We start from the raw sequence: 227,729 nt of genomic DNA, 5'->3' as shown, positions 1-227,729 counted from the left end.
TTCTCAACGATAGGTGCCTGTGCAACAGCCGCAGATACAGCTTCTCACTCTGGCGCAGCTTTCCGCTGGGCAGGAGTGGCGGCTATCCCTTGCCCATGACCGCGACCACCATCTTTTGATCTGGATCACCCGTGGTCAGGGTCGGCTTTTGCTTGACGGGCAGCGCCGGGGTTTGGGCGCCTATAATGCGCTTTGGATACCGGCGCGGTCGCTCTTTGCGATGGAGCTGGGCTTTCAATGTGTGGGCCATGCTGTCGTTATTCCCGAAAACACGGGCCTGTGCCTGCCGGACAGCCCGCGTCAGTTGCGGATACGCGAGGTGCAGGCGCAATCCGAACTCTCGGCCTTGATCGAACTTGCCCAACGCGAAGTGCATCACGGCCGCCCCCTCCAACAAGACGCGCTCAAAGCGCAGGCGGCTTTGATGTCAGTCTGGCTGCGCCGCCAGATCATGCTAGAGGACCATATCACCCAACGGCCCAACGCGGGCGCAAGGCTCAGCGCGCGGTTCTGCGCCCTGCTCGCCCAGCGCCATCCAAAGGGTGGAAGCATGGCCGATCACGCGGCAGAATTGGGCGTGACCCCCACCCACCTTACCCGCGCGGTCAAATCCGCCACTGGAAAATCCGCCGCCGACCTGCTTCACGAACGCAGTTGCCATGCCGCCCGGCGGCTGTTGGGAGAGACCGATCAAACCGCTGCAGCAATCGCCGCGTATCTGGGCTTTGGCTCTGCCGCCTACTTCACCCGTTTCATGCAACAGCACAGTGGGCTGCCGCCTAGCAAACTGCGCTAATAGCACCTAAGTGTGCGGAAAGTGTCGCTTTCAGACCAAAAGCATGTCGCAAAAACTCTACCAAGTGCGGCCACGAAATGTTGACGCGCGACGAGTTTCCATGCCTCATGGCCGAACTGATCTGCAAACCTGCGGTCATACCAACGCGCAACGCCGTGTAACGGGCCTTGTCTTAGCACCATCATGGCTTAGTTCACCGAAACGGCAAAAATCTGCGCAAACAGAACCGGCGCTGTCATGGCGCCGCACAAATCAAAAAAGGCCGCAAAAGGCCGCATCGTCGGGCCAAGTCACCGCCCGACCCTGCTACAGGGGACCACATGGGACTATTTATTTTGCGCCGGCTGGGTGTGATGTTGCTGACGGCACTGTGTCTGACGTTCATCGTATTCTGGCTGACCAATCTCTATCCGAACCTCGAAAAACTCGCCAAAACCCAAGGCAACTTCCGCATGTCGGACGAGGCCGTTGCCAGCTATCTCGAAGATCGCGGCTATCTGCAGCCCACGGTCGATAAGTTTGGCGAATGGCTTGGCGTGCTGCCCGGTTGGGTCACGACGGGTGAAACGCCGGATGAAACCTTTGGTCGCTGTTTTGCCGCTGGCACCCCTGCAGAGGATCGCCCCACCCGCTGCGGCATCCTGCAAGGCGATTGGGGATTTTCCACCGTCTTCAAAGAACCCGTGGGCGAAACCGTCCTGACCCGTCTCGCACTGACGGGCAAGCTGATGTTCTGGGTGCTGATGCTGATGGTCCCCTCGGCGCTGATCGTTGGCGTTTTGGCGGGGATGCGTGAGGGCAGCAAGCTGGACCGCTCGCTCTCGACCTTTTCCATCGCCACCACGGCGACGCCTGAGTATGTCTCGGGGGTGATCTTCATCGCTGTGTTGGCCTCTTCGCGCTTTGGCCTGTCGCCGCTCTTGGCAGAGTGGGGTTGGATCGATAGCAAGACGCTCTTTCTGGGCTCCGCAACCTCAGCCATGAAAGACGCCAACTTCTGGAATTTCTTCCTGCCGGTGCTGACCATCTCGCTCTATGGCATGGGCTATATCGCGCGGATGACGCGGGCTTCGATGACCGAGGTGATGACTGCGCAATACATCCGCACCGCGCGTCTGAAGGGGGTCAAGTTCTCTGAAATCGTGCTGAAACACGCGCTGCGCAACGCGCTGATTGCACCCTTTACCGTCATCATGCTGCAAATCCCATGGCTGCTGAACGGTGTGGTGATCGTTGAGACCTTGTTCAACTACAAGGGCTTCGGTTGGCTTCTGGTACAGGCGGCGGCCAACAATGACATCGAACTGCTGCTCGCGGTCTCGGTCGTGTCGGTGATCGTCGTTCTTGTGACGCAGCTGATCTCAGATATCGGCTACGTCTTCCTCAACCCGCGCATTCGCATTTCTTGAGGGAGCATGGACATGGAACAACTGACATGGACCGGGTCTCTTGCGGGGCTCAATATCATCTTCCTCGGCCTTTGCGTTATGCTGGCCTTGGCTGTCGCGGCGCAGATCGTCGTTTCCTTCCTGCCGGCCATTGACGCGCAGGAGATCAACCCCGATGGCACCGTCGCCCGACGTGGCGGGCTGGCGGGCGGGTTGAACCGCGCGGTAATCCTGCTTTTCGCGCTGCTGGTGCTGGTGCTGCTGATCTATATCATTGCGGGAGCCTTCATGGGGCCGCAGGCGGGTATCTTTGGGGGCATGTCACAGCAAATGCTGCCGGTCTGGATCGCGCTGATCCTCACCTTTGCCGTCTCTATCCACTTTAAGCGCCGCCTTGGCCTCTATGGCAAGCTCTTCGACAGTACCGTGGGCATGATCGGCTTTGCCATCGTGATGTTCTGGGTCTTTACTGGCATTTTCGGTGGCCTTTTCGATCTATTGGTAACGCACGACAGCCTCAGCCAAACCTCGGGAATGAAGAACAAGCTGCCCGGCACCCCGCTGCGCAGCCCCGACGATGGCGAATACCCGTGGTTCCTTTTGGGCGGTGATAACCTTGCGCGCGACGTTTTCTCGCGGTTGATCAAAGGCTCTTGGGTTGTGGTGCAAATCGCACCATTGGCGACGCTCTTTGCCTTTATGGTCGGGATCACGCTGGGCCTGCCGGCGGGCTACTACGGCGGTCGGCTCGATACGATCCTTAGCTTTCTGGCAAACCTGATCCTCGCCTTCCCGGTGATCTTGCTGTTCTACCTGCTGGTGACACCCGAAATCGTGCTCACCGGCATTCCGAACTATATGGCAGTGTTCCTGTTCATCTTCCCGCTGATCTTCCTCGCGGTGCTGCTGAACTCGCGCTATTACACGCAGCCGTCCTTCCGCACACCGCTGTTGATCGTGGTGCTGGGTATTGTCGGCTGGCTGTACCTATCGCTGGTGTCCACCGACGGCGCGATCGTCGCCACAGGTACCTACCGCATCCCCGGCCTACCCAGCATGATTGACCTTTTTGACATCGACGCGGGTGTGCTGGTGGTCTTTGTCTCGGTGGTCTTCGTGAATTCGCCCACAGTGTTCCGCATCGTGCGCGGCCTCGCGCTGGATATCAAAACGCGCGACTATGTCGCCGCCGCTCAGACCCGTGGCGAAGGCCCGTGGTACATCATGCTGTGGGAAATCCTGCCCAACGCCCGTGGCCCGCTGATCGTCGATTTCTGTCTGCGCATCGGCTATACCACCATCCTTTTGGGCACCCTGGGTTTCTTCGGCCTTGGGTTGGAAAGCGAAAGCCCGGATTGGGGCAGCACGATCAACGCAGGCCGCCGCCTACTGTCGCTTTATCCGCATGCGGCCATCGCGCCCGCGCTGGCGCTTTTGAGCCTTGTGCTGGGTCTGAACCTGCTGGCCGATGGCCTGCGTGAAGAAAGCTTGCGCGACTAAGAAACGTCATCCGGGGGTGTTTCCCCCGGACCCTCTTTGATCCCCCCGACTGGGAGAGACATATGCCAAAAACTGATTACGATGGACCCATTCTTGAGATCAACAATCTCTCGATCTCCTTCTTCACCCGCCTACGAGAAATCCCCGCAGTGATGGATTTCTCAGTCGTCGTCCAACCGGGCGAAGCCGTGGGGCTGGTGGGTGAAAGCGGCTGTGGCAAATCCACGGTCGCGCTGGGCGTGATGCAGGATTTGGGCCGCAATGGCCGCATCGTCGGCGGCTCGATCAAGTTCAAAGGCCGCGATCTGAGCACGATGAGCGCCGAGGAACTGCGCGACATCCGTGGCAGTGAAATCGCCATGATCTACCAAGAGCCGATGGCCAGCCTGAACCCCGCCATGCGGATCGGCAAACAGTTGATGGAAGTGCCGATGATCCACGCGGGCATGAGCGAGAAAGAAGCCCATGCGCGGGCCTTGCAGGTGGTCACGGATGTCAAACTCCCTGACCCTGAGCGCATTCTGAAGGCTTATCCGCACCAGCTTTCCGGTGGGCAGCAACAGCGCATCGTCATCGCTATGGCGCTGATGTCCGAACCCTCGCTTCTGATCCTAGATGAGCCGACCACCGCGCTTGATGTGACCGTCGAAGCGGCGGTTGTGGACCTGGTCAAGGATCTGGGCAAAAAATACGGCACCTCGATGCTGTTCATCTCCCACAACCTCGGGCTGGTGCTGGAAACCTGCGACCGCATCTGTGTGATGTACTCCGGCGAGGCGGTGGAGAAAGGCTCCATCCACGATGTCTTTGACGAGATGCAGCACCCCTATACGCAGGCGCTGTTCCGCTCCATCCCGCTGCCCGGTGCCGACAAAAACGCGCGCCCCCTCGTTGCCATTCCCGGCAACTTCCCCCTGCCTCATGAGCGCCCGCCCGGCTGTAACTTTGGCCCCCGCTGCGATTATTTCGTGCCGGGCCGCTGCGACGCTGCGCCGATCCCGATGGACGCCGTCCCCGGCAACGATCGGCATGAGACCCGCTGCATCCGTTTCCATGAGATCGACTGGCAGGCACCGCTGGAACTGGCCGAGGTCAAGGAAAAGGGCGACGTGGGTGAAGTCGTCCTTAAGATGGATAGGCTCAAGAAATACTATCAGGTCGCGGCCAACGCCATGTTCGGGGGCGGCAATACCAAGGTGGTGAAAGCCAACGAATCCTTAAGTTTCGAAGCTCATGAGAGTGAGACGCTGGCCATCGTCGGTGAGTCGGGCTGCGGTAAGTCTACCTTTGCCAAGGTGTTGATGGGGTTGGAGACGGCGACCGAAGGGCACATCTATCTCGACGGCAAAGACATCGGTGGCGTGCCCATCGACAAGCGCACGACCAAGAATGTTGCTGATGTGCAGATGGTGTTCCAAAACCCTTTCGACACGCTCAACCCTTCAATGACCGTCGGGCGGCAGATCATCCGCGCGCTGGAAATTTTCCGCATCGGTAAGAACGAGAAAGAGCGCAAGCAGCGCATGCTGGAACTGCTCGATCTGGTGAAGCTGCCGCGCGAATTCGCAACCCGTATGCCGCGCCAGCTCTCTGGTGGGCAGAAACAACGCGTCGGCATTGCCCGCGCCTTTGCCGGGGACGCGCGGATCGTCGTGGCGGATGAGCCGGTCTCGGCGCTTGATGTCTCGGTACAGGCGGCGGTGACAGACCTGTTGATGGAGATTCAGCGCGAACAGAAAACGACGCTCTTGTTCATCAGCCATGACCTGTCGATCGTGCGCTATCTGTCGGACCGGGTGATGGTGATGTATCTCGGCCATGTGGTTGAACTTGGCACCACCGATCAGGTCTTCTCGCCCCCCTATCATCCCTATACCGAAGCGCTGCTCAGCGCCGTGCCGATTGCCGATACCAAGGTGAAGAAAAAGCATATCGTGCTGGAGGGTGAGGTGCCTTCGGCGATGAACCCGCCCCCCGGGTGCCCGTTCCAGACCCGTTGCCGTTGGAAATCCCAGGTGCCCGGCGATCTGTGCGAGCGTGAGGTGCCGCCGATGGTCACGATGGCCGATGGGCATCAGATCAAATGTCACCTCTCTGCCCAGCAATTCGCTGAAATGGAGCCGGTGATTGAGGTCGACACCGCAGCGGAGTAGACATCAAAAAGGCGCGGCTCCAAAGAACCGCGCCTTTTCACTCAGGCCGACATAGGGGGGGGAACGGCCTGAGGTGGTGCCAGCGTGCGTACTGCCCAGATTTATGGATCGACAGGCGAACCCGCTGTGTTCACATTCGCCAAACCTTCGGCCACGACATCGGCAAAGGTCGACACAAGCGCCACGTAGAATTCGGTCTCTGTCGGCTGCACGTTGACATAGCCTTCGGGTGCGATTTCATCACCGCTATAGGCCGAAATCATTACTGGAAAGCTTAGGCCAGCATTGTCGCCAGTTGGGCTTGTGATATCAACAACACCTTCCAACTGGTTGAATTCTTTGCTGTCTGGCAGCATGGTTGACCCATTGAGTGCAATCTTGCGGATGTCGATTTTGATCTGCGGGTCCGCACCATCGCTGCTCAGTGGCACGCGCTGTGCGACTTCGGCGCGCAGGTCTTCTTCCAGATCAGGATAGAAATCCATGCCGTTGCTCTCTGTGGAGGCGGTGACTGAGGATTCAACGTCGATCTTCGAGACCATGATTTTCTCAGCCGCAAAAGCAGAACCACTCAGGGCGATTGCGCTTACGCCGGCGGCAAGGGCGATCTTTTTCATATTCGTGAACATATTGTTCTCCTACGATCTTTTCCGTCTCTGCTGCGGGCCAATCCCGCTGCAAGAGGTTCTGATCAGAGAACACCACAAATGCCTCGGTGGTTCCCGAGGGTGCCGTCTATGCGTGCCTAGATAGGCGCCATCCGGCTGAAAAGCCGTCAAACGCGCGGCAATCGCGCTTATCGTAAAGGTCTAACTGCCAGAGATAACTTTGACGTAATTGCGCGTTTCTTGGTAGGGCGGCACGCCGCCGTATTTCTTCACAGCACCCGGACCGGCGTTGTAGGCGGCCAATGCAAGCTCCCAACTGCCAAAGGCACGGTACTGCATTTTTAGATAGCGCGCCCCGCCTTCAAGGTTTTGTGCCGGGTCGGTCGGATCAACACGCAACGCGCGTGCGGTTTGCGGCATCAACTGCGCCAGCCCCATCGCCCCCTTGTGCGACAAAGCTTTGGGGTTCCACCCGCTCTCCTGCTGAACCAGCCTTAAAAACAAATCAACCGGGATACCGTGGCGCGTTGCCGCATCGCTGGCTGCGCCAAGGTAGGCGCCTTTGTAAGAACCGTTAGACTTTGGCACGTCCCATTTCGTTGGAGTGACAACCTTGGGCGGTTGCAGACGCACAGAGGCCGAATACTGCTTGGAAGCGCGGTTATCGAGGATGTTTTTCTGCGAGGCAAATAACCCCGCGCGGCTCTTGGAAGCGAACATATCAGCAGCGGCTGGCGCCGCGCCCATTGCGATCATCCCAACTGACGCCAAACCTACCGCGGCCAAACTGGCCACAAGTCCTGTCTTTCGCATCTACCTGCCCCCTGCCGTTGCATCGGACGCAGTATACCTAAAACCGCGCCGCGCGCTAGACCCGCATCACCACCAGCTTGAAGGCGCACAAGGATGCGCGCGCAGATGGGAATGCCGGTGTCATCCGGCGGATAACCACGATATAAACAGCCGAATTGGGCGCGGTCGGATTCGCGCCCTGAGCAATGACACAGCAATGATAAACGAGGGGGCAAGATGGCCGGCTCAGTGAACAAAGTGATCCTAATCGGCAACCTCGGGCGCGACCCCGAGGTGCGCAGCTTCCAGAACGGCGGCAAAGTGTGCAACCTGCGCATCGCGACTTCCGAGACATGGAAAGACCGCAACACCGGTGAGCGCAAGGAAAAGACCGAATGGCATTCGGTGGCGATCTTCCAAGAAGGTCTGGTGCGCATCGCCGAACAGTACCTCAAGAAGGGCTCAAAGGTTTATATCGAAGGCCAGTTGCAGACCCGTAAGTGGCAGGACCAGTCCGGTGCAGACCGCTACAGCACCGAAGTCGTGCTGCAGGGCTTTGGCGGCACGCTGACCATGCTCGACGGTCCCGGCGGCGGCTCGGGCGGCGGCGGCGGTGGCGGCGGCTACGGTGGTGGCGGCGGTGGCAATGACTACGGCGGCGGCTATGACAGCGGCCCCTCCTCGCAAGGCGGCGGTGGCAACGACTACGGCAGCGGCGGTGGTGGTGGCGGTGGCGGCGGTAGCCGAGACCTCGACGACGAAATCCCGTTCTAAGCCAACAAGTGCAGAACATTCGGCGGGGCGCTGTTGCGCCCTGCCCACCCTCTGCGGCCGCTGGCGTTATCCGCGCTTAACCTTGCCGCAATAGAACCCTCTCCATCGCGATACCCGCCGGGCAGTTATATGTTCGGCACTAGGATCAGAGGCTCCAGCTAGGGGCCATGTCGAGGCGTTCAGACATGCAGGGTGACGCCTGTCTCACACATCCGATTTGGTGGCGCCGCCCTTTTTAAACGGCCCCGAAACCAAACAGATCAGACGATAGGAACCGCCGGGCCATGCCCGCTGCGGATCACTGTCGCGCGGCTAATGCGTCGCGCAGCAGGGTCAGCACGTCGGCGTTGTCGACCTCAGCGCCGGCAAACGCCTGTCCGATGCCCCGCGCCAGAACAAAGCGCAACCGGCCATCGACCACCTTCTTGTCCTGCCCCATGAGCCGCAGCAATTCTTCGGCGTTCGGCAAATCACCGGGAATGTCACGCAGGTCGGTCTTCATCCCCATCTGCGCCAAATGCGCACGCAACCGGCTTGGGTCTTCTTGCGGGCACAGCCCCAGCCGCGCCGAGAGTTCAAAGGCCAGCGCACAGCCGATCGCCACGCCTTCGCCATGCAGTAGACGATCAGAGTAGCCCGTCGCCGCCTCCAGCGCATGGCCGAACGTATGGCCAAGGTTCAACAGCGCGCGGTCGCCTTGCTCTGTCTCGTCGCGCTGAACAATGTCCGCCTTCATTTGCACTGAATGGCGCACCGCCTCGACCCGCGCGGCCATATCGCCTGCCGCCATTGCCGGGCCTTGCGCCTCGAGCCAATCAAAGAAACCAGCGTCGCCCAGCAGCCCGTATTTGACCACTTCGCCATAGCCCGCCAGAAAATCGCGGTCGGCCATGGTGCTCAGCACCTCGGTATCTGCCAAGACAAGGCTCGGCTGGTGGAAAGCGCCGATCAGATTTTTGCCTTGTCGCGCGTTGATGCCGGTCTTGCCGCCCACAGAACTGTCGACCTGCGCCAACAGCGACGTGGGGATCTGCACAAACCGCACCCCGCGGCGCAACACGGCGGCGGCAAACCCCACCAGATCGCCGATCACCCCGCCGCCAAAGGCCACGACGATATCGCCGCGCTCAACCTGCGCATCCAACAACCAGTCAACGCAGCGTTGCAGGTTTTCCCAATCCTTGGTGCCTTCGCCCGGCGCCAGTTCCAGCGCCGACATCTCAATGCCTCCGGCTGCCAGCCCTTCGCGCAGGGTCTCTAGATGCAGCGCAGCAACACGGCTTTCGGTGATGACCGCCACACGCTTGCGGCGCAGCAAGGGTGCGATGAGCGTACCGGCCTCCGCCAGCAGCCCCGGCCCGATTACTACATCATACTCGCGCCCCGGCAGGGCGACAGAAACCGTCTCACGCATCCAACTTCTCCAAAACGTCAGGCCGGGTCAGCAGCTTGTCGATCACCCGATTGGCCATCGCATCAATCGACAGACGCGGATCGCAGCGCACCGACAGGTCCGCAAGCCGGTAAAGCGGCACCCGGTCGCGATAAAGCGCGCCAAGCGTGGCCTTGGGGTCTGCCGTGCGCAACAGCGGGCGGCTGTCTTTATAGCGCACCCGGTTCCACAACAGATCCAGATCCGCATCCAACCAAAGCGCCACACCATAGGCCGCGATATTGTCGCGGTTCACCTCGGCCAAAAACGCGCCGCCCCCCGTGGAAAGGATGCAACGTTCCTCGGCCAATAGCCGGGCGATCACCTCGGTCTCACGCTTGCGAAAGAACGGCTCGCCATCACGGGTAAAGATTTCCGGCACGCTGAGATTGGCGGCCGCCTCAATCTCAGCATCGCTGTCCAAAAAGGGCGCGCCGAGTTTGGCAGAGACCGCACGCCCCACCGCCGTCTTGCCCGCCCCCATCATGCCAACCAGCGCCACCGTCTTGTTCAGACGGTAACGGGGCGGCGTTTCTTCGCCATCGGTCATGCTGTGCTTAATTCCGCTCATTTTCCTTTGAATGACGTGATCTTGCCCAAAAGGCCATATATAGTTTGGCAAAATAGCAGAATTTCGGGCAGGCATGGTTCATGGGTAAACTTTTTAAGCTTTTGATATTTCTATTAATTGTCGGATTTATCGGGCTGGTGGGCTATGCCTATGTCGGTCCTTTCTTTGGCGTGGATTTTTCGCCTGAGCAAATCGAGACTCGCCAGCCTGTTACACTGACCGCGGATTGAACGGGGTGGCAACCGCCCGAACAAAACGCGGCTGGGCCGTCTGTGCTGCGTTGGTCTGCTCAGTCAGTGCCAGCGCCCTGCTGGCTGAATCCGCCGAAGACCGCGATCTGGGCCGCGAATCGCGCAAAGAACGCGCGGCAGAGCAATTGCCCCCCGCGGCCAATGACCAACCACTTTCGGTGATCGACTGGCTCGGCGCGCAATCCCCGCCCGAAAACCGCCCCAAACGCCCGCCAAACCCAGGCCGGGCAGAGGAACCCCCAGTCGCCAAAACCGCCCTTGCGCCTAAGGTGCAGGTCACCCCGCTTGGCGATGGTGCGCCGCGCCGGATCGGGTTGGTGCCCGGATCGGTCACCGGGCTGCGCGGGGATATCTGGCTGGGCAGCGACACCGCCGCGCTGATTGACCGCATCCGCGGCCTGCCTGACCTGCATCTACCTGCCGCCCAAGCGCTGCTCTACACCGTGCTTCTGGCCGAAGCGCAGGCCCCGCAGGGCGAGGCGCGCAATGGCGATGAACTGGCCTTGGCGCGGGGGCAAAAGCTGATGGAGTTGGGCGCGCTTGATCCGGCTCTGTCGCTGATTGAACAGGCCGGGGTCACCACCTCGACCGCGCATTTTGACCTCTGGATGCAGCTTTCCCTGCTGACCGGCACCGAACACCGTGTTTGCGAACGCCTTGTGAAAGCGCCGCATCTGACCCGCGACTATGGCACGCGCATCTTCTGCAACGCCCGCGCCGGCAATTGGGAGAACGCGGCTCTGACCTTTGGCTCGGCCCAAGCACTTGGCCTATTGCCGCAAGAGCAGCTTGAACTCTTTGATCGTTTTCTGAACCCCGATTTCTACGAAGGGGCTGAACCGCTGCGCGTGCCCCGGCAGATGGACCCGATGACCTTCCGTCTGTTTGAAACTATCGGAGAGCCCCTCCCCTCCAGCATCCTGCCCCGCGCCTATGCGGTGGCCGATCTTCGCGACATCGCCGGGTGGAAAGCCCAGCTTGAAGCCGCCGAACGGCTCACCCGCGCGGGCGCTTTGCCCGACAACCTGTTGTTGGGCCTTTATACCGACAGGCAGCCCGCCGCATCAGGGGGGATATGGGACCGTGTCGCCGCCTTGCAGCGGTTTGAAACCGCCCTGCGCAGCAGCAGCGCCGAAGCGGTCGCCAAGACCTTGCCCCCTGCATGGGAGGCCATGCGCGAAGCCTCGTTGGAGGTTGCGTTCGCCACGCTCTTTGCCGAACCCCTTTCGACCATCCCGCTGGCGGGCCATACCGCCACATTGGCGCGGGATATAGCACTGCTTTCTCCGAACTATGAGGCCGCTGCCGCACGTGTGCTTGGCAAATCGCGCGAAGACGAATTGCTACGCGCCGTGGCGCGCGGCGAAGCCCCCGCTGGTCCGGCCCCCGAAGCGCCTTTGGCCGCTGCGGTCCATGATGCATTTACCAACCCCGCCCCGCGTGCCGATCTGATGACGCTGGCGCGGGACAAAGAGTTGGGCTTGGCGATTTTGCGCCTGCTCTCGCTTTTGCATGACGGGGCGAGTGGTGACACATCAGCGCTCCGCGACGCCCTAGCCACCCTGCGCGCCCTTGGGCTGGAAGACACCGCCCGCCGTGCCGCCTTGCAGATTGTTTTGCTTCAGCAATGATGATGTCCCACACCCAGACCTTCCACTGGATCTCTAGCTTTCTAGAGGCCGCCGCCGCCGAACAGGGGGCAGCCACCAACACGCAGCTTGCCTATGGCCGTGATCTCAAGGATTTCGACGCCTTTCTGGCGCGTCAAAACCACGATTTCCTCACGGCGAGCCGGGGCGAAGTTGAGGATTACCTCGTTTATTGCGATGCCCAAGGGCTCGCCAAGTCCACCCGCGCGCGACGTCTGTCGGCGATCAAACAGCTCTACCGCTTTGCCTTTGAAGAGGGGCTGCGCGAGGATAACCCGGCGGTACAAATTGCCGGGCCGGGGCAGGATAGACGCCTGCCAAAGATCCTGTCCGAAGAAGAGGTTGACCGGCTGCTGGATGCCGCGCGCAACTCAGGCCGGGCCCTGGCCGATCAGCTGCGCAACACCTGCTTGATGGAACTGCTTTACGCCACCGGTATGCGGGTCAGCGAATTGGTCAGCCTGCCGGTCAGCGCCGCGCGCGGCGACCCGCGCCTGCTACTGATCTCGGGCAAGGGCGGACGGGAGCGGCTGGTGCCCCTGTCGGAACCCGCACGTGATGCACTGGCGGCGTGGCTGGTGGTGCGCGACAAGGCGGATGAAGCGGCCCAAGCCAAGGGCAAACCGCCTGCGCGGCACCTCTTCCCCTCACGCGGGGTGATGGGCCATCTGACGCGGCATCGATTTTATCTGCTGATCAAGGAATTCGCCGTAACCGGCGGTGTGCCGCCAGAAAAAGTGACACCGCACACGCTGCGCCACGCCTTTGCGACGCATCTACTGGCCAATGGGGCCGACCTACGCGCGATCCAGACCATGCTGGGCCACGCCGATGTCGCCACGACCGAGATCTACACCCATGTGCTGGAAGAGCGCCTCTCCGACCTCGTGCTGGAGCGTCACCCTCTGGCCAAGGACGGCACCCGCAAACCGGGCGGCAGCACGTCCTCCGACGGCCAATAACCGCTCTGCAGCGCGTGCGAATAGGCGCGCGGCAGACCGGCCCTTTCCATGTCTGCCACCGCCCCAGCCACGTCATAGCTGAGCCGGTGGAAGGTCACCTCGCCCCCGTCCAACAACGCGAACCGCGATTGCTGCCCCCCGTCATGGGGTGGCATGCCAATCACGCCCGCATTAATCCAGCGCCCGCGCGGCGTCTCGCGGATAAAGGGCAATCCCGAATGCCCGGCAATGATGTGATCAACCGGACCCACGATCTTCTCAAGCGCCTGCCACTCCTCCTCGAACACCGCCTCCGCACTCTCGGACCAGATGAACCGCGCCACATCGCGCACCCCGCCGTGGATCACGCCATAGCGTTCCCCCTGATGGCCGAAGGTGGCCACATCCGGCAGCGCCCCCATCCACGCCTTCGCATCCGCGTCCAACCGCTGCGATGCATGGGCAAACCACGCGCCCGACAGCATGTCGCACCTGCTGCCCGGCGCAAAACCGCAGCCGCAGTCCTCGGCCCCGCTGGCCAGTTGCAGCTCACAATTCCCCGCCACCACGGCACAGCCAAGCGCACGGATCGCCGACACGCTCTCGCGAGGCGCGCCGCAATAGGCCACAATGTCGCCGGTGCAGATCATCGTGCTGCCGTCAATGCCACGTGCCTTGGCAAAACGCGCCAGCGCCTCCACCGCCTGTATGTTCGAGTACGGCCCGCCGAACAGCAGAACCGGGCCATCCAGTGTCCCAAGGTCCGCGCTCTTGATTTCCGCCTGCATCACACCACCCTGCCCGTTGCGACCCTTGAATGACGCAGCCCCTGCGCCCATAACATTCGCAACACATAATGGATGGAAATAGACCTCATGGAAACGGGCCCCGCCCTTTTTGACACCGCTTTCTGGATCAGTACCGGAATTATCCTTTTTCTGCTCGTCTTGTCGGGCTTTTTCTCGGGCTCCGAAACGGCGCTGACCGCGGCCTCGCGTGGCAAACTGCGCGCACAGGCCGACAAAGGGTCGCGCGGCGCCACACGGGCGCTCAAGATCACCGAGGATAACGAGCGGCTGATCGGATCGGTTCTTTTGGGCAATAACTTGGTCAACATCCTCGCCGCGTCTATGGCAACGGCGCTGTTCACCCGCATTTTCGGGGAAAGCGGCGTGGCCTTGGCAACGCTGGTGATGACGCTTTTGGTGCTCGTCTTTTCCGAAGTGCTGCCCAAGACCTATGCCATCACCAATGCCGAGACAGCCGCCGCACTTGTGTCGCGCCCCATCAGCGTCGTGGTGCTGCTGTTCTCGCCGATGGTCACAGCGGTGCGCTATTTCGTGCGCGGTGTGCTGCGGCTGTTTGGGGTGCAGATTGACCCTGATAGCAACATCCTTGCCGTGCGCGAAGAGATCGCCGGTGCGCTACAGCTAGGCCATTCCGAGGGGGTTGTCGAAAAAGAAGACCGCGACCGGATCTTGGGCGCGCTGGATCTGCGTGAGCGCGCAGTCGAAGAAGTCATGCTGCACCGTTCTGGCATTGAGATGATCGACGCGGCGTCTGATCCAACCGACATCATGGAAAAATGCCTCCAATCGAACCACACGCGTCTGCCCGTATTCCGCGATGATCCCGAAAACATCATCGGTGTGATCCACGCCAAAGACCTGTTGCGCGCCATGTACAAACTGATCGGCGGCCCCAATGGCGACGCGGGCGCGCTGAAAGGGTTCAACGTGGCCGACGTGGTGATGAAACCCTATTTCGTGCCCGAAACCTCGACGCTGGACGAGCAGATGCGCCAATTCCTGCGCCGCCGCACACATTTTGCGCTGGTGGTGGATGAATATGGATCATTGCAGGGTCTGATCACGCTCGAAGACATTCTGGAAGAGATCGTCGGTGAGATTACGGATGAATTCGACCCCGATGCGGATCACCCTTTGAAGCAATCCGAAGACGGCCATCTGATGGTCGAGGGCGCGATGACAATCCGCGACCTGAACCGCGCCACCGATTGGTCGCTGCCCGATGATGAGGCCAATACTGTCGCCGGGCTGGTGATCCATGAGGCGCAGATGATCCCCACCGTGGGGCAGGTGTTCTCCTTCCACGGCTTCCGTTTTGAGGTCATGGACCGGGACGGCAACCGCATCACCCAGTTGAAGATCCGCCCGCTTTAAGCGCCGCTTATTCCGGGGTCTCCACTGCCTCGCGCACTTCTTTGCGCGCGGCGGACCAAATGCGCGCCCGGTCCGGACCAAAGGGCACGTCTTCAAATGCGCGGCGCAGGTGGTTCTCTGCCGCGGCACGCGCTGAGGCGGCCAGACCGGGGTCAGGGTGTTGCATCAATCCGGCCAGCACCTCCTGCAAGGCCATCTGCACTTCGACCACCGAACTGCCATCACGGGCCAGCGCACCAAATCCGTCTTCAATCAACGCATCAGAGGAAATCGGCGCGATGTGCAGGTTTGGCAAATTGACCTTGCCGCCGGGCTTTGCCTCATCCGAGTAATAGGACAGGATCCGCCCGATGCGGGTGATTACGTCGATCGCCGTCCCGCCGTCGTTGATCCCCGGAGACAGCGCCTTAGACGCAACCTCTCCCAACACCCGCAGGCCAAAGCGCGGGTCTTGGTCAAAGGTACGCAAATCGCCCAGTTGCACGGTGTCAAAAACCTTTTGCTCAAGACTGTCCCAATCGTGGTCTTCGTCCTGCGGCGTGCCACAGCGTCTTACCTGCACAAGCGGTTCTCCGACAAATATGAAGTCACCAATGCGCCGGGTAAGATAAATCTCAACCCCATGATCCTGTGCCTGCTGGTCCAACGCTTCGGGGTAGATATGTTTTAGATAGCCGCTTTCGGGTGCAAAGATCGGGCGCGCGTCATCCGGCGCGGGGCCGGTCAGCGGGTGGCCGCCCATACAGGGCGTTTTCAACCGCTCTTTGAACAGCGACGTGGTCACGCTTTCGATCTGGCGAGTGGTGTCGATCAGGCTGCCAAAGCTTTGCAGATGCAGCACCCAGCGGATCAGAAAGATCACGATAATCGCCAGCACCATCACTGTCGTTAGGAACAGCACGAAAGAGCGTTCGTCGACATAGACGCCCAGCTCGCGCATGATGATCGCCACCAGCGCATAGACATAGGCACCGATGAACACCGCCAGCGTATTCTGCGTGGTCCGGTCTTGGATGATCAACCGATGCGCACGGGGTGTGAACTGCGCCGAGGTCGAGCGGTAGACGGTGACCATAATGGTGATGGAAAAGATCGTAACGGCCAACATCGCATCCGCGATGATCTGCAGCAATCGGTCCGCCGCTTCGCCGGTTAGGCGCGTGGCGACCTCCTTGGGGACCAATGGTTCAAAAAGCTGCGTCAGGCCAAGGGCGACAAAGGCCAACAGCCCCATGATGACGACCCGCACCCATAGCTTGCGGGAATATTCACGGGCCTTGCGAAACAGGGTATGCGGGATCAGTTCTTTGATGTTCATGGCCCAAGGGTAGCACGAAAAAGCGCCGTGCCAACGGCAGCTTAGCGGGAATTTTGCGTCTTGGGGCCGGTTCTTTTCTCTTTCGTAATGCACCGGTCCAGAAGGGTCTTATCCCCGCGCGCTTCGCCGGTTAGTCTGACTGTATGACACCAAGCCCCCTGCCCGTGATCCTTCTTGCTGCCGGTGCCTCAACCCGGATGCGAGGGCGTGACAAATTGATGGAAGACGTGGGCGGCCAGCCCCTGCTGCGACATCAAGCGCGCATGACGCAGAGCATCGGCCCCGTCACCGTCGCTCTGCCGCCCGCACCGCACCCGCGCTACACAGCGATCAGTGGGCTGGACGTTACCGCCCTTCCCGTGCCGGATGCCGCAGAGGGCATGGGCGCTAGCCTGCGCCGCGCTTTTGCGGCGCTGCCTCGGGGCACGGCGGCGGCGATGGTCATGTTGGCCGATATGCCAGAGTTGGAAGCCAGCGACCTTGCCAGCCTTGCCGCCTCGGTTGACTTGAACAGCGATACTTTGATCTGGCGCGCAGCGACGGAGGACGGCACGCCGGGGCATCCGATCATTTTCGCTGCGGCCCTGTTTGATCAGCTGAGGCAGCTTAGCGGCGATGATGGTGGCCGTGCGGTGGTACGTGGCGCGGCAAGCCGGATGCAACTGGTGCCCCTGTCCGGCCAGCGCGCGCGGCTGGACCTCGACACGCCCGAAGACTGGGCCGCATGGCGAGAGCAGCAGAGATAGCGAGCGCGCACCTTTCAACCGGCGCGGCTGAACCTTGACACGCCCGAGGATCGGGCCGCGCGGCGGGTGCAGCAGAGATCGCAGAACACACATCGGCCAATGGGCGGGCCTGAACCTCTGCTGCACCTCTGGGCCACGTAGTGCAATCGCTCAAATCAGCCGCGCACAAAAGAAAACGGGGCGGTCACCCGCCCCGTTTCTAAGCTGCATCGCTTCCCGCCCCCGCGGGTTTATTTTACCAGCAGGCTGGCTTCGTGCTTTTTCAGCGAACGCCGAGCGGCGGCATAGCCTTCGATACCGTCCTGTGTCGCAAGCTCGGGGAAGAGCTCGAGAATCTCGTTGCGCTGCTCTTCACCGATACCGGCCAGTGACATGTCACCAGGCTGGAAGCTTTCGGTCCATGTGCCATCCGACAGGATCACCTCATGGCGGTCGAACATCACGTGGATGTAGGTGGTGCCAGAGACTTCGACCACGTCGATGCCGTCCATGCCAGTCAGGTGTTTCGCCGCGACCAGAACTTCACGCTCTTCAAAGTAGAGCGCCGTCTTCTCGTTGGCGACCAACACGCGGTGGTTGGGGCTGACCATCATGTCACGCTCTGGCAGTGCATTGCCAAGCGCGCCTTTGCGGATCAGCACCGGCTTGAGATGGGCGGCCATTTCGAACTCGGCCCCGGTCATCTCACGTGCGCCGACCCAGCGGATTGTCTGGATGCCGTTGTCGCGGGTGATGACCCGGTCACCAACCTGAAGCTCCTCGACACGGATCTCGCCTTTTGGCGTGGCGATCTTGGTGCCCGGTGTGAAACAGGGGATGATGACATTCTCGATCTCGACAAAGTTCAGACGCCCGGCATCGCTGCCATCTTCGTTGAAATAGTCAACAAAACCGTCTTCGCGGTCGTCAGAGGTATAGGTAACTTCGAGGCGGCCGCCCTCGGGCGCAGAGCCGCGCAGGTCAAGCGTGTCATAGTCTACGCCCGCACTGCCACCGTCGACATCATCGCCCGCATTCACATTGACGAAGGTATCCTGATCGGCACCGCCGTCCATGATATCAACACCAGCACCACCGTCGAGCAGATCATCGCCTTGGCCGCCTTGCAGCGTATCGTCGCCCTCGCCGCCCATCAGCGTGTCGTTCTCGCCGCCACCGTCGAGCACATCGTCGCCCGCGCCGCCTTCGAGATAGTCGTCATCACGGTTGCCGCGCAGGGTGTCGTCGCCGGTGCCGCCATAGAGCATGTCGTCGCCCTGACCGCCGGAGATGCTGTCGTCGCCTTGACCGCCAAGCAGTGTGTCGTTGCCGGTGTTGCCTTCGATGATGTCATCGTCGATCTGACCGTCGATGTAATCGTTGCCCGATCCACCGCGCAGCATGTCGGCGTCATCAGCACCATAGATCACGTCGTCGCCGGATCCACCGTCAACCGTATCCATCCCGTTGTTTGGGACACGGTCGGGGGTGAAGGGGTTCGACGGGTCCATATCGTCGGGGATGTCGAGCACGTCGAGGCCCAGCTCGGGATCGTTGCCCGCATAGATCGTGTCATTGCCAGCGCCGCCGAAGATGCTGTCATTGCCTTCGCCGCCGACGATACGGTCATCGCCGTCGCCGCCATTGACAAAGTCGTCGTCGATGCCTGCGTTGATCACATCATCGCCGGTGCCGCCATAGATGGTGTCGCGGTCGTCGCCGGTGCTGATTGTATCGTTGCCAGCGCCGCCATCGACATAGTCACGGTCGTTTTCGGGATCGGCGTCGGGGTCAAAGCTCAGGCTGTCGCTGTCGCTTTCCGGATAGCCGAGATCGGGTGCGATATCGCCGTTGCCGGTGATGATCATATCGTCACCGTCGCCGCCATAGACTTCGTCAGAACCTGCGCCGCCTTCGACGATGTCATCGCCGTCGCCTGCGAGAATTGTGTCGTCGCCGTCGCCTGCGCGGACATAGTCGTCATCGCCTTCCGCGCCGGGCAGCAGCGCGTCGTCGTTGTCGATCATGTCGCCATCGGGGTCGCCGGTGTAGGCGGTGTCGATCAGGTCTGCGCCTGCTGTGCCATCGACATAGCCATCACGGGTTGCACCGCCGTCACCAACAGAGACAGTCACAACACCTTCGTCAGTCAGACCATCTGGATCGGACACAGTGTAGTTGATCGTCGCATCACCGGTGAAGCCATCGTTGGCGGTGAAAGTGATGGTGCCATCGCCGTTGATGGTCACGGTGCCATCGTCGCTGGAGGCATCCGCAACGCTCAGCGTGTCGCCGTCAACGTCGGTGTCGTTGTCAAGAACCGGGATCACAACTGCATCGGTGCCGGTGGTGCTGGCCGTGTCGTCGTTTGCGACCGGTGCATCGTTCACCGGGTTCACAGTGACATTCACGGTGCCAGTGTCGGTGCCGCCATTGCCGTCATCCACAGTGTAGGTGATTGTGGTGTCGCCGTTGAAATCCGCGTCTGGTGTGAAGGTCAGCGTGCCATCACCGTTGATGACGACCTCTCCGAACGGGCAGCTTGCCATGGTGACGGTCAGCGTGTCGCCATTTGCGTCGCTGTCATTGCCCAGCACGTCAACGGTGCCGGATGTATCTTCGTCGATCTCCAGCATGTCGTCTTCGGCCACGGGCGCATCGTTGCCGCCGCCTTCTGGCTTGCCATCATCAAAGATAAGGTTGTCGATCGCCCCGGAGCCTTCGAAACGCACTTCAAAGCGCGATACACCTTGGACGTTGAACTGCACGAATTGCTCGCCGCCGTCGCCGGTGGGCCCGACAAAGTGGTTGTCGATCACATCGCCATTTTCGTCGTAGAAGATGACACGGGTGCCGTCGCCGCTGGTCTCTTCGATGTCCTTGAAGGTAATGCCCTTCATGCGCACCATGTCATCAAAGTCAAAGAACAGGCTGCCGCCGGTCGCATTATCGTCTGGATCGCTCTGATCGCCATCCTCGGACACGATCAACAGACCTTCAAGCGTGTCGGACGCCAAGTCTTCGTCGCCGCCTGTGGGGTTCGAGCTGTCAAAGATCATCGCCTGACCGGAACCGCCGCTGGCCGAAACCGTGACCCCCATCGCTGCGTATTCGTCGTCAATAATGGTGCCTGCGCTAAACGCGTTGAAATCAAGTGTTCTAATCATTGTGAAGTCTCCTGAGCGGTGTTGCACGCGGCGCGCAACGCGGCCGTCTTGGAAGTGAATGCAGTTTCAATCTGACGAATAGAGCGCCGAACGGCAGAGCGGCTAATTTGGGCATTTCTTGCCACGCAGAAGGCCAGTGGCAGGGCCTGTTGCTTAGGTATCATTTTGTCTCTCCCTCCGTTCACACGCGCCCCGCTGGCTGAAATCCAGATCAGACGGCACGCAGCTTGCTGCAACGAAGGGGAAAAGTCGGCACAAGGCCCATGACCGAGAAGAAGACCTTCCCAGTGACGATGTGTATACGGTCGCAAATTTCGCGGCGTACCCACATTTCCCGCATACTCGATGCGCTCAATGCGGCCGCCCCCGTGACCTACAGACTTCTTATGCCCCCCAGTTGGGCACCTATAGGAATAGCCAAGCTATACGATTGGACAAAGAGAAAAATGTTTGAAACTTGCCGGAACAAAATGGAGTTTTGCCGCAATTCAGGTGGTTTAGCGGGTCTGAAGCCATCCATTGTTTCCCACAGGTTTTCGCACCAAACAGCGGTTCGCCATAGTATTAAGGGAAATTAACAGGGCACAACGGCATCTCTATGAAAGCACTTACCAAAACTGTTTCGCTATAAGAAACAGTTCTGCCGTAAAAACGCCCCAAGCGCGCCGCCTTGTTTTCGTCATTCTTTTCGGTTGCTTGTTCTCAAGCTGGAACCAATGCCGTCAAAACCTGCGTAACTGGTGACGATAGCCTGCATTGAACGCCTTATTCCCGCCGAATCAGTTTGCGCCAGGGACGGGCCTATGCCACGCGCTTAGAATGTGCCGCGCCTCAGCAAGAAGAATACATGTTCAAGTGTATAGACCGCGCTTCCTTTACCCAGCCATGCCACCTCTCGTATCGCGTCCGATACAAATGAGAGACGCTTTGGAGCTTCGGCAGCTTTGTAAAAGACCGCCCAAGCCTGTTCGGATATCTTGAGCCAGTACGCCGCCTACCCCCTCTCAAAACGACCCTTATTCGGTCGCAAACGACACGGTGCAGACGGGGCGCAAACCCCTGCCATAGCGCGCCTTGCGCCCCACCTCTGTGGCAGGTTGTCGCACCCCCGTTTCACCCTATTGCAATAGACGCTTGGGTGAACGAAATGCGCGGCATGTTAATGAATGCTGTTCATAAGAGGCGCCCGCGTAGATCGGGCAATTTGCTGAACCGCCGGTAACCCCGGTCGGACAGGCCGATCCGCCTGCCCGGACCATGGGGGTTCCAACTGACTTTCCGGATCACAGCTAAGATGAGACCCGCATGAGCGACCCGGCCCGGCCTTTTGGCATTGGCCGTCTTGTTTTGCGGATCCCTCGTTCCTCAAACCTTATTCTTATGGAGCATGCCATGCATTTCCGCCTGCTGAAGAACACCAACCAAATCGCCGGTATGCCGGGAACTGCCTTTGCCGGTGGGGCCATGGGTCAAGTGGCCGCCTCGGAAGGTCTGGCCCTTGTTGCCATGCTGCGCCGTGCGCTGCGCGACACCCTGCGCCGTTGGGAGCGTAACCGCACCCTGTCGACCCTGAACGCCATGGACGACCGCCTGTTGCAGGACATCGGCCTGAGCCGCAAAGACATCCCCCAGCATATCCGCGACATGGAAAGTTTTTCCCGCCGTTGATCAGCCCAAATCGCGCCTCTGCTGAAAGCGGTGCGAATGGCCTTATAAATATAGCGCTTCGTTTATAGGTGCTGCATGCTTTTTCACCGCGCCCATCTTGGCGCGGTGCCCCGAACTTGCGCCTTGCGCCCGGCAATCGTGTTGCACATGGGCGACCGACCTGCTTTCTTATCTCCAGCAAACCCGGCCATTTAGAGCTGCCGCGTCCTATGACGTGACTGGCTTTTTCATGATGCAACGGGCTCAAAGATCAGCGGTGCGCGCCTGCGTTGCACTGTGGATGCAATAAAGGAGAAATCACTATGAAACGCTATTTGCTTGGCACGGTTTTCGCCGTCGCGACCCCCATGGCTGCTGCCGCTCAGGACTGCGGCGAAGTCTCGATCGCGGAAATGAACTGGGCCTCGGCACAGATCGTCACCGCCGTCACCGAATTCCTGCTGGTTCAGGGCTACGGCTGCGACGTGACCACTGTGCCGTCTGACACCACGCCCGCCGTGACTTCGCTGTCGGAAAACAACGAGCCGGACATCGTGCCGGAAATGTGGACCAACTCTGCCGGTGATGCCTACAAGAAGCTGAAAGAGAACGGCAAGATCGTTGAGCTGACAAGCGTGCTCGACCCCGGTGGTGTCGAAGGCTGGTGGATCCCCACCTATCTGGCCGAAGCGCATCCTGAGCTGACAACCCTCGACGGCATTCTGGCAAACCCCGAACTGGTCGGTGGCATGTTCAACAACTGCCCCGATGGCTGGGGCTGCCGCTTGGTAAACGACAACCTCGCGCGCGCCTTTGACCTCGAAGGCAACGGCATCGAAGTCTTCAACCACGGCTCGGGCGAGACTTTGTCGACCTCCATGGCTTCGGCCTATGAAAGCGAAGAACCATGGTTCGGCTACTACTGGGGCCCCACCACGCCGCTGGGTAAATTCGACATGACCAGCGTCGACATGGGCGCGTATGACGAAGCCGCGCATACCGCAAACCAGAACGCCGACAATCCCGATCCCAAGCCGTCGGCCTTCCCAACGGCACCGGTTCTGACCGTGATGACCAAGGATTTCCACGACAACAATCCTGAAATCGCGAAATTCATCGGCAACGTCACTTTCAAGACCGACGAGATGAGCAAGCTGCTGGCTTGGCAAGGTGAAAGCAACGCCTCCAACGAGGAAGCGGCTGTTTACTTCTTGCAGAACAACAAAGACGTCTGGGCCGATTGGCTGAGCGACGACGCGCGCGGCAACCTGTCCAAGCTGCTTGAACAGTAAGACCGTATAACAGATTTTCGGGCGGGGACCTTTTTTGAGGTTCCCGCCCGATTGTTTCATAAACGGCGGCAGGACTTACGTCTTTTCACACCCACTGCGCGCGGGCTTAGGCCGCGCTCCGCAGTTTCTTTGCAAGGACATAGGTGTAGATTTGCAGCCTCTCGTGAGAGCAGACTGTTCCGTGCACATCGCATGTTGAACGGCGCTCTCGTTAAGGTAACGGCCTGATCCGGGCCGGGAAAGCGACAGATGGCAACTTACGACAACTTCTTTGACACGCTCGGCCTGCGCGGCTGGTGCGGCGACGACCAGGGCGGTGGGCTCAGCTCCATGGCCGACCTTATGGGGCAAGCAGGCGGCGACGCGGACACGACCCTTTGGGATACGCCCTTCCCTTCGCTTGACGCATTGCACGACAGCTGCGACGCGATCCCCCAATCGCGCGATCTGACCCAAGGGTTGGAGCAAGGGTTTCTTGCGATCAAAGACAGTTTGAAGGTCGTGGTCGATCCGATAACCCAACCGCTAAGCTGGGCCTTAGAAAACGCGCTGTGGATCATGCAAGCGGTGCCGTGGTTCATCATGATCCCGCTCTTGATGCTGATCACCTATGCGGTGGGCCGTTCGCTCAAGCTGGTGGGTCTGGTGGCGCTGGTCTTTGGCTTTCTGGCGTTTATCGACTTTTACGACCACACGATGCAGACGCTGGCGATTATTTTTGTCTGCGCCTTTATCTGTGTGCTTTTGGGCGTGCCCATTGGCATCGCCATGGCGCGCAGTGACCGGGTCCAACGCAGCATGATTCCGGTGCTGGACATGCTTCAAACGCTACCGCCCTTTGTCTATCTGATCCCGCTGATCTTCTTGTTCTCGGTGACTGAGCCGAAACTCTACGGCATCGCGATCATCCTTTACGCCATCGTCCCGGTGGTGCGTCTAACTGACTTGGGCATTCGTCTGGTTGATCAAGACGTGATTGAGGCCGCCGATGCCTTTGGCATGACCAACCGTCAAAAGCTTTTCAAGGTGCAGATCCCACTGGCCCTGCCCAACATCATGGCCGGTGTGAACCAGACCATCATGATGAGCCTCGCCATGGTGGTCATCGCCTCGCTGGTCTCGGCCCCGGGTCTCGGTGTGCTTGTCCTGCGCGGTATCCGGAGCCTTGAGCTGGGCGTCGGTCTTCTGTCGGGTCTGGGGATCGTCCTTCTGGCGATCATCCTTGACCGGGTCACCAAAGCCGCGCTCGCGCGGATCAATGCATCGCAGAAGTGAGACCAGCCATGACAGACGATATCAAAATCTGCGTTCGCAACCTGTATAAGATCTTTGGCGACGACCCGCAGGGCGCGTTGGAGAAGGTGCGCGGCGGCATGAGCAAGACCGATCTTCAGGCTGAAACCGGCCATGTGCTCGGCCTCAATAACATCAACGTGGATATGCCTGCGGGCAAGACCACGGTGATCATGGGGCTGTCGGGGTCGGGCAAATCGACGCTGATCCGGCACCTCAACCGGCTCATTGACCCCACGGCGGGCGAAGTGATCATGAACGGTGAGAACATTCTTGATTATAACGAGCGTCGCCTGCGGGAACTGCGTAAGCACGAAATGTCGATGGTGTTCCAAAAGTTCGCCCTGCTGCCGCACCGGACCGTGCTGGAAAACGCAGGGCTAAGCTGGGAGATCGAAGGCAAAACACGCACGAAATACGCCGCCGAGGCCACCAAGTGGCTCGACCGTGTGGGGCTGGAAGGTCAAGGTGAGCAGTTCCCTGCACAGCTTTCGGGCGGGATGCAGCAACGTGTGGGCATTGCGCGGGCGCTGACCTCGAACTCTGACGTGATGCTGATGGACGAGGCGTTTTCCGCGCTCGATCCATTGATCCGGACCGACATGCAGGACCTGCTGATCGAGTTGCAGGAGGAGTTGCACAAGACGGTAATCTTCATCACCCACGATCTGGATGAAGCGCTGAAACTGGCGGACCATCTGGTGATCCTCAAAGACGGCTTCATCGTTCAACAGGGCGAGCCGCAGCACATCCTGCTGAACCCGAACGACCCCTATATCGAAGCCTTCGTCAGCGACATCAACCGCGCAAGGGTGCTGCGGGTCCGCTCTGTCATGGAGAAGACCGATGTGCCGCCGACCGATGTGGCGGGTGAGGTCGATTACGACGATACGCTGGAATCGATCATCGCCGTGTCAGAGGGCGATACGACAAACAACTACCGCGTCATGCGTGAGGGCCGTCAGGTTGGCGTGCTGCACATGCGTGATCTGGTGCGCGCGCTCGTGCCGCGCCACCCCGGCGAGGCCGCAGAATAACCCGGCTGCTGCCGAAAGGCTGAAAATTACGGGGGGCAGCATCAGGTAAAAACGCCGGTGCTGCCCCTTTTTCAATCGGCTCCGCAGAAAACCCATCGCAAGAGCGCGCGCAATAACAGCAGCTTATCAGCCGCTTCCCTTTGACGAACGGCATGTTGCCGCCGATCAAATGCCTTGCATCCTATTGACACTTTGCCTCACGGTTGGCCTATGGGGCTTGAAATAAACACTGGGGTTCAAGATGCCGCAATCTGCTACGGCGAATATACTGACTGTTCTCGACACCGATTTTAAAGGGATCATCGAGGAGTGGCTGGGAACGCAGGTCAAAGAAGGCGTAAAGCGTTCTGACCTCTTTTCGGACGCCGAAAGCCGGAACCAGAACCGCGAACTGCTCAAAGCCTTCTCGAAAGGTGTGCGCGATGGCGTCACGGGCGAAGATTTCGATTTCGACGACAATCAGTGGGACGATCTGCGCGCCGTTCTGGCCGATGTCAGCCGCGAGCGGGTCAACCGCGGTGTGACCCCGACCGAGATGGCAACGTTCGTTTTGGCGCTGAAAACCCCGCTTTTCAAACGGTTGGAATCGCTGCAGGACGTTGATCAAGGCGTGCTGATCCGCGATGTGATGCTGGTGACCCGTCTGGTCGATGCTTTCGCAATCTATACCAACGAAATCTTCATCGTCGAGCGTGAGCAGATCATTGATCGCCAGCGCCAAGAGATGCTGGAACTGTCGACCCCTGTGGTCGAACTTTGGGACCGCGTCCTGACGCTGCCGCTGATCGGCACGCTGGATTCCGCCCGCGCCCAAGAGGTGATGGAGAATCTGCTTCAGACCATTCTTGAGCGTCAGGCCGAAGTGGTCATCATGGACATCACCGGCGTTGGCACGGTCGATACGCAAGTGGCACAGCACCTCTTGCGCGCCGCTGCAGCCGTGCGTCTGATGGGTGCTGAATGTATCATCAGCGGCATCAGCCCGATGATCGCCCAAACCATGGTGCAGCTTGGCATTGATGTCGGTACTGTTTCCACCCGGTCCAGCATTCGCACCGCCCTGTCGGACGCGCTGCTGACCGTAGGCTACGTGATCAAGAAGACTGAGGATCAATAAGGTGGCTGGTGTCACGCCGATCAATCTTGTCGAACATGCGCTCCTCGTTTCGATACAGGATGACATCACGGACACCGAGATCTTGGAGCTTCAAGACCGGTTGTCGACCAAAATATCCGAGAACCGCATTGACGGGGTGATCCTTGATATCTCAGCGCTTGAGATCGTGGACACTTTTGTAGGACGTGTGATCGCGCAGCTGGCGGGGATATCTCGCCTGCTGGCAGCAGATACCTATGTTGTCGGCATGCGCCCCACCGTGGCGGTCACGCTGGTCGAGCTTGGCATGTATCTGCCAGAGATCCGCACCGCGTTAAGCCTGACACATGCCCTTGCCCAGCTACGACGCGTTTGACGAAAGGGACCTTGGGGCGCAGGTTCTTCTCTCTCAGTTCAAGTTAAATACCAGCGGCGACGCGGTGACAGTGCGCCAAGCCGTTGCGCGCTACATGAAAGAACACGGTGCCTCGGCGCTGACTGTGACACGTTTTGCAACCGCAGTTAGTGAAATCGCGCGCAATGCGATCGTTCATGCTGGCGGGGGCGAATTTTCAATCTATGTCGATCCGGGGCGCAAGCAGCTAAGCGTGGTCTGTTGGGACAAGGGTCCGGGGATCGAAGACATAGAATTGGCACTGAGCGATGGATATACTTCGGGCGGCGGGCTTGGCCGTGGCTTGGGGGGTGCAAAGCGGCTGGCCAAGAAATTTGAAATCCGCACCGCCGTCGGCGGGGGCACCAGCGTGTTGATGAGTGTAAATCTATGAGACAATGGGTCGAAGTACAGGATCAAAGCGCCATCGCCGTGGTCCGCCGTGCGGCGCGCAGTCTGGCTGCACGGCACGATTGGCCTAAGCTCAGGATCGATGAACTGGCCATCGTTGCCACTGAGGCCACGACCAATATCCTGCGCTACGCCGAACAGGGTCGGGTTTTGATCGACGCCCCGGCAGAGGGCAAGGGCGACGTAATCTTGATGATCTTTACCGATCGCGGCCCCGGCATTAGCGATATGGATCACATGTTCCAAGACGGCATGAGCAGCGGCGATTCCGCCGGGCTGGGCCTTGGGGCAATCCGCCGCCTGTCGAGCGCTTTTGATATCTTTAGCGGGCCTGAGGTTGGCACCACCATCGTGTGCAGCTTTGCCAAGGACGCCCCCCGCCCGACCCACGGGGTTGAGGCCGTGGCCCTGCGGGTTTGCCACCCAAACGAAGATCAATGCGGCGACGACTATCTGCTGCGGCAGACGCCGAATGCCACTGACATCTTGCTTTGCGACGGGTTGGGCCACGGCCCCGAAGCCGCGGCCGCCTCGCTTGAAGTGACAGATGCCGTGTCGCAGTCGCGCAGCTTTAACAGCGAACCCGGCGCGGTCATGTATGAGGTAACCGAACAGCTAATTGGCAAGCGCGGCGCAGTTGCGGCCCTTGTGCATATCGCCCATCCGCAGATGGAGCTGCGCTATGCCGCCTTGGGCAATATCGCGACCCTGCGGGTACGTGACGGAGAGATCAAACGCCTGCCCGTTCGCGACGGGCGCATCGGCGCACGCGCCACCCGCGGCTATGAAGAGAGCTTTGATCTTGTGCCGAATGATCTGCTCATCCTGCACAGCGATGGCTTAAAAACCCTGCGCGACAGCTATTTGCCTCAAGGCCTGCTTTGGAAATCCCCGCTTTTAATTGCTGGTTTCCTGCTCGACCGGGCCTTCCGCGGGCGTGATGATGCCTCTATCGCGGTGATCCGCATTGCGCGAGATGCTGACTGATGAAAGCCACAAACCTTGCCTCAGTGAACCTCGAACAGGGCAGCGATATTGCGGCGCTGCGCCAGATTGCGCTGACCTTGACCGAAGCGATGCGCTTTACGTCTTTTGAGCGCACACGCACCGTGACCGCCGCTGTGGAATTGGGGCGTAATGCGATTGAGCATGGCCAGAAAGGCCGGGCGCGGTTTTCACTGACCGAGGTTAACGGCAAGCCCGCCCTTGGGCTGACGGTGATCGATCAGGGGCGCGGGATCGAGAAGGAAAAGCTCGATCCGTCGCGCGATATCGTGTCTGAGACGGGCTTGGGTCTGGGTCTGCGCGGCGTGCAACGTATCGCGGCGCGCTTTGATGTGGACTCTGGCCAAGAGGGCACCCGCGTCCATGCGGAGTTCTTGCTGCCAGAGCCGCAAGGCGCGGTAGAGCAAATCAAAGCGGACGCTTTGGCAGCCTTAGAGGCCTACAACGCCAAAGACCCCACCGCCGCGCTGACCGAGCAGAACCGCGAGCTGAGCGAAGGCATCGCCGACCGCGACCTTCTGATGCAAGAGCTCCACCACCGCACTGGCAACAACCTTGCGCTGATCGTGGCGCTGATCCGGATGAGCAAGACCCAAGCCAAGGCGGATGAGACGCGCCAAGTGCTGCGCGAGCTGGAAACCCGTGTCGGCTCACTCTCCAAAGCGCATGAGTTGATGCAACGCGCCACCGATAGCACCGACCTTGATCTGGCGGATATGTTGGATGAGGTCACCAAAAACGCCGAACGCGCCTTTACCGGAGAGCGCCAGAGCATCAGCATCAAGCTGATCTGTCCCAGCCTCAAGATGGACAACAAACTGGCAGTCGATATCGGGCTCATCGTTGGGGAGCTGATCACCAACGCCTATAAACACGCCTTTAAAGGGCGCGACAAAGGTGTGATCACTATTGAGGTCAGCCAAATGGATGGCGAAGGGCTGACGCTTAAGGTCTATGATGACGGGGTTGGCCTGCCCGACGATGCCAAACGGCCCGAACGGTCAGACTCGCTGGGTTGGCGGATGATCCGCACGCTGACCTTCCAGCATGAAGCGACCCTAAAGGTCGAAGGCCAAGACGGGTTCTGCGTTGAGATTAAGTTCCCGGCGCAGGATTAATCCACCCACGCCCCGTGGTTGCTCCCGTGGTTTCTCCCGTGGTTTTTCACCGCCGGACCTGTCTTTTTGATCAAAAACAACCTCTGAACTTTTCCAGCCCGCAAAATTGTCCTAGGCATATCGGGAGCCGGCGATTCCCGGACACATCTAGGCGGCAGCCGAGACGCCCGCCTGGCCAATAACGGAGACAGAGCATGATCGAAAAACGTGATTTTTATATCAACGGCAAATGGGTCGCACCCCTTGAGGGCAGCGAACATAAGGTCATCAACCCTTCGACCGAAGAGCCCTGCACCGTGATTTCGCTCGGCGGGGCCAAGGACGTGGACGCCGCCGTTGCCGCTGCCAAGGCCGCCCTACCCGGCTGGATGGCCACCGCCCCCGAAGAGCGCATCGCGCTGATGGAGAAACTGGCCGAGGTCTATAAGTCCCGGACCGAGGATATGGCCCAAGCGATCAGCACCGAGATGGGCGCACCCATCGATCTGGCGCGCAGTTCGCAATGGGGTGCAGGTTATAGCCACCTGAAGAACTTCATCAAAGCCGCCAAAGATTTCAAATTCGTGAAGCCGCTGGGTGATCACGCGCCAAACGACCGGATCATCCATGAAGCGGTTGGTGTTGTGGCGATGATCACGCCTTGGAACTGGCCGATGAACCAAGTGATGCTGAAAGTGGGCGCTGCCGTCGCCGCTGGCTGCACCATGGTGCTGAAACCGTCCGAGGAAAGCCCGCTGAGCGCCGTGGTTTTCGCCGAGATGATGGATGAGGCAGGCTTCCCCGCCGGTGTTTTCAACCTTGTGAACGGCGATGGCATGACCGTTGGCACCGCGCTAACCGGCCATGAGGACGTGGATATGGTGAGCTTCACCGGCTCCACCCGCGCGGGCATTGCGATTTCCAAGAACGCGGCGGATACGCTGAAAAAGGTCCATCTGGAGCTTGGTGGCAAAGGCGCGAACCTTGTCTTTGCTGATGCCGACGACAAGGCCGTGAAGCGCGGCGTGCTGCATATGATGAACAACACTGGCCAAAGCTGTAACGCGCCAAGCCGGATGATCGTCGAAGCCAGCGTCTATGACCAAGCGGTTGAGACCGCCGCCGAAGTCGCCAATAAGGTCGAAGTTGGCCCCGCCAGCGAAGAAGGCCGCCACATCGGCCCGGTCGTGAACGAAGCACAATGGGGCAAGATCCAAGACCTGATCCAAAAAGGCATCGACGAAGGCGCGCGCCTTGTCGCCGGTGGCACCGGACGGCCTGAGCATCTGAACCGCGGCTTTTATGTCAAACCCACGGTCTTTGCGGATGTGACCCCCGACATGACCATCGCGCGCGAAGAAATCTTTGGCCCGGTCCTGTCGATCATGAAGTTCGAGGACGAAGACCAAGCCGTCGAGATGGCCAATGACACGGTCTACGGCCTGACGAACTACGTCCAATCAACCGACGGCGCGCGGCGCAACCGTCTGGCGGCCAAGCTGCGGTCGGGCATGGTTGAGATGAACGGCGAAAGCCGTGGCGCAGGGGCGCCCTTTGGCGGCATGAAGCGCTCGGGCAACGGGCGCGAAGGTGGCGTCTGGGGCATCGAGGACTTCTGCGAAGTCAAAGCCGTTTCAGGCTGGTCTAACGATTGATCGCTTTTTAGCGTGACATGATGCGGCAGGGCTATTTGCGTGGCCCTGCCGTTTTTCTTTGCAGCGTTCGTATTTGGCGCGCTGTGCAGCCCACGGCCCAGAGGGGTCGGCCACTGGTTTCTAGCCAATCGCTGTCGCGCACTTAATTAGAGCCGCGATAGCCCCTCTGCGATTTCGCGCGCAATGGCATGGGCGTCGATCCCCTCGCGCTCTGCCGACACTCGCAGGCCCAACAGATCGCTTTGATAGCGCCGCGCGAGCGACTTAGGATCATGCGCCGATGAAATTTCGCCCTTATCTTGCAGCTGCGCGAAAAGTGCTGCGAATTGCTCCTCCATCCCCATAAGGTGCGCGCTGGCCCGTTTTGCCAGTGGGTGCCCATGAGCCTGAAGTTCCAGCAAAGTCTTGGACAGCATACAGGCTTTGGCCGGAGCTTCCTCTCGGCAGATGGCAAGTCCGGGATAGCGTTTAAGCGCCTCCATCGCACCGTGTGCCTCTACCAATTCTGCAAGCCGCCCGGCCCCATCCTCGGCATATTTATCCAAGGCAATCTCAAACAGCGCCTCTTTGGAGCCGAAAGCCGCGTAAAAACTGCCGGGCTTCATCTTCAACACTGCTTCGAGGTCTTTCAGCGACGTGCCCGCCCATCCCTGCCGCCAAAACAGATCGCGCGCGCGGGCGATGAGTTCATTTCGGTCGTGGTTCGGCTTGCGGGGCATGAGATCACCAGATGTTGAACGATCGCTCAAATATATACTTGAGTGATCGCTCAAGAAACCCTAATTAACACCTATCAACGAATTACAAAGGCAAATCACATGACATTCCCTTCCCACGACCAAGACACCGCGCCCGAAGCTTCAAAGCCGCTGCTGGCTGAATCGCAAAAAGCCTTTGGCCGCCTCCCCGGTCTTCATAAGGTGCTGGCCGAAAGCCCGCAGGCCTATGAAGGGTATCAGGTACTGCACAAGCTTTTCACTGAAACCGATTTCGATGCCGAAGAGCTGACCGTTGTTTGGCAGTCGATCAATGTCGAAAACGAATGCCACTACTGCGTGCCTGCGCACACCGGCATCGCCAAGATGATGAAAGTCTCAGACGAGATCAGCGACGCGCTGCGCAATGAAACCGCGCTGCCGACGCCAAAACTCGAAGCATTGCGGACCTTTACCGTGAAAATGGTGCGCAGCCGCGGCAATGTGACCGAAGCCGAGATGAAGACGTTCTTTGACGCAGGTTACAGCCACCGTGCGGTGCTGGATGTGATCCTGGGCATGGCACAGAAAACCATCTCGAATTACGTTAACCACGTGGCCGAAACCCCCGTGGACGAAGTGTTCCAACCGTTGGCATGGAGCCGCGGCGACAACAAGCTCGACGTATAAAACCAAAGGCGCGCCCGTCTGCGGCGCGCCTTTTTCGCAATTGCGCGGGCGTAAACGCCCATTCTCCCCTTCCATGGCCGACAGATATCTGCCCCCAAAGCCTGATCGGCGGCTGGGGTCCAAATGTGCTGTCTTTTTTCAAGAGAACCGCCCCCATGCCCCTTACTCAGACGCTTCGCACCCTCGCACTGGCAGGGCTTGCCGGTGAAATCGCCTTTGAGCTTTACGCTTGGCTGCTTTCCCCCCTCCTCTTTGGCGTAGCGCTCGCTCCGGCGAACCTTTTCGTTGCGCTTGGCAACCTCATCGGAGTCACCCTGCCCTATTGGCTTGGGTTCGCGTTGCATATTTCCATTGGGATCGCAGGCTTTTCCGCAACTGTCTGGCTGATGCACCGTGTGACGCGGCTGGGGCTCGTGCTGTCGGGGGCGCTGTCGGGCCTTGCGCTTTGGTTCATTGCGCAGGGGCTGCTGGCGCCGCTGATCGGGCGCAGCTTTATGATGGGGTTTGGCGCCTACACGCAGTCATCCTTTGTCGGGCATGTCGGGATGGCGATGGTGATCGGCTATGTCATCGCGGTGCTGCAACGCAGGCAAGAGATATAGGTTATACGCGGCAGGTGGAGTGCCCCCTGCCGCGCCCGTCGCCTGTATCAGGCGGCCGTTTTCCATCTGTCGAGCGTCAGGGAGACCAGCGCGTCTTCCAAGTTGACCGTCACCTCACCGTCTTGAATCATCACCTGAAGCTTCATCGCGCGGCCTGCAAGTTCGGCCAGCGCCTTTGTTTCACCTTCGGGCAGGTTCACCACTGCGAGGTTGTCAAAGCGGGTGGTGCTGTTTTTGATCTTATCCCACCAGACCTCAGCCGTTCTGCCGCCATAGGGGTAGACCAGAACCTTGGCCGCTTTGTTGCAGGACTGGCGTAAGATTTTTTCGCTGGGCAGGCCCAGGGTCACCCAAACGTCCAACTCGCCACTTAGGCTTTTTTGCCAGATGTCCGGTTCATCATCCGTGGACAGCCCCTTGGTCATTTCCAAATGCTCATGCGCGTTCAGGGCAAAGGCGACAAGGCGCACCATCAACCGCTCATCGGTTTCCGAAGGGTGTTTCGCGATGGTCAGTTTATGGGTCTCGTAATAGTGGCGGTCCATGTCAGAGACCGACAGCTCAACTTTGTAGATGGTGGCATTTTGCGCCATGATATGTCTCGATTTTACAGGGTTAAGCGCTGCCTACGCCCTCGGGCCGCCCGTGGAAAGCGGATAGAGCATACCGCCCTGCTGAGAAGGTAAAATCGCGCACGCCTTAAGGCCGGGTGTGGAAGGTGTTGCCGCCTTTCGGCGTCGTTAGTTTAGGAGACATCTGCCTAGCCCTCCGAAGGCAATGCAACGTTAATCGCCGATTTTCAAAGCAATAGCAGCAGCACCCGCCAAGTCCTGTAAAATTCGAGCAGTTTTCCAGTAGCAACAGCGACGGCAGCACGGGTTCTCATCGGGATGGGAACCTGTTTATGTATATACTTATTATTATTTTGCGCATCAAACACAGGCCAGATAAGCATTGATCAAAGATCGCATGCCAAGAGGGAGTAAATATTCCATGCAGGTTGTGAAATGTACCGAACTGACAGATCTCCCCTGGAAGAACGGTGGTGGGATCACCCGGAATATCGCCAAGGGGCGGACAACAGATCAGGTGGCTTGGACCATCAGCCGTGCCGATGTAGCGCAGGATGGACCGTTTTCGGACTTTGCAGGAATGATACGAATTCTAACTGTAGTTTCGGGTGGCAAAATGGCATTGATAACCCCCGAAAAGCCACTGGAAGCGACACTTTGGACCCCTATCCGCTTTGATGGTGGCTTGCCGGTTTCAGCGCAGTTGACCGACGGCCCGTTGACCGATCTGAATCTGATGTTCAACCCCACGCTCTGCGACGGTCAGGTTAAGGTACTGCGCGGCCCCATGGAAAAAATCATCTCCAGTCCTGCCCAAGGGCTGCGCGCCCTTCATGTGCTGGCGGGCACCCCGCGCATTAATGAAATTCCGCTGGCCATTGGCGACACCGCTTTTGCTGACGATGCTGATCAGACGTTATCAATGGCCAGCACCGACGCCGCTTTGGAAATTCGCCTGACCTATCTAGATCAGACCGAGGCCATTAAGCTTTGCAGTGCCGCCCGATAGTTTGCGATAATTTCATCGCGTTTGATGTGTCGCCCGTCCCGTACCGCATGGCGTCCTGCGGACCAAACATCAGTTACAACATCATCTTTCGCGGCAAACACCAGACCGTCCAATAGCTGGTCTTGGCGGAGGGCACATAAAGAGGGTGCTGTGCTGTCAATCGCCACCAGATCCGCCAGCACGCCCACGGCGATTTCGCCTGCGCCGCGCCCCAGTGCCTGCGCTCCACCCTTGGCCGCGCCGGTGTAAATTGTATCGCCAACAGAACCCTCGCCAACAACCATAACATTGCGCGCAATGTCGCGCAGGCGTTGTGAGTATTCGAGGGTGCGCAATTCTTCGGTTAGAGAGATCAGCACGTTGGAATCCGATCCGACCCCAAACGCGCCCCCCGCAGTCAAGTAGGCGGGGCCATTGAACGGCCCGTCCCCCAAATTTGCTTCTGTGATGGGGCAAAGGCCCGCGACGGCACCGGATTTTGCCACGCCTCGTGTTTCATCCGCGGTCATGTGGGTCGCATGGATCAGGCACCAGTCCAAATTGATATCTGCGTTTTCCAGAAGCCATTCAACCGGCCTTGCGCCCAACCAGCTTTCTATGTCGGCAACTTCTTTGGGTTGCTCGGCGATGTGAATATGGATGGGGCCTTGGGTGTTGTGGGCGAGAACGGCCCTTAAATCATCCGGCGACGTCGCCCGGAGTGAATGGGGCGCAATCCCGACGCCGCAGTCATCGGGCAAATGCCCAACATGCTGACGCGCCCGCGTGACCAATTCATTGAACTGATCGACCGTATTGCCAAATCGTGCCTGCCCCGGTTGCAGCGCGGCCTGCCCGGCCCCGCCGTACGTATACAATACAGGAAGGTGGGTCAGGCCGATCCCCGTCGCAGAGGCCGCCGCTGCGATCCGCCCCGACAATTCGCCAAGATCATCATAGGGTGTTCCGTCCGGCTGATGATGCAGATAGTGGAATTCGCCAACGCTGGCATATCCTGCTTCTTGCATCTCAAGAAACACAAATGCAGCAATCGCTTCGACATGTTCCGGCGTGAGATGGCTGGTAAACCGATACATCAGATCGCGCCATGTCCAAAAGCTGTCTTTGCCCGCCATACGGTACTCGGTCATGCCCGCCATGGCCCGCTGAAAACTGTGGCTGTGCAGGTTCGCAACTGACGGCAGCAACGTATCAACACAGATATCAGACGCCTGCGCAGCCTGTTCAGACGCAATGGTGGTGATCCGCCCGTCAATGACAGTAAGGCGGACGTTCTGGGCCCATCCGGTTGCGAGCTTGGCTTGCTTGGCGAAAATCACTTGGCGACTCCTGATTTTTATGTATAGACATATTGCACATCCTCACATACTAGAAAAGCGAAATAATGAGCGATTGGTGAATGCAAATGCCCCAGAAAAGCACCGTCTTTGTTGATCTAAGCGCCGCGACAATGGCTGCTTGCGGCGCGCCCTACGGCCTGATTTCCAATGCCGCGATTGCAGTTATCGACGGATTGATTGACTGGGTCGGCCCGGTCGCAGACCTGCCCGAGAGCTACAATTCGCTGCCGAAAGCCAGCCTCGGTGGTCGTCTCGTTACCCCCGGTTTGATCGACTGCCACACTCATATTGTACATGGTGGCGACCGCGCTGTTGAATTTGAGATGCGCTTGAATGGCGCCACCTACGAAGAGGTCGCACGCGCCGGCGGTGGTATCGCATCCACCGTCAAAGCAACCCGCGCGGCGAGCGAAGCGCAATTGCTGGCCGATGCCTTGCTGCGCGTCGATGTCCTGATTGCCGAGGGCGTGACTGCTATCGAAGTCAAATCCGGCTATGGCCTTGATACCGATACAGAGTTGCGGATGCTGCGGGTTGCCCGCGCGATCATGGACAACCGCCCGCTCATCGTCAAAACCACCTTCCTTGGGGCACATGCGACGCCTTCGGAATATGCTGGCCGCGCTGATGCCTATATTGACGAGGTCTGCATTCCCACCCTACGCGCAGCCCATACCGAAGGGTTGGTCGATGCTGTTGATGGGTTCTGCGAAGGCATCGCATTCCAGCCCTCCCAGATTGCCCGCGTGTTCGATGTGGCACGTGAATTGGGCTTGCCTGTCAAACTACACGCCGAACAATTGTCCAATCTAGGCGGCGCGAAATTGGCCGCGCAATATGGTGCACTTTCAGCCGATCATATCGAATATCTCGACCAGGACGGCGTGATCGCCTTGGCCAATGCAGGCACCACTGCCGTCATCCTGCCCGGCGCGTTCTACACCCTGCGCGAAACCCAAGCCCCGCCGATAGACGTGCTGCGCAAACACGGTGTGCCGATGGCATTGGCCACGGATATCAACCCCGGTTCATCGCCGCTCAACTCCTTGCTGCTGACGTTGAACATGGGCTGCACCCTCTTCCGCATGACGCCCGAAGAAGCGCTACGCGGTGTTACCCAAAACGCTGCCCGCGCCCTGGGCCTTACCGATATGGGCACAATCGCAGCAGGTATGCGTGCTGACTTGGCTGTTTGGGACATCAAACACCCGGCCGAGCTGGCGTACCGCATCGGATTTAATCCCCTTCATTCTCGCATCTTTTCCGGAGGCATATCGTGACGACACTTACCCTCACTCCTGGCAATGTCACATTGGACGACCTGCACAGCATCTTTTGGAACCAAGATGCCGTACGCCTCGATCCGGCATGTCACCCCGCGATCGAACTGGCCCATTCGCGCATTGCGGCTGCGGTGGCCGGGACGGACGCGGTTTACGGTGTCAACACGGGCTTTGGCAAACTGGCCTCTGTCAAGATTGAGGCCAAAGATACCGCGACACTCCAACGCAATCTGATCCTGTCCCATTGCTGTGGCGTTGGCCCCGCGATCCCGCGTGCCCATGCGCGGCTGGTGATGGCGTTGAAATTGCTCAGCCTCGGGCGCGGCGCGTCTGGAGTTCGGCTTGAGATCGTAACGCTGCTTGAGCAGATGCTCGACAAAGGTGTCACGCCTGTGATCCCCGCCCAGGGTTCTGTGGGCGCGTCGGGTGATCTGGCCCCGCTGGCCCATATGGCCGCCGTTATGATGGGCCACGGCGAGGCAGAATTTGGCGGCACCGTCATGTCTGGTGCTGACGCGCTGAAGGCTGCTGGGCTTACGGCGGTAGAGCTTGGCCCCAAAGAGGGGCTTGCCTTGATCAACGGCACGCAGTTTTCCACCGCGTTCGCCTTGGCCGGGTTGTTCGGCGCGTGGCGTGGCGCGCATTCCGCGTTGGTGACATCGGCTTTGTCGACGGATGCGATCATGGGCTCCACGGCTCCATTACAGCCTGAGATCCACACATTGCGCGGCCATCGGGGCCAGATCGAAGCCGGGGAAACCATGCGCGCGCTGCTGGCAGGGTCCGAAATTCGCGACAGCCATATGGTGAATGATGCCCGCGTCCAAGACCCCTATTGCATCCGCTGCCAACCACAGGTCACGGGCGCTGCGATGGATGTGTTGCGCATGGCTGCGCGCACGCTTGAAATCGAGGCCAACGCCGCGACGGACAATCCACTGGTGCTGATCGACGCCGATGTTATCGTCTCGGGCGGCAATTTTCATGCCGAACCTGTTGGCTTTGCCGCTGATATGATCGCGCTGGCGATTGCCGAAATCGGGGCCATTGCGCAACGCCGTGTGGCGCTGATCGTGGACCCTGTGCTGAGCTTCAATTTGCCACCGTTCCTGACGCCTAATCCCGGCCTGAACAGCGGATATATGATCGCCGAGGTCACCACCGCCGCATTGATGAGCGAGAATAAGCACCTCGCCAATCCCTGCGTGACCGACAGCACACCTACATCTGCAAACCAAGAAGATCACGTATCCATGGCCGCCCACGGTGCGCGCCGTCTGGGCCCAATGATCGACAACCTAAACCGCATTTTGGGCGTTGAGTTGCTGTGCGGCGCGCAGGGCATCGATTTCCGCGCGCCCCTGGCGACAAGCGACATCTTGCAACGGGTCGTCGCGCGGGTTCGCCAAGACGTAGAGACGCTGGCCGACGATCGCTACCTCGCCCCCGATCTGGAACGCGCCGCCACGATGATCGCATCGGGCGAGATCACCCGCGCCGCAGACATCAAAATGCCGGAGCTGGCTCTATGAGCGCGCCAATGAACCCTGTTGAAATTCAGCAAGGCAGCGGCCCCATCGTGTTGGGCTTGCCCCACACAGGGACCTATGTGCCCGAGGATGTGCTGGCAGATTTAAACACAGGTGGGCGCCGCCTCAATGATACCGACTGGCACATTCACCGGCTCTATGACGGGCTTTTGCCAGGTCTGACCACTGTGCGGGCCACGTTCCACCGATACGTGGTGGATGCCAACCGTGACCCGTCTGGCGCCTCGCTATACCCCGGCCAAAACACCACAGGGCTGGTGCCACTGACCGATTTTGACGGCCACGACATTTGGAAGACCAAGCCCACCGACGCCCAAATCGAAAGCCGCCGCAAAACATTTCATGCGCCCTACCATGCGGCCTTAAAGGCGGAACTGGACCGTGTACGCAGCATCCACGGCGTCGCTATTTTGTATGATTGCCATTCTATCCGGTCCGACATCCCGTTCTTGTTTGATGGCACCCTGCCGGACTTCAACATTGGCACCAATTTGGGCACCACATGTGCCCCCGAAATTGAAACAACAACGCAGAATATCTGCGCCAATGCTGCTGGATATACCTCCACCACGGATGGCCGGTTCAAGGGCGGCTGGACAACGCGCCACTACGGCCAACCTGGCGACGGGGTCCATGCCATCCAAATGGAATTGGCTCAATCCACTTACCTAAAAGATCAAGCGGCGCCCTGGGCCTATGACATCGCCGGGGCCACGCGCCTTCGGGTGCACCTAACCGAAATCCTGACCAAGCTGGCCGAATTGGCCCCGACACTGAAAGGCACAACATGAGCGACCCGCGCAAAAACTCCCGTGACGTGTTCCCCGCAACTGGAACCGAGCTCACCGCCAAAAGCTGGCTCACCGAAGCCCCGTTGCGGATGTTGATGAACAATCTGCACCCAGATGTGGCAGAAAATCCGCATGAATTGGTGGTCTATGGCGGCATCGGCCGTGCTGCACGCACGTGGAAAGATTACGACATGATCGTAAAGTCCCTGCGCGAGCTGGAGGAAGACCAAACCCTGCTGGTGCAATCAGGCAAGCCTGTCGGCGTGTTCCAAACCCACAAGGACGCGCCGCGCGTTCTGATCGCGAACTCAAACCTTGTACCTCATTGGGCCAATTGGGATCACTTCAACGAGCTCGATAAAAAGGGTCTGGCGATGTACGGCCAGATGACCGCGGGCTCATGGATTTACATCGGGAGCCAAGGCATTGTTCAGGGGACTTACGAGACATTTGTTGAGGCGGGTCGGCAACATTATGGTGGCGATTTAACGGGCAGATGGGTTCTGACAGGCGGTTTGGGCGGCATGGGCGGCGCGCAACCCTTGGCCGCTGTTATGGCAGGCGCTTGTTGTTTGGCCGTCGAGTGCAACCCAGACAGCATCGATTTTCGCCTACGCACCCGATATGTGGACGAACGCGCCGACACGCTGGATGAAGCGCTGGAAATGATCGAACGCTGGACTGCCGCGGGCGAGGCAAAGTCCGTCGGCCTGCTGGGCAATGCGGCAGATGTTTTTGCCGAGATCGCCGCGCGCGGTGTGCGCCCCGACATGGTGACCGATCAGACTTCCGCCCATGATCCCGTCAACGGCTACTTGCCCCAAGGCTGGACGATGGCCGAGTGGAAACAGAAACGCGAAAGCGATCCTAAGGCTGTCGAAAAAGCCGCGCGGGCCTCTATGCGCGTCCATGTTCAGGCGATGATTGACCTGCAAAAAATGGGCATTCCGACGTTTGATTATGGCAACAACATCCGCCAAGTCGCGCTGGATGAAGGATTGGAAAACGCCTTTGATTTCCCCGGCTTCGTGCCCGCCTATATCCGTCCATTGTTCTGCCGGGGCATTGGCCCGTTCCGCTGGGCGGCCCTGTCAGGCGATCCCGAAGATATCTACAAAACCGACGCCAAAGTGAAAGAAATCTTGGCCGAGGACAAACATCTGCACAACTGGCTGGACATGGCGAAAGAGCGGATTGCGTTTCAAGGCCTCCCCGCCCGCATCTGCTGGGTTGGCTTGGGCGTGCGCCATAAACTTGGCCTCGCGTTTAATGAGATGGTCCGAAATGGGGAATTGTCAGCGCCCATCGTGATTGGCCGCGATCACCTCGATTCAGGGTCCGTTGCGTCGCCAAACCGCGAAACTGAAGCGATGAAAGACGGCTCTGATGCTGTGTCCGATTGGCCGCTTCTCAACGCGCTTTTGAATACTGCATCGGGGGCCACTTGGGTATCTCTGCATCACGGCGGCGGCGTCGGCATGGGCTTTTCGCAGCATTCCGGCATGGTGATTTGCTGTGACGGAACCGAGGACGCAGACCGCCGCATCGCACGCGTGCTGTGGAACGATCCCGCGACTGGCGTGATGCGGCACGCGGATGCGGGCTATGACGAGGCGCTCGACTGCGCCCGCGAGAACGGGTTGAACCTGCCCGGTATTCTCTGAAATTCAACGGGGGGGGGGGCTTAACACGGCTCCCCCGTCCTCCAAGAGTTAATAACGGGTCGTAAGCCGGTATCCGGGGCGATACGACAACCGCACGTAGGTTACAGCGTCACCTTCCCACCATGTGGACCGTTCCACCGAAAACACCGGATCGCCGACCGAACAGGCCAAATAGTCGCATAACTTTTGATCCGCCAGTTCCGCCGAGAGGTTAATTTCTGCCTTTGAAAAGGGTATCGTGGCGAGCAACCACTCGGTTGGACATTCATTTGAAAAATCTGCGTCCGCGGCATCGGGCAAGGCTGTCAAATTTATCCAGCGATCCTCGTGTTCGTAGGGGACACCGTCTGAATAATGCATGCACACCAAATGCAGAGCCTTAGCATCTACTGGTAATTGCAAACGCGCCCGCAGCCAATCGGGCGCGACATCAACCGTGCGGCTGACCAGTGAATAACGGTAGTCACCCCCTTTTTCCGTGATCTCGTCGCGAACAACAGAAATGTCAAAACGGGCCTGACGCACAGGCGTCATACGCACACGCGTTCCTGCCTTGCGCCGACGTTCAATAATCCCGTCATCGGCCAGTTCACGCATCGCGCGATTTACAGTTGCGCGCGCGCAACCATAAGTCGTGGCCAGCTCAACTTCGTTTGGAATGAGATCACCGGGCGCCCATTCGCCCTTTGTGATTTTAGACAAAAGGTCGGACTTAACATCTTTGTAGGTGGATTTCATATACCGACCAATCATAGGGCTACGTGACTGTTTTGTGCTGATTTACATCAGATTTATAAGCGCACCAAGCGAGCAAATCCGGCTGTTTTCAGTTCAGCTAAACAGTACCTCAACGAGCCTATACAAGCGCGATATATCAGCATAAATCTAGACATAATGAAATCAATCAAGGCAAAAGTGGTGAATATAAATCCCACCCTGTCTATCGTCGTGAGCGCCTGCTGATTGCTTTCTTTTCACTTTATATTGTCACCATTATCATCTTTGAAGCGGTCGGATTGCAGCCCAGTGACATAGCCACCGAGGTGTTGGACCAAGCCGCCACCGAAGAAAGGGTGGCGCTGTGTCGGGCGATTCAGGTCTCTCGCACGCCAGCCAGCGCCTGACATCGGAGCCCAGCAGCGCGACCTCTCAGCAATCAACAACCAGAGGTTAAAAGCCGGAGATCAGCTTAAATCAGCCGTAGACATATAGATGAATTTTTACGGAAAACCTGCCAAAACAAGTTGGTACCCAAGGCCGGACTCGAACCGGCACGCCTCGCGGCGGGAGATTCTGAATTTTCGTGAAAGTTAAATTTGACAGTCACTTACGAGTTTTGACCCCCACGCAGTATGGCTATGAACGTGTTGTAGGTGGGAATCGTCGGATGTGAAGCCAAGCAAACTGGCCCGTTAAACCTTTCACAGATTTCCTCTCAATAGACGTTCGTCGAAAACGCGGAAAATTGTCGATTCCCGCCACTTGTTTTAAGAAACACAAACGGCCCATAGCAGACCTCCATGTTCGGCGGGCCGAATGACCGATTAGAGGAAATAGTATTCGCCGAGCCAAACCTAATCAGCCGGCGGCAGTCGACGCGAGCGGCTATCTCGCCGATTGTGATGCAGGAGAGTTCTTGCTTCATCACGCCCATCGATCATCACCTGCGGGGGTGACAGCGACCTTCTGCGACACCCCCGCGTTAGTTTATGCGTCCGTTCAACGTCAGACCTGAAGTATCCTCTTCGGTCAGTCCCCTTCGGCCACACCAGCGGCCCGCGCCCGGGCGCGGCGCGCGCGGTAGCTTGGCAACACCACCAGAATGACCGCGATGATCAGCAGACCCAGTGTCATCGGGCGTTCCCAGATAAAGGCGACACCATCATAAAGCTGCATCGAGCGGGAGAAGTTGTTCTCCATCATGCCGCCCAAGATGAAGCCGATCAACAGCGGTGCCAGCGGGTAGTCGGCAAATTTGAGCGCGGTGGCACAAACCCCGAAGCCGACCAGCAGCAGCAATTCGGTTGCGTTGTTCTGGCCGATATAGGCCCCCATCAGCGTGAAGAAGAGAATGAAGGGGATCAGAAAGGTCCGCGGCACCGACAGCACCTTAGCGATATAGGGGATCAGCGGCAGGTTCAGGATCAAGAGCACCAAATTGCCAATGAACATCGACATGATCACCGCCCAAAAGATCTGCGGCTCGTCGATCATCAGGCGCGGGCCGGGAGTGACGTTCAGCGCGATCAGCGCGCCAAGCAAGATCGCCGTGGTGCCCGAGCCGGGGATGCCCAGCGTCAAAAGCGGCACAAAAGACCCGGTGCAGGCGGCGTTATTTGCGGTCTCAGGCGCGGCCAACCCTTTAATCGAACCTTTCCCAAATTCGTCCTGCTCATGTTTGGGCGCGATGTTGCGTTCCACCGCGTAGCCAAGGAAACTCGCGATAGTGGCTCCGGCACCTGGCAACACGCCGATAAAGAACCCCTGCAACGACTGCCGCCCAATCACCGGCGCGATGGCGCGGGCCTCGGCCCGGCTGATCCGCATGTCCTTGATCTCGCCCTCGCCGCCCTTGAGGTCCTTAGGCTTGAGTACCAGAAATAGCGCCTCGGGCAGCGCAAACATCGCCATGGCCAGCGTGATGAAGCCAAAACCAGACTGCAGGTCCATGATGCCCATGGTGAAGCGCGGCAGGTTAAACAAGGCGCCTTCGCCCACGGTGGCCATAATCAAACCCAGAAGGGTCATGATCAGCGCCTTGGCGACCTGCCCCGTCCCTGCAAAGGCGGCGATGGCCGAAAGACCCACCACCATCAGAGCGAAATATTCGGCCGAATGGAACAGCAGCGCAACCGAGGACAGTGCAGGTGCAAAAATCATCAATAGGATCGCCCCGATCGTTCCGCCGGCAAAGGACGCGATCGCGGCAATGGTCAACGCCTTGCCGGCCTTGCCCTGTCGCGCCATCGGATAGCCGTCAAAGCTGGAGGCCACGGTGCCCGCCACCCCCGGTGCATTAAGCAGGATCGAGGAGGTCGAGCCGCCGAAAATGGCACCGTAGTAGACCCCCGCCAGCAGAATAAGCGCCGCCGAAGGGTCCCCCATGGAGATCGCCACCGGGATCATGATGGCGATGATCGACATAGGTCCCAGCCCCGGCAACATGCCGATGAAAGTGCCGATCAAACAGCCCGCGACAACCATCAGCAGGTTTTGCAGGGACAGGGCCGTGGTCAGGCCCATCAACAGTCCTTCAAGCATATCAGCCTCCCAAAAAGCCCGGCAGCGGGCGCATGTAGATGCCCAGCACTTCTTGAACGAGGTACCAAACGGAGAACGTGGCGATCAGCGCCACTGGCAGCATCACATGCCACTTGCGCTCACCGAGGATGAAGGATCCGAGGATCAAAAAGGCCGAAGTAGAGAAGAGGAATCCCAAGGGGCGCAGACCAAGCGCATAGGCCACCATGAGCGCCAAAAGCAGCAAGGCCTGCCACAGGTGGTAGTCGCCCAAGCGACGGTAATCGATCTCGCCGACCTCAGAGCCGCTTTTTTCCAGTCCCAGCAGGATGATCAGCGAGGCGATCACGCCGAGGATCGACAGAACCTTGGGAAAAGTGCTGGGCCAGATCGGGTTGCGCCGCATGAAGGGGGCAAGCTCTGCATCCATCGTGAACCAGGCCGTGTATCCATAGGCCAGACAAAGGCCCAGCAAGATAAGTGCAATCCAGCGGTCAAGCGCCATGACGTCTCCTCCCAGAGATCAAATATGGGCAGGACGGCGAACCGCCCTGCCCTTTGGGTCTTAAAGGAAGCCGAGCTTCTTCATCAGGTCGCCGATTTCCTTTTCCTGCTTTTCGAGGAAGACCTGAAAATCGTCGCCGGAGTTATGGATGTTGACCCAACCGTTGCGCGCACGCACTTCTTCCCATTCGGGGGTGTCATACATTTTGGCGATGGCCTCTTGGTACTTGGCCTTTTCAGCCTCAGGCAAACCGGGGGCCCCAAAGAAACCGCGCCAGTTGACGAAGCTGGTGTCGATGCCCTGCTCCATCATGGTCATGGCATCGGGTGCGGCGGGGATGCGCTCTTCGGAGGTCACACCGATGATCTTCACTTCACCCGCTTCGGCCAGATCGACCGCTTCGGAGAAACCTGTGGAAAGCGCCGCGATCTCGCCTGAGAGCAGCGCCGCCATGGCCTTGCCGCCTGCGTCATAGGGGATGTATTTCACCCCGAGCGCGTCTTTGCCCGCGGCTTCCATCACCATGGCTGCGACCAGATGGTCCATGCCGCCGGGTACCGATCCGCCGCCGATGGCGGTGTTGCTGGGGTCTTCGTCATAGGCCGCCAGCAGGTCTTCCATCGAATTGACCGGGCTGTCCTTGCCGACCACGATGGCAGCATAGTCGCCGATCGTGCCCGCTACCAAGGTCAGGTCACGGAAGTTTTGCGGGAACACGCCGGTCAACGAGCGGATGATGATCGGTGTGGAATTGACCATCAGTGTGTTGTGGTTGCTCTCGGCGTTCTCAATCAGATAGCCGATGGCCTTGCCGCCGCCGCCGCCTGACATGTTTTCGTAAGACGCGGTGCCGACCAGACCGGATTTGGTCAGCGCTTCGCCAGTGCCGCGGGCAGTGCCGTCCCAGCCTCCGCCGGCACCGCCGGGAATGAGAAAGTGGATGCTATCGAGCATCTGGTGACCATCTGCGGCAGCAGGCCCGGCGATGCCCACGGCGGCGATGGCGGCGATAAGGGCGCGGCGGCCCAGTGTGAATGTCGTCATGTTATCCTCCCATTTGACAACCGTCCGCCCAGCGGATCAGTTGGCGGGGAAATAACCACGTGAAGCTGACACAGACCTGTCACGGTACAAAAAATGGGCGACGTTGCATGAAATTCTTGCTGGTTGAAGACAATCCGGATCTCGCTCAAGCGGTCGTGTCACGCCTGAGGCTTGACGGTCATGTCATTGATCATGCAGAGAAACTTGACGATGCTTCCGCCTTTGTCGCCACCGGAGAGTATGATCTCATTCTGCTCGACATCATGCTACCTGACGGGGACGGACGGGACTTTCTCAAGCAGCAGCGCGCCCGTGGCTTGGACACGCCGGTCATCGTGCTGACCGCCCGCAGCCAAGTCTCAGATCGCGTCGGTTCGCTCGATCTGGGCGCGGATGACTACCTGACCAAACCCTTTGACCACGCCGAGCTTGAAGCCCGTTGCCGGGCAGTTCTGCGCCGCAGATCTGGCAGTTCAAAGACCCGAGTTGAGCTTGGCGGCATCGTCTTTGACCCGGTCGCAGGGTCGCTGTCGGTGCGCGGCACGCCGGTCACTCTGCGCAACCGCGAGTTGCGCCTGCTGGAGCTGTTCCTGAACGCGCGGGGGCAGGTCTTTTCCAAGCAAAAGCTGGCGGACAGGCTGTTTTCCTACGAAAACGATGTGTCGGAAAACGCGATCGAGGTCTATGTCGGGCGGCTGCGCAAACATCTGGAACATTCAGACCTCACCATCACCACAATGCGCGGTCTTGGCTATCGGCTGGACCAGAATGAATAACGCCCGGGTCTCAGGATCGCTGCGCAATCGGCTGGTGCTCACCCTCCTTGGCGGGGCGGCATTGCTGGCGCTTTTGCTGGTGCTGGCGGTGCGCAGCCATGCCATCCAAGTGGCGCAGGAGGGACAGGACAATATCCTTCTGGCCTCGGCCACCTCGATCCTCGATTCGGCCGCGATCCGTGATGGAAGCGTACAGGTCGATATCCCCTATGCTGCCTTCTCGATGCTAAGTACCCCTGCCGATGACCGGCTGTTCTATGCGGTCTTTCAAGACGGTCAGTTCCTGTCGGGCTACGCGGAGCTAAAACTGGCGGAAGCGGGTGAAAATCTTGGGCCAAATTTCCGCGCCGGACATCTACAAGACACCCCGGTGCGTATCATCGAGGCCAGCCGCACCATCATCGGGACCGAGGGGCGCCGGGACATTCAGCTGCTGCTGGCCCAAACCCAGGATGCCCTTTCCGAGACCCTTGACCGAATTTCGCGTGATGCAGCGCTCTTTGGCGGCGGGTTCTTTCTGCTGGCCGCGCTGCTGTCGCTCGCAGCCACAAAGGCGACCATCGGACCCCTGTCGAGGCTGACAGCCTCCGTCACCCGACGGGGCCCGCAGGACCTGCGTCCGTTCCAAAGTCCCGTGCCGCGGGAAATGGCCCCTCTGGTGACGTCGCTCAATTCTCTTATGGGCCGCCTCAACCAAACTCTCAGTCAATCTGAGGACTTCATTGCCGAAGCCGCGCACCGCGTCCGCACGCCGCTCGCCACGGTCCGCTCTCATGCCGAAGCGACGCTGCAGCGCGTCGAAAAAGAGGAGAACCGCGAGGCCGTACGCGCCATGATCAAGGCGATCGACGAAAGCTCGCGCGCAGCAGGACAGTTACTGGACCATGCGATGATCACCTTTCGTGCCGACCATCTGGAGCGCAATGAGATCGACCTTGCGGTCCTTGTACGCGAGTTGACCGAGCGGCTGGCGCCGATTGCTGACATGCGTGACCTCAGCCTCCATGTTAAAGGTGACCCGAGGGTGCAGATGACCGGGGACCAAATCCTGCTTCAGAACGCCCTGCGCAACCTAATCGACAATGCAATGAAATACGGGCCCGCCGAAAGCGTCATTGAGATTGCCGTCACCGCCGCGCCGCGCCCACAGGTCACCATCCGCGACCACGGGCCGGGTTTCCCTGCTGATGAGATCGCAACCCTGACCAGCCGATTTAAGCGCGGCCGCAACGCGGCACAGACCATCGGCTCGGGCCTTGGGCTGACCATCGCTTTAGATGTCGCCACAGCACACGGCGGCACCATTGCCTTGCACAACCATCCGGAGGGCGGCGCATGCGTTACCTTATCGTTCTGATACTCACCCTTCTGACGTCGCCCGCCGCCGCGCAGAACTGGGAGGACCGGCGTGTTTTCAACCCCGAGGGCCGCACGTCTCTGCGCATCATTTCCAGCACCGACACGGCCTTTTTTGCCCCGCTGATCGAAGCCTTCATTGCGGCGGAGCCGGATGTATCCGTTGAATATCTGGTTACCGGAACCACGGATCTCGATCAGCGGTTCCGCGGCGCTCCACAAAGCTTTGACATCGCAATTTCAAGCGCAATGGACCTACAGCTCAAGCTGACCAACGACGGATTTGCTCTGCGGCTTGATAACATAGCGCATCCTGCCTGGGCGCAGTGGCGCCAAAGCCTGTTTGCCTTCACTTCAGAGCCGGCCGTCATCGTGCTGAACCGCGAAGCTTTCGAAGGCCAGCCGATCCCCCGCTCCCGTCAGGCGTTGATCGAGGCGCTGCGTGCCCGGCCGGAGGTGTTTCGCGGCCGGGTCGGCACCTATGATGTGCGTCAGTCGGGGCTTGGCTATCTTTTTGCCACCCAAGATTCTCGCGCCTCCGAGACCTTCTGGCGGCTAATGGAGGTCATCGGTAGCCTGAATGCGCAGCTCTATTGCTGCTCAGGTGAGATGATCAGCGATCTGACTGAAGGCCGGATTGTTGTCGCCTATAACGTGCTGGGAAGCTACGCCGCGGCGCGGGCCAAGTATCAAGACCATATCGAGATCGTCATGCCGTCTGATTTTCCCACCACGATGATGCGCACCGCCTTGGTCTCCCGTCGAACGAAGAGCCCAGAGGCGGCGCAGCGCTTCCTCGCGCATCTGGTGGCCTATCAATCGACCGAAACCGAAGACGCGCCTGCCCTACCGCCACTCAAAGGCAGCGAAAAAGGCGCGATCCGCGGCACCATAGCCTTGGAACCCGCACTGATGACCTATTTGGATACGTTAAAACGAGCCCGTTTCCTCGCCGAGTGGGAAAACGCATTGATACAAAAATAAGGTGTTTTGTTCTTATCAGGGCCCGGCTGGCGCAGTCTTTCGAGACGCACGCGGATTGCCCAAACATGCTTCGGCATGAGCGGTCGCTTCTGGCCGACGATACGGCCCTTGTTCCAAACTGGGCGGCAGAAACGGACGGCTGGAAGATTGTCAGCGGACATGAGGTTTTTCTCCGTTCCGCCGCACGCCTCTTCTTCGCCGACCCCGTGTCGGCGCTACACTGTATCACGCCGCGTTGCCGCAGGTCTGCTTTGACCCCAAACTGCCAAATGCTGTGATGCAGCATCTTGCAGGAGCAGAAGATCCAGCCTGTTTCAATCGGCCCTTACCTGCCGTTCGCTTCACGGCCGAGCGCTGCAGTGTAGCTTCACCAAACCGGCCATTCATGCAGGGCGCAGCATTTTCGAAGAGTGAAGGTCGACAGATCGGACGAAACGTCAATTCGCGGTGCCCACGCCAATGGCCGCAATTGACGTCTGTGCTGTGAACTCCCGTGACATCGGCCAATACGCCACAATAAAACGCAAAGAAGTGCGCAACGGGCGTTGAGATGCCTGCGCCTATGACGATGCTGCCAATCGCGATAAAGAGCAGCGATTAAAACGGCGAGCATTTCGTCACTATAAATATTCCAAAAGCGGCATCACGATGAAAGCCGTTGCGCGGCACCAATTGACCTCTTCAATCAACCTCTGTCGATCACAAGGCAGGCGGATAGGCCGACGGGCGTGTCCTTGAACGACAACGACCCGCCATGCAATTTTGCAATCGCTGCGACGATAGTAAGGCCAAGGCCATAGCCGTCTATCGTTGCTGTGTTGGTACCTCGCTGGAATGGCGCCATCAGAGCTTCCATATCCGCAGCGGAGCTTTCCGAGCCTTCGTCTTCGATAACGATTGTTGCCGTCTGGGCATCGGCTTCCAACGCGACGGTAGCGCGTCGGCCGTATTTGAGGGCATTTTCAATCAGGTTTGTTACCGCGCGTTCAAGCGAGATTGGCCGCCCCATCACGGTGACGTCCCGGTCTGGTGCGAATACGCTTTGGCCCTGTCGCGACGTGAAGACGGAACGCGCGCCCTGCACGACAATGTCAGAGCCTTCGCGGAAGGTCACATCCTTGCCCATATCCTGGTAGTCCGCGACAATTGAATCGATCAGCGAGCCGAGCGAGAGTTTACGGGGCGCTTCGACGTTCATCTCGGCCCGCGTATAAGTCAGCACGCTTTCAATGATGCCTGTCATGCTGTCGATATCGGCCTCAAGCTTCTGGCGCAGTTCTGAATCCGGGATCAGCGCAGTCCGCAGCCGAAGCCGCGTGGCGGGTGTGCCGAGGTCGTGACTGACGCCTGAAAGGACGGCGGCGCGGCTCGACAGTTGCTGGCGCTCATCCTCGAGGAAACTGTTCACGGCGGCGACGATCTCCTGCAATTCTTGTGGTCCGGGCAACTCATAGCTTGCCGGGCCACCGATGCGTCGGCGGCTGCGCAACTGTTCGGCGAATTGCGAAAACTCAGCCGAGAGGTTCAGGATCACCGTGAGGATCGCCCCCATGGAAAGTGCGGCAAGCAGAACCGCCCACATGCGATGGTCAGCGGGCGCTGCGTCGCAGTTGAGCACCGAAGCGCCGTCGATCTCGAACCACGGGGCGCTGCCCATCTGGGCAAGCACGACCGGATCGGTGCAATAGGAGGCTACCAGTCGAAAGACCTCGCCAGTCTTTTCCGCTGCCGTTTGATTAGCGCGGTTGGGAATCTCGGCCAGTTTGTAGATAAGATCGGGCGACAGGATCGCCATGGTGAGGGGCGCACCGGTCTGACTGTTGGCGCTGTCGGCAGAGATCAAGACGATGGTCACCCGCGCGGCGTGAGGGGCATGCGAAATCTGGCGAAAGGCTCCGTTAGCGGCTTGGGCCTGATCTTCCGAGGATAGGGCCCGAATTTGCACATCTTCGGCCGGGACAGTGCCGTTTTGCACAGCGTAATAAAGGTTGATGCCCGCGACATAGGCCCGCTCCTGATGCGCCCGCCAGCTTGCATTTGAATGGCCCCAAAGCCAGACGGCAAGCCCGCCCGCTATGAAGGCCCCGATAACGAGGAGGCTGCCGATCGTCCGAAGGCTGCGGCGCTTGATCACGTGTCCTGTTCCATCACGTCGACTGCAAAGACGTAGCCGACCCCACGTTCGGTTTTGAGGAATTTGGGGTGCTTGGGGTCTGCCTCAATCTTTGAGCGCAGCCGCCCAACCAGCACGTCGATGGCGCGGCCAAGCCCTTCGCCCTGCGGCTCTGCCTCGCCTGTGACGTCAAGCGCGGCGGCGATCTCCTCGCGGGTCAGGGGAATATGGGGATTTGCGAGAAGCACCCGCAGCAGGGCTGTTTCGCGCCGGGAAAGGGAAACCTGCACCCCGGCAGGCGAGCGCGCCTCGTTGTGCTTTGCGTCATAGGTCCAGCCGGAAAAGGTGAACGTCTTGGTGTTGCGGCGATGTACCAACGAAGACGATCGCTGCGTTCGGTGCAGCACGGCCTTTACGCGAGCGAGCAGGAGTTCGGGATTAAACGGCTTGGCGATGTAATCATCGGCCCCGACGGCATAGCCCTCCATGCGCTGGTGGTCTGCCGAGAGCGCCGACACCATGATGATCGGCACGTCCTGCTCCTGTCTCAACCGCCCACAGATATCGAGCCCGTTTTCGTCCCCCAGCATGACGTCGAGCAAAATCAAATCGACACGCCCGCTTTCGAGATGGGCCGCAACCTCAGCTTCCGTGGCGGCGGGCAGCGCGATTGTCCCGTGTTTACGCAGGAATTGCGTCATCATCTGTCGCATTTCAGGGTCGTCATCGACCACCAGAATTCGGGGAATCGTCAACCGCTCTCCTCCTTGGGCTGGCGCGCGATACCGCTGCCTCGCCTTTGTTTATGTAACATGATGCAACAAAATCCATGGCTAAGTAACAAGCTGTAACGGGCGGCGGGAATAAATGCATGTCGGGCGCAAATACCCGCTATGTCCACATTGCATGCTTTGCCCTTCCGGCTCAGTCTCCCGTTATCCGGTCTGGGAGGGCCGTAATTTCCACGGGAGGAAATCTAATGAAAACCTATGTAACTGGGGCAGTCTCTGCTCTGTCGATGATTGTATCAACTTCGGCTTTTGCCGAACCGACCGCCGAAGTGCTGCACTATTGGACATCTGGCGGCGAAGCCAAATCCGTTGCCGTTCTGCAGAAAGAATTCGCTGACAAGGGCGGCAGCTGGACCGATATGCCGGTGGCCGGTGGCGGTGGTGACGCGGCGATGACCGCACTGCGCGCCCGCGTGCTGTCGGGCAATGCGCCGACGGCGGTACAGCTTAAAGGCCCCGCAATTCAGGAATGGTACGAAGAAGGCGTTCTGGCCGATATCACTGATGTCGCCGAAGCCAACAATTGGGAAGCGGTGCTGCCCGCCTCAATCGCCGGTCATATGAAGTGCGAGGGCACATGGTGCGCCGCACCCGTTAACGTACACCGGGTCGATTGGATCTGGGCCAATGCGGAAGTACTGAGTGCCAATGGCATTGAGATGCCGACGACTTGGGACGCGTTCAATGCCGCCGCCGAGAAGCTGCAAGAGGCCGGGATCATCCCGCTCGCGCATGGCGGACAGGCTTGGCAGGACGCCACGATATTCGAGGCCGTGGCCCTGGGCATCCTCGGGCCGGAAGGCTATCGTAAAGCCTTTGTCGAGCTCGACAAGGAAACCCTCACCTCTGACGCTATGATCGCGGTGTTCGACCAGATGCGCATCATGCGTGGCTTTGTCGATAGCAACTTCTCGGGCCGTGACTGGAACCTCGCCACTTCGATGGTGATGAACGGCGAAGCCGCCTTCCAGATCATGGGCGACTGGGCGAAGGGTGAGTTTATGGCCGCGGGCAAAGTGCCGGGCGAAGACTTCCTCTGTGCCTCTACGCCGGGCGAAGGCTTCCTTTACAACGTAGACAGCTTCGCGATGTTCGACGTCGATGGCGAAGACAAGAAAGCCGGGCAGCAACTGCTTGCTGAACTGGTCGTGGGGCAGAACTTTCAGAAGGTCTTCAACCTTAACAAAGGCTCAATCCCGGCCCGAACCGATGTGACCTTGGATGAATTCGACAGCTGCGCACACCTGTCGTCCGAAGACATGAAAGCCAGTTCCGAAGGCGGTTCACTGCTGCCGAGCTATGCCCATGGCATGGCCCTGCGCGGCGCGCAGGCCGGTGCGATTACCGATGTGGTGACGGCGCATTTCAACTCGGACATGTCCTCTACCGATGCGGTCCAGATGCTCGCAGACGGTATCGCGAACAGCATGTAACGCCTGTTCCTGCCCCTGCGATATGGTGGGGGCAGGCCAAATTCGGGACAATCAAATGATCAAGTGGCTTGAAGAAAATACGCCCAAATTGGTTCTGGCGCCCTCGTTCATCGCAGTTCTGATCTTCGTCTACGGCTTCATCGCCTGGACCGCATGGGTCTCGCTGACGCGCTCGCGCCTGCTGCCAAAATATGAAATCGAAGGCTTCATTCAATACGAGCGGCTGTTTGCGTCGCCCCGTTGGGAGACGGCCTTTGGCAACCTCTTCGTCTTCGGTATTCTGTTCATCGTAATCGCAATGGTGCTGGGCCTCGCGCTGGCCATCTTGCTGGACCAGAACATCCGCACCGAAGGCGCGATCCGCACGATTTACCTTTACCCCATGGCGCTGTCGATGATCGTCACCGGCACGGCGTGGAAATGGATCCTCAATCCGGGGCTTGGTCTTGAGGCCATGGTGCGCGGCTGGGGGTTTGAGGACTTCACCTTTGACTGGCTCGTTGACCCCGACAGGGCGATCTACACGATCGTCCTCGCGGCAATCTGGCAAAGCTCCGGTTTCGTGATGGCACTGTTTCTCGCCGGTCTGCGCTCCGTCGATGGGGAAATCATCAAGGCCGCTCAGGTCGACGGTATCCCGACATGGCGGGTCTATACAGCGATCATCATCCCGGCGATGGCGCCAATCTTCTTGTCGGCCTTCATCGTGCTGTCGCACCTTGCCGTCAAAAGCTTCGATCTGGTCATCGCGCTAACTGGCGGCGGCCCGGGTTATGCGACCGATCTGCCTGCCACCTACATGTATGCCATGGCGTTTTCGCGCGGCGATATCGGTCAGGCGGCCAGTTCCGCCATGATCATGATGCTCGTCGTCTTCTCGATCGTGGTCCCTTATCTTTATTCGGAATTGAGGTCCAAAGATGGTTGAACTCTCAATGACTCAGGCGCAGGCTCCGGCGGATCGCCAGACAGGCAAGATCGTCCTACGGTGGGTGCTTTACATCGTACTGGTGCTCTTCGCCCTATTCTACCTGCTGCCGCTTTTCGTGATGCTGACGACCTCGCTGAAAAGCCTTGAGGAGATCCGCACCGGTGATCTGATCGCCCTGCCCCGCGAGGTGACTTTCGCCGCATGGCGCACGGCATGGTCAGAGGCCTGCACCGGCATCCAATGCGAAGGGGTGCGGCCGTTCTTCTGGAACTCTGTGCTGATCGCCCTTCCGGCGGTGGCAATCTCGACGCTGCTTGGTGCGATGAACGGCTATGTCGTAGCACAATGGAGTTTCCGCGGCGCGAACCTGTTCTTTTCGCTCATGTTGTTTGGCTGCTTCATCCCCTTTCAGGTGGTGCTTTTGCCAATGGCGCGGGTGCTGGGGCTGATGGGCATGGCGGGCACCATTCCGGGGCTGATCTTTGTCCATGTGATCTATGGACTCGGCTTCACCACGCTGTTCTTCCGGAACTACTATGTCTCGATCCCGTCCGAGCTGACCAAGGCGGCCAAGGTGGATGGTGCGGGGTTCTTCCGCATCTTCTGGTCGATCTTCCTGCCGCTGTCGCTGCCGATCATTGTGGTGACCGTGATCTGGCAGTTCACCCAAATCTGGAACGACTTCCTCTTCGGCGTTTCGTTCAGTCAGGCAGGCACCCAGCCCGTCACCGTGGCGCTCAACAACATCGTCAATTCGACCACTGGCATCAAGGCATACAACGTGGACATGGCCGCTGCGATCATCGCAGGTCTGCCGACCCTCTTGGTCTATGTGATTGCCGGGAAATACTTTGTCCGCGGTCTGACCGCCGGATCCGTGAAAGGATAAACAAATGGCCCCGATCCTCGAAATCAACAACCTTTACAAGAGCTATGGCTCGATTGAGATCCTCAAAGACATCAACGTGTCGATCGAACAGGGTGACTTCCTCGTGCTGGTCGGTCCATCTGGCTGCGGCAAATCGACCTTGCTCAACTGTATCGCCGGGCTTGAGCCGATCAGCGGCGGCGAAGTCCATATCGGTGGGCGCGACATGACCAATGTCAGCCCCAAGGACCGGGACATCGCCATGGTGTTCCAATCTTACGCCCTCTACCCGACCATGACCGTGGCCAAGAACATCACCTTCGGCATGAAGGTCCGCGGTGTGGATCAGGCGACGCAGGAGAAGAAGCTCGCCTATGTAGCGCAGCAGTTGCAGATCGAGCAATTGCTCAACCGCAAACCCGGCCATCTCTCGGGCGGTCAGCGGCAACGTGTGGCCATGGGCCGCGCCTTGGTGCGCGATCCGAAGCTGTTCCTTTTTGACGAGCCGCTGTCCAACCTTGATGCCAAACTGCGCGTCGAAATGCGGACCGAGATCAAGTCCCTGCACCAGCGTCTGGGCGCCTCTATGGTCTATGTGACTCACGACCAGATCGAGGCGATGACCCTTGCCACCAAGATCGTCGTCATGAAAGGCGGAATCATTCAGCAGATTGGCACGCCTGCGGAGATCTATAACCACCCGGCGAACCTCTTTGTGGCGGACTTCATGGGCAGCCCGGCGATGAACCTGATCCCAGCAAAGGCCCGGTCCGACAGTGCCGGAACCCGGATTGAAATCGCCCGCAAATCAGGCGGGCCGATGGTGCTAACGGACCGCAAAAATCTCAGCTTGCCGGAGGATGTTATCATTGGCGTGCGCCCCGAGAACATTGCGGATGCAAACGCGCAATCTGGGTCGGACTCGCAGGAAGCCGACTGCGTGATCGACATTGTGGAGCCTGCTGGCGCGGATACCTATGCCGTTATGGAGTTGGGCGGCAAACATGTCACTGCGCGGCTGCACGCCGAAACCACCGCTTCACCGGGCGTAATGCAGCGGTTGGCATTCGATCTGGGCAAAGTCTCCTATTTTGCGCCCGACACTGGCCTGCGTCTGAACTGATGTCACCGCGTCTTGTTGCGGATATCGGGGGCACCAATGCCCGTCTGGCGCTTAGCCAGGCGGGCAACCTGACGGCTGGCTCCGTCAAGAGAAATGCGAATGAGGACTGGGCAAGCATCGACGCGATCAAACTTCTTATAGAGACTATCACCCCATTGTTCCTCTAGCCCAGCCAACACTGCCGCCGTGTATAAGCCCATGTACCCGCCGCCGGAGAGTGAGAGAATTCTCGACGCCATCGCTTTTTCCACATACCTGACCCGTTGCTTGTCGTTGGGCGTCCCCTTGTCATGATCATGTGTCAACTTGGATGCCGGCATGCGCCCGCCAAGATAGCCAACCAAATGCCCGCTCTCGCAATTGCAGCGAAAGTCAGGTTGCCACTGTTTGTGAAGAAATACCGCGTCTAGCCCAAAGCCTGCAGCCAGCAATCAAGTTGTTCACATCGAAGATAACAGGGCTTAGTCGAAGTGTGCTATGCTTGTATGGAGCGGAGGAAGATCAAATGAGCTTTGTATCAATCACGACTTGGCGAATGATCAGCGAAACTGAGAGCCTCCAGCATGTGACAGAACTGATGCAGCGAAAATACTTCCCTGGGCTGCTAGCTTTGGGCGCGAAGCATTCAATGCTCGTAGACGTTGAGTTAGACCGTTTCGCCATCGTGACGGTTTATCCAAGCCGTGAAGTGCGCGATGGTGCCATCGCCCAAGTCTCAGCCCTTCGCATTGAAGGCGCAGAGGAGTTCGGCGCAGAGATGATGGATGCCTATGGCGGAGAGTTACTGGCCTCGTCCGAAGATTAGAATGCTCGATTTAGTATGTCCGCCCAGCAGAGCTTGATGCGTAATGCAGCGAACGATCGGCCCCCGCCCTAACGTTGAAAAGTGCTTAATGCAGTTTTTGGCTACAAGGTGTCCAGATGCCAACAACTAACTCTTCAATTTGCTGGCGTGGTATTCAATCGCGCTTGCCAAACCTTTCAGTGATCTCTTTTCTTCGACAGTCAAATCCCCGAAAGCAGTTTCAATCTCCTTAAATAGCTGACCTAATCCAACTTTAAACGAACGGCTGGTTTCGGCGGTTCGCGACACCGGTCGGATCGGAATAGCAGAAACCGACTGAATTCTTGTGCGGTGATGTAGCGTGCAAAACAGCCGTTCGAGGATGAGCGTAGCCCAAATTGTTTCCAGATGGATGAGTCGCGGACGAAGCCGCCATTTGAAATGCGCAGGAAAAAAAGGCTCTGCGGAGCAGAATAATTGCCGCGAAAACCTAACGCCGGATGGCGCGCCGACGAATTTATTCGGCTACGCCGTCGTGCTTTGGGTGCCTGCAGAGATCCCTTGTGTGTGCTCGCCGTGGTGCCGCAATTAGATTGTCCAAACAACACACTGCATTGGATCGCCTTCGCAAAATGGTTCCAAAAATCGCTGCTGGCTTCATGCCGATTAATGAGGCTCTCACACTAGAGAAACCACGCTATCTGAGAACATTGTTTCTAATATTGCAAAAATATGCTAGTTTTGAAATTGCCCCGATTTGACACTGCTAACTGAATTTTCCACCTTTTTATGAGGTTTGGTATGACATTAGTGATTCAAACGCACGGCGGTGAACGTCGCACTGCCCAACCTGCACCACGCGCCGATATTACGACCGATGCCCTTCTGCCAGAGGTTGCCGACACGGCAGTCGACGAGGCTGCAGATTTTGGATTCTTGTTTCCACCCTCGGGCAATCCGGGAGATTATCTGCCCGATAACGTACTGGCTGAGCTGGACGAGCTGGGAGACCGGATGGTGCCAAACGCCCCCAATCCGCCGCCACCGCAAACCGCTGATCCTACTGTCACTGCAGACTCGTCCCTCCCTACCGTGTTAACCTATTGGGGCCAATTTCTTGACCACGAGCTGACCGCGCGGACCGACCGCGAAACAACAATTTCCCGGATCGAAACTGCGCTACCCACCAAATCGACCGCGGAAATCGAAGCCGAACTGAAAAACGCCCGCAGCCCGCGCTTTGATCTGGATAGTGTATATGGCGGATTAGCCATTGGTGCGAACATTCCTCCGGCAACTGGCACCGTGATTTCCGGGATGCGACATCCTAACCATCCGGAAAAGATGCGTGTGGGCACCTGTGAGACAGGAGGAGCCACGACTGGACCGATCCCTGACGGTCTTGATCACCATCGCGACTTACCCCGTTTTGCGCAAGTCGAACAGAAAGTGCGAGATGCCTATCTGTCGCTTATTCAAAACCGGCTCAGCGCCGTGGAATTCCAGAAATTTCAAGTTGGATTGGACAAGCGCGCCATCATCGGCGACATGCGCAACGACGAAAATCTCATCATTGCGCAATTTCATCTGAGCTTTCTTCGGTTTCACAACAAAGCCGTGGACTATCTCAACACACATGATACCGGCTGGATTGCGGACTTTCATTCCGCCAAAACGCTGACGAAGCTTCATTACCAATGGCTTATTGTCGACGGATACCTGAAGCGCATTTGTGATCCAGCGGTTGTGGATGCTGTTCTTGCAAACCGCGCCAGACATTTCTTTGAATTTCGCGCGGCCTACAATGATCGCAACGGCGGCACAACTCTGGGCAATGTGTTGCCTTTAGAATTTTCAGTTGCGGCCTTTAGGTTCGGACACACGATGGTGCGCAATTCATACGACTACAACAAAAACTTCGGACGTCCCGGCGGGCTGCTTGGAGACGCATCCTTTGAGTTGCTGTTCGATTTTACGGGTGGCGGCTCAATGAACGGTCATTCGCGTCTCCCGGAGAACTGGATCATCGACTGGGATCGTTTTGTTAACGCCGACCCGGACAATTCGGATAACATCGCAGCACGCGTAGCCCGGGCAATTGACACCCAGATTGCACCGCCGCTCGGCGACATGATCAAAGAAGGAGGAGATTTTCCGCCCGGTTCCGACTTACACAAACTGTTCCGTCAACTTGCCCGGCGTAATCTGCGGCGTGGCTTAAGCCTGCGGTTGCCCACGGGCCAGGCCTTACACGCCCATCTGAAGTCTATCGGTGCGGTCAATTCACCCCCGATTGCCAATATCGGCGACAAACTGGACAACAAGCCAGATCTGAAAAACTTCCTTGAAAACAGCACGGCGCGACTACACGAACGCACACCCTTGTGGTTCTACTGTCTTGCAGAAGGGGAAGGAGCCGGTGGACAGCATCTGGGCGAGGTCGGTAGCTGGATCGTTGCAAGTACTTTCATTGCAACACTGCTTGATGATCCAGAAAGTGCATTGTCGCTGGAATTCGGACCAACGCACTCTCCGCTCCGCATGCCGGACGATACCCCGATCGACACAATAGAGCAGTGGATGAAATTCGCCCTTGTTTTGGAGTGATCTACTTCTGACGGTGCGATTGTTGATCGCGCTTTCGTTGCACTAACCGGGAGGTTTTCATGCGAGACAGAAAGAAAGTCGATCCGCGCCTACGCAGACTGATGGCAGGTCAAGATCAACGTGAAATGATGTCGATGGCCATTGAACGTGGCGAAGTGGCTGCCAGCAGCGAGACACCAACGGCGGACCAAATCACCAAACGCGTGTTGATCGAACTGAAATCATCAGAGCTAATCGATGAACTTCAGAATGTATCCTTATCTCATGTTTCCGGAAACATCTATTCAGCCACGGTTGCCCTGTCGCACCTCGCCGACCTTGAGCAAGAAGTAGAGGTCGACGCGATTGAAGCGGGGCGGCGCTGGTATCCAATGCTGGACACGTCGCTGTCAGAGACGCGTGCCGACATCGTACATACGGGAAGCGGGACGGCAACAGGGCGCACTGGTGAAGGCGTGATTGTCGGGATAATCGATTTTGGGTTTGATTTTACGCTGGATGATTTTCGCAATGCGGACGGCAGTTCAAGGGCTGCTTTTCTTTGGGATCAGAGGCTCGTACCCCGGGCTGGAGAAGCGCAGCCAAACGACTTTCCATATGGGACAGAATACAGCCGCGCCGACATTGATGCGGCGCTTGGTTCCAGCAATCCATTTCAGGCAATTCGTCACGACCCCGGGGTCGCATCGCATGGCACGCATGTCGCCAGTACCGCCGTTGGGAACGGGAGATCGAGTGATGCAGCTTTTCCGGCTGGGCGTTTCATCGGTGCAGCACCCGGTGCCACGATTATTTTTGTGCAGCCGAATTCGGGCGATCAGAGCACTAGCTTCACTGACTCCAGTAACGTAGCGGATGCGGTCGCCTATATTTTCCACAAGGCGCAGGAAATGCAGATGCCCTGCGTCATCAATATGAGCCTCGGCCAGAACGGTGGCAGCCACGATGGTGAAAGCATTGTCGAGCGCGCAATTGACCGGCTGGTTGTACCAAGCGGGCGTGCTTTTGTGAGTGCCGCGGGCAACGAACACGTCTGGCGTGGCCACGCATCAGGGACGCTTGCACAAGGCGACACACGCACGTTGCGTTGGAAAGTCGGTGGAGGCATGCCCGTTCCCAATGGAGGAAGCACCGGCTCGGGCATCGACCGCACGCCGAGCGAGATGGAAATATGGTATTCGAGTCGCGACAGATTTCGCGTCACATTGACCGACCCGCTGGGAAATACAGCTACGTCAGTAGAGCCGGATGGCACACCACTGCTTGTGCAATTGAACGCAACATCAAACGTGTTCCTCGACTCTGAGAGATTCACGACGTTGAACGGGAACAGTCGTATCTATATCGAGATAGAACCGGCTGGCATAGGGCAATCCGTGACGCCGGGTGAGTGGCGCGTTGAGATTGAAGCTCTGGAAGCTGCAGACGGGCGGTTTGATGCTTGGATCGAGCGTGACACGCGCGATCCCAACAATAATTTCGCCGACCAATCGTTCTTCGTCGGTTCGGATTTTGACCCAGTCAGTACACTTGGAACCCCTGCAACAACGCACCGCGCGCTGGCAGTGGCAAATTATGATCACAGGCTTCTCGCACCCAATGACAGTTCGAGTCGGGGACCGACCCGGAACGGGCTTCATAAACCCGAGATAGCAGCCCCCGGCACTGCCGTTATTGCGGCTTGTTCTTTTGGTGGTCGGCCCGACGGAAACGGTGGCATGCATCCGATGCGCGTGAGTAAGTCAGGGACCAGCATGGCTGCCCCGCATGTCGCGGGAATCGTCGCCCTGCTTTTCGAGGAAATGCCTGATCTGAGTGCTGCACAGGCCGCAAGAATACTCGAAGCAACCGCCGATAATCCTGACGGCGTAACCGATTTTGACATTTCGTGGGGATATGGGCGAATTAACGCGCAAAGGGCTCTCGCACTACTACGGAACCCCAACCAGTCCGGTCAGTCAGCTACCAGTTGAGTGAGGTCGACGGTCTTAAGCACTTGTTAAAGGTGGAAGCCCTCAATTCGGCGGATCACTCGGGTTGGCCAGAGTTTCGCCAAGCTCGACGTATGTAACGCCTCGTGTTTCCGCCAAATTTCCGAGATGGCTTGATGGCAGTTTTAACGTTACGATGCGGCTATGCGTGCTCCAGCCTTGCAAAGTGGCATCAAGCGCTTTCAGGGGCAAATCGGTTTCTGCGTCATAGCCAGCTGACAGCTCCACAAGTGCTGTGACCTGAACTGGTGCATCTGTCGCTAGGATCAGTGCTTTTTTGGCCTGCGGGCTTAGCTTACTGAAATTCGCCATATTCGCAATCATAAGGGAATTACACGTGTATGGCTAGCTCTACGGCTTGAGACTACCTTGGCCATTTACGGCACCGTCGAAGACCTTGCATCGCGCGCCGGTGGGACGGGCTAGCGCGGCGTATGCTGATATTTTGATGCACGACGACAAGGTAGGTCTCATTATCATAAATCAGCCTGCTTGCTGTCAGCTCGAACCATCTTTTTACAGTGGGACTGTCACAGGGGTATTCGCACTTGGCTGGGGCGCCTGAACTCAATTTCAAGCAAGTGATACGCACTTTTTAACAGTGCCCCTTGGTGCTGCATCCGGATAACTTGGCACATAGCTTAACCCAGTGCCAAGTTATTGGCTTAGGCACCCATGCCGCTCAGGCAGTAACATCGACCGCTGACGATCCAAACCTTCGATAAATTGCGCCATGGACAACCTCCGTACCGAATACAGAGGTCATATCATCATCGAAACAAAGTCAGGGAGCTTTCACACGCCCTCTCCGCCCAGCGAAACAGCAGGATATGAGGACACCGCTCATAATTTTAGTTTGCGAGCTCGATCAAGAGCGTTCACGCGCAGCGAAAGGCATAAACCTGGCATCAAGTCGACTTTTTGATCCGCAGTCGCAAACACGCTCCTAAAAAGCCGGTTCAGCATAACATGCGATCAAGATTATACATTTTGATGAAAGTTTGATGGATGCGATCAAAGTCGCGTTCATCAAGAGTTTCGTCTTTCCACGGAAATCCTTGTAAAAACAAGGTGGTACCCAAGGCCGGACTCGAACCGGCACGCCTCGCGGCGGGGGATTTTGAATCCCCTGCGTCTACCATTCCGCCACTTGGGCACGAGGGGCGATGTAGCCTGCAAAGGCGGCGTGAGCAAGAGGATTTTCATAAATTCTAAGTCCTGCTTGCTTGACCTTGGTCACGCGACATGGTGAGGCATATAAAACAGCCGGAGCCCCCGAATGATCCGCCGACTTTATGACTGGACACTGGGCTTGGCCCAACATCGCCACGCCCTCTGGGCGCTTGCCGTTGTCGCTTTTGTTGAAAGCTCCTTCTTTCCCATCCCCCCTGATATCTTGATGATTCCGATGATCATCGCGCGGCCCAACCGCGCGTGGTTGATTGCCGGCGTGGCGCTGCTGGCGTCGGTTCTGGGCGGGCTTTTGGGCTATGCCATTGGCGCGCTGGCGTTCGAGAGCCTCGGACAGCCGATCCTTGCGAGCCTGGGCAAGGCGGATGCCATGGCGGAGTTCTCAACCCGGTTCAACGACATGGGCTTCTGGGCCGTACTGGTCGCGGGGGTCACCCCCTTCCCTTACAAGGTCATCACGATCATGTCGGGTTGGACGGGGATGCCGCTAGGCATCTTTATCATGACCTCGATCCTCGCACGCGGGCTGCGGTTCTTTGTGGTGGCAGGGCTGCTGTGGCGCTTTGGCGCCCCGATCCGAGACTTCATTGAACGGCGTTTGGGTTTGATGTTCACATTGGCCGTCGCCTTGCTGATTGGCGGCTTCATGGTGGTAAAGGTTCTATGACTGGTAAGACTTTGACTTCATTGGCGACACTCGGCTCTGCTGCGCTGTTGCTTGGTGCCTTTGGCTTTCAACATCTGGGCGGCTATGCGCCCTGTCAGATGTGTCTGTGGCAGCGCTGGCCCCATGCGGTGGCGGTGCTGATCGGTGCGATCGTGCTGCTTGGCGGGCTGCGTGTGCTGGCATGGTTCGGCGCGTTGGCGGCGGCGGTGACGGCGTTGATCGGCGTCTTTCACGCGGGTGTGGAATGGGACTGGTGGCCGGGGCCGAGTTCCTGCACCGGGGGCGGCATGGACTTGGGCAGCCTCGACGGGGGCTCGCTGTTGTCTATCGAGGGGCCAAGCGGTTTGGTCATGTGTGATGAGGTCGTCTGGCAGTTTCTAGGTCTGTCGATGGCCGGGTGGAATGCGATCTTCTCCTTTATCCTGGTTGGTCTTTGGGTCGCTGCGGCGCGCAAAGCAGTCTAACCGACAAGAAATCGACAAACTGGATAGACACCCTTCCAGTTTGTCAAAAACACCCCCCGAAACGGTCAGTTTGACGGCTTGCCGTTAGACAGATACGCGGATTATCTGGGTTTAAATAGCTCAGGAGTCCCCCATGTCGAACCAACAAAACTGCATCTTACTGGGTGTCCCGCTGGACAGCGGCAAGCGCCGCCGTGGCTGTCTGATGGGGCCGGACGCCTACCGCACAGCCGGGCTGGAAGGCGCCCTTCGCGACCTTGGCCACAGTGTCACCGATCGCGGCAACGTCGCGCCCGCGCCTTTCCACGCGAAAGAGCATGAGAAGCTGCACGCGCTGGAAGAGACGATCGCATGGACCGAGAGCCTCGCCGCTGCCGCCAATGCCGCGATGGACGACGGCTTGCCGATCTTCATGGGCGGCGATCATGCGCTGGCCCTTGGCACTGTGCTGGGTGCCATGCGCCACGCTGAAAAAGCAGGCCGCCCGCTCTTCGTGCTGTGGCTTGATGCGCATACGGATTTTCACACGCCTCAGACCAGCGATAGCGGCAACTTGCACGGCACGCCCTTGGGCTATGTCACCGGGCGCGAAGGGTTTGATGGCTTCCCAAAAATCGAAACACCCCTGCCCCATGACAACATCGCCATGATCGGTCTGCGCTCGGTCGACGCGCTTGAGCGGGCTGCCTTGCAGGAAACCACTGTCACCTACGTCGACATGCGCGAGATTGACGAGAGCGGCATTGCCAAGCCACTGCAACGCTTCCTTGATAAGGTCGAAGCCGCGGGCGGGATGCTGCATGTCTCGCTGGATGTCGATTTCCTTGATCCCTCTGTGGCCCCTGCCGTGGGCACCACGGTGCCGGGCGGCGCGACCGTACGCGAGGGCCATCTGGTGATGGAAATGCTGCATGACAGCGGCCTGATGACCTCGCTTGATCTTGTCGAGTTGAACCCCTTCCTCGACGAGCGTGGCCGCACTGCGCAACTGATGGTGGACCTCACCGCCTCGGCCTTTGGCCGCCGCGTGTTTGACCGCCCAACCCGTGCCTACTGATAGAAAGACCTGAACATGACCAACCTCAAACCCTCCGACAAGGCGCTGGTGCCCTTCGTTTCTGTCGACAAGATGATGAAGCTGATCCACCACATCGGCGTCGAAGACATGCTGCGCGGGCTGGCTGACTATATCGAGGCCGACTTCAAACGCTGGGAGCTGTTCGACAAGACCCCGCGTGTGGCGAGCCATTCCGAGAAGGGTGTTATTGAGCTGATGCCCACCTCGGACGGCGATGTCTACGGGTTCAAATACGTCAACGGCCACCCCGACAACACCAAGGACGGGTTTCAGACCGTGACCGCCTTCGGCCTGCTCGCGAATGTCGACAATGGCTATCCCGTGCTGCTCACCGAGATGACGATCCTTACGGCGCTGCGCACGGCGGCGACCTCGGCCGTCGTTGCCCGGCTGTTGGCGCCCAAGGGCGCGCATGTCATGGCGATGATCGGCAATGGCGCGCAGTCCGAATTCCAGAGCCTTGCAATGAAGGCGATCTGCGGCGTGGATGAGGTGCGGCTTTATGACATCGACCGCGCGGCGACTGCGAAATGCGCGCGCAACCTCGCGGGGCATGGCATTAAGGTTGTGGAATGCGAAACGGCAGAGGACGCGATCCTTGGCGCGCAGATCATCACCACCTGCACGGCGGACAAGCAATATGCCACGATCCTGACCGACAATATGGTCGGCTCTGGCGTGCATATCAACGCCATCGGCGGCGACTGCCCCGGCAAGACGGAGCTGGCGCCCGCGATTCTGCACCGCTCTGATATCTTTGTAGAGTTCCCTGAGCAGACGCGAATTGAGGGTGAAATTCAGCAGTTGGATGCAGATCACGAAGTCACCGAGATTTGGCAGGTGTTGACCGGCCAAGCCGAAGGCCGCCGCAGCGCGGAACAGATCACGCTTTTCGACTCTGTGGGTTTCGCAATCGAGGATTTCTCGGCCCTGCGCTATGTCCGCGACCAGATTGCCGAGACGGGGCTGTTCCAGCCGCTTGATCTGCTGGCCGATCCTGATGATCCGCGGGATCTTTTCGGGATGTTGCAACGGGCGGGCTAAGCCTTTGGGCCACCGGCTAAGGTCGGTGGCCTCTACGCTTTGGTAACGTCATGGGCGTAGAGCCAATCAAACGCACTCAGCATCACGCCGGGGGCGAGCTTGGAAGCGATGCGCAGCCCGCTATGGGCTGCGAAACGGATCGGGCCGGGCCGCAGGTGGTAACGTGCGGCGTTGCCCTGTGATGTTTTCACAATGCGCCGTGCGCGGTCGATGCGGGCGGCCTGATAGGTGGCGAGTGCGGCGTCGCGGGGTTGGCGGGTCAGGCAATCGGCTAAGACCCAAGCATCTTCCAACGCCATATTCGCGCCCTGTGCAAGAAAGGGCAGCGTCGGATGGGCCGCATCGCCCAAAAGCGCCACGCCTTCTGCGTGCCAGTTGGCGGCGACGGGGTGATGGTGCAGCCCCCAAAGGGTCACCTCTTCTACAGCATTGACCATCTGCGCGGCCTCCCCACCGAAGCCCGCAAAGGCGCGGCGCAGGTTTGCGGGATCGTCGGGATGTTGCCAGCCTTCCGCGGCCCAATCGCGGCGCTCCTCTACGGCGACGAGGTTTACCAGCCGCCCTTCTCGCAACGGGTAGCTGACCAGATGCCGCCCCGGCCCCATGGTGACCCGCGCTTCTGGCCCATGATCCACCTCATTGGGGATCAACGCGCGCCACGCCACCTGCCCTGAGAAGCTGGCCCTGTCCGCGCCGTTCAACTGCACGCGACCGACCGAGTGGATGCCATCGGCTGCCACGACCAGTTCCGCCCGCCGTCGCCCCCCGCGCGCCATCTGCACCTGCGGCAAGACACCGGGGTGGATGGAGGCAACCTGTGCGTCGGTCTCGAAACTCACATTGGCGCGCTGTGCGGCCTCGCGCAGCAGGTCGATCAGATCGGCACGATGGAGGAAATAATAGCGCTGTTCGTCTGGGAGACGGCTCAGTTCAAGCCGCGCCACCTGCTTGCCGTTAGCATAGTCGCAAAGGCGTACCGCCTGCCCCCGTACGGCACCGCGGGCTTTCAACCCATGTTCCAACCCAAGCGCGCGCAACACGGCAAGGCCGTTGGGGCTGATCTGCAGCCCTGCCCCAATCTCGGAAAACCGCGCGGCCTGCTCCAGTAAGGTGACGGCGACGCCTTTGCGCGCCAATGCCGTGGCCAAGGCCAGACCGCCGATCCCGCCGCCGACGACAATCGCATTGGAAGGTTTCATTCACGCCCCAGATCACGCGCCCCAGATTGAGCTGGCCCCGCGTCCCAATCACAAACGCCGAAGCATGAGCCTCGGCGTGTGATGTTTCAGGTAATGTCAGTCGTCGCGGTGGACTTTCTCGCGTCGCTCGTGACGCTCTTGCGCCTCAAGTGTCATGGTCGCGATAGGCCGTGCATCCAACCGCTTGAGCGAGATCGGATCGCCGGTTTTCATGCAGTAACCGAACTCTCCCTCATCGATCCGGCGCAGCGCTGCGTCAATTTTGCCGACCAGCTTGCGCGCCCGATCACGGGTCCGCAATTCCAACGCGCGGTCTGTCTCTTCCGAGGCGCGGTCGGTCACATCCGGAATGTTCCGGGTGCCGTCTTGCAAAGCTTCGATGGTGTCACGGCTGCCTGCCAACAGTTCCGATTTCCAGTGGATCAGCTTGCGACGAAAATACTCAAGCTGACGGTCATTCATGAATGGCTCGTCCTCAGCCGGACTGTAATCGTCCGGCAGGAAAACTTCCTGCTTCATTTTTTTATCCCCGGCGGTTTTCAACTCAGACATTAAAAAGCCTGTCTCCCGACATCTTCCCTGCCGCAGCATCTATCTGAGCGGGTAACAATTGTCACTACACAATCCCTTTGATTTTTGGTTAAAGGCCAAGGATCAAGCGCCCGTCACACGAGGTTGAAAACAAGATGAAATTTCAAGGCACCAAAGACTACGTCGCCACCGATGACCTAAAGATTGCTGTAAACGCAGCAGTTACCTTGGAGCGGCCGCTTCTTGTGAAAGGCGAACCGGGCACTGGCAAAACTGAATTGGCACGGCAGGTCAGCGACGCTTTGGGCCTGCGTATGATCGAATGGAACATCAAATCGACGACCCGCGCGCAGCAGGGGCTGTATGAATACGACGCCGTGAGCCGCCTGCGCGACAGCCAATTGGGCGATGAGCGGGTGCACGACGTCAAGAACTACATCCGCAAGGGCAAGCTCTGGCAGGCGTTTGATGCCGATGAAAAGGTCGTGCTGCTGATTGATGAGATCGACAAGGCCGACATCGAATTCCCCAACGATCTGTTGCAGGAATTGGATAAGATGGAGTTCTTCGTCTATGAAACGGGCGAGACGATCCGCGCGCGCCAGCGGCCCATCGTGATCATCACCTCCAACAATGAAAAAGAGCTACCCGACGCTTTCCTGCGCCGCTGCTTCTTTCACTACATCCGATTCCCCGAAATGGAGACGCTGAAACAGATCGTCGAAGTGCACCATCCCGGCATTAAACAGCAGCTTTTGACCACCGCGCTCACGCAGTTCTATGAGATCCGCGAGCAGCAGGGGCTAAAGAAAAAACCCTCAACCTCTGAAGTGCTGGACTGGCTGAAGCTGCTGCTGGCCGAGGATATGGAAGCCGAGGATTTGGCCAAGGATGGCCCCAACGCCCTGCCCAAATTGCATGGTGCGCTGCTGAAGAATGAGCAGGACGTGCATCTGTTTGAACGGCTGGCCTTTATGGCGCGGCGTCAGCGGTAGCCTAGCAACACCTAGACGACTTTACGTCAAAAGCGGGTATTTTCCTCGCTTTTGATTTTTTGCCTGCCTAGGCTGAGGTCAATCACGGGCGTCAAGACCCGGGTTTAAGCGACCGATGGGGCAGGCAAATGCAAGGACAGACCGCGGCAGCGCCGTACGCAGTTTCTGATAGATCACTCGGGACGTGGCAGCACAAAGGGCCAAGCGCATGAGGCGCGGGGTGAAGGCAAGGTTGATCCTGCCGCTGATGATGTTGCTGAACGCCTGCGTGCCCGCCTCCCATTCCGAAGTCGCCACCCGCGCGGTGATCGCCGACAGCACCCTGCCCCCGATGAAGCAGTTCGCTCAAGCCCGTCCCGCAACGCCGCATGTGTCGAATGCATCTCTGGCCGAAGATTTCCTTGATCTGTCCTTCCGCATGGAAAGTGGCCGCGCCCTGCCCGTTCTGAGCCGCTTTGAAGGGCCGGTCACCCTGCGCGTTCTGGGCCAGCCGCCCGCGACCTTGGGCCCGGACCTTGCGCGACTGCTCGCCCGTCTGCGCCGCGAAGCCGGGATTGAACTGCGCGAGGTCACCGGCGACAGCGCAAACATCACCATTCAAGCGGTAAGCCGCAGCCAGATTCGGCGGCTTTTGCCGCAGGCGGCCTGTTTCGTGGTGCCGAATGTCAGCACGCTTGAGGAATATCGCCGCACACGGCGCTCATCCGCCACCGATTGGACGCGTCTGACCGAACGGCGCAAGCTGGCGATTTTCCTGCCCAATGACGTGAGCCCGCAAGAAAGCCGCGATTGCCTGCACGAAGAGCTGGCCCAAGCGCTTGGGCCCCTGAACGATCTCTACCGGCTGCCGGATTCGGTCTTCAACGACGACAACGTGCATACGGTGCTGACCGGTTTCGACATGCTGGTGCTGCGCATTTACCATGACCCGGCGCTGCACTCTGGCATGCGCCGCGAAGAGGTGGCGGCACGTCTGCCGGGCATTTTGGCGCGGTTGAACCCCGGCGGCGGCACCGTCACCCCCCGCCCTACGCGCGCCACGCCGCAGGTCTGGAGCCACGCCATCCAAACGGCCCTTGGCCGCGAAGTCAGCCGCAACGCCCGGATGTCTGCAGCCCAAGACGCTCTGCGCATCGCCCAAGCGCAGGGTTGGCAGGACAACCGCCACGCATTTTCGCATTACGCCCTGGGCCGCGTCACGCAGATGACCGATGCAGCCGCCGCGCAGGCGCATTACCAAACAGCCGACGCCCTCTATGCCCGCACCCCCGGCACCACGCTGCACCGCGCCTATGTCGCCACCCAGCGGGCGGGCTATGCGGTGACCACCGGCGACGGCGCGGGCGCGCTTGCCCTGATCGAGCCGCATCTGCCGATTGCCGAAGCCAGCGAAAACGCCGCCCTTCTGGCCACACTTTTGCTGCTCAAAGCCGAAGCGCTGGAGATCGAAGGCCGCGGCATTGAGGCGCGCCGGGTCAGGCTGGACAGCATCGGCTGGGCGCGATACGGCTTTGGCCCTGACTGGGCCGTGCGGGCCAAGCTGCGCGAGATCGCGAGCCTGAACCCGCGCAATGGATAGGCCCGCAACATAGACGGGCGATAGACAATGATAGCAATCGGATTGGCGATACTCGGCGCGATAATCGGCGGGCTGACCGCACGCAAACGCGGCGGCAACCGCAAGGACATCGCGCAATATGCGACGGGCTACGGCTTTGCCTTCCTGATCGTCGGCATGATTGCCACGGTTCTCTTGGACCGCGCGCTGAGCCTCTGATGTTTCTGCCGTTCTTCGATCAATTGCGCCGCCACGGTGTTCCGGTCTCGCTGCGCGAGTTTCTGGCCTTTCTTGAGGGCATGAAGGCGGGACTGGCGACCTATGACGTTGAGGCGTTTTACTATCTCGCCCGTGTGTCGATGGTCAAAGACGAGCGCAACATCGACAAGTTCGACCGCGCCTTTGCGGCAGCTTTCAAGGGGTTGGAAAACATCAGCTTTGATGATGTGCTTGAGGCCGTGGACGTGCCCGAAGACTGGCTGCGCAAGATGGCCGAAAAGCACTTGAGCGAGGAAGAAAAAGCCGAGATCGAAGCCATGGGCGGGTTTGACAAGCTGATGGAGACGCTGAAAAAGCGGCTCGAGGAACAAAAGGGCCGGCATCAGGGCGGATCGAAATGGGTCGGCACGGCAGGCACCTCGCCTTTCGGAGCCTATGGCTACAACCCCGAAGGCGTGCGCATCGGCCAGAAAGAAAGCCGTCACCAACGCGCGGTCAAGGTCTGGGACAAGCGTGAGTTCCGCAATCTTGATGACAACGTCGAGATCGGCACCCGCAACATCAAGCTGGCGCTGAAACGTCTGCGCCGTTGGGCGCGGGACGGCGCGGCGGAAGAGTTCGACCTGAACGGCACCATCCGCGCCACGGCGGAGCATGGCTATCTTGATGTGAAAACCCGGCCAGAGCGGCGCAATGCCGTGAAAGTACTGCTGTTTCTCGACATCGGCGGCTCAATGGATCCGCATGTGAAGGTCGTTGAGGAACTTTTCAGCGCCGCGCGGGGCGAGTTCAAACATCTTGAGCATTTCTACTTTCACAACTGCCTTTACGAAGGCGTCTGGCGGGACAATCGCCGCCGCTGGGATGCGCAGATCCCCACCCATGAGGTGCTGCGAACCTATGGGTCTGATTACAAATGCATTTTTGTCGGTGACGCCTCCATGTCGCCCTATGAGATCGCCTACCCCGGTGGCGCGAATGAGCATTGGAACGCGGAGTCGGGCGCCACTTGGCTGGCGCGGGCGCGGGACCAATGGCCAAACCACCTATGGATTAACCCGGTGCCCGAGCGGCAATGGGGCTACACCCAGTCGATCGCGATGATCCAAGAGGTTTTTGGCCCCGAGGCCATGGTGCCCATGACCCTTGAAGGGCTGAGCCGGGGCATCAAGGCGATGACCCGCTGAGTGAGACTGCGCCTTGAAACTTTGCCACGCCGCGTCAGTTGAGAGAACGAACGCAAGCACAGTGAAAGGACATTCCAATGGCTTCGATCGTACAATCCGGCAATGCAAAATGGGAAGGCTCGCTCAAAGAGGGCAAGGGCCATGTCTCAACCGAAAGCGGCGTATTGTCTGACCAGCCCTACGGCTTCAACACGCGCTTTGAGGGCAAAGAAGGCACCAACCCAGAAGAGCTGATTGGTGCTGCCCATGCGTCGTGCTTTTCGATGGCCCTTTCAATGATCCTTGGTGAAAGCAACCTGACACCTGACAGCATCGAGACGAAAGCAGAGGTGCATCTGGAGCAGAAAGACGGCGGTTTCCACGTCCCCAAAGTGCATCTGACGGTCGAGGCGAAAATCCCCGGCGCGAGCCAAGAGGACTTTGACAAGGCCGCCAAGACCGCCAAGGAAAACTGCCCGATCTCCAAGCTGCTGACGGCTGAGATCACGATGGACGCCAAACTCGTCTAATCGCCGCAGATAGCACCGGGGCGCAGGCCATGGCCGCTTGCCCCCGGTCCCCCCGCTCCCCATATTGAGCGCATGATCCGCATAATCCCCATCCTTCTCGCAATCCTCTATGCGCTGGCGATGTACCGCTTTTCCGCTTGGCGCACGGCGCGAGAGTTGGATGCGAAGTCGACACCGTTGGTGGACCCCAAACTCAATGACATGAGCGCGAAGATGGCCAAGGCGCTCGATCTGCCGCGCATCAAGGTGCATCTCTATGAAATTGAGCCAGTCAATGGATTGGCCGCGCCCGACGGGCGAATTTTCATCACGCGGGGCTTTTATAACAAGTTCCGTCAAGGCGCTGTAACGGCTGAAGAATTGGCCAGTGTTATTGCGCATGAGTTGGGCCACGTCGCACTTGGCCATTCGCGGCGGCGGATGATTGATTTCTCCGGCCAGAACGCCCTGCGCACGGCGCTGGCGATGGTGCTGGGGCGGCTCATTCCCGGCATCGGCGTCTGGATCGCCAGTGGGCTGACCAGCCTGCTGGCCGCGCGGCTGTCGCGCAACGATGAATACGAGGCCGACGCCTATGCCGCGGCGCTGCTGACCAAGGCAGGTATCGGGATCGGCCCACAGATTTCCCTATTTGAGAAGCTGGATGCGCTGAGCCAATCGGGGGGCAACCGTCCGCCTGCTTGGCTGCTCAGCCATCCAAAAACCGAAGAGCGCATCGAAAAGCTGCGCCAGATGCAGCTGCGGTGGGATGGGTAAGAGTTAACCCAGAGCCTTCGCCAGACGCGGCAGACGCGCCTTTTTAAGCAAGGCGCGCATCTGCCAGTCCTCCCCAGACAACCTCCGTGCCTCTTGCAAGACCGCTTCGGCCACGGGGGCGACCAATTCCGGGGTCGCTTGCCAAATGCCATGCAGATAGCTGTCGGGATCGGCTCGGCTTAGCCCCTCTTCGGCGAGGATCTGGCGTGGGAAGTCTTTGTTATTCAGGGTCAGGATTATATCGGCGCTGCTGGCCACGGCGACGGCCAGCACGTGAATGTCATCCGCGTCTGGCAACCATAACCGCGCTTGCAAGCCGGGAGCCTCTTCACGTTCGGCCCCGGGCCAGTTGCTGCGCAAGAGCGCAATCTCAGCCCGCGCCTGAGCTTCGCCCGCCGGGCCAAGCTTGATCGCCGCGCGCGCCCATTCTTCCAAAATACGCGCGGACCAGATCGGTTCAAACGCGCCCCGTGCCGCCACGCCGACCACCATTTCGCGCATCACCGTGGGGTACAGCACGCAGGTGTCGATCAGCACACGGGGGCGCGTCACCATTACAGGCGGAAGAACAGCGACTTCAGATACCCGCTTTCCGCAAGCTGCGGCAGCTGCGGGTGGTCCGCCCCGGCGAAACCGGTGTGCAGCAGCATCGCACGGCGCCCGGCCCGACCAATGCCGCGCACGGAGGCGGTGCGGAATTGGCCAAGGTCAGCGGCATGCGAGCAGGAGCAAAGGCCCAGAATGCCGTTTTCCGCCACCAATTGCGCCGAAAGACGCGCAATACGCTCATAGGCGCGCAGACCCGCCTCGACCGCTTGGCGCGAGGGAGCAAAGGCAGGCGGATCGCAGATCACCACGTCAAAGGTCTCGCCCTCATCGCGCAGGGCGGTGAGCACGTCGAAAGCATCGCCTTGGCGCGTGGCGAAACGGTCTTGCATGTTCATCGCGGCGGCACCGGCTTCGGCCAGCTCCAACGCAGGCGCGGAGCCGTCAACGGCCAGCGCTGAAGACGCGCCGTTGGCGAGGGCGGCGAGAGAGAAGCCCCCAACATGGGCAAAGACATCCAGCACCCGTGCGCCGTTGCGCGCGAGGTTGGCGGCAAAGGCATGGTTGGGGCGTTGGTCATAGAACAGGCCGGTCTTCTGGCCACCGGTGAGGTCGGCCATATAAGTGGCACCGTTCATCGGCACGGGCAGCGGGCCTTCGGGCGTGGTCCCAGCGAGCGTGGTCGAGGTATCGTCCAGCCCTTCGAGCTTGCGGGTCCGGCCAGAGGCGTTTTTCAACACATTCGCCACACCAGTAACCGATTGCAGCGCGGCGACGAGTGGCGCGAGCAGCGTATCGGCCCAAGCGGCGTTGGGCTGGATCACGCAGGTGTCGCCAAAGCGGTCGATGATGACGCCGGGCAGACCATCGGCCTCGGCATGGATCAGGCGGTAGTAGGGCTGATCGTAAAGCTGGCTGCGCAGGGCAAGCGCGCGGGCGATGCGGGTCTCAAACCACGCCTGATCGATCTCGGCTTCCGGGTCTTGATCAAGCATCCGGGCGATGATCTTGGAGGTCGGATTGACCGCAACCAGCCCCATGGGCGTGCGGTTCTCATCCTCAAGCCGCGCCAGCGTGCCGGGGGCAAGGCCGCGCGTGCGGCGGTCGGTGACCAGTTCATTGGCATAGACCCAAGGAAAGCCGTGGCGGATGGCGCGGGCGTTGGCCTTGGGCAAAAGGCGCACCACGGGAAGTGTGGCGGGCTGCGGGGCGGAGGGGGTTTGAGGCGTTGTCATAGCGCCCTCGTACTGCTTTCGCGCGCTTTGGGAAAGGGGTTTTGCGATGCCACGCGGGCGATCAGTTGCGCGCCCTGCCCCGCCACCCGCCACGACGGCGCGGCGTGGTCATCGTCGCCTGCCCATCGCGCAGCACCTGCGTCATCGGATGCTCGGGGGCCGCAGGGCCGTAGCGGTCCAGCAAACCGCTGATGGCCGTGCCGCTGTCACGTCCTTCGGGCAGACTTAGCGCCCAATCAAGAAAGATGCTGCGGCACTCCGCAGGGCCGATCCCCTCCATCCGGTAGGATTCGCGGATCAGCCCCTTAGGGTCGTCGAGGTCCCGTTCGGTCATGACCCCTCCTGCGTCCGATCGGGCAACGCAGCAGCGATGATTTCGGCGGCGGTTGCGTAATCGGCCTCTACCTTGGCCACCAAAGCGGGAAGATCATCACAGGCAAGCACCCGACAAAGGAAGCTCGTTCCTGCCTGCCCTAACGCTGTGGCGTCCAATGGTTTGGCCGAAAGCAGGCGTTTGGCACAGATCAGGGTCCATGCGTTGGTATAGGCACTTGATAGTGCAGCCTCGGCATCTGCATCAATCACCCCTGCCGCGCGCGCAGCAGCAAGCCCTGCGTCGATCTCACGCGCGCCGGTGCCGCCGATCAGCGCGCCTGCTTGGGCGAAAAGTTCGATGTCCTGCAAGCGCCCCGCCCCGGTTTTGGCATCCAGCGGCCCGGTTGGGCTGCGCGCAGCGGCGATGCGCACGCGCATCTTTGCCACCTCGCCTAGCACCTTGTCGCGCGGTGCGGCGCGGCCCAGTATCTCTTCGCGCAATGCCTCCACGTCGTTGGCCAGCGCCTCTGGCCCCGCTATCACCCGCGCGCGGGTCAGGGCCAGATGCTCCCACACCCACGCCTGTTCTTTTTGATAGCTTTCAAAGCTGGCGAGGCTGGTGGCCACCGGCCCCTGATTGCCCGATGGCCGCAGCCGCATGTCGATGTCATAAAGCTTGCCCTGCGCCATCGGCGCGGTCATCGCCGTGATCATCGCCTGCGTCAGCCGGGCATAATAGGTGCGCGTGGCAAGCGGTCGGCGCCCGTTAGAACTGTCGACCCCATCTGCATCATAGATCACCAACATATCAAGGTCCGAGGTCGGCGTCAGCCGCCCCGCCCCGAGCGAGCCCATACCAAGGATCACCGCGCCGCGCCCCGGCGGCGGGCCATGGCGGCTGGCGAATTGATCGACAACCACGGGCCAGAGCGCCTGCAAAACGGCTTGGGCCAGTTCAGCATATTGCCGGCTGGCAGTGGCCGCATCGATCAACCCGCGCAGCAGATGCACGCCGATGCGGAAGTGCCATTCGCGCGCCCAACGCCGGGTGCCGTCAAGGCGCAGCTCATAGTCTGCCTCTTGGGCCAGATGGTCTTGCAACATTTCGGTCAGCGTAGCTTGCCCCGGCCAATCTGAGAAGAAATCCCCGCCGATTACCGCATCAAACACGCCCGAATTGCGCGACAGATGCGCGGCCAATGCGGGCGATGTGGCGACGATATCAACCAGCAGATCGCCCAGTTGCGGATTGGCCCGCAGCAGCGAGAACAGCTGCACCCCGGCTGGCAAACCCGAGAGGAACCCGTCGAAGGCCAAAAGCCCTTCATCCGGTTTGGCCGATTGCGCCAGACGGTCCAGCAGCAGCGGCTTTAACCGCCCGAAGATATCCGCGCCCCGTTCCGAGCGCAGCGCCGGGTAGCTGGGCCAACGGTCGAGCACCGAGGTGTCGAATTGATGCGCCGGGCGCGCGGCTTCAGGCTCTTCGCGGGTGGCGGCAAAAAAGCTTTCGATCAGATCGTGCACGGCCTGAAGGCGGCTGTGAAGTTCGCCCTGCAAGTCTTTGACATCCATATCCATCATACAGGCGAGACGTTCGAAATCCGCGTCGCTGCGGGGCAGCGTGTGGGTCTGGGCGTCTTGCACCATCTGCAATCGGTGCTCGACCGTGCGGTGCACGCGGTAGTGATCGCTGAGTGTCTCGGCGACCGTTTCGGGCACCCAGCCCTTCTCGGTCAGCACCTGCAACCCCGCCAGCGTCCCCCGGGGCCGCAGGTCCGGATCGCGGCCCCCGGCAATGAGTTGTCGGGTCTGGGTAAAGAACTCAATCTCGCGGATGCCGCCGCGGCCCAGTTTCATGTCATGGCCCGGCAGGGTGATCGGGCCGCCCAGACCTTTGTGTTCACGGATCGCCAGCCGCATGTCATGGGCATCTTGGATGGCGGCGAAATCCAGATGGCGGCGCCAGACGAAGGGGCGCAGCGATTGTAGGAATTTCTCTCCCGCTGCAATGTCACCCACCGCGGGACGTGCCTTGATATAGGCGGCACGTTCCCATGTGCGGCCCAAGCTTTCGTAGTAGCGCTCTGCCGCCTCCATCGCGATGCAGACGGGGGTGACGGCAGGATCGGGACGCAGGCGCAAATCTGTTCGAAAGACATAGCCTTGGGCGGTGATATCGCTCAGCGTGCCTGACATGGCCCGGGTCGCTTTGACAAATGCGCTGCGGGCGGCGTGGAAATCATCGGGCTCGAAACGGCTCTCGTCGAAGACGCAGATGAGGTCGATGTCGGAGGAATAGTTCAGCTCCCGCGCGCCCATCTTGCCCATGGCAAAGACGACCATGCCCGCGCAATCGGCCAGATCGTCCATTGTCATACCGGGCAATTTCCCGCGTTTGATCTGGGCGGCAAGCCCCGCGCGAAGTGCCGCGCCGCACGCCGCATCGGCGTAATCGGTCAGCGCGCCAGTCACTTCCTCCAGCGACCAAACCCCACCGAGATCGGCCAAGGCGGTCAACAGCGCCATGCGCCGCTTGCCCTGCCGCAGCCCATCAGACAGACGGTCGGGCGCGAATTCTGCTGCCGCGTCTCGGTTGGCCGCAAGCGCCGCTTCAGGGTTCTCTACAGCTTGCGTAAGCCAATCGGCTTCCTTCTCTAAAAGGGCCATCAGATAGGGCGCGGTAGAGGCGGCAGCCGAGACCATATCGCGCAAGTCTGGTGCGAGATCAGGCAAGAGTGCCGCCGCATCCTGCGCGCGTTCGCGGTGGTAAATGCGGGGGGAACGGGTGATCCGTGCGGCAAGAGATTGGTCTGTCATGGGGCCAGCTTTGCGGGCTGATCCGCTTGGCGTCAATGGGGGTTGCAGCAAGGCGCGGCCTTGGTAGGACGTTGACCAGCGCCCCGCCACGGGGGCCGAGCAGTCGAGGGTAGGAAATGAGCAAGAGTTTGAAACGGGTCCGCGCGACACTTGAGGCCGCTGGGGTCACGCCCGATATCCGCGAAACGGCACTGGCGCGCACGGCGGTTGATGCGGCTACCGCACTGGGTTGTGACGTCGATCAGATCGCGAAATCCATCGTGCTGCGCGGCGAAAACAGTGGTGAGGCGTTGCTATTCATTACCGCAGGTGCGCAGCAGGTTGATCTGGCCCGTGCAGCCGCGCTGGCCGGAGAGCCATTGGGTAAGGCAGATGCCGCGCTGATCCGCGCACAAACCGGTTTTGCCATCGGGGGTGTCGCCCCCTTGGGCCATCTCACCCCACCCCGCGCGTGGTTTGACCGCAGCCTTCTGAAATTCCCGCTTGTTTGGGCCGCTGCAGGCACACCGCATCATGTATTCTGCCTTGGGCCCCAAGAAATGGCGCAGCTTTCAAACGCACAAGTCTCTGACTTCGTTGTTAAAAACTGACCAATGTAAAAAACATTCACATAGCCCCTTGCGAAACAGGCCCGGCGTGCCGATCTATTTAATGTGAAAGACATTCACATCATCCGAAACGCCCGGGCCGGCGACAGGCCCGTCACGAACCGAAAGGCTCTACAATGACGACAGTGACCACCGACCCGACCTATGGCAGCCGCGGCAACTGGTTTGCCCGCACAGAAAGCTGGATGGACGCCCGCGGCAAAGGCGCTTGGATCGCCGCCATGGTGCTTGGCTTTATCTTCTTCTGGCCTGTTGGCCTCGCCCTTCTTGCCTATATGATATGGAGCAAACGCATGTTCACTTCGAAATCCTGCGCCCGCAAATCCAGCCGCGTGATGATGTCGCGCAGCACCGGCAACAGCGCCTTTGACGCCTATAAGGCCGACACGCTGCGCCGTCTGGAGGAGGAACAGGGCAATTTTGAAGCCTTCCTTGAGCGTCTGCGCGAAGCCAAAGACAAGGCAGAGTTTGACCAGTTCATGAATGACCGCGCCAAGCAGGACGATACGCCCACCAGCGCATAACTCCCCCTAGCCCCCCGCCTTCCGGCCCCGCGCCGGGAGGCCTTTTGCAGGATATGATATGACCCAGACCCCTGACCCCGATCTGCACCCGCAATTCTATGACGGGATCGCTGGCAAACGCCTGTTGGCTTGGATCATTGATGTGGTCCTGATCGTCGGCTTTTGCTTGCTTATTGTGCCGTTCACGGCCTTTACCGCGCTGTTTTTCTTTCCCTTCCTTATGTTGGTGGTTGGCTTTGCCTACCGCGTGGCGACGCTGACCAGTGGCTCGGCCACATGGGGGATGCGCTTGATGGCGATGGAGCTGCGCGACCACCGCGACCGGCCCTTTGATTTCATGACCGCGCTGCTACACACCATCGGCTATTCGCTGTCGATGACGGTCACGATCATTCAAGTCGTCTCTGCGGTTTTGATCTGCACCACTGCGCGGCGTCAGAGCCTAACAGATATGGCGCTTGGCACTGTGCCGGTGAACCGCCGCCTTAGCCGCTAGGCGCTCACGCAGATTTGCTCTTGGCGCAACGGGGGCAGGTTGATAGCATCGCGCGATCAATGCTGGAAACCCATGCGACATACACTGCCTTTGACACCGCAATTTTATGTCACAGCGCCGCAGCCCTGCCCCTATCTGGAGGGCCGGATGGAGCGCAAGCTGTTCACTGCTCTGCAGGGGGAGAATGCTGCACGCCTAAATGACAGCCTGTCGAGCCAAGGGTTCCGCCGCTCTCAAAACGTGCTGTACCGCCCCTCTTGTTCCGATTGCGCCGCCTGCCTTTCGGCGCGGATTGATGTCGCAGCGTTCCGCCCCAGCAAAAGCCAGCGCCGCATCATAAACCGTAATGCGAGACTTGAGCGCCGTGCGACCTCTCCTTGGGCCACGGAAGAGCAATATGACCTCTTCCGCAGTTACCTCGACAGTCGCCATGCGGATGGCGGCATGGCCGATATGGATGTCTTTGAATTCGCTGCAATGATCGAAGAAACACCGATCCGCAGCCGGGTCATTGAATATACCGATCTCGAGGCCGATGACGCGTTGGTGGGTGTCTGCCTGACCGATGTCTTAGGCGACGGGGTGAGCATGGTCTATTCCTTCTACACCCCAGATCGTCCGCGCAATGGCTTGGGCAATTATATCATTCTTGATCATATCGAGATCGCCCGTGCTGCCGGCCTGCCCTATGTCTACCTTGGCTATTGGGTGCCGGGCAGCCAGAAGATGGGCTATAAGGCCAAATTCTCGGGGCTTGAGGTCTATATGGGCGGGCATTGGCAAAAGATGCGCGATCCTGAGCGGTTTGTGCCTGACCAGCACCCGCTGAGCAATGATCCAATCGCCGAGCAGGTCGCCAATATCACCCTGCCGGACGTCAGCCCGCGCTGAAGCTTTCTGATTTCGCAATGACAAGAGCGGCGGTCTTTTTGGGCTGTGGCCCCTTCGAGCGCGCCTTTACGCCCGAACCAATTCGGTAAAAATACGCTCAGAGCCAGAATTCTTTCCGAATATGTCCCAAAAACGCCCATCCCAGAAATAAAACATCATTTAATACCCTGCCAAGTCCAAGGTTTTTGCCATTTCGCTGTTGACGCCCCTCTTTAGCCCTCATAATCTCACGCCACGCTAAGAGGACCCTGAGATGATAGACCTAGTCATTATTGTAGGACACACGCGCATGGGCCGGTAACGGTTAACCATAATCTCTCCCGTGCGCCCCCGTCAGACCGGGGGTTTTTTTATGCCAAACGCCAACAACCTGCCTTACGGAGCACCTAAGATGAAACGCCAGATGACCGGAGCGAAAATGATCGTTCAAGCCCTGATTGACCAGGGTGTGGACACCGTCTTTGGATATCCCGGTGGCGCGGTGCTACCGATCTACGACGAAGTCTTTCAGCAGAACTCGATCAAACACGTATTGGTGCGCCACGAGCAAGGCGCGGTTCATGCTGCCGAAGGCTATGCCCGCTCAACCGGTAAACCCGGTGTTGTGCTGGTGACCTCCGGCCCCGGTGCGACCAACGCGGTCACTGGCCTGACCGACGCATTGCTCGACTCGATCCCGCTGGTGGTGCTGACAGGTCAGGTGCCAACCTTCATGATCGGCTCGGATGCGTTTCAAGAGGCCGACACAGTGGGCATCACCCGCCCCTGCACCAAGCACAACTGGCTGGTAAAAGAGACCGACAACCTTGGCGCGACCCTGCACGAAGCATTCCACGTCGCCACCCATGGCCGCCCCGGCCCGGTGCTGATCGACATTCCGAAAGACGTGCAATTCGCCACCGGTCACTACGAGTCCCCCAAACCCTCCACCTCGCGCTATCAGCCGCAGGTCAAGGGCGACATGGCCGAGATCACCGAACTTGTGGCCGCGATGGAGACCGCGAAGCGCCCGATTTTCTACACTGGCGGCGGGGTCATCAACTCTGGCCCGGCGGCGAGCCAACTGTTGTGCGAATTGGTGGAGGCCACGGGTTTCCCCATCACCTCGACGCTCATGGGCCTTGGCGCCTACCCCGCGTCGGGCGACAAATGGCTGGGCATGTTGGGGATGCACGGCCTTTACGAAGCTAACATGGCGATGCATGACTGCGACCTGATGATCAACATCGGCGCGCGTTTTGATGACCGGATCACCGGCGTCATCGACAGTTTCAGCCCCAAATCCACCAAGGCGCATATCGACATCGACCCCTCGTCGATCAACAAAGTAATCCGCATCGACATTCCGATTGTCGGTGACGTGGGCCATGTGTTGGAAGACCTGTTGAAGGTCTGGAAGTCGCGCGGCCGCAAGACCAACAGCGAAGGGCTCGCCAAATGGTGGTCCAAGATCGAAGAATGGCGCGCGAAAGATTGTCTGAAGTTCACTCAATCCGGCAAGGTAATTAAACCGCAGTACGCCCTGTCGCGGCTTGAAGCGCTGACCAAAGACCACGACCGCTATATCACGACCGAAGTGGGCCAACACCAGATGTGGGCCGCGCAGTACCTTAATTTTGAAGAACCGAACCGCTGGATGACCTCAGGCGGTTTGGGCACCATGGGCTACGGCTTCCCCGCCTCAATCGGTGTGCAGATGGCGCATCCTGAAAGCCTTGTGATCAATGTGGCGGGCGAAGCGTCTTGGCTGATGAACATGCAAGAGATGGGCACGGCGATGCAATTCGGCCTGCCAGTGAAACAGTTCATCCTGAACAACGAACGCCTTGGCATGGTGCGCCAGTGGCAAGAGCTGCTTCACGGCGAGCGCTATTCGCAAAGCTGGTCCGAGGCCCTCCCCGACTTCGTGAAATTGGCCGAAGCCTTTGGTGCCAAAGGGATCATCTGCTCCGATCCCGATGATCTCGACGACGCGATCATGGAGATGATCAACTATGACGGGCCGGTGATCTTTGACTGCCTGGTCGAGAAGCATGAAAATTGCTTCCCGATGATCCCCTCAGGCAAAGCACATAACGAGATGCTGCTGCCGGGTGATCATGAGACCCAAGGTGTGATCGATGCAAAAGGCTCAGTGCTGGTGTGACCCGTTTTCTTTCAAAGAAAACGACCGGGAATTTTTGAAAAATTTCCGCAGCTGGATAGAAGGACAAAGACATGGCAGCCCTAAAAATCAAAAAAGGTGCGACCTCGCATTCCGCCTATAACCTACGGCCCAATTTCTCGGATGTGGTCGAAAAACACACGCTGGCGGTGCTGGTCGAAAACGAACCCGGTGCACTGGCGCGGGTGATCGGCCTGTTCTCGGGTCGTGGCTATAACATCGACAGTCTGACCGTGGCCGAGGTCGACCACACCGGGCATCTGTCGCGCATCACCATCGTCACCAGTGGCACACCGCAGGTGATTGAGCAGATCAAGGCGCAGGTGGGTCGGATTGTGCCGGTGCATGAGGTGCATGACCTCACCGTCGAAGGCCCAAGTGTCGAGCGTGAGTTGGCGATGTTCAAGGTTGTCTGCAAAGGCGAACACCGGGTTGAGGCACTGCGTCTGGCAGATATCTTCCGCGTCAACGTGGTTGATAGCACGCTCGAAAGCTTTGTATTCGAAATCACCGGAGCACCGGAAAAAATCGATGCCTTTGCAGAGTTGATGCGCCCCCTTGGCCTTGTCGATGTGGCGCGCACCGGCGTTGCCGCCCTCGCCCGCGGCATCTGACCCTCGGTTCCGGTTTATTGCTGGGCTGCGCGTAATCGGTGCGGCCCGGCTTTTTTTATGAAGGGAATAATCTGCGCAGTCATGTGCGGAGTGTCCGGCGCGTCTCGCGTGGCGGTCGTCTTGCCATCGTTGCGCAGCGCTTCTGGCAGATGGGTGCCCGCGCGTCCTTGAACAAGTTGCGGGGTATCCGCGATGCGCAATTTCCGGTGAACTGAAACATTGAACTGAACCAAATCGCCGGTATCAAATTCAGCGCTGCCGCCAACCCGCGCCGCCGGCACTTCGTAATAAGCCAGATCGCCTTGATCTTCGCACCAGAAGACTGCTTTTCCAGCGCTATTATCGCTCCACAGAACCACACCAATCATAGTACCCCCGCTTTCGGTTAATGACTCTCATTCTGCGACAATCGAAAGCGGTAAAACATAGGTTAAGATGCAACGTGCGCTTGCATTTTGTGACGGTTCCAGTAGGGTCAGACCCAAGTTTGCGTCACAGCTGACGCGCTTTAGCATCAGACTGTTAAGAAACGCGCCAGCAACAGCCTTTACACGTGGCTGCGACGAAAATCAGAACGAGGCAGAATGTCCGCACCTAACCGCTCCCCTTCAGAGCTCCGCAGTATGTTTGGCGCTAATCTGCGGCAGCTGGCAGCCGATCACCCCTCGATATCAGAGCTTGCACGCAAGCTTGGGATCAACCGCACACAGTTCAACCGCTACCTGTCGGGTGAAAGCTTCCCCCGGCCTGATGTGTTAGCGCGCATCTGTCGTTTCTTTAAGATCGACGCGCGGGTATTGTTGGAACCGGTCACAGAAATTTCGCTAGACCAAGATCCGATTAACAACACGTTTCTGCGCGATTTTCTGGGCACCGGGGTTCAAAACGTACCCGAAGCGGACTTTCCCAGCGGTTTCTATCGTTTCGCGCGGCGGTCTTTCTTAGATCATGACAGGTTCGTCACCGGCGTGGTTTACGTGGCACGATACGGCAGCAACACCTTCCTACGCGGATATGAAAGCGCCCGGTCACTGCGTGAGCAGGGATTGCCCACCAGCCCTGCAGCACGGGAATATCGCGGGATCGTATCACAGCAGGAGAACGGCGTATCTATTGTGGTTTCGCGCCGCAGGACGCTGACTGGATCGTTCAACTATCTGAACCGCGTGGCCTCTTTCGAGAATAACTTTTGGGTGGGCTATGTGACGCGAACCGCCCCTGAAAGCGCTGCTGGAACACGGGTCACACGGTTGAGCTATGAATATATCGGCAATGATCCCAAGACGGTTCTGCCCGCTGCGCGATTGGCGGGGTTCATCAGCATCGACGCGTTGATGCCCTATCACCGCCGCCTGCTTCAGCCCGACGCGCCGTTTAACTAACCCGTCTCACAGTTGCGGCGGTCGCGCCTGCGGATAGCCCGTGGCCTTATGCCAGCCCTGCGCCAATTGCAGCAATTGCGCATCGCTGCCGCGTTTGCCAATCAATTGCAGTCCCAAAGGCAAGCCACGCTGATCAAAACCTGCGGGGACGTTCACCACCGGCAGACCAATGAGGCTTGCTGGCACCACCACCTGCATCCAGCGATGGTAGGTATCCATTAAGTGACCATTGATCTCAGCTGGGTGCACCTGCTCAACATCAAAGGGCCAGACCTGCGCCGAGGGCAGAACCAGAACGTCGACCTTCTCAAACAAAGCATGTGCCGCGCGGAACCAATCAGACCGGATGCTGCTAGCGCGCTGGATATCGGCGGTCGAAAACCCCTGCCCCCGCGCGACCTCCCATTGCGCTGCAGGTTTCAACCCGCCCCGCCGCGCCGGATCGTCGTAGATAACCCCCAAGGAAGCCGCCACGGCAAAGGACCGCAACGTGATCCAGCTTTCCCACATGGCATCTGCATCAAAGGGCGCGGCGATAGGCATGACCTCATGCCCCAGCCCGGTCAGACGGTTCAACGCGGCTTCGCTCAGGTCGATGATCCCCGGCGCGCAGGGGAAAGCACCGCCCCAATCGCCCAGCCAGCCAATACGCTGCGCAGACAGCGCGGCGTCGATTTCTGGCGCCGTATCTGGGCCGGAGTGTGTCAGCGGTTGGCGCGGGTCAGCGCCGCGCATCACATCGAGCAGGGCGGCGAGGTCACGTGGGCTGCGCGCCATCGGCCCCAAGGTTGAGAGCTGGTGCAGAAACAGATCGCCGCCATCGTCGGAGGGCACGGTGCCCCATGTGGGCCGCATCCCGTAGACGTTGTTCCAGCCCGCCGGGTTGCGCAGCGAGCCCATCATGTCAGACCCGTCGGCCACCGCGACCAACCGCGCCGCCAGTGCCGCCGCCGCCCCGCCTGAGGATCCCCCCGCCGAGCGGCTCAGGTCATAAGGATTGCGCGTCGCGCCATGGACCGGGTTGAAGGTATGGCTGCCAAGGCCAAACTCTGGGGTGTTGGTTTTGCCGATGAAAATTGCCCCGGCCGCGCGAAGCCGCGCTACGGCCGGATGATCTCGCGTGGCTGGTTCTAAGCCAAAAAGGGGCGACCCTTGCGAGGTTGGTAGCCCCTCAGCATCCGCCAGGTCCTTGATCGCCATGGGGATCCCATGCAGCCAGCCTTTACGGGGGCTCGCATCCGCCGCCTGCGCCTCGGCCAACAGCGTGTCACGGTCGCGCAGCGACACGATGGCATTCACCTTGCCATTCACCGCCTCGATCCGAGCCAGCGTCGCCTGCATCAGCTCAACCGCAGAAATCCTGCGCGCGGCCAGCGCCTCGGACAGGTCCGAAGCGTCCCAATCTAATAAATCCATCATGCCCCCCCTTTGCTGCGTATCATCCATGAAGGGGGATGGCGCGGCTCAGTCGCCCTGCGCCTCAGCCCGGCTTTTGCCAGCAACGGCCAACGCCAGTGTCGCCCCCATCAGCCCATCAAGATCACCGTCGAGCACACCTTTGGTGTCCGATGTCTCGTAATTAGTACGCAGGTCTTTGACCATTTGGTAGGGCTGGAGCACGTAGGAACGGATCTGGTTGCCCCAGCCCGCATCGCCCGCGTTCTCATGCGCCTCGTTAACCAGCGCTGAGCGCTTGTCCAACTCCATCTGATAGAGCCGCGACTTCAGCGCTTTCATGGCAATGTCACGGTTTTGGTGCTGCGACTTCTCCGAAGAAGTCACAACGATCCCGGTGGGATGGTGTGTGATCCGCACCGCCGAGTCGGTGGTGTTAACGTGCTGACCGCCCGCGCCGGAGGACCGGTAGGTGTCGATGCGGATATCAGAGGGGTTCACCTCGATCTCAATGTTATCATCGACCACGGGGTAGACCTTAACAGAGGTGAAGGAGGTGTGCCGCTTGGCCGCCGAGTCGAAGGGCGAGATGCGCACCAGACGGTGCACGCCGCTTTCGGATTTCAGCCAGCCATAGGCGTTATGCCCTTCGATCTTATAGGTCGCGGATTTGATCCCCGCCTCTTCGCCCGCGCTTTCAGCCTGAAGATCGACCTTATAGCCCTTCTTCTCGGCCCAGCGAACGTACATCCGCGCCAGCATGCTGGCCCAGTCGCAGCTTTCCGTGCCGCCCGCGCCCGAATTGATCTCTAGGAAGGTATCGTTGCTGTCGGCCTCGCCGTTCAGCAGCGCCTCGAGTTCTTTTTGCGCAGCGGTTGCGGCCAAGGATTTCAGCGCGACTTCGGCCTCTTTGATGACCTCCTCATCGCCTTCCATCTCGCCCAATTCGATCAGCTCAACATTGTCGGCAAGCTCTTGTTTGATGCCTTCATAGGTGTCGATGGCATCCACCAGCGACTGCCGTTCGCGCATCAGTTTCTGCGCGGCGTCGGGGTTGTCCCAGAGGTTCGGGTCTTCGACGCGGGCGTTGAATTCTTCCAGCCGGTAAGGCGCGGTGTCCACATCCAGTCGCTGGGCCAGCAATTCCAGCGATTTGCTGATCTGGTCCGCGGTATTCTGTGCCTCTGCGCGCATGTGTGCCTGCCTTTGATAAGTAATGCGGCCCCGAATACCGGAGCCGCATGAGAGATAGACCAGCGCGCCCGCGGCGACAAGTAGGCTGCCACCGCGGCGCGCAGGATGAAAGGTTAGTAAAGACCGCCCGAGCTCAGCGTACCAAAGCTCGCTTTAGGACCAACGGTTGCCTTCTTGCCAGTCGATGTGGTGACCTGACGCGAAGATGATGCCGCAGCGCCGCCCAGTTCCTCGACCAGTGGCAGATCAGCGCCCATGGCAAAGCCCCCATCGAAGGAAATGCCGAACAGGGGCTCTTCGCCGTCGCGGAAACATTCAGAAACCACATTGCCGCCCGAGGCGCTGTCGCTCAGACGTGCGCCGGTGAAACGGTCGATCTTAATAAAGCGGCACTGCTCGGGGACTTTGAAGTCACCACCACCGTATTTCTTGATCGCTTGGCTCATGAAGTTTTGAAAGACCGGCGCACAAAGCCTGCCACCGCCGGCACCCCGACCCATCGGGCGCGGCGTGTCATAGCCAATGTAGCAGCCCGCCACGACATTCGACGAAAAGCCCACGAACCAAGCGTCTTTTTCGTCGTTTGTAGTGCCGGTTTTGCCGGCGATCGGTACGGGTAGATTGATGGCGTTACGCGCCGTGCCGCGCTCAACCACGCCCCGCATCATGGAGGTCAGCTGGTAGGCTGTTACCGGATCCATGACCCGCTCACGATTAGAAATAATCCGTGGTGCTTCGCCGGGCGCGAGGTTTATTTGCTCGCAGTCGTAGCACTTGCGCTGGTCATGTTGATAAACGGTGCGGCCATAGCGGTCCTGCACCCGGTCTACCAATGTGGGCTGCACCCGCTCGCCACCATTGGCGAACATCGCATAGGCCGACACCATTTGATAAAGCGTGGTTTCCTGACTGCCGAGTGCGTTGGACAGCAAAGGCGCCAAATCGTCATAGACGCCGAAACGCTCCGCATAGCTGCCGACGACATCCATGCCGACCTCTTGGGCCAAACGGATGGTCATCAGGTTGCGCGACTGTTCAATCCCGGTCCGCAGCGGCGTGGGGCCGTAGAACTTATGCGATGCGTTCTGCGGGCGCCAAACACCTTGCGGCGTGTCAATTTCAATCGGCGCGTCCACGACGATGGTCGCGGGGCTGTAGCCACTGTCGAGCGCTGAGGCATAGACAAAGGGTTTAAAGCTCGACCCCGGCTGGCGTTTCGCTTGCGTTGAGCGGTTGAATACGCTCGCCTGATAGGAGAACCCGCCCTGCATCGCGATCACACGTCCGGTGTGCACATCCATCGCTACGAAGCCGCCCTGCACTTCTGGCACCTGTCGCAGGGTCCAGCGGATGAATGATCCGTCGCTGTCAGCGGTCATGCGGCGCACCAACACCACTTCGCCCACCTCAAGCAGATCACCGGCAACCTGAGCTTTGGGCCCAAGTTTGCCGTCGTCCAGCCGCTTGCGCGCCCATTGCACGTCTTTGGCGGGGATCCAGTGACCGTCTTCGTCTTCGTCGACCCCTTCGATACCGATCCGGGCGTCGCTCGCCCCGACCTCAAGCACCACCGCCGGATACCATTGGTTTTCCAGATCAATATCACGCGGCACCCGCAGGTCCGCGAGGGCGGCGCGCCATTTCTCTTCGCTGGTCAACTGCTCGGCTGGGATGTCAAACCGCGTGCCGCGCCAGATGCCCTGCCCGCGGTCATATTGCTCTAGCTGCCCGCGCAGTGCGTTGGCGGCGATGGGCTGCATTTCGTTGTCGATGGTTGCCCGTACGGTCAGACCGCCGGTAAAGAACTCACCCTCGCCGAAATCCTCGCTCAGCTGGCGGCGGATTTCATCAGTGAAGTAATCGCGCGGCGGCAGTTCGGCTTTAAAGCTTCCGAAGTCGCCATTCTGGACCGAGCGCAGCGGCAGTGCGACTTCGGTTTCATAGACCGCCTCAGAGATATAGCCGTTTTCTTTCATCTCGCGCAGCACGAAGTTCCGCCGGGCCAGCAGCCGATCCTTACGGCGCACCGGGTGATAATCCGACGGCGCCTTGGGCAGCGAGGCAAGGAAGGCCGCCTCATGCGGGTCCAATTCGCTCAGCGTTTTGTTGAAATAGGTCTGGCTGGCGGCGGCCACGCCATAGGAGTTCTGGCCGAGGAAAATCTCGTTGAGATACAGCTCAAGGATCTTCTCTTTGCTCAGCGTCTCTTCGATCCGGGTGGCAAGGATGATTTCCTTGATTTTACGCTCTGCCCGCCGATCGCCGGACAGCAGGAAGTTCTTCATCACCTGCTGGGTGATGGTCGACGCGCCGCGCACGTCGCGCCCACGGGATTTCACCGCGTCCACCGCAGCCGCGCCAATGCCGCGCAAATCGTAGCCTTCGTGGGTGTAGAAATTCTTGTCTTCCGCCGAGATGAACGCCTGTTTCACCAGATCGGGGATGGTGTTCGCTGGCGCGAAAAGGCGGCGTTCTTTAGCGAATTCGTCAATCAAACGGCCCTGACCCGAATAGATCCGGCTGATCGTTGGCGGCGTATATTGCGCCAGCGACTCGTGGCTGGGCAGATCCCGGCCATACATCCAGAACACCGCGCCGATGGTCAAAGCCACCATGCCGACGCTCAGGGTTAGGGTGGTAAAAATACCCCCGAAAAAGGACATGACAAATCGAAACACGCGCGCGGACCACCATTGGCTAGGGACAGTTCCGAGCCTATACAGGAAGCACCGGCTCGGGTCAAAACACATGGCCGCCAGCGGGGGGCGAATGTCCGCCCATTGGCAAACCGGCAACCTTTCGCGATTTTACTTTCTGATCAAGGGCTTGAGTGCCGCATCCTGATCGCGCCATGTAACAATCGCATCGGCCATGGCGCTTACCATCGACGCGCGCCAAACCGGATCGCGCAGATTGGTTAAATCCCGCGTGGAGCTCAGAAACCCCACCTCGACCAGAACCGATGGAATATCCGCAGATTTCAGCACAGAGAACCCGGCGCGCCGCAGCGGTCGACCGTTCATCGGCCCACCTGCCCCGCGCATGCCTTCGACCAACACTTTGGCCAAGGCTTCTGAGCGTGGCTCAGTTTCTTGGCGCGCAAGATCGAGCAGGATCCCCGCCACTTGGTCGTCAGACCCCGTCAGATCAGCGCCTGCGATAATGTCAGACCGGTCGTGCCGCGCGGCTAGATGTTCGGTGGCCACATCGCTGGCATCGTCTGAGAGGGTATAGACCGTGGCCCCGCTTGCCCCGCCCTGCGACAGGCTATCCGCGTGGAGCGAGATGAAAAGGTCGGCCTCGGCCTGATGGGCAATCGCAACCCGGTGTTCCAGCGCGACAAAGAGATCATCGTCACGTGTCAGCAGCACATCCACCCCCTTACGGCGCAGCGCATCACGCAGGTCGCGGGCGAAATTCAGCATCAGGTCTTTTTCATCCAGCCCCTCGCGCTGTGCACCGGGGTCGATCCCCCCATGACCGGGGTCCAGCACGACGGTGAAGATGTCTTTGCCCGCAACCGGGGGTTTCGGCGGCGCGGTGAGTGCGGTCGTCCAATCGGGGTCAATGGGCACACCCGCGGCTTTGGCAAAGACCTCGGCGTCGACAGATTCCAGCGTGATCTCAAGCCGTGCCTTACCGCTGGCGGCGTCAACCGGCATGCCGATTTCTGCGGGCACCATCGGCTCGGCCAAATCGGCGACCAGCCGCGACCAACCGGGTTGAAACGCGCCATACCGCAGGGCAGAGATGCGACCGGGTTTGGCCAATAGATCGCCGCGCGCCACCTCACTCCAGTCCGCCTCACGGAAGTCAACGATTAGCCGCGCGGGGTCGTCCAGCAGGAAAACGCGGAAAGGCACGCCTTGGCTTAGCGCCACGGTTAGGTCAGTCTTGCCGAACCAACCGTCTTTCACGGTGCTCTCCACCGGATCGACCCGTGCCAACGCGGTCAATTCCTGCGCCGCTAGCCCGCCCGGCGCTGCACAGGCCAGCGCCACTGCCAGACCCTTTAGAACTGCCCGCATGTTTTATCACCCTGCTCTTTTTCGGTCTTCTACCAGTTGCCGCGCGTGCAAACCAGCGCTCAGCGTGCGGCCATGAAAGCTTTGAGCCGGGCGATGCCCTCTTCCATATCCGATGTGCTGCGCGCATAGGAAAAGCGCAGCGTCTTATGCCCCCGCGCCGGGTCAAAATCGAGGCCGGGGGTCACGGCAACGCCTGCCTTGTCGAGGATCTCTGCGGCGAAGGCGCGGCTGTCATCCGTAAAGCGTGATACATCGGCATAGACGTAGAACGCCCCATCCGGCGGCGCGATGTCGGTGAAACCCGCCTCCTTCAGCCCGTCGATCATCAAATCGCGGTTGCGGCGATAGACGGCAAGGTTGGCCTGCAATTCATCATCACAATCCATTGCCGCCAGCGCGGCAATTTGGCTGGCATGGGGCGCGCAAATGAACATGTTTTGGGCGATCCGCTCAACCACGCGCTCCTGATCTTCGGGCACCACCATCCAGCCGACGCGCCAGCCGGTCATTGAGAAATACTTGGAGAAGGAGTTGACGACATAGCAGTCGTCGGTGACCTCAAGCGCGGTCACGGCCTTCTTGTCATATTCGATGCCGTGATAAATCTCGTCCGAGATGAAGGACATTTCATTGGCCGCACAGGCGTCGGTCAGCGCATTCAGCGCAGGCTTGTCGAGCATCGTGCCCGAGGGGTTGGCAGGCGAGGCCACCAACAACCCGCGCAGGTCTTCGCCCGCGAAGTCCGCCGCGACGGGCTGGTAGCGGCTTTCGGGCGCAGCGGGCAGATCGACCGGCTGCATCCCCAAGGCGCGCAGAATTTGGCGGTAGCTCGGATAGCCCGGCGCGCCGATGCCGACCCGATCACCGGAATCGAACAACGCGGTGAACGCCAGCAGGAAACCGCCCGAAGAGCCGGGCGTGATGACCACCCGCGCCGGGTCCAGATCGACGTTATACCATTCGCCATACATTTGCGCGATGCGCTTGCGCAGCGCAGGCAACCCAAGCGCCACGGTATAGCCAAGCGCGCCCTCTCCCATCGCCTTGGTCAGCGCCTCGGCAGCCCCCTTTGGCGCACCTGTGCCCGGCTGGCCGACCTCCATGTGAATGATGTGGCGGCCTGCTTCTTCGGCGGCGGTTGCGGCCTGCATCACGTCCATCACGATAAAGGGATCGACGGCGGACCTTGTTGAATTGCGCATGGGCTTGCTCCTACTCTCGGCATATGCTTTCACCGTGCCTGATGCCGGGCGTCAACCCTTGGCCCCTATTTCGCAGCTTTACCGAAAGGACCGCCCATGTTCACCCGCCTCATCGCCCCCGCCTTTGCCAGCGCGCTGGCCCTCGCCGCCCCTGCTGGCGCGATGGACCTGACCGAATTGACCGACGCCGAACGCGCCCAGTTCCGGGCCGAGGTCCGTGCCTATTTGATGGAAAACCCCGAGGTGATCCTGCAAGCGGTAGAGCAGATGCAGAACAATCAGGCCCAAGCGCAAATGCAGGCGGATTTCGACCTTGTTAGCGCCAATGCAGACGCAATTTTTGACGACGGCTATTCTTGGGTTGGTGGCAACCCGGATGGCGATATCACGTTAGTCGAATTCCTTGATTACCGCTGTGGCTATTGCAAACGCGCCCATGGCGAAGTGGCCAAGCTTTTGGAAACTGATGGCAATATCAAGCTGATCGTCAAAGAATTTCCGATCTTGGGTGAGCAATCTATGCTGGCCTCGCGCTTTGCCGTGGCGACCAAACAGGTTGCGGGCGGTGACGCATACAAGCAGCTGAACGATGCGCTGATGGCCTTCAATGGCGAGGTTTCCATGCCCGCCCTGCGCCGCTTGGGCGAAAGCTTTGATCTGGATGTCGCGGCGATTGAGGCTGAAATGGGCAGCGACGCAGTCGCCCAAGAGATCGCCACGACCCGCGCGCTGGCGGAAAAGCTACAGATCACCGGGACGCCTACGTTCGTTATGCAGGATGAAATGCTGCGCGGCTACCTGCCTTACGATCAAATGATGGCACTCGTGGAAGAAAAGCGCGGTTAAATTGCGCGCAATTGCGGTGTTGGCCGCGCTCGCGCTGGCCATGCCCGCCAAAGCAAATGACTTCAGCGCGCTTGGCCCAACCGAGCGCGCTGCATTAGATGCCGAGTTGCGCGCGGCAATATTGGCCAGTGGGGATGTGATTGCAGACGCGCTGGCGGGACCGCAGCCTGCGCAGTCGGAAATGCAGCAATACATTCAAGATGATCTCAGCTTGCTTGAACGGCTGGCTCCCAACCTGTTGGAAGGTCATGCGGTAGCGCTGTTCACCTCACCCGATTGCAGCACTTGCACAGCGGCAATCAGTGAACTAAAAGGATTATCAATGCGTTACGGGACCACCTTCATCTTGCACGACCTCAGCGCGCCACAAGCAGCCGAATGGGCCAAGGCCCTTGGATTGAGCGAAGCCCCCTTCTATGTCCTGCCTGACATGGTGCTTAAGGGGCATATGCCAGCTGTCGTCTTAGCGCGCTACCTGACCCGTTGAGTTAAGGCGCTGCATTAAGAGGATGGCATAACCCACTATTCTGCAGCAGTTTTTGCCTCTTCCGCCTCAAGCACAGCGGCGCGTTCTTCGACCTGTTCAACGATATGGTCGATCATGCCTTCATTGCCGAGTTTATGGCTCTGCTTGCCCGCGAGATAGACCATGCCGGAGCCAGCCCCCCCGCCGGTGAAGCCCACGTCAGTCATCAGCGCTTCGCCGGGGCCATTCACCACACAGCCAATGATACTGAGGCTCATGGGCGTCTTGATATGCTCCAGCCGCTTTTCCAACGCCTCGACGGTCTTGATCACATCAAACCCCTGCCGCGCGCAGGAGGGGCAAGAAATGATGTTCACGCCGCGGTGGCGCAGACCGAGCGATTTGAGAATTTCGTAACCAACCTTCACCTCTTCGACAGGGTCAGCCGACAGGGAGACGCGGATCGTATCGCCGATGCCGCTCCACAGCAGATTACCCAGCCCGATGGCCGACTTGATCGTGCCCGACATCAGCCCACCCGCCTCTGTAATGCCAAGGTGGATGGGGGCGTCGGTGGCGTCGGCGAGCTGCTGGTAGGCAGCGGCGGCCATAAAAACGTCAGACGCTTTGCAAGAGATTTTGAATTCGTGAAAGTCGTTATCTTGCAGAATTTTGATGTGATCCAACCCGCTTTCGACCATCGCGTCGGGACATGGCTCACCGTATTTCTCTAACAGATGCCGCTCAAGAGAGCCCGCATTCACGCCGATGCGGATTGAACAATTGTGGTCACGCGCGGCTTTGATGACCTCGCGCACGCGCTTTTCGTCGCCAATGTTACCGGGGTTGATCCGCAGACATGCGGCGCCAGCCTCGGCGGCTTCGATCCCGCGTTTGTAGTGGAAGTGGATGTCTGCCACGATTGGCACAGTGACTTCGCGCACGATCTCGCGCAGCGCCTTTGAAGACGCCTCATCCGGGACGGAAATCCGGACAATATCCGCACCTGCATCGGCCGCGGCCTGCACCTGCGCGATGGTTCCTGCCACGTCAGTGGTCAACGTATTGGTCATCGTCTGCACGGTGATCGGCGCGTCGCCCCCGACAGGCACATTGCCCACCATGATCTGCCGGGATTTGCGACGCGGAATATCGCGCCAGGGGCGAATGGAATGAAGCGACATGATGACACCTTTCGCGAAATCGAGAGCAGTAGCCCCTACCTAGCCAGGCGGGGTCGCATGTGCAATGGGAAGCGGAAGTTGGGAGGTTATTGCCCCTGGCAGGGCATCGCGGCCAGTACAGATGGATCAAGCGAGCCTTCCAAATCTGCGAACATCCGGCTGAGCGACTGTTCTGCCGTGGGATCAACCGGTTGGTAACGGTCAGCCAGTGCTTGCGCCTGAAGTGCCACGTTGGAGGTCACAGCGCCACGCGCGCCAACGGGGCCAAAGCAGCCATCGGCCATAGCAAAATAGAGCGCGCCGGATTCGCCAGTGCGCAGGGTTGGCGGCTCTTCGGTGACCGGGACATCCCAAGTGTCACCCTTGTTCATCACGCCTTCGAAAATCACAGTCCCATCCGCTGCGCGCACCCGCACCCATGATGGGTAGGCTGCAACCATCCGGACCTTTTCGCCCAAAGGCTCCACCACTTGTGGTTTGGGCAGGTCGGTGTCGGCATTGGCAAGCATCAAGGCTTCGTCAATGGCATTATTTATGGTGTCATTCTCTGCAACGGCAGCGGCTTGACCGCTCGGCTCGGGGCGGTCGGGGGTTGGGAAATTACTGACTGAGCGCGGATCGATAGATGCGATAGGCGCATCACGGGCGACTAGAACAGGCACGTCCAGCGCCTGCGGACGGTAAAGCCGGTCGAGCGCATCAGAGCGGGGGCTTTCAACGCTTTGCGGGGCGGCGGAATCATCGTCCGTATCAGGCGCGCGGGCCAGTGCGCCGTCCAGCGGATCAAGGTCAGAAAGAACGATTGGCGTTTGGTCCACCGGTGCGACCTGCACACGCTGCACCTCTTTTAACACCGTCCAGCCACCAAATCCGATCGCCGAGATCAGCGCGATCAACACCATCGAGGAGCCTACGGCACCCGGCTCAATCCGGCTGAGAAGACCGTCACCCGTGGGCACGAAGGGCGTGTTGGGCCGCGCAAAAAGGTCGTCTTCTTTCACGGACTTACGCCGTTCCTCAAAGCTGGGCTTTTTGACGACAGAGGCTTCGGCAGACATGCCATGGGCAACGGCAAAGCCGGATTCTTTGCAAAAGGCGGTAAAGGCCCGATCGGGGTCCATGTTGAGGTAGCGCGCATAGGACCGCACGTAGCCCGCGATAAACCCAGGCGTGTCAAAGGCACCGGGATCGCAGTTTTCAATGGCAGCAATATAGGAAGCTTTGATGCGAAGTTCACGCTGTACGTCGAGCAGGGATTTACCAAGTGTCGCGCGTTCGCCACGCATGACATCCCCCAACCGCAATTCGAATGCATCGAACCCTTTGGGTTCGACTGTCTCGTCCTTAGCGGATTTGGAGGCCCAACGCCCGATCATCAATATGCCCTGTCCCAATTGTGCCCGTAGCTTTCATCCAAACACGCCCCAACGATTCGGATGTAGCCTTTTCTTGACAGAAGACTAGCACAAGACAACGCAAAACACGAATAGCGCTGCGTTATCCGGCAGCTTCGGCACGATTCAGCGCACAATGAGACCAGAGTGTGTCCATCCCGCGGACGAGAGCGTCCATTTCTTTGGGTCCATGGACGGGCGACGGGGTAAAACGCAGCCGCTCTGTTCCGCGCGGCACGGTTGGGAAATTGATCGGCTGGACATAGATGCCGTGATCTTCAAGCAGCATGTCCGACAAAAGCTTGGTGTGCACCGGGTTGCCCACCATCACGGGAACGATGTGGCTGCCATGGTCGATGATCGGCAGGCCCAATCCCTTTAGCCGCAGCTTCAATGCCTTGGCCTGCTGCTGATGCTTCTCACGCAGCTCAGGCGCGCGTTTTAGATAGGCCACCGAGGCCGCCGCCCCCGCCGCAACCGCAGGCGGCAATGAGGTGGTAAAGATGAAGCCCGGCGCATAGGAGCGGATCGCGTCACACATCTTGGCCGAGGCTGCGATATAGCCGCCCATGACACCGTAGGCTTTGGCCAGCGTGCCGTTGATAATGTCGAGGCGGTGCATCAAACGGTCCCGTTCGGCCACCCCTGCCCCGCGTGGGCCGTACATGCCCACCGCGTGCACTTCGTCGATATAAGTCAGCGCGCCAAATTCATCGGCCAGATCGCAGATCTGCTCAATCGGGCCGAAATCACCATCCATCGAATAGATTGATTCAAATGCGATAAGCTTGGGTGCGGCCGGATCATCGGCCTCCATCAACTCGCGCAGGTGGTCCAGATCGTTGTGGCGGAAAATGCGCTTGGCCCCGCCATTGCGGCGCACACCTTCGATCATCGACGCGTGGTTCAGCGCGTCGGAATAGATGATCAGCCCCGGAAACAGTTTAGGCAAGGTCGAGAGCGTGGCATCGTTGGCGATATAGGCGGAGGTGAACAGCAACGCCGCTTCCTTGCCGTGCAGATCGGCCAATTCAGCTTCTAGCTTTTTGTGATAAACTGTCGTGCCCGAAATATTGCGCGTGCCGCCCGAGCCTGCGCCGGTTGCGCGCAACGCTTCTTCCATCGCCTCTAACACGACAGGGTTCTGCCCCATGCCGAGGTAGTCATTCCCGCACCAAACGGTGATGTCCTGCTGGCTGCCGTCCGGCTTGGTCCAGACTGCATGGGGGAATTGGCCGTTGCGGCGCTCAATGTCGATGAAAGTACGGTAGCGGCCTTCGTCATGCAGGCGCGCAATCGCCGCGTCGAGCTTCTCGTTATAGTCCATTGCGCGTCTCCATCTTCTTGGCGCGAACAGGAGGCGGCCCCTCCATATTCAGCTTTTAGAATGGTTACAGATTTGAGACCAAAGCTTCAATCTTTTATCCGGTGCCCCTGCGGGGCGAACTGTCGCAGGCAAATGGGCGTATTGATGGCCATTGCGGTTTGCCTGCTTGTCTTTTCAGGCGCTTTCATGTCTTCAAGGGGAAACCCAGAAAGGGGCCTGATTTGCGCGCCAATCCACATCCACAGCAGGACCAGCGGCTTCGGACGCTCTATAGTTATGACATTCTTGATACCCCGCGCGAGGAGGAGTTTAACGAGATCGTTGAGCTGGCGGCCGAGATCTGTGACGCGCCCATTTCAGTGATCAACCTGATCGACAAGGACCGGCAATGGTTCAAGGCCGAGGTTGGCTTGAACGCACGGGAAACGCCGCTTGATACCTCGCTTTGCTCTCATGCCATTCTAGAAGCCCCCTTTGTGGAAATTCCCGACACGCTGCAAGACCCCCGTATGGCCGATAACCCGCTTTGCACCGACGGCGATGGGCTGCGTTTTTATGCAGGTGCCTTACTGGTGGCCCCCGATGGGCTGCCGCTCGGCACACTTTGCATCCTGGACAACAAACCGCGACAGCTGACTGCCTTGCAACGCAAGACCGTCGCAGTGCTGGCCCGTCAGGTGATGAAGCAGTTAGACCTGCGCCTTGCCCTGCGCCAACAAGACGTCTTGATGAGCGAGGCCGATCACCGCATTAAAAACTCGCTTCAGACATTGTCGGCCATGGTTCGGCTGCACGCCCGGCAATTGGATGACAAGGCTACGGTCAATGTGCTCGACGGCATCCAGCGCCGCGTCAACGCCATGGCGACGCTTCATGGCGAGCTGCAATCCGGCGGGGGCCGTGATGAGGTCGACGCAGGCAAATACCTTGGTAAAGTTGTGAGCCTTTTGCAAGAAACCGCGCCGGGTCATGTGCAGATCAGCTATAGCGCCGATCAAGCCACGCTGCGCTCTAATATGGCCTCATCTTTGGGGCTCATCATCAGTGAGTTTGCCGCCAATTCGATCAAACACGGCTTCCCCGACGCCAGCCCCGGCCATATCGAAATCGAGCTGACGCTGCGCGATGGGCATTTCCGTCTGGCCTGCAAAGACAATGGCATCGGCTCAAAAAACGAGGGCAAGCGGCGCCCAGACAGCATTGGCCAGACCTTGATGGCGGCGGCGGCCTCGCAGTTGGATGCGCAGGTGGATCACAGTCTCACGCCCGAAGGCAGCCGCCTCTCGCTCACGTTCTAAGCCCCTGCCCTGCGGCCACTGGACACGCCCTGCCCGCCTGATACCTTCGCGCCGAAATCACAGCGCAAGGAATTTAAGCCATGTCCCTCGACGATGTTCTCACCCAGATCGACAACGATCTGCCCGCCGCAACAGACCGCCTGCTAGAGCTGCTGCGCATCCCGTCGATCTCAACCGATCCGGCCTTTAAGGCCGATTGCGACCGCGCCGCCGATTGGCTGGTGGCTGATCTTAAATCCATGGGTGTGGAGGCCGAAAAGCGCGCCACGCCGGGCCATCCGATGGTTGTGGGCCATGTCGGTGAAGGCAAGCCGCACCTGCTGTTTTACGGCCACTACGACGTGCAGCCGGTTGATCCGCTGAACCTGTGGGACCGTGACCCGTTCGATCCCGCCATTGAAGACACCGACAAGGGCCGCGTGATCCGGGGCCGTGGGGCCGCTGACGACAAGGGCCAGTTGATGACCATCCTTGAAGCCCTGCGCGCGTGGAAAGAAGTAAAGGGCGATTGGCCCTGCCGCATCACCTTCTTCCTTGAAGGCGAAGAGGAGTCCGGCTCGCCCTCGCTGATCCCCTTCATGAAGGAAAACGCCGAGGAACTGAAAGCCGATGTGGCGATGATCTGCGACACCGGGCTGTTCGAATCTAAGACGCCGGCCATCGTCACCATGTTGCGCGGGCTTTTGGGCGAAGAGTTGACGATCACGGCTCCCGATAAAGACCTGCATTCCGGCATGTTCGGCGGCATCGCGATGAACCCGATCCGGGTGTTGAGCAAGGTAGTGGCGTCCCTGCATGACGACGAGGGCCGCATCACCGTCCCCGGCTTCTATGATGGCGTGCCTGACCTGCCCGAAGAGCTAGAGGCGCAGTGGCAGGGTTTGTCCTTTGACCATGCCGCCTTCCTTGGCGACGTGGGCCTAAGCAAACCCGCAGGCGAGCAAGACCGCACCCCGCTCGAGATGATCTGGTCGCGCCCGACCTGTGACGTCAACGGCATCTGGGGCGGCTATACAGGGGACGGGTTCAAGACCGTCCTGCCCTCGCAGGCCCACGCAAAGATCAGCTTCCGCCTTGTCGGCACACAAGACCCGTTCGCCATCCGCGAGAGCTTCCGCACAATGGTGCGAGAGATGCTGCCCGAGGATTGTACGGTGGAGTTCTCCGGCCACGGCGCTGGCCCGGCCTCAGGTGTCGAGACTGGTCACCCGATGTTCGAGCCTGCACGCAAAGCGCTCAGCGATGAATGGCAGATTCCGGCGGCCTATATCGGCTGCGGCGGGTCGATTCCGATTGCTGGCTATTTTCAAAGCATCTTGGGCACCGAACCCATGCTCATCGGCTTTGGCAAGGACGACGACCAAATCCATTCACCGAACGAAAAATACGACATGGAAAGCTTTCACAAGGGCATCCGCTCTTGGGCGCGAATCCTTGACGCACTGACCTGAAATTTGGGGTGATCGGGCCTGCCCGGTCACCCAACACGCGACTGTGCATGCGTGTGCATTGGTACGCTACGCAAACTGGCGCTCTGCCCGGAGGGGCAAATCTAATCATAGATGATAGGAATAAAGTGGCGCGGTTGACGGGGCTCGAACCCGCGACCCCCGGCGTGACAGGCCGGTACTCTAACCAGCTGAGCTACAACCGCGCGATGTGGGCGGAATAGGCCAAGGGGCGGGGGGCGTCAAGCGTATTTGAGCGAGAAAATTCGTCTTTGTGAAAAGAAGTTCTGCGGCAGATTTTCCAGGGGTTAGAAACGAAAAAAGGGACCTCGAAGAGGTCCCCTTTTCAGGCAGCGGTGGCGCGGTTGACGGGGCTCGAACCCGCGACCCCCGGCGTGACAGGCCGGTACTCTAACCAACTGAGCTACAACCGCCCGCTGCACTCTCCGGGTCACCCCGAAGCGTTTGGGTGTTCTATGGTGGGGGCGCTCTGCCGTCAAGCGCGGTTTGCGCGAAAATGCGAAATTTTCGTATTGCCTGTTTGTGGCGTTTATTGCGCGGGTTGGGCCCTTCTTCCAACGCCAAACCATACGGCAAGAACAAAGGCTCACCGCCGCTGCTTCCCTTAGCGTCTACGGCACCCGCATCGGCAAAGATGGCCAGCGGATCACTTATGGTTCTAGCCATCAGATACGTAGCAGACTAGGGCTCAATAGCCGAGCTACAGAACGCGAATGACACGTTCCGGCGATAGATAGAGCATACCCTCAGAGACTTTGCGACAAGCGCATTTAGCGAGAGGACATATTGGATCGTGAGAGGCTCGAACTCCCGGCCCAGACTGACCGCAAAGCGGGCGGGCGTCGGTCGGGACATCCCCTGTGGCAGCCGATCAAATGGAACGCAGCGAGAGGGAAAATGGTGGGTCGTGAGAGGCTCGAACTCCCGACCCAGACTGACCGCAAAGCGGGCGGGCGTCGGTCGGGACACCCCCTGTGGCAGCCGATCAAATGAAACGCAGCGGGAGGGGAAATGGTGGGTCGTGAGAGGCTCGAACTCCCGACCCAGACTGACCGCAAAGCGGGCGGGCGTCGGTCGGGACACCCCCTGTGGCAGCCGATCAAATGAAACGCAGCGGGAGGGGAAATGGTGGGTCGTGAGAGGCTCGAACTCCCGACATCTTCGGTGTAAACGAAGCGCTCTACCAACTGAGCTAACGACCCGACTTGGCCCTCATAGCGCAAGGTGGGGGCGGGCTTCAACCCTATAATGTCAGCCTTTTTTGCTGACCGCCCTCAAGGTGGAATACAACCCCCTGCCCGCCTTGCATATCACGCAGCACGGCAAGGTCGCGGCCTAATAAAATAAGCCGTAACATGCGCGAGGTGATGCCGTGGGTCACCAGCACATGGGGGCCGGTCAAACTGTCGAGAAAGGCACGACAACGCTGATAGAGGGCGGCGAATCCTTCGCCTTCGGGGGCGTGTTCATAAAGATCATAGGAATCACGCGCGGCGGGGGTTTGCCGGAGTAAAGCCTCGCGACTTTCGCCTGCCCAAGCTCCGATCCCGATCTCAGCAAGCTGCGCGTCGGTCGCCAGATCAATGCCAAGCCCATCAAGCGCGATCTGCGCTGTGATGAGCGCCCGCCCTTGTGGGCTGCTGAGAGCAGAAAAACCCGACAAATTGCACCGCCGCAGGATCGCGTTTTGTGCTGCGGCCTGCGCGCGACCCGTTTCGGTCAAGCGGGAATCGAAATGCCCCTGAAGCCGGTTGGCGAGGTTCCACTCCGTCTCTCCATGCCGCAAAATATAAAGGGTCGGATAGTTGCTCATCGGGTCATGTCGCGCTGACCTTCCAGGCAGAGCGATCTGTTCCAACCATTTCGACCATGGCACGGAAGCCAGGCTTTAGGGTGTACTGACATGCTCACTCCGCCGGTTTGGGCTTGGTATAGGGCAGTTTGCGGGCCAAGTGCCAGACCCATGCTGCAGCCGCGCGGGCCACATGTAATCAGATGAGTATAGGAAATGGTGGGTGATAAGAGATTTGAACTCCTGACATCTTCGATGTGAACGAAGCGCTCTACCACTGAGCTAATCACCCTTGCGGGGCGAAGTAGCCAATTGCGGCGAGGCATGCAAGAGGGGTTTGCGCAAAAATCACTCGAGAATATGGGCGCGACCACACCCGTCACTTCAACGGAAAACGCGCGCCCCGGAAGGCGCGCGTTTCTGATTTGTAGTAAGGACCTAACCTTAGTGGGTGGTGGTCGCATCCATGCCGCCAGCGCGGGCTTTTATCGCGGCGGCCTCGGCGGCCTCTTGGGCCGCTTCATCCCATTCAATCGCCTTTGGCTTGCTCACCAGCGCATGCTCCAGCACCTCGGATACGTGGTTCACCGGAATGATGGTCAGCCCTTCTTTCACGTTGTCCGGAATATCCGGCAGGTCTTTCTCGTTTTCCTGCGGGATCAGCACCGTGGTGATGCCGCCGCGCAGGGCTGCGAGAAGCTTTTCTTTCAACCCGCCGATGGGCATCGCATTGCCGCGCAGAGAGACTTCGCCGGTCATCGCAATGTCGCGCCGCACGGGGATCTGCGTCAGCACCGACACAATCGAGGTCACCATCGCCAGACCGGCCGAGGGGCCGTCTTTGGGCGTGGCACCGTCGGGCACGTGCACGTGGATATCCAGCGTGTCGAACTTCGGCGGTTTCACCCCAATCTGTGGGCTGATCGAACGGACATAGGAGCTGGCCGCGTCGATGCTTTCCTTCATCACATCGCCCAGCTTGCCGGTGGTCTTCATCCGACCTTTGCCCGGCAGGCGCAGCGCTTCGATCTGAAGCAATTCACCGCCCACGGAGGTATAGGCCAGCCCGGTCACGACACCGATCTGGTCTTTTTCCTCGGCCAGACCGTAGCGGTGCTTGCGCACACCAAGGAAGTCTTCGAGGTTGTCACCAGTGACGGTAACATTCTCGGCCTCTTTCTTGACGATCTTGGTCAGCGACTTGCGCGCCACCTTGGCAATCTCACGCTCAAGGTTCCGCACGCCAGCCTCGCGGGTGTAGTAGCGGATCATGCCGGTCAGAGCGGAGTCCTCAATCTTGAACTCCTTCTCTTTCAGGCCGTGGTTCTTGATCTGCTTTTGCACCAAATGCTGCTTGGCGATCTCGCGCTTTTCGTCTTCGGTGTAGCCCGAAAGCGGGATGATCTCCATCCGGTCCAAAAGCGGCCCGGGCATGTTGTAGCTGTTCGAGGTGGTCAGGAACATCACGTTCGACAGGTCATATTCCACTTCGAGATAGTGGTCCACGAAGGTGCCGTTCTGTTCGGGATCAAGCACTTCCAGCATCGCCGAAGCGGGGTCACCACGGAAGTCCTGCCCCATCTTGTCGATCTCGTCAAGCAGGATAAGCGGGTTCGTGGTTTTCGCCTTTTTCAGCGCCTGAATGATCTTGCCGGGCATAGAGCCGATATAGGTCCGACGGTGGCCGCGGATCTCAGATTCGTCACGCACGCCGCCCAGCGAAATGCGGATAAACTCGCGCCCCGTGGCCTTGGCGACCGATTTGCCCAAAGACGTCTTGCCGACGCCCGGAGGGCCGACGAGGCACATGATCGGGCCTTTCATCTTGGTCGAGCGCTGCTGCACGGCGAGGTATTCGACGATCCGCTCTTTGACCTTCTCAAGGCCATAGTGATCGTCATCCAGCACCTTTTGCGCCTTGCCGAGGTCTTTCTTAACGCGCGATTTCACGCCCCATGGGATCGACAGCATCCAATCGAGGTAGTTGCGCACGACAGTGGCTTCGGCAGACATCGGGCTCATGTTCTTGAGCTTTTTGATCTCGGCATCGGCCTTTTCGCGGGCTTCTTTGCTCAGCTTGGTCTCGGCCACGCGGGCTTCCAGCTCAGCGACTTCGTTCTTGCCGTCTTCGCCGTCACCCAACTCCTGCTGAATGGCCTTCATCTGCTCATTCAGATAGTATTCGCGCTGCGTGCGCTCCATCTGGGATTTGACGCGGGTCTTGATCTTTTTCTCAACCTGCAGCACGGACATTTCGCCCTGCATCAGGCCGTAGACCTTCTCCAGACGCTCAGAAATGCTCAGCGTTTCCAGCAGGTCTTGCTTTTGCTCAACCTCAATGCCGAGGTGGCCAGCCACGAGGTCCGCCAGACGTGCAGGCTCGGCGCTTTCGCCCACGGCGGCGAGCGCTTCTTCGGGGACGTTTTTCTTGACCTTGGCGTAACGCTCAAACTCATCCGCCACCGTGCGCAGCAGCGCTTGAGTGGTGGCGGCGTCGCCCGGCATCTCGGTCAGATACTCGGCGCGGGCCTCAAAGAAGTTGTCGTTGTCGAGGTATTCGGTGATGCGCACGCGCGCCTGACCTTCGACCAGCACCTTGACGGTACCATCGGGCAATTTCAGCAGTTGCAGCACATTGGCCAGCACGCCCGCTTTGAAGATACCGGCGGTGTCTGGATCATCCTCGGAGGGGTCGATCTGGCTGGAAAGCAGAATCTGTTTGTCGTCCGCCATCACCTCTTCAAGGGCGCGGACGGATTTTTCGCGGCCAACGAAAAGCGGCACGATCATGTGTGGAAACACGACGATGTCGCGCAGCGGAAGCACCGGGTAGGATGCGTTCAGTGGCTCTAACATGCTCAATTCCTTATCTTAGCAAGACATCCGGGCCCCTGTTATAGGCGGCCTCTGACATCCCCTTTTCTGGACAGGATATGTGTGCATCCTATCCGCCTGTTTCAATCCCTTGCGGGCTTTTAAGCCGCCATCATCGCGGTTTGGCGAAGTGGAGGCAAGCGCGGGATTGGCTGTTTTTAAGCCATTCCCCTTGCTGTTTTAACGGGGGCGCCGCGCAGGCACCCCCGGATCGGTCAGGCTTTGGCCTGCTCAAGCGCCGGGTAATCGGTAAAGCCTTCGCGCCCGCCCCCGTAGTAGGTATCGGTATCGCCCTTGTTAAGCGGCCCGTTCATCTGCCAGCGGCGCGGCAGATCGGGGTTGGCAATGAAAGGCCGGCCCACGGCGATCAGATCGGCTTTGTCATTAGCCAAGGCGTCAATCGCCATTTCGCGGTCATAGCCGTTGTTGGCCATGTAGGGCCCTTTGAACAGCGCGCGCAAGGCAGCAATGCTTTCACCTTCGTCCAACTCTCGCGATCCGCCCGTCGCGCCTTCGACAAGGTGCAGATAGGACAGGTTGTAGCGGTTCAGCCCTTTGACGACATACTCGAACGTCTCTTGCGGATTGGCGTCTTCGATCCCGTTGGCGGGCGAGAAGGGCGAGAGCCGCAGCCCCACACGTTCACCACCCCAGACCGCTGTCACGGCATCCAGCACTTCAAACAGCAGCCGCGCGCGATTTGCCACGCTGCCACCATAGGCGTCGTCACGTTTGTTGCTGCCGGTTTTGAGGAATTGATCCAGCAGGTAGCCATTGGCGGCATGCACCTCGATCCCGTCGAAACCGGCCTTCTTGGCCATCTCGGCGGCATGGGCATAGTCGGCGACCAGACGTGGCATCTCATCCAGCTCCAGCGCGCGCGGCTCGGAGGTGTCTTCAAATCCATTGGCGGTGAATGTTTTAACCCCAGCAGCGATGGCAGAGGGCGCGACAGGTTTGCCACCGTCGGGCTGTAGCGAAGTATGGCTGATCCGGCCCACGTGCCACAGTTGGATCACAATGCGCCCCCCTTCGGAATGCACCGCGTCGGTCACCTTGCGCCATGCGGCGACCTGCCCTTCGGTATGAATGCCGGGGGTCTGGAAGTATCCTTTGCCCTCTGGGCTGATCTGTGTGGCCTCGGTGATGATGATGCCTGCGCCTGCCCGTTGGCGGTAATAGTCGACATGCATGTCCGAGACTTCGCCAGTCTCGTTGTCCGCCCGGTTCCGGGTTAGAGGTGCCATAACCAGACGGTTGTCGGCTTCGATCTCGCCTGCGGTGAAGGGGGTAAATAGCTTCTCGGTCATATTCGGGCCTTTCCTTGCGATAGACTGTGCAAGGGCACCTAAGACCCTGCCGCGATGCAGCAAGGACCGTTAGCACAATTTCGCGTGAGAATACGCCGCCCTGCCCTTACAGCGGGTCGATATCGCCCTGTTCACGCCCCGCGTGGAAATCCGCCTGCCATTGGGTAAAGCGCCCCGCTGCGATGGCCTCCCGCATGCCCGCCATGATGTCTTGGTAATATTGCAGGTTGTGCCATGTCAGCAGCATCGACGAGATGATCTCTTGGCTGCGGAAGACATGGTGCAGATAGGCCCGCGAATAGTTCTGGCAGGCCGGGCAACTGCAATTCTCGTCCAAGGGGCGCGGGTCATCCATGTGACGCGCGTTTTTGATGTTGAGCACGCCCATCCGGGTGAAAACCTGCCCCGTGCGCCCCGAACGGCTGGGCAACACGCAGTCCATCATATCAATGCCCCGCGCCACGGCGCCGACGATGTCGTCGGGCTTGCCCACGCCCATCAGATAGCGCGGCTTATCCTCGGGCAGCATGTCGGTCGAGAAATCGAGGGTCGAGAACATCGCCTCCTGCCCCTCGCCCACGGCCAAGCCGCCAACGGCATAGCCATCAAAACCGATTTCGCGCAGCGCCTCAGCGCTCTCTTGGCGGAAGTCTTGCTCTAGCCCGCCCTGCTGAATGCCAAAGAGCATATGCCCCGGACGGTCACCGAAAGCCTCGCGGCTGCGTTTGGCCCACCGCATCGACATGCGCATGCTGCTGGCAATACGGTCGCGGTCGGCAGGCAGCGCGGGGCATTCGTCGAAACACATGACAATGTCAGAGCCCAGCAGCTCTTGGATTTCCATTGAGCGTTCGGGCGTGATCTCATGTTTCGAGCCGTCGATGTGGCTTTTGAAGGTCACACCGCGTTCGGTCAGCTTGCGCAACCCGGCAAGGCTCATCACCTGAAAGCCGCCACTGTCGGTCAGGATCGGCTTGTCCCAGTTCATAAATTTATGCAGCCCACCAAGCTTGGCGATACGCTCCGCCGTGGGGCGCAGCATCAGATGGTAGGTATTGCCCAGCAGGATATCGGCACCTGTCGAGGCCACACTCTCGGGCATCATCGCCTTGACCGTCGCCGCCGTGCCCACAGGCATGAAAGCTGGCGTGCGGATCTCGCCACGCGTGGTCTGGATCACGCCGCTACGTGCCTTGCCGTCCTGCGCGTGTTTGGTGAATCCGGTGCTGGTCATACTCTGGCCCTCTCTGGCTGCGACTGGGGCGATAAACCAGTGGCGTGAAACTTGCAATAAAGGTAAAATACAGGGAATTGCACGAAATTATCCCTTTAAAGGATTACCGCCTTGGACTTCGAAGACATGCTCATCGGCCTGCTGGAGAACAATCTTGCTTGGCTTTTGCTGGCTCTGCTGGTCGTCATCCTGATCCTGAAATCAGTCAAAATTGTCCCGCAGTCTGAACAGCACGTAATCGAACGCTTTGGCCGGTTGCGCGCGGTCTTGGGGCCGGGGATCAACATGATCGTGCCCTTTATCGACAATGTGGCGCATAAAATCTCGATCCTTGAGCGGCAACTGCCTACCGCCAGCCAAGACGCGATCACCCGTGACAACGTGCTGGTGCAGGTCGACACCTCGGTCTTTTACCGCATCACCGAGCCGGAGAAGACCGTCTACCGCATCCGCGACGTGGACAGTGCGATCTCGACCACCGTTGCCGGGATTGTCCGCGCCGAGATCGGCAAAATGGACCTCGACGAAGTGCAGGCCAACCGCAGCCAATTGATCACCACAATCAAGGCCAGCGTCGAAGACGCGGTGGACAGTTGGGGCATCGAAGTCACCCGCGCCGAGATTTTGGACGTGAACCTTGATGCAGCCACCCGCGCCGCGATGATGCAGCAGCTGAACGCCGAACGCGCCCGTCGCGCACAGGTGACCGAGGCCGAGGGCAAGAAACGTGCCGTGGAACTTGCCGCCGAGGCCGAGCTTTACGCGTCAGAGCAAACCGCCAAGGCGCGGCGCATTCTGGCCGATGCCGAAGCCTATGCAACGCAAGTGGTCGCCACCGCGATCAACGAAAACGGGCTGGCGGCGGCACAATATCAGATTGCGCTGAAACAGGTCGATGCGTTGAACGCCATGGGCAAGGGGTCGGGTAATCAGACGATCGTCGTGCCCGCGCAGGCGTTAGAGGCCTTTGGCGATGCCTTTAAGCTTCTGAAAGGCAAAGGTTGATGGCGGGCTGGTTGGCGCTTTGGTGGGTTTGGCTCTGCGCGGCACTGGCACTTGGCGTGGTTGAGCTTGTGTTGCCCGGCTCGATCTTTTTGGGCTTTGCCCTTGGCGCGCTCGCGATGGCGCTGATCGTGGCATTTTGGGCGCCCGTCAATGTTGCGCTGCTACTGGCCCTCTTTGCGGTCTTGTCGCTGATCGCTTGGGTGGTGCTGCGTGTGTTGTTCAAACGCCAGTCCAGCGGGGCGCGGATCGTCACCCGCGACATTAACGACGGTTAATGGCGCCCAGATTGATCGCGTCCATTCGCGGCTTACATCACCTCGCGGCCTTGAATTGCGAAAACCCCCGCTACATTGCGCTATCCATGCAGTGGATTGCCTTACTCCCACGCGCTTTCGCGTCTGTGTTTCCTCGTCTCGTGGGAGCATTTGTGCTGGGACTGGCGCTTTTTCTGGGCGCGGCCGTCGGGCAAGCGCAAGAAGGATGGTTCGAAACCACTGAGCTAAACCCCGGTCTGCCGCCCCCGCCTGAGACATTGGATCGCGGCACACCGATGGCCGCACTTGAGAGCTTCATCTACCTGACCGACAATGGCCACTATTCAAGTGCTGCACATATTCTCGATCTGTCGGATCTGCCTCAAGGGGACCAAGCGGCCATAGGCGCAGAGCGTGCTTTTCAACTTTCGGTCCTGATGGAGCGTAAGGTCGTCGTGCCATGGGGGAAGCTGGCGGATCGCCCCGACGGTTGGCTCTCCGGCTCTGCTGAAAACAATGACACTGGACGCGTGCGCCGCTCTTTGCTGATCGACCGACTGGAGCTTGGCGGCCATGAGGTGCCATTGCGGCTGAACCGGATCAAACCGGGCAAAGATGCTGAACCCGTTTGGGTTTTCTCACGCCAAAGCACGGACAACATCCCGCATCTTCACGCCCAATACGGCCCAACCGACCTTGAGACGATGCTACCCGATTGGCTTAGGATCAGGGCGTTTTGGGGGATGTATTTATGGGAGGTGCTGTTTCTGCCCCTTCTGCTGGTGGGGGCATTAACCGCAGGTTGGTTCGCCTTCGGCATCATGCGCCGTCTGGGTGAGGTCGCCAAGCGCCGCTGGATGCGTTTTGTGCTGCGGTCCTTCCGTTGGCCTGCGGCTATTGCACTCTGTGCTGCCATCATCGGCACCGCGACCAGCCGGGTCTTGGTCGTGTCAGGCTTTATTGACGCGGTGCTCAGCCCGATTTTGCTGATCGCCTATGTGACGGCTGGCACCCTCGCCATCGTCTTTACCTTTGATGAGATTTTCGACCGGATCAGCCCCAACAACGCCTATGAGCTGGCCGATCCGATGAACGCGCACATGCGGTCGATCGCCACCACAATCGCGGCGGCGCGCAAAGGGGTGATCGTGATCGCGGTGCTGGTGGCCTCTGGTGTGATCCTGGTATCGAGCAACGCCGATAACACGATTGGCCTATCGTTGCTGGCCTCTGCGGGTGCGGTAACCATCGTGCTGGGTTTTGCCGCGCGCGAGGTTTTGGGCAATATCCTCGCCTCTATCCAGATCGCGCTAAACCGCTCCGCTCGGATTGGGGATCAGCTGATTTTTGAGGGGCATTTTTGCACCGTGGAGCGTATCCACTTCACCTATGTGCAACTTCTGAACTGGAACGGCACGCGGCTGATCGTTCCGGTAAGCTATTTCGTTTCTGACGCCTTTGAGAATTGGTCGATCGAAGACCATGCCATGATCCGGCCCATCATCCTGACCCTGTCGCAGAATGCTGACGTCGCGGCCCTGCGCCGGGTCTTTTTTGACCTCCTCGCGCGGGAAAACCCCGACGACGTGAAGCCAATGGACAAGGCGAAGGTCCATGTGCTTGAACAAGACGCATTTGGCATCAAAGTTCGGTTTGAGCTGCCGACCGACAACGCGGCGACCTTTTGGGACATCGAATGCCGCGTGCGCGAAGAACTGTTGGCCGCGGCAGCAAAGATGGAACGAGAAGACAACATTCGCATGTTGCCTCCGGCCCCTGCGGATATGGGCAAACCCTAAAACAGCACCACAGCACCGCTTGAAGCAAACTCTGCCGCAGGTTAGGCAGGCAGACCAATGATCCAAGGAGCAGGCAATGGAAAAACTAACATTCGGCTGGGAAGAATGGGTTGCCCTGCCCGATCTTGGCCTGCCCGCCATCAAAGCCAAAGTAGACACCGGCGCGCGCACCTCGGCGCTGCATGCCCATGATATCGAAGTTTTTGGCCCCGCATCGAAACCCAAAGTGCGTTTTAACGTGCATCCCATTTCGGGGCGCGAAGATATCTCAATCACCTGTTCCGCGCCAATTATTGACCGGCGCGAAGTGACATCCTCCAACGGTGAATCTGAACATCGCTTCGTCATCGCCACAACCATTGAGGTTAACGGCCAAAACTGGCCCATTGACGTGACCCTGACCAACCGCGCCGGGATGACCAGCCGCATGTTGCTGGGCCGTCAGGCGCTGACTGAGCATATCAACATCTCTGCAACCGAGCGGCGTTTGCAGCCTGACCTGAACTATGATGTCTACCATACCGCGAGCCTGCGCCACACCGCGCCACAGCGCGCGCTGCGCATCGCCGTCCTCAGCCGGGAAGACAACTACTCCACCCGCCGTCTAGTTGAGGTTGGAGAGGCGCGCGGCCATGTGGTTGAGGTGATCGATACCACGCGCTGCTATATGGCGATCAACCAGCTAGCCCCCGAGGTGCATTACGACGGCAAGCGCCTGCCCCGCTATGACGCCGTGATCCCGCGCATCGGCGCGTCAATCACCCCCTATGGCACCGCCGTGATCCGCCAGTTTGAGACGATCGGCACCTATTGCGTCAACGGCTCTGCCGGGATCACTGCCAGCCGCGACAAGTTGCACGCGCATCAGGTGTTGGCCGCGAAAAAGATCGGCATGCCCACCACGGCCTTTGCCGCCTCGCCGAAAGATACGTCGAACCTGATGGCGCTGGTGGGCACTGCGCCACTGATCGTAAAGCTGCTGGAATCGACCCAAGGTAAAGGCGTTGTGCTGGCCGAAACCAAAAAGGCCGCCGAGAGCGTTATCGACGCCTTCCGGGGCCTGCGCGCCAACTTCCTTGTGCAGGATTTCGTCAAGGAAGCCGCCGGTGAAGACATCCGCTGTCTGGTGGTTGCAGGCAAGGTCGTGGCCTCAATGAAACGTACCGGAGCGGACGGGGACTTCCGCTCGAACCTGCACCGGGGCGGCTCGGCCAAGGTCGTGCGCATCTCGAAAGAAGAGCGCGACACCGCCGTGCGCGCGGCGCGGGCCTTTAGCCTTGGTATCGCCGGGGTGGACCTGCTGCGCTCTGAGACGGGGCCAAAGGTGCTTGAGGTCAACTCCTCTCCCGGGTTCGAGGGAATTGAGAAGGCGACAAGCAAAGATATTGTCGGTAAGGTCTATGATGAGATCGAAGCCCGTGTGAAGCCGCAACCTGCGCGGCGTCGCAAGGGAGTATGACGGGGCAATGCCTGCCCCGCGTGCTCTGGGCCACTTTACGCCCCCGCCCGCAATCCCTATATAAAACGTCGAGAATGATGCGAGGCTAGAGATGACCGAACAGACCCAACCGCTCGAAGGGACGCCGCTGATTGCGCCCTCTTCCACCGATCACCCGCTTTATGAGCAGGTCGTCGAGGCTTGTCGCACGGTCTATGATCCTGAAATCCCGGTCAATATCTATGAACTGGGGTTGATCTATACCATCGACATCAATGCTGAGAACGAAGTCGACATCAAGATGTCGCTGACCGCGCCGGGCTGCCCCGTCGCAGGTGAGATGCCCGGTTGGGTAGCGGATGCTGTCGAACCGCTTGCTGGCGTCAAACAAGTCGAAGTGGCGCTGGTTTGGGAACCGCCATGGGGCATGGACATGATGTCTGACGAAGCGCGGCTTGAACTGGGCTTCATGTAAGCGCCTGCTTCACAATGCGAAGAAATAGCGCCGTCAATGCACGACATTGGCGGCGCTTTCTGTTAGCCATATCCCGCCGATTACACCCGCAGTCCATTGTTCATTTGACTGACATCACGCTGTCGTGAAACCGTTACAGAGGCACCTCATAGAAGCCCCAGAACTTCATTCACGAACGGATAACATCATGCGTAAACTTATTTCTTTTGCCGCTCTGGCCCTCACGCCCGGTATGGCGCTGGCCGATGCCCATGCCGCCGCCACGCCTGTCGAATACGGCCCCCGTCCGGCCTATCTGGTGGATAAGCTGCCCGACGGCGCGTTGAAGGACAAGCTGGCGTCCTGCATGGGTCAAGATGCCTCCAAGTCTGATTTCTCCATCGGTCACCGTGGCGCGCCGCTGATGTTTCCCGAACATACTGTGCAATCCAACGTCGCTGCGGCCCGCATGGGCGCAGGCATTCTGGAATGCGACGTGACCTTCACTGCCGATCATGAACTGGTCTGCCGTCACGCGCAGAACGATCTGCACACCACCACCAACATCCTCGTCTCCGATCTGGCTGAAAAATGCACGACTGGCTTTACCGCTGCCGCGGGCGACACGCCCGCCAGCGCCGAATGCCGCACCTCTGACATCACCTTGGAAGAGTTCCGCACCCTGACCCCGAAGATGGACAGCGCCGACAATACCGCCACGACGGCCGAAGACTATCAAGGCGGTGTGGCGACCTTCCGCACCCAGCTTTACAGCGACAAAGCCGATCTGATGACCCATGCGGAATCCATCGACCTGTTCAAATCCTTGGGCGCCAAGTTCACCCCCGAGCTAAAATCCGCTTCCGTCGAGATGCCCCATGATGGTTTTTCACAGGAAGATTACGCGCAAAAGCTGGTCGATGAATATGTCGCCGCTGGCATCCCCGCCTCTGATGTCTGGCCACAGTCCTTCAACCTCGACGATGTGCTCTATTGGGTTGAAAACACACCCGAATTCGGTAAGCAGGCCGTTTATCTGGTGCAGTGGGAAGATGGTTTTGACGAACAGAACCCCGAAACATGGGCCGAAGATTTCGCTGACCTCAAAGCCAAGGGCGTGAATTATCTTGCCCCATCGCTTAACATGCTGCTGACCAACAAGGACGGCGCGATTGCGGGCTCCGATTACGCCATGGCCGCGAAAGAAGCGGGCCTGACCCTGATCGCCTGGACGCTGGAGCGGTCCGGCCCGCTGGCCTCCGGTGGCGGTTGGTACTTCCAGTCGGTTAATGACATCGTGAAAGATGACAGCGACTATCTGGTGGCACTGGATGTGCTGGCCCAAGACGTGGGCGTGGCCGGTGTCTTCTCCGACTGGCCCGCGACTGTGACCTACTACGCGAACTGCATGGGCCTCTGATCCGCCTCACGCTTTTGACCATGTGGGCTGCCCCTCATCGGGCGGCCCTTTTCATTGGCCGGGCTTGCATGGGTTTCGCCTTCCTGCGACATTGTGCGAAACAAGAGGCAAGCCATGGAAACTTGGGCAATTTTTACCGGCGATATCGTGAAATCCACCGCGATGACACGCGCGGAATTGGACGCGGTTTTCGCCCGTCTTGAGGAGGCCGCCGACGCCGTCGCAACTTGGCAAAGCCAGCCCACCCGCATGACCCGCTTTCGCGGTGACGGCTGGCAAATGGCCGTGGCGCCTCAGTTCACCTTTCGCGCGGCCCTCGTGCTGCGCGCAGCCGTGCGCCGGTCCGGCAAGACAGCAGACACACGTTTCGGGATCGGATTGGGTGATGCGCATTTCGCCGGCGATGACCTCTCCCGCGCCGATGGGTCGGCGCTGGTTCGCTCCGGTCACGCGCTTGATGCCATGCCCCGCGCGCGGCGGATGAATGCGCCGGATGCCGCGCTCGGCCTGCGCGCGGCTCTCCCCCTCGCCGACCGGATCGCAGGGAGGTGGACGATGAGGCAGGCCGATGTCGCGTACTATATGCTCGCGCCCGAGCCCCCTGTGCAGGCCAGCCTCGCGCAGCAGTTCGACCTCACCCAGCAAAGCGTGCAGGGCCATGTCGACGCGGCGGGGATCGATGAGTTGCGAGAGGTCTGCGACATACTGGAGGAACGGATGACAGCCCATTGAAGCTGTTATATCTAATTACAGCCAAATAAGACTGTATTTACTTTTGAGATAGACCCTTGTCATAGCCCGCTGCAGCTTTTCAAATGACCCCCACCCCCAACTGCCGGAACTCATATGACCGAACAGGCCATCACCACCGCCCTCGCTTGCCTGCTCGCCCATCTGTTGGCAGATTTCGTCTTTCAGACAAATGCGATGGTGACTGCCAAACGCAAACCCCAAGTGCTCCTGCTGCACGGCGTCATCGTCTTTACCCTGACGGCACTGGCCCTTGGCGGCAGCCTCATCCCCGCCGCCCTTCTCGCCCTCGCCCATGTCGCGATTGATGCGGCCAAAACCTACGCCGTGCCAGAGCAACACCGCGAACGACTTTGGCCCTATCTCACCGATCAGGCCGCGCATCTCGTCACCATCACGCTGCTCGCCTTCTATGCGCCTGAGGCTTTCGCCAGCGGCATCTGGGCCGCCCACAGCACAACGCTCATTCCGCCCGCCCTCTTTCTTGCGGGGCTGATCACCGCCACCCTTGCGGGCGGCCCAGCGGTGGGGGGCCTGATGCTGCCTCATAAGGCGCAGGCCCAGCCCGATGGGCTTGATAATGCGGGCCGTATCATCGGCTTGCTGGAACGTGCGCTGATTTTCCTCATGGTTATGATTGGTGAGCCTGCGGGCATCGGCTTTCTCATCGCGGCAAAATCAATTCTGCGGTTCGATACGGTGAAAAAGAACCAGAAGATCAGCGAATACGTCATTATCGGTACGCTGGCCTCTTTTGGCTGGGCGCTCATCGCGGCCTTTGCCACCAAGGCTGCAATGAATTCCCACTGACGGCTTGAGATCGCCGCCCCGCACCCTTATCTTGGCGGCATAGGAGAATTTCTGATGTTTGGCATACCCGGCAAGCAAGCCGTCACCATGACCCCCAAAGCCGCTGGCCAGATTGCAAAGCTGATGCAATCGGCGGGCCATGCGGGGCTGCGCATTGGCGTCAAAAAAGGCGGCTGTGCAGGCATGGAATATACCATGGATTACGTCGAAGCGACCGACCCTAACGATGAAGTCGTTGAGCAGGACGGCGCGCGGGTAATGATCGCGCCGATGGCGCAGATGTTCCTTTTCGGCACTGAAATCGACTATGAGACAACGCTGCTCGAGTCCGGCTTCAAGTTCCGCAATCCTAATGTGACCGAAGCCTGCGGTTGTGGCGAATCCATCAAGTTCGACGAAAGCCTCAACGAAAGCCTCGGCGCGAAGTAACCGCGCTGGTCAGGGCCACGGCCTTGACGAAAGGCCACGGGCCTGCGAACTGATCTAGCAATATCAACAGATCAGGACGGATCCGATGCGCCCCAAAATCGCCGCCGGCAACTGGAAGATGAACGGCACCGCCGCCTCTTTGGCGGAGCTTCACAGCCTTGCCACTGGCCTGCCCGAAAACCCGCCACAGGTCGTGATCTGCCCGCCCAGCACCCTGCTGTTCCGCGCAACTGACGCGACCCACGGCAGCCCGATCCGGATCGGCGCGCAGGATTGCCATGCCGAAGATGGGGGTGCTTATACGGGCGATATATCTGCCTCCATGGTGGCCGACACCGGGGCGAGCCATGTGATCCTTGGCCATTCCGAACGCCGCGATGCGCATCGCGAGACCGACGCTGATGTGCAAGCCAAGACCTGCGCCGCTTGGGGTGCAGGCCTCACCGCCATCATCTGCATTGGCGAGAGCGAGGCCCAGCGTGACGCAGACCAAACGCTCGACATCATCGGCAGCCAGCTTGATGGCTCCCTCCCCGATGCCGTTGACGCTGAGAATACCGTGATCGCCTATGAGCCCATCTGGGCCATTGGCACCGGTAAAGTGCCCAGCATCGCACAGATCAAAGAAGTGCATGACTTCATCCGCACGCGCCTCATCGATCGTTTCGGTACAGAGATCGGCAATGCGTTGCCCCTACTCTACGGCGGCTCGGTGAAAGCAGCAAATGCGGTCGAGATCTTTGCAGTAGAGAATGTCGACGGCGCGCTTGTCGGCGGGGCCAGCCTCAAGGCTGCGGATTTCGCGCCCATCGTCGCAGCGCTCGCGCAGTCCTAAGAACAACCGGGGCGGCCATCTGAAAAGATGCGCCGCCCCGCGCTTTTACAACGGCAACATTGTCGTCGATTTGATCTCTTCCATCGACAAAAGCGCTGTGACGTTGTGCACCTTCACCTCTGAGATCAGCGCCTGATAGAACACGTCATAGGCCCGCGCATTCTTCACCCGCACCTTCAAAATATAGTCGATATCCCCCGCCAGACGGTGCGCTTCCTGCACCTCGGGCCGGTCCTGTAGCGCCTTGAGAAATGCCGCCTGCCAAGCCGCCTCATGCTCTGACGTGCGGATCAGAACAAAGAAACACGCCTCAAACCCAAGCGCCTCTGAATCCAGCACTACTGTCTGCTGGCCGATCACCCCGGCCTCCCGCAACTTGCGAATGCGATTCCATACAGGGGTCTTCGAAGAGCCCACTTCGCGCGCAATATCGTCCAATGATTGGCTCGCATCGCGCTGAAGCTGCGCCAAAATCTTCCGGTCGGTCTCATCTATTCGGACAGTCATTCTCTTCTCTCTCGCCCTGGCAGGACGTTCATGCTCAACCCTCGGCTAAAGCGAACGCACGTTCTTATCTGCGCCGGTATATAGCCATTTGACGGGAATATTTCCTATATATGAGGTCAAGTCAAACGAGAACAGGGCGCATCATGGATCACTTTCCCATCTTCCTCGCCACTAGCGAGCAAACGATCCTCCTCTCCGGCGGCGGCGAAGCGGCGCTGGCCAAGCTGCGCCTGCTGATGAAGACGAAAGCGGAGCTGCATATCTTTGCGCCGGACGCTGCGCCCGAGATCATGGAATGGCAGGCGGCAGGCAAGCTTACCCTGCACCGCCGCGCGCTCAGCGCTGCCGACCTCCCCGGCGCATTGCTGTTCTACGCCGCCGATGAAGACGACGCATTGGACGCCGAGAACGCAGCCCTTGCCCGCGCGGCAGGCGTCTTGGTCAACATCGTCGACAACCTGCACGACAGCCAGTTCATCACCCCCGCCATCGTCGACCGTGACCCGGTGACCGTGGCCATCGGCACCGAAGGCGCAGCGCCAGTGCTGGCCCGCGCCATCAAGGCTGATCTGGAAGAGCGCTTGCCCGTCACCCTCGGCCCCCTTGCGCGGATCGGCAAAGGCTTTCGCAAGCTGGCCGATGCCCTGCCCATGGGCCGCGCGCGCCGCGACTTCTGGCGCGACTACTATTTCGCCGCCGGCCCCCGCGCCATGGCCGAAGGCAAAGTTGCCGTGCGCCCGGCACTGAAAGACCTGCTGCAAGCTCACCTCACCCGCGAAGCCCGCGAGGGCCATGTGGCCTTTGTCGGCGGCGGCCCCGGCGATCCGGAACTGCTGACCCTCAAGGCCCGCCGCGCGTTGGATGAAGCTGATGTGGTGATCTACGACCGCTTGATCAGCCCCGAGATTCTCGAACTCGCCCGCCGCGAAGCGCTGATGATCGACGTGGGTAAAGAGGGCTTTGGCCCCTCCACTGCCCAAGACCACATCAACGCGCTGCTGGTCGAACACGCCCAGAGCGGCGCGCAGGTGGTGCGGTTGAAATCCGGCGATGCCACCGTCTTTGGCCGCCTCGACGAAGAGATCGACGCGGTCGACGCCCATGACATCGGCTGGCACATCGTGCCCGGCATCACCGCGGCCTCTGCCGCCGTGGCGGGCATCGGCCAAAGCCTGACCAAACGCGGCCGCAATGCCTCGGTCCGGTTCCTGACTGGGCATGACATGAAGGGCTTCGCCGATCATGATTGGGCCGCCCTTGCACGCCCGAACGAGGTCGCCGCGATCTATATGGGCAAAAAATCCGCCCGCTTTGTCCAAGGTCGCCTGCTGATGCACGGTGCTGACCGCGCCACGCCCGTCACCGTGATCGAAAACGCCTCGCGCGCCGATCAACGGGTGCTGTCCACCACGCTCAACGACCTGCCACGCGATCTGGCCGATGCCGAAATGACCGGCCCCGCGCTCACCTTCTACGGCCTCGCCCCGCGCGCCGCCGTCCAAGCTGCCCATGAAACCCCGCTAGAGGAGCTGGCCTGATATGCCCAAGCCTTTCACCCCCAAGGTCATCACCGCCAACGCGCTTCTCGAAGGCGATGTCATCTATCAAACCGCCACAGGCTGGACCCGCAGCCTCGCCGAGGCCGAAGTGCTGACCGATGAGGCCGACGCCGACCTGCGCATGATCGACGCGCTGACCCAGCATGAACTGGTCGTCGGCGTCTACCTCGCCGATGTGGCCCCCGAGGCGGGCGGCCCCAAGCCCACGCACTTCCGCGAAGAGTTCCGCGCCAAAGGCCCGTCGAACTACGCCCACGGCAAACAGGAGACCCTGTGATGTATAGCTATACCGAGTTCGACGACAAATTCCTCGCCGAGCGCAACGCCCAGTTCCGCGCCCAAGTCGAGCGCCGCATCGACGGCTCGCTGACCGAGGATGAGTTCAAACCCCTGCGCCTGATGAACGGCCTCTACCTGCAGCTGCACGCCTATATGCTGCGCGTAGCGATCCCCTATGGCACGCTCAACAGCGCCCAGATGGACCAGCTCGCCTATGTCGCCGAGAAATGGGACAAGGGCTACGGCCACTTCACCACGCGCCAGAACATCCAGTACAACTGGCCAGAACTGCGCGACGTGCCTGACATGCTCGACGCTTTGGCTGAGGTGAAGCTGCACGCGATCCAAACCTCCGGCAACACGATCCGCAACGTAACCGCCGACCATTTCGCCGGTGCCGCCGCTGATGAGGTGGCCGATCCCCGCCCCGTGGCCGAGTTGATCCGCCAATGGTCCACCGACCACCCGGAATTCCAGTTCCTGCCGCGCAAATTCAAGGTCGCCGTCACCGGTGCCGCCGCTGACCGCGCGGTGATCAAAGCCCATGACATCGGCCTGCGCATTGTGGAGCGTGACGGCGAGCAGGGTTTCGAAGTCATTGTCGGCGGTGGCCTTGGCCGCACCCCGATGATCGGCAAGGTGCTCTATGATTTCGTCACCGCCGACGATCTGCTGCCCACGCTCGAAGCCATCGTCAGCGTCTATAACGTGCTGGGCCGCCGCGATAACAAATATAAAGCGCGGATCAAGATCACGGTCCACGAGAACGGCATCGAAGACATCCGCGCCCGTGTCGACGCGCAATACGCCCTGATCCGCGGCCAGTTCACCGGCCTCGACCAGCAAATGCTGTCGCGCATCGAAGCCGATTTCGCAGCACCCGAATTCAAAACCGCCCCCCTCGCAGCTTACGAATCCGCCTATACCAACGATCCCGTCTTCCGCGCCTGGGCCGACACCAACCTCGCCGATCACCGTGCACCGGGCTATGCCATCGTGTCCATCAGCCTCAAGGCCCATGGCGCCACGCCGGGCGACGCCAGTGCCGACCAAATGCGCGTGATGGCCGACCTCGCGCGCCGCTTTGGCCATGACGAGCTGCGCATCAGCCATGAGCAAAACGTGATCCTGCCCCACGTCCACCGCAACGACCTGCCAGAACTGCACGCCGTCTTGAAAGCGGCCAAACTCGCCACCGCCAACATCGGCCTGATCTCGGACATCATCGCCTGCCCCGGCATGGACTATTGCGCGCTGGCCACCGCCCGCTCGATCCCCATCGCCCAAGAGATCGCCACCCGCTTTGACGAGCTGAAGCTGGAGCATGACGTCGGCCCGCTCAAGATCAAGATCTCTGGCTGCATCAACGCCTGCGGCCACCACCACGTGGGGCACATCGGCATCCTCGGCCTCGACCGCGCGGGCGTGGAGAACTACCAGATCACGCTCGGCGGCGACGGCACCGAAAACGCCAGCATCGGTGAGCGCGCCGGCCCCGGATTCTCGGCAGAGGAAATCATCCCGGCCATCGAGCGTCTGGTGCTGGGGTATCTCGACCTGCGCAACGATCCTACCGAGACCTTCCTGCAAGCCTACCGCCGCCTTGGCCTCGCGCCGTTCAAATCCGTGCTCTACCCCGAAGCGGCGGAGAAGGATCGGGCCAATGCCGCTTGATACCCCTAAATTTCATCCTTTCTCAAATACCGCTGCGCGACCCTCTGAGGGGTTGCGCGCGGTCGAAAAGAAGGTGGCACAGCTCAACGCGGATCTGCGCCACCACGGCGCGACCGATGTCATCCGCCGCGCCTATGCTGAGATCGAAACCCTCACGCTGGTTTCCAGTTTCGGCGCCGAATCGGTGACGCTGCTGCATCTCGCAGCCATGGTCACGCGCGATATCCCGGTGCTTTTCATCGACACCGAGATGCTGTTTGCCGAGACCCTGGTTTATCAGCAAGAACTCAGCGAACGCCTAGGCCTGCGCAATGTCACCACCCTGCGCAGTGATGAGATCGCGGCGCAGGATCCAGACGGCACGTTGCACCAATATGACACCGACGCCTGCTGCGCCCTGCGCAAAACGCGGCCCTTACAAAACGCGCTGGCCGGGTATGACGGCTGGATCACCGGGCGCAAACGCTTTCAATCGGGCAGCCGCGCGACGCTGGACTTCTTTGAGGTGGAAATTCCCAAAGACGGTGCCGCCCCACGCATCAAGGTGAATCCGCTCGCCTATTGGGCCACGTCTGATGTGGCTGACTATATCACCGAGAACCGCCTGCCCCGGCATCCGCTGGTCGCTAAGGGCTACCCCTCAATCGGCTGCGCGCCCTGCACTTCGCCCGTCGCACCGGGCGAAGACCCGCGCGCCGGGCGCTGGCGCGATCAGAACAAAGAAGAATGCGGCATCCATTTTGTGAACGGCAAAGTGGTCCGAACAGGAGACAAGACATGAGCGTACTCGTAACCGACAAAGGTTTCACCGCCGACGATTGGACCCATGGCTATTGCGGCGATGGTGCGGCGAATGACTGCCGCGCCGTTGATCTGGCTTCTGACGCCGATGCCCATGCGCTGACCCTCACCCCGGCGCTGGAGATGATCCGTGTCGCGTTTCCCTCTTTCGCGGACGGACGTGGCTTCACCATCGCGCGGACCTTGCGGCTGCGCGGCTACAAGGGTCGTTTGCGCGCCAAGGGGCATGTGCTGGCCGATCAATATGCGATGGCGCGGCGCGCGGGTTTTGATGAGGTCGAAATCGACGATGATCTTGCCGCCCGTCAGCCCGAAGACCAGTGGCTCGCCCGCGCCGACTGGCAAGCGCATAACTATCAGGCTCGCCTGCGTGGCTGACCCATGGGCGCGATGATTGCCCTCACCCCTTTCATGCCATAAGTAGAGGCCGCAATCCGATTTGCGGAAACCCATATGACCGAGCAAACCAAAGTGAACCAGACCGCCGCCAAACCCGTCCCAACGTTGCCTGACGCCCAGAGTGTGACTTCCGTCACCCATTGGACGGACCAGCTGTTTTCGTTCCGTGTGTCGCGGCCTGCGTCCTTGCGCTTTCGCTCGGGCGAGTTCGTGATGATCGGCCTGATGGGCGACCCGCATCCCGAAACGGGCAAGCAAAAACCGCTGCTGCGTGCCTATTCTATCGCCTCGCCTGCGTGGGATGATGAGTTGGAGTTCTATTCGATCAAGGTGCAGGACGGGCCTCTGACCTCGAAACTGCAACACATCCAACCCGGCGATCAGATCATTCTGCGGCCCAAACCCGTGGGCACGCTGGTGCATGACGCGCTGCTGCCCGGCAACCGGTTGTGGATGTTCGCAACAGGCACCGGCTTTGCGCCCTTCGCCAGCCTGCTGCGCGAGCCAGAAACTTACGAGAAATTCGACGAAGTCATCGTCACCCACACATGCCGCGATGTGGCAGAGTTGGAGTATGGCCGCCAGCTGATCGAAGGGCTGAAGTCTGACGAGCTGATGCAAGAGCTGATCGGCACCGAAAACCTCGCTAAGATTCGCTATTATCCGACCACCACCCGCGAAGAGAGCCCCAAGATGGGCCGGATCACCAATCTCTTGCAGGATGGCAGCGTGTTCAAAGATCTGGGCGTGCCGCAAATCAACGCCACCCACGACCGCGCCATGGTCTGCGGCAGCCTTGGGTTTAACAAAGATATTATGGAGATTCTCGAAGGCTTTGGTCTGACCGAGGGTGCTAACTCCGACCCCCAGCATTTCGTCGTTGAAAAGGCCTTTGTTGGCTAATCTAAATTAAGCTTTCCGAAAGGTCGCAACGTTACACCAAGCATCGTCGGCGCTGCGTTGCCGACGATCAGGCAGAACCCTGCGCATCTAAAATCCGCCCCCTTTCGCCGCACTGCGGCAAGGGTTAGCTGACGGCTTGCACGCGCGGGGGACTGCCGCGCGGAACGTAACAAGGCGAAAGGCATATCATGGCGAGCACTGGGACCCCGACCCCTAAGAAAGTCACCGATCTGGCAACCGAAAAAGCCGACCTGTCCAACACGGCGCTGATTGGCATCTTTGGCAGCGACTCCACGCCCGGCGCACTGATCCGCGAAGGCGGTGGCAAAATTTCTCGCGTCGAAGTCGGCGATCAAGTTGCTGGCGGCGTTGTGGCGGCGATAGGACAGGGCACACTCGTCCTCTCCAGCCGTCGCGGCAACAAAGTCCTGCGCTTGCCGCAAGGCTAATGCGTCCAAAGAGGCGCGACACCGCGCCTCTTGACCTGCCGCGCGGGGCAGTGCACATCGCGGTTATGAGCAAGACAGCATTAATCACCGGCGCGTCGCGCGGCCTTGGGGCCGCATTGGCAGAGGCTTTGGCCCCTACCCATCACATCATCGCAGTGGGCCGTACGACCGGCGCGTTGGAAGAATTGGATGACCGTATCCAAGCCAAGGGTGGCAGTGCCACATTGGCTCCGATGGACATCACCAACGCCGATGCGATGGCCGTGCTCTGCCGTGGTATCCACGACCGTTGGGGCGGGCTTGACCTCTGGTTCCACTGCGCAGTTCATGCCGCGCCCTTAACGCCGACCGATCACATCGACACCAAGGATATGGAAAAATCCATCGCCGGTAACATCACGGCTACCGCGCGGCTGATCACTTTCGTCTCGCCACTTTTGGGGGCGGATGGCACAGCGATCTTCTTTGACGACCCGCGCGCTGGCACGAAGTTCTTTGGCAGCTACGGCGCCACCAAGGCCGCGCAAATCGCACTGGCAACCTCTTGGCAGGCTGAGACCGCGCAGATCGGCCCGCGCGTGCATATCGTCACGCCCGAGCCGATGCCCACCGCCACCCGCGCGCGTTTCTTCCCCGGTGAAGACCGCGCCGCGTTAAGCGATACTGCCACGCAGGCCGCTGCGGTATTGGCGCAACTTTCGGAAAACTCCGCCTCCTGAACCGCGCGGCACCGGCGCGCTGCGCTTGCCGCCGGTCCGCCCCTCGCCTATCAAGGCAAAAAGGGGCCTTTCATGCGTATTCTGATTACCAACGATGACGGCATTAACGCGCCCGGTCTGGCCGTGCTGCGCGCCATTGCCGAAGAATTGGCCGGGCCCGAGGGCGAGGTATGGACCGTTGCGCCTGCGTTTGAGCAATCCGGTGTGGGCCATTGCATCAGCTACACCAAGCCGATGATGATCTCGCAATTGGACGACCGCGTCTTTGCCACCGAAGGCTCTCCTGCCGATTGCGTGCTTGCCGCGATCCATGACACGATGACGGCAGCGCCCCCCGATCTGGTGCTTTCCGGCGTGAACCGGGGCAATAACGCCGCTGAGAACGCGCTTTACTCTGGCACTCTTGGGGGCGCGATTGAGGCCGCTTTGCAAGGTTTGCCCGCCATCGCCCTGTCGCAATACTATGGCCCCGCCAACCGCGATCTTGCCGATCCGTTTGAGGCGGCAGCCCAACACGGCGTTGAAACCTGCCGCCGCATTCTGGACCACAGCCCCAGCGAAGACGCCGCCTATGGCCTGTTCTACAACGTGAACTTCCCCCCCGTCGCGGGTGCCGACGTGCGCGGCATCCAACTGGCCCCTCAAGGCCGTCGCCCCGGCACCGGTTTTTCGACCGAAGCGCATCTGTCGCCCTCGGGTCGTCGCTTTTTGTGGATCAAGGGCGGCGATCAGCGCGTGCAAACAGCGCCCGGCAGTGACGCCTGCGTGAACCTTGATGGCTATGTTTCGGTCACCCCGATGCGCTGTGACCTGACGGACCACGCAGCGCTTGAAACATTGTCAGGCATCAACGGATGAACGAAGAGCCGATCTCTGAGGCGGAACGCAAGATGCAGTTCCTCTACGCGCTACGCTCCAAAGGCGTGACCGATGCGCGCGTGCTGACAGCGATGGAAGCGATCGACCGCGGCCCCTTTATCCGCGGTCTCTTTGCCAGCCGCGCCTATGAGGACATGCCCCTGCCCATCGCCTGCGGCCAGACCATCAGCCAGCCCTCGGTCGTGGGGTTGATGAGCCAGGCCTTGCAAGTATCGTCGCGCGATAAGGTGCTCGAAATCGGCACCGGCTCGGGCTATCAGGCGGCGATCCTGAGCAAGCTCGCGCGGCGGGTCTATACAATCGACCGACACCGCCGTTTGGTGCAAGAGGCGCGTGGCGTGTTTGAGGCGATGGATCTCAACAACATCACCGCGATCACCGCCGACGGCAGCTTTGGCCTGGCCGAGCAGGCGCCATTCGACCGGATCATCGTGACCGCCGCCGCCGAAGACCCGCCCGGCCCCCTGCTCGCCCAGCTTAAAGAAGGTGGCATCATGGTGCTGCCCGTGGGCCAATCCGACACCGTGCAACACCTCATCCGCGTGCGAAAGACCGCCGATGGGCTGGAATACGACGAATTGCGTGCCGTGCGCTTTGTCCCCCTGCTGGAAGGCTTGGGCAAGGACGGTTAATAGGTTAGAGAGACAGCGCCCCATACCATTCAGGGGCGAAGATGAGGACATGCAGATGCGCCAAACACGATTGCGCCGCCCCACGCGGCTGACCCTAATGGCCGGATCCAGTGCGATATTGCTGGCCGGTTGCGAAAATCAGCCGCTTGATTACGATATGCGCAGTACTTTTGGCGATGGTTTTTCAACTGCAGAGGCCGCGCGCGGCCCGCTTGCCGACCGACCCAAAGCCGATGCGCGGGGCGTGATTGCTTACCCCAATTACCAAGTCGCCGTCGCGCGCCGGGGTGATACGCTGGCGGATGTGGCCGCGCGCGTGGGGACCGACAGCAACGAATTGGCCCGCTATAATGGCATCGAACTGGGCGTGCCACTGCGCCAAGGAGAGATCATCGCCCTGCCGCGCCGCGTGGCCGAACCCGCGCCCGGCACCAATGGCAGTGTTGATATCACCACCCTCGCGGGCAGTGCCATCGACCGCGCGCCTGCGACCCCCAATGTGCAAACCCAAAGCCTGCCGCCCGCAAGCAGCAGCATCAGCACTCCTGCGCCTCGTCCAGCACCATCGCCCCAGCCCGCACCATCGCCATCGACAGAACCGGTGCGCCACCGGGTCGAACGGGGCGAGACGGCTTATACCGTTGCGCGGCTTTACAACGTACCGGTTAAGGCGCTGGCCGAGTGGAATGGCCTTGGCCCTGATTTCGCGATCCGTGAAGGGCAATTCCTTTTGATCCCGGTTGAGAAACAAGCGCCCCCACGTCAAGCAACAAACACCGCTTCCAGCGCCACTGCATCGCCTCCCCCGCCACCGGTCACCAGCGCGCCGGGCGCGGGCAGCCCCACGCCGACGCCACCGTCGGCGGCCAAGCCGCTGCCGCAGGATGAGGCCGCCAAACCTCTGCCGCCCAAGATCGAACCAAAAGAACCTGTCGCCGATGTCGGCAAGCCGACTGCACCTGCCAAAGCCTCCAAGATGACACCGCCCGTCCAAGGCTCGATCATCCGTGCCTATTCGAAGGGCAAGAACGAGGGCATCAACATCCAAGGCAGCCCCGGTGCGCCGGTGAAGGCCGCCGAAGGTGGCACTGTCGCCGCCATTACCAAAAGTGCCGAGGGCATCCCGATTGTCGTGGTGCGTCACCCCGACAACCTGCTGACCGTCTATGCAAATGTGGATGGCGTGAACGTCGCCAAAGGCGACACTGTCAGCCGCGGCCAGCAGATCGCCAAGCTGCGCAGCGGATCGGAATCGCATGTGCATTTCGAGGTGCGCAAAGGGTTCGAAAGCGTCGATCCGACGCCCTACATTCAGTAAGACAACAAACAAAGGGGTCTGCAGATATTGCAGACCCCTTTGTTACACTCCGACAGATCGCGGATCAGCCGCCTGAGACGGCGACACCCTTTCGGCCAGCCAAGTCCACAAAATATTGCCACGCCACACGGCCTGAACGCGCACCGCGTGTTGCCTGCCATTCTACCGCTTCCGCGCGCAGAGTGTCGTCATCGATCTTGACGCCAAACGCATCGCAATAGCCGCGGATCATCGCCAAATATTGGTCCTGATCGCAGGGGTGGAACCCCAGCCAAAGCCCGAACCGATCAGAGAGAGAGACCTTCTCTTCGACCGCCTCGGAAGGGTTAATCGCACTGCCACGCTCATTCTCGATCATATCACGCGGCATAAGGTGACGGCGGTTGGAGGTGGCATAGAGCACGACGTTATCAGGCCGCCCTTCGATACCGCCATCAAGCACGGCCTTCAGCGACTTATAATGCGCGTCATCATGGCCAAAGCTGAGATCATCGCAGAACAAGATAAACCGCTGCGACGCACCGCGAAGTAGGCTTAGCAAACGCCCGACTGAAGGCAGATCTTCGCGCTGCAACTCTACGATCCGCAGGCCTTCATGTGATGCTTGAACATCCGCATGTATCGCTTTGACAAGGCTTGATTTCCCCATACCGCGCGCGCCCCATAGAAGCGCATTATTGGCGGGCAATCCGGCCGCAAACTGGCGCGTGTTGGCCAGCAACGTATCCCGCGCACGGTCGACGCCAATCAGCAGCGGCAGATCAATTCGCGCAACCTTTGCCACCGGAACCAGACGGTCGGGGTCTGTATGCCAGACAAAGGCCGTCGCCGCGTCAAAGTCGGGGGCTGAAAGCGGCGCCGGAGACATACGTTCCAGCGCCGCCGCGATGCGGTCCATAGGATCATCAATCACAGCAGGTCTTCCTCGTCCTCATCATCGAAGTAACCTTCTTCGCGCAGTTTTTCGTCGCGCTTTGTCTCTACACGGCGCACGAGGAAAATCGAGATTTCGTAGAGGCCGTAGACCACGACGAAGAGGATCACCTGCGTGATCACATCCGGCGGTGTGACAAGAGCTGCCAGTAGGAGGATCGCCACCACAGCATATTTACGTACGTTTCCCAAACCCTCGGAGCTGACCAGTCCGGCCTTGCCCATAAGGGTCAGCAAAACGGGCAGCTGAAAGCACAGACCAAAAGCCACGATAAACTTGATGGTGAGCGACAAATACTCCTGCGCCGAGCCTTGGAAGGCAATGGCCGCAATGCCGTTCTCACCATCCGGTCCCTCACCGACGAGCGTGCCCGCCTGCTGGAACCCGAGGAAGAAATCGAACGCCAGCGGGGTGACGACGTAGAAGGCAAAGGAGGCGCCGAGGAAGAACATAGCCGGCGAGGAGATCAGGAAGGGCAGGAACGCGCCCTTCTCGTTTTTATAAAGCCCTGGCGCTACGAAGCGCCACAGCTGGTAGCTGATGAAGGGAAAGCCCAGCACCAGCCCGCCCAAAAGCGAGATCGAGATCGCGACAAAGAAACCTTCCTGCAGTTTGATCAGGATCAGCCCGCAATCTTCTTGCCCCCTCTCTGCCATGGCCGAGCACAGGGGCTCAGTCAGGAAGTTGAAGATCGGGTTCCAAACGGTAAAGCAGATCACCATCCCAATGATGAAAGCGATGACAGAGTGGATGAGCCGCGTGCGCAGCTCGGCCAAATGCTCGATCAGCGGGGCCGAGCTGTCGTCGATATCGTAATCGTCAGAGGCGCTCATTTAACTTACTCTTTTTTCGCAGCGGGTGTGGCCGCCGCTGGCTTCTTGGCGGCAGGCTTTTTCGCAGCGGGTTTCTTAGCGGCAGGTTTCCTGGCGGCGGGCTTTTTGGGCGCTGCTTTGGCATGGGTCGGTTTGGCCGCCTCTTTTTCGATCACGGGCCGCGCAGGTGCCGTCTTTTTCGCAGGCGTCTTGACAGTGGCGGTCTTGGCCCCTGTCTCTGCCGGGGCCGCGTCAGACAGTTTCGCCTCCGCAGCATCGGCCTGCGCCATGGCCTCTGTCGCCTCGCGTTGCTTGCGTTCTGCTGCCGCGCGGGCGGTGCTGGCTTGGATCTTTTTCACATCCTCCGCCTTTTGCGCTGCCAGTTTGCCCGTTTCGCTCTCGGGGTCGAAATTCGTGAGCGAGCGGGTCGCGTCTTTTACCTCGTCCATGGCACTGCCAAGCGGGTTGGTCGCGGTTTTCAGCGACTTGTTCAGCGACGAGGACATCTCGCGCATGCCGCTATCATCGGCGGCATCGTTCATGGCTTGGCTGAATTCACGCGCCATGCCCTTAGCTTTACCCACGAATTGCCCGACGCGCCGAAACAGCACAGGCAGGTCCTTGGGGCCGACCACGATCAAGGCCACGACGCCGATGACCAGCAGTTCCGTCCAACCCAGATCGAACATGCGGTTACACCCGGTCTTTGTCGGTCTTCAGGTCGGTGCGAGGATGCGTGCCCTGATCGGTATGCTCTGGCAGGTCAGCGTGATGTACTTCGTCGACGTGTTTGATGTCGTCTGTGTGCTTGGTCTCTTCTTCGCCTTCGCTGATGCCCTTTTTAAAGCTGGTGATGCCCTTACCGACTTCGCCCATGAGCGAGGAAATCTTGCCGCGGCCAAAAAGCACCAGCACGACAACCGCGATCAGCAGCAGGCCCGGCAGTCCGATATTGTTCAACATGTCTGTTCTCCCATCATGTTTAGCGCAGATCTGTGGCTGCGCCGGTCCTGCCTGTGATAGCGGGCCGCGCCGGGACCATGAAGGGGCAAAGCGGCGTGGCGGCGGTTCCGCGCGTGTCGGGACGTTAAATTTCCGGCGTGCAATTTCCCTTGTGACATGTTTTTGTCAGGAACGCTAAATGGGAGCCGATGGTGGCAGTAAAGACCGAAGACCGCCTTGTGGCGCTGATCGACCGGCTTCGGAACGGACAGGTGCACCGGGCCGAGGATCTGGCCCGTCGCTTTGGCGTCTCCACCCGCACGATCTACCGCGATATGGACAAGCTCAGCGCCTCAGGCCTCCCCGTTGCCGGGACGCGGGGCGAAGGCTACCGGATCACGCCCGCGATCACCCTGCCCCCGCTGACCCTGACCCCGGCAGAGCTTGAAGCGCTGAACCTCGGCCTTGCGGTGGCGGCGGAGGTTGGGGATCCCGCCCTGCAAGATGCGGCAGAGACTTTGGCGGCGAAGTTCGACGCGGTATTGCCGACCGAGACCATCGCCGAGGGGGCCGCATGGTCACAAGCGCTGAGGTCGCAGGGCAAGGCCACACGGGTCTTCGCCCATCTCCCGGTGCTGCGTGCGGCAGTTCAGGCGCGGCAGAAGTTACGGATCGGGGTGGCAGACAGCGGCAGCCAAGTCGTCCGCCCCCTCAAGGTTGAGAATTGGGGCAGATTCTGGGTGCTGACCGCGTGGTGCGAGGGTACAGAGCGCCTTGCCACCTTCCGGCTCGACCTCATCGAGAGCGCCGAGGCCCTGCCCGAACTCTTCGTCGATGAGCCGGGGAAGACCTTGGCGGACTACCGCCCCTGAAGGCGGGTTAACGCTTGAGCCGCCAACCCTCTTGCTGCGGCAAGAACGCCTCGACACTCGCCTGTGCCACGACGATCGTATCCTGCCCCGTCGGCACATTGAGCCCGCCCTTCACGGCACGCACCTCAGCCCGACCGCGCGGCAGTTTTGCCACCAATGCGTCGACATCCACCTTCTCAGGCTCCTGCACCGCCACGGTGACCTGAACGCGCATTTGGTCTGGCGTCACATCCAGCGCGCCGAATAGCGGCAGGGAGGAATGGCGCAAAGCGTCTTCAATCGCGCGGGCGGCGGCTTTGGTATAGTCCATCCCGTGCAGGTCGTTGCCCATGCCCATCTCGATGATGATCCGTTGCTCAGCCATCGGCACGCTCCATGTCGAAACCCACTGACAGCGCCACATTGGCCATGACGGTCGCGTTGCCCTCCCCTTCGGGGCGCGGCACGTCTAGCCCGCCGTGGTGTAGATTGACCGTCACCTCGCCATAGGGAAAGACTGCCCGCAGCGCCTCAGCATCGACCAGATCGGGCCGCTGCACGCCCACGTCGAGGGTGATGCGCATGGCGGATTTATCAAAGCCAAAGAGCTCTGCCAGATTGATCGAATTATGCCACAGCGCGTCCTGCACCGCGCGTTTTGCGGCCTCGGTATAATCGGCGCGGCGCAGGGACGAGCCCATGCCGAATTCAATCATCAGTGGTTTCATGTCGTCACCGGAAAGACAAAGCAGCGATCGCGGCGCACGGTCAGCCACATGACAGCGCCGGGCTGCGGGAGGAAAACATTGGGCACCGTCGCTTTGAGCCGCGAGCCGTCTTGGTCGAGGACAAATTCCACAAGGCTTTCGTTGCCCATAAAGCGCGCCCGTTCGACCACCGCGCGCGCTGGCGTGCCATCGGTGGAGGTGGGGCGTGGGCCTTGCCCGGCGCGGTCAAAGTCGATCCGCAGGTGCTGCGGACGGAACACGATATTCACCTTGGTGCCATCCGGCAGACCGGGGGCGAGAAACTCGCCGAAGACCGTTTCGGCCAGCGCACCGTTCACCGTGGCCTCCAACACATTCGCATCGCTGAAAAACGCGACCGAGGCGCGGTCCAAGGGCCGGGTATAGACGTTATAGGGCGCGCCCTGCTGGACGATCTTGCCGTCGCGCATCAGGGCGATTTCATCGGCCATGCGCATCGCCTCGTCCGGCTCATGGGTAACGAGCAGCACGGCGGTGTCTTCTTCTTTCAGGATGCTCAGCGTCTCGTCCCGGATGCCGTCGCGCAGGCGGTTGTCGAGGCCAGAGAAGGGTTCATCCATCAACATGATGCGCGGCTGCGGAGCCAGCGCACGCGCCAGCGCCACACGCTGCTGCTCACCGCCGGAAAGCTGGTGCGGGTAGCCATCGATGTAGCGCAGCAGGTCCACCCGTTCGAGCAGCAATTCGATCCGGGCACGCTTCTCTGCCTTGGTGCCCGTCTTGAGGCCAAAACCCACGTTGTCGGCCACGCTCAGATGCGGAAACAGGGCGAAATCCTGAAACATCAGACCAATCTCGCGCCGCTCAGGCGGGACACGAAACACCGTGTCGCAGATCAGCTTGCCGTCGACATGGATCGTGCCGCTGTCTTGCATCTCAACCCCTGCGATCATGCGCAGGGTCGTGGATTTGCCGCAGCCCGAGGGGCCGAGCAGGCAGGTCACCTGCCCCGGCATGATCTGCAGGGACACGTCGTCAACCACCTGCCGCCCGCCATAGCTGCGGCGCAGGTTCTTGATTTCCAGTCGGGGGGTGGGGTCACTCATGGAAGATGCAGTATCCGATTAAATCGCTCGGAAACCCAGCTATCAGCCTCGCCGCGCCCCCGCAAGCACCGCTGCGAAACCAGCGATGAGTACAAGCACACAGATTGCCAGCAATTGCTCGTATTTATGCCCCTCTGGCAAAAGCGCTGCGACGGGCGCCCAGCCCTGCGCAAAGTAGACCGCCGCTCCGAACATCGCAGCAGCGAAGGCAGCGAGATAGCTCCAAACCGCAATCCGCCGTCCGGCCACCAGCCCCACCAACAGCACCGGGGTAAGGAACATCGACGCCGTCCCGCTGACCGCCACCGCGTCAAACAGCGTGGCATTGCCCCAAAGCGTCAGCAGCGCGCCCAAGATCATGAACCCCGCCATCACCAGCCGCCCGCCCATCAGGCTGCGCGGTGCGATGCGCCATTCCTCAACCATCAGCCTCGCGGCAGAGGCCAGCGCGGAGTCGAGCGTGGAGAGCGCCGAGACCAGCAAAGACAGCATCAGCGCCACGAAAATCCAGCCCGGAAACATCAGCCCCCATGTGCCGATCAACTCGCCCTCATAGGCCGCGCCAGTCAGGCTGGCTTGGATACCAAAGAACCCAAAGCCGATGATACACAGCGTTGAAATCCAAAAGGCATGGAGGAAGGAGGCCCGCGTCGTCGCCTCATCCGCAAGAAAGCCGCGGTCCATCATCACCGGATCATGGGCGGGGTAGGAGAAGACTTGCAGCAGCGCGACACCCAAAAGCACCCAGCCATTATAGGGCCCCGACACCCCCGGCGCGCTGAGTACCGCGCCAAGCTCGAACCCCGGGCTCAGCAGCAGCGCACCGAGGGCAAGGCCGAAGACCACGAGAAAGACCAGCATCTGCACAACATCCGTGCGCAGTGCCGCGGAAAGGCCGCCCCATGCCGAATAGCCAAAGCCCAAAGCCGCCACGATCAGCACTGCCAGCGTGCCCGACCCCGGCCAGACAGCCTCAAAGATCAGCGCGACGACGAGAAGGTTGGCAAAGACTTCGGACAAGAGCCGCAGCCCGATCACGAGGTTGTAGGCCGCCGTGCCCGCGCCCCCGAACTGCCCGCTCAGCCAATCCTGCACCGACCGCGCCCCGCCGCGGCGCAGATGGCCGACGATAAAACCGCCCGTCAGAAATGAGCCATAGTAAGCTGCATAAGCCAGCGTGCCGGCGATGCCATAGAAATAGCCCAAGATCGCCGCGTTCATTAGACTGCGGGCGAAAATCCATGTGGTGACTTGGCTCAGCACCAGCACCCAAAGCCCCGGCGCGCGGCCCGCTGCGTTGGCACCGCCAAAGAACCCTTCGACCGTGGCACGGCGCGGCGCGACCAGCAGGCTGGCAAGGATGACAGCGGCGAAGAGGACAATTAAAACGGTGCTTTGCATGGGGCGAGCCCTTTTGGTGAGAAGACCCCTCTAGCGTTAGCCGCGCGGCCTGAAGCGGGCTAGTCCCGAAACATGCGCTGTCAGAAACGTGATAGCCCGGCCGCGTGGCAAAGGCCTGCCTGCGCCATGCGGCCGGATCAATCCGCGCTAAAGCCCGATCCCGCATTTGCGGGTGATTGGCACCAGATCGCGCTGAAAGCCAATCCCTGCATTGCGATGGATCCGCGCCGCCAGACCGCCAAAATCCGCAGCGTGGGTCAGCCGGTTGGCTTCGTCGATGGCATATTCGACCTCGCGCACATAGGCTTCGGCCACGGCGCGGCCGCGTAACCGCGCAAGTTCGGCCAGCGCGCAGGCGGATTTGCCGCGCCGCTCGGGGCTCCAACGGGCCTTGGCAGGATCACTTCCCATCACGCTCAGCATCCGCCCGTCCAGCGCGACCTGCGCCGCCTCATAGCGCGGCAGCAGGTCTTGGGCGCTGGCCGAAGTGGCGAAGAGGCCGACCAGCATCGCTGCGGCTTTTATTACCATTTCGGCCCCCTCTTCCGCTTACATCGTGATGTTGGTGCCGCCGCCGTCCAGCAGCAGGTTTTGCCCCACGATGAACCCAGCATGCTGCGAACAAAGGAACGCACAAGCCGCGCCAAATTCCTCGCGGGTGCCATAGCGGCCTGCGGGGATGCCAGCCTGCCGCTCGGCGCGGGCCTCATCCAGCGTGATGCCCTTAGCCTTGACCACACCCGCATCCAGCGAATCCGCGCGGTCGGTTGCATGTATCCCCGGCAGAAGGTTGTTGATCGTGACCCCCTTGCCCGCCACCTGACGCGAGGTGCCCGCGACATAGCCCGTAAGCCCGGTCCGCGCGGAGTTGCTGAGACCCAGAACCCCAATCGGCGCGCGCACGGATTGGCTGGTGATATTGACCACCCGGCCCCAGCCACGCTCCATCATGCCCGGCACCAGTGCTTTGATCAGCGCGATGGGGGCCAGCATATTGGCGTCGAGCGCTTTGATGAAATCTTCGCGGTCCCAGTCATGCCACATGCCCGGAGGGGGGCCGCCCGCGTTGTTGACGAGGATGTCACAGCCCTCAGCGGCTTTGATGACCAGCTTTTGCCCCTCTTCGGTGGCCACATCCGCCGCCACGGTGACGACCTCGACGCCATAGTCCTGACGGATACGCTCCGCCGAAGCCTCAAGCGCCTCGGCGCCGCGCGCGTTCATCACAAGGCTGACCCCTGCCGCAGCAAGCGCTTCGGCGCAGCCAAGGCCAAGCCCTTTGGACGAGGCGCAGACAAGCGCCTTCTTACCCTTAATACCCAAATCCATTATGCGATTCCTCCTGTGCATTTGCATATGCCTACCACGGCCTGCCGCCAATGCCAGCAAATCACCCGAGCCTTGACCCATGGGGGCCACAATTCTACCTTATCCCGTTGGCGAAAGCCCCTAAACCAAAGGCCCGTCATGTCCAGCACCCGCACCGCCCCCGCCCAGAGCATCGCCGTTTACCGCGCTGAGGAATTGCGTGCGAGTGATGGCGCGAATCTGGGGGATACGCTGTCTTTTGCCGCTGAACTGGTGCTTGACGATACCTATGAGCTGGACCGCGCAGCAGTGCCACGGCGGCTGTCATTGCAGACCCTTCCAGGCAATCAACTGCGACTTGCCGAGGATACCGACGTGGGCAGCCCCGGTGCTGATCTACACCTCGACAGTCTGCTCACGCTGATGTCGCCCGAAGGCCAGACCCAAGAGGCGCTGCTGCTGGTCGAAGTCGATGGCCAAGGGCGCGCGGCAGAGGTTTATCTTTTGCCACTAGGGCCGCTGAACCCGCAAACGGGGTATTGCATTGTCGGGATTGACACCCAGACCGCGCAGCAGAAATTTGGCCAACTGGCCTGCGTCTCATTCACCCGCGGCACCCATATCTCGCTTAGCACCGGAGAGTTGCGGCCCATCGAAGAGTTGCGCGTCGGGGACCGTATCCTGACCCGCGATGACGGTGTTCAGACCCTTCGTTGGATCGGCCAAAGCACCCTGCGCGCGGTAGGGGATTTCGCGCCCATCTGCATTCGGGCGGGCACCTTGAACAATGAACACGACTTGATCGTCAGCCCCGATCACCGCCTCTTCATCTATCAGCGCAGTGATGAGATGGGCGCGGGCCGGTCGGAATTGCTCGTGAAAGCGCGGCATCTGGTGAATGGCGACAGCGTGACGGTGCAAGACGGCGGGTTTGTCGACTACTTCCAACTGCTCTTTGACGGGCATCAAATCATCTATGCCGAGGGGATCGCCGCCGAATCCATGCTGGTCGACAGCCGCACCCGCGCGGTTCTGCCGCCGGAAATGGCCGCAGCCTTGGGCGAGGTGATCCCCGGCCATTCCGATCTGCCCCATGCGGGGCTTGATCTGGCCGAGGCGCTGCTCAACCGCCCCAATGCGGCGGAGCTGCTGAGAAAAGCCTCAACCCGTTAGGGTGCCTCAACGGCGTAGTGAAACTCTTCCCGGACGATTTTGCCGTCTTTCACGTGGTACACGCCGATCTCTTCCATCTGAAAGCGATCGCCGCTCTGCTTGTCGGTGGCGTCAACCTTGAAGACCGCGCTGAACTGGTCATCGCCGAAATAGAACGGGCCTGAGACTTCGGTCGCGTGTTCCTCCATCGCGTTTTCCCACCAGTCGTGTTTGCCGTGGATTGCTTTGATCCCATGGGTCTCACGCCCCTGTCCGCCCATATCAGCGGCCTCTACCGATACGGCATCTTCGGCATATAGCTTATCAAGGTTCTCGCGCACCTTGGCCGCACCGGCACGGCAGCCGTTAACCAACTCTTGTGCAATCTGTTTCAGTTCCATCGCAAATTCCTCCATGTACCACTTATGTTCTCATGCTAGGCCTACGGTCGATTCGCAGCAATGCCCAGATTGCGCCCGGCCACGGCGCAGCCTATATGGGGCGGATGTTGGACACGCCGCAAAACCGCCCCGCCCTGCCCGCCGAGATCGCGCGCCGTCGCACCTTTGCGATCATCAGCCACCCTGACGCGGGCAAGACCACGCTGACTGAAAAGTTCCTGCTGTTTGGCGGGGCGATTCAGATGGCTGGCCAAGTGCGCGCCAAGGGCGAAGCGCGGCGCACGCGGTCCGACTTTATGGCGATGGAGAAAGACCGGGGGATTTCGGTCTCCGCCTCGGCCATGTCGTTCGATTTTCACAGCGGCGATACCAATTATCGGTTCAACCTCGTCGATACGCCCGGCCACTCGGACTTTTCCGAGGATACCTACCGCACGCTGACGGCGGTGGATGCCGCCGTGATGGTGATCGACGGCGCCAAAGGTGTGGAAAGCCAAACGCAGAAGCTTTTCGAAGTCTGCCGGATGCGCGACCTGCCGATCCTGACCTTCTGTAACAAGATGGACCGCGAAAGCCGCGATACCTTTGAGATTATCGACGAAATCCAAGAGAACCTCGCCATTGACGTGACGCCTGCAAGCTGGCCCATCGGCGTGGGCCGCGATTTTGTCGGTTGCTACGACATGCTGCGCGACCGTCTGGAGCTGATGGACCGCGCCGACCGGAACCGTGTGGCCGATAGCATCAAGATCGAAGGGCTGGACGACCCCAAGCTGGCCGAGCACGTCCCTGCCGCCCTGCTGGAAAAGCTGCGCGAAGATCTGGAGATGGCGCGTGAACTGCTGCCGCCTCTGGACCTCAAAGCGATGCACGAAGGGACGCTGACGCCGATTTGGTTCGGCTCTGCCATCAACTCTTTCGGCGTGCGTGAACTGATGGAAGGCATCGCCAAATACGGGCCGGAGCCGCAGATTCAGGCCGCCACGCCGCGTAAGATTTTACCTGAAGAAACAAAGGTATCCGGATTTGTCTTTAAGGTGCAGGCAAATATGGATCCCAAACACCGTGACCGCGTGGCCTTTGTCCGCCTCGCTTCGGGGCATTTTGAGCGGGGCATGAAAATGACCCATGTGCGCACCAAAAAGCCGATGACGATCTCCAACCCTGTCATGTTCCTCGCCTCCGACCGCGAGCTGGCCGAAGAGGCTTGGGCCGGCGACATTATCGGCATCCCCAACCACGGCCAGTTGCGCATCGGCGACACGCTGACCCAAGGCGAAGCGCTGCGCGTCAGCGGCATCCCCTCCTTCGCGCCGGAACTGCTGCAATCTGTCCGTGCGGGCGATCCGTTGAAAGCCAAGCACCTCGAAAAAGCGCTGATGCAATTTGCCGAAGAAGGCGCCGCGAAAGTGTTCAAACCGTCCATCGGATCGGGCTTTGTTGTGGGCGTTGTGGGCCAATTGCAGTTCGAAGTGCTCGCCAGCCGTATTGAGCTGGAATATGGGCTGCCCGTGCGATTTGAGGCGTCGCAATTCACCTCTGCCCGCTGGGTCAACGGCACCAAACAGGCCGTTGATAAGTTTACCGAAAACAACAAGCAGCACATCGCCCATGACCATGATGGCGACATCGTTTACCTGACCCGTCTACAATGGGACATCGACCGTGTTGAGCGCGATTACCCGGACGTCAAGCTGACAGCGACCAAGGAAATGATGGCCTGACGCAGACGCCCCACGTTGGCCAAAAGCCTTGATTTTGCGGTCAATAATGACATGCTGATCTCAGCTGGGGAGATGCAATGACGGAGACGAGGAAATGGGGCCTTGCCGCTACGATCTTGGCCCCTGCAGACGAAATAAAGCGCTTTGCCGCCTACCATCTGGAGGCGGGCGCTCATCGGCTTTACCTCTATCTCGACGCCGAAAACCCTGAGGCTTTTGCATCCCTAAAGGGTCATCCAAAGATACGCGTCACCACCTGCGATGACGCCTATTGGCAAAAGCTCTGCGGTAAGCTCCCTAAGAAACATCAGGTGCGTCAAACCCATAATGCGACCCATGCCTATCATCGCGCGGATGACGTCGATTGGTTGATCCATATGGATGTTGATGAGTTTTTGGTCGCGGATCGCGATGTTGGCGAGGTGCTGACTGACCTGCCCGCTGATCAAAGAATCGCCCGGATCCGCCCGATGGAGGCATTGTCGGGTGATGCGACTGCTTTCAAAGCCTTTATCCCGAATGGTCCGAACCGCGCCCAGATCGTATCTGAGCTTTATCCTACCTATGGCAACTACATCAAAGGTGGTTTCCTTAGCCATCTGGCGGGAAAGGTCTTTGTGCGGACCGGTATGGCGGGCATTCGTGTACAAATCCATAACGTCTTTCAGAAGGACGCGATCATTAATGGGCCTGAACAGAACCCCGACATTGATCTTGCGCATCTTCACGCCAAAAGCTGGCCCGAGTGGCAGGCCGCCTATCGCTACCGCATAGAAAATGGGTCTTATCGGTCTGAATTGGCCCCGAACCGTCCCCGCGATCGGGGCGGTCTGTCGATGCATGAGCTGTTTGCCATGATCGAAACCGAAGGGGGCGAGCCGGGTTTGCGCGCCTTCTTTGATGAGGTCTGCGCCGACACGCCAAACCTACGGGCTGCACTTAATGCCCACGGCCTGCTGCGCCATGCCGATCTTGATCTTGATGCAAAGATGTTGCGCCAATTCCCCAGATAAGCGTCTGAGGGGTCAAGTGTTTGACGACGCAGCCGCAACTTGCTATGCGCTTTTGGAACACGCCGCGGCAGTTGCCGCCTTTAGGGCCAATCGGGCCGGCTTGTATTGCTGCCGCGGGCCAAGTCAGTGTCCGCTCAACCCGGACGCACATGACAAAATTTACCGATCTGAACTTGAACGCCAAGGTTCTCAAAGCTGTTGTAGAAGCTGGCTACGAATCGCCCACGCCCATCCAGGCGGGCGCCATCCCCCCTGCCCTAGAAGGCCGCGACGTTTTGGGCATTGCCCAGACCGGCACCGGGAAGACCGCCAGCTTCACGCTGCCGATGCTTTCGCTGCTTGCCCGTGGCCGCGCCCGCGCCCGGATGCCGCGCAGCCTTGTGCTGTGCCCGACCCGTGAATTGGCGGCACAGGTTGCTGAAAACTTCGACACCTATTCCAAGCACCTCAAGCTGACCAAAGCGCTGCTGATCGGCGGCGTGAGCTTTAAGGAGCAGGACAAGCTGATCGACAAAGGCGTCGACGTGCTGATCGCCACCCCGGGCCGCTTGCTGGACCATTTCGAGCGCGGCAAACTGATTCTCTCGGACGTGAAAGTCATGGTCGTGGACGAAGCCGACCGGATGCTCGACATGGGGTTCATCCCTGATATTGAGCGCATCTTCGGCCTCACGCCCTTCACCCGTCAGACGCTGTTTTTCTCGGCCACCATGGCGCCTGAGATTGAGCGGATCACCAACACATTCCTCAGCAATCCCGAGCGGATCGAAGTCGCCCGTCAGGCGACAACGAGCGAGAACATCACCCAAGGTGTGGTGATGTTCAAAGCCTCGCGCAAGGATCGTGAAGCCACCGAAAAGCGCAAGCTGCTGCGGATGCTGATCGACGCTGAAGGCGAGAAATGCACCAATGCGATCATCTTCTGTAACCGCAAGATGGACGTGGATACCGTTGCCAAGTCGTTGAAAAAACACGGCTATGACGCGGCCCCGATCCACGGCGATCTTGACCAAAGTCAGCGGACCAAGACATTGGACGGCTTCCGCAATGGCGAGCTGCGATTCCTTATTGCTTCTGATGTGGCCGCCCGCGGCCTTGATGTGCCAAGTGTGAGCCATGTGTTCAACTTCGACGTGCCCAGCCACGCCGAAGACTACGTTCACCGCATTGGCCGGACGGGCCGTGCCGGGCGTGATGGCAAAGCGATCATGATCTGCGTGCCGCGCGACGAGAAGAATTTCGAAGACGTTGAGCGTTTGGTGCAAAAGGAAATTCCGCGCTTGGAGAACCTGCTGCAAACCGACGCGCCTGCCCCAGAAGAGGCAACCGCCGAAGCGCCAGCCAAGGCCGACGACAAGCCCAAGTTTGCCGACAAGCCCAAGCGGACCCGTTCGCGCAGCCGCAAATCTGACGCGCCGCGCGCCGACAAAGCGGCCGCCGAGCAAGTCACTGCAGACAAACCTGCCGAAGATAACCAGCCGCAAGCGCCAAAGGTCGAACCCAAGGCTGAGCCGACTTCCGAACCTGCCCCGCAGGCAGAGGTCGCTCCAGCGCAGGATGCTCCGGCGCAGGATGCTCCGTCGCAAAATGACCGCCGATCGAACCGTGGGGGCAACAACGACAAGACCCCGCGTGGCCGGGGACGCAATGACAAACGCGGCGGCAACGACAACCGCGTTGTAGGACTGGGCGATCACACGCCTGACTTCATCGGTCTAAGCTTTCGTGAACGTATCTAATCCAGCCTAACCGCTGGCATGAATTCGCCGCCGATCCTGACCGGGATTGGCGGCTTTTTCGTCTGTGCTATGTGAGATTTGAACCCTCTCAGATAGGACCATCATGCTGCGCCCTGCCCTCATCACCCTTGCCCTTACCCTCACGACACTTCTGGCCACCCCCGCCAGTGCCGAACGCTGCCGTGCGTTGGTGAATGGCGCCGAAGTCGTCATCGAGGCCGAGAATTTTGCAAATTTCGCAGACGAGGTCGGCACCCGCGAACGGCTCATGAACTGGCCCGCCCGCAAATGGAGCAACCTGTGGGGTGCGCCGCCCGCGTGCAACAGCGGCGTTCTGTTTGACTACCTTGCAACGACCGTACCGCTAGATCAGATCAACGGCTATTGTTTGACCGCCACAGATGAGGATGGCCACTTCCTGATCCCCGGCGAACGGAACTATCGCGGCAATTGCAAAAAGACTTTTTGTGAGAGGGTGAACACCACCAAAGAAGAAACCGTCAGCATCAGCAAGAGCATCGCACGCTCTGCCGTGGATACGATCAGCCAGCCAGACAACCTACGCGCCGTGGCGCATAAGTCTGGGGCGTTCATTCTGACGGGAGGGGCATCTGCCCTGAGCGCCAATCTGGCGACCACCGGCACGACGCTGGCCACTGCACTGTCGACCCCCGCCGCCCTTGCGGCCACGGGCGTAAGCGTGGTTGCAGTGGGCGGCGCGGTCTATATGTGCAGCGGTGGGGAAGAGGTCAGTTCAGACGACTGACCACCACGGTGACTTCGGGCTTTTTGCCAATCTCATCATACGATGACTGACGCGCGACTTTTTTAAGACCATCGTTCAGCTTGTCATCGTCACGCAATGTTGCGGCCTTTTGACGGTTCAGCCACTGGCTTAGGTCTTGCTCCAACACGTCGACCAAGGGCGCGTTAGAGCGGCCTTTTTCTGGCAGACCCATCAGATCAACCCAAGGATCACCCAACGGCTCATCATCCGCGTCAAGGATCATCGTCACGGTCGCATGACCGTTCAGCGCCATGCGGATACGGTCGCGGATCACACCATCGAGTGCGCCGACCTGCACCGAGCCGTCCAGATACATGCGACCGGTGTCGACATGCTCTACCACCTTAGGCTTGTTGCCCGACAGGTCGATCATCATGCCATTAACGGCCAGAACGCCGGTGATGCCTTTGGCATTGGCGATCTTCACATGCTCGCGCAGATGGCGGTGCTCGCCATGCATCGGGATCAGCACCTGAGGCTTCACAATCGCGTGCAGCGTCTCAAGGTCCGGACGGTTGGCGTGGCCCGAGACGTGGTAAAGACCCGAGGAATCATCCACCACATCCACACCCTTTTCAGAGAATTGGTTAATGATGCTGATCACACCGCGCTCGTTGCCCGGAATGGTTTTCGAGGAAAAGAGGAAGAGATCGCCCTCTTTCAACTCGATGCCCTGATACTTACCGCGTGCAAGCTGCGCAGAAGCCGCGCGGCGCTCACCTTGGCTGCCGGTGACCAGCAGCATCAGGTTCTCACGCGGAATCGCGCGGGCGTTCTCGGGGGAGATCACAGGCGGAAAGTCTTTCATCACACCTGTTTGGATCGAAGCTTCGACCATGCGGTTCATCGCGCGGCCCAGCAGAACGATCGACCGCCCTGCCCGTGCGCCAGCCTCTGCCAGCGTTTTGACCCGCGCCACGTTGGAGGCGAAGGTCGTGGCGATAACCATGCCTTCAGCGCTGCTGACCAGTTTTTCGATCTCTGGCCCAACGGTCGATTCCGAACGGCCGGGATGCGCGGAGAAGACGTTCGTGCTGTCGCAGATCAGCGCATTGACGCCATCTTTGCAAACATCGGCCCAGAGCGCGTCGTCAAAGGCTTCGCCAACGCCCGGTGTACGGTCAATCTTAAAGTCGCCCGAGTGGATCGTACGCCCTTCGGGCGTGTCGATGACCATAGCGGAAGACTCGGGGATCGAATGCGAGATCGGCAAGAAGCCCACTTTGAACGGACCGGCTGTGATCTGCTCAGGCCATGTGCTGACCGTGGTGATCGCGTCCTCAGGATGGCCATGCTCTGACATCTTGCGGCGGGCGATATTCGCGGTAAAGGCACGCGCATAGATCGGTGCCTTGAGCGCCTCATAGGAATGGGCGACCGCGCCAATGTGGTCTTCGTGGGCGTGGGTGATGAAGATCGCTTCGATCTGATCGCGGCGTTTCTTCAGCCATGTGATGTCGGGCAAGATCAGATCAACGCCCGGCGTGCTGTCCATATCCGGGAACGCCACACCAAGGTCGACGACGATCAGCCGCTCTTTACCCGGTTTGCCGTAGCCGTAGACATAGGCGTTCATGCCAATTTCACCCGCCCCACCGAGGGGCAGATAGATAAATCGTTCGCTGCTCATATTATTCAGCTTTGTCCTTATTATAATCGTGGATCACGGTCAGACCGTGCATCGTCAGTTCATCTTGATAATCATCGAACAGGTCGACTGCCTGCTGAAACAGCGGTGCCAGACCCCCCGTGGCAATAACGCGCATGGGTCTCGCACGTTCCGCCCTTATTCGCTCACATATCTCACGAACCAGTCCGACATAACCCCAAAAGACACCAGACTGCATGCAGGCAACCGTATTGGTGCCGATGACATTCTGAGGTTTAGAGATATCGACATGCGGCAGCGCGGCCGCAGCGTTGTGCAGCGCTTCAAGGCTGAGGTTCACGCCGGGCGCGATCACGCCCCCGATATAGGCCCCATCATCGGCTACAACGTCAAAGGTGGTGGCGGTGCCAAAATCCACCACGATCAAGTCGCCGCCATAAAGGTCAAAGCCTGCCACGGTGTTTACCAGCCGGTCCGGCCCCACCTGCGTGCCTCCATCTACGCGAACGTCAATCGGCAGATCGCAGCCCGGTTTGCCCACCACGAAAGGACGCGTGTTAAAGTAACGATCGGCCAGCACCCGCAGGTTGAACACCACCCGTGGCACGGTGGAGCTGATGATCATATCGGTGATATCTGCGTCTATATTTTGCAGGCGCATCAACGTGTTGAGCCAAACGTAATATTGGTCCGCCGTCCGTTTCCATTCGGTCGAGGTGCGCCAAGTGGCGATGAACTCTTTCCCGTCCCAGATCGAGAAAACCGTATTGGTGTTGCCGCAATCAATTGCCAGAAGCATGCTGCCTCCCTCCCCCGATTTTAGAAAAACACATCCGCTGCGGTGATGGACACCGCGCCGTCGCGGGTGCGCAGGATCAGATTGCCTGCGCTGTCTACATCTTCAAAGACGCCGGTGATCTCATCGCGCATGGTACGGGCGGTGATGACCTCTCCCAACCGCGCGGCATGGGCGAGCCACGCGCTGCGAATCGTGGCGAAACCATAGGTGGTGAACTGATCTTCAAGACCGGCATATTCTTGCGCAAGGACGTTAAGGAAGTCTTCGGCGGTCACATTGGCCCCCGCTTCGCGCAGGGTCACCGCAGGCAGAGCGCGGGCCTCCAGCGTGCCAGCTTCAGGCGCATGAGCAAGGTTCACACCAATCCCGATCGCCAGATGATCGCCAACGCTTTCCAGAAGGATCCCTGCCACCTTGCCACCGCGCAGCAGCACATCGTTCGGCCATTTTAGGGCAAAGGCATCCTCGCGCCCTGTCACTGCAACAAAGGCGCGGTAGAGCGCCAGTGATGTCACGAAGGACCGCAGCGCGGCAACGCCCGGTGGCTCTTTACGGGGCATCATCAGGGTTGCCGCAAAATTGCCGCGCGGGGTGGTCCAACTGCGGCCACGGCGGCCACGCGCGGCGGTCTGCTCCAGCGCCAGGATCCAAGTCGGCGCGGTCAGCTCTTGCTGTAACCGCGCCGCCTCTGAGAGGGTGGAATCGAGCGTGTCATAGACGCGCCGGCCATAGCCTTCCGGCCAGTCGGTCATGCGGTGGTCCGGCCAGTCTTGCGCCGCACTGCTCAGTTCACCAGCGACGCCGCAGCCGAGGCGGCCATGCCTTCGACACCGAACATATTCGCAATCCCGACGATCATGATCACAGCCGAGGCCATCAGCACCACGGTCAGCACGCCGCCGTTCTGGTGATCCAGCGTGTCAGAACGCTCCTCGCCGAAGTACATGTAAAAGACGATCCGCAAGTAGTAGTACGCACCGATCACACTGGCGATCACGCCCGCCACGGCGAGCCACGCCATATTGGCGTCATAGGCCGCGCGCAGTACGTAGAACTTGCCAAAGAAGCCCAGCATCGGTGGCACGCCTGCAAGGCTGAACAGCAGCACCAGCATCGCCAGCGCCCGGCCCGGATTGGTCTTGGCATACATATTCAGCAGGGTGATATCGGTCACCGGCGCGCCGTCTTTCTGCATCAGCAGGATGAAAGCAAAAGTGCCGAGGTTCATGGTCACATAGATCGCCATATAGACCAGCATCGCCTGCACACCGAAAGCCGTGCCCGCAGCCAAGCCCATCAGCGCATAGCCCATGTGGGCAATCGACGAAAAGGCCATCAGACGTTTGATGTTGGTCTGACCGATCGCGGCGACCGAGCCGAAGAACATCGACAGCACTGACAGCAGCGCCACGATCTGGCTCCAATCGCTGACGATCTGGCCGAAGGCGTCATGCATCACCCGCGCAAACAGACCCATGGCGGCGACCTTAGGTGCCGTGGCAAAGAAGGCCGCAATTGGGGTCGGCGCGCCCTCATAGACGTCCGGTGTCCACATGTGGAAAGGCACGGCAGAAACCTTGAAGGCGAGGCCCGAAATCAGGAAGACCAGACCAAAGAGCAGCCCAAGCGAGGTTTCACCGGTTTGCGCAGTGGTGATGATCCCGGCAAAGGCCGTGGTCCCGGCATAGCCATAGACAAGCGACGCACCGTAAAGCAGCAGACCCGAGCTGAGTGCGCCCAGGACGAAATACTTCAAGCCAGCCTCAGTCGATTTAACCGAGTCGCGGCGCAGGGAGGCGACAACGTAAAGCGCCAGAGATTGCAGTTCCAACCCCATGTACAGCGCCATCAGATCGCCCGCGCTGACCATCACCATCATGCCGACAACCGCCAGCGAGACCAGAATGGGATACTCAAACCGCAGCAAGCCGCGCAGTTTCATGTAGCTTTCCGACATGACCAACACAGCCGCCGCCGACAGCAAGATCGCCACCTTGGCAAACCGCGCGAAACTGTCGTCGATAAACATGCCGTAAAAGGCGATATTGGTGGTGCCGTCGCCCGACATGGCGACCCAACCGGCCAGCAGCACCATCACCACCGCGGTCACCCAGACGAGCACCCCGGCGGCCTTGTCTTTCGACGTATAGACCGCGCCAAGAAGGCCAAGCAGGGCAAACCCCGCAAGCACAATCTCGGGCAGAATGATGTTCAGATCAGCGGAAATCATGCGCCAAGTCCTTCTTAATGCGAGGCATCGGCGGTCTGCACAGCGGTATCAGCCGCCTCCAGCGCCATGTCGTAATTTTCAACGAGAGCAGCCACCGACGGCCCGATCATATCCAGCACCAGTGCCGGGTAGACGCCCAAGATCAGGGTCATCGCCACCAGCGGGGCAATGATCCATTTCTCACGCGCGGTCATATCGGTGATCGCCTTGAGGCTTTCTTTGATCAGGTCGCCCATCACCACGCGGCGATAGAGCCAGAGTGCATAAGCCGCCGAGAAGATTACCCCGGTCGTTGCTACAGCAGCGACCCAAGTGTTCACTTGGAACGTCGCCATGAGCGTCAGGAATTCACCCACGAACCCAGATGTGCCCGGCAGGCCCACGTTCGCCATGGTGAAGAACATGAAGACCATTGCATAGGCCGGCATCCGGTTCACCAGACCACCATAAGCGTCGATGTCACGGGTGTGCATACGGTCATAAATCACGCCAACGCTCAGGAAGAGCGCGCCAGAGATGAAGCCGTGGCTGATCATCTGGAAAATCGCGCCGTCGATCCCCTGCTGGTTCGCAGCAAAGATACCCATGGTCACAAAACCCATATGCGCGACCGAGGAATAGGCGATCAGCTTTTTCATGTCCTGCTGCACGAGTGCCACCAGCGAGGTATAGACGATGGCGATGGCCGACATCCACAGGATCAGCGGCGTCATCACCTCGGCCCCCACGGGGAACATCGGCAGACTGAAGCGCAGGAAGCCGTAACCACCCATCTTCAGCAGGATCGCCGCAAGCACGACGGAACCGGCTGTAGGCGCCTGAACGTGGGCATCGGGCAGCCATGTGTGGACCGGCCACATCGGCATCTTGACCGCAAAGCTGGCAAAGAAGGCGAGGAACATCAGTGTCTGCATGCCACCAACGACTTGGATACCCAGAAGCTCGAAGTTGTCGGACCCGAAGTTATGCGTGAGCAAGCTAATCTCGCAACCACCGATGCAGGTTGTGCCTGCTTCGGTAAACATTGCCACCATTGCCACCAACATCAGCACCGAGCCGAGGAAGGTATAGAGGAAGAACTTGAAACTCGCGTAGATACGCTCTTTGCCGCCCCAAATGCCGATAATCAGGAACATCGGGATCAGACCTGCCTCGAAGAACAGGTAGAAGAGCACCAAGTCCAGCGCCATGAAGACACCGAGCATCAGCGTTTCCAAAAGCAGGAAAGCGATCATGTATTCTTTGACGCGGTGCTCGACATTCCAGCTCGCCGCGATGACCAGCGGCATCATGAAGGTGGTCAGCATCACGAAGAGGATCGAGATGCCGTCAACGCCAAGGCGGTACTTCAGACCCAGCAGCCAATCGGCCTCATCCACGAACTGGAAGTCAGTGTTGGACGGGTCAAATTCGAACAGTACGAAAAGCGAGATCAGGAAGGTGACTGTCGTGGTGATGAAGGCCAGCCATTTCGCGTTGCGCCCGGCGGCGGCATCGTCACCGCGCAGGAAGACCGCGAGGATGAGCGCAGCAAAGGCTGGTACGAATGTGATGATTGAAAGCAGATGCGTATCCATCAGTTCGCTCCTCCGCTCATCGTCATCCATGTCACCAGTACGGCAATCCCGATCACCATCGCGAAGGCATAGGTAAAGATATAACCCGTCTGTGCCTTACCCGCGAGGCGGGTGAAGAAGGGGATGATGCCCATGGCGATGCCGTTCAGCGTGCCATCGATCACATTGCCATCGCCGCGTTTCCACAGGAACCGGCCGATCGTCTTGGCGGGACGCACGAAAATCACGTCGTAAACCTCATCAAAGTACCATTTGTTTTTCAGGAACAGGTAAAGCGGTCGTTGATTGGCCGCCAAACGTCCGGGGACAGTCGGGCTCCAGATATAGAACCACAGCGCCATGAGTAGACCGGCCAGCATCGCGATGAAGGGCGAAACCTTGACCCATGTCGGTGCGGCATGTGCGTCGTCCAGCACATGATTGTCAGGCCCAAAGTACAGCGCTCCCTCACCCGGCGCACCGCCGAAGCTCTCGTGATGCGCGGCCGCGTCCTGATGGCCCTCAACCAGCGCCTCGGCACCTTCGTCCCCATCGACCGGACCCGTAGCGCCGTGGTCGTCCTCGGCCCCTTCAACATGAGCGTCTCCGCCTGCGGCCATCTCAGCCATCGGGATGCCGTAGAACTTGCCGACTTGGTCGGCATGGCCAAAGAAGCTCCCGTACCAGACCATCCCGGCAAAGACCGAGCCAAGCGCCAAGACGCCAAGCGGGATCAGCATGACCATCGGGCTTTCATGCGCATGCTCATGCGTATGTTTGTTGCCGCGGGGCTCGCCAAAGAATGTGAGGAAGATCAGACGCCAGCTGTAGAAGCTTGTCATCGCAGCGGCGATCACCAGCAGCCAGAAGCCATACATAGACCCACCACCCCAAGCGCTCTCGATGATCGCGTCTTTGGACAGGAAGCCGGCGAAACCGATATGCGTCAGCGGAATGCCGACGCCAGTGATGGCCAGCGTGCCAATCATCATCGCAGCAAAGGTATAGGGGATCTTTTTGCGCAGACCGCCGTAGTTGGTCATGTCCTGCTCGTGGTGCATCGCATGGATGACCGACCCCGCCCCCAAAAACAGCATCGCCTTAAAGAAAGCGTGTGTGAAGAGGTGGAACATCGCGGCCGAATACATGCCAACGCCTGCTGCCACGAACATATAGCCAAGCTGGGACATAGTCGAATAGGCGATGACGCGTTTGATGTCGGTCTGCACAAGGCCGATGGTCGCCGCGACAAAGGCGGTGGTCGCACCGATCACGGTGACGAATGCCATGGCTTCGGGCGCGAATTCCATCACAGGCGACATGCGGCAGACAAGGAAGACACCCGCCGTCACCATGGTCGCCGCGTGGATCAGCGCCGACACGGGTGTCGGACCTTCCATCGCGTCCGGCAGCCAAGTGTGCAGGAATAGTTGCGCCGATTTACCCATCGCACCGACAAAGAGCAGGAATGCGATCAGGTTCGCCGCGTTCCAGTCGGCCCAAAGGAAAGTGACGGACTGCTGCGCAAGATCAGGAGCCGCGGCAAAGATGTCGTCAAAGCGGATCGAGTCCGTCAGCATATATAGGCCAAAGATGCCCAGCAGGAACGCAAAGTCCCCTACCCGGTTCACGATGAAGGCCTTCATCGCCGCGGCATTGGCGCTTGGCTTGCGGAAGTAGAAACCGATCAGCAGGTAGGACGCGACACCAACGCCCTCCCAACCAAAGAACATCTGCACGAGGTTGTCGGCTGTCACCAGCATCAACATCGCGAAGGTAAAGAAGGACAGATAGGCAAAGAACCGGGGGCGATAGCTCTCGTTATCGCGGAAGTTCTCATCATGCGCCATGTAGCCGAAGGAATAGAGGTGCACGAGGCTCGAAACCGTGGTGATCACGATCAACATGATCGCGGTCAGACGGTCCATGCGGATCGCCCAATCGGTGCTAAGCGTGCCGCTCTCGATAAAGCGCAAGATCTGGATTTGCTCGGTCGGGCCGTCCAGCGTCAGGAACACCACCCAAGACAGGAAGGCCGCGAGGAACAAGAGCCCTGTGGCGATCCACTGGGCGGCTTTCTCGCCGATGATCTTCCAGCCGAAACCGCAGAGGATGGCGCCCAGCAGCGGGGCGAATAGGATCGTGGTTTCCATTGCCTCAGCCCTTCATCACGTTGACATCTTCCACCGCGATCGAGCCACGGTTGCGGAAGAAACAGACCAGAATGGCGAGGCCGATGGCGGCCTCGGCGGCGGCGACGGTGAGTACGAAAAGCGTAAACACCTGCCCCGTCAAATCACCAAGGAAACTGGAGAAAGCGACGAGGTTGATGTTCACCGCGAGCAGCATCAATTCGATGCTCATCAGCAGAATGATCACGTTCTTGCGGTTCAGGAATAGCCCGAAGATGCCGATGACAAACAGCGTCGCCGCTACCGTCAGGTAATGCTCAAGTCCGATCATGTCGTCCCTTACGTTCCCGCCCCTTAATGGGCTTTGGTCGCGCCCCATTTGATGGGGCTTTTAGTATCACTTTGCCCCGGCTGCCACCGGGATTGACCGGGTTTTAGCCGATAAAGCTGTAGCCGCCGAAGAATACGACGATCAAAACCACGACCAGCACCACGATTGTTGTTCTCGACATCTCGACGTCCCTTTTCTCTCTTGGTTGAGCCGTTTTCTTGGAAAGAAAACGGCCACGGAATTTTCAAAAAATTCCGGTGATTACAGGCCCTGCCCCGACTTCACATCGCGCAGTTCCATCGCCTTTGCCGGGTCGCGCATCATCTGCGCCACCACGTCTTGGCGTTTCACGTCCTTACGATGACGCAGTGTCAGCACGATCGCACCGATCATCGCGACCAGCAGGATTAGACCCGCCAGCTGGAAGAGCAGGAAGTAGCGATCATAAAGCAACAGACCTAGCGCTTCGGTGTTGAAGCGGTCCGGGTCAATCGTATTGAGACGCAGCCCCTCAGCCGCCGCACTCTGCTCCCATGCGCCAAAGGCCATCACGAACTGCATCAGGATCACCAAGGCGATCAGCAGCGCCAGCGGCATGTAGCGCGCCATCTCGGCCTTAAGCTCGGCGAAATCCACATCGAGCATCATCACGACGAAGAGGAACAGAACCGCCACCGCGCCCACGTAGACGATGACCAGCAGCATCGCCACGAACTCGGCCCCCAGCAGAACGAACAGCCCCGCTGCCGACAGGAACGACAGGATCAGCCAAAGCACCGAATGCACCGGGTTGCGGCTGATCACCGTGAACAGCCCGCCGGTGATGACGCTGATCGCGAAGAGGTAAAATGAAAAGACCGTCATGCGCCGTCTTCCTTCTTGGTATCTTTGTTCTCGTCCAGCACCGATTGCGCCAATTCCAGCGCTCGGGTCATCGCTGGGATGCCAGCAAAGGCGGACATTTGGCCGATGGTCTCGACGATATGTTGCTTGGTGGCGCCTGCTTCGAGCGCGTGACGGACCGTCTGTCGCACGCCCATGTCATTCTGCGCGCCCTGCATGGTCAGACCGGCCAGCGTGAGCAGCAGCCGCGTGCGGGCATCAAGACCGCCCTTGTTGACAGTGTCGCCGAACCAGAAATCCATCATTTCCTTGGGCATGGTGCCCATCATCGCCTCAAACCCTTTGGGCGAAAAAGCCTCCATCGCCGGAAAGGCTTTCGCCATTTCCTGCGCCTGTTTCATCATCGCATCAAAGGGGTTTGTTGGATCACTCATCGGTAGGGTGCATCCATTTCGAGGTTACGGGCGATTTCTGATTCCCACCGGTCGCCGTTGTCCAGCAGTTTGGCCTTGTCGTAATACAGCTCTTCGCGGGTCTCGGTCGAGAATTCGAAGTTCGGCCCTTCGACAATGGCATCCACTGGGCAGGCTTCCTGACAGAAACCGCAGTAAATGCATTTGGTCATATCAATGTCATAGCGCGTGGTGCGGCGGCTGCCGTCCTCGCGCGCTTCGGCATCGATTGTGATGGCCTGCGCGGGGCAGATCGCTTCGCAGAGTTTGCAGGCGATGCAACGCTCTTCGCCATTGGGATAACGGCGCAACGCATGCTCACCACGGAAACGGGGCGACAGTGGCCCCTTCTCATGCGGGTAGTTAATGGTGGTCTTCGGCGCAAAGAAATAGCGCATCCCCAGCATGAACGCCTTGGCGTAATCAGCCAGCAGGAAGTATTTCGCGGCGCGGGTGTAATCCATCTGTGCCATATCAGCCCCCTACGGTCCAACGGGCATAGATGCCCCAGAACCAATCGAATTTTGCAGCAAAGGCCACGAAGACCACCCAGAAGAGCGAGAACGGCAGGAAGACTTTCCATCCCAGACGCATCAGCTGGTCATAGCGGTAACGCGGCGTGATCGCCTTCACCATGGAGAACATGAAGAAGACCATCAGCATCTTGATGAACATCCAGAAGAAGCCATCGGGCAGGAATGGCACCGGAGACAACCAGCCACCGAAGAACATCAGCGACACCAACGCGCACATCAGCACCACGGCCACCAGTTCGCCAATCATAAAGAGCAGGAACGGCGTGGAGGAATATTCCACCTGATAGCCCGCCACCAGTTCAGATTCCGCTTCCGGAAGGTCAAACGGTGGGCGGTTGGTTTCGGCCAGTGCCGAGATGAAGAACAAGATTAGCATCGGGAAGTGCGGCAGGAAGTACCAGTTGAACAGACCCCAATCACCATCCTGCGCGGCCACGATGGACGAGAAGTTCATCGAGCCGGTCGAGAGGATCACACCGATGATGATCAGGCCGATTGAAACTTCATAAGAAATCATCTGCGCGGCAGAGCGCAGCGAGCCAAGGAACGGGTACTTGGAGTTCGACGCCCATCCGCCCATGATCACGCCGTATACCTCCAAAGAGGAGACAGCGAAAACATAGAGGATCGCCACATTGATGTCCGACAGGATCCAGCCTTCGTTGAAGGGGATCACCGCCCAAGCGATCATTGCCATGACGAAAGAAATCATCGGCGCAAGGAAGAAGACCCCCTTGTCAGCGCCCGCAGGGACCACCACTTCTTTAACGATGTATTTAAGAAAGTCCGCGAAACTCTGCAGCAGACCAAAGACGCCAACAACGTTCGGGCCGCGACGCATCATCACGGCGGCCCAGATTTTGCGGTCGGCATACATGAGGAAGGCCAGCGCCAGCAAAAGCGGTACAACCAGCAGCAACACCTGCCCAACCGTCAGCAGGGCGATGCCCAGCCCGGTGTTGTAAAAGAAATCAGCCATAAGTCCTCACACCGTCGGAATGCCGCGTTCCGCGCATTGAAACGCGGTCACTTCGGCATCAATTGTCTTCAAGCCTTTCGGCAGGCTCGGCGAGATCGTGTAAACAGCATCTGCCCGCCATATGCCACCCTCTTCGGTGACATTTGTCCGCACATGACGTGCAAAACCGTAGCCCCGGATCAGCGTATATTGCGCGGCGGCGCATTCGGCATAGTCAGACACGTCTTGGTTGGACAGTGCCTTGGTCATCGCCACGTTGAACTGCACCAAATCACCGTCCAAAAGCTGTGTTTCCACCCCCTTATAGTCGGGGATGAAATCCTCGGCCACCGGCACCTGCGGTTCGCAGGCGGCCAGCAGCATCAAGGGGGCCAGCATCATGGCTCTCACTCCGCCGCCATCGGCTCGGCGCGGCGCGCGGCGGCCAAGGCCGACAGTTCCGCCATCAACTGGCTGGCGCGGGCGATTGGGTTGGAGAGGTAGAAATCATGCACAGCGGGCTTAAAGGACGCATCGCCCAGCATACCTGCGGGCAGCGCGTTCCATTCGTTTTCCGGCACTTCGTCGACATTTGCCAGATGTGGCACGGCCTTGATGAGCTTGCGCCGCAGTTCAGCAACGGAATCATATCCGAGTTGCGCACCCATTTCAGCAGAAAGCGCCCGCAGAATCGCCCAGTTTTCCTTGGCCTGACCGGGCGCAAACCCTGCGCGCTGCGCAATTTGCGGGCGGCCTTCGGTGTTCACGAAAAGCCCCGGCTCTTCGGTATAGGCGGCACCCGGCAGGATGATGTCGGCGCGGTGTGCACCACGGTCGCCGTGGCTGCCTTGGTAGATCACGAAAGGACCGGCACCGATCTCAATCTCATCCGCACCGAGGTTATAGATCACCTCTGCCGCGTTCACATCCTCCATGCCGTTCTCAGCAGTCGCACTGATGTCCATCGCGCCAACGCGCGAGGCAGCGGTGTGCAGAATCATCAGCTTGCTCTTGGTCTTTTCGGCCAGTTCCATCGCTTTCGCCAGAACCGCTGCGCCATCGGCTTCGCGCAGCGCGCCTTGGCCGACGACGATCACCGAAGGCTGCTCCAGCACCTCGTCGAAATCGCTGCCCATCAGTTTGTCGAGGGTTGCGCGATCATTTCCCAGATGGTGATGCGGATAGGTCAGGTCAGCGGCTTCGCCGATCAGACCGATCTCTGCGCCCTTGCTCCAGGCCTTGCGAATGCGGGCGTTTAGCACTGGCGCCTCAATCGCTGGGTTGCAGCCAATGAGCTGGATCATCTTGGCGTCATCCAAGTCTTCGATCCGCGCGTTGCCAACATAGCCAAAGCGGTTGCCCGCAGGCAGCTTCGCGCCATCGGTGCGGCATTCGACGACACCGCCCTGCCCTTCGATCAACTGCTTCAGCGCAAAGGCGGCCTCAACAGACACCAGATCGCCAACCAGCCCGGCCAGTTTCTTGCCCTTCATCGCCGCCGCAGCCGCGTTCAACGCCTCAGGCCAAGACGCTTTGCGCAGCTTGCCGTTCTCGCGGATGTAGGGTGTGTCGAGACGCTGACGGCGCAGACCGTCCCAAACGAAACGCGTTTTGTCGGAAATCCACTCTTCGTTCACGCCATCATGGTTGCGCGGCAGGAATCGCATGACTTCGCGGCCTTTGGTATCCACGCGGATGTTGGAGCCAAGCGCGTCCATCACGTCGATACTCTCGGTCTTGCTGAGTTCCCATGGGCGCGCCGTAAAGGCATATGGTTTGGAAACCAGCGCGCCGACGGGGCAGAGGTCGATGATATTGCCCGACAGGTTGCTGTCGATCAGCGAGCCGAGATAGGTCGTGATCTCCGCATCCTCACCCCGGCCGGTCTGGCCCATGACATGCTGGCCCGCGACCTCGGTCGTGAAGCGCACGCAGCGGGTGCAGGAAATGCAGCGGGTCATGTGAGTCTCAACGAGCGGACCAAGATCAAGGTCTTCGGTCGCCCGCTTGGGCTCGCGGTAGCGCGAGAAGTCGACGCCGTAGGCCATCGCCTGGTCCTGAAGATCACACTCACCGCCCTGATCGCAGATCGGGCAATCCAGCGGGTGGTTGATCAGGAGGAACTCCATCACCCCCTCGCGGGCTTTTTTAACCATCGGCGAGTTGGTTTTCACAACCGGCGGCTGGCCTTCGGGACCAGGCCGCAGGTCGCGCACCTGCATGGCGCAGGAGGCGGCGGGCTTGGGCGGCCCGCCGACGACTTCCACAAGACACATCCGGCAGTTACCAGCGATCGACAAGCGCTCGTGATAACAGAAACGCGGCACCTCGACGCCCACCTGCTCGCAGGCCTGAATGAGCGTCATCGCCCCTTCGACTTCGACTTCTTTACCGTCGATGATGATCTTGCGGATATCGCTCATAAGCTCACTTTGCCTTCAGTAACGAACCGATCCGGCTCGATTTTTGAATCTCGTCGCGTCCAAGCGCACAATAGCTTTGCGGGTCCGAAGTATCGACCCCCTTCGCCTTGAAAAACGCGGCTCCGCGCGCTTTCATCCGTGCTTTTTCAGCGTCACTGTCGATGTAGGCGTCGATCTCGGCGTCGGAGTAGCCCAGATCGCCTGCCTTGCCTTTCAAATCCCACGCCATCTTGACCGCGCGCAGCATCCGCGCACTGATGTCGGGGCAGTTCTTGCGGATGATGTCGGCCACGCCGATGTCCAGCAGTGCGTCGTCGATGGCAGCCACTTCGCGCAGCGGCGGCTTGGCCATGGCGGGCGTCACGGTGGCGGCGGTCAGGCTCAGGCCCATCACGGCGATCATCAGGGTGCGCATATCAATTCTCCTTCATGCAGAGGGCCGGAACGGCCCGTCTGACAAATGGAGATCGAGCGGTATGATATTCAATATCACCGCGCCCTTGGGCCTTGGCCCCGCGATATGTCGCCGATGCGATCACTGTGGGCAGCGCCCCTGAAAGGTCAGCGCGCCGCCTTCAAGCCGCAGTGAACCTGCCGGCGCGTCGGGGCCAAAAGACCATTCGATGTCTGAGCTGCCATAGGTGCCGACGCAGTATTTGACGGCCTCGTAACGCGCCGCAGCACGGGCGCCGTCGATCGACTTGCCAGCATCCTTAACCGTCACTTGAAAGACGTCCCGCTGCCCATCCACCTTGCGCAGTTTGGTGCTGAAATACTGTCCGTCAAAGGCCACACGCTCACTGTCATTGGCACAGCCCGCCAGCAAGGCGCTGACCGTCAAAACCGTCAAAGCATATTTCATAGACCTACTCCGCTGCGCCATTGGCCCGGCCCTGCCGAACGTCCCCGCGCCTGTTGTGGATCGGACGCGCCAAACGCGCGCCCGCTATCGCCCCTACTGCGTTAAGCGTCAAGCCACCGGCCCGCCGCATTGCACAGTTTTACTCCGCCGCGACCGCGCTGACACGGCCCGTGCGCTTGTGCTTGATCCGGTCTTCAATCTCATCCCGGAAGTGACGGATCAGACCTTGGATCGGCCAAGCCGCCGCATCGCCAAGCGCGCAGATCGTGTGGCCTTCGACCTGTTTGGTCACATCTAGCAGCATATCGATCTCTTCGGGCTCTGCATCGCCGGTCACCAGACGGTCCATCACGCGCATCATCCAGCCGGTGCCTTCGCGGCAGGGCGTACATTGCCCGCAGCTTTCGTGCTTGTAGAACTTCGACAAACGCCAGATCGCTTTGATTACGTCGGTGGAGTTGTCCATCACGATCACCGCCGCCGTGCCGAGGCCGGAGCGCTGCTCGCGCAGGTAGTCGAAATCCATGATCGCATCGCGCATGTCTTTGCCCGGGATCAGCGGCACCGAAGACCCGCCGGGGATCACGGCCTTGAGGTTGTCCCAGCCGCCGCGGATGCCGCCGCAATGCGTCTCAATCAGCTCTTCAAACCCAATGCTCATCGCCTCTTCGACAACGCAGGGGTTGTTGACGTGACCCGAGATCGCGAACAGTTTGGTGCCCGCGTTGTTGGCGCGGCCAAAGCCCGCGAACCATTCCGGCCCACGGCGCAGGATGGTCGGCACCACGGCGATGGATTCAACGTTGTTCACCGTGGTCGGGCAACCATAAAGGCCCGCGCCCGCAGGGAATGGCGGCTTCATCCGCGGCATGCCTTTCTTGCCTTCAAGGCTTTCCAGAAGCGCAGTTTCTTCGCCACAGATATAGGCACCGGCACCGTGGTGCAGGTAGATGTCGAAATCCCAACCGGATTTGGAGGCGTTCTTGCCCACCAACCCAGCCTCATAGGCCTCATCAATCGCGGTCTGCAGCGCTTCACGCTCGCGAATGTATTCGCCGCGCAGGTAGATGTAGCAGGCATGGGCATTCATCGCGAAGGACGCGATCAGGCAGCCCTCGATCAGCGTATGCGGATCGTGGCGCATGATCTCGCGGTCTTTACATGTCCCCGGCTCGGATTCGTCGGCGTTGACCACCAGATAAGATGGGCGACCATCGCTTTCCTTGGGCATGAAGGACCATTTGAGGCCCGTTGGGAAGCCCGCCCCGCCCCGACCTCGCAGGCCAGAAGCTTTCATCTGGTCCACGATCCAATCACGGCCCTTTTGAATGATCCCGGCCGTGCCATCCCAATGGCCGCGCGACTGCGCGCCTTTCAAGGTGCGGTCATGCATGCCGTAGATGTTGGTAAAAATGCGGTCTTTGTCCTGAAGCATGATGCCTACCTTTGGTTCTCACGGCTGGCCGCGCGGGCCTGCCACATTTGATAAATCACGACCATCGCCCAGAAAAGCGCGGCCAGTGCAGCAAAATCGAAGAGCAACGCATAACGCCCCGGCAACCCGATCGCCGGGGCGACCCATTGCAAGAGCACCCATAGTGTCATGGTCACGGCAATGACCAGCCCTGCGATGCGGCCCTTGCGGGCAAGTGCTTTGTCTTCGGCTTCGCTCATAAGTCTTTCGTTGCCTGTCAGCTCTGAGATTCGCTGGCGTCAGCGAGGGATTTCGCCTGCCCGACCCAGTTGTCTCGCTCAATCCGGCCCCTAAACCGCAACCGAGAATCGACCCATGCGATCTCTGCGTCGGTCAGGTTGGCCAGCTGGTCAAAGTGATAGATGCCCAGCTCATTGAGCGTCTGTTCCATCTTCGGTCCGATCCCGCCGATCCGTTTGAGATCATCAGCACCCTCAGCGCGGGGGGCGTCAAGAAGCGCGGGCTGTTCTGCGGCGGAGGTATCGCTGGCGGTGCCCGTATCCGGCGTGGCCGTTGGTTTAGGCGCAGGTGCCGCAACCGGTGCCTCATCGGGAAGCGGTGCCTCGGGCGTTTCATCAAGCGAGGCAGTGGCCGCGCTATGGACGTCCTGTTGAGCCTTTATGACGGGTTCAGAACTTGGGGTTTCGTCGATGGACGCCGTGTCAGCGACTGGCGCTGCAGGGTCCGCCTTTCCCGTGTCAGCAACTGGCGCCGCGGTTGGCTTGGGCGCTGGCGCGTCCTCGGCCACTGTCGCTGTATCTGCAATCGGCGCGCGCGGTGCGGCCTTAGCAGGCTCTTCTTTAACAGGCGTCACCTCTTTAACAGGCGTCACCGGGCCGCTTGAACGCTCTGCAGCGCCGATACCTGCGTCGCCCGCAGGCACCGTGCCGATGGCCGAAGAAACAGTTTCCGGAGTTGTTGGGGCCGAAGCTGTCGGAGCCGACGCAACAGAGGCCGCTGCCGCGCTACGGGTGTTATCCTGTGGTGCGTTGGCAGGGGCGTTTTTGCACAGCAAGGTCATCAAAAGATACCCTGCAATCACCGCAATCAGCGCGCCGACAACGATGGCCTTCAAAAGGCCCGAGGCACCGAAAACCAGCATAAGGAATGCCACCAACAGGCCGATGCCACCGCCCATGTACCAGCTGCGCTTGGTACAGGCCTCTCGTTCCGAAATCTGTGTCATGACTGTCCTTCTCCCCCTTGTTGCGGGCGATGCGGCTGATTATCGGCGCCGTCTTTGGCTGCCCATTGCGAAAATCTGTTAGTCCTTGGCGAGGCTCCCGGCCTGTTCTACCCAATTGTCGCGGCTGACCCGGCCCTTGAACCCTTCGAGGTTCTGATCGACCCATGCGACCTCATCCGGGCCCCAGTTGGCGATCTGATCAAAATGATAAAAACCCATGCTGTTAAGCATCTGCTCCAGTTTTGGCCCGACCCCTTTGATCCGCTTAAGGTCATCCGCGCCAGACTCGCGCGGTGCTTCCAACTGATCCGGCTTCTTGCCTGCACCAGCTGCAGGTGCCGCAGCTTTTGGCGCGGTCGCCTCCGGCTTTTCATCCTGCGAGGCTTCCCCTTTGGGATCATCGCTAGAGGGTGGCTTGCTCTTTGAGGCCGCCTCGGCCTGTTGCTCGGTCACGCCGGTCTTATCGGCACCCTCGCCTTTCGCCGGACGCGGCTCTTCGGCTTCGACCTCTTCAGTCGTTTCCGCCTGCGGGGCTTCGGGTTGTTTCAGCCAAGGCGTCAGCAGCGGCACTTCGGTGCCATCGATCCGCTTGACGGTATCGCCGATGTCGACCGCCGCCTGCGCGCTCGCGTTATACTGTGTGCGGCCGCTCTCATGGTCGGTCAAGCTGGTCAGACCGCCCAGAGGCTCGGATGCATAGCGCCCGTTCTGCGGGCCGGGCACCGGCACGCGCCCATCGCTCAACTCATCAAGGATTTCGTTCAGCCGCGCGGTGGTCAGGTCTTCGTAATAGTCTTTGCCGATCTGGGCCATCGGCGCGTTGGAGCACGCCCCTAGGCATTCGACCTCTTCCCAAGAGAAACGGCCATCTGCCGACAGCTCATGCGGTTTGTTGGCGATGCGCTCTTTGCAGACGGCGACCAAATCTTCGGCCCCACAGATCATGCAGGACGTGGTGCCACAAACTTGAATATGTGCCACGGAACCAACAGGTTGCAACTGGAACATAAAGTAGAATGTCGCCACTTCCAGCCCACGGATATAGGCCATGCCCAGCATTTCCGAGACATGTTCGATCGCCGGACGGGTCAGCCAGCCCTCTTGCTCTTGGGCGCGCCACAGCAGTGGGATGATCGCGCTGGCCTGACGGCCTTCAGGAAATTTGGTGATCTGCGCTTCGGCCCATTCTTGGTTGGCGGGCGTGAAGGCAAAACTGTCGGGCTGGTCAGGGTGTAGACGGCGGAGCATTAGTTCGAACCTATGGTCAGGCGGAGGCCAATGATGCCTCCGGCGTAAATTTCTTCAAAACAAGGTGGCGCAAGACGCATCACCGGTCGATCTCTCCAAAGACGACGTCCATCGTACCGATGATCGCGGCCACATCGGCAAGCTGGTGGCCTGTGGCCACATGGTCCATCGCCTGTAGGTGCAAGAAGCCGGGCGCGCGGATCTTGGCGCGGTAGGGTTTGTTGGAGCCATCTGCAACGAGGTAGACACCAAACTCACCCTTCGGCGCCTCAACCGCGCAGTAAACCTCACCTTCGGGCACGTGGAAGCCTTCGGTGTAGAGCTTGAAGTGGTGGATCAGGCTTTCCATGTCTGTCTTCATCGCGGTGCGCGATGGCGGGGTGATCTTGCCACGGGCAAGGATATCGCCCTGCCCTTCAGGCGCGCGCAGTTTCTCGATTGCCTGCTGGATGATGTAGGTCGACTGGCGCATCTCTTCCATCCGGCAGAGGTAGCGATCGAAACAGTCGCCGTTCTTGCCCACGGGGATTTGGAAATCGAATTCGTCATAGCATTCATAGGGTTGCGAGCGCCGCAGGTCCCAAGCCAGACCCGAACCGCGCACCATGACACCGCTGAAACCGTAGTCGAGGATTTCTTGCTCGGTCACGATGCCGATGTCGACGTTCCGCTGTTTGAAGATACGGTTTTCGGTCAGCAACTCGTCAATATCGACCATGAACTTGGTCAAGAACTGCTTGGACCACGCTTCGATATCATCCAACAGTGCGGGCGGCAGGTCTTGGTGCACACCACCGGGGCGGAAGTAGGCCGCGTGCAAGCGCGCACCACAGGCCCGCTCATAAAAGATCATCAGGCTTTCACGCTCTTCAAAACCCCAAAGCGGCGGGGTCAGCGCGCCCACGTCAAGCGCCTGCGTGGTGATGTTGAGCAGGTGGTTCAGCACCCGGCCAATCTCACAAAACAGCACCCGGATCAGCGAGGCGCGGCGCGGCACCATGGTGCCAGTCAGCTTTTCGATCGCCAGACACCAAGCGTGCTCTTGGTTCATCGGAGCAACATAATCGAGCCGGTCGAAGTACGGCAGGTTCTGCAGATAAGTGCGGCTTTCCATCAGCTTTTCGGTGCCACGGTGCAGCAGGCCGATATGCGGATCGCAACGCTCTACAACTTCGCCATCCAGCTCCAGCACCAGACGCAAAACACCGTGCGCGGCAGGGTGTTGCGGGCCGAAGTTGATGTTGAAGTTGCGAATCTTCTGCTCGCCGGACTCAAAGTCGGTCGACCCGTCGTCAAAGGCTTTTGTGCGAATGTCGCCGTCCATTACCGTTTCTCCAGTTCTTGCAGCTTCATGCCCATCCACCACAGCAGGGCAATCGTGCCCAGCGGGATCAGGCAGGCCGCCGCCCAGTATTTGTTAATGCCAAAGAACGGCAGCAGCTTGACCATCGGAATGGCCGTCAGCGCCGAGAGGATCAGCCAGCCCATCCCGCCCATTACTTCGCGTCCTTGCTCACATGACCGTCAGGCGCCGACTTGTCATCGCCGGGCAGGATGTATTCCGCGCCTTCCCATGGCGACATGAAGTCGAACTGACGGTACTCTTGCACAAGGCTTACCGGCTCATAGACCACGCGCTTGGCGGCTTCGTCATAGCGCACTTCGGTATAGCCTGTGGTCGGGAAATCCTTGCGCAGCGGATGGCCGCGAAAGCCATAGTCGGTCAGGATGCGGCGCAGGTCCGGGTGGCCAGAAAACAGAATGCCGAACATGTCGAAAACTTCACGCTCGAACCAATCGGCACTGGGGTGCACACCGGTGATCGACGGCACCATATCCTTTTCACGCGCGGTGGCACGCAGGCGGATGCGGTGGTTTTGGTACATCGACAGGAAGTGATAAACCACGTCGAACCGTTTGGCACGACCGGGGTAGTCCACTGCCGTGATGTCGACCAAGGTCGAGAAACGGCAGGTCGGATCGCCCTTAAGGAACTCCACAAGGCCCGCGATATTCGCCAGCGCCACGTCCATGTTCAGCTCACCTCGGGTGACATCCCATCCCAGCACACAATCGGGCCGCTTGGCCTCGATATAGGCTCCAAGTTCCTGCAGTTGTTCGCTCATCGCAAATCTTCCTTCCACGCGCCGATCAACGCCATCTCACTGTCCCGCGCCTTTGGCGCTTCGTCCTTTTGGCCTGTCCCTCACCCGGCGCAGGCCCATGTCTTAGCGCACAATCGTCCCTGTGCGGCGGATTTTACGCTGCAACTGGAGGATACCATACAGCAGCGCCTCCGCCGTGGGCGGACAGCCGGGTACGTACACATCAACCGGCACGATCCGGTCACAGCCGCGCACGACCGAATAGCTGTAGTGGTAGTAGCCGCCGCCATTGGCGCAGGACCCCATGGAAATCACATAGCGCGGCTCTGGCATCTGGTCGTAGACCTTGCGCAGCGCCGGGGCCATTTTATTGGTCAGCGTGCCCGCGACGATCATCAGGTCCGACTGGCGCGGAGAAGCGCGCGGTGCCGTCCCGAAACGCTCAAGGTCATAGCGCGGCATGGAGCTGTGCATCATCTCAACCGCGCAGCAGGCCAGACCAAAGGTCATCCAGTGCAAGCTGCCGGTACGCGCCCAATTGATAATATCTTCGGTCGAGGTCAGCAGGAAACCCTTGTCCTGCAACTCGGCGTTGAGGCTATGGGTGGCCACATCACGGTCTGCGCCTGCGCCGTACTGGCCATAGGCCTCAGGAGCAGAAGCGCCAGATTTGATCCGAGGGCTTTGGTGGCCATCGCCCATCACCGGGGTGACCAGCGCGTCATCATTTACTGCCATTCCAGCGCTCCCTTCTTCCATTCATAGGCGAAGCCCGCCGTCAGCACGCCCAAGAACACCATCATTGACCAAAAGCCCACCATGCTCACGTCTTTAAAGGCCACGGCCCACGGGAAGAGGAAAGCGATTTCGAGATCGAAGATGATGAAGAGGATCGACACCAGATAGAAACGCACGTCGAATTTCATCCGCGCGTCGTCAAAAGCGTTGAACCCGCATTCATAAGCCGAGACCTTTTCCGGGTCCGGATTGCGCACAGCAACCACCACAGCGGCAAGGATCAGCACAAGGCCAAGGCCAATCGCCACGGCCAGAAAAACGAGGATAGGCAGGTATTCCCGCAGCATGTGGTCCAAGGGGATGCTCCTTTCGCGGTGCGCGGCATAAGACAAAGGCCAAAAGCCCGCGCAGACAAACTTGGAACGGGTTTAACTCTGCCCGTGGGTAGGGTCAACGGGCCAAGCCCGGTTAATGCCGCCCACGGGCCCGCAATAGAGCCATTTCGCCGAAGCCTTGGGCTAGACCACCCAAGCCGCTTTGCGCTTGTCGAAAAAGGCGCCGATTCCTTCGGCGGCTTCTTCGGTTTCCCAACGCGCGGCGAGCGCGTCGATGGACATGGCCACCGCCTCGGGCGTGGCGATTCCACCCAAGTCCTGCGCCAGTTTCTTGGCAGCCGCCACCGCCCCCGGTGCGCAGGAGAGATAAGGCACGACTTCGGCCTCAACCGCCGCGTCGAGTTCTTCGGCTGGAACGGCGCTGGCAAGCAGCCCCAAGTCAACCGCCTCTGCCGCCCCAAACAGCCGCGCAGACATAAATACCCGCCGCGCACGCCCCTCGCCCATCCGCGCCAAAACGTAAGGCCCAATGGTTGCGGGGATGATGCCAAGGCGTGTTTCGGTGAAGCCCATCTTGAGCGTATCGACCCCAACGGCCACGTCGCAGACCGAGGCCATACCGACCCCGCCGCCAAAGGCATTGCCCTGCAACTTGCCGATCACAGGCTTTGGCAGCGCATTCAGCGCGCCCAGCATCGTTGCCAGCTTGCCCGCCTCAGCCGAGCGTGTCTCAGCGTCCATATCCGCCTGATCACGCATCCAGCCCAAATCGCCCCCGGCGCAGAAGGATTTGCCCGCCCCGGTCAGGACCACGACACGCACCGCATCATCACTGGCGAGCTTTCCGGCGGCATCCGTCAGGTCCGCCAGCATCTGCGCCGACATGGCATTGTGCTTTTCAGGACGGTTCAGGGTAAGCACCGCCACCCCGCGCGCGTCGGTCTCGATCGTCAAAGTCTCGTACATGGTTAGCCTCGCATCGCCCGTGCCATCTCGGCGGCCTCTTCGACCACCGCCTGATCGACCCCGGTGTCATAACCCAGAGCCATTAGATGTTCGTTCACCGCCTCCGTGGCGACATTGCCCGCAGCACCCGGCGCGTAAGGGCATCCACCCAAGCCGCCCACGGCGGCATCAAAGACCCGCACGCCCATGGAAAGCGACGCATCGATGTTCGCCATCGCCCGGCCATGGGTGTCGTGGTAATGGCCTGCAAGGCGGCCCACCGGCACCACATCGCGCACCGCCAGCAGCATTCGCGCGATGCTGTCAGGCGTACCTGCACCGATGGTGTCACCGAGCGAGACCTCATAGCAGCCCATGGCAAAGAGCCTGTCAGCCACCCGCGCCACATCCGCAGGCGCGACCTTGCCGTCGTAAGGGCATTCGATCACGCAAGAAACATAGCCCCGCACCGGCAGATCAATATGCCGCGCTTCTTCGAGGATCGGGGCGAAACGCTCAAACGCCTCTTCGATGCTGGCGTTAATGTTCTTCTGGCTGAACCCTTCGGAGGCTGAGGCGAAGATTGCAATCTCATCGGCCTTCGCGGCCACCGCGTCTTCATAGCCGCGCATATTGGGGGTAAGTGCCGCGTAGCGCACGCCGTCAGCGCGGTTGATGCCCGCCAGAACATCGCCTGACCCGGCCATCTGGGGCACCCATTTGGGGCTTACGAAACTGGCGCATTCGATCCGGCGGAACCCGGCTTCGCTGAGCTTGTTCACCAGTGCCACCTTTTCGGCCACCGGTATTTCGCGCTTTTCGTTCTGCAAGCCGTCCCGCGGGCCGACCTCGAAAATCTCACATGGTCCAAGGCTCATTGGCCGTTCTCCTTCCCTGCAATTCCTGCCTGCCCGGTATTACTCAACCGGCCAAGGCGCATAGAAATCCTGCTCATACAGCCGCCCCTCCTCGGGCAGTGCTTGCGCAAAGCTTTCGCGTTCCGTGATCCGTTCATACCACGCCGCAACCGAAGGGTGGTCATCCAATTTCACGAAATGTCGCGCCATATAGACCGCTTGGCCTACCGAGATGTCGGCAGCTGAAAACCCACTGGTAAGTAGGTAGTCCCGGTTTTCCAAAGGTGTGCTTAACCGGGCCTCAAGCGCGTCATAGCATTTGCTGATCCGCGCGGCTTCGAGCTTCATCACGATGGGGCTTCGCATGGAATCGTCGCGCAGGGCGATATGCTGCTGGGTCAGCGCCGCCGCGTGCTGGCTGATCGTCTCGGCGAAATGCACCCAAACCAGCCACGCCATACGATCAGGGCTGCCGACCGAGCGGCCCATCCGGTCGGGCGAATAGCGCTCGCAGAGGTATTGCGTGATCGCCCCGGTCTCAAACATGCGCTCGCCGTCGATCTCTAGTGCGGGCACACGGCCTGCGGGGGACAGAACAAGGTACTCCGGATCCCGCAGGCTGCGGTCAAAGGCATGCATCTTGACCTGAAACTCAACGTCATCAAGCTCATGCAGCAGCCAAAGCGTGCGCATGGAGCGGGTCTGCGGACAGTGGTGCAGCGTGATCATGCTGCATCCTCCGCTTCGGCTTCCAGCCGGACCAATGCCGCCCCGGCCTCAACCTGATCGCCGGGTTGCGCCAGCACTTCGGCCACGACACCATCGCGCGCGGCCAACAAAGAGTGCTCCATCTTCATCGCTTCCAGCACCGCCAGACGGTCGCCCTTCGCCACGCTCTGGCCGACTTTGGCATCAATCGCGCGCACCAGGCCGGGCATCGGCGCCTCGACGATATTGCCGTCGCCATGTGCCGCCGCGGCCCGTGCCAGTGGGTCAATTATATCGAAGGAGATCCCGTAAGCGTCGAACACCGTCACCACGTCCCCGGCAACCGAGACCGTGGGCGCGACATGCCCATCAACCTTCCAGCGCCCGCCGATCCGCTCGGCCCGGACTTCGCAGTCACTTACAGTCCAAAGCTGAACATCCTCCGACAGCACCCGTACTTTCAGCAAATGCTCTTCACCGTCGCGGCCAAGCATCACCTGCCGCCGCAGGGGCCGCCAAAGGTTAAAACCGGCCTCGGCCTGCGGTTGATCCAAGCCCAGTGCCGCCATACCGGCCAAAGCGAAATGTCGCTCCGGCGCCTCGGGCTGGGCGGTTAGCGCATCGATATCGCGTGCGATCAGCCCGGTGTCGACATCTCCATTCGCGAAACCTTCGTGGCCAGCCAGTGCACCGAGGAAAGCAAGGTTTGTCACCGTGCCACCGACCTCGCACCCCTTCAGCGCCGCACGTAGCCGTGAAAGCGCCACATCGCGGGTCGGGCCATGCACGATGACCTTGGCAATCATCGGGTCATAAAAGGGGCTGATCGTATCGCCCGCCCGCACACCGCTGTCAGCGCGGGTTTGCGGGGTGAAGGAAAGATGCGTCAGCGTGCCGGTTGCGGGCAAGAACCCCTTCGGCACATCCTCAGCATAAAGCCGCGCCTCGAATGCATGACCATTGATCGTCAATTCATCCTGTTGCTTCGGCAGTGCTTCCCCTGCGGCCACGCGCAACTGCCACTCGACCAAATCGACGCCGGTGACCAATTCCGTCACCGGATGCTCCACCTGCAAGCGCGTGTTCATCTCCATAAAGAAGAACCCATCGGCACTCAGCCCGCCTGAGCCGTCGACGATGAACTCAACCGTGCCTGCCCCGGCATAGCCAATCGCTTCCGCCGCACGCACAGCCGCCTGCCCCATCGCGCTGCGCATCTCTTCAGTCATGCCCGGCGCCGGGGCTTCCTCGATCACCTTCTGGTGACGCCGCTGCAGCGAACAATCACGCTCGAACAGATGCACCGCATGGGTGCCGTCCCCAAAGACCTGCACTTCAATATGGCGCGGCTTGGTGACAAATTTCTCAACCAACACGTCAGAGTTGCCAAAGGCAGTCTTGGCCTCCGACCGCGCCGAGTCCAGCGCCGCCTGAAACTCTTTGGCTTCCTCAACCAGCCGCATCCCTTTGCCGCCGCCACCGGCCACGGCCTTGATCAGTACCGGATAGCCGATCTTCCCGGCCTCATCGGCCAGCAGCGCATCATCCTGATCGGCCCCGTGATAGCCCGGCACCACCGGCACCCCCGCCTCGACCATCAGCGCCTTGGCGGCATCCTTTAGCCCCATCGCGCGAATGGCTTTGGCGGACGGGCCGACAAAGATCAGCCCGGCGGCTTCCACCGCCTCCACAAAGTCTGGGTTCTCACTCAGAAACCCATAGCCCGGATGGATCGCCTGCGCGCCGCTGTCGAGCGCGGCTTGGATGATCACATCACCCTTGAGGTAGCTCTCAGACGGGGCCGACCCGCCGATGTGCACCGCGGCATCCGCCATCGATACGTGTTTCGCCGCCGCATCCGCATCGGAATAGACCGCCACGCAGCGCACCCCCATGGCCTGCGCCGTTTCCATCACCCGGCACGCAATCTCACCCCGGTTCGCAATCAGGATCGTATCAAACATGCTCTACCCTTTTCATTTCTTACTGGCTCCAACTGGTCTTGGGGGTCCGAAAACACGAACCCCAGCAAGATCACATCCGGAACAAACCAAATTTCGTCGGCTCAATCGGCGCGTTCAGGCTGGCCGTGAGGCTCAGATAGAGCACATCCCGGCTCTTGCGCGGGTCGATGATCCCGTCATCCCACAACCGTGCTGAGGCATAGAGCGGGTGGCTCTGCTCCTCGAACATATCAATGGTTGGCTGTTTGAAGGCGGTCTCTTCTTCCTCAGTCCAAGTATCCCCGGCCCGCTCGATCGCGTCGCGTTTCACTGTCGCCAGCACCCCCGCCGCCTGCGCGCCGCCCATGACCGAGATCCGGCTATTGGGCCAAGTCCACAGAAAGCGCGGGCGGTAGGCCCGGCCTGACATGCCGTAGTTGCCCGCGCCAAAGGAGCCGCCAACCAGCATGGTGATTTTGGGCACATTGGTCGTGGCCACGGCGGTCACCATCTTAGCGCCGTGCCGCGCGATGCCTTCGTTTTCGTATTTGCGACCGACCATGAAGCCGGTGATGTTTTGCAGGAAAACTAATGGGATATTGCGCTGGCTGCAAAGCTCCACGAAATGCGCGCCTTTCTGGGCGGCTTCCGAAAACAGCACGCCGTTGTTGGCGATGATGCCGATGGGGCAGCCTTTGACATGGGCGAAACCGGTTACCAGCGTCTCGCCAAAGCGTGGCTTGAACTCGTCAAAGCGGCTGCCATCCACCAAGCGCATGATGACCTCGCGGATGTCATAAGGCGTGCGCAGATCGGCAGGCACCACCCCCAGCATTTCGTCAGGGTCATAGGCTGGCTCTTCGGGGCTGGCCCAATCCACCGTGGTCGGCTTGGTTTTGTTCAGATGGCCCACGGCGCGCCGGGCGAGCGCCAGCGCATGGGCGTCATCCTCGGCCAAATAATCCGCCACGCCCGAAAGCCGCGTATGCACATCACCGCCGCCGAGGTCTTCGGCGCTGACCACCTCACCCGTCGCGGCCTTCACCAGAGGCGGACCGGCGAGGAAGATCGTGCCCTGCTCTTTGACGATGATCGTCACGTCTGACATCGCGGGGACATAAGCGCCCCCGGCGGTGCAAGAGCCCATGACCACGGCGATCTGCGCGATGCCTTTGGCACTCATCCGCGCCTGATTGTAAAAGATCGCGCCGAAATGGTCGCGGTCGGGGAAGACTTCGTCTTGGTTCGGCAGGTTCGCCCCACCGCTGTCGACCAAATAGATGCAGGGCAGATGGTTCGCTTCTGCAATCTCTTGAGCGCGCAAGTGCTTCTTCACCGTCAGCGGATAGTAGGTGCCGCCCTTCACGGTGGCGTCGTTGCAGACCACCATGACCTCATGCCCCTGCACACGCCCGATGCCTGCGATCACACCGGCGCAGGGGGCAGCACCCCCGTAGAGACCATGCGCCGCCGTCGCGCCGATTTCCAAGAACGGGCTGCCGGGGTCCAATAGATTCGCCACCCGTTCACGCGGCAGCATCTTGCCCCGGCTTTCATGCCGCGCGCGGGATTTTTCGCCGCCGCCAAGGGCTGCGGCCTCGGCAGCTTCGCGGACTTCGCTCAGCGCTTTCAGATGCGCCATCTCATTGGCCTTATAGGCATCCGAGGATGGCAGGGCTTGGGATGTCAGTTTCATATTACGTCCTCGTTTTCACGCGCCGCCAGACGCTTTAGTTCTTTGCGGATGACCTTGCCAGTGACGGTCATCGGCAGGTCCTCCACGAATGAGATTTCACGCGGGTAGGAATAGCTCGCGAGCCGCTCCTTGACCCAGTCTTGCAATTCTTTTGCCTCGACCTGTGCACCGGGTTTCAACACTACATAGGCCTTTACGATCTCGGTGCGCAGCGCGTCGGGCTTGCCCACCACGCCGCAGGTTGCCACGGCGCTATGGGTCAGCAAGCAGTCTTCGATCTCCGCCGGGCCAATGCGGTAGCCCGCTGAGGTGATAACGTCATCCTCGCGGCCCACGAACCGCAGATAATCGCCTTCCCAGATGCCCCGGTCACCGGTCAGCAGCCAGTCGCCGTGGAATTTGGCCGCTGTCTCATCGGGCCGGTTCCAGTAGCGCAGCATCATCGATGGCGCGCCTTTGCGCACCGCCACGTCGCCTTCGGCATCGGTGGGTTGGCCGTTACCGTCCAGCACCGCCAGTTCAAACCCCGGCACGGATTTGCCGATGCAGCCGGGTTTCGCGCGGAAGTCCGCGCCACAGCTTGACGCCACCATGTTGCATTCGGTCTGGCCGTAGAACTCGTTGATCTCAAGCCCAAAGGCTTTGCGCCCCCATGCCAGCATCTCGGCCCCCAAAGGCTCGCCACCGCTGGCGACCGAGCGCAGACCGGGCAAGGCCACATCCGCCGCTTTTAACATCCGCAGCGCGGTCGGCGGGAAGAAGACATTGCGCACCTCACCGCGCGCGATCACATCAGCGCAGCCTTCGACAGTGAACTTGGGCATCCGCGCGGCCACGACCGGCACGCCGAGCGCCAGCGCAGGCATCGCCACGTCGAAAAGCCCGCCGATCCACGCCCAATCCGCCGGGGTCCAGAGGCAATCGCCTTTCTGCCCAAGGTGGTCGTGGCTCACCGAAACCCCCGGCAAATGGCCCGAGAGCACCCGATGCCCATGCAACGCGCCTTTAGGCGTGCCGGTGGTGCCGGAAGTGTAGATCAAAACGGCGGGGTCTTCGGGGCCGACATCGGCGAAGTCCAGCGGATCGCCCGTGATACCAACCTCTGCCGCCATCAAAGGCGTCGCAAGATCGCCCAGCAGGTCAGCGCCCTCGGCATCGGTCAGGACAATTGCACAGCCCGCATCGCCTATCCGGCTGGCCAACGCGTCGTGCTTGAATAGTTTGAACAGCGGCACCGAGATCGCGCCGACCTTCCAAATCGCCAGATGCGCGGCTGCACACCAAGGCGACTGGCTGAGCAAGACGCCCACACGGTCGCCCGGCTGCACCTCGGCCAACAACGCCCGCGCCAGACCATCGGCCATTTGATGGAGCGCACCGTAGGTCACGTCGCGGCGGGTATCACTGGTCAGGTCGATAATCGCCAAAGCATCATCCGGCTGCGCAAGGCATTGCGCTGCCATATTGCCCTGCCAGATCGGCCATTGATCGTCTTGTGTCATATCAGCTTCGATACTCCGGGTTCTCAAAATCAAACCGCGCGCCTGCGTCCCATGCGTTGCGGTCGTTGCCCTCTTGGGGATAGCCGCCCGCGCCTTTCAACATCCGCGCCAGATGCATGGCGTTCCATGTCATGATCGTGGTGTTGCGCTGTGTGAATTCATTGTCGAAGCCTGCGCGCTTGCCGTCTACATCGTCGCCATAAGACGGCCCCGGCCCCGCCTCGCCGATCCAGCCGCAATCGGCCTGCGGCGGAATGGTATAGCCCAAGTGGTTCATCGCGAAACCGGTGGTCATGGCAACATGTTTGATGCCGTCCTCATTGCCCGTCACCACCGTGCCGCCAACCTTGCCGTAAAAGACCGACTGGCCCTTGTCGTTAAGCTTACCCGACATGGCATAGAGCCGTTCGATCAAGACCCGGCAGACGCTGCTTTCCTCGCCCAACCAAAGCGGCGTACCAATGATGAGGATGTCGGCGGCCAGCACCTTCTCCCAGATCGCGGGCCAGTCGTCGCGGTCCCAGCCGTGGTTGGTCATGTCCGGATAGACGCCCGGCGGCACTTGATGGTCGAGAAGATAGAGATGTTCTACAGAGACGCCCTGCGCCTGCATGATCCCCGCGCTGGCGTTAAGCAAAAGCTGCGTGTGACTATCGCCGGGGGTCTTTTTCAGCGAGCAATTTACGTAGAGCGCCTTGAGGTCGGAAAAGTCAGTCATCGCCAAGTTCCTTCTTCAGTTGTTCCAACTCCCGATCAAGGAAATAGGAGGTGATAGAGCGGATGATGACCAGCAGCAGCAGGAACACCAGATCGGCAAACCGCAGGCTCAGGGCCGTGTGGATCACGTCCGACACGATGAAAAGCTCAAGCCCGGCGAGGATGTAACGGCCCAGCTCAATGCGCTCGCGGTTGGTGCGGCTAACCCGCTCCGCGCCGCGCTTTGCGACTTCGGCCACGATCACTCCGGTGACAAAACGCCCGGCACCGATCAGCAGCAAAATGATAGCGGCAATGTCGATCACCGCCGCCAAGACCTCAAAAATCTCGATCAGCCAAGGCAGTGCGCCGTGCAGCACCCCGCCTTCGGTTTCCATCTCGATCAGACTTTCCATCGCTGTTCCTCCGTTCATTCCAGCCGCTGCACGGTTGCGCGCTTAGTGCGCCGCCCCCAGCAGCAACGCCTGCTCTCCCGTCAACCGCATGAGGCACGCCAACGTCGCGGGTCCGCCGCCAGTGCCACCGCCCCATTGACTGCGCTCATAATCACAGGCGGCATCGCGGAACGTAATCCACGCGCGCTGCATGTCACGCAGCGCCTCGGCCTGTTTTGGAAGTTCCGGTTGATACATGGCGGTGTCTTCGTCTGCCGACTTTGCCTGAACCATCCGTGCACGGTAGTTTTCGTTCAGGAGTGTGTCCCAATACCTTAGCTCACGATCCAGACAGCCGCCCATGCCATAGGTCGAATAACCGCCCGGCGCTTCCATACAGAGGTTGGCCGAGAGGCCAATGCACGCCCGCTGGTCGGTGAACGCCTCCGCCACGGCAACGCAACCCGCCGTGGCGTCATCGGAATAGGTGATGTCCTGCGCCGCTGCTGGCCCGGCCAGAAGCGCGAGAGCCAGCAGCGCGGCGCGCATCACATCGCCCCCATCATCTCGCGGCCCACCAGCATGCGGCGGATTTCCGAAGTGCCGGCGCCGATCTCCATCAGCTTGGCATCGCGGAATATACGTCCCACGGGGTTGTCGGACAGATAGCCCGCGCCGCCCATGGCCTGCACCGCCTGATGCGCCTGTACCATCGCTTGTTCAGAGGCATAGAGGCAGCAGGCAGCTGCGTCCTGACGGGTAACGTCGCCGCGGTCACAGGCCTGCGCCACGCTATAGACATAGGCCCGCGCCGAGTTCATCGCGGTGTACATATCCGCCATCTTGCCCTGCATCAGTTGGAAGTCCCCGATGCGCTGCCCGAACTGTTTGCGCTCTGCCATATAGGGCATGATCTCGTCCAGACAGGCCGCCATGATGCCAAGGCCGATGCCCGCGAGCACAACGCGCTCGTAATCCAGGCCCGACATCAGCACCCGCACGCCCTTGCCCTCTTCACCGAGGATGTTTTCAAAAGGCACTTCGCAATCGTCAAAGATCAACTCGGCGGTGTTCGAGCCGCGCATGCCCAGCTTGTCAAAATGGTTTGAGGTGGTGAAGCCCTTCATCGACTTCTCGATCAAGAAGGCAGTGATACCCTTCGAGCCTGCCTCGGGGTCGGTCTTGGCATAGACCACCAGTGTTTCGGCGTCCGGCCCGTTGGTGATCCAGTATTTGTTGCCGTTCAGGCGGAAGTGATCGTTCCGCTTTTCAGCATTCAGCTTCATGCTGACCACGTCACTGCCCGCGCCCACTTCGGACATGGCCAGCGCGCCGACATGCTCACCGGAGCAGAGTTTCGGCAGATACTGTGCTTTCTGCTCAGCCGTGCCATTCAGCTTGATCTGGTTCACACAAAGGTTGGAATGCGCGCCGTAAGAGAGCGAGACCGAAGCAGACGCCCGGGCGATCTCTTCCACCGCCACCGTATGGGCAACATAGCCAAGGCCAGAGCCGCCGAACTCTTCCTCGACGGTCATGCCCAAAAGGCCCAGTTCTCCCATCTCAGTCCAAAGCTCTGGCGGGAATTCGTTCTTCGTGTCGATTTCCGCCGCCATCGGCTTGACGCGCTCCTGCGCCCAGCGGTGCACCATCTCACGCATGGCCGCGACGTCTTCTCCCAGATCAAACTGCATACTTGCGTTGAACACGGCTTCTCCCCCCGATTTATTGAACGCTTGTTCATTACCTACCGCCCCACCTGCGGTGCGTCAAGCGGCGCGACGTGGAACCGCCCCGCGTGGCGGCGGGTTGGCTCTGTGACTGACAGAACGATACAATAAAGCGAGATGCAAATGAGCGATGATCTGAAAAGAGAGTTTTGGGACCGGCTGGACGACACCCGCGCGGGGATGTTGATGACCAAGACCGCCCGCGCAGTGCCGGTGACACACTACATCGACGAAGACGACCGCGCCGCCGTATTATGGTTCATCACAGCCAAGGGAACTGACCTCGCAAAGTCTGCAGAGGGCCGCGTGGCTGCGGAATATATCATCGCCAGCAAAGACGAATCTCTTTGGGCGCGGATCGACGGGCATGTCTCTGCCGTGACCAACCCCACCGAACTGGACAAAATCTGGAACGCCATTGCCGGCGCGTGGTTTGAGGATGGTAAGCAAGACCCAGATGTACAGCTGGTGCGTTTTGATCTGACCGAAGCCGAGGTCTGGGCCACTGACGGTGGGTTCAAGTTCCTTTACGAGATCGGCAAGGCGCAACTGACTGGCGGCAAGCCTGATATGGGCAAGCACGGTACGATCCGCTTCTGACCTTATTTGATTTGGGAGATGGTGCTGACCTCTGACCGGACGATCCGTGCACGTTCGTCCAATAGGAATGCCGTGGTCAGCACCCCCCGCCGGTTCTTATCCAAACGGCGTGCAGAGCAGCAATTACGCCATAGTACCCCTAGCCCATTGGGATGACAGCATTTCACGCCTCGGCAGTGCAACCTCAGCGGCTGTCGCTGGGGACCAGTTCATGCGGTGTCGCTGCTTGTCCTGCACCTGCTAAAACCAGCTTTGCCTAGGTGAAGCTGCGCATATGTCGATGCCCCTTAAGCGGCCTTACCGATCAGCCGCTCGATCACCCCCGGCAGATCAGCGAAATCGTTCAAAAGCGCCTCTGGTTCCAGCGCGGCCACATCAGTGCCGCCGGGGCCAAAGGTGACCAGCACACATGGTACCCCTGCCGCGCGCGCGGTCTTCCGGTCGGTATCGGTATCCCCGATCAGCACACATTGCGCCGGGTCGCCGCCCGCGCGCCGCGCGGTTTCAAACAGGTGTTCCGGGTCAGGTTTGCGCACCGCCAGCGTATCGGCCCCAAGCATCGCACCAAATGCATCGCGCACGCCAAGCCGCGTGAGCAGCAGCTCCGCCAAGGCTTCAGGCTTGTTGGTGCAGATCGCAACGCGGTAGCCTGCCGCCTTTAGCGCGGCGACGGCCTCCATCGCGCCGGGATACATGATTGTATGGGTGTCAATGTCGCGACTATAGGCCTCAAGCAGCATCGGATAGTAGCGGTCAATTGTTGCCGCATCATCGGCGCGGCCAAGTTTTTGCATCCCCAGCGTGAGCATCGCGCGCCCGCCGCGCAGCGCGGTCCCTGCATCTTCGGCATGGACCAGCACATCCCCCTCGCCCATGTCGCGGAAACAGGCATTGGCAGCGGCGATCAGATCGCCCGAGGTATCGGCCAAAGTGCCGTCGAGGTCGAAAACGACTGTCTTCATCGGATACTCCTAGGGCGGAACCCCGCCTCTTTAATTGTCACTGTGTTGCAGACCGCAATCTAGTTTGATGGGTGGTGGACTTGCGCCTTTGTGCGAAGCGCGTAAAGAGAATGCAAGCTGAAGGACAAAGAGATTTACATGGATACTGCACTGATCATCCTCGCCGCAGGCAAGGGGACACGGATGAACTCGGACCTGCCAAAGGTTCTGCACCGGGTCGCCTCTGCCCCGATGCTGGAACATGCCATGGCCGCTGGTGCCATGTTGGCGCCGCGCCATACGGTTGTCGTCGCGGGCCACGGGGCGGATCAAGTGCGTGCTGCGGCCACCCTCTTTGATGAGGATGCGCAGGTGGTCGAACAGACCGAACAACTGGGCACGGCCCATGCTGTGGCACAGGCCCGCCCGGCGCTGGAAGGTTTTGATGGCATGGCGTTGGTGCTTTATGGCGACACGCCTTTCGTGCAGCCCGAGACGCTGGAAAAGATGCAAGAAGCGCTGGCCACCCATGATGTGGTCGTTCTGGGCTTCGAGGCCGCTGATCCCGCTCGCTATGGCCGATTGGTGATGCAGGGCGACGCGCTGGAGCGTATCGTCGAGTTCAAAGACGCCTCCCCCGAGGAACGCGCTATCACCCTGTGCAACTCCGGCGTGGTGGCTTGCAAGTCAGACCTGCTGTTCGATCTGATCGACAAGGTCGGCAACGAAAACGCCTCAGAAGAATACTATCTGACGGACATCATCAGCCTTGCCCGTGCCGAAGGCCGCAGCGCCACGGTGGTGACCTGCGCTGAGGCCGAGACCATGGGCGTGAACTCCCGTGCCGATCTTGCCCGTGCCGAGGCGGCGTTCCAATCCCGCGCCCGCGCGCTGCTGATGGAAGACGGCGTGACCCTTATTGCGCCCGAAACAGTCTTCCTCGCTCGCGACACCTATATCGGCCGCGATACGGTGGTGGAGCCGAACGTCGTGTTCGGCCCGAATGTCACTGTCGAATCCGGCACCACGATCCGCGCCTTTTCGCATCTCGAAGGCTGCCATGTCTCGCGCGGCGGCGTTGTCGGGCCTTATGCCCGCCTGCGGCCCGGGGCCGAACTGGCCGAAGATGTGCGGATCGGAAATTTCGTCGAGGTGAAAAACGCGCAGATCGCCGAAGGGGCCAAGGTCAACCATCTGAGCTACATCGGCGATGCGACCATAGGCGCGCGCAGCAACATCGGCGCGGGAACGATCACCTGTAACTATGACGGTGTGATGAAACACCATACAACCATCGGCGCCGGAGCCTTCATCGGCTCCAACACCATGCTGGTTGCGCCGGTCACCATCGGGGACGGTGCAATGACGGGCTCGGGCTCGGTCATCACGTCCGACGTAGAGCCGGAAGCACTGGCTCTGTCACGCGCGCCACAGGTCGAAAAACCCGGCATGGCGCGCAAAATGTTCGAAATTCTAAAGGCCAAAAAGGCAAAAATGCAGAGGGGCAGCTAAAAATGTGTGGAATTGTAGGGGTGCTCGGCAACCACGAAGTTGCGCCGATCCTCGTTGAATCGCTCAAACGTCTTGAATACCGCGGCTATGACAGCGCCGGTATCGCCACCTTAAACGAAGGCAAACTCGACCGTCGTCGGGCCTTGGGCAAGCTGGTGAACCTTTCTGATGCGCTGGTACATGACCCCCTGGCGGGCAAGTCCGGCATCGGCCACACCCGTTGGGCCACCCATGGCGCGCCTAGCGTGAACAATGCGCACCCGCATCAAGCCGGGCCAGTCGCCGTGGTACACAACGGGATCATCGAAAACTTCCGCGAACTGCGGGTGGAATTGGCCGAGCATGGCGTGCAGTCTGTCACAGAGACCGATACCGAAACTGTTGCCCTACTAACCCAGCACCACATGGCCCAGGGCGCAGCCCCTATTGAGGCGGCCAAGCAAACCCTCGCGCGGCTTGAGGGCGCTTTTGCGTTGGCTTTCCTTTTCGATGGGCACGAAGACCTTCTCATCGCCGCGCGCAAAGGCTCGCCCTTGGCCATCGGCTATGGTGAGGGCGAAATGTATGTCGGCAGCGACGCCATCGCGCTGGCCCCGCTGACCAACCGCATCGCCTATCTCGAAGAAGGCGATTGCGCTGTGATCACCCGCACCTCGGTCGAGATCACTGATCGGAACGGCGCGCTGGCCAACCGCGCGATCAAGACTGTGCAGATCGACAGCACCCGCATCGACAAAGCCGGGCACAAACACTTCATGTCGAAGGAAATCGCCGAGCAACCCGGCGTGATTGGTGCGGCTATCGGCCACTATCTGACGCCCGAAGGCCAGATCAATATCAGCACGCAGGATATTGATTTTACGCAGTTTGACCGGATCGTCATGGTGGCTTGCGGCACCGCTTCCTATGCCTGCCTTACCGCCAAATACTGGTTTGAACAAATCGCCCGCCTCCCGGTTGAAGTGGATGTGGCCTCTGAATTCCGCTACCGCGAACCGCCTATCTCGCCGCGCACGCTGGCGGTGTTTGTGAGCCAGTCAGGCGAAACCGCCGATACCCTGGCCGCCTTGCGCTATTGCGAGGGCAAAGCGGCGCGGATCCTATCGGTCGTTAACGTGCCCGAAAGCTCGATCGCCCGCGAAAGCGATCTGGCCCTGCCGATCCATGCTGGTGTCGAAGTCGGCGTAGCCTCGACCAAGGCCTTCACCTGCCAATTGGTTGTGCTTTTCGCCCTCGTCCTCAAGGCCGCGCGTGACCGTGAGACGATCACGGCTGAAGCCTTCGCAGATCATATCTCAAGCCTGCGGGGCTTGCCCGCGATCATCAGCACCGCGCTGGAACAGAACGACACAATGCAAGAGGCCGCGCTCAAGCTGTCTCATGCCCGCGACGTATTGTTCTTGGGTCGGGGGCAGATGTATCCGCTCGCTCTCGAAGGCGCACTTAAACTTAAAGAAATCAGCTATATACACGCCGAAGCTTATGCATCAGGGGAACTGAAGCACGGCCCCATCGCATTGGTCGATGAACATGTGCCTGTGGTGGTCATGGCCCCGCGCGATGCGCTTTTCGACAAAACTGTAAGCAACATGCAAGAAGTCATGGCGCGCAAAGGCAAGGTGATCCTGATCTCGGATTCCAAAGGTCAGGCCGAAGCCAATGATGGCGTTTGGTTCAGCATCGAAATGCCACCGGTGCCTGATGCGCTGGCGCCGATCCTCTATGCCATTCCCGCCCAGTTGCTGGCCTATCACACCGCCGTTGCCAAAGGCACCGATGTAGATCAGCCGCGCAATCTGGCAAAATCGGTGACAGTAGAATGAACTTGGAAACCGCACTTGAAGAGCTTGAAGCACTGGCTAACCCGGCCCGTGCAGAAGAGATGCGCGCCTATCACAAAGCTGACCGCCGCTATCTTGGCCTGACCAACCCGCAGATCGCGGAGCTTGCACAGGCTTGGCGCGAGGCGCTCGACGTTGAGGGGCGCGTCGCTCTGGCCGACGGGTTGTGGCAGTCGGACATCTTCGAAGCGCGCGTCGCTGCTGCCAAATTGCTGACCCAAGCGCGGCTACGGCCCGACGATCAAGCCGCGTGGGCGCTGATTGCCAGTTGGACCGCGGATTTCGACAGTTGGGCGATTGCCGATCATGCCAGTATGGCGGCGCAGAAACGCTTAATGGCCGATCCGACACGTTTGGATGAACTGGAAGAATGGGTTGCCTCTGATCACCTTTGGACGCGGCGCGCGGTGCTGGTTTCGACCCTGCCATGGACCAAGCAGAACAATCCCAGGCCCGAGGAACTCGAAGCCCGCGACCGCATTCTTGGTTGGGCGGCGACGATGGTGCCGGATCACCGGCAGTTCATCCAAAAGGCAATCGGCGCGTGGCTGCGTGACCTGTCCAAACATGACCCCGACCGCACGCGCACCTTTATCGCAGCCCATGGAGAGGCGATGAAACCTGTGGCGGTAAAAGAAGCCCTGCGCCTGCTGAAAAAGTCAGACGGCGCAGGCTAAGACCTCAAACGCGTTTAACTTTCGGCTGACACTTCAACCGTGGTGAGATCAGTCAAAGACGCACCGATCAACCGCAATGCGGGCAGCGACATGCGGCTGCCCGCAGTTGCAGGCCCGTCCAGTGGGATCAACGTCACCGAGGCTGATTTGCCTGTGGTGGGGTTGGTCACCCGGCCGGGCTGCTCGGATCTCACGAGGGGTGTTTTCAACCACAACCCGGGCTCTGTCGCGCTGCCGAGACTGGCCACAGTCGTTCCCAATGTAGCGCCTGCACTGGCTGGGGCGCGGGTGGCCGCTTCGCGTTCTGCGGCGGTTGTCGTATCCAGCGCCTCGGCACTGGCGCCTGAGGTCGCGATCGGAGAGGCGGCAGGCGCAGGGGCCGCGACCTCTGCTTGGGCGTCTACCGATGCCTCCGCTGATGCGGCGGCTGCGGGTGCCTGCTCTGATTGGGCGGTTTCCATCCCAAACCGTTCAGGCAGATTGCTGCAGCCCGCGGTGGCGGCTACGATGAATAGCGGGAGAATAATACGTGTCATGCTGCAAGACTATCTCTGCCCTGCGCCCTTATCAATCGCCCAAATGCCGCTTGCCCCGCACTGGGCGGAGCATTACCTATGACACATGACAGCACCCCTTATTGACCCATTCATGCGCGCGATCACCTATCTGCGCGTCTCCGTCACCGACCGCTGCGATTTTCGCTGCGTATACTGCATGTCGGAAAACATGACCTTTTTGCCTAAAAAGGAATTGCTGACGCTGGAAGAACTGGACCGGCTGTGCAGCAACTTCGTCAACTTGGGCGTTGAAAAACTGCGCATCACGGGTGGAGAGCCTTTGGTGCGCCGGGGGATCATGACCTTCTTTGAGGGGATGAAACGGCACCTCGACAGTGGCGCGCTGAAAGAACTGACGTTGACCACCAATGGCAGCCAGCTGGAACGCTTTGCTGATGACCTTTACGCCGCTGGTGTGCGCCGGGTGAATGTCTCGCTCGACACGCTGGACGAGCAGAAATTCGCGGATATCACCCGCTGGGGCCGCCTCCCGCAGGTGCTGCGCGGGATTGATGCGGCACAACGCGCGGGTCTCAAGATCAAGATCAACGCCGTGGCGCTTAAGGGTTTCAATGAGCCTGAGCTGCCGCGCATCACCGAATGGTGCGCCGAGCGTGGGATTGATCTGACTTGGATCGAAGTCATGCCGATGGGCGATCTGGGCAACGAGGACCGCTTCGGCCAGTTCTGGTCGCTCAAGGATGTGCGCGCGCGCTATGCGGAGCATTACACCGTTACCGATCTGACCGAGCGTACCGGTGGCCCCGCCCGCTATGTGCGGCTGGAAGAGACCGGTCAGAAGATCGGTTTCATCACCCCGCTAAGCCATAATTTCTGCGAAAGCTGCAACCGCGTACGGGTCACTTGCACGGGTGAGATTTTCATGTGTCTGGGGCAAGAAGATGTGGCCGATCTGCGCGCACCGCTGCGCGACCACCCCGATACGGATGTCCCACTGCAAGAGGCGATCCGCGCGGCGATTGACCGCAAGCCCAAGGGGCATGATTTCGACTACTCCCGCCAGCGCGTCGACGGTCAAATGCCGCGCCACATGAGCCATACGGGCGGCTGAGCCCCATGGCTACGCCGCTTCTTTACCGGGCATGGGTCGCGGCAAGCGCTGTGATGCTGCCCATTGCTGGGCGGCAGTCCATGGCCAAACTGCGCCGGGCCGATGTTGACCCGAAACGCGCCCGCGAAAAGCTCGGCCACGCCAGCCAACCGCGCCCCGCGGGCCAGCTGATCTGGTTTCACGCCGCCTCAGTTGGGGAAAGCCTGTCGGTGCTGGCGCTGATAGACCGGATGGGCCGCGCCCTGCCGCAGGCGCATTTTCTGATCACCTCTGGCACCGCGACCTCGGCCCGGCTTGTGGCAAGCCGTCTGCCGCCCCGCACGCTGCACCAATTCGCGCCGCTCGACGCCCCCGGCCCGCTGAAGCGGTTTTTGGACCACTGGCGCCCGGATGCAGCACTTTTCGTCGAAAGCGAACTCTGGCCTCAAATGCTGCGGCGCACCCATGCCCGCGGCACAGCGATGGCGCTGATCAACGCGCGGATGTCGCAACGCTCGATTGAACGGTGGCAAAAGCAGCCCGCGCTGGCGGGGTTCTTGTTCGGCGTCTTTGATCTGATCCTGACCCAGAATGACGCGATGGCGCGGGCAATGGGGACAATCAATGCCCCCGTTGATCGCGTCGCGGCGGGGATAAACCTGAAATCGATGGCTGGCCCCCTGCCGCAGGACGATGACACCGTCGCAGAGGCCCGCAAGGCCTTGGGCAACCGCCCGGTCTGGGTCGCTTCCTCTACCCACCCGGGCGAAGAGAAATCCGTTTTGGAGGCGCATCGGCAATTGCTCAAACGCTTCCCCGATCTCTGCCTCATCCTTGTCCCCCGCCACCCGGAACGCGGTGACGAAGTGGCCGGTCTCATCGCCAGCGCCGGCCTGACCCATGGCCGCCGGACGCGAGGCGACATGCCGCACGAGCAGGTCTATCTGGCTGATACTCTTGGGGAATTGGGCACGTGGTACGCCCTGTCGAACATCGTCTTTCTGGGCGGATCATTGCACCCTATCGGGGGCCATAACCCATATGAGGTCGCACAGGCTGGCGCGATGGTACTGTCTGGCCCCCATGTCACCAATTTCGCCGAAACCTATGCAGAGATGGAGGCCGCAGGCGCGGCACGGCTGATCGCAGGCACGCAGGATTTGGCGGATAGGGTCGCGGATTTGCTCAGCAACGACATCGCCCGCGCCAGTGGTGTGGCCTCGGCCAAAGCCTATGCCGAGGCGCAGACTGACAAGCTCGACAGTATCGCCGAGCGGCTGATCACGGCGCTGCGCTTGCGTGAGAGAGGCCCGGATGCCTGAGCTTTACGTCACCAATTACAACCGCAACTTCACCGGGGTTTCTGCCACAGCGGCCAATGTGATCCGGCAACAGATCACACGCCACGAGATGGCGCTGGTGGGCCAGCCTCTGCCCGGCTGCCCGCCCCCGCTGACCCGCGCGGCGGCTGCGCGGATCACCCGCAATCACCCGCCTGCAGATCATCCCTTTGCCATCTGGCACGTGCGCCGCAATACTGAGATGCGCAGCGCACTCTGGCTGCGCGATGTGCGCCGCGCCAATATCAAAATCGTCTTCACCTCAGCCGCGCAGCGGTTGCATTCGGCCTATCCCCGCTGGCTGATCCGGCAGATAAACGCGGTGATTGCGACGACCGAACGCGCGGCGGAGTTCGTGCCCCATGTGCGCGCTGTAGTCCCCCATGGGGTAGACACCGATGTCTTCTCGCCCGCCACGAACCGGGCGAATGCTTGGGAGCAGCTGGGCTTTGGCGGCACCCATGGCATTGCTACCGTGGGGCGCATTCGGCCCGAGAAAGGCACCGATCTTTTTGTTGAAGCGATGCTGCGACTGCTGCCCGAGCGCCCCGGCGCGGTTGCGCTGGTCATTGGCCGGGCGGGCGGCAAGCATGATGCGTTTCTGACCAAGCTCAAGGCGCAGGTCGAAGCCGCGGGGCTGGCCGACCGCTTGCTCTTTGTCGGAGAATATCCAGCCGCCGACTTGCCGAAACTGATGCGCGCGCTGTCGCTTGTTGTACAACTGCCGCGCTATGAAGGCTACGGGATGGTCCCGCTTGAAGCCCTGGCTTCTGGCGTGCCTTTCGTGGGCAGCGACGCGGGCTATTATGGGGCATTCTCAAACGCGGGCCGCGTAGGCAAAGTGGTGCCACTGGGCGCTGCGGAGGCTGCGGCCCATGCCGCCCTATCCATGCTTGCGCGGGACGACCAAGCCGCCCTGTCAGAGGCCGCGCGCCACTGGGCTGAACAGCGCTTTAGCGCGCGGGCCGAAGCCGACGGGATCGAAGCGGTCTACCGCACGCTTTGGGAGCGCGGCTAACTCCGACGAAAAACGCGCCCCCCGAGGGAGGCGCGCAATTTCTTTATGGGGTATGAAATCAAGCCGCTGGCATCCGCTGCTCGACGATCCCTGCCCACCAGCTACACCCAGCCGGAATAGCCTCATCGTTGAAGTTATATTCCGGGTGGTGCACCGCTGCGGTATCACCGTTGCCAACCAGAATATAAGCGCCGGGGCGCTCTTCGAGCATGAAGGCAAAATCCTCGCCGCCCATGACCAGTGGTGCCTCAACGCAATCGCCGGAGACGGAGCGTGCCACATCGGCAGCAAACTCGGTCTGCTCGTCGTGGTTCACCATGACCGGATAGCCCCGGTGATAGGTCACATTGGCCGTGCCGCCAAAGGTTGCAGCGATGCCGTTGCAAATTTCATTGATGCGTTTTTCAGCCAGGCTGCGAACCTCGGCCGACATTGTCCGCACAGTGCCTTTCATCTGCACACGTTGCGGGATCACGTTGAACGCTTTGGAGGATGTCTCAAACGCGGTGACCGAGACCACGATCTGCTCTACCGGGTCGGCATTGCGCGCGGCGATGGTTTGCAACGCCAGAACGGCCTGTGCTGCCATGACTGTGGTATCAATCGTCTCATGCGGTTTGGCGGCATGGCCCCCGCGGCCTTCGAAGGTGATGTCGAACTGATCGGTCGCGGCAAAGAAAGACCCGGGGCGGATGCCGAAAGAACCTGTGGGCATGCCCGGCCAGTTGTGCATGCCGTAGACCTCTTGAATGCCCCAACGGTCCATCATGCCGTCTTCGCACATTTCGCGACCGCCGCCGCCGCCTTCTTCGGCGGGCTGAAAGATCACCACAACCGTGCCGTCAAAGTTACGGGTCTCAGCCAAATATTGCGCGGCCCCCAGCAGCATGGCGGTGTGGCCGTCATGGCCGCAGGCATGCATCGCGTCGGGGGTTTTCGAGGCATAGTCGAGGCCGGTCTGCTCATTGATCGGCAGCGCGTCCATGTCAGCGCGCAGGCCGACCACCTTGCCCGAGGCGGTGGACTTGCCCTTGATCACACCGACAACACCGGTGCGGCCAATGCCTTCGACGACTTCGTCACAGCCAAAGGCGCGCAGTTTCTCGGCGACGATGCCTGAGGTGCGGTGCGTCTCGAAAAGGATCTCTGGGTTCTCATGCAGGTCGCGGCGCCATGCGGTGATGTCGTCATGCAGTTCGGCAAATCGGTTCTTAACGGCCATTTGGGAAGTATCCTCCGGTTGGGTTTGAGCGCCGCGTTTCATGCATGCGCATTTATCTGAGACATGCTTACGCCCTTGCCAGCCGGTCCTCAACCACCTGCGCGAACCACGAGCAGCCTGCCGGGATCGCAGCATCGTCAAAGTCATATTTTGGGTGGTGCACCGTCGCCCCGTCGCCGTTTCCGATCATAATATAGGCCCCCGGTCGCGCATTGAGCATGTATGAGAAATCTTCGCCGGCCATGATGGGCGGCGTGTCGCGGTCCGTGCCGGGGGTGATCTGATCGGCGGCCTCAGCAGCATAGCGCGTATGCTCGGCGTGGTTGCGGGTGACCGGATAGCCGCGCTGGTAGTCGATCTCGGCACGGCACTGATGCGCCGCGGCGGTCAGGCGGGTGATGTCGTGCAAGCGCTGCTCGGCCAAGTCCCGCACCTCGGGGGCTAGGGTGCGCACCGTGCCGCGCAAAAGCACCTGATGCGGCAGAACGTTATGGCTGTCGGTGTCGCTGCGCAGGGTGCAGACTGAGACAACGACTTGCTTTAGCGGGTCAGTGTTGCGGCTGGCGATGGATTGCAGCGCAATCAGCACATGGGCGGCGGCGAGGTTGGTGTCGATCGCCTCATGCGGGGCAGCAGCATGGCCGCCCTGCCCGGTGAGCGTGATGTTGAATTCATCCGCTGCGGCCAATAGCGCCCCTTCGCGGATCGCAAAATGCCCCGTCGGATGACCCGGCATATTATGCATGCCGTAGACTTCGTCGATGCCCCAGCGGTCCATCAGCCCTTCCTGGACCATGACTTCGCCGCCACCGCCGCCTTCTTCGGCGGGTTGAAATATCAGCACGACACGGCCATCGAAATTGCGTGTTTCGGCGAGGTATTGCGCGGCCCCCAGCAGCATCGCGGTGTGACCGTCATGGCCGCAGGCATGCATCTTGCCGGGGGTTTTCGAGGCATAGGGCAGCCCCGTCGCCTCCATAATCGGGAGCGCGTCCATATCGGCGCGCAGCCCGATGGTGCGGCCCGAGGTGTTGCTCTGCCCTTCGATCACCGCAACGACGCCAGTCAGCGCGATCCCGGTGGTGATGTCGGTGATGCCAAAGCTACGCAGCTTCTCTTCGACGAATTTTGAGGTTTCGGGCAGATGGAACATCAGTTCTGGATGCTCATGCAGGTGGCGCCGCCATCCGGTGATCTCGGCGTGGGTCTCGGCAAAGCGGTTCTTGATCGGCATGGGTTATCCTTTAATAAAATCGGGTCAGATCGCCGGACCGGGATGGATGGGACTGCCATCGCTGAAACGATCGGCGCGGAACCTGTTCAAATCATGCCCCGGCGCATTTCCCATGACCAGAGCCGCCAGCACACGCCCCATCCCCGGCCCGATGCCAAAGCCATGTCCAGACATGCCGGTGCCAATGGTCAGGCCCGGAATTTGCGCACAATGATCCACCACCGGCACGATATCGGGCATTGTGTCGATCATCCCGGCCCATGACGTGCGCGCCGTGATGGGCGGCAGTTCAGGATAAAGGGCTGCGAACTGTTTCAGCACTCTGCGCAGTCGGCGGTGATCGGGCGCGGGGTCAAGAATGCGCATCGCCTCAAAGGGGCTAAGGCTGTCAGCGGCCCAACGGCGGGGGGTTGTCCAAGCGTCGGGAAACCCCTTTGGTGCCGACGCGCGGAGCCGCTGGCCAAACGGGTTGTCGCGCAGTTGCGGCAGGTAATGGCGGAAGGCGCGGAAGGCAGCGGGGCCGATGTACAGGTCCGGAGCCGCCCCCGGCGCGAGCGTATAGCCCCCATCAGCGCGGCGGCGGAAGGCAAGACCAGCCTCGGCCACGGCACCGGCGTGAACTTCGGGCAGCACATTGGTTGCCACGACGGATTCGCGTACCGAAAGTTGTGGCAGGCTGACGCCATGCGCACGTAGAAACAGCGCCGACCATGCTCCGCCGGCGAGCACGACCGCGGCGGTGCGGATCGCCCCCGCTTCGGTCACCACCCCCGCGATGCGGCCAGCGGCAAGGTCGAGCTTGCGCACGGCGCAGTTCTCGATAATCCGCACGCCTTCTTTGACCGCCAAGGCGGCAAGAGCGGGCACCGCGGCCCAAGGCTCGGCGCGCATGTCCGAGGGGGTGACCAGCGCCCCCGCATAGGTCTTGCTCAGCCCCGGGAAGGCAGCGGCAACCTCGCCTGCGTCCATCAGGCGACTGTCGATGCCATTCGCCGCAGCATGGGGCAACCAATCGGCATAGCCCTGCATTTTGGCCTCAGAGCTTGCCAGATAGGTGACACCGGTCTGCTTTAGCCCGATATCGCGGTCCAGTTGCGGGGCCAATTCGCGCCATAGCTTTGCCGCCTCGACCATGATTGGCAGTTCCGCCGGATCGCGCCCCTGCTGGCGAATCCAGCCCCAGTTGCGGCTAGATTGTTCGGCGGCGATGCGCCCCTTTTCCAAAAGCGTGACCTGTTTGCCTGCCCGCGCCAGAAACAGCGCGGTGCAGACGCCGATAACCCCGCCGCCAATCACCACAACCTCGCTCTCGCGTGGTGGGGTGCGGGGATAGCTAGCGGGGCTTGAAAGGGTGATGGGGAAAGTAGACATGGCACGGCCCTTGAACAAAGGCCGCGCGAGCAGCATTAGGCGGCCGAAAAAATTGGCAGATCGTCTTACCGGGTCGCGGGGGCAGTCGGCCCCCGCCCCCGGCTTAGCCTTGTAGGCGGGTCAGCAATTTAAGCATGAAGTCATGGCCTGCCTCAAATTGCGCCACTTCGATGTATTCATTGGGCTGATGCGCCTGCGCGATATCGCCGGGGCCACAGATCACGGCAGAATAGCCCGCCTCCTGAAACTGCCCGGCCTCCGTGCCGTAGCTGACCTTATGGCTCGCGTTGTCGCCGGTGATCTGGCGCGCGATCTGCTCGGCTTCGCCGTCTTTCTCGGGCTGCAATGCGGGCACGTCAAAACGGGTGGAGGTTTCGATGTAGGTTTCAGGCACGATGGCCTGCATCTGCTTTTCGACCTCCCGCACCTTCTTGAGGTAGGCGGTGCCCCACTTGTCTTTGTCTTCGCCCGGCACCACACGGAAATCCATCGCGAACTTGCAGTCTTTCGCTGTGATATTATGCGCCGTGCCGCCTTCGATCACACCGACATGGGCCGTGGTGAAGGGCGGGTCGAACATTGCGGCCGTCTCGGTCGGTTTGGCGGCCATGTTGTCGCTGTTCACGTCATTGGCCCATTCGATCAGCTTGGCCCCCGCCATGATTGCGTTGACGCCGGTGTGCAGCAACGAGGAATGGACTTCGAACCCAACCAGATGCGTGTTGAAACCGATGCCGCCCTTATGGCCGGTCACGGCCTGCATGGTCGATGGCTCGCCCACGATCACGGCAGAGCCTTTCGGCAGCACGCCCTGCATCGCTTGGATCATCGGCGGGGCCCCGGTACAGCCGATCTCTTCGTCGAAGCTCAGCGCGATTTGCAGCGGGCGCTTCACTTCTGCATAATGCGCCTCAACCAGCGTCCAGATCGCCAGCGCATCGAACCCCTTCATGTCGCAGGTGCCGCGTCCGTAATAGCGGCCATCGCGTTCGGTCACGGTGAAAGGATCACTTTCCCACGGCTGGCCATCAATCGGCACCACATCGGTATGGCCCGAAAGCACGACAGCCCCCTCTTCCCACGGGCCCGCATGGGCAAAGAGCGCATGTTTGGGCTGATCGGGATCGACGTAGCGGTAGCTTTCGATCCCGTGCGAGGCAAGGTAGTCGGCCACCCAGTCGATCAGCGGGATATTGGTGTCTCGCGACACGGTGGGAAAGCTGATAAGTTTGGTCATCAACTCAAGCGGGGTCAGGCGTTCGGTCATGGGTGTTCTTTCAATAGCCGCTGTCGGTGATAAGCACATGATGGCCCGGCTCCACCTCTTTATAGATAGAAGGCTCAGGCACATAGGAGGCAGGGTGGATCGGCGATGGAATTGGCTTGAAGTTCAAATCCTTCTCGGACTTGCGCCGGCGAGGGTCGGCGATCGGCACCGCTTTCATCAGCGCTTGAGTATAGGGGTGCTGCGGGTTCTCAAACACCCGCTGGCGCGAACCTAGCTCAACAATGCGGCCCAGATACATGACGCCGACATAGTGGCTTACCCGCTCCACCACCGCCATGTCGTGGCTGATGAAGAGGAACGACAACTCCATCTCGGCCTGAAGCTCCATCATCAGGTTCAGCACCTGCGCCTGCACCGACACGTCGAGCGCCGAGACCGCCTCATCCGCGATGATCAGCTTGGGGTTCAACGCTAGCGCACGGGCGATGGCGACACGCTGACGCTGGCCGCCCGAAAGCTCATGCGGGAAGCGGCGCATGAAGCTGCGCGGCAGTTCGACCCGGTCAAACAGCATTTCGACGCGTTTGGTCACCTCGGCCCCTTTCAGGGTGGCGAAGTTGTGGATCGGCTCGGCCACTTGATCTGACAGCTGCATCTGCGGGTTGAGCGAGGCGAAGGGGTCTTGAAAGATCATCTGCATATCAAGCCGCGCGGTCCGCAGCGCGGACTGGTCTAGCGACATGATGTCGACGCCGTCGAGGTTCACCTCGCCCGACATTGGCTCCACCAGCCGCAAGATCGACCGGCCCGCCGTGGATTTGCCGCAACCGGATTCGCCCACAAGGCTGAGCGTCTGGCCCTTGTTGATGGTAAAGGACAGGTCTTCGACGGCATGAACATTGGCCACGGTGCGGCGCAGGAAGCCGCCCTGCACTGGGAAACGCGTGGTCAGGTTCTTGACCGACAAAAGCACCTCGTCGCGTCCTTTGATCGGCAAGATTTCCTTGTCTTCCGACCCCAGCAGCTTCATCGGCTCTGGGTAGGGCTTGCCCGTCATCTCGCCCAGTTTTGGGACGGCGGCCAGCAGCGCCTTGGTATAGGGGTGCTTGGGGCTCTCGAAAATCTCTTCGACGGTGCCCTCTTCGACCTTCTTGCCGCGGAACATGACGACGACGCGGTCGGCCATCTGCGCCACCACGGCCATGTCGTGGGTGATGAACATGACCGCTGTGCCGGTCTCACGCTTCAGGCGGTCCATGAGTGCCAGGATTTCAGCCTGAATCGTCACATCAAGGGCGGTGGTCGGCTCGTCCGCGATCAGCAAGCGTGGCTCGCAGGCCAGCGCCATGGCGATCACCACACGTTGGCGCATACCGCCCGACAGCTCATGCGGGTACTGCTTTAGCCGCCGCTCGGGTTCGGGGATACGGACCTGTTTCATCAGTTCCAGCGCGCGGGCCTCGGCCTCTTTACGCGACATGTTCAGATGCAGACGCAGGCCTTCGGTCATCTGCTTGCCGATGGTGAACACGGGGTTCAGCGCGGTCATCGGCTCTTGGAAGATCATGCCGATCTCATTGCCGCGAATCTTGCGCATAAGACTGCCGCTGCTGGCCGCCAGATCGAGCTGCCCTTTTTCGCCACGGTCAAAAAGCAGGCGACCGCCTGAAATTTCACCGCCGCCATATTCCACCAGCCGCATCAGCGACAGCGAAGACACCGATTTGCCCGACCCTGATTCTCCGACCACGCAAACCGTCTCTCCGGGGTTGATGTCAAAACTTACGTCTTCGACACCCACAACCGGGCCGTCTTTGGTCTGAAATTCGACGCGGAGGCCCTGAATTCGGGCGATTGGCGCCCCGCTTGTGTGATCCAGCATCTGTTTCCCTGTTATTTTTATTGGCGCAGATTTTGCCTGACGCTACGGCGAATGCCATGAGACTGTCAAACCTGACAGGCGGGCTTTGCGCTTTGTCATAAATGCGCCACGTCCGCCCTTGCAATTTTTGGGAAACCTGTTTCGATACGGCTCACGCGGTTTGGAAAGAGCGCTTCGATCACAGGTTGAATATTGCCTGTTTTGGCATGTTTAGCGGGTGAAGTTCATGTACTTTCCAGAACGACAACAAAAAGGCGGGGCTAATCCCGTCCACTAAATGCGGCACGCCCACGTGTCCAACATGGAGTAAGATATGAAACTGAAGACCCTATTGATGGGGGCTGTCGCATCGACTGCGTTTGCCCCTATGGCCTTTGCCGAAGCCCATGAGGGCGAGCGCGGCCGGGACGGTGAAGTCAAAATCATCTATTGGCAGGCACCCTCGATCCTGAACCCTTATCTGTCGAGCGGCACAAAGGACGTTGAAGCCTCTTCGCTGATCCTCGAACCCCTTGGTCGTTATGACGAAAACGGCGCGCTGGTCCCCTATTTGGCGACAGAGATCCCCACGCTGGAAAACGGCGGCGTGAGCGAAGACCTCAAGACCATTACCTGGAAACTGAAAGACGGGTTGGTTTGGTCCGATGGCTCCCCCGTCACCGCCAACGACGTTAAGTTCACTGCAGACTACTGCATGAACCCCGAAGGCGGCTGCGCGCAGCTGGCCAAATTCGAAGGTGTGTCCTCCGTTGACGTGGTCGACGACCAGACCGTCAAAGTGACCTTCTCCGAGCCGATGCCAAACCCTTACGGCCCCTTCATGGGCGGCCAATCCCCCATTATTCAGGCGGCACAGTTTGCGGATTGTACCGGCGCCAAAGCGCCCGAGTGTACCGAAGCGAACTTCAACCCCATCGGCACTGGCCCCTTCACTGTCACCGAATTCCGTCCCAATGACGTGATTACCATGGCTGCCAACGAAAACTTCCGCGATGCGGGCAAGCCTGCCTTTGCCACGCTAACCTTTAAAGGTGGCGGCGACGCGACCGCCGCGGGCCGTGCAGTGATGGAAACAGGCGAGTTTGACTACGCTTGGAACCTGCAGCTGGCACCCGATGTCATCTCGAAAATGGCCGAAGGCGGCAAAGGGACACCGATCTCGGCTTTCGGTACGTTGGTTGAGCGTCTCGAGCTGAACATGACCGACGCCTCGCCAGACCTGCCGGAGGGTGAGCGCGCCACAGCCAAACACCCGCACCCGATCCTGAGCGATGAGAAAGTGCGCCGCGCGCTTTCCATGGCGATTGACCGCGAACTGCTGGTCGAAGTGGGCTACGGCCAAGCGGGCCGCGCCACCTGCAACATGGTGCCCGCACCAGAGCTTTATGCATCGGACAACACCGACTGTCTGACCCAAGACATCGAAGGTGCAAAGGCGCTTCTGGACGAAGCGGGCTGGACCGACAGCGATGGCGACGGTGTGCGGGACAAGGACGGCAAAAAGCTGGCCCTGCTCTACCAGACCTCGACCAACGCCGTGCGTCAGGATTTCCAAGCGCTGATCAAAGATTGGTGGAGCCAGATCGGTGTTGAAACCGAACTGCGCAACATCGACTCTTCGGTCTTCTTTGGAGGTGATCCCGGTTCGACCGACACGTTCCAGCGTTTCTATGCAGACGTGGAAATGTACGCCAACAACTTCGATGGCACCGACCCGCAAAGCTACCTCGCTCAGCGGACCTGCGCCAAATTCCCAAGCCCGGAATCGCAGTGGCAGGGTGAGAACATCAACCGCTTCTGCGACGAAGAGTATGACGCGATGGTGGCCGAACTGGGCCGCACCGGCGAAATGGAAAAGCGCGGCGAGCTGGCCAAAAAGCTGAACGACATGCTGACCAAAGACAGCTATTCGATCCTGCCGCTGGTTGACCGTGGTCGCGTTTCGGCTGCTGCCAACACCCTCGGTGGCGTCGTGCTGAACACATGGGATTCCGAGTTGTGGAATGTCGCTGATTGGTACCGCAAGGCAGAGTAACATAGGACGGAGGCGTGTGATAGAGCGCCTCCCTCCACCGACCTTCGGGGGTGTGCGCCATCCGCACGCCCCCTTTCGCCCCCACCCCCTCACAGACTGACTTACAAAGGCGACGCCCATGTTGACCTTCACCATCCGACGACTGTTTTTGTCGATCCCGACGCTTTTGTTTATCAGCCTGGTGATTTTCCTGCTGCTACAACTCGCCCCCGGCGACCCGATGGCCCAAGTGCCCCTCACGGTCCCGCCTGAGGTGAAAGAGAAGATGCGCGAGGCGCTTGGCCTTGGGCAACCGATCTATATCCAATATTGGAAATGGCTGGTTCAGGTCTTCTGGATCGAGCCGCAGGTTTTCATCGACTACCTCACGAACCGTTCTGCCCTGTTTAGCTGGCTGCCCGACACCAACTTGTCTGACGGCAAGCTGCGCGTGATCTCTTGGCAAACCCGTTCGCCAGTGATGGATATCGTAATCCAGCGAATGCCGCAGACCCTTTGGGTCGTGGGGCTGGCCTATATCGTCGGCATCGTCATCGCCATTCCGATCGGCATCTACTCGGCCTACCGGCACTACTCGGTCTTTGATCAAGCTGGTACCTTCATCACCATGATCGGCTTTTCGATCCCGCCGTTCTTTACCGGGCCGCTGCTGATCGTGATCTTTTCGGTCTATCTGGGCTGGCTACCGTCAATCTATGACACGACCCATGTGGTGAATGACTGGGCCAGCTTTAAGGTGCAATTCATGCAGATGATCATGCCTGTAATGGTGCTGGCGCTGCAAACCACGGCGCAAATCAGCCGCTACATGCGGGGCGCGATGCTCGACAACCTGAACCAAGACTACGTCCGCACCGCCCGCGCTAAGGGGCTTAAGGAAAGCGTTGTCGTCATGGTGCATGTGTTGCGCAACTCAATGATCCCGGTGGTCACCATCATCGCGCTTGGCATGCCTGCCATCTTCGGCGGGGCAATCATCACCGAGAACGTCTTCAAGGTGAATGGCATCGGCCAGCTGCTGCTAACCGCCCTGCGCGCCAATGACCTGCCGATGGTCATGACCCTGACCTTCATTTTTGCGGTGTTGATCGTTCTATTTAACCTGATCGCAGATATCCTGTACGGCCTGCTTGACCCGAGGATCCGTTATGACTGAGCAACCCATCCCCGCCAGCCCAATCGAAGCCGATCTGGAGTTTATGAAAGCCCTGCAGGACAAGGGCCCGCAGAAGCCACCGCGCAGTCAGTGGCGCGATGTCTGGGATCAGTTTCGCAAGCACAAGGGCGCGCTTTTTGGTGGATCGTTCCTGATCTTCATCACGCTTGCGGTGATCTTTGGCCCCTATATCTGGGACATCGACGCCAAGAAGCTGGACATCCGCAACAAGGACTGGCGGCCGATCTACACGCTGCTGTGGGATGGCGAGGCTAAGGCAGGTTGGATTCATCCTTTTGGGACCGACCAGCTGGGCCGCGACATCCTTGCGCAGATGCTTTTTGGCGGGCGCGTCTCGATGGCCGTGGGCTGGATGGCCATGGCGCTGGCGCTGCTGATCGGCACCGCGGTCGGTGTGCTTTCGGGCTTTTTCAAGCGGATGGACTTTTGGCTCATGCGTTTTACCGACCTGATCCTCAGCCTGCCGATCTTGCCATTGGTGCTGCTGGCAGTAACACTCTTTGGTCAGCCGCTGCGCTCGCAGTTTGGGCCTGAGGGCGGCATGTTCATCCTGATCGTCTCGGTCATCAGCCTGACCTCTTGGATGCAGACCGCGCGGATCGTGCGGGGTGATATTCTCGCGCTGAAAGAGCGCGAGTTCATCCTCGCCGCCCGCTCCATCGGCACCACACCGGGCAAGATCATTCGCCGCCACCTGCTGCCCAACGTCGTGTCGCCTATCATGGTTTCGGCCACGCTTGGCCTTGCCACGGCGATCATCACCGAAAGCGCGCTGAGCTTTCTTGGCGTCGGCTTCCCATCGGACTTCCCAACATGGGGCAAGCAGCTGGCCGATGCAGTCGACCGGATGCAGGAGTTCCCCGAGCGGGTGATGCTGCCGGGAATCGCCATCTCGCTGACCGTGCTGGCGGTGAACTACCTTGGTGACGGGCTGCGCGACGCGCTTGATCCGCGTATCCGTGGCCGCTGAGTTGAAATAAGGACCGACCGGCCCCCGTCCATCGCGTCGGGGGCCGGTTGTTTCGCGCACCCTGCTATGGGGTGAACAGCGTCGCCCATTTCCCCATCAAAGCAGAATTTATTTCACTGACGCAGGTGTCCTCGACACCAGCTTTCACTTGATTGTGCCCTCCAGCCGCTCCAAATGGGAAATAATTCCGTTTTCGAGGGTTTTTGCGATGTTTGAGTCTTTCGGCTTTGAAGAGACGACAGCGAAAGAGGCGTCCGTTCTACTGGCGGCGCTGATCGGGCTGGCGTTTGGCGTGTTGGCACAGCGCACGCGCTTTTGTTTTCGTCGCAGCCTTGTTGGCGAGGATCGACGCCAAGCGCTTGGCATCTGGCTGACGGCGCTCGCACTGGCGGTGATCGGCACGCAGGCTGCCGTGGCGGCCGGTTTGATCAAATTCGACGCGCACCGCTTTATGGTGTCTGAAGTGCCGCTGTTGGCAATTGCTGTCGGCGGGCTGCTCTTTGGCGCGGGCATGGTGCTGACGCGCGGCTGTATTTCACGCCTTACGGTACTGACAGGCGGTGGCAACCTGCGCGCGGCGCTGGTGGTGCTGGTCTTTGCTGTAGTGGCCCATGCCACGCTCAAGGGCGTGCTGGCCCCGCTGCGCGTGGCCCTTGGCTCGATGACCGTCGATATGGGCGAGAGCGTGAGCCTTGCCACCCTGCCCGGCGGCGCGCTGGTCTGGGGCGGTCTGATCGCCGTGGCGGCGCTGGCCTATGCGCTGCGTTCAGGCAACCGTCCGGGGCAACTGTTGATGGCCGCGCTGATCGGCCTTTTGGTCCCAGCCGCTTGGGTCGGCACCGGGTTCATCCTGCTAGATGAGTTCGACCCAATCGCGATTGAGAGCCTTAGCTTCACCTCGCCCTCTGCAGATACGCTGTTTTGGACCATTGCAAGCAGTTCGATCCCCGCAGGCTTCGGCACCGGGCTTTTGGGCGGTGTTCTTGTCGGCGCGCTCATCGCCAGCCTAATCGCAGGAGAGTTCCAGTGGCAGAGCTTTGATGCCCCACGCCAAACGGGCCGCTACCTGACCGGCGCTGCGATGATGGGCGTCGGCGGGGTGTTGGCCGGTGGCTGCACCTTGGGCGCGGGCCTTTCGGGTGTCCCCACCCTGTCGGTTGCGGCCATTGAGGCCATTTTGATGATCGCACTGGGCGCGCTTGCCATGCAGGCGCTGCTCAGCCGATCTTCCGGCGCAGACGCCGCAGGGTCCACCACACGCCAGCCACTACCGGCAGAGTGACAACGGCGGTCAGCAGCCCCTTGCTGACCCCCAAAGGCTCTGCCAGCGGGTAGAGCAGATAGCCCACCAGTGACACCGCGTAATAGCTGATTGCCACCACCGACAGCCCTTCGACCGTGTGTTGCAGACGCAGTTGCAAATCGGCGCGGCGGTCCATGCTGGCAAGGATCGCTTGGTTCTGGGCCGAGCGTTCCACGTCTACCCGCGTACGCAAGAGGTCAGCGGCGCGCAAGGCGCGGGCGGCGATGGTCTGCAGGCGTGTCTCCGTTGACTTCACCGTGCGCATGGCCGGGGCATAGCGGCGCAACATGAACTCGCCAAACCCCTGCCGCCCCATGAAGCGCGCCTCGCGCAGGGCTGAGATGCGCTCATAGACGATGGCCTCATACGCGCCGGTAGCAGCAAAGCGGTAGGCCGTCTCGGCAGTTAACGCCTCCAGCGCCACCGATACGTCCAAAAGCGCGTGCAGCGTCTCTTCCGCTGCCGTGCCCGCCCCGCTGCGCATGGCCCCCATTAACGTGGTCAGTTGGGCATCCAGATCGTTGAGCGCCGCCGCCATGCTGCGGGCCTGCATAAACCCCAGCATCGACATGGCCTTATAGGTCTCGATCTCGCACAGCCGCTGTACAATCCGCCCGATCCGCCGCTCGCCGGTTGCGGCATCGGTAAAGAGCGCCAGCCGGAGATGCCCCGCGGGATCAATCCGAAAATCGCTGGCCACCACCGCTGCCCCGTCCAGCACCTCGGCCACGGCGAGGCTTTCGGGCACGAACCAGTCCCGCAGGTGATCTGCAATCTCTTCGTCAATTGCGGGTTTTGGCAGAACTGTCAGCAGCGCAGATGTGATCCGTTCGCCTTGTATCTCTGATAGCCAATCTTCCGGAAAGGCATTGAAATCCGAAGCGGCAAATGGCGCAGACCGGCCAGCGGGGGCGATCACCGTATAGGTGACGAATTCGGTATGCTGCTCCCATTTCAGGGTGAAGCGCCCCATCTCACCGTAGTAATGCGTCGCCTCCGCATCCGCGCGCGGCGCGCCGTAATGGGACAACAGCGCGTTCAACTCCGCTTGCGCCACGGCGGTCGGGGCAAGCTTTACCGCCAGAAAAGCCACCCGCGAAGGGGCGGCGAGCTGCGGAAAGGGGCGCGCATGCATCTCGCCTGTTAGCGCAAGTCGCTGGGGGTGGTCTTTAATCGGGGCCATGTGAGATTCCGCTGCTTTAGGCTGCATATTCCAGCAAGAATAGCGTTAAAATCTGCGCTGAACAGTAAATAATCATTAATTTTCAGCATGTTGCAGTGTACCGAAGTATACCGCCCTTTAAAAGGGCAAACGCCCCACTGTTTCCAGCAGGGCGTTAGAAGAATGTGGACCGGGAACTCTTTGAAAATTCCCGACCGTTTTCTTTAAAAGAAAACGGCGCTTAGTCGATCAGCGGCAGCAGCTTATCAAGGCTGGCTTTCGCATCACCGTAGAACATCCGCGTATTGTCCTTGAAGAACAGCGGGTTCTCGATCCCGGAATAGCCCGTGCCCTGCCCCCGCTTGGAGACAAAGACCGTCTTGGCCTTCCAGCATTCCAGCACCGGCATACCGGCGATGGGGCTGTTTGGATCGTCCTGAGCCGCTGGGTTCACGATGTCGTTGGAGCCGATAACAATCGCCACGTCGGTGTTGGGGAAATCGTCGTTGATTTCGTCCATTTCCATAACGATGTCGTATGGCACCTTGGCCTCGGCCAGCAGCACGTTCATGTGCCCGGGCAGACGGCCCGCCACCGGGTGGATGGCGAAACGGACGTTCTTGCCCTTGGCCCGCAGCTTTTTGACCAACTCGCTGACCGCGCCTTGTGCCTGTGCCACCGCCATGCCGTAGCCAGGAATGATGATGACGCTGTCGGCCTCATTCAGTGCCTGAGCGACGCCATCGGCCTCGATTGCCACCTGCTCGCCCTCGACCTCCATCGCGGGGCCAGATGTCCCGCCAAAGCCGCCGAGGATCACGCTGATGAACGAACGGTTCATCGCCTTACACATGATATAGCTCAGGATCGCGCCTGAGGAGCCAACCAACGCACCGACCACGATCAACAGATCATTGCCGAGGCTAAAGCCAATCGCCGCCGCGGCCCAGCCGGAGTAGCTGTTGAGCATCGACACAACCACCGGCATGTCCGCGCCACCGATCCCCATGATGAGGTGATACCCAATGAACAGGGCCGCCAATGTCAGCACGAAGAGCGGGAAGAAGCCCCCGGTGTTGAAATACCAGATCAGACAGATGACCGAAATCGCAGCGGCAGCAGCGTTCAGCATATGACCGCCCGGCAGTTTCGTGGCAGCGGAGCTCACGCGCCCCGCCAGCTTGCCATAGGCGATGACCGAGCCGGTGAAAGTCACGGCACCGATGAAGATACCGAGAACCAGCTCAACCCTTAGAATTGCGATCTCAACGCTGTCTTTCTTGGCCAGCAACGCCGCGAAGCCTTCGGTGGTTTTGCGCGCCACCTCGTCCATCGCCATTACGTTGCCCAGCTCGATATGGGCGTTGTAGCCGACAAAAACGGCTGCCAAGCCAACAAGGCTGTGCATCGCCGCCACCAGTTCGGGCATCTGCGTCATCTGCACGCGGGTGGCCAGCTGATAGCCGATGGCCCCACCTGCCGCGATCAGGATCAGCGAGAGGAGCCAGAAGCCCGCCCCCGGCCCGATCAGCGTGGCGATAACCGCCAGTGCCATGCCAGCGATGCCGTACCAAACGGCGCGCTTGGCGCTTTCCTGCCCCGACAAGCCGCCAAGCGACAGGATGAAGAGAACCGCTGCAACCACATAGGCTGCTGTCGTAAATCCATAGTCCATTATGCGTGCTCCTTCAGGATTTCTGGAACATGGCGAGCATGCGCCGTGTCACGAGGAAGCCGCCGAAGATGTTGATCCCACACATGAAGACCGACAAAGCAGCAAGAATAATCACCAGTGCCGAGTTCGAGCCGATCTGCATCAGCGCGCCCAGAATGATGATCGAGGAGATCGCGTTGGTCACCGCCATCAGCGGCGTGTGCAGGCTGTGCGCCACGCCCCAGATCACTTGGAAACCGACAAAGACCGCCAGAACGAAAACGATAAAGTGCTGCATAAAGCTGGCTGGCGCCACAAGGCCCACACCCAACAACACGGCCGCACCCACGGCCAAGAGCGTAACTTGGTTCTTGGTCTGCGCTTTGAAAGCCGCCAATTCGTCGGCACGCTTCTCTTCAGGGGTCTTTTCCTTGACCTTTTCCTTCTTCGGCGCTGCCGCGATGGCCGCAACCTTGGGCGGTGGCGGCGGGAAAGTGACTGCCTTTTCATGCGTGATGGTCGCGCCCCGGATTACGTCATCTTCCATGTTGTGGTTGATAACGCCGTCTTTTTCGGGGGTCAGATCGGTCAACAGGTGGCGGATGTTGGTGGAATAGAGCGTCGAGGCCTGCGTCGCCATGCGGCTGGGGAAATCGGTGTAGCCGATGATGGTGACGCCGTTGTCGGTGACAACCTTCTCATCCATCTTTGTGAGCTTACAGTTGCCGCCCTTTTCCGCTGCGAGGTCAATGATAACCGAGCCGGGTTTCATCGCCTTGACCATGTCCTCGGTCCAAAGCTCCGGCGCTTCGCGGTTGGGGATCAACGCCGTGGTGATGACGATGTCCACATCAGGGGCCAGCTCGCGAAACTTGGCCAGCTGTGCTTCGCGGAATTCAGGCGAGGAAACAGAGGCATAGCCGCCAGACGCGGACCCGTCGGCTTGCTCTTCTTCGAAGTCGAGATAGACAAATTCGGCACCCATCGACTCGACCTGTTCGGCCACTTCGGGGCGCACGTCAAAGGCCAATGTGATGGCACCCAGAGAGGTCGATGTGCCGATCGCGGCAAGACCAGCCACGCCCGCACCGACGACCAGAACCTTCGCCGGGGGCACCTTGCCCGCCGCCGTGATTTGCCCGGTAAAGAAACGGCCAAAGTTGTTGCCTGCCTCGATCACCGCACGATAACCCGCGATGTTCGCCATCGACGACAGCGCGTCCATCTTCTGGGCACGGCTGATGCGGGGAACCATGTCCATCGCCATGACGGTTGCGCCCTGTTCGGCGGCGGCTTCCATCAGCTCGGTGTTACCGGCGGGATTGAACATGGAAATGAGCGTTTGGCTCGCGCGCAGACGCTTGACCTCGGCCTCGGACGGCGGGCGCACCTTGGCGACCACGTCGGCGGCCTTCCAGAGGGCTGCGGCGGTTTTCGCCACTTCGACGCCTGCGGCTTCATAGGCGGCGTCGTCAAATCCCGCGGCCGCGCCAGCGCCCGTCTCAATAATACATGTATGTCCGAGTTTCTGCAGCTGCAGCGCGCTTTCCGGCGTCATCGCGACCCGGTTTTCGCCCTCAAATACTTCTTTTGGTGTCCCGACCTTCAAACCAAGAGTCCCCCTTTGCTGGCCTGCCACGCCGCCATGGCGCAACTTTGTTAGTCAGAGCGATAGCGCGCGCGCAGCAATAGTACAAGCAAACCAACACGTGAAACGGTGCAAAATTGCTGCACTGCCATATCGGGGGAACGGTTTGCCAATTTGGGGGCGGAGATAGAACAGTTGTTCCCTCAAGTGTCGAAGGCACGGCCCGAAGGCCATGCCTGATGTTGTCGCAGACGCAAGACGCGCGCTTGGCCCCTTACAGGCCCGGAATAAGCCGCGAGAAACCGCGCTGTTCAAAGGTCGCTCCACGCTCGGCCCCAAAGGCGATCGTGCCGCCCAAACCAACAAATGGCTCAGAGTCGCTCAGGCCACCAACGTCCAACTTCGCAGTGCCAATTTCAACAAAGAGGTTCGCCATCGGCGAGACATCACGGTCCAGACGAACGGCGAAACGCGATCCGTCAATGACGCTGGAATCGGCGTGGTCGTAAGAGCCGGTCACCCCAAGACCCATAGGCGTTTCATACCGCGCCTTAAGGCCGCCGATGGTACCGTCGCCACCGTCGAAATCAACGTTGCCAAGATAGCCTTCGAACTCCCAGGCCAGCATCTCATAGCCGGCTTCGACACCGACGATGTCCAAGTCGTCGCCTTCGATGTCTTCGCGGGTGTAGAATGCGCCGAAGGACATTGCCTCGTCTGCGTGGTAGATACCGTGCAGACCCAGCGTATGGCTGTCGATGCCCGAGATATCAAAATTGCTATAGCCCGCATCAAGCTGCAGGCTCAGGTTTTGATTGAACCCAAATTCAACCGATCCCTCGAGACCGAGGCGGTTAAAATCCGTGTCATCGGTAAATGCCGAATAGGACAGCCCGACCGAACCGCCAGTGACTTCGACAGCCTGTGCCGTGGTGGCACCAAAGGCGAGTGCTGCGGTGAGCGTCAAGGCTGGGAAATGCGAGAAATTCATAATACTGCTCCAATACAAAACAAAGGCCCTGTAATCAGGTTACCCAGTGCAACCCCTGAGGGAATATATGAGGCGCCGCAAGGGCCGCCAAAGCCAGCGCAGTGAACTGTGTCTCGGCCGCAACTGCCCCCTCCCTTTGCCGTCTGATCCAATGCAATTTAACGTCCCGTCATTCCCGGAAGCCTATTGTGCTGTCGCCTGTGCCACGCCACCCTGTCCTGAAATGGGAGGCATTATGACACTGCAAGACAAACACGCATTTATCACCGGTGGCGGCACCGGCATCGGATTGGCCATCGCACAGAATTTGGCCGCCAAAGGCGCACGGGTCACGATAACTGGGCGGCGACAAGAGGTGCTTGACGCCGTGTCAGGCAACGGCATCACCGGCATGGCGATGGACGTGCGCGAAGAGGCGCAGGTCATCGACACAATCGCCCGCGCGGTCGAGGCCAATGGACCGGTGCAGATATGCATTGCCAATGCAGGCGTGGCCGAGGGACGCTCGCTTCATAAAACCGACCTCGATTTTTGGCGCGACATGATGGCAACCAACCTTGACGGCGCGTTCCTGACCATCCGCGAGAGCCTTAAATCCATGCGCCAGACCGATTGGGGCCGGGTTATTGCGGTCTCTTCCATAGCGGGGCTGCGCGGACTGCCGGGGGCGGCCTGCTATTCGGCGTCGAAACATGGGATGATCGGCCTGATCCGCTCGCTGAGCGAAGATTACATGGGCCAGCCATTCACCTTTAACGCTTTGTGCCCCGGCTATGTGGATACCGACATTATCGCCCGCAATACTCAAGCGATCTCGCAGCGGGCCGGACTGTCCGAAGATAAAGCGCGCGATGTGATGGTGAATGCCAACCGCCACAAGCGCCTGATTGCCCCGTCCGAGGTTGCGGCAGCCGCAGCATGGCTGGTTGGCGAAGGATCGGAAAGCGTCAACGGGCAATCTATCGAAATCGCGGGCGGACAAATGTAGCGGCGTTAAAGCGAACTTAACTAAGGTGCGCAAAGTTCGGGGTCATGAAACGCGTCGCTTCCTCTCATGGCCCCGGCCGCTATTTCCTGACCTTGCGACTGGCGCGGCGGGGCGATGACGCGCTGCTGCGGCATATCTCGGTTCTGCAACAGGCCATGCGAGAGACCTTGGCGCGCAAACCTTTTCAAATTGACGCCATCGCGGTGCTGCCGGATGTCATCCATACGATTTGGACCCTGCCCACTGGCGACCACGACTACCCCAACCGCGTCGGCATGTGGAAGGGCCGGTTTTCAAAACATCTGCCGCCTGCCCCGCATCGCAGCCTGCAACAGATCAAACGGGGCGAGAAAGGGATTTGGCAACGGCGATTTTGGGAACATCAGATACGGGATCAAGCTGATTTCGCGCGGCACCGCGATTTGGTGCACCTTAGTCCGGTCCATGCAGGCTATTGTGAGCGCCCAGAAGACTGGTCCTTTAGTTCATACAACCACAAAGCAGCGCGCAAGGTGCCACCAAATTTCGACGTTCTGGATCACCTAGAGGAAGATGATGTGCTGGACGACAACGTAACACCACTTAACGGCCCATCGGATCGACTGCACAGCTAAGGACAGTGGTTTGGCTATTATGGCTTATCACACGTTGGATGCGGGGTGAGACGCAGAGACCAACGGCCCGATAGCAAAACTGCGCGTACACCGCCGACATACTTCAGTCTAAGCGGATACCAGAGCAGGCTTTCTCTTACGCAAAGCGCTTGGGCCTATTGCGCAGCTGTCATCACTGGCAGGGCCGATCCATCCGCCGCCCAAGCCCGTACCGCTGCGCCGAATTGCTCGAACAAGGGCCGCGAAACCGGATCCTTGGCCGCGTTCCACTCAGGGTGCCACTGCACCGCGAGGGTGAAGCCCGGCGCGTCTTTGATGTAGATCGCCTCGGGCGTGCCATCATCGGCCCGACCGTCGATCACCACGCGCGGGCCGGGCTCTTTGATCCCCTGACCATGCAGCGTATTCGTCAGCACTTTCGACGCGCCCATCACCTGATGAAACACACCGCCTTCGGTAAAGGTCACGTCATGACGCAGCTCAAACTTCTCCTCGATCGTGCCATCGGGGGGCATGCGGTGGTTCATTCGGCCCGGCAGATCACGGATTTCTGGGTAGAGCGAACCGCCCATGGCCACATTTACCTCCTGAAACCCTCGGCAAAGGCCAAGGAACGGCTGCCCCCGTGCTACGCAGGCACGCACGAGCGCCAGCGCAACAGCATCGCGGGCACGGTCAAACGCGCCATGCGCTTCCGTCTCAGGCTCGCCATACTCTTCGGGATGGACATTGGGCCGCCCGCCGGTCAGCAGGAAACCATCGCAGACCTCAAGTAACTCTTCGACCGAGATAAAGCGCGGATCGCTTGGAACGATCAGCGGCAGGCAGCCCGACACTTCGGCGATCGCTTCGGTGTTCATCTGCCCGCCTGCGTGTACAGGGTAGCTATCGTTCAGCAGGTAGGAATTGCCAATAATACCAACGACGGGTCGAGCCATGAGTTACCTCTTTTCCACGATGGCCCAACCATATGCGCTTCGCGCCGGGGCCTCAACCTCAGCGCTGCGCCTTCAACTGTAAACGTCGCGCATGCAACACTGGCTCGGTATAGCCAGAGGGCTGCTCGCGGCCCTTGAGAACCAGATCACAGGCCGCCTGAAACGCCACCCCGTCAAAGCCCGGCGCCATCGGGCGATAGTTTGGATCGTCGGCATTTTGCCGGTCCACGACCGCTGCCATTTTTTTAAGCGCCGCCTCGACTTCCTCGCGGCTGATGACACCGTGGTGCAGCCAGTTGGCCAAGGCCTGAGCCGAGATGCGGCAAGTGGCTCGGTCTTCCATCAGGCCGACATCGTTGATGTCAGGCACCTTAGAGCAACCAACCCCGTGGTCGATCCAACGCACAACATACCCCAGAATGCCTTGGGCGTTATTCTCGACCTCGCGGGTGATCTCCTCGTTGCTGAGGTTGCGGCCTTCCATCACGGGGATGGTCAGCAGCGCATCAAGCGTCCCGCGCGCGCCGCCCTGTTTGATCTCTTCCTGCCGCGCCAGAACATTAACCTTGTGGTAATGTGTAGCATGTAGCGTAGCGGCCGTGGGCGACGGCACCCAAGCACAATTCGCGCCGGACTGCGGGTGGCCGATCTTGGCGTCGAGCATCTCGGCCATGCGGTCGGGCATGGCCCACATGCCCTTGCCGATCTGCGCGCGGCCCTGCAATCCGCAAGCCAGCCCGATATCGACGTTGCGGTCTTCATAGGCGGCGATCCACGCACTGTTCTTCATCTCGCCTTTGGGCACCATCGGCCCGGCTTCCATGCTGGTGTGAATCTCGTCGCCCGTTCGGTCGAGGAAACCTGTGTTGATGAAGGCCACGCGATGTTTCGCGGCGCGGATACATTCCGCGAGGTTGGCACTGGTGCGGCGCTCTTCATCCATAATGCCCAGCTTCACCGTGTTTTGCGGCAAGCCGAGTGTCTTTTCCACATGGGTAAAAATTTCATCGGCAAAGGCCACTTCCTCGGGCCCGTGCATCTTGGGCTTCACCACATAGACGCTGCCGGTTGTTGAGTTCCCCCCCTCGCGCTGCAGATCATGCATCGCGATCAGGGTTGTCACCATCGCATCCATCAAGCCTTCGCCAACCTCGCGGCCTTCGCGGTCATGCACGGCGGGGTTGGTCATCAGGTGTCCCACATTACGCACCAGCATCAGCGATCGGCCTTTGAGGGTGACCTCTCCGTTTCCATCCGGCGCGGTGTAGCGACGATCTTCGGCCATGCGCCGAGTGACGGATTTACCGCCCTTCTCGAATGTTTCCGCCAAATCACCCTTCATCAGGCCGAGCCAGTTGCCATAGGCCAGCACCTTATCCTCGGCATCCACCGCAGCGACACTGTCTTCGCAATCCATAATGGTTGAAAGCGCGGATTCGATGATCACATCGGCGACACTCGCGGGATCATCTTTGCCAATGGCGTGATCTGGATCGATTGTGATTTCAATATGCAACCCGTTGTTACGCAAAAGGATTACGTCTGGCGCTTCGGCTGCGCCGCGGTAGCCCGCAAATTGCGCTGGCGTCGCCAACCCGCAAGGCGCTGCATCATGTGCCATCACACCTTCCAGATGGCCGTCCACCACACGGTAGCCTGCCAAATCCGCGTGACTGCCCGCTGAGAGCGGCGCCGCCTCGTCCAAAAACGCCTTGGCGCGTTCGACCACCCGCGCGCCACGCTTCGCGTCATAACCTTGACCGCTTGGCAGGTCACCCAGCGCATCGGTCCCATAGAACGCATCATAAAGGCTGCCCCAGCGCGCATTGGCCGCGTTGAGCGCAAAACGTGCGTTGGTAATCGGCACAACAAGCTGCGGCCCCGGCACTTGGGCAATTTCGGGGTCTACGTTTTGAGTATCAATTTCAAAAGCGGGCCCTTCAGGTAGGAGATAGCCAATCTCACGCAAGAAGGCGGTGTAGCCTTCCGCGTCATGCGCTTGACCTGTGCGATCCCGATGCCATTCGTCAATCTGCGCCTGCAAGTCGGCGCGTTTTTCCAGCAAGGCGCGGTTCCTGGGGCCAAGATCGTGGACCAGATCAGAAAAACCAGCCCAGAAAGCCCCTGCCGTTACACCGGTTCCCGGCAAAGCCGATGTTTCAATGAACTCAACCAGTGCAGGTTCTACCTGCAAACCGTTTCTATCAATCTTGCCCGTCATTCTCTGCCCTCTCCCGCGCTGAATACCATTTGGAAATGTCTAGCAGAAAGGCAAAGCGGCGCAAGCGTGCGGCGAAGGCCGGGTTTAGCGGTGCTCCTCAACAGGTTGCGGTCTGGCGATCACGGGCTCAATATCGGCCGGGCCATCGACGGGCTGCACATCTCCATCGGGGGAAGGGTCGGTGGCCTGCAACACGGCATAAACAATGCCAGCAATCATCAACAGCGCCCCCGCGATGATTGCGGTTTTGATACCGATCAGGGCGTGGCGATGGCGTTTCTTCTGCGTTTTGGTATCGTTGTCGGGAGCGGACATGGATATACCTCATTGCTCGAAGTTAGGGCAGCTCGGCTTGCAGGCCGCCACCTAGAGACCTAACCTCTCCCAAACCATTTACGTTCCCCCCACTGGAGGCCCAATGCGCGACGCCACCCCCCAAACGATCTATCTCAGCGACTATCAGCCGTTCGGCTTTCTTGTGGATGAGGTGGCGCTGACCTTTGACCTTGATCCCCACAAGACACGGGTAAGAAGCCGCATCGCCTTTCGCCGCAATCTGGCGGTTGAGAGTGCTGAATTCTTCCTTCATGGCGAACAACTCACGCTCATCTCTGCGCAGATTGACGGCAAGCCGATCACCCCCGAAGTGACGGACCGTGGCCTGACCTGTGATGTGCCGGATGGCCCCTTCATTTGGGAGGCTGAGGTCGAGATTGACCCCAAAGGCAACACCGCCCTCGAAGGGCTTTATATGTCGGGCGGCATGTATTGCACCCAATGCGAGGCCGAAGGGTTTCGCAAAATTACCTATTACCCCGACCGCCCCGACGTGATGAGCGTCTTCACCGTCACGATTAACGGCCCACATCCCGTATTGCTCTCCAACGGTAATCCGGTGGCGCAGGGGCAGAACCATGCCGAATGGCATGACCCATGGCCGAAGCCCGCCTATCTTTTCGCGTTGGTCGCGGGCGATCTGGTCGCCCATTCCGACCGCTTTTCCACCATGTCGGGCCGCGAGGTCGACCTGAACCTCTATGTGCGCCCCGGCGACGAGGGCAAATGCGCCTTTGGGATGGAAGCGCTGAAGGCGTCGATGAAATGGGATGAAGACGTCTATGGCCGCGAATACGATCTCGACATCTTCAACATTGTCGCGGTGGATGATTTCAACATGGGCGCGATGGAGAACAAGGGGCTGAATATCTTCAACTCTGCAGCCGTGCTCGCCTCTCCCGAGACCTCGACTGATGACAATTTCGAGCGGATTGAGGCGATTATCGCCCATGAGTATTTCCACAACTGGACCGGCAACCGTATCACCTGCCGCGATTGGTTCCAGCTGTGTCTCAAGGAAGGGCTGACGGTCTACCGTGACAGCCAGTTCACATCCGACATGCGCTCTCCGGCGGTGAAACGCATCAGCGATGTGATCGACCTGCGCGGCCGTCAGTTCGCCGAGGATCAAGGCCCGCTGGCCCATCCGGTGCGGCCTGAAAGCTTTCAGGAAATCAACAACTTCTACACTGCTACCATCTATGAAAAAGGCGCCGAGGTTATCGGCATGCTCAAGACCTTGGTGGGCGATGACGCCTATGCCAAGGCGCTGGACCTCTATTTTGAACGTCACGACGGCGATGCGGCAACGATCGAAGATTGGCTAAAGGTTTTTGAGGATACCACGGGCCGCGATCTGACCCAGTTCAAGCGCTGGTATTCCCAAGCTGGCACACCGCGCCTTGCGGTGACGGAGGCTTGGGACGCGGGCAAAGGCGCCTTCACGCTCACCCTCACCCAACACACGCCGCCCAGCACGGCCACGCCAAAGCCCGAACCACTGGTCCTGCCCATCACTGTGGGGCTGATTGGCGAGGATGGTGCCGAAGTGGTCCCCTCCCGCGTGCTGGAGATGACCGAAGCCAAGCAGAGCTTTACCTTCGACGGGCTGGATGCGCGCCCTGTCGCCTCTGTCCTTCGTGGCTTCTCGGCGCCGGTGGTGCTTGCACATGACCTCTCGAAACAGGAACGTCTGCTTCTGCTGGCCCATGACAGCGATCCCTTCAACCGATGGGAAGCCGGGCGCACTTTGGCGCGACAGTCCTTGCTGGCAACGATCACCGAAGGCAGCGCGCCGGACGCTGAATGGCTTGGCGCACTTCAGGCTGTATTGAGCGATGAAGCATTGGAGCCAGCCTACCGCGCGCTGATGCTTGGCCTGCCCAGCCATGCCGATCTGGCAAACACTCTCTATGATACGGGCAACACGCCAGACCCGGCCGCGATTCATGATGCCGTTGAGGCCACGCGCGATGCGATGGCGCAGGCTTTCGCCTCAACCCTGAGCGGGCTTTACGATCGCCACGTCGTCAACGCCCCCTACCAGCCCAATGCCGAACAATCGGGCAAACGCGCGTTAACCAATGCGGCCCTTGCCCTGCTCACCCGCGTGCAGGGACCGGAGCGCGCGCAGGCGCAATACGATCAGGCCGACAACATGACCCAGCAACTGAGCGCACTGGCCGCGTTACTGCGCGCGGGCCATGGCGATAAGGCGCTGGCTGAGTTTGAGGCGCAGTGGCGCGATGACCGGTTGGTGATGGACAAATGGTTTGGGCTGCAGGTCTCTCAAGCGGCCCCGGAGCAGGCCGCCGAGGTCGCACAAAAGCTTACCCAGCACACGAACTTTAACTGGAAGAACCCCAACCGCTTCCGCGCGGTCTTTGGCAGCCTTGCCACGCATCATGCCGGGTTCCACCACGAAAGCGGCAAGGGCTACGCACTGCTGGCCGATTGGCTGATCAAGCTCGACCCTGTGAACCCGCAGACCACGGCGCGGATGTGCTCGGCCTTCCAAACATGGCGGCGCTATGATGCGGCGCGGCAAGAGATGATCCAGACGCAATTGGACCGCATCCTCGCCAGTCCCACGCTCAGCCGGGACACGTCAGAAATGCTCAGCCGCATTCGCGGTGCCTGAGACCTTGACCCAAACAGAGGCCATGGCGACCTATGATTACCGCCGCCATGGCCGCAGTCGAGCCGCAGTATTGGTGCTGCCCGCAATCTGGGCAGGACTAACCGCGGCTTGGATTTGGTTGGATGCGTCGGGTTGGATCATGGGTCTGCTGTGGCTGTTTACCCTGCCCGCCCTGTGGGAAGTTTTTACGAATTCCCCAAGCGGCCTAACCCTGACCTCTAGCGACCTGTCATGGTTCACCGGAAAGCGCGACGCAAAGATCGCGCTGTCGCAGATAGATCACATCCGGCTTGATACACGGCTGGACATGTCAGTCCGCGCCACAGTGGTCTTGCTGTCGGGCCGCAAGATCAAACTGCCGTTCGAGGCCACGCCACCGCACCGCGCTTTTGAAACCGCGCTTCATGCACGTAGCGTCGCCACGCAGCGACATCACTTCACGCTAATCCAATAATTAAGGTCGGCTGCGTGGCCGCGTGGTCCCTAAAGGCTTGCAATAGGACTGCTGCCGCAGCCAGCGGGCCATATCTTCACGTTTGGACGCACTGCGCATCGGCCCCCAATCGGCCCCGACCCCGCGCCTGCCATCTCCGGCGATCACGCCGTCACGGGGCACAGTTGTGGCCATGATCCGTACGGCGCAGCTTAGGTTCGCGGCCCCATTCTTGAGCCCATCGCCGCTGCCCGCATTGCATTTATAGCCCCGCGCGGTGCCGGGCAGGATTTGCAGCAGCCCATACCACCGCCCCCCGCCGCCCACGGCCCAAGACCGATAGGTACTTTCATGTTTCGCCAGCGTCGACATGAACCCAACCCAAAAGGCGCGCCGCTGGCTGTCTGATGCTGTCGGATAGGCCGGGCACCATTCCTCCACATCTGCGGGCACCATATCCACCAAGGGCTTGCCGTGAGATTTCAGTGCCGAGATTGCCGCACGGGTCCAAAGGGAATGCCCCCGCATATGCTGCCAACGCGTCCGCGGCAGGTAGCCGGGGCGTGCCGACGGGCGCAAGGAGGTGGTAAAGGGCGCAGTCTCAAGTGCGGGAGGGGGTGTGTCGGCCTCAACCTCGTCGGGAAATGACAGTGGCACCGATGCGGTCTGTACGACGGCCTCAGCCTCGGTCGCCGAAACGGGGCCGGGTTGTTTGGAAAGGTCAGCCATTAGAAAGCTAGGGCTGGCGCAAAGAATTAGGGCAATCATGGCAGGTTTCATGGCGCGCATAAGACCGCCCGAAACGGCGCTTGGCAAGCGCGGTGGCGGCTTGGCATCGGCAGTTTTCCTCTGATCGCGGCCCAAGGCGCGGCACAGCTTTAAGGTTGCCGACTAAGACCGCACGCTGTCCTGCCCCGCTTCGCTGCAGAAATTTCCCGAAACCTCCGCAGCGTGGTCACGGTTCCGCCCCATTGCCCGGTCAAATCTAAGCCATCGAAAATAGCAGGCAGGACCGGCCCCAGATGAAGAACCTCGCTCACATGATTCCGTCCGCCTTGCAGGGGATTTTTGCCAAGTCCGCGCCTCATGCGCCTGAACTTGAGCCACTGGAAATGCCGATGCTGCGCCGCCGTGCGCCGCGCGATGCGCTGCTGCGGATTGCCTGCGCCGATCCCACCGCAGAAGAGATGCAGCGCGACCGCCACCAATATCGCGCGCAGTGGCTGGTGCGCCAAGAACGCTGGGAGGAGATGGCAGACCTGCTGCATGACGCCGATATGAACTGCGAAATGACGCCGGGCGCGATGCCGGTGGCCGAGTTGATGGCCTTTGGCGCGCGGGCAGATGTGATTCTTGCCGCCGAACATGCGCTTTATGACGGCAAACCGGCCAGCGATGCGCCGTTGATGGCCGGGATCGAAGCCTTGGAATATGTACTGGCAGACCATGCTGGCAACCAAGTGATCGCGGCCATCGTGGCCCAAGCGCATATTGACATCGGCTGGGCATGGCGCGGCACGGGCTGGGACAATGACGTGCCCGCCCGCAACCGCGCAGCCTTTGAGGCCCATTTTGACCGCGCTGAGGAAATCCTCGCGCCATTCGATAAGGACACGGCGGGCTCGCCCCTGCTCGCGGCGACGCGCTGTGCCTTGCTTGGGGGATCAGGCGGTGACACCCGCATGGTTGCTGACCGCTATGAACGGCTCATCGACCTGAACCCCGAAAACCCGCGCCCCATGCGGGCTATGGGCAACCACCTTCTGCCGCGGTGGCATGGCTCATATGACCAATTGGAACTCGAAGCCCGTCGCACTGCCGCGCGGACCGAAGAGACATGGGGCGCGGGCGGCTATACGTGGGTGCAATTCGACGCGATCAGTTGCGATGCGCAGGCCTGTACCAATCTTGATGTGCCGTTCTTTATCGAAGGGCTGCGCGATATTCTTACGCGCCGCCCCGATCCGCATACCGCCAACCTTTTGGCCGCATATTGTGCCAGCGCCATCGGCCAAGCCGCCCCGTCTGAGGATGCCGCAGGTGCGGTCCGCGCCGAAATCGCCGATTGCGCGCGTTGGATCGTACGGGATCATATGACGGAACTGCACCCGATGCTCTGGGCCCATGCCGCGCGCGGCTTTGACAACAACCTGCGCGTCCGCTCCCCCAGCCGCTTTGCTGCAACAGGCCGGGACGAGGCGATGCGCATCATCACCGGGCTGTTCCAACGCGAGATTGATGCCGGCAAACGGGTCATCTTTACCGAAGGACGTCGCGCGATTGCACAGCCGGGCTAAGCCTGCCTCTTGAAGCGCGTGTTGCGCTCCAGTATGACCGGCCAAGTTCCAATTGACCGAAGGCGGCCGCGATGCTTGATCTGAGTTACGACACCCCGAAACCGCGCGTGATTGCCGGTGCCAAACATGACTGGGAACTGGTCATCGGCATGGAGGTGCACGCGCAGGTCGCGTCGAACGCCAAACTGTTCTCTGGCGCGTCCACCCAATTCGGTGCGGAGCCGAACAGCAACGTGGCGTTTGTGGACGCTGCGATGCCGGGGATGCTGCCGGTGATTAACGAATACTGCATCGAACAAGCGGTGCGTACAGGGCTGGGCCTCAAGGCCGAGATTAACCTGAAGTCCGCCTTTGACCGTAAGAACTACTTCTACCCCGATTTGCCGCAGGGCTATCAGATCAGCCAGTTGTATGAACCCATCGTCGGCGAAGGCGAAGTGCTCGTCGAGCTTGGCGACGGCACCGCCCGTCTGGTGCGGATCGAACGCATCCACATGGAACAGGACGCGGGCAAATCGATTCACGACATGGATCCGAACATGTCTTTCGTGGACCTGAACCGCACGGGCGTCTGCCTGATGGAGATCGTCTCCCGCCCCGACATTCGCGGACCGGAAGAGGCCGCAGCCTACCTCAGCAAGCTACGCCAGATCCTCCGCTACCTTGGCACCTGCAACGGCGACATGCAGTCGGGCGCGATGCGCGCTGACGTGAACGTTTCGATCTGCCGTGTGGGCCAGTATGAGAAATATCAGGAAACGCAGGACTTCTCGCACTTAGGCACCCGCTGCGAGATCAAGAACATGAACTCCATGCGCTTCATTCAGCAAGCCATTGAAGTCGAAGCAAAACGCCAGATTGCCATCGTCGAAGCTGGCGGCGAAGTCGTGCAGGAAACCCGCCTGTTTGACCCCGATAAGCAAGAGACCCGCTCCATGCGCTCTAAAGAAGAAGCGCATGACTACCGCTACTTCCCCGATCCCGACCTGCTGCCCTTGGAAATCGAGCAAGCCTGGGTCGATGAGATCGCGGCGAACCTGCCGGAACTGCCCGACCAGAAAAAAGCGCGTTTCATTGGTGACTTCGGGCTCAGCGACTATGACGCCTCCGTTTTGACCGCCGATCTGGACAGCGCAGGCTACTTTGAGGCCGTGGCGCAGGGCCGTGATGGCAAGATGGCGGCAAACTGGGTCATCAACGAACTGTTCGGACGCCTTAAGAAAGACGACAAGAACATCACCGACAGCCCGGTCAGCCCGGCGCAGTTGGGTGCAATCGTCGATCTGATCGCCTCGGATGCCATCTCGGGCAAGATCGCCAAAGAAGTCTTTGAGATCACCTATACAACGGGCCGCGACCCGGCAGAGATTGTCGAGACCGAAGGCCTCAAGCAGGTGACCGATACTGGCGCGATTGAGACTGCGGTGGATGAAATCATCGCTGCCAACCCCGATCAGGTTGCCAAGGCACAGCAGAACCCCAAACTCGCGGGCTGGTTCGTCGGTCAGGTGATGAAAGCCACGGGCGGCAAGGCCAACCCCAAAGCCGTCAACGAAATCGTGTCGCGCAAGCTCGCTCAGCAATGAGCGAGACCCCGGCCCCCTTCCGTTCGAGCGAGATGAAAGTTCTCCCCGAGTGGATTGATTTCAATGGTCATTTGAACATGGCCTATTACAACGTCCTGTTCGATCAGGGCGTTGACCAAGCCTATGCGCAGATTGGTTTCGGTCCGGACTATCAGCGCAGCGGATGTACGACCTATGTCGCTGAATTCCACGTCTGCTACCTGCGAGAGTTGCACGAGGGCGACAGCGTTTATACGACGCTGCAGCTGCTTGATTACGATGAAAAGCGTTTTCACAGCTTCCAACAGCTTTGGCACAGCGACGGCTGGCTCGCCGCCACAGGCGAAGGGCTGACATTACACGTGGACCAATCCGGCCCGCGCGTCGCCCCGATGCCTGAGGCCGTGCTGGCCAAACTTGACAAGATGCACCGCGCGCATGCCACCTTGCCGAAGCCCACGCAGGCCGGGCGCAGCATCGGCATCCGTCCCAAATCTACATAACATTACGGCCTTCGCGGCTTTCTCAATGAGGTTCTTATGCGCTTTGAATACAAGATCGTTCCCGCTCCTACCAAAAGCCTGAAGAACAAGGGCCTCAAGTCTGCCGAAGACCGTTTTGCCTACACGCTCGAAGAGTGCCTGAACGAACTGGCCGCCGAGGGCTGGGAATATCAGCGCGCTGAGACGTTGCCGTCGCAGGAGCGGTCTGGCCTAACATCGACAACGACAGAATGGCGCAATGTGCTGGTGTTCCGCCGTTTGGCCACCGCTGCCACCCAGCAAGATGACACCGATCTTTTGCCCTCTCCTGCCGCATCCGCAACGCCCGCGCTGGCCGCCACGATTGAGGGTGATGACACGGCGCTTCAGGCCGATGTCCCCGCCTCCATCACACCGGATGAGGAGGAACCTGCGAAGGTGGAGCCCGCTAAAAAGGCGATGCCCCCGGCGTTTCTCACCCGCACCTCGGAAGGCGTAGCGCCGGAAGTGTCCTCGCCGGACAAAACCGACGAAGACGACGATAAATCAAAGCCCTAAGCGCGGGCTTTTATTCGTCGAGATCAAGCGCCAGCGCATGGATGCGCCCCATCAGATCCGGCCCCAAGGCATTGTGCACCGCACGGTGCCGCGCCAGTCGGTTCTGCCCCTTAAAACGCTCTGAGCGGATGCGCACGTTAAAGTGGCTTTCGCCCCCTTCTTGAAACCCAGCATGACCGCGATGGCTTTCGCTGTCATCCACCACATCCAACTCTCGCGGCGCAAATTCGGCCTCCAGTCGGTCTGAAATCTCTTGAGTTGTCGACATGTTTTTTACCTCGGCCCCCTTCAATCCTGCGACGCAGGGTATATGGTGACCGGCCTGAGTCGGAAAGGTCTATCCACATGCCAAAAGCTGATCCCTTCGGATTCGACATGTCCGTGTCGTCCTCCAAAAAGAAAAACCCCCGCGGCCGTCGCGGCATGTCCGGGGCTTCGGAAACCTCGACCCGGATTTGCGACCATGAGGGCTGCGAGGAAGCGGGCAAATTCCGCGCGCCCAAAGCGCCTGACGTGCTGGATGACTACTTCTGGTTCTGCCAGCAGCACGTCCGCGAATATAACGCGAAGTGGAGCTTCTTTGACGGCACCACCGAAGCCGAGTTGAACGCGCAAATGTCCAAGGACAAGGTCTGGGAACGCGCCACCAAGCCGCTCGGCGACCCTGAGCAGCGCGCATGGGCGCGCCTTGGCATCGAAGACCCACATCAGGTTTTGGGCAAGAACGCGACCCAGAACCCCGGCAAGGGCCAGCAAGCAGGCCGCCGCCTGCCCCCGACCGAGCGCCGAGCGATCGAGATCTTGGAAGCCAAGGACACTTGGACCAAGCCCGAGGTGCGTAAATCCTACAAAGCGCTGATCAAAGTGCTGCACCCTGACATGAACGGCGGCGACCGCAGCCAAGAAGAGCAGCTGCAACTGGTCGTGTGGGCATGGGACCAGATCAAAGCCAGCCGCAACTTTAAAGACTGACCGTCACGCCAAGACCAGCGGGCGCTTGCGGATAATGCCAGTTGCCCCTTTCCCTTGCGGATAGGCACGATATGTTGCACCAGATACGCGCGCGGCCCGAACTGCGCGCCTAAGGAAAAGGATGACGAGCGATGGCTGACGGCGCACTGGAACAGAACATGAGACCCACCGAAGAGCTTTCGGTTCGCGACGTTTTCGGCATCGATTCCGATATGATCGTCAAGGGTTTCCCTGAGCGTACCAACCGCGTGCCGGACATCGACAGCACCTATAAATTCGATCCTGACACCACATTGGCGATCCTTGCGGGTTTCACTCACAACCGCCGCGTTATGATCCAAGGCTACCACGGCACCGGCAAATCGACCCATATCGAACAGGTCGCCGCACTGCTGAACTGGCCCACCGTGCGCGTCAACCTCGACAGCCACATCAGCCGGATCGACCTGATCGGCAAAGACGCGATCAAACTGCGCGACGGCAAGCAGGTCACCGAGTTCCACGAAGGCATCCTGCCTTGGGCGCTGCGCAACCCGACCGCGATTGTGTTCGACGAATACGATGCGGGCCGCGCGGATGTGATGTTCGTAATTCAGCGCGTGCTGGAGCATGACGGCAAGCTGACCCTGATGGATCAAAACGAGATCATCACCCCGCACCCCTATTTCCGCCTTTTTGCCACGGCCAACACCGTCGGTCTGGGCGACACCACGGGCCTGTACCACGGCACCCAGCAGATCAACCAAGCGCAGATGGACCGTTGGTCTCTCGTTGCCACGCTGAACTACCTCAGCATTGACGCCGAGACCGCCATCGTTTTGGCCAAAAACCCGCATTACAATACCGAGAAGGGCCGCAAGACCCTCAAGCAGATGGTCACCGTGGCCGACCTTACGCGCACCGCCTTTATGAATGGTGAACTCTCGACAGTGATGAGCCCGCGGACCGTCATCGCATGGGCCCAAAACGCCGAAATCTTCCGCAACGTAGGCTATGCCTTCCGCCTGTCCTTCCTCAACAAATGTGATGAGTTGGAGCGGCAGACCGTGGCAGAATTCTATCAGCGTCTGTTTGATGAGGAACTGCCCGAAAGCGCCGCCAGCCTCAGCTTAGGCTGATCGGCATAGACCACCGAACAAAGATAAAGGGGCGCTGATATCAGCGCCCCTTTGTCGTTCCGGCTAGTTGTCGTTCCGGCTGTCGCCCGCGCTTAGTTAACAGGCGCAGGCTCAGTCGCGACCGCGTTGGGGTCTTGCGGGGCAGCGTTTTCAAACGCTTGCTGCTCGGCTTCCATGTCCTGCGCGGTTTTGAAGGCTTCTGCGGCCTCAAGATCGGTCTTGGTGGCCGAAGATACCAGACGCAGCGTGCCGCTTTCGTCGGTCATGGTTGACAGGCTGTCCATTTTCACAGCGACCCATTTCTCACCGATGCCGAGGAAGCCGCCGACACCGATCACAACACCTTCGACGGAGCCGTCGAGACTGACGATCAGGTCTTCCACATCGCCGATTTTTTCACCGGCGTCGGAATAGACGTTGCTGCCAATCAGATCGTCGGCAAGAATTGTGTTCTCGCTCTGCATAGTGATCTGACCTTCTACCGGCTTTGCAACCTCCTCTGCCGGAGCTTCGGCGGTTGCGTCAGCGGAGGCTGTGGTATCGGTCATCGGCTCTGTCGTAGCCGGTGCTTCGGCACTATCGGTGGCGGCATCCGTATCAGGTGCCTCTGCGGTGTCGGCCTCCATCTCGGCGTCAGCCTCAGGCGCTTCAGCGGTGTCTGCTTCCATTTCTGGATCGCCTTCGGGCGCTTCGGCGGTGTCGGTCTCGGCCTCTACTGCATCATCGCTTGCCGTGGCCTCGCTGCTCTGTGTTGCCTCATCGGTCTGAGGCGCTTCGGCGGTGGCCTCGTCTGTAGCGGGCTTTGTGGCGTCCTGTGCGGTGGCGGCCAGAGGCGCGGCACCCAAAACAGCGATCATGGCCAGACGGCTCGCATGTTGCATGAAATTGGTCATTTCCTTACTCCTACTTGCTGAGACGCCTTGCTGCCAGGGTTCAGAGAGGCATCGGTGCGTCGACTGCTGGGGAAATGCCGATCTAAGGGTGGGGGTTCCCGCTTAACGGGTGCCATGGGCGGAAACTGGCGCAGCCCGTGTAGTGCCCCTGCCCCTTTGACCCTTCTGCGAAAACCTGCCAAACCTCATGTCAAAGCTGACAAAGGCATGGGCTCATGAAGAAATCCGACAACCCCGCTGACGCGTTCAAGAAGGCCCTCGCTGAGGCGACCAAGGTGATGGCCGATGACGCCGATCTGAACGTCAGCTACTCCGTTGATCCCTCAGGGCTTTCCGGTGATGCGATGCGCCTGCCGCAGGTCAGCCGACGGATGACCCGCGAGGAGGTTTTACTGGCCCGTGGCACCGCCGATGCGCTCGCGCTGAACCGCCGCTATCACGATGACGCAACCCATGCCCGTTATGCGCCACAAGGCGACATGGCGCGCGAGCTGTATGAGGCGATGGAAACCGCGCGTTGCGAGGCGATGGGCGCGCGCGACATGCCCGGGACGGCGGGCAATATCGACGTAAAGATCAAACATGACGCGCTGCGCAAGGGCTACGATCAGGCCAAACAGGCCAGTGACGTGCCGCTCTCGGTCGCGGCGGGCTATATGGTGCGCCATCTCGCCACCGGGCGTCCGCTGCCCGCCGGGGCCGAGAACGCGATGGAACTGTGGCGCGGCTTTATTGAGGATCAGGCGGGCGGCACGCTGGAGGGGCTCGACGGCAGCCTCGCCGATCAAGCCGATTTCGCACGACTGGCGCGCAAGATGATCTCTGACCTTGGCTATGGCGATCAGCTGGGCGACGACCCCGACCAACAAGATGATACCCAAGAGGATCAGGCCGAAGAAGGTGCCGAGGAGGAGCAAGACCCCGACAGCACCGGCCAAGACGATCAGGACGAGGAAGAGGCCGAAGGCACGCCCGAGAACAGCCAAGAGCAGCAGCAGGACGAAAGTCAGGCGCAGGTCTCGATGGACGATGAAGCCGATCAGGAGTTGGGCGACGAGGCCGACATGCCCGAAGGCGACGCGCCGATGGACCCGCCGCCCCCGCCACCTGTCTCGGATGCTGACCCCGAATACCGCGTCTATTTGGGCGAGCATGATGAGGTGATCGGTGCCGAAGAACTGGCCGATCCGATTGAGTTGGAGCGGCTGCGCGCTTATCTTGATCAACAGTTGGAGCCGCTGAAGGGTGCCGTGGGCCGGTTGGCCAATAAGCTGCAACGCCGCCTTCAGGCGCAGCAAAACCGCTCTTGGGAGTTTGACCTTGAGGAAGGCACGCTGGACGCGGGCCGTTTGGCGCGGGTCGTGGCCAACCCAACCACGCCGCTCAGCTTCAAAGTAGAGAAGGATACGGAGTTCCGCGACACCGTGGTGACGCTGCTGCTGGACAACTCCGGCTCTATGCGCGGGCGGCCCATCTCGATCGCCGCAATCTGCGCCGATGTTTTGGCGCGGACCTTGGAGCGGTGCAATGTGAAGGTCGAAATCCTCGGCTTCACCACCCGCGCGTGGAAGGGCGGTCAGGCGCGCGAGGCGTGGCTAAACGACGGACGCCCCGCCCAGCCCGGGCGGCTGAACGATCTGCGCCATATCATCTATAAATCCGCTGACGCGCCATGGCGGCGGACCCGCGACCACCTTGGTCTGATGATGAAAGAAGGGCTGCTGAAGGAGAACATCGACGGTGAAGCGCTGGAATGGGCGCATCGTCGCATGACCGCACGGCATGAGGCGCGCAAGATCCTGATGGTGATCTCGGACGGTGCCCCGGTGGATGACAGCACCCTGTCGGTGAACCCAGCGAACTATCTGGAGAAGCACCTGCGCGATGTGATCGCCATGGTCGAGAAGCGCCGCGCCGTGGAACTGTTGGCGATTGGCATCGGCCATGATGTGACGCGCTATTACGACCGCGCCGTGACCATCACGGATGTGGATCAGCTTGCCGGGGCGATGACCGAACAGCTTGCCGCGCTCTTTGACAGCGATCCGCGGAAACGGGCGCGTGCCATGGGCATGCGTCGCCGCGGTTGAGTCGTCGGACGGTATTTAAGAAAAGATGAAGGAGGGGCGTTTGTTCCAGAGTTTCGAGGTCACCGCACGTCCGGAACAGGGGCCGCCGCGTTTGGCGGCGCTGCGCGAAGAATTGCTACGTGCTGGGCTGGACGGGTTTCTGGTGCCGCGCGCCGATGCGCATCAGGGGGAATATGTGGCCCCGCGCGATGACCGTTTGGCATGGCTCACGGGATTTACCGGATCGGCAGGCTTTTGTGCGGCGCTGCGTGATGTGGCGGGGGTATTTATCGACGGGCGCTATCGCACGCAGGTGAAGGCGCAGGTGGCGGATGTTTTTACGCCTGTAGCATGGCCGGAGACCTCTCTTGCTGATTGGGTGAAGGACCAGTTGCCTGAGGGCGGTGTGATAGGTTTTGACCCATGGCTGCATACGCCGGGGCAAATGGATCTGTTGGTGGATGCACTGGCTGGCTCAGGAATTGAGCTGCGAAGAGTCGAGAACATGGTGGATCGGGTTTGGGAAAACCAGCCTGCGCCACCGATGGGCAAAGTGGCGGCACATCCAGAGCGTTTTGCCGGGGAGAGCCATGAGGCCAAGCGGCAGCGCTTGGCGGCGGATCTGCGCGCGGCAGGGCAGAAGGCGGCTCTGATCACTCTGCCGGATAGCCACAATTGGTTGCTAAATATTCGCGGGCAGGACATTCCGCGCAATCCGGTGGCGCATGGATTTGCCGTGCTGCACGACGATGCGCGCGTCGATCTGTTTATGGCGGCGGAAAAGCTGGTGGATGTGCTGGATCATCTGGGGCCTGAGGTGGTGCCGCATGATCCTGAGGCCCTGCCTAACTATCTGAGCGCTCTTGAGGGGCCGGTGCGACTTGATCGGCAGTCGGCCCCGGTATTGTTTGCGGATCTGCTGGGGGATCGCGCGCAGGCGGGGGAAGACCCCTGCGCCCTTCCAAAAGCTTGCAAGAATGAGGCCGAGATTGCCGGGGCCGCTGAGGCGCATCTGCGTGATGGGGCGGCAGTGGTCGAGTTGCTGGCTTGGCTTGATGCGCAAGAACCGGGGGCGATCACAGAAACGAAAGTCGTGCGCCGGTTGGAAGAGTTGCGCCGCCGTGACCCAGCATTGCGCGACATTAGTTTCGAGACAATTTCGGGTACCGGGCCAAACGGGGCGATCATCCATTACCGGGTGAACGAAGAGACCGACAGTGTGCTTGAGGACGGGCATCTGCTGGTGCTCGACAGTGGCGGTCAGTATCTTGATGGCACCACAGATATCACCCGCACCATCGCCATTGGCACACCCGATGCCGAGGCGCGCAGCGCCTTTACGCGGGTGCTGTCGGGGATGATCGCCATGAGCCGCTTGCGCTGGCCGCGCGGGCTGGCCGGGCGGGATATCGAGATGTTGGGCCGATTGCCGCTTTGGATGGCGGGGCAGGATTTCGATCATGGTCTGGGGCATGGCGTTGGTGCCTACCTGTCCGTGCATGAGGGGCCGCAGCGGCTGAGCCGCATGAGCCATGTGCCGCTTCAGCCCGGTATGATCCTCAGCAATGAGCCGGGATATTACCGCGAGGGGGCGTTCGGCATCCGCATTGAGAACCTTCTGGTGGTACAAGAGGCGCCCGCCCTGCCCGGCGGTGATGCGCATCGCAAGATGCTGGATTGGCGCACGCTGACGCTTGCACCCATTGATCGGCGCTTGATTGATGTAGAGGCGCTTAGCCCCGATGCCCGGGATTGGCTGAACGCCTATCACCGCGACGTTGCGGAAAAGATCGGGCCGCGGCTATCACCTGTTACAAAACTGTGGTTGGATGCTGCAACGGCGCCCCTATGAGCGTCCGATTTCAGTAAAACTAGGGGGGTACGGCATGTCCGACCATATCACAATTACTCCGGCCCAAGGTACTTGGGTCGTCCGCGCCGGCGGGGCCGTGCTGGGCGAGACCACTGGCGCGCTGGAACTGCGCGAGGGCGATTACGCACCGGTGATCTATTTTCCGCGCGGCGACATCGCGATGGCCTTCCTTGATGGCTCTGACAAGGCCAGCCATTGCCCCTATAAGGGCGATGCCAGCTACTATTCCGTAGTGACGAAGAGCCGCACATTGGAAGATGCTGTATGGTCCTATGAAGATCCGAAGGGCGATGTGGCTGCGATCAAAGGCTATCTTGCCTTCACGCCGATGGAAGAAATTGCCATTGAACGTATCTGATCTTGGATCAGGAGTGCTCCTCGGCCGCGGTGGCGGCCAGGGCGCGGTTATAGGCCTTCAGCGCATCAACATGAAACAGCGCACCCAGCAATTCGGGCGGCGCATCGGCGCTGAGGGTGACCACCGGGATAAAGTTGGAATGCGTCTGGTCGAACAGGGGCAATGCGGCCTCTAGCGTGGCGCTGCCATCGATATAAGTGCCCTTGTCGATCAAATCCCAACAGGCGTCTTCTGAGGCCGCGTCTTTATCATCAGGACGGCGCATGATGCGGCCCACCATGAACATCGACAGCAGATAGGCCTGTGGCCCGGCAGCCAGATGTATGCCGCGCCGCTCCATCTGGGTCAGGAAGAAAGACCGGTCCACCAGCTTTGATGCCAGTGCCGTCGACATGCTGACGGCAACCATGACGGCGAGGCCGGTCTGCCAATCCCCGGTCATTTCAAAGACGATGAGCGTGGTCGAGATTGGCGCACCGAGCACGGCGGCGGCCACGGCCCCCATGCCCGCCAGCGCGTAGAGCGAGGAAGAGCCGGAAATTTCGGGGAAGACACCGGTGGCGATGATCCCGAAGCCCAGCCCCGTGAGCGCGCCCAGCATAAGCGACGGCGAGAACACCCCGCCACCCATGCGCCCGCCCAGCGTGATTGCCACGGCGGCGACTTTCAGCACGGCAAAGATGATCGCCTCATGAAGTACCAATTCGCCCACCAAGGCGCGGGAGGTCGTCTCATAGCCGACGCCAATGATATGTGGGAACCAGAGCGCGACGATGCCGAGGATCGCCCCCGCCACCGCTGGGCGCAGCCAGCGAGCAAGGCCCGTGCGGGCTTGAAGGTAATTGCCGAAATCCTCGGCCCAGAAGATTGACCGCATCAGCACGACAGAGACCAAACCGCAGGTCAGTCCCAAGAGCAGGAAGGCGGGTAGTTCGACATAAAATTGCACGTCCCCAAGGCTGGGCAAGACGAACTCGGTCAGCCCGCCAAATTCCAGCCGGTTGATCACTGTGCCCGCCGCCGAGGCGATGACGATGGGGGCAAAGGCGTGGACCGCGAAATGCCGCAGCACAACTTCGAGCGCGAAGAGCGCACCGGCGATGGGGGCGTTGAAACTGGCCGAAACCGCTGCCGCCACGGCGCAGCCCAAGAGATCACGCCCGGTGATCCCGTCCGCTTTGATCAGGCGGCTGACCTTGGTGGCGATCACGGCGGCCAAATGCACCACCGGCCCTTCGCGGCCCGATGACCCGCCCGTGGAAAGGGTGATGAGCGAGGCAAGCGCTGACGCCACACCAGCGCGCGTTTCAACCCGGCCGTCGTGCATGGCGGCACCAAGGATTACATCACCGACGCTGCGCGCACGCCCGTCGCGGGTGAACCGGTGCAGGATTAACCCCACAGTAAGCCCGCCAAAAGTCGGGATCAGCACCACCCAATACCACGGCAGCCCGGCTAGAAAGCTGTGCAGGAATTGCACATCATCGGTGCCATAAAGTGTAGCTTGTAACCAGTTGATCCCCTTACGGAAAAACAGCGCGGCGAAACCTGCGGCAATGCCGACCAGCAAGGCGATGAACCAAAACGTGATCTTGCCCGGACCCCGCGTGCGCAGCACTTGCCAGCCCAGTTTGCAGCCGCCAAGCGCCTGATCAAATTGTTGCGAGAAGAATGAGTTATCTTGCGGGGGCATGGGACTTTGACCAGTTGGACCCTTCCTGTCTAGGCCAAGCTGACCTTGGGTAAAACCGCCATTTAAGAAGTAGTTGCGCCCTGTTGCCCGTTCAGCAAAGACAGGGCCGCGGCGCGGGCGGCGTCGGTGATCGTATCGCCTGCCAACATGCGCGCGACTTCATCAACGCGTTCCTCGGCGACAAGGGGCGTGACTGTTGAGGTGGTCATGCCTTTGGTGACCGACTTGGCCACACGCCAGTGATGCGCGCCAAGGGCCGCGACCTGCGGCGAGTGGGTCACGACAAGCACCTGACCCTCAGCCGCCAGCGCTTTTAGCCGGCGCCCTACGGCGTCAGCGGTGGCCCCCCCCACCCCACGGTCAATCTCGTCAAAGATCAGCGTAAGGCCGGATTGGCTCTGGGTCAGGCAGACCTTGAGTGCCAGAAGAAAACGGCTGAGTTCCCCGCCCGAGGCGATTTTGCCCAACGGGCCAGCAGGTGCGCCGGGGTTGGTCGCCACGGTGAAAGACACCGCATCGCGCCCTTCGGGACCGGAGGTGTCTTCTGTCAACTGCGTCTCGAAAACGGCGCGTTCCATCTTGAGCGGGGCAAGCTCTGCCGCCACGGCTTTGTCGAGCTTGACTGCCGCCTTGCGCCGTTTCTCGGTCAAAGCGCTGGCGCGTTCGTCATAAAGCACCTGTGCGTCGCGCACGGCCTTTTCCAGCCCAGCCTGTGCCGCCTCGCCCGCGTCGAGCGCGTCGAGCTTGGCACGCAGTGTATCGGCAAAACCGGCCAGCTCATCGGGCTGCACATCATGTTTGCGGGCCAGCCCCCGGATCGCGAAAAGCCGCTCTTCGCAGGCCTCCAACTCATATGGATCGAACGACATGCCATCGATCGCATCAGCCACGCCGGACATCGCTTCGTCTAACTCCACCATCGCACGGTTGAGCGCCGCCAATGGCCCTTCCAACGCGCCCTCGGCCTTGTCAGCCACACCGTCGAGCCATCGCAGCGCGTCGCCCATTGCGGTCTCTGCCCCGCCTTGGCCCATGAGTTCATAGGCGTTCACCACATCGCGGCGGATTTTCTCGGCGCCCTGCATCTGCCGGCGGCGGGTGTCGAGCGTGGCTTCCTCGCCTTCTTCTGGGGCTAACTTGTCGAGTTCGGCCACTGCGTGGCGCAGGAACTCTTCCTCGGCGGCGATGGCGTCGCGTTCGGCGGCGGCGGCGGCGGCAGCCTTACGTGCGGCACCTAAAGCCACCCAAGCCTCACGCACGCCCGCAATCGCGCGGTCGTTGTTGGCATAATCATCAAGAATGGCGCGGTGGCCGCGGGGGTTCAGCAGGCCACGATCATCGTGCTGGCCGTGCAGTTCCACCAGCGTCTCCGACAGCCGGCGCAGCACCTCGCCCGAGCAGCGGCGGTCATTGACCCATGCGGTTTTGCGCCCGTCAGAGGTGTTGATCCGGCGCAGGATCAATTCATCCCCCGCAGGCAGCCCCGCTTCTTCGAGCACCACATGAGCCGGATGCCCCGCTGGCAAATCGAACCAAGCGGTCACCTCGCCCTGCGCGGCCCCTTGCCGCACCAGATCCGCGCGCCCGCGCCAGCCCAGAACAAACCCTAATGAGTCCAACAAGATAGACTTGCCCGCGCCGGTTTCACCGGTCAATACATTCAGCCCCGGCTGGAAGCCAAGCTCCAGCCGATCGATGATCAGCATGTCCGAAATATCAAGTCCGCGCAGCATCTAGAACCGTTGGATGGGTTTGCCCCACCCCCCTTAAAGCCACTCGCCCTTGATGGTCTGGCGATAGGCTGACCCCAGCCAGTTATCTTTGTAAAACGCTGGCGCAAGGCCACGGCCTGTCAGCAGCTTGTAGCTGTCTTCGTACCATTCCGAGCCACGGTAGTTGTGGCCCAAAATTGCCCCCGCCGTCTGAGCTTCTTTGTCCAGACCAAGCGAAAGGTAGGATTCCACCAGACGGTGCAGCGCTTCGGCGGTGTGGGTCGTGGTTTGGAAGTCCTCCACCACAACGCGGAAGCGATTAATCGCGGCGGTATAGTGATCGCGGCGCAAGTAGTAGCGGCCGATCTCCATTTCCTTGCCTGCCAGGTGGTCAAAGGCGAGGTCGAATTTCAGGATCGCAGAGCGGGCATATTCACTGTCCGGGTAGCCTTCGATAACGGCGCGCAGGGACTGCAGCGCTTGGAAGGTCAGACCCTGATCGCGGCCCACTTCGTCGATCTGGTCATAGTAGCTCAACGCCAGAAGATACTGCGCATAAGCGGCGTCATCTTCGGCGGGGTAGAAATCAATGAACCGCTGCGCCGCCGAGCGGCTGTTGGGGTAGTCTTGATCTTTGTGATAGGCGAACGCCTGCATGATCAGCGCGCGTTTGGCCCACTCAGAATAGGGATACAGGCGCTCGATCTCAGCGAAATAGAACGCCGCTTCACCGGGGTTGTTGTTGGTCAGCTCGTATTCGCCGCGCTCAAAAATCTGCTCGGCTGAGTAGGTTTCAAGCGGGATTTCCTGCGGGTTGAAAAAGCTTCCGTCCGAGCGTCCGTCACCACCGCCGCAGGCCGCCAGTGTCGCGATCAGCAGCACTGCGCTGATCGTCCGCTTGCGCGATCCTGCTACCGTCATGCCCGCACCCCTTGCATCGTCCAACCCATGGTCTTTGACCCTCTTGCGCATGTGACTAGCACAATATTCTGCGTTGCAAAACGCCCATTGCACCCCCCACCCGCTGGCGGAGACGCCATGGCGCTTCGCTGGGTCAGGCTTGTCACTTCGGCTTAGTGAATACAAGGCATTGGCGGGGCGTTCAATGGCAACTCGTCGCCGAAGGACATGCCGTCTGGCACGAGCTTAGGCTACCGTCGGGTCAGGCCACCTCTGGGATTTCGTTCCAAACCAGACCGAAGCCGGGGAGACGCGCCGCTTGCGCCGCATCGCAGGTGACAAGACGCACGGCATCCGGTGTCGCGAAAAGCGCGCGCAGCAGGGTATTGGTCAGCGAATGACCTGCGCGTTTGCCTTCGTAATGGCCAAAAAGCGGTGCCCCAGCGAGCGCCAGATCACCAACTGCATCGAGCATCTTGTGGCGCACAGGCTCATCCGCGTGACGCAGACCGCCGGGGCTAACAACCGCATCACCATCGAACACAACGGCGTTTTCACCAGCCTCGCCGCCAAGGGCCAGACCATTGGCCTGCATCGCATCGACGTCGGCTTGACGGCAGAACGTACGGCTGTCGCAAAGCTCACGCGCGAAGGCGCCATTATTCATGGTCAGCGACTTATGCTGGTGACCGATGGCGGCGTCGGCGAAATCGATCTCAAAATCGATCCGCAGCGTATCGGCGGGGGAAATCGTTGCTGTCGCATCGCCGTCTTGCACGGTCACGGTTTTCAGGACTTCAAAGGCCATCACAGGCGCGGCGAGCTGACGCAGCCCGCGCTGCATGATGCCCCGCACGAAGGGAACGGAAGAACCATCGAGGATCGGCACTTCTGGACCGTCGATCTCGATCAACAGGTTATGAATGCCGCAGCCCGCAACGGCGGCCATCAGATGCTCTACGGTAGAGATCGCGAGGCCCGTGCGGTTTTCCAGCTTGGTGCACAGCGGCGAACGGTTCACAGCATCCCACCGTGCCGGGATCATGCGGTCACCCACAGCCACATCGCTGCGCGAGAACCAGATACCATGATGGGCCGAAGCCGGACGCAAGGTGACAGTCGCAGGCAGGCCGGAGTGCAGGCCTGTGCCAGAAAAGCTTACTGCTGATTTAATTGTTGTCTGCACCGGATCATCCTCAAGCTTCGAACATCTTATTGTGTGTTGAACTCTGGATTAAGGTGCTGGTTCGTTTTGCTCAACTCAATCTTTGCAACGGTCTGAAACATGCCCGTAACATTTGGGCGCTAGCGTGCC

General features: G+C 60.1%; 213 protein-coding genes, 5 tRNA genes and 1 pseudogene. 109 read left to right on the top strand and 110 right to left on the bottom strand.

The window, feature by feature from the left end:
- Positions 1-19 precede the first annotated feature (19 nt).
- From DSM14862_RS06590 to DSM14862_RS06575, 4 genes are all read left to right on the top strand, one after another.
- Positions 20-796 carry a helix-turn-helix domain-containing protein gene (locus DSM14862_RS06590; RefSeq protein WP_007120418.1) on the top strand — a complete coding sequence of 259 codons (777 nt, stop codon included), beginning with the start codon at positions 20-22 and terminating at the stop codon, positions 794-796.
- A 320-nt stretch (positions 797-1,116) separates the two neighbouring features.
- Positions 1,117-2,205, top strand: a complete 1,089-nt coding sequence (locus DSM14862_RS06585) for an ABC transporter permease (protein ID WP_007120416.1) — start codon at positions 1,117-1,119, stop codon at positions 2,203-2,205.
- Between the two features lie 12 nt (positions 2,206-2,217).
- Positions 2,218-3,684: an ABC transporter permease gene (locus DSM14862_RS06580; protein WP_007120415.1), complete on the top strand. Its 1,467-nt coding sequence runs from the start codon at positions 2,218-2,220 to the stop codon at positions 3,682-3,684.
- A 62-nt stretch (positions 3,685-3,746) separates the two neighbouring features.
- Complete coding sequence (locus tag DSM14862_RS06575) at positions 3,747-5,837, top strand: dipeptide ABC transporter ATP-binding protein (protein WP_007120414.1); 2,091 nt, start codon at positions 3,747-3,749, stop codon at positions 5,835-5,837.
- A gap of 101 nt (positions 5,838-5,938) precedes the next feature.
- Here the strand turns inward: DSM14862_RS06575 and DSM14862_RS06570 are convergent, their stop codons facing one another.
- Positions 5,939-6,466, bottom strand: a complete 528-nt coding sequence (locus DSM14862_RS06570; RefSeq protein WP_007120413.1) for a hypothetical protein — start codon at positions 6,464-6,466, stop codon at positions 5,939-5,941.
- Between the two features lie 180 nt (positions 6,467-6,646).
- On the bottom strand, positions 6,647-7,258 hold the full coding sequence (locus tag DSM14862_RS06565) for a lytic transglycosylase domain-containing protein (protein ID WP_456154995.1): 612 nt from the start codon (positions 7,256-7,258) through the stop codon (positions 6,647-6,649).
- 216 nt (positions 7,259-7,474) lie between these two features.
- Between DSM14862_RS06565 and DSM14862_RS06560 the strand changes: the two genes are divergently transcribed.
- The gene (locus DSM14862_RS06560; protein ID WP_007120411.1) at positions 7,475-8,011 is read left to right on the top strand and encodes a single-stranded DNA-binding protein; all 537 of its coding nucleotides are present in this window, start codon (positions 7,475-7,477) and stop codon (positions 8,009-8,011) included.
- Between the two features lie 298 nt (positions 8,012-8,309).
- On the opposite strand, the gene aroB is transcribed toward DSM14862_RS06560, so the two are convergent.
- Entirely contained in the window at positions 8,310-9,425 is a 1,116-nt protein-coding gene (gene aroB / locus DSM14862_RS06555; RefSeq protein ID WP_007120410.1) for a 3-dehydroquinate synthase, read from the bottom strand.
- Positions 9,418-10,014 carry a shikimate kinase gene (locus tag DSM14862_RS06550; RefSeq protein ID WP_040701477.1) on the bottom strand — a complete coding sequence of 199 codons (597 nt, stop codon included), beginning with the start codon at positions 10,012-10,014 and terminating at the stop codon, positions 9,418-9,420. Before DSM14862_RS06550 ends, aroB begins: the two co-directional genes overlap by 8 nt.
- 80 nt (positions 10,015-10,094) lie before the next feature.
- Between DSM14862_RS06550 and DSM14862_RS06545 the strand changes: the two genes are divergently transcribed.
- From DSM14862_RS06545 to DSM14862_RS06535, 3 genes are read left to right on the top strand one after another with little or no spacing between them, the layout of a single operon-like run.
- A complete protein-coding gene (locus DSM14862_RS06545; RefSeq protein ID WP_007120408.1) occupies positions 10,095-10,244 on the top strand; it encodes a hypothetical protein in 150 nt (49 codons plus the stop codon).
- Between the two features lie 5 nt (positions 10,245-10,249).
- Positions 10,250-11,896, top strand: coding sequence for a hypothetical protein (locus DSM14862_RS06540; protein ID WP_243254338.1), 1,647 nt, complete (start codon positions 10,250-10,252; stop codon positions 11,894-11,896).
- Complete coding sequence (locus DSM14862_RS06535; RefSeq protein WP_007120406.1) at positions 11,893-12,876, top strand: tyrosine recombinase; 984 nt, start codon at positions 11,893-11,895, stop codon at positions 12,874-12,876. The genes DSM14862_RS06540 and DSM14862_RS06535 overlap by 4 nt, the downstream gene beginning before the upstream one ends.
- Here the strand turns inward: DSM14862_RS06535 and DSM14862_RS06530 are convergent.
- Entirely contained in the window at positions 12,813-13,643 is an 831-nt protein-coding gene (locus DSM14862_RS06530) for a metallophosphoesterase family protein (protein ID WP_050770430.1), read from the bottom strand. The genes DSM14862_RS06535 and DSM14862_RS06530 overlap by 64 nt on opposite strands.
- Before the next feature lie 87 nt (positions 13,644-13,730).
- On the opposite strand from DSM14862_RS06530, the gene DSM14862_RS06525 reads away from it, so the two are divergent.
- Positions 13,731-15,038 carry an HlyC/CorC family transporter gene (locus tag DSM14862_RS06525; protein ID WP_040701516.1) on the top strand — a complete coding sequence of 436 codons (1,308 nt, stop codon included), beginning with the start codon at positions 13,731-13,733 and terminating at the stop codon, positions 15,036-15,038.
- 7 nt (positions 15,039-15,045) lie between these two features.
- On the opposite strand, the gene DSM14862_RS06520 is transcribed toward DSM14862_RS06525, so the two are convergent.
- Positions 15,046-16,356, bottom strand: a complete 1,311-nt coding sequence (locus DSM14862_RS06520) for a DUF2254 domain-containing protein (protein WP_007120403.1) — start codon at positions 16,354-16,356, stop codon at positions 15,046-15,048.
- Positions 16,357-16,499: 143 nt separating this feature from the next.
- Here DSM14862_RS06520 and DSM14862_RS06515 point away from each other — a divergent pair, with 143 nt between their 5' ends.
- Positions 16,500-17,102 carry a nucleotidyltransferase family protein gene (locus DSM14862_RS06515; RefSeq protein ID WP_007120402.1) on the top strand — a complete coding sequence of 201 codons (603 nt, stop codon included), beginning with the start codon at positions 16,500-16,502 and terminating at the stop codon, positions 17,100-17,102.
- A gap of 230 nt (positions 17,103-17,332) precedes the next feature.
- On the opposite strand, the gene DSM14862_RS06510 is transcribed toward DSM14862_RS06515, so the two are convergent.
- A complete protein-coding gene (locus tag DSM14862_RS06510) occupies positions 17,333-20,248 on the bottom strand; it encodes a Hint domain-containing protein (RefSeq protein WP_007120401.1) in 2,916 nt (971 codons plus the stop codon).
- A gap of 1,305 nt (positions 20,249-21,553) precedes the next feature.
- Here DSM14862_RS06510 and DSM14862_RS06505 point away from each other — a divergent pair.
- The 10 genes from DSM14862_RS06505 (at position 21,554) to DSM14862_RS06460 (ending at position 31,175) form a co-directional block, all read left to right on the top strand.
- Positions 21,554-21,916, top strand: a complete 363-nt coding sequence (locus tag DSM14862_RS06505) for a DUF1127 domain-containing protein (RefSeq protein ID WP_007120400.1) — start codon at positions 21,554-21,556, stop codon at positions 21,914-21,916.
- A gap of 302 nt (positions 21,917-22,218) precedes the next feature.
- A complete protein-coding gene (locus DSM14862_RS06500; protein WP_007120399.1) occupies positions 22,219-23,187 on the top strand; it encodes an ABC transporter substrate-binding protein in 969 nt (322 codons plus the stop codon).
- A gap of 249 nt (positions 23,188-23,436) precedes the next feature.
- Positions 23,437-24,462, top strand: coding sequence for an ABC transporter permease (locus DSM14862_RS06495; protein ID WP_007120398.1), 1,026 nt, complete (start codon positions 23,437-23,439; stop codon positions 24,460-24,462).
- Between the two features lie 8 nt (positions 24,463-24,470).
- A complete protein-coding gene (locus DSM14862_RS06490) occupies positions 24,471-25,517 on the top strand; it encodes a quaternary amine ABC transporter ATP-binding protein (RefSeq protein WP_007120397.1) in 1,047 nt (348 codons plus the stop codon).
- A gap of 241 nt (positions 25,518-25,758) precedes the next feature.
- A complete protein-coding gene (locus DSM14862_RS06485) occupies positions 25,759-26,634 on the top strand; it encodes an STAS domain-containing protein (RefSeq protein WP_007120396.1) in 876 nt (291 codons plus the stop codon).
- Between the two features lies 1 nt (position 26,635).
- Positions 26,636-26,989 (top strand): STAS domain-containing protein, encoded by a 354-nt coding sequence (locus DSM14862_RS06480; protein ID WP_007120395.1) that lies wholly within the window; start codon positions 26,636-26,638, stop codon positions 26,987-26,989.
- Positions 26,961-27,401 (top strand): ATP-binding protein, encoded by a 441-nt coding sequence (locus tag DSM14862_RS06475; RefSeq protein ID WP_007120394.1) that lies wholly within the window; start codon positions 26,961-26,963, stop codon positions 27,399-27,401. The genes DSM14862_RS06480 and DSM14862_RS06475 overlap by 29 nt, the downstream gene beginning before the upstream one ends.
- Positions 27,398-28,405 (top strand): ATP-binding protein, encoded by a 1,008-nt coding sequence (locus tag DSM14862_RS06470; protein ID WP_007120393.1) that lies wholly within the window; start codon positions 27,398-27,400, stop codon positions 28,403-28,405. Before DSM14862_RS06475 ends, DSM14862_RS06470 begins: the two co-directional genes overlap by 4 nt.
- Positions 28,405-29,541 carry a sensor histidine kinase gene (locus DSM14862_RS06465; RefSeq protein WP_007120392.1) on the top strand — a complete coding sequence of 379 codons (1,137 nt, stop codon included), beginning with the start codon at positions 28,405-28,407 and terminating at the stop codon, positions 29,539-29,541. Before DSM14862_RS06470 ends, DSM14862_RS06465 begins: the two co-directional genes overlap by 1 nt.
- Positions 29,542-29,735: 194 nt before the next feature.
- Positions 29,736-31,175, top strand: a complete 1,440-nt coding sequence (locus tag DSM14862_RS06460; protein WP_007120391.1) for an aldehyde dehydrogenase family protein — start codon at positions 29,736-29,738, stop codon at positions 31,173-31,175.
- Between the two features lie 146 nt (positions 31,176-31,321).
- Here the strand turns inward: DSM14862_RS06460 and DSM14862_RS06455 are convergent, their stop codons facing one another.
- Entirely contained in the window at positions 31,322-31,894 is a 573-nt protein-coding gene (locus DSM14862_RS06455; protein ID WP_007120390.1) for a TetR/AcrR family transcriptional regulator, read from the bottom strand.
- Positions 31,895-31,993: 99 nt separating this feature from the next.
- On the opposite strand from DSM14862_RS06455, the gene DSM14862_RS06450 reads away from it, so the two are divergent.
- Both DSM14862_RS06450 and DSM14862_RS06445 read left to right on the top strand, forming a co-directional pair.
- A complete protein-coding gene (locus DSM14862_RS06450) occupies positions 31,994-32,560 on the top strand; it encodes a carboxymuconolactone decarboxylase family protein (protein ID WP_007120389.1) in 567 nt (188 codons plus the stop codon).
- 155 nt (positions 32,561-32,715) lie between these two features.
- A complete protein-coding gene (locus DSM14862_RS06445; RefSeq protein WP_007120388.1) occupies positions 32,716-33,162 on the top strand; it encodes a hypothetical protein in 447 nt (148 codons plus the stop codon).
- Between the two features lie 47 nt (positions 33,163-33,209).
- On the opposite strand, the gene DSM14862_RS06440 is transcribed toward DSM14862_RS06445, so the two are convergent.
- Entirely contained in the window at positions 33,210-33,755 is a 546-nt protein-coding gene (locus DSM14862_RS06440; protein ID WP_007120387.1) for a YaeQ family protein, read from the bottom strand.
- Between the two features lie 400 nt (positions 33,756-34,155).
- On the opposite strand from DSM14862_RS06440, the gene DSM14862_RS06435 reads away from it, so the two are divergent.
- Entirely contained in the window at positions 34,156-34,743 is a 588-nt protein-coding gene (locus DSM14862_RS06435) for a HutD/Ves family protein (RefSeq protein WP_007120386.1), read from the top strand.
- On the opposite strand, the gene DSM14862_RS06430 is transcribed toward DSM14862_RS06435, so the two are convergent.
- Positions 34,704-36,062: a formimidoylglutamate deiminase gene (locus DSM14862_RS06430; protein WP_007120385.1), complete on the bottom strand. Its 1,359-nt coding sequence runs from the start codon at positions 36,060-36,062 to the stop codon at positions 34,704-34,706. The two genes, DSM14862_RS06435 and DSM14862_RS06430, sit on opposite strands and share 40 nt — an antisense overlap.
- Before the next feature lie 80 nt (positions 36,063-36,142).
- On the opposite strand from DSM14862_RS06430, the gene hutI reads away from it, so the two are divergent.
- The 4 genes from hutI to hutU are packed head-to-tail and all read left to right on the top strand — an operon-like array spanning position 36,143 to position 41,371.
- Complete coding sequence (gene hutI, locus DSM14862_RS06425; protein WP_007120384.1) at positions 36,143-37,363, top strand: imidazolonepropionase; 1,221 nt, start codon at positions 36,143-36,145, stop codon at positions 37,361-37,363.
- Positions 37,360-38,898, top strand: a complete 1,539-nt coding sequence (hutH, locus tag DSM14862_RS06420; RefSeq protein WP_040701471.1) for a histidine ammonia-lyase — start codon at positions 37,360-37,362, stop codon at positions 38,896-38,898. The genes hutI and hutH overlap by 4 nt, the downstream gene beginning before the upstream one ends.
- Before the next feature lie 8 nt (positions 38,899-38,906).
- The gene (gene hutG / locus DSM14862_RS06415; RefSeq protein WP_007120382.1) at positions 38,907-39,707 is read left to right on the top strand and encodes an N-formylglutamate deformylase; all 801 of its coding nucleotides are present in this window, start codon (positions 38,907-38,909) and stop codon (positions 39,705-39,707) included.
- Complete coding sequence (hutU, locus tag DSM14862_RS06410; protein ID WP_007120381.1) at positions 39,704-41,371, top strand: urocanate hydratase; 1,668 nt, start codon at positions 39,704-39,706, stop codon at positions 41,369-41,371. Before hutG ends, hutU begins: the two co-directional genes overlap by 4 nt.
- Before the next feature lie 48 nt (positions 41,372-41,419).
- On the opposite strand, the gene DSM14862_RS06405 is transcribed toward hutU, so the two are convergent.
- The 4 genes from DSM14862_RS06405 to DSM14862_RS06390 form a co-directional block, all read right to left on the bottom strand.
- Positions 41,420-42,109 carry a UTRA domain-containing protein gene (locus DSM14862_RS06405; protein ID WP_040701469.1) on the bottom strand — a complete coding sequence of 230 codons (690 nt, stop codon included), beginning with the start codon at positions 42,107-42,109 and terminating at the stop codon, positions 41,420-41,422.
- Between the two features lie 1,011 nt (positions 42,110-43,120).
- A complete protein-coding gene (locus DSM14862_RS06400; RefSeq protein WP_040701467.1) occupies positions 43,121-44,632 on the bottom strand; it encodes a tripartite tricarboxylate transporter permease in 1,512 nt (503 codons plus the stop codon).
- Position 44,633: 1 nt separating this feature from the next.
- Positions 44,634-45,116 (bottom strand): tripartite tricarboxylate transporter TctB family protein, encoded by a 483-nt coding sequence (locus tag DSM14862_RS06395; protein WP_007120378.1) that lies wholly within the window; start codon positions 45,114-45,116, stop codon positions 44,634-44,636.
- Positions 45,117-45,176: 60 nt separating this feature from the next.
- Positions 45,177-46,160: a tripartite tricarboxylate transporter substrate binding protein gene (locus DSM14862_RS06390; RefSeq protein WP_007120377.1), complete on the bottom strand. Its 984-nt coding sequence runs from the start codon at positions 46,158-46,160 to the stop codon at positions 45,177-45,179.
- Between the two features lie 107 nt (positions 46,161-46,267).
- On the opposite strand from DSM14862_RS06390, the gene DSM14862_RS06385 reads away from it, so the two are divergent.
- Genes DSM14862_RS06385 through DSM14862_RS06375 form a run of 3 tightly spaced genes read left to right on the top strand, consistent with a single transcriptional unit; the run spans position 46,268 to position 49,276 of the window.
- A complete protein-coding gene (locus DSM14862_RS06385) occupies positions 46,268-46,936 on the top strand; it encodes a response regulator transcription factor (RefSeq protein ID WP_007120376.1) in 669 nt (222 codons plus the stop codon).
- Positions 46,929-48,293, top strand: coding sequence for a sensor histidine kinase (locus DSM14862_RS06380; RefSeq protein ID WP_007120375.1), 1,365 nt, complete (start codon positions 46,929-46,931; stop codon positions 48,291-48,293). The genes DSM14862_RS06385 and DSM14862_RS06380 overlap by 8 nt, the downstream gene beginning before the upstream one ends.
- Positions 48,272-49,276 (top strand): ABC transporter substrate-binding protein, encoded by a 1,005-nt coding sequence (locus DSM14862_RS06375; protein ID WP_007120374.1) that lies wholly within the window; start codon positions 48,272-48,274, stop codon positions 49,274-49,276. Before DSM14862_RS06380 ends, DSM14862_RS06375 begins: the two co-directional genes overlap by 22 nt.
- 38 nt (positions 49,277-49,314) lie before the next feature.
- Here the strand turns inward: DSM14862_RS06375 and DSM14862_RS06370 are convergent.
- The 3 genes and pseudogenes from DSM14862_RS06370 to DSM14862_RS06360 all read right to left on the bottom strand — a co-directional run.
- Positions 49,315-49,437: pseudogene (locus DSM14862_RS06370) on the bottom strand (integrase); the annotation flags it as partial.
- 524 nt (positions 49,438-49,961) lie between these two features.
- On the bottom strand, positions 49,962-51,410 hold the full coding sequence (locus DSM14862_RS06365) for a sensor histidine kinase (protein WP_007120373.1): 1,449 nt from the start codon (positions 51,408-51,410) through the stop codon (positions 49,962-49,964).
- Positions 51,407-52,144: a response regulator transcription factor gene (locus DSM14862_RS06360; RefSeq protein WP_007120372.1), complete on the bottom strand. Its 738-nt coding sequence runs from the start codon at positions 52,142-52,144 to the stop codon at positions 51,407-51,409. Before DSM14862_RS06360 ends, DSM14862_RS06365 begins: the two co-directional genes overlap by 4 nt.
- Before the next feature lie 224 nt (positions 52,145-52,368).
- Here DSM14862_RS06360 and DSM14862_RS06355 point away from each other — a divergent pair, with 224 nt between their 5' ends.
- From DSM14862_RS06355 to DSM14862_RS06340, 4 genes are read left to right on the top strand one after another with little or no spacing between them, the layout of a single operon-like run.
- Positions 52,369-53,613, top strand: a complete 1,245-nt coding sequence (locus tag DSM14862_RS06355) for an ABC transporter substrate-binding protein (protein ID WP_007120371.1) — start codon at positions 52,369-52,371, stop codon at positions 53,611-53,613.
- Positions 53,614-53,668: 55 nt separating this feature from the next.
- The gene (locus DSM14862_RS06350; RefSeq protein ID WP_040701506.1) at positions 53,669-54,541 is read left to right on the top strand and encodes a carbohydrate ABC transporter permease; all 873 of its coding nucleotides are present in this window, start codon (positions 53,669-53,671) and stop codon (positions 54,539-54,541) included.
- Entirely contained in the window at positions 54,534-55,433 is a 900-nt protein-coding gene (locus tag DSM14862_RS06345; RefSeq protein WP_007120369.1) for a carbohydrate ABC transporter permease, read from the top strand. The genes DSM14862_RS06350 and DSM14862_RS06345 overlap by 8 nt, the downstream gene beginning before the upstream one ends.
- A gap of 4 nt (positions 55,434-55,437) precedes the next feature.
- The gene (locus DSM14862_RS06340) at positions 55,438-56,535 is read left to right on the top strand and encodes an ABC transporter ATP-binding protein (RefSeq protein ID WP_007120368.1); all 1,098 of its coding nucleotides are present in this window, start codon (positions 55,438-55,440) and stop codon (positions 56,533-56,535) included.
- A 2-nt stretch (positions 56,536-56,537) separates the two neighbouring features.
- On the opposite strand, the gene DSM14862_RS06335 is transcribed toward DSM14862_RS06340, so the two are convergent.
- Positions 56,538-56,840, bottom strand: coding sequence for a hypothetical protein (locus DSM14862_RS06335; protein ID WP_131541694.1), 303 nt, complete (start codon positions 56,838-56,840; stop codon positions 56,538-56,540).
- A gap of 200 nt (positions 56,841-57,040) precedes the next feature.
- On the opposite strand from DSM14862_RS06335, the gene DSM14862_RS06330 reads away from it, so the two are divergent.
- From DSM14862_RS06330 to DSM14862_RS06320, 3 genes are all read left to right on the top strand, one after another.
- Entirely contained in the window at positions 57,041-57,340 is a 300-nt protein-coding gene (locus DSM14862_RS06330) for a hypothetical protein (protein ID WP_113075728.1), read from the top strand.
- A 780-nt stretch (positions 57,341-58,120) separates the two neighbouring features.
- Entirely contained in the window at positions 58,121-59,926 is a 1,806-nt protein-coding gene (locus tag DSM14862_RS06325; protein ID WP_007120365.1) for a peroxidase family protein, read from the top strand.
- 59 nt (positions 59,927-59,985) lie between these two features.
- Positions 59,986-61,899 (top strand): S8 family peptidase, encoded by a 1,914-nt coding sequence (locus DSM14862_RS06320; RefSeq protein WP_040701465.1) that lies wholly within the window; start codon positions 59,986-59,988, stop codon positions 61,897-61,899.
- Positions 61,900-61,941: 42 nt separating this feature from the next.
- On the opposite strand, the gene DSM14862_RS06315 is transcribed toward DSM14862_RS06320, so the two are convergent.
- Complete coding sequence (locus DSM14862_RS06315) at positions 61,942-62,229, bottom strand: hypothetical protein (RefSeq protein WP_040701464.1); 288 nt, start codon at positions 62,227-62,229, stop codon at positions 61,942-61,944.
- Positions 62,230-62,989: 760 nt separating this feature from the next.
- Positions 62,990-63,073 (bottom strand) — tRNA-Leu (locus DSM14862_RS06310).
- Between the two features lie 123 nt (positions 63,074-63,196).
- Here DSM14862_RS06310 and DSM14862_RS06305 point away from each other — a divergent pair.
- The 4 genes from DSM14862_RS06305 (at position 63,197) to DSM14862_RS06290 (ending at position 66,361) form a co-directional block, all read left to right on the top strand.
- Positions 63,197-63,775 carry a YqaA family protein gene (locus DSM14862_RS06305; RefSeq protein ID WP_007120362.1) on the top strand — a complete coding sequence of 193 codons (579 nt, stop codon included), beginning with the start codon at positions 63,197-63,199 and terminating at the stop codon, positions 63,773-63,775.
- Positions 63,772-64,239, top strand: a complete 468-nt coding sequence (locus DSM14862_RS06300) for a disulfide bond formation protein B (protein WP_007120361.1) — start codon at positions 63,772-63,774, stop codon at positions 64,237-64,239. Before DSM14862_RS06305 ends, DSM14862_RS06300 begins: the two co-directional genes overlap by 4 nt.
- A gap of 133 nt (positions 64,240-64,372) precedes the next feature.
- Positions 64,373-65,296, top strand: a complete 924-nt coding sequence (gene rocF, locus DSM14862_RS06295) for an arginase (RefSeq protein WP_007120360.1) — start codon at positions 64,373-64,375, stop codon at positions 65,294-65,296.
- 15 nt (positions 65,297-65,311) lie between these two features.
- Positions 65,312-66,361 carry an ornithine cyclodeaminase gene (locus DSM14862_RS06290; protein ID WP_007120359.1) on the top strand — a complete coding sequence of 350 codons (1,050 nt, stop codon included), beginning with the start codon at positions 65,312-65,314 and terminating at the stop codon, positions 66,359-66,361.
- Between the two features lie 32 nt (positions 66,362-66,393).
- On the opposite strand, the gene DSM14862_RS06285 is transcribed toward DSM14862_RS06290, so the two are convergent.
- Both DSM14862_RS06285 and dksA read right to left on the bottom strand, forming a co-directional pair.
- Positions 66,394-67,560 carry an FAD-dependent monooxygenase gene (locus DSM14862_RS06285; protein ID WP_007120358.1) on the bottom strand — a complete coding sequence of 389 codons (1,167 nt, stop codon included), beginning with the start codon at positions 67,558-67,560 and terminating at the stop codon, positions 66,394-66,396.
- Between the two features lie 96 nt (positions 67,561-67,656).
- Complete coding sequence (dksA, locus tag DSM14862_RS06280; RefSeq protein ID WP_040701504.1) at positions 67,657-68,079, bottom strand: RNA polymerase-binding protein DksA; 423 nt, start codon at positions 68,077-68,079, stop codon at positions 67,657-67,659.
- A 167-nt stretch (positions 68,080-68,246) separates the two neighbouring features.
- On the opposite strand from dksA, the gene DSM14862_RS06275 reads away from it, so the two are divergent.
- From DSM14862_RS06275 to DSM14862_RS06250, 6 genes are all read left to right on the top strand, one after another.
- On the top strand, positions 68,247-69,086 hold the full coding sequence (locus tag DSM14862_RS06275; protein ID WP_007120356.1) for an AAA family ATPase: 840 nt from the start codon (positions 68,247-68,249) through the stop codon (positions 69,084-69,086).
- Positions 69,087-69,294: 208 nt separating this feature from the next.
- Entirely contained in the window at positions 69,295-70,665 is a 1,371-nt protein-coding gene (locus DSM14862_RS06270) for a DUF2927 domain-containing protein (protein ID WP_007120355.1), read from the top strand.
- Between the two features lie 27 nt (positions 70,666-70,692).
- Positions 70,693-70,863: a hypothetical protein gene (locus DSM14862_RS06265; RefSeq protein ID WP_007120354.1), complete on the top strand. Its 171-nt coding sequence runs from the start codon at positions 70,693-70,695 to the stop codon at positions 70,861-70,863.
- A complete protein-coding gene (locus DSM14862_RS06260) occupies positions 70,863-72,050 on the top strand; it encodes a vWA domain-containing protein (protein ID WP_007120353.1) in 1,188 nt (395 codons plus the stop codon). Before DSM14862_RS06265 ends, DSM14862_RS06260 begins: the two co-directional genes overlap by 1 nt.
- 77 nt (positions 72,051-72,127) lie before the next feature.
- Positions 72,128-72,559, top strand: coding sequence for an OsmC family protein (locus DSM14862_RS06255; protein ID WP_007120352.1), 432 nt, complete (start codon positions 72,128-72,130; stop codon positions 72,557-72,559).
- 72 nt (positions 72,560-72,631) lie between these two features.
- Positions 72,632-73,315 carry a M48 family metalloprotease gene (locus DSM14862_RS06250; RefSeq protein ID WP_007120351.1) on the top strand — a complete coding sequence of 228 codons (684 nt, stop codon included), beginning with the start codon at positions 72,632-72,634 and terminating at the stop codon, positions 73,313-73,315.
- Positions 73,316-73,318: 3 nt separating this feature from the next.
- Here DSM14862_RS06250 and DSM14862_RS06245 read toward each other — a convergent pair whose 3' ends face one another.
- From DSM14862_RS06245 to DSM14862_RS06230, 4 genes are all read right to left on the bottom strand, one after another.
- Positions 73,319-73,870, bottom strand: a complete 552-nt coding sequence (locus DSM14862_RS06245) for an RSP_2648 family PIN domain-containing protein (protein ID WP_007120350.1) — start codon at positions 73,868-73,870, stop codon at positions 73,319-73,321.
- On the bottom strand, positions 73,870-75,096 hold the full coding sequence (locus tag DSM14862_RS06240) for an RSP_2647 family RNA methyltransferase (protein ID WP_007120349.1): 1,227 nt from the start codon (positions 75,094-75,096) through the stop codon (positions 73,870-73,872). The genes DSM14862_RS06245 and DSM14862_RS06240 overlap by 1 nt, the downstream gene beginning before the upstream one ends.
- 61 nt (positions 75,097-75,157) lie before the next feature.
- The gene (locus DSM14862_RS06235; RefSeq protein WP_007120348.1) at positions 75,158-75,430 is read right to left on the bottom strand and encodes a hypothetical protein; all 273 of its coding nucleotides are present in this window, start codon (positions 75,428-75,430) and stop codon (positions 75,158-75,160) included.
- A complete protein-coding gene (locus DSM14862_RS06230; protein WP_007120347.1) occupies positions 75,427-78,228 on the bottom strand; it encodes a [protein-PII] uridylyltransferase family protein in 2,802 nt (933 codons plus the stop codon). The genes DSM14862_RS06235 and DSM14862_RS06230 overlap by 4 nt, the downstream gene beginning before the upstream one ends.
- 116 nt (positions 78,229-78,344) lie before the next feature.
- On the opposite strand from DSM14862_RS06230, the gene DSM14862_RS06225 reads away from it, so the two are divergent.
- The 6 genes from DSM14862_RS06225 to ilvN all read left to right on the top strand — a co-directional run bounded on the left by DSM14862_RS06225 (position 78,345) and on the right by ilvN (position 83,525).
- Positions 78,345-78,818: a YbaK/EbsC family protein gene (locus DSM14862_RS06225; protein WP_040701461.1), complete on the top strand. Its 474-nt coding sequence runs from the start codon at positions 78,345-78,347 to the stop codon at positions 78,816-78,818.
- A gap of 134 nt (positions 78,819-78,952) precedes the next feature.
- Positions 78,953-79,360: a DUF2852 domain-containing protein gene (locus tag DSM14862_RS06220; RefSeq protein ID WP_007120345.1), complete on the top strand. Its 408-nt coding sequence runs from the start codon at positions 78,953-78,955 to the stop codon at positions 79,358-79,360.
- A gap of 58 nt (positions 79,361-79,418) precedes the next feature.
- Entirely contained in the window at positions 79,419-79,856 is a 438-nt protein-coding gene (locus tag DSM14862_RS06215) for an RDD family protein (RefSeq protein ID WP_007120344.1), read from the top strand.
- Between the two features lie 72 nt (positions 79,857-79,928).
- The gene (locus DSM14862_RS06210) at positions 79,929-80,747 is read left to right on the top strand and encodes an arginyltransferase (protein WP_007120343.1); all 819 of its coding nucleotides are present in this window, start codon (positions 79,929-79,931) and stop codon (positions 80,745-80,747) included.
- A 391-nt stretch (positions 80,748-81,138) separates the two neighbouring features.
- The gene (locus tag DSM14862_RS06205; protein ID WP_040701459.1) at positions 81,139-82,893 is read left to right on the top strand and encodes an acetolactate synthase 3 large subunit; all 1,755 of its coding nucleotides are present in this window, start codon (positions 81,139-81,141) and stop codon (positions 82,891-82,893) included.
- Between the two features lie 71 nt (positions 82,894-82,964).
- Positions 82,965-83,525, top strand: coding sequence for an acetolactate synthase small subunit (ilvN, locus tag DSM14862_RS06200; RefSeq protein WP_007120341.1), 561 nt, complete (start codon positions 82,965-82,967; stop codon positions 83,523-83,525).
- 14 nt (positions 83,526-83,539) lie between these two features.
- On the opposite strand, the gene DSM14862_RS06195 is transcribed toward ilvN, so the two are convergent.
- Positions 83,540-83,893 carry a hypothetical protein gene (locus tag DSM14862_RS06195; protein ID WP_007120340.1) on the bottom strand — a complete coding sequence of 118 codons (354 nt, stop codon included), beginning with the start codon at positions 83,891-83,893 and terminating at the stop codon, positions 83,540-83,542.
- A gap of 216 nt (positions 83,894-84,109) precedes the next feature.
- Here DSM14862_RS06195 and DSM14862_RS06190 point away from each other — a divergent pair, with 216 nt between their 5' ends.
- Positions 84,110-84,907: a helix-turn-helix domain-containing protein gene (locus DSM14862_RS06190; RefSeq protein WP_113075727.1), complete on the top strand. Its 798-nt coding sequence runs from the start codon at positions 84,110-84,112 to the stop codon at positions 84,905-84,907.
- A gap of 6 nt (positions 84,908-84,913) precedes the next feature.
- Here DSM14862_RS06190 and DSM14862_RS06185 read toward each other — a convergent pair whose 3' ends face one another.
- The 5 genes from DSM14862_RS06185 to DSM14862_RS06165 all read right to left on the bottom strand — a co-directional run bounded on the left by DSM14862_RS06185 (position 84,914) and on the right by DSM14862_RS06165 (position 92,726).
- The gene (locus tag DSM14862_RS06185; protein WP_007120338.1) at positions 84,914-86,323 is read right to left on the bottom strand and encodes an amidase; all 1,410 of its coding nucleotides are present in this window, start codon (positions 86,321-86,323) and stop codon (positions 84,914-84,916) included.
- Between the two features lie 48 nt (positions 86,324-86,371).
- Positions 86,372-87,496: a peptide chain release factor 2 gene (gene prfB, locus DSM14862_RS06180; protein ID WP_007120337.1), complete on the bottom strand. Its 1,125-nt coding sequence runs from the start codon at positions 87,494-87,496 to the stop codon at positions 86,372-86,374.
- 113 nt (positions 87,497-87,609) lie between these two features.
- Complete coding sequence (locus tag DSM14862_RS06175) at positions 87,610-90,174, bottom strand: penicillin-binding protein 1A (RefSeq protein WP_040701457.1); 2,565 nt, start codon at positions 90,172-90,174, stop codon at positions 87,610-87,612.
- Between the two features lie 129 nt (positions 90,175-90,303).
- Complete coding sequence (locus DSM14862_RS06170; RefSeq protein WP_007120335.1) at positions 90,304-91,524, bottom strand: N-acetylmuramoyl-L-alanine amidase; 1,221 nt, start codon at positions 91,522-91,524, stop codon at positions 90,304-90,306.
- Positions 91,525-91,583: 59 nt separating this feature from the next.
- On the bottom strand, positions 91,584-92,726 hold the full coding sequence (locus tag DSM14862_RS06165; protein WP_007120334.1) for a pyridoxal phosphate-dependent aminotransferase: 1,143 nt from the start codon (positions 92,724-92,726) through the stop codon (positions 91,584-91,586).
- Positions 92,727-92,822: 96 nt separating this feature from the next.
- Between DSM14862_RS06165 and DSM14862_RS06160 the strand changes: the two genes are divergently transcribed.
- Together DSM14862_RS06160 and DSM14862_RS06155 are read left to right on the top strand one after the other, a co-directional pair.
- Complete coding sequence (locus DSM14862_RS06160) at positions 92,823-93,572, top strand: DsbA family protein (protein ID WP_007120333.1); 750 nt, start codon at positions 92,823-92,825, stop codon at positions 93,570-93,572.
- 1 nt (position 93,573) lies between these two features.
- Positions 93,574-94,059, top strand: coding sequence for a thioredoxin domain-containing protein (locus DSM14862_RS06155; protein ID WP_007120332.1), 486 nt, complete (start codon positions 93,574-93,576; stop codon positions 94,057-94,059).
- A gap of 35 nt (positions 94,060-94,094) precedes the next feature.
- Here DSM14862_RS06155 and ispG read toward each other — a convergent pair whose 3' ends face one another.
- From ispG to hemA, 3 genes are all read right to left on the bottom strand, one after another.
- Complete coding sequence (gene ispG / locus DSM14862_RS06150; RefSeq protein WP_007120331.1) at positions 94,095-95,222, bottom strand: flavodoxin-dependent (E)-4-hydroxy-3-methylbut-2-enyl-diphosphate synthase; 1,128 nt, start codon at positions 95,220-95,222, stop codon at positions 94,095-94,097.
- A gap of 86 nt (positions 95,223-95,308) precedes the next feature.
- Positions 95,309-96,598 carry a helix-turn-helix domain-containing protein gene (locus tag DSM14862_RS06145; RefSeq protein ID WP_007120330.1) on the bottom strand — a complete coding sequence of 430 codons (1,290 nt, stop codon included), beginning with the start codon at positions 96,596-96,598 and terminating at the stop codon, positions 95,309-95,311.
- 121 nt (positions 96,599-96,719) lie between these two features.
- Entirely contained in the window at positions 96,720-97,943 is a 1,224-nt protein-coding gene (gene hemA, locus DSM14862_RS06140; RefSeq protein WP_007120329.1) for a 5-aminolevulinate synthase, read from the bottom strand.
- Positions 97,944-98,164: 221 nt separating this feature from the next.
- Here hemA and DSM14862_RS06135 point away from each other — a divergent pair, with 221 nt between their 5' ends.
- On the top strand, positions 98,165-99,241 hold the full coding sequence (locus DSM14862_RS06135) for a sensor histidine kinase (RefSeq protein WP_007120328.1): 1,077 nt from the start codon (positions 98,165-98,167) through the stop codon (positions 99,239-99,241).
- Between the two features lie 80 nt (positions 99,242-99,321).
- Positions 99,322-100,692 (top strand): M20/M25/M40 family metallo-hydrolase, encoded by a 1,371-nt coding sequence (locus tag DSM14862_RS06130; protein ID WP_007120327.1) that lies wholly within the window; start codon positions 99,322-99,324, stop codon positions 100,690-100,692.
- A 126-nt stretch (positions 100,693-100,818) separates the two neighbouring features.
- On the opposite strand, the gene DSM14862_RS06125 is transcribed toward DSM14862_RS06130, so the two are convergent.
- From DSM14862_RS06125 to tgt, 8 genes are all read right to left on the bottom strand, one after another.
- Positions 100,819-100,895, bottom strand: a tRNA-Asp gene (locus DSM14862_RS06125).
- Between the two features lie 151 nt (positions 100,896-101,046).
- Positions 101,047-101,123: transfer RNA gene (locus DSM14862_RS06120), tRNA-Asp, on the bottom strand.
- Between the two features lie 713 nt (positions 101,124-101,836).
- Positions 101,837-101,912 (bottom strand) — tRNA-Val (locus DSM14862_RS06115).
- A gap of 41 nt (positions 101,913-101,953) precedes the next feature.
- Positions 101,954-102,523 (bottom strand): histidine phosphatase family protein, encoded by a 570-nt coding sequence (locus DSM14862_RS06110; protein ID WP_007120326.1) that lies wholly within the window; start codon positions 102,521-102,523, stop codon positions 101,954-101,956.
- 196 nt (positions 102,524-102,719) lie between these two features.
- Positions 102,720-102,794, bottom strand: a tRNA-Val gene (locus DSM14862_RS06105).
- A 152-nt stretch (positions 102,795-102,946) separates the two neighbouring features.
- A complete protein-coding gene (lon, locus tag DSM14862_RS06100; RefSeq protein ID WP_007120325.1) occupies positions 102,947-105,358 on the bottom strand; it encodes an endopeptidase La in 2,412 nt (803 codons plus the stop codon).
- A gap of 233 nt (positions 105,359-105,591) precedes the next feature.
- The gene (locus DSM14862_RS06095; protein WP_007120324.1) at positions 105,592-106,686 is read right to left on the bottom strand and encodes an alkene reductase; all 1,095 of its coding nucleotides are present in this window, start codon (positions 106,684-106,686) and stop codon (positions 105,592-105,594) included.
- Positions 106,687-106,792: 106 nt separating this feature from the next.
- Positions 106,793-107,920, bottom strand: a complete 1,128-nt coding sequence (gene tgt, locus DSM14862_RS06090) for a tRNA guanosine(34) transglycosylase Tgt (RefSeq protein WP_007120323.1) — start codon at positions 107,918-107,920, stop codon at positions 106,793-106,795.
- A 126-nt stretch (positions 107,921-108,046) separates the two neighbouring features.
- On the opposite strand from tgt, the gene DSM14862_RS06085 reads away from it, so the two are divergent.
- The 10 genes from DSM14862_RS06085 to tpiA all read left to right on the top strand — a co-directional run bounded on the left by DSM14862_RS06085 (position 108,047) and on the right by tpiA (position 117,114).
- Entirely contained in the window at positions 108,047-108,925 is an 879-nt protein-coding gene (locus DSM14862_RS06085) for an SPFH domain-containing protein (protein ID WP_040701502.1), read from the top strand.
- Positions 108,925-109,200: an NfeD family protein gene (locus tag DSM14862_RS06080; RefSeq protein ID WP_007120321.1), complete on the top strand. Its 276-nt coding sequence runs from the start codon at positions 108,925-108,927 to the stop codon at positions 109,198-109,200. The genes DSM14862_RS06085 and DSM14862_RS06080 overlap by 1 nt, the downstream gene beginning before the upstream one ends.
- 152 nt (positions 109,201-109,352) lie before the next feature.
- Positions 109,353-110,978, top strand: coding sequence for a mechanosensitive ion channel family protein (locus tag DSM14862_RS06075; protein WP_165481283.1), 1,626 nt, complete (start codon positions 109,353-109,355; stop codon positions 110,976-110,978).
- A gap of 76 nt (positions 110,979-111,054) precedes the next feature.
- Complete coding sequence (rimK, locus tag DSM14862_RS06070) at positions 111,055-112,437, top strand: 30S ribosomal protein S6--L-glutamate ligase (RefSeq protein WP_007120319.1); 1,383 nt, start codon at positions 111,055-111,057, stop codon at positions 112,435-112,437.
- A 91-nt stretch (positions 112,438-112,528) separates the two neighbouring features.
- A complete protein-coding gene (locus DSM14862_RS06065) occupies positions 112,529-112,891 on the top strand; it encodes an SUF system Fe-S cluster assembly protein (protein WP_007120318.1) in 363 nt (120 codons plus the stop codon).
- A gap of 187 nt (positions 112,892-113,078) precedes the next feature.
- A complete protein-coding gene (locus DSM14862_RS06060) occupies positions 113,079-114,290 on the top strand; it encodes a glycerophosphodiester phosphodiesterase family protein (RefSeq protein ID WP_007120317.1) in 1,212 nt (403 codons plus the stop codon).
- A gap of 114 nt (positions 114,291-114,404) precedes the next feature.
- The gene (locus DSM14862_RS06055) at positions 114,405-115,022 is read left to right on the top strand and encodes a hypothetical protein (RefSeq protein ID WP_007120316.1); all 618 of its coding nucleotides are present in this window, start codon (positions 114,405-114,407) and stop codon (positions 115,020-115,022) included.
- 114 nt (positions 115,023-115,136) lie between these two features.
- Positions 115,137-115,850, top strand: a complete 714-nt coding sequence (locus DSM14862_RS06050) for a DUF3307 domain-containing protein (protein WP_007120315.1) — start codon at positions 115,137-115,139, stop codon at positions 115,848-115,850.
- 54 nt (positions 115,851-115,904) lie between these two features.
- Positions 115,905-116,279: a HesB/IscA family protein gene (locus DSM14862_RS06045; RefSeq protein ID WP_007120314.1), complete on the top strand. Its 375-nt coding sequence runs from the start codon at positions 115,905-115,907 to the stop codon at positions 116,277-116,279.
- Between the two features lie 85 nt (positions 116,280-116,364).
- Entirely contained in the window at positions 116,365-117,114 is a 750-nt protein-coding gene (gene tpiA / locus DSM14862_RS06040; protein WP_007120313.1) for a triose-phosphate isomerase, read from the top strand.
- Positions 117,115-117,159: 45 nt separating this feature from the next.
- On the opposite strand, the gene DSM14862_RS06035 is transcribed toward tpiA, so the two are convergent.
- Positions 117,160-117,621 carry an Lrp/AsnC family transcriptional regulator gene (locus DSM14862_RS06035; RefSeq protein ID WP_007120312.1) on the bottom strand — a complete coding sequence of 154 codons (462 nt, stop codon included), beginning with the start codon at positions 117,619-117,621 and terminating at the stop codon, positions 117,160-117,162.
- 143 nt (positions 117,622-117,764) lie between these two features.
- On the opposite strand from DSM14862_RS06035, the gene cysG reads away from it, so the two are divergent.
- The 11 genes from cysG to DSM14862_RS05980 all read left to right on the top strand — a co-directional run bounded on the left by cysG (position 117,765) and on the right by DSM14862_RS05980 (position 127,233).
- Positions 117,765-119,159 carry a siroheme synthase CysG gene (gene cysG / locus DSM14862_RS06030; RefSeq protein WP_007120311.1) on the top strand — a complete coding sequence of 465 codons (1,395 nt, stop codon included), beginning with the start codon at positions 117,765-117,767 and terminating at the stop codon, positions 119,157-119,159.
- A gap of 1 nt (position 119,160) precedes the next feature.
- The gene (locus DSM14862_RS06025; protein ID WP_007120310.1) at positions 119,161-119,457 is read left to right on the top strand and encodes a DUF2849 domain-containing protein; all 297 of its coding nucleotides are present in this window, start codon (positions 119,161-119,163) and stop codon (positions 119,455-119,457) included.
- On the top strand, positions 119,457-121,133 hold the full coding sequence (locus tag DSM14862_RS06020; RefSeq protein ID WP_007120309.1) for a nitrite/sulfite reductase: 1,677 nt from the start codon (positions 119,457-119,459) through the stop codon (positions 121,131-121,133). The genes DSM14862_RS06025 and DSM14862_RS06020 overlap by 1 nt, the downstream gene beginning before the upstream one ends.
- Complete coding sequence (locus tag DSM14862_RS06015; RefSeq protein ID WP_007120308.1) at positions 121,123-121,914, top strand: phosphoadenylyl-sulfate reductase; 792 nt, start codon at positions 121,123-121,125, stop codon at positions 121,912-121,914. Before DSM14862_RS06020 ends, DSM14862_RS06015 begins: the two co-directional genes overlap by 11 nt.
- Complete coding sequence (locus DSM14862_RS06010) at positions 121,911-122,312, top strand: DUF934 domain-containing protein (protein ID WP_007120307.1); 402 nt, start codon at positions 121,911-121,913, stop codon at positions 122,310-122,312. The genes DSM14862_RS06015 and DSM14862_RS06010 overlap by 4 nt, the downstream gene beginning before the upstream one ends.
- Positions 122,313-122,387: 75 nt before the next feature.
- On the top strand, positions 122,388-123,236 hold the full coding sequence (locus DSM14862_RS06005; protein WP_007120306.1) for a ferredoxin--NADP reductase: 849 nt from the start codon (positions 122,388-122,390) through the stop codon (positions 123,234-123,236).
- A gap of 188 nt (positions 123,237-123,424) precedes the next feature.
- On the top strand, positions 123,425-123,685 hold the full coding sequence (locus DSM14862_RS06000; RefSeq protein ID WP_007120305.1) for a hypothetical protein: 261 nt from the start codon (positions 123,425-123,427) through the stop codon (positions 123,683-123,685).
- Between the two features lie 65 nt (positions 123,686-123,750).
- A complete protein-coding gene (locus DSM14862_RS05995) occupies positions 123,751-124,404 on the top strand; it encodes an SDR family NAD(P)-dependent oxidoreductase (RefSeq protein ID WP_040701498.1) in 654 nt (217 codons plus the stop codon).
- Between the two features lie 72 nt (positions 124,405-124,476).
- On the top strand, positions 124,477-125,262 hold the full coding sequence (gene surE / locus DSM14862_RS05990) for a 5'/3'-nucleotidase SurE (RefSeq protein WP_007120303.1): 786 nt from the start codon (positions 124,477-124,479) through the stop codon (positions 125,260-125,262).
- Positions 125,259-125,915, top strand: a complete 657-nt coding sequence (locus DSM14862_RS05985; RefSeq protein ID WP_007120302.1) for a protein-L-isoaspartate(D-aspartate) O-methyltransferase — start codon at positions 125,259-125,261, stop codon at positions 125,913-125,915. The genes surE and DSM14862_RS05985 overlap by 4 nt, the downstream gene beginning before the upstream one ends.
- A 55-nt stretch (positions 125,916-125,970) precedes the next feature.
- Positions 125,971-127,233 carry a peptidoglycan DD-metalloendopeptidase family protein gene (locus tag DSM14862_RS05980; RefSeq protein ID WP_208855122.1) on the top strand — a complete coding sequence of 421 codons (1,263 nt, stop codon included), beginning with the start codon at positions 125,971-125,973 and terminating at the stop codon, positions 127,231-127,233.
- A gap of 64 nt (positions 127,234-127,297) precedes the next feature.
- On the opposite strand, the gene DSM14862_RS05975 is transcribed toward DSM14862_RS05980, so the two are convergent.
- Genes DSM14862_RS05975 through DSM14862_RS05960 form a run of 4 tightly spaced genes read right to left on the bottom strand, consistent with a single transcriptional unit; the run spans position 127,298 to position 129,942 of the window.
- On the bottom strand, positions 127,298-128,146 hold the full coding sequence (locus tag DSM14862_RS05975; protein WP_007120300.1) for an ATP-binding protein: 849 nt from the start codon (positions 128,144-128,146) through the stop codon (positions 127,298-127,300).
- Positions 128,143-129,000: a twin-arginine translocase subunit TatC gene (gene tatC / locus DSM14862_RS05970; RefSeq protein ID WP_007120299.1), complete on the bottom strand. Its 858-nt coding sequence runs from the start codon at positions 128,998-129,000 to the stop codon at positions 128,143-128,145. The genes DSM14862_RS05975 and tatC overlap by 4 nt, the downstream gene beginning before the upstream one ends.
- A gap of 5 nt (positions 129,001-129,005) precedes the next feature.
- Entirely contained in the window at positions 129,006-129,668 is a 663-nt protein-coding gene (tatB, locus tag DSM14862_RS05965) for a Sec-independent protein translocase protein TatB (protein WP_007120298.1), read from the bottom strand.
- A 4-nt stretch (positions 129,669-129,672) separates the two neighbouring features.
- Positions 129,673-129,942 (bottom strand): twin-arginine translocase TatA/TatE family subunit, encoded by a 270-nt coding sequence (locus DSM14862_RS05960; protein ID WP_007120297.1) that lies wholly within the window; start codon positions 129,940-129,942, stop codon positions 129,673-129,675.
- 188 nt (positions 129,943-130,130) lie between these two features.
- Here DSM14862_RS05960 and DSM14862_RS05955 point away from each other — a divergent pair, with 188 nt between their 5' ends.
- A complete protein-coding gene (locus DSM14862_RS05955) occupies positions 130,131-130,793 on the top strand; it encodes a helix-turn-helix transcriptional regulator (protein WP_007120296.1) in 663 nt (220 codons plus the stop codon).
- A gap of 7 nt (positions 130,794-130,800) precedes the next feature.
- Here the strand turns inward: DSM14862_RS05955 and DSM14862_RS05950 are convergent, their stop codons facing one another.
- The 6 genes from DSM14862_RS05950 to DSM14862_RS05925 all read right to left on the bottom strand — a co-directional run bounded on the left by DSM14862_RS05950 (position 130,801) and on the right by DSM14862_RS05925 (position 135,315).
- On the bottom strand, positions 130,801-131,157 hold the full coding sequence (locus DSM14862_RS05950) for a Lin0512 family protein (protein ID WP_007120295.1): 357 nt from the start codon (positions 131,155-131,157) through the stop codon (positions 130,801-130,803).
- Positions 131,150-131,500 carry a Lin0512 family protein gene (locus tag DSM14862_RS05945; RefSeq protein ID WP_040701452.1) on the bottom strand — a complete coding sequence of 117 codons (351 nt, stop codon included), beginning with the start codon at positions 131,498-131,500 and terminating at the stop codon, positions 131,150-131,152. The genes DSM14862_RS05950 and DSM14862_RS05945 overlap by 8 nt, the downstream gene beginning before the upstream one ends.
- Positions 131,497-132,585, bottom strand: coding sequence for an ABC transporter ATP-binding protein (locus tag DSM14862_RS05940; protein ID WP_007120293.1), 1,089 nt, complete (start codon positions 132,583-132,585; stop codon positions 131,497-131,499). The genes DSM14862_RS05945 and DSM14862_RS05940 overlap by 4 nt, the downstream gene beginning before the upstream one ends.
- A gap of 42 nt (positions 132,586-132,627) precedes the next feature.
- Entirely contained in the window at positions 132,628-133,986 is a 1,359-nt protein-coding gene (locus DSM14862_RS05935; protein WP_007120292.1) for an SLC5/6 family protein, read from the bottom strand.
- Positions 133,987-134,133: 147 nt separating this feature from the next.
- Positions 134,134-134,517: a hypothetical protein gene (locus DSM14862_RS05930; RefSeq protein ID WP_007120291.1), complete on the bottom strand. Its 384-nt coding sequence runs from the start codon at positions 134,515-134,517 to the stop codon at positions 134,134-134,136.
- 18 nt (positions 134,518-134,535) lie between these two features.
- Positions 134,536-135,315 carry an SDR family oxidoreductase gene (locus tag DSM14862_RS05925; RefSeq protein WP_007120290.1) on the bottom strand — a complete coding sequence of 260 codons (780 nt, stop codon included), beginning with the start codon at positions 135,313-135,315 and terminating at the stop codon, positions 134,536-134,538.
- 138 nt (positions 135,316-135,453) lie between these two features.
- On the opposite strand from DSM14862_RS05925, the gene DSM14862_RS05920 reads away from it, so the two are divergent.
- Complete coding sequence (locus DSM14862_RS05920; RefSeq protein WP_007120289.1) at positions 135,454-136,467, top strand: Hint domain-containing protein; 1,014 nt, start codon at positions 135,454-135,456, stop codon at positions 136,465-136,467.
- On the opposite strand, the gene DSM14862_RS05915 is transcribed toward DSM14862_RS05920, so the two are convergent.
- Positions 136,464-136,847: a nuclear transport factor 2 family protein gene (locus DSM14862_RS05915; protein ID WP_040701493.1), complete on the bottom strand. Its 384-nt coding sequence runs from the start codon at positions 136,845-136,847 to the stop codon at positions 136,464-136,466. The genes DSM14862_RS05920 and DSM14862_RS05915 overlap by 4 nt on opposite strands.
- Positions 136,848-136,951: 104 nt before the next feature.
- Here DSM14862_RS05915 and DSM14862_RS05910 point away from each other — a divergent pair, with 104 nt between their 5' ends.
- From DSM14862_RS05910 to DSM14862_RS05895, 4 genes are all read left to right on the top strand, one after another.
- The gene (locus DSM14862_RS05910; protein WP_040701450.1) at positions 136,952-138,571 is read left to right on the top strand and encodes a peptide chain release factor 3; all 1,620 of its coding nucleotides are present in this window, start codon (positions 136,952-136,954) and stop codon (positions 138,569-138,571) included.
- Positions 138,572-138,648: 77 nt separating this feature from the next.
- Complete coding sequence (locus DSM14862_RS05905; RefSeq protein ID WP_007120285.1) at positions 138,649-139,584, top strand: glycosyltransferase family 2 protein; 936 nt, start codon at positions 138,649-138,651, stop codon at positions 139,582-139,584.
- 149 nt (positions 139,585-139,733) lie between these two features.
- Complete coding sequence (locus DSM14862_RS05900) at positions 139,734-141,323, top strand: DEAD/DEAH box helicase (protein ID WP_007120284.1); 1,590 nt, start codon at positions 139,734-139,736, stop codon at positions 141,321-141,323.
- Positions 141,324-141,426: 103 nt separating this feature from the next.
- A complete protein-coding gene (locus DSM14862_RS05895; protein WP_007120283.1) occupies positions 141,427-142,089 on the top strand; it encodes a hypothetical protein in 663 nt (220 codons plus the stop codon).
- On the opposite strand, the gene DSM14862_RS05890 is transcribed toward DSM14862_RS05895, so the two are convergent.
- From DSM14862_RS05890 to DSM14862_RS05725, 34 genes are all read right to left on the bottom strand, one after another.
- The gene (locus tag DSM14862_RS05890) at positions 142,073-143,740 is read right to left on the bottom strand and encodes a ribonuclease J (protein WP_007120282.1); all 1,668 of its coding nucleotides are present in this window, start codon (positions 143,738-143,740) and stop codon (positions 142,073-142,075) included. The two genes, DSM14862_RS05895 and DSM14862_RS05890, sit on opposite strands and share 17 nt — an antisense overlap.
- Before the next feature lies 1 nt (position 143,741).
- Complete coding sequence (locus DSM14862_RS05885; RefSeq protein ID WP_007120281.1) at positions 143,742-144,518, bottom strand: type III pantothenate kinase; 777 nt, start codon at positions 144,516-144,518, stop codon at positions 143,742-143,744.
- A 20-nt stretch (positions 144,519-144,538) separates the two neighbouring features.
- The gene (locus DSM14862_RS05880; protein ID WP_007120280.1) at positions 144,539-145,270 is read right to left on the bottom strand and encodes a biotin--[acetyl-CoA-carboxylase] ligase; all 732 of its coding nucleotides are present in this window, start codon (positions 145,268-145,270) and stop codon (positions 144,539-144,541) included.
- A 32-nt stretch (positions 145,271-145,302) separates the two neighbouring features.
- Positions 145,303-146,748 (bottom strand): NADH-quinone oxidoreductase subunit NuoN, encoded by a 1,446-nt coding sequence (nuoN, locus tag DSM14862_RS05875; protein WP_243254336.1) that lies wholly within the window; start codon positions 146,746-146,748, stop codon positions 145,303-145,305.
- 14 nt (positions 146,749-146,762) lie between these two features.
- Positions 146,763-148,325 carry an NADH-quinone oxidoreductase subunit M gene (locus DSM14862_RS05870; RefSeq protein ID WP_007119510.1) on the bottom strand — a complete coding sequence of 521 codons (1,563 nt, stop codon included), beginning with the start codon at positions 148,323-148,325 and terminating at the stop codon, positions 146,763-146,765.
- Positions 148,325-150,457, bottom strand: a complete 2,133-nt coding sequence (gene nuoL, locus DSM14862_RS05865) for an NADH-quinone oxidoreductase subunit L (protein ID WP_007119509.1) — start codon at positions 150,455-150,457, stop codon at positions 148,325-148,327. Before nuoL ends, DSM14862_RS05870 begins: the two co-directional genes overlap by 1 nt.
- 4 nt (positions 150,458-150,461) lie before the next feature.
- The gene (gene nuoK / locus DSM14862_RS05860; protein ID WP_007119508.1) at positions 150,462-150,767 is read right to left on the bottom strand and encodes an NADH-quinone oxidoreductase subunit NuoK; all 306 of its coding nucleotides are present in this window, start codon (positions 150,765-150,767) and stop codon (positions 150,462-150,464) included.
- A 261-nt stretch (positions 150,768-151,028) separates the two neighbouring features.
- Positions 151,029-151,631, bottom strand: coding sequence for an NADH-quinone oxidoreductase subunit J (locus DSM14862_RS05855; RefSeq protein WP_007119506.1), 603 nt, complete (start codon positions 151,629-151,631; stop codon positions 151,029-151,031).
- Positions 151,628-152,044, bottom strand: a complete 417-nt coding sequence (locus DSM14862_RS05850) for a carboxymuconolactone decarboxylase family protein (RefSeq protein WP_007119505.1) — start codon at positions 152,042-152,044, stop codon at positions 151,628-151,630. Before DSM14862_RS05850 ends, DSM14862_RS05855 begins: the two co-directional genes overlap by 4 nt.
- A complete protein-coding gene (nuoI, locus tag DSM14862_RS05845) occupies positions 152,041-152,535 on the bottom strand; it encodes an NADH-quinone oxidoreductase subunit NuoI (RefSeq protein ID WP_007119504.1) in 495 nt (164 codons plus the stop codon). The genes DSM14862_RS05850 and nuoI overlap by 4 nt, the downstream gene beginning before the upstream one ends.
- Before the next feature lies 1 nt (position 152,536).
- On the bottom strand, positions 152,537-153,577 hold the full coding sequence (gene nuoH / locus DSM14862_RS05840; protein ID WP_007119503.1) for an NADH-quinone oxidoreductase subunit NuoH: 1,041 nt from the start codon (positions 153,575-153,577) through the stop codon (positions 152,537-152,539).
- 6 nt (positions 153,578-153,583) lie between these two features.
- A complete protein-coding gene (locus tag DSM14862_RS05835; RefSeq protein ID WP_007119502.1) occupies positions 153,584-153,955 on the bottom strand; it encodes a hypothetical protein in 372 nt (123 codons plus the stop codon).
- A gap of 8 nt (positions 153,956-153,963) precedes the next feature.
- Positions 153,964-155,979 (bottom strand): NADH-quinone oxidoreductase subunit NuoG, encoded by a 2,016-nt coding sequence (gene nuoG / locus DSM14862_RS05830; protein ID WP_007119501.1) that lies wholly within the window; start codon positions 155,977-155,979, stop codon positions 153,964-153,966.
- Positions 155,980-155,983: 4 nt separating this feature from the next.
- A complete protein-coding gene (locus DSM14862_RS05825; protein WP_007119500.1) occupies positions 155,984-156,394 on the bottom strand; it encodes a DUF5333 domain-containing protein in 411 nt (136 codons plus the stop codon).
- Between the two features lie 120 nt (positions 156,395-156,514).
- Positions 156,515-156,841 carry a hypothetical protein gene (locus DSM14862_RS05820; RefSeq protein WP_007119499.1) on the bottom strand — a complete coding sequence of 109 codons (327 nt, stop codon included), beginning with the start codon at positions 156,839-156,841 and terminating at the stop codon, positions 156,515-156,517.
- A gap of 139 nt (positions 156,842-156,980) precedes the next feature.
- Entirely contained in the window at positions 156,981-158,276 is a 1,296-nt protein-coding gene (gene nuoF / locus DSM14862_RS05815) for an NADH-quinone oxidoreductase subunit NuoF (protein ID WP_007119498.1), read from the bottom strand.
- A 5-nt stretch (positions 158,277-158,281) separates the two neighbouring features.
- Positions 158,282-158,515, bottom strand: coding sequence for a DUF5337 domain-containing protein (locus DSM14862_RS05810; RefSeq protein WP_007119497.1), 234 nt, complete (start codon positions 158,513-158,515; stop codon positions 158,282-158,284).
- Between the two features lie 17 nt (positions 158,516-158,532).
- Positions 158,533-159,501 carry a hypothetical protein gene (locus DSM14862_RS05805; RefSeq protein ID WP_050770374.1) on the bottom strand — a complete coding sequence of 323 codons (969 nt, stop codon included), beginning with the start codon at positions 159,499-159,501 and terminating at the stop codon, positions 158,533-158,535.
- Positions 159,502-159,579: 78 nt separating this feature from the next.
- Complete coding sequence (locus tag DSM14862_RS05800; RefSeq protein WP_007119494.1) at positions 159,580-160,749, bottom strand: NADH-quinone oxidoreductase subunit E; 1,170 nt, start codon at positions 160,747-160,749, stop codon at positions 159,580-159,582.
- 79 nt (positions 160,750-160,828) lie between these two features.
- Positions 160,829-162,073 carry an NADH-quinone oxidoreductase subunit D gene (locus tag DSM14862_RS05795; protein ID WP_007119493.1) on the bottom strand — a complete coding sequence of 415 codons (1,245 nt, stop codon included), beginning with the start codon at positions 162,071-162,073 and terminating at the stop codon, positions 160,829-160,831.
- Positions 162,073-162,246 carry a hypothetical protein gene (locus DSM14862_RS05790; protein ID WP_007119492.1) on the bottom strand — a complete coding sequence of 58 codons (174 nt, stop codon included), beginning with the start codon at positions 162,244-162,246 and terminating at the stop codon, positions 162,073-162,075. The genes DSM14862_RS05795 and DSM14862_RS05790 overlap by 1 nt, the downstream gene beginning before the upstream one ends.
- Positions 162,246-162,875 (bottom strand): NADH-quinone oxidoreductase subunit C, encoded by a 630-nt coding sequence (locus DSM14862_RS05785; RefSeq protein ID WP_007119491.1) that lies wholly within the window; start codon positions 162,873-162,875, stop codon positions 162,246-162,248. The genes DSM14862_RS05790 and DSM14862_RS05785 overlap by 1 nt, the downstream gene beginning before the upstream one ends.
- A 102-nt stretch (positions 162,876-162,977) precedes the next feature.
- Positions 162,978-163,556 (bottom strand): NuoB/complex I 20 kDa subunit family protein, encoded by a 579-nt coding sequence (locus tag DSM14862_RS05780; RefSeq protein ID WP_386283929.1) that lies wholly within the window; start codon positions 163,554-163,556, stop codon positions 162,978-162,980.
- Between the two features lie 26 nt (positions 163,557-163,582).
- The gene (locus tag DSM14862_RS05775) at positions 163,583-163,948 is read right to left on the bottom strand and encodes an NADH-quinone oxidoreductase subunit A (RefSeq protein WP_007119489.1); all 366 of its coding nucleotides are present in this window, start codon (positions 163,946-163,948) and stop codon (positions 163,583-163,585) included.
- Positions 163,949-164,110: 162 nt separating this feature from the next.
- Positions 164,111-164,893, bottom strand: coding sequence for a crotonase/enoyl-CoA hydratase family protein (locus DSM14862_RS05770; RefSeq protein WP_007119488.1), 783 nt, complete (start codon positions 164,891-164,893; stop codon positions 164,111-164,113).
- A 2-nt stretch (positions 164,894-164,895) separates the two neighbouring features.
- A complete protein-coding gene (locus DSM14862_RS05765) occupies positions 164,896-165,750 on the bottom strand; it encodes a hydroxymethylglutaryl-CoA lyase (RefSeq protein WP_007119487.1) in 855 nt (284 codons plus the stop codon).
- A 39-nt stretch (positions 165,751-165,789) separates the two neighbouring features.
- Positions 165,790-166,458 (bottom strand): glutathione S-transferase family protein, encoded by a 669-nt coding sequence (locus tag DSM14862_RS05760; protein WP_007119486.1) that lies wholly within the window; start codon positions 166,456-166,458, stop codon positions 165,790-165,792.
- Positions 166,455-168,401, bottom strand: coding sequence for an acetyl/propionyl/methylcrotonyl-CoA carboxylase subunit alpha (locus DSM14862_RS05755; RefSeq protein ID WP_007119485.1), 1,947 nt, complete (start codon positions 168,399-168,401; stop codon positions 166,455-166,457). Before DSM14862_RS05755 ends, DSM14862_RS05760 begins: the two co-directional genes overlap by 4 nt.
- Before the next feature lie 70 nt (positions 168,402-168,471).
- On the bottom strand, positions 168,472-170,076 hold the full coding sequence (locus tag DSM14862_RS05750; protein ID WP_007119484.1) for a carboxyl transferase domain-containing protein: 1,605 nt from the start codon (positions 170,074-170,076) through the stop codon (positions 168,472-168,474).
- Positions 170,073-171,578, bottom strand: coding sequence for an AMP-binding protein (locus DSM14862_RS05745; RefSeq protein ID WP_007119483.1), 1,506 nt, complete (start codon positions 171,576-171,578; stop codon positions 170,073-170,075). The genes DSM14862_RS05750 and DSM14862_RS05745 overlap by 4 nt, the downstream gene beginning before the upstream one ends.
- Before the next feature lies 1 nt (position 171,579).
- On the bottom strand, positions 171,580-172,296 hold the full coding sequence (locus DSM14862_RS05740) for a flavodoxin family protein (protein WP_007119482.1): 717 nt from the start codon (positions 172,294-172,296) through the stop codon (positions 171,580-171,582).
- Positions 172,289-172,690: a DUF1622 domain-containing protein gene (locus DSM14862_RS05735; protein WP_007119481.1), complete on the bottom strand. Its 402-nt coding sequence runs from the start codon at positions 172,688-172,690 to the stop codon at positions 172,289-172,291. The genes DSM14862_RS05740 and DSM14862_RS05735 overlap by 8 nt, the downstream gene beginning before the upstream one ends.
- 42 nt (positions 172,691-172,732) lie before the next feature.
- Positions 172,733-173,218, bottom strand: a complete 486-nt coding sequence (locus DSM14862_RS05730) for a lysozyme inhibitor LprI family protein (protein ID WP_007119480.1) — start codon at positions 173,216-173,218, stop codon at positions 172,733-172,735.
- Positions 173,218-174,378 carry an isovaleryl-CoA dehydrogenase gene (locus tag DSM14862_RS05725; protein ID WP_007119479.1) on the bottom strand — a complete coding sequence of 387 codons (1,161 nt, stop codon included), beginning with the start codon at positions 174,376-174,378 and terminating at the stop codon, positions 173,218-173,220. Before DSM14862_RS05725 ends, DSM14862_RS05730 begins: the two co-directional genes overlap by 1 nt.
- A gap of 144 nt (positions 174,379-174,522) precedes the next feature.
- Between DSM14862_RS05725 and DSM14862_RS05720 the strand changes: the two genes are divergently transcribed.
- Positions 174,523-174,999, top strand: coding sequence for a pyridoxamine 5'-phosphate oxidase family protein (locus DSM14862_RS05720; RefSeq protein ID WP_007119478.1), 477 nt, complete (start codon positions 174,523-174,525; stop codon positions 174,997-174,999).
- Positions 175,000-175,286: 287 nt separating this feature from the next.
- On the opposite strand, the gene DSM14862_RS05715 is transcribed toward DSM14862_RS05720, so the two are convergent.
- Entirely contained in the window at positions 175,287-175,961 is a 675-nt protein-coding gene (locus tag DSM14862_RS05715; RefSeq protein ID WP_007119477.1) for an HAD-IIIA family hydrolase, read from the bottom strand.
- A 138-nt stretch (positions 175,962-176,099) separates the two neighbouring features.
- Between DSM14862_RS05715 and glmU the strand changes: the two genes are divergently transcribed.
- The 3 genes from glmU to DSM14862_RS05700 are packed head-to-tail and all read left to right on the top strand — an operon-like array spanning position 176,100 to position 179,970.
- Positions 176,100-177,452 carry a bifunctional UDP-N-acetylglucosamine diphosphorylase/glucosamine-1-phosphate N-acetyltransferase GlmU gene (gene glmU / locus DSM14862_RS05710; RefSeq protein WP_007119476.1) on the top strand — a complete coding sequence of 451 codons (1,353 nt, stop codon included), beginning with the start codon at positions 176,100-176,102 and terminating at the stop codon, positions 177,450-177,452.
- Between the two features lie 2 nt (positions 177,453-177,454).
- On the top strand, positions 177,455-179,275 hold the full coding sequence (gene glmS, locus DSM14862_RS05705) for a glutamine--fructose-6-phosphate transaminase (isomerizing) (RefSeq protein ID WP_040701002.1): 1,821 nt from the start codon (positions 177,455-177,457) through the stop codon (positions 179,273-179,275).
- Complete coding sequence (locus DSM14862_RS05700) at positions 179,272-179,970, top strand: DNA alkylation repair protein (RefSeq protein WP_007119474.1); 699 nt, start codon at positions 179,272-179,274, stop codon at positions 179,968-179,970. Before glmS ends, DSM14862_RS05700 begins: the two co-directional genes overlap by 4 nt.
- A 14-nt stretch (positions 179,971-179,984) precedes the next feature.
- Here DSM14862_RS05700 and DSM14862_RS05695 read toward each other — a convergent pair whose 3' ends face one another.
- Positions 179,985-180,506 (bottom strand): hypothetical protein, encoded by a 522-nt coding sequence (locus tag DSM14862_RS05695; protein WP_007119473.1) that lies wholly within the window; start codon positions 180,504-180,506, stop codon positions 179,985-179,987.
- An 85-nt stretch (positions 180,507-180,591) separates the two neighbouring features.
- On the opposite strand from DSM14862_RS05695, the gene moaA reads away from it, so the two are divergent.
- Genes moaA through DSM14862_RS05680 form a run of 3 tightly spaced genes read left to right on the top strand, consistent with a single transcriptional unit; the run spans position 180,592 to position 183,936 of the window.
- On the top strand, positions 180,592-181,599 hold the full coding sequence (gene moaA, locus DSM14862_RS05690) for a GTP 3',8-cyclase MoaA (protein WP_007119472.1): 1,008 nt from the start codon (positions 180,592-180,594) through the stop codon (positions 181,597-181,599).
- Between the two features lie 5 nt (positions 181,600-181,604).
- On the top strand, positions 181,605-182,900 hold the full coding sequence (locus DSM14862_RS05685) for a 3-deoxy-D-manno-octulosonic acid transferase (RefSeq protein ID WP_007119471.1): 1,296 nt from the start codon (positions 181,605-181,607) through the stop codon (positions 182,898-182,900).
- Positions 182,893-183,936 carry a glycosyltransferase family 4 protein gene (locus DSM14862_RS05680; protein ID WP_007119470.1) on the top strand — a complete coding sequence of 348 codons (1,044 nt, stop codon included), beginning with the start codon at positions 182,893-182,895 and terminating at the stop codon, positions 183,934-183,936. Before DSM14862_RS05685 ends, DSM14862_RS05680 begins: the two co-directional genes overlap by 8 nt.
- Positions 183,937-183,994: 58 nt before the next feature.
- Here DSM14862_RS05680 and DSM14862_RS05675 read toward each other — a convergent pair whose 3' ends face one another.
- The 5 genes from DSM14862_RS05675 to DSM14862_RS05655 all read right to left on the bottom strand — a co-directional run bounded on the left by DSM14862_RS05675 (position 183,995) and on the right by DSM14862_RS05655 (position 190,873).
- Positions 183,995-185,158 (bottom strand): M20 aminoacylase family protein, encoded by a 1,164-nt coding sequence (locus DSM14862_RS05675; RefSeq protein ID WP_007119469.1) that lies wholly within the window; start codon positions 185,156-185,158, stop codon positions 183,995-183,997.
- A 67-nt stretch (positions 185,159-185,225) separates the two neighbouring features.
- Positions 185,226-186,392 carry a M20 aminoacylase family protein gene (locus DSM14862_RS05670; RefSeq protein WP_007119468.1) on the bottom strand — a complete coding sequence of 389 codons (1,167 nt, stop codon included), beginning with the start codon at positions 186,390-186,392 and terminating at the stop codon, positions 185,226-185,228.
- 24 nt (positions 186,393-186,416) lie between these two features.
- A complete protein-coding gene (locus DSM14862_RS05665; protein ID WP_040701103.1) occupies positions 186,417-187,763 on the bottom strand; it encodes an NAD(P)/FAD-dependent oxidoreductase in 1,347 nt (448 codons plus the stop codon).
- Positions 187,764-187,866: 103 nt separating this feature from the next.
- Positions 187,867-189,030 carry an acetylornithine deacetylase gene (gene argE, locus DSM14862_RS05660; protein ID WP_007119466.1) on the bottom strand — a complete coding sequence of 388 codons (1,164 nt, stop codon included), beginning with the start codon at positions 189,028-189,030 and terminating at the stop codon, positions 187,867-187,869.
- A gap of 10 nt (positions 189,031-189,040) precedes the next feature.
- The gene (locus DSM14862_RS05655) at positions 189,041-190,873 is read right to left on the bottom strand and encodes an ABC transporter ATP-binding protein (RefSeq protein WP_007119465.1); all 1,833 of its coding nucleotides are present in this window, start codon (positions 190,871-190,873) and stop codon (positions 189,041-189,043) included.
- A gap of 313 nt (positions 190,874-191,186) precedes the next feature.
- On the opposite strand from DSM14862_RS05655, the gene DSM14862_RS05650 reads away from it, so the two are divergent.
- The 4 genes from DSM14862_RS05650 (at position 191,187) to DSM14862_RS05635 (ending at position 196,337) form a co-directional block, all read left to right on the top strand.
- Positions 191,187-192,908, top strand: coding sequence for a peptide ABC transporter substrate-binding protein (locus DSM14862_RS05650; protein ID WP_007119464.1), 1,722 nt, complete (start codon positions 191,187-191,189; stop codon positions 192,906-192,908).
- Between the two features lie 118 nt (positions 192,909-193,026).
- Positions 193,027-194,064, top strand: a complete 1,038-nt coding sequence (locus DSM14862_RS05645) for an ABC transporter permease (protein WP_007119463.1) — start codon at positions 193,027-193,029, stop codon at positions 194,062-194,064.
- Positions 194,057-195,055: an ABC transporter permease gene (locus tag DSM14862_RS05640; RefSeq protein WP_007119462.1), complete on the top strand. Its 999-nt coding sequence runs from the start codon at positions 194,057-194,059 to the stop codon at positions 195,053-195,055. Before DSM14862_RS05645 ends, DSM14862_RS05640 begins: the two co-directional genes overlap by 8 nt.
- A gap of 208 nt (positions 195,056-195,263) precedes the next feature.
- Positions 195,264-196,337 carry a YeeE/YedE family protein gene (locus DSM14862_RS05635; protein ID WP_007119461.1) on the top strand — a complete coding sequence of 358 codons (1,074 nt, stop codon included), beginning with the start codon at positions 195,264-195,266 and terminating at the stop codon, positions 196,335-196,337.
- Here the strand turns inward: DSM14862_RS05635 and DSM14862_RS05630 are convergent.
- The 4 genes from DSM14862_RS05630 to DSM14862_RS05615 all read right to left on the bottom strand — a co-directional run bounded on the left by DSM14862_RS05630 (position 196,273) and on the right by DSM14862_RS05615 (position 201,753).
- A complete protein-coding gene (locus tag DSM14862_RS05630) occupies positions 196,273-197,541 on the bottom strand; it encodes a DUF3422 family protein (protein WP_007119460.1) in 1,269 nt (422 codons plus the stop codon). The two genes, DSM14862_RS05635 and DSM14862_RS05630, sit on opposite strands and share 65 nt — an antisense overlap.
- Positions 197,542-197,761: 220 nt before the next feature.
- Positions 197,762-199,195: an NAD(P)(+) transhydrogenase (Re/Si-specific) subunit beta gene (locus DSM14862_RS05625; RefSeq protein ID WP_007119459.1), complete on the bottom strand. Its 1,434-nt coding sequence runs from the start codon at positions 199,193-199,195 to the stop codon at positions 197,762-197,764.
- A gap of 13 nt (positions 199,196-199,208) precedes the next feature.
- The gene (locus DSM14862_RS05620) at positions 199,209-200,783 is read right to left on the bottom strand and encodes a Re/Si-specific NAD(P)(+) transhydrogenase subunit alpha (RefSeq protein WP_007119458.1); all 1,575 of its coding nucleotides are present in this window, start codon (positions 200,781-200,783) and stop codon (positions 199,209-199,211) included.
- A 253-nt stretch (positions 200,784-201,036) separates the two neighbouring features.
- Complete coding sequence (locus tag DSM14862_RS05615) at positions 201,037-201,753, bottom strand: hypothetical protein (protein WP_007119457.1); 717 nt, start codon at positions 201,751-201,753, stop codon at positions 201,037-201,039.
- Positions 201,754-201,988: 235 nt separating this feature from the next.
- Between DSM14862_RS05615 and DSM14862_RS05610 the strand changes: the two genes are divergently transcribed.
- A complete protein-coding gene (locus tag DSM14862_RS05610; protein WP_007119456.1) occupies positions 201,989-202,741 on the top strand; it encodes an SDR family NAD(P)-dependent oxidoreductase in 753 nt (250 codons plus the stop codon).
- A gap of 44 nt (positions 202,742-202,785) precedes the next feature.
- Positions 202,786-203,355, top strand: a complete 570-nt coding sequence (locus DSM14862_RS05605; RefSeq protein ID WP_007119455.1) for an REP-associated tyrosine transposase — start codon at positions 202,786-202,788, stop codon at positions 203,353-203,355.
- 155 nt (positions 203,356-203,510) lie between these two features.
- Here the strand turns inward: DSM14862_RS05605 and DSM14862_RS05600 are convergent, their stop codons facing one another.
- The 3 genes from DSM14862_RS05600 to DSM14862_RS05590 form a co-directional block, all read right to left on the bottom strand.
- Positions 203,511-204,293: a gamma-glutamyl-gamma-aminobutyrate hydrolase family protein gene (locus DSM14862_RS05600; protein ID WP_007119454.1), complete on the bottom strand. Its 783-nt coding sequence runs from the start codon at positions 204,291-204,293 to the stop codon at positions 203,511-203,513.
- A 58-nt stretch (positions 204,294-204,351) separates the two neighbouring features.
- Positions 204,352-206,514 carry a malate synthase G gene (locus DSM14862_RS05595; protein WP_007119453.1) on the bottom strand — a complete coding sequence of 721 codons (2,163 nt, stop codon included), beginning with the start codon at positions 206,512-206,514 and terminating at the stop codon, positions 204,352-204,354.
- 84 nt (positions 206,515-206,598) lie between these two features.
- Positions 206,599-206,829 (bottom strand): hypothetical protein, encoded by a 231-nt coding sequence (locus DSM14862_RS05590; RefSeq protein ID WP_007119452.1) that lies wholly within the window; start codon positions 206,827-206,829, stop codon positions 206,599-206,601.
- Positions 206,830-206,932: 103 nt separating this feature from the next.
- Here DSM14862_RS05590 and pepN point away from each other — a divergent pair, with 103 nt between their 5' ends.
- Positions 206,933-209,491 (top strand): aminopeptidase N, encoded by a 2,559-nt coding sequence (gene pepN, locus DSM14862_RS05585; protein ID WP_007119451.1) that lies wholly within the window; start codon positions 206,933-206,935, stop codon positions 209,489-209,491.
- A 22-nt stretch (positions 209,492-209,513) separates the two neighbouring features.
- Positions 209,514-209,945 carry a hypothetical protein gene (locus tag DSM14862_RS05580; RefSeq protein WP_040700999.1) on the top strand — a complete coding sequence of 144 codons (432 nt, stop codon included), beginning with the start codon at positions 209,514-209,516 and terminating at the stop codon, positions 209,943-209,945.
- Here DSM14862_RS05580 and DSM14862_RS05575 read toward each other — a convergent pair whose 3' ends face one another.
- Positions 209,946-210,692, bottom strand: coding sequence for a lysozyme family protein (locus tag DSM14862_RS05575; RefSeq protein WP_243254334.1), 747 nt, complete (start codon positions 210,690-210,692; stop codon positions 209,946-209,948).
- A 254-nt stretch (positions 210,693-210,946) separates the two neighbouring features.
- On the opposite strand from DSM14862_RS05575, the gene DSM14862_RS05570 reads away from it, so the two are divergent.
- The 4 genes from DSM14862_RS05570 (at position 210,947) to DSM14862_RS05555 (ending at position 214,826) form a co-directional block, all read left to right on the top strand.
- Complete coding sequence (locus DSM14862_RS05570) at positions 210,947-212,221, top strand: hypothetical protein (RefSeq protein ID WP_243254333.1); 1,275 nt, start codon at positions 210,947-210,949, stop codon at positions 212,219-212,221.
- Between the two features lie 71 nt (positions 212,222-212,292).
- Positions 212,293-213,807 carry an Asp-tRNA(Asn)/Glu-tRNA(Gln) amidotransferase subunit GatB gene (gene gatB, locus DSM14862_RS05565; RefSeq protein ID WP_007119447.1) on the top strand — a complete coding sequence of 505 codons (1,515 nt, stop codon included), beginning with the start codon at positions 212,293-212,295 and terminating at the stop codon, positions 213,805-213,807.
- Complete coding sequence (locus DSM14862_RS05560; protein WP_007119446.1) at positions 213,804-214,289, top strand: thioesterase family protein; 486 nt, start codon at positions 213,804-213,806, stop codon at positions 214,287-214,289. Before gatB ends, DSM14862_RS05560 begins: the two co-directional genes overlap by 4 nt.
- Positions 214,290-214,325: 36 nt before the next feature.
- Positions 214,326-214,826, top strand: a complete 501-nt coding sequence (locus DSM14862_RS05555) for a DUF4177 domain-containing protein (protein ID WP_007119445.1) — start codon at positions 214,326-214,328, stop codon at positions 214,824-214,826.
- A 10-nt stretch (positions 214,827-214,836) separates the two neighbouring features.
- Here DSM14862_RS05555 and DSM14862_RS05550 read toward each other — a convergent pair whose 3' ends face one another.
- The gene (locus DSM14862_RS05550; RefSeq protein ID WP_007119444.1) at positions 214,837-215,094 is read right to left on the bottom strand and encodes a BolA family protein; all 258 of its coding nucleotides are present in this window, start codon (positions 215,092-215,094) and stop codon (positions 214,837-214,839) included.
- Positions 215,095-215,171: 77 nt separating this feature from the next.
- On the opposite strand from DSM14862_RS05550, the gene DSM14862_RS05545 reads away from it, so the two are divergent.
- Together DSM14862_RS05545 and cobS are read left to right on the top strand one after the other, a co-directional pair.
- Positions 215,172-215,798 (top strand): J domain-containing protein, encoded by a 627-nt coding sequence (locus DSM14862_RS05545; protein ID WP_007119443.1) that lies wholly within the window; start codon positions 215,172-215,174, stop codon positions 215,796-215,798.
- A gap of 131 nt (positions 215,799-215,929) precedes the next feature.
- The gene (gene cobS, locus DSM14862_RS05540) at positions 215,930-216,916 is read left to right on the top strand and encodes a cobaltochelatase subunit CobS (RefSeq protein WP_007119442.1); all 987 of its coding nucleotides are present in this window, start codon (positions 215,930-215,932) and stop codon (positions 216,914-216,916) included.
- 92 nt (positions 216,917-217,008) lie between these two features.
- On the opposite strand, the gene DSM14862_RS05535 is transcribed toward cobS, so the two are convergent.
- Complete coding sequence (locus tag DSM14862_RS05535) at positions 217,009-217,809, bottom strand: PRC-barrel domain-containing protein (RefSeq protein ID WP_050770372.1); 801 nt, start codon at positions 217,807-217,809, stop codon at positions 217,009-217,011.
- 215 nt (positions 217,810-218,024) lie between these two features.
- Between DSM14862_RS05535 and cobT the strand changes: the two genes are divergently transcribed.
- From cobT to DSM14862_RS05520, 3 genes are read left to right on the top strand one after another with little or no spacing between them, the layout of a single operon-like run.
- Complete coding sequence (gene cobT, locus DSM14862_RS05530) at positions 218,025-219,899, top strand: cobaltochelatase subunit CobT (RefSeq protein ID WP_007119440.1); 1,875 nt, start codon at positions 218,025-218,027, stop codon at positions 219,897-219,899.
- Positions 219,900-219,939: 40 nt separating this feature from the next.
- Entirely contained in the window at positions 219,940-221,730 is a 1,791-nt protein-coding gene (locus tag DSM14862_RS05525; RefSeq protein WP_007119439.1) for an aminopeptidase P family protein, read from the top strand.
- A 34-nt stretch (positions 221,731-221,764) separates the two neighbouring features.
- Positions 221,765-222,109 (top strand): DUF427 domain-containing protein, encoded by a 345-nt coding sequence (locus DSM14862_RS05520; protein WP_040700997.1) that lies wholly within the window; start codon positions 221,765-221,767, stop codon positions 222,107-222,109.
- A 7-nt stretch (positions 222,110-222,116) separates the two neighbouring features.
- On the opposite strand, the gene DSM14862_RS05515 is transcribed toward DSM14862_RS05520, so the two are convergent.
- From DSM14862_RS05515 to lpxC, 4 genes are all read right to left on the bottom strand, one after another.
- Complete coding sequence (locus tag DSM14862_RS05515; RefSeq protein ID WP_007119437.1) at positions 222,117-223,802, bottom strand: chloride channel protein; 1,686 nt, start codon at positions 223,800-223,802, stop codon at positions 222,117-222,119.
- A gap of 62 nt (positions 223,803-223,864) precedes the next feature.
- Positions 223,865-225,535 carry a DNA repair protein RecN gene (gene recN, locus DSM14862_RS05510; protein ID WP_007119436.1) on the bottom strand — a complete coding sequence of 557 codons (1,671 nt, stop codon included), beginning with the start codon at positions 225,533-225,535 and terminating at the stop codon, positions 223,865-223,867.
- 33 nt (positions 225,536-225,568) lie between these two features.
- Entirely contained in the window at positions 225,569-226,435 is an 867-nt protein-coding gene (locus tag DSM14862_RS05505; RefSeq protein ID WP_007119435.1) for an outer membrane protein assembly factor BamD, read from the bottom strand.
- A 241-nt stretch (positions 226,436-226,676) separates the two neighbouring features.
- Entirely contained in the window at positions 226,677-227,600 is a 924-nt protein-coding gene (gene lpxC, locus DSM14862_RS05500; RefSeq protein ID WP_007119434.1) for a UDP-3-O-acyl-N-acetylglucosamine deacetylase, read from the bottom strand.
- Between the last annotated feature and the right edge of the window lie 129 nt (positions 227,601-227,729).

Origin of the sequence: Sulfitobacter indolifex (assembly GCF_022788655.1) — a bacterium.
Classification (GTDB): Bacteria; Pseudomonadota; Alphaproteobacteria; order Rhodobacterales; family Rhodobacteraceae; genus Sulfitobacter; species Sulfitobacter indolifex.
The sequence above is the reverse complement of the archived record's forward strand: the minus strand, read 5'-3'. Positions and strand labels throughout refer to the sequence as shown.

Excerpts from the sequence above, each read along its gene's own strand:
- DSM14862_RS06585 (WP_007120416.1), top strand. The coding sequence starts at position 1,117 with ATGGGACTATTTATTTTGCGCCGGCTGGGTGTGATGTTGCTGACGGCA.
- DSM14862_RS06580 (WP_007120415.1), top strand. The coding sequence starts at position 2,218 with ATGGAACAACTGACATGGACCGGGTCTCTTGCGGGGCTCAATATCATC.
- DSM14862_RS06575 (WP_007120414.1), top strand. The coding sequence starts at position 3,747 with ATGCCAAAAACTGATTACGATGGACCCATTCTTGAGATCAACAATCTC.
- DSM14862_RS06570 (WP_007120413.1), bottom strand. The coding sequence starts at position 6,466 with ATGTTCACGAATATGAAAAAGATCGCCCTTGCCGCCGGCGTAAGCGCA.
- DSM14862_RS06565 (WP_456154995.1), bottom strand. The coding sequence starts at position 7,258 with ATGCGAAAGACAGGACTTGTGGCCAGTTTGGCCGCGGTAGGTTTGGCG.
- DSM14862_RS06560 (WP_007120411.1), top strand. The coding sequence starts at position 7,475 with ATGGCCGGCTCAGTGAACAAAGTGATCCTAATCGGCAACCTCGGGCGC.
- aroB (WP_007120410.1), bottom strand. The coding sequence starts at position 9,425 with ATGCGTGAGACGGTTTCTGTCGCCCTGCCGGGGCGCGAGTATGATGTA.
- DSM14862_RS06550 (WP_040701477.1), bottom strand. The coding sequence starts at position 10,014 with ATGAGCGGAATTAAGCACAGCATGACCGATGGCGAAGAAACGCCGCCC.
- DSM14862_RS06545 (WP_007120408.1), top strand. The coding sequence starts at position 10,095 with ATGGGTAAACTTTTTAAGCTTTTGATATTTCTATTAATTGTCGGATTT.
- DSM14862_RS06535 (WP_007120406.1), top strand. The coding sequence starts at position 11,893 with ATGATGATGTCCCACACCCAGACCTTCCACTGGATCTCTAGCTTTCTA.
- DSM14862_RS06530 (WP_050770430.1), bottom strand. The coding sequence starts at position 13,643 with ATGCAGGCGGAAATCAAGAGCGCGGACCTTGGGACACTGGATGGCCCG.
- DSM14862_RS06525 (WP_040701516.1), top strand. The coding sequence starts at position 13,731 with ATGGAAACGGGCCCCGCCCTTTTTGACACCGCTTTCTGGATCAGTACC.
- DSM14862_RS06520 (WP_007120403.1), bottom strand. The coding sequence starts at position 16,356 with ATGAACATCAAAGAACTGATCCCGCATACCCTGTTTCGCAAGGCCCGT.
- DSM14862_RS06515 (WP_007120402.1), top strand. The coding sequence starts at position 16,500 with ATGACACCAAGCCCCCTGCCCGTGATCCTTCTTGCTGCCGGTGCCTCA.
- DSM14862_RS06510 (WP_007120401.1), bottom strand. The coding sequence starts at position 20,248 with ATGATTAGAACACTTGATTTCAACGCGTTTAGCGCAGGCACCATTATT.
- DSM14862_RS06505 (WP_007120400.1), top strand. The coding sequence starts at position 21,554 with ATGAGCGACCCGGCCCGGCCTTTTGGCATTGGCCGTCTTGTTTTGCGG.
- DSM14862_RS06500 (WP_007120399.1), top strand. The coding sequence starts at position 22,219 with ATGAAACGCTATTTGCTTGGCACGGTTTTCGCCGTCGCGACCCCCATG.
- DSM14862_RS06495 (WP_007120398.1), top strand. The coding sequence starts at position 23,437 with ATGGCAACTTACGACAACTTCTTTGACACGCTCGGCCTGCGCGGCTGG.
- DSM14862_RS06490 (WP_007120397.1), top strand. The coding sequence starts at position 24,471 with ATGACAGACGATATCAAAATCTGCGTTCGCAACCTGTATAAGATCTTT.
- DSM14862_RS06485 (WP_007120396.1), top strand. The coding sequence starts at position 25,759 with ATGCCGCAATCTGCTACGGCGAATATACTGACTGTTCTCGACACCGAT.
- DSM14862_RS06475 (WP_007120394.1), top strand. The coding sequence starts at position 26,961 with ATGCCCTTGCCCAGCTACGACGCGTTTGACGAAAGGGACCTTGGGGCG.
- DSM14862_RS06470 (WP_007120393.1), top strand. The coding sequence starts at position 27,398 with ATGAGACAATGGGTCGAAGTACAGGATCAAAGCGCCATCGCCGTGGTC.
- DSM14862_RS06465 (WP_007120392.1), top strand. The coding sequence starts at position 28,405 with ATGAAAGCCACAAACCTTGCCTCAGTGAACCTCGAACAGGGCAGCGAT.
- DSM14862_RS06460 (WP_007120391.1), top strand. The coding sequence starts at position 29,736 with ATGATCGAAAAACGTGATTTTTATATCAACGGCAAATGGGTCGCACCC.
- DSM14862_RS06455 (WP_007120390.1), bottom strand. The coding sequence starts at position 31,894 with ATGCCCCGCAAGCCGAACCACGACCGAAATGAACTCATCGCCCGCGCG.
- DSM14862_RS06450 (WP_007120389.1), top strand. The coding sequence starts at position 31,994 with ATGACATTCCCTTCCCACGACCAAGACACCGCGCCCGAAGCTTCAAAG.
- DSM14862_RS06445 (WP_007120388.1), top strand. The coding sequence starts at position 32,716 with ATGCCCCTTACTCAGACGCTTCGCACCCTCGCACTGGCAGGGCTTGCC.
- DSM14862_RS06440 (WP_007120387.1), bottom strand. The coding sequence starts at position 33,755 with ATGGCGCAAAATGCCACCATCTACAAAGTTGAGCTGTCGGTCTCTGAC.
- DSM14862_RS06435 (WP_007120386.1), top strand. The coding sequence starts at position 34,156 with ATGCAGGTTGTGAAATGTACCGAACTGACAGATCTCCCCTGGAAGAAC.
- hutI (WP_007120384.1), top strand. The coding sequence starts at position 36,143 with ATGCAAATGCCCCAGAAAAGCACCGTCTTTGTTGATCTAAGCGCCGCG.
- hutG (WP_007120382.1), top strand. The coding sequence starts at position 38,907 with ATGAACCCTGTTGAAATTCAGCAAGGCAGCGGCCCCATCGTGTTGGGC.
- hutU (WP_007120381.1), top strand. The coding sequence starts at position 39,704 with ATGAGCGACCCGCGCAAAAACTCCCGTGACGTGTTCCCCGCAACTGGA.
- DSM14862_RS06405 (WP_040701469.1), bottom strand. The coding sequence starts at position 42,109 with ATGAAATCCACCTACAAAGATGTTAAGTCCGACCTTTTGTCTAAAATC.
- DSM14862_RS06400 (WP_040701467.1), bottom strand. The coding sequence starts at position 44,632 with ATGCTTGAAGGACTGTTGATGGGCCTGACCACGGCCCTGTCCCTGCAA.
- DSM14862_RS06395 (WP_007120378.1), bottom strand. The coding sequence starts at position 45,116 with ATGGCGCTTGACCGCTGGATTGCACTTATCTTGCTGGGCCTTTGTCTG.
- DSM14862_RS06390 (WP_007120377.1), bottom strand. The coding sequence starts at position 46,160 with ATGACGACATTCACACTGGGCCGCCGCGCCCTTATCGCCGCCATCGCC.
- DSM14862_RS06385 (WP_007120376.1), top strand. The coding sequence starts at position 46,268 with ATGAAATTCTTGCTGGTTGAAGACAATCCGGATCTCGCTCAAGCGGTC.
- DSM14862_RS06380 (WP_007120375.1), top strand. The coding sequence starts at position 46,929 with ATGAATAACGCCCGGGTCTCAGGATCGCTGCGCAATCGGCTGGTGCTC.
- DSM14862_RS06375 (WP_007120374.1), top strand. The coding sequence starts at position 48,272 with ATGCGTTACCTTATCGTTCTGATACTCACCCTTCTGACGTCGCCCGCC.
- DSM14862_RS06355 (WP_007120371.1), top strand. The coding sequence starts at position 52,369 with ATGAAAACCTATGTAACTGGGGCAGTCTCTGCTCTGTCGATGATTGTA.
- DSM14862_RS06350 (WP_040701506.1), top strand. The coding sequence starts at position 53,669 with ATGATCAAGTGGCTTGAAGAAAATACGCCCAAATTGGTTCTGGCGCCC.
- DSM14862_RS06345 (WP_007120369.1), top strand. The coding sequence starts at position 54,534 with ATGGTTGAACTCTCAATGACTCAGGCGCAGGCTCCGGCGGATCGCCAG.
- DSM14862_RS06340 (WP_007120368.1), top strand. The coding sequence starts at position 55,438 with ATGGCCCCGATCCTCGAAATCAACAACCTTTACAAGAGCTATGGCTCG.
- DSM14862_RS06330 (WP_113075728.1), top strand. The coding sequence starts at position 57,041 with ATGAGCTTTGTATCAATCACGACTTGGCGAATGATCAGCGAAACTGAG.
- DSM14862_RS06325 (WP_007120365.1), top strand. The coding sequence starts at position 58,121 with ATGACATTAGTGATTCAAACGCACGGCGGTGAACGTCGCACTGCCCAA.
- DSM14862_RS06320 (WP_040701465.1), top strand. The coding sequence starts at position 59,986 with ATGCGAGACAGAAAGAAAGTCGATCCGCGCCTACGCAGACTGATGGCA.
- DSM14862_RS06315 (WP_040701464.1), bottom strand. The coding sequence starts at position 62,229 with ATGGCGAATTTCAGTAAGCTAAGCCCGCAGGCCAAAAAAGCACTGATC.
- DSM14862_RS06305 (WP_007120362.1), top strand. The coding sequence starts at position 63,197 with ATGATCCGCCGACTTTATGACTGGACACTGGGCTTGGCCCAACATCGC.
- DSM14862_RS06300 (WP_007120361.1), top strand. The coding sequence starts at position 63,772 with ATGACTGGTAAGACTTTGACTTCATTGGCGACACTCGGCTCTGCTGCG.
- rocF (WP_007120360.1), top strand. The coding sequence starts at position 64,373 with ATGTCGAACCAACAAAACTGCATCTTACTGGGTGTCCCGCTGGACAGC.
- DSM14862_RS06290 (WP_007120359.1), top strand. The coding sequence starts at position 65,312 with ATGACCAACCTCAAACCCTCCGACAAGGCGCTGGTGCCCTTCGTTTCT.
- DSM14862_RS06285 (WP_007120358.1), bottom strand. The coding sequence starts at position 67,560 with ATGAAACCTTCCAATGCGATTGTCGTCGGCGGCGGGATCGGCGGTCTG.
- dksA (WP_040701504.1), bottom strand. The coding sequence starts at position 68,079 with ATGAAGCAGGAAGTTTTCCTGCCGGACGATTACAGTCCGGCTGAGGAC.
- DSM14862_RS06275 (WP_007120356.1), top strand. The coding sequence starts at position 68,247 with ATGAAATTTCAAGGCACCAAAGACTACGTCGCCACCGATGACCTAAAG.
- DSM14862_RS06270 (WP_007120355.1), top strand. The coding sequence starts at position 69,295 with ATGAGGCGCGGGGTGAAGGCAAGGTTGATCCTGCCGCTGATGATGTTG.
- DSM14862_RS06265 (WP_007120354.1), top strand. The coding sequence starts at position 70,693 with ATGATAGCAATCGGATTGGCGATACTCGGCGCGATAATCGGCGGGCTG.
- DSM14862_RS06260 (WP_007120353.1), top strand. The coding sequence starts at position 70,863 with ATGTTTCTGCCGTTCTTCGATCAATTGCGCCGCCACGGTGTTCCGGTC.
- DSM14862_RS06255 (WP_007120352.1), top strand. The coding sequence starts at position 72,128 with ATGGCTTCGATCGTACAATCCGGCAATGCAAAATGGGAAGGCTCGCTC.
- DSM14862_RS06250 (WP_007120351.1), top strand. The coding sequence starts at position 72,632 with ATGATCCGCATAATCCCCATCCTTCTCGCAATCCTCTATGCGCTGGCG.
- DSM14862_RS06245 (WP_007120350.1), bottom strand. The coding sequence starts at position 73,870 with ATGGTGACGCGCCCCCGTGTGCTGATCGACACCTGCGTGCTGTACCCC.
- DSM14862_RS06240 (WP_007120349.1), bottom strand. The coding sequence starts at position 75,096 with ATGACAACGCCTCAAACCCCCTCCGCCCCGCAGCCCGCCACACTTCCC.
- DSM14862_RS06235 (WP_007120348.1), bottom strand. The coding sequence starts at position 75,430 with ATGACCGAACGGGACCTCGACGACCCTAAGGGGCTGATCCGCGAATCC.
- DSM14862_RS06230 (WP_007120347.1), bottom strand. The coding sequence starts at position 78,228 with ATGACAGACCAATCTCTTGCCGCACGGATCACCCGTTCCCCCCGCATT.
- DSM14862_RS06225 (WP_040701461.1), top strand. The coding sequence starts at position 78,345 with ATGAGCAAGAGTTTGAAACGGGTCCGCGCGACACTTGAGGCCGCTGGG.
- DSM14862_RS06220 (WP_007120345.1), top strand. The coding sequence starts at position 78,953 with ATGACGACAGTGACCACCGACCCGACCTATGGCAGCCGCGGCAACTGG.
- DSM14862_RS06215 (WP_007120344.1), top strand. The coding sequence starts at position 79,419 with ATGACCCAGACCCCTGACCCCGATCTGCACCCGCAATTCTATGACGGG.
- DSM14862_RS06210 (WP_007120343.1), top strand. The coding sequence starts at position 79,929 with ATGCGACATACACTGCCTTTGACACCGCAATTTTATGTCACAGCGCCG.
- DSM14862_RS06205 (WP_040701459.1), top strand. The coding sequence starts at position 81,139 with ATGAAACGCCAGATGACCGGAGCGAAAATGATCGTTCAAGCCCTGATT.
- ilvN (WP_007120341.1), top strand. The coding sequence starts at position 82,965 with ATGGCAGCCCTAAAAATCAAAAAAGGTGCGACCTCGCATTCCGCCTAT.
- DSM14862_RS06195 (WP_007120340.1), bottom strand. The coding sequence starts at position 83,893 with ATGATTGGTGTGGTTCTGTGGAGCGATAATAGCGCTGGAAAAGCAGTC.
- DSM14862_RS06190 (WP_113075727.1), top strand. The coding sequence starts at position 84,110 with ATGTCCGCACCTAACCGCTCCCCTTCAGAGCTCCGCAGTATGTTTGGC.
- DSM14862_RS06185 (WP_007120338.1), bottom strand. The coding sequence starts at position 86,323 with ATGGATTTATTAGATTGGGACGCTTCGGACCTGTCCGAGGCGCTGGCC.
- prfB (WP_007120337.1), bottom strand. The coding sequence starts at position 87,496 with ATGCGCGCAGAGGCACAGAATACCGCGGACCAGATCAGCAAATCGCTG.
- DSM14862_RS06170 (WP_007120335.1), bottom strand. The coding sequence starts at position 91,524 with ATGCGGGCAGTTCTAAAGGGTCTGGCAGTGGCGCTGGCCTGTGCAGCG.
- DSM14862_RS06165 (WP_007120334.1), bottom strand. The coding sequence starts at position 92,726 with ATGCGCAATTCAACAAGGTCCGCCGTCGATCCCTTTATCGTGATGGAC.
- DSM14862_RS06160 (WP_007120333.1), top strand. The coding sequence starts at position 92,823 with ATGTTCACCCGCCTCATCGCCCCCGCCTTTGCCAGCGCGCTGGCCCTC.
- ispG (WP_007120331.1), bottom strand. The coding sequence starts at position 95,222 with ATGTCGCTTCATTCCATTCGCCCCTGGCGCGATATTCCGCGTCGCAAA.
- DSM14862_RS06145 (WP_007120330.1), bottom strand. The coding sequence starts at position 96,598 with ATGATCGGGCGTTGGGCCTCCAAATCCGCTAAGGACGAGACAGTCGAA.
- hemA (WP_007120329.1), bottom strand. The coding sequence starts at position 97,943 with ATGGACTATAACGAGAAGCTCGACGCGGCGATTGCGCGCCTGCATGAC.
- DSM14862_RS06130 (WP_007120327.1), top strand. The coding sequence starts at position 99,322 with ATGTCCCTCGACGATGTTCTCACCCAGATCGACAACGATCTGCCCGCC.
- DSM14862_RS06110 (WP_007120326.1), bottom strand. The coding sequence starts at position 102,523 with ATGAGCAACTATCCGACCCTTTATATTTTGCGGCATGGAGAGACGGAG.
- lon (WP_007120325.1), bottom strand. The coding sequence starts at position 105,358 with ATGTTAGAGCCACTGAACGCATCCTACCCGGTGCTTCCGCTGCGCGAC.
- DSM14862_RS06095 (WP_007120324.1), bottom strand. The coding sequence starts at position 106,686 with ATGACCGAGAAGCTATTTACCCCCTTCACCGCAGGCGAGATCGAAGCC.
- tgt (WP_007120323.1), bottom strand. The coding sequence starts at position 107,920 with ATGACCAGCACCGGATTCACCAAACACGCGCAGGACGGCAAGGCACGT.
- DSM14862_RS06085 (WP_040701502.1), top strand. The coding sequence starts at position 108,047 with ATGCTCATCGGCCTGCTGGAGAACAATCTTGCTTGGCTTTTGCTGGCT.
- DSM14862_RS06080 (WP_007120321.1), top strand. The coding sequence starts at position 108,925 with ATGGCGGGCTGGTTGGCGCTTTGGTGGGTTTGGCTCTGCGCGGCACTG.
- rimK (WP_007120319.1), top strand. The coding sequence starts at position 111,055 with ATGGAAAAACTAACATTCGGCTGGGAAGAATGGGTTGCCCTGCCCGAT.
- DSM14862_RS06065 (WP_007120318.1), top strand. The coding sequence starts at position 112,529 with ATGACCGAACAGACCCAACCGCTCGAAGGGACGCCGCTGATTGCGCCC.
- DSM14862_RS06060 (WP_007120317.1), top strand. The coding sequence starts at position 113,079 with ATGCGTAAACTTATTTCTTTTGCCGCTCTGGCCCTCACGCCCGGTATG.
- DSM14862_RS06055 (WP_007120316.1), top strand. The coding sequence starts at position 114,405 with ATGGAAACTTGGGCAATTTTTACCGGCGATATCGTGAAATCCACCGCG.
- DSM14862_RS06050 (WP_007120315.1), top strand. The coding sequence starts at position 115,137 with ATGACCGAACAGGCCATCACCACCGCCCTCGCTTGCCTGCTCGCCCAT.
- DSM14862_RS06045 (WP_007120314.1), top strand. The coding sequence starts at position 115,905 with ATGTTTGGCATACCCGGCAAGCAAGCCGTCACCATGACCCCCAAAGCC.
- tpiA (WP_007120313.1), top strand. The coding sequence starts at position 116,365 with ATGCGCCCCAAAATCGCCGCCGGCAACTGGAAGATGAACGGCACCGCC.
- DSM14862_RS06035 (WP_007120312.1), bottom strand. The coding sequence starts at position 117,621 with ATGACTGTCCGAATAGATGAGACCGACCGGAAGATTTTGGCGCAGCTT.
- cysG (WP_007120311.1), top strand. The coding sequence starts at position 117,765 with ATGGATCACTTTCCCATCTTCCTCGCCACTAGCGAGCAAACGATCCTC.
- DSM14862_RS06025 (WP_007120310.1), top strand. The coding sequence starts at position 119,161 with ATGCCCAAGCCTTTCACCCCCAAGGTCATCACCGCCAACGCGCTTCTC.
- DSM14862_RS06020 (WP_007120309.1), top strand. The coding sequence starts at position 119,457 with ATGTATAGCTATACCGAGTTCGACGACAAATTCCTCGCCGAGCGCAAC.
- DSM14862_RS06015 (WP_007120308.1), top strand. The coding sequence starts at position 121,123 with ATGCCGCTTGATACCCCTAAATTTCATCCTTTCTCAAATACCGCTGCG.
- DSM14862_RS06010 (WP_007120307.1), top strand. The coding sequence starts at position 121,911 with ATGAGCGTACTCGTAACCGACAAAGGTTTCACCGCCGACGATTGGACC.
- DSM14862_RS06005 (WP_007120306.1), top strand. The coding sequence starts at position 122,388 with ATGACCGAGCAAACCAAAGTGAACCAGACCGCCGCCAAACCCGTCCCA.
- DSM14862_RS06000 (WP_007120305.1), top strand. The coding sequence starts at position 123,425 with ATGGCGAGCACTGGGACCCCGACCCCTAAGAAAGTCACCGATCTGGCA.
- DSM14862_RS05995 (WP_040701498.1), top strand. The coding sequence starts at position 123,751 with ATGAGCAAGACAGCATTAATCACCGGCGCGTCGCGCGGCCTTGGGGCC.
- surE (WP_007120303.1), top strand. The coding sequence starts at position 124,477 with ATGCGTATTCTGATTACCAACGATGACGGCATTAACGCGCCCGGTCTG.
- DSM14862_RS05985 (WP_007120302.1), top strand. The coding sequence starts at position 125,259 with ATGAACGAAGAGCCGATCTCTGAGGCGGAACGCAAGATGCAGTTCCTC.
- DSM14862_RS05980 (WP_208855122.1), top strand. The coding sequence starts at position 125,971 with ATGCGCCAAACACGATTGCGCCGCCCCACGCGGCTGACCCTAATGGCC.
- tatC (WP_007120299.1), bottom strand. The coding sequence starts at position 129,000 with ATGAGCGCCTCTGACGATTACGATATCGACGACAGCTCGGCCCCGCTG.
- tatB (WP_007120298.1), bottom strand. The coding sequence starts at position 129,668 with ATGTTCGATCTGGGTTGGACGGAACTGCTGGTCATCGGCGTCGTGGCC.
- DSM14862_RS05960 (WP_007120297.1), bottom strand. The coding sequence starts at position 129,942 with ATGTTGAACAATATCGGACTGCCGGGCCTGCTGCTGATCGCGGTTGTC.
- DSM14862_RS05955 (WP_007120296.1), top strand. The coding sequence starts at position 130,131 with ATGGTGGCAGTAAAGACCGAAGACCGCCTTGTGGCGCTGATCGACCGG.
- DSM14862_RS05950 (WP_007120295.1), bottom strand. The coding sequence starts at position 131,157 with ATGGCTGAGCAACGGATCATCATCGAGATGGGCATGGGCAACGACCTG.
- DSM14862_RS05945 (WP_040701452.1), bottom strand. The coding sequence starts at position 131,500 with ATGAAACCACTGATGATTGAATTCGGCATGGGCTCGTCCCTGCGCCGC.
- DSM14862_RS05940 (WP_007120293.1), bottom strand. The coding sequence starts at position 132,585 with ATGAGTGACCCCACCCCCCGACTGGAAATCAAGAACCTGCGCCGCAGC.
- DSM14862_RS05935 (WP_007120292.1), bottom strand. The coding sequence starts at position 133,986 with ATGCAAAGCACCGTTTTAATTGTCCTCTTCGCCGCTGTCATCCTTGCC.
- DSM14862_RS05930 (WP_007120291.1), bottom strand. The coding sequence starts at position 134,517 with ATGGTAATAAAAGCCGCAGCGATGCTGGTCGGCCTCTTCGCCACTTCG.
- DSM14862_RS05925 (WP_007120290.1), bottom strand. The coding sequence starts at position 135,315 with ATGGATTTGGGTATTAAGGGTAAGAAGGCGCTTGTCTGCGCCTCGTCC.
- DSM14862_RS05920 (WP_007120289.1), top strand. The coding sequence starts at position 135,454 with ATGTCCAGCACCCGCACCGCCCCCGCCCAGAGCATCGCCGTTTACCGC.
- DSM14862_RS05915 (WP_040701493.1), bottom strand. The coding sequence starts at position 136,847 with ATGGAACTGAAACAGATTGCACAAGAGTTGGTTAACGGCTGCCGTGCC.
- DSM14862_RS05910 (WP_040701450.1), top strand. The coding sequence starts at position 136,952 with ATGTTGGACACGCCGCAAAACCGCCCCGCCCTGCCCGCCGAGATCGCG.
- DSM14862_RS05905 (WP_007120285.1), top strand. The coding sequence starts at position 138,649 with ATGACGGAGACGAGGAAATGGGGCCTTGCCGCTACGATCTTGGCCCCT.
- DSM14862_RS05900 (WP_007120284.1), top strand. The coding sequence starts at position 139,734 with ATGACAAAATTTACCGATCTGAACTTGAACGCCAAGGTTCTCAAAGCT.
- DSM14862_RS05895 (WP_007120283.1), top strand. The coding sequence starts at position 141,427 with ATGCTGCGCCCTGCCCTCATCACCCTTGCCCTTACCCTCACGACACTT.
- DSM14862_RS05890 (WP_007120282.1), bottom strand. The coding sequence starts at position 143,740 with ATGAGCAGCGAACGATTTATCTATCTGCCCCTCGGTGGGGCGGGTGAA.
- DSM14862_RS05885 (WP_007120281.1), bottom strand. The coding sequence starts at position 144,518 with ATGCTTCTGGCAATTGATTGCGGCAACACCAATACGGTTTTCTCGATC.
- DSM14862_RS05880 (WP_007120280.1), bottom strand. The coding sequence starts at position 145,270 with ATGACCGACTGGCCGGAAGGCTATGGCCGGCGCGTCTATGACACGCTC.
- nuoN (WP_243254336.1), bottom strand. The coding sequence starts at position 146,748 with ATGATTTCCGCTGATCTGAACATCATTCTGCCCGAGATTGTGCTTGCG.
- DSM14862_RS05870 (WP_007119510.1), bottom strand. The coding sequence starts at position 148,325 with ATGGATACGCATCTGCTTTCAATCATCACATTCGTACCAGCCTTTGCT.
- nuoL (WP_007119509.1), bottom strand. The coding sequence starts at position 150,457 with ATGGAAACCACGATCCTATTCGCCCCGCTGCTGGGCGCCATCCTCTGC.
- nuoK (WP_007119508.1), bottom strand. The coding sequence starts at position 150,767 with ATGATCGGACTTGAGCATTACCTGACGGTAGCGGCGACGCTGTTTGTC.
- DSM14862_RS05855 (WP_007119506.1), bottom strand. The coding sequence starts at position 151,631 with ATGACGGTCTTTTCATTTTACCTCTTCGCGATCAGCGTCATCACCGGC.
- DSM14862_RS05850 (WP_007119505.1), bottom strand. The coding sequence starts at position 152,044 with ATGAGTGATCCAACAAACCCCTTTGATGCGATGATGAAACAGGCGCAG.
- nuoI (WP_007119504.1), bottom strand. The coding sequence starts at position 152,535 with ATGGCACAGATGGATTACACCCGCGCCGCGAAATACTTCCTGCTGGCT.
- nuoH (WP_007119503.1), bottom strand. The coding sequence starts at position 153,577 with ATGGCTGATTTCTTTTACAACACCGGGCTGGGCATCGCCCTGCTGACG.
- DSM14862_RS05835 (WP_007119502.1), bottom strand. The coding sequence starts at position 153,955 with ATGCTGGCCCCCTTGATGCTGCTGGCCGCCTGCGAACCGCAGGTGCCG.
- nuoG (WP_007119501.1), bottom strand. The coding sequence starts at position 155,979 with ATGAGCGATATCCGCAAGATCATCATCGACGGTAAAGAAGTCGAAGTC.
- DSM14862_RS05825 (WP_007119500.1), bottom strand. The coding sequence starts at position 156,394 with ATGCGCACCCTGATGATCGCCGTGATGGGCCTGAGCCTGACCGCCGCC.
- DSM14862_RS05820 (WP_007119499.1), bottom strand. The coding sequence starts at position 156,841 with ATGAAATATGCTTTGACGGTTTTGACGGTCAGCGCCTTGCTGGCGGGC.
- nuoF (WP_007119498.1), bottom strand. The coding sequence starts at position 158,276 with ATGCTTCAGGACAAAGACCGCATTTTTACCAACATCTACGGCATGCAT.
- DSM14862_RS05810 (WP_007119497.1), bottom strand. The coding sequence starts at position 158,515 with ATGAGCGAAGCCGAAGACAAAGCACTTGCCCGCAAGGGCCGCATCGCA.
- DSM14862_RS05805 (WP_050770374.1), bottom strand. The coding sequence starts at position 159,501 with ATGACACAGATTTCGGAACGAGAGGCCTGTACCAAGCGCAGCTGGTAC.
- DSM14862_RS05800 (WP_007119494.1), bottom strand. The coding sequence starts at position 160,749 with ATGCTCCGCCGTCTACACCCTGACCAGCCCGACAGTTTTGCCTTCACG.
- DSM14862_RS05795 (WP_007119493.1), bottom strand. The coding sequence starts at position 162,073 with ATGGACGGCGACATTCGCACAAAAGCCTTTGACGACGGGTCGACCGAC.
- DSM14862_RS05790 (WP_007119492.1), bottom strand. The coding sequence starts at position 162,246 with ATGGGCGGGATGGGCTGGCTGATCCTCTCGGCGCTGACGGCCATTCCG.
- DSM14862_RS05785 (WP_007119491.1), bottom strand. The coding sequence starts at position 162,875 with ATGAGCGAACAACTGCAGGAACTTGGAGCCTATATCGAGGCCAAGCGG.
- DSM14862_RS05780 (WP_386283929.1), bottom strand. The coding sequence starts at position 163,556 with ATGGGCGATGGCCACCAAAGCCCTCGGATCAAATCTGGCGCTTCTGCT.
- DSM14862_RS05770 (WP_007119488.1), bottom strand. The coding sequence starts at position 164,893 with ATGTACGAGACTTTGACGATCGAGACCGACGCGCGCGGGGTGGCGGTG.
- DSM14862_RS05765 (WP_007119487.1), bottom strand. The coding sequence starts at position 165,750 with ATGAGCCTTGGACCATGTGAGATTTTCGAGGTCGGCCCGCGGGACGGC.
- DSM14862_RS05760 (WP_007119486.1), bottom strand. The coding sequence starts at position 166,458 with ATGATCACGCTGCACCACTGTCCGCAGACCCGCTCCATGCGCACGCTT.
- DSM14862_RS05755 (WP_007119485.1), bottom strand. The coding sequence starts at position 168,401 with ATGTTTGATACGATCCTGATTGCGAACCGGGGTGAGATTGCGTGCCGG.
- DSM14862_RS05750 (WP_007119484.1), bottom strand. The coding sequence starts at position 170,076 with ATGAAACTGACATCCCAAGCCCTGCCATCCTCGGATGCCTATAAGGCC.
- DSM14862_RS05745 (WP_007119483.1), bottom strand. The coding sequence starts at position 171,578 with ATGACACAAGACGATCAATGGCCGATCTGGCAGGGCAATATGGCAGCG.
- DSM14862_RS05740 (WP_007119482.1), bottom strand. The coding sequence starts at position 172,296 with ATGACTGACTTTTCCGACCTCAAGGCGCTCTACGTAAATTGCTCGCTG.
- DSM14862_RS05735 (WP_007119481.1), bottom strand. The coding sequence starts at position 172,690 with ATGGAAAGTCTGATCGAGATGGAAACCGAAGGCGGGGTGCTGCACGGC.
- DSM14862_RS05730 (WP_007119480.1), bottom strand. The coding sequence starts at position 173,218 with ATGCGCGCCGCGCTGCTGGCTCTCGCGCTTCTGGCCGGGCCAGCAGCG.
- DSM14862_RS05720 (WP_007119478.1), top strand. The coding sequence starts at position 174,523 with ATGAGCGATGATCTGAAAAGAGAGTTTTGGGACCGGCTGGACGACACC.
- DSM14862_RS05715 (WP_007119477.1), bottom strand. The coding sequence starts at position 175,961 with ATGAAGACAGTCGTTTTCGACCTCGACGGCACTTTGGCCGATACCTCG.
- glmU (WP_007119476.1), top strand. The coding sequence starts at position 176,100 with ATGGATACTGCACTGATCATCCTCGCCGCAGGCAAGGGGACACGGATG.
- glmS (WP_040701002.1), top strand. The coding sequence starts at position 177,455 with ATGTGTGGAATTGTAGGGGTGCTCGGCAACCACGAAGTTGCGCCGATC.
- DSM14862_RS05700 (WP_007119474.1), top strand. The coding sequence starts at position 179,272 with ATGAACTTGGAAACCGCACTTGAAGAGCTTGAAGCACTGGCTAACCCG.
- DSM14862_RS05695 (WP_007119473.1), bottom strand. The coding sequence starts at position 180,506 with ATGACACGTATTATTCTCCCGCTATTCATCGTAGCCGCCACCGCGGGC.
- moaA (WP_007119472.1), top strand. The coding sequence starts at position 180,592 with ATGACAGCACCCCTTATTGACCCATTCATGCGCGCGATCACCTATCTG.
- DSM14862_RS05685 (WP_007119471.1), top strand. The coding sequence starts at position 181,605 with ATGGCTACGCCGCTTCTTTACCGGGCATGGGTCGCGGCAAGCGCTGTG.
- DSM14862_RS05680 (WP_007119470.1), top strand. The coding sequence starts at position 182,893 with ATGCCTGAGCTTTACGTCACCAATTACAACCGCAACTTCACCGGGGTT.
- DSM14862_RS05675 (WP_007119469.1), bottom strand. The coding sequence starts at position 185,158 with ATGGCCGTTAAGAACCGATTTGCCGAACTGCATGACGACATCACCGCA.
- DSM14862_RS05670 (WP_007119468.1), bottom strand. The coding sequence starts at position 186,392 with ATGCCGATCAAGAACCGCTTTGCCGAGACCCACGCCGAGATCACCGGA.
- DSM14862_RS05665 (WP_040701103.1), bottom strand. The coding sequence starts at position 187,763 with ATGTCTACTTTCCCCATCACCCTTTCAAGCCCCGCTAGCTATCCCCGC.
- argE (WP_007119466.1), bottom strand. The coding sequence starts at position 189,030 with ATGACCGAACGCCTGACCCCGCTTGAGTTGATGACCAAACTTATCAGC.
- DSM14862_RS05655 (WP_007119465.1), bottom strand. The coding sequence starts at position 190,873 with ATGCTGGATCACACAAGCGGGGCGCCAATCGCCCGAATTCAGGGCCTC.
- DSM14862_RS05650 (WP_007119464.1), top strand. The coding sequence starts at position 191,187 with ATGAAACTGAAGACCCTATTGATGGGGGCTGTCGCATCGACTGCGTTT.
- DSM14862_RS05645 (WP_007119463.1), top strand. The coding sequence starts at position 193,027 with ATGTTGACCTTCACCATCCGACGACTGTTTTTGTCGATCCCGACGCTT.
- DSM14862_RS05640 (WP_007119462.1), top strand. The coding sequence starts at position 194,057 with ATGACTGAGCAACCCATCCCCGCCAGCCCAATCGAAGCCGATCTGGAG.
- DSM14862_RS05635 (WP_007119461.1), top strand. The coding sequence starts at position 195,264 with ATGTTTGAGTCTTTCGGCTTTGAAGAGACGACAGCGAAAGAGGCGTCC.
- DSM14862_RS05630 (WP_007119460.1), bottom strand. The coding sequence starts at position 197,541 with ATGGCCCCGATTAAAGACCACCCCCAGCGACTTGCGCTAACAGGCGAG.
- DSM14862_RS05625 (WP_007119459.1), bottom strand. The coding sequence starts at position 199,195 with ATGGACTATGGATTTACGACAGCAGCCTATGTGGTTGCAGCGGTTCTC.
- DSM14862_RS05615 (WP_007119457.1), bottom strand. The coding sequence starts at position 201,753 with ATGAATTTCTCGCATTTCCCAGCCTTGACGCTCACCGCAGCACTCGCC.
- DSM14862_RS05610 (WP_007119456.1), top strand. The coding sequence starts at position 201,989 with ATGACACTGCAAGACAAACACGCATTTATCACCGGTGGCGGCACCGGC.
- DSM14862_RS05605 (WP_007119455.1), top strand. The coding sequence starts at position 202,786 with ATGAAACGCGTCGCTTCCTCTCATGGCCCCGGCCGCTATTTCCTGACC.
- DSM14862_RS05600 (WP_007119454.1), bottom strand. The coding sequence starts at position 204,293 with ATGGCTCGACCCGTCGTTGGTATTATTGGCAATTCCTACCTGCTGAAC.
- DSM14862_RS05595 (WP_007119453.1), bottom strand. The coding sequence starts at position 206,514 with ATGACGGGCAAGATTGATAGAAACGGTTTGCAGGTAGAACCTGCACTG.
- DSM14862_RS05590 (WP_007119452.1), bottom strand. The coding sequence starts at position 206,829 with ATGTCCGCTCCCGACAACGATACCAAAACGCAGAAGAAACGCCATCGC.
- pepN (WP_007119451.1), top strand. The coding sequence starts at position 206,933 with ATGCGCGACGCCACCCCCCAAACGATCTATCTCAGCGACTATCAGCCG.
- DSM14862_RS05580 (WP_040700999.1), top strand. The coding sequence starts at position 209,514 with ATGGCGACCTATGATTACCGCCGCCATGGCCGCAGTCGAGCCGCAGTA.
- DSM14862_RS05575 (WP_243254334.1), bottom strand. The coding sequence starts at position 210,692 with ATGATTGCCCTAATTCTTTGCGCCAGCCCTAGCTTTCTAATGGCTGAC.
- DSM14862_RS05570 (WP_243254333.1), top strand. The coding sequence starts at position 210,947 with ATGAAGAACCTCGCTCACATGATTCCGTCCGCCTTGCAGGGGATTTTT.
- gatB (WP_007119447.1), top strand. The coding sequence starts at position 212,293 with ATGCTTGATCTGAGTTACGACACCCCGAAACCGCGCGTGATTGCCGGT.
- DSM14862_RS05560 (WP_007119446.1), top strand. The coding sequence starts at position 213,804 with ATGAGCGAGACCCCGGCCCCCTTCCGTTCGAGCGAGATGAAAGTTCTC.
- DSM14862_RS05555 (WP_007119445.1), top strand. The coding sequence starts at position 214,326 with ATGCGCTTTGAATACAAGATCGTTCCCGCTCCTACCAAAAGCCTGAAG.
- DSM14862_RS05550 (WP_007119444.1), bottom strand. The coding sequence starts at position 215,094 with ATGTCGACAACTCAAGAGATTTCAGACCGACTGGAGGCCGAATTTGCG.
- DSM14862_RS05545 (WP_007119443.1), top strand. The coding sequence starts at position 215,172 with ATGCCAAAAGCTGATCCCTTCGGATTCGACATGTCCGTGTCGTCCTCC.
- cobS (WP_007119442.1), top strand. The coding sequence starts at position 215,930 with ATGGCTGACGGCGCACTGGAACAGAACATGAGACCCACCGAAGAGCTT.
- DSM14862_RS05535 (WP_050770372.1), bottom strand. The coding sequence starts at position 217,809 with ATGACCAATTTCATGCAACATGCGAGCCGTCTGGCCATGATCGCTGTT.
- cobT (WP_007119440.1), top strand. The coding sequence starts at position 218,025 with ATGAAGAAATCCGACAACCCCGCTGACGCGTTCAAGAAGGCCCTCGCT.
- DSM14862_RS05520 (WP_040700997.1), top strand. The coding sequence starts at position 221,765 with ATGTCCGACCATATCACAATTACTCCGGCCCAAGGTACTTGGGTCGTC.
- DSM14862_RS05515 (WP_007119437.1), bottom strand. The coding sequence starts at position 223,802 with ATGCCCCCGCAAGATAACTCATTCTTCTCGCAACAATTTGATCAGGCG.
- recN (WP_007119436.1), bottom strand. The coding sequence starts at position 225,535 with ATGCTGCGCGGACTTGATATTTCGGACATGCTGATCATCGATCGGCTG.
- DSM14862_RS05505 (WP_007119435.1), bottom strand. The coding sequence starts at position 226,435 with ATGACGGTAGCAGGATCGCGCAAGCGGACGATCAGCGCAGTGCTGCTG.